The 230,686-nt window shown below is 64.5% G+C and carries 204 protein-coding genes, 3 tRNA genes and 1 pseudogene (1 of these 208 running past the window's edge); 102 read left to right on the top strand and 106 right to left on the bottom strand.

Annotation, left to right across the window (positions count from 1 at the left end; translation table 11 throughout):
• Both KZX46_RS11455 and KZX46_RS11450 read left to right on the top strand, forming a co-directional pair.
• Positions 1-503 carry the 3' portion of an alpha/beta hydrolase gene (locus tag KZX46_RS11455; RefSeq protein ID WP_219776679.1) on the top strand. It extends 478 nt beyond the left edge of the window, so 503 of the gene's 981 nt are visible here — the last part of the coding sequence; its start codon lies beyond the left edge, outside the window; the stop codon is at positions 501-503.
• A gap of 97 nt (positions 504-600) precedes the next feature.
• The gene (locus KZX46_RS11450) at positions 601-2,610 is read left to right on the top strand and encodes a protein-disulfide reductase DsbD (RefSeq protein WP_219776678.1); all 2,010 of its coding nucleotides are present in this window, start codon (positions 601-603) and stop codon (positions 2,608-2,610) included.
• A 115-nt stretch (positions 2,611-2,725) separates the two neighbouring features.
• Here the strand turns inward: KZX46_RS11450 and KZX46_RS11445 are convergent, their stop codons facing one another.
• Positions 2,726-3,805 carry a L,D-transpeptidase gene (locus KZX46_RS11445; RefSeq protein WP_226896235.1) on the bottom strand — a complete coding sequence of 360 codons (1,080 nt, stop codon included), beginning with the start codon at positions 3,803-3,805 and terminating at the stop codon, positions 2,726-2,728.
• Between the two features lie 49 nt (positions 3,806-3,854).
• Here KZX46_RS11445 and KZX46_RS11440 point away from each other — a divergent pair, with 49 nt between their 5' ends.
• On the top strand, positions 3,855-4,643 hold the full coding sequence (locus KZX46_RS11440) for a D-alanyl-D-alanine carboxypeptidase family protein (RefSeq protein WP_219776677.1): 789 nt from the start codon (positions 3,855-3,857) through the stop codon (positions 4,641-4,643).
• Positions 4,644-4,648: 5 nt separating this feature from the next.
• On the opposite strand, the gene KZX46_RS11435 is transcribed toward KZX46_RS11440, so the two are convergent.
• Positions 4,649-5,551, bottom strand: a complete 903-nt coding sequence (locus tag KZX46_RS11435) for an SDR family oxidoreductase (RefSeq protein WP_219776676.1) — start codon at positions 5,549-5,551, stop codon at positions 4,649-4,651.
• Positions 5,552-5,649: 98 nt separating this feature from the next.
• Here KZX46_RS11435 and KZX46_RS11430 point away from each other — a divergent pair, with 98 nt between their 5' ends.
• Positions 5,650-6,501, top strand: coding sequence for a helix-turn-helix transcriptional regulator (locus tag KZX46_RS11430; RefSeq protein ID WP_219776675.1), 852 nt, complete (start codon positions 5,650-5,652; stop codon positions 6,499-6,501).
• An 84-nt stretch (positions 6,502-6,585) separates the two neighbouring features.
• On the opposite strand, the gene KZX46_RS11425 is transcribed toward KZX46_RS11430, so the two are convergent.
• Together KZX46_RS11425 and KZX46_RS11420 are read right to left on the bottom strand one after the other, a co-directional pair.
• Positions 6,586-6,885, bottom strand: coding sequence for a HigA family addiction module antitoxin (locus KZX46_RS11425; RefSeq protein WP_219776674.1), 300 nt, complete (start codon positions 6,883-6,885; stop codon positions 6,586-6,588).
• A gap of 48 nt (positions 6,886-6,933) precedes the next feature.
• The gene (locus tag KZX46_RS11420; protein ID WP_219776673.1) at positions 6,934-7,236 is read right to left on the bottom strand and encodes a type II toxin-antitoxin system RelE/ParE family toxin; all 303 of its coding nucleotides are present in this window, start codon (positions 7,234-7,236) and stop codon (positions 6,934-6,936) included.
• Positions 7,237-7,534: 298 nt separating this feature from the next.
• Here KZX46_RS11420 and KZX46_RS11415 point away from each other — a divergent pair, with 298 nt between their 5' ends.
• A complete protein-coding gene (locus KZX46_RS11415) occupies positions 7,535-8,125 on the top strand; it encodes a phosphatase PAP2 family protein (protein ID WP_219776672.1) in 591 nt (196 codons plus the stop codon).
• Positions 8,126-8,516: 391 nt separating this feature from the next.
• Here KZX46_RS11415 and KZX46_RS11410 read toward each other — a convergent pair whose 3' ends face one another.
• The 3 genes from KZX46_RS11410 to KZX46_RS11400 form a co-directional block, all read right to left on the bottom strand.
• On the bottom strand, positions 8,517-10,169 hold the full coding sequence (locus KZX46_RS11410; RefSeq protein ID WP_219776671.1) for a thiamine pyrophosphate-binding protein: 1,653 nt from the start codon (positions 10,167-10,169) through the stop codon (positions 8,517-8,519).
• Positions 10,170-10,179: 10 nt separating this feature from the next.
• A complete protein-coding gene (locus tag KZX46_RS11405) occupies positions 10,180-11,097 on the bottom strand; it encodes an oxygenase MpaB family protein (protein WP_219776670.1) in 918 nt (305 codons plus the stop codon).
• 122 nt (positions 11,098-11,219) lie between these two features.
• Entirely contained in the window at positions 11,220-12,095 is an 876-nt protein-coding gene (locus KZX46_RS11400) for an N-formylglutamate amidohydrolase (RefSeq protein ID WP_219776669.1), read from the bottom strand.
• A gap of 114 nt (positions 12,096-12,209) precedes the next feature.
• On the opposite strand from KZX46_RS11400, the gene KZX46_RS11395 reads away from it, so the two are divergent.
• Positions 12,210-12,284 (top strand) — tRNA-Val (locus KZX46_RS11395).
• A gap of 193 nt (positions 12,285-12,477) precedes the next feature.
• Complete coding sequence (locus KZX46_RS11390; RefSeq protein WP_219776668.1) at positions 12,478-14,409, top strand: AI-2E family transporter; 1,932 nt, start codon at positions 12,478-12,480, stop codon at positions 14,407-14,409.
• A 514-nt stretch (positions 14,410-14,923) separates the two neighbouring features.
• Here the strand turns inward: KZX46_RS11390 and KZX46_RS11385 are convergent.
• A complete protein-coding gene (locus KZX46_RS11385) occupies positions 14,924-15,685 on the bottom strand; it encodes a SapC family protein (RefSeq protein ID WP_219776667.1) in 762 nt (253 codons plus the stop codon).
• 99 nt (positions 15,686-15,784) lie between these two features.
• The gene (locus KZX46_RS11380; protein WP_226896234.1) at positions 15,785-17,188 is read right to left on the bottom strand and encodes an FAD-binding oxidoreductase; all 1,404 of its coding nucleotides are present in this window, start codon (positions 17,186-17,188) and stop codon (positions 15,785-15,787) included.
• 142 nt (positions 17,189-17,330) lie between these two features.
• Between KZX46_RS11380 and KZX46_RS11375 the strand changes: the two genes are divergently transcribed.
• The 4 genes from KZX46_RS11375 (at position 17,331) to KZX46_RS11360 (ending at position 23,861) form a co-directional block, all read left to right on the top strand.
• Positions 17,331-17,735, top strand: a complete 405-nt coding sequence (locus tag KZX46_RS11375; RefSeq protein WP_219776665.1) for a DUF6491 family protein — start codon at positions 17,331-17,333, stop codon at positions 17,733-17,735.
• A gap of 191 nt (positions 17,736-17,926) precedes the next feature.
• The gene (locus KZX46_RS11370; RefSeq protein WP_219776664.1) at positions 17,927-21,004 is read left to right on the top strand and encodes a TonB-dependent receptor; all 3,078 of its coding nucleotides are present in this window, start codon (positions 17,927-17,929) and stop codon (positions 21,002-21,004) included.
• Positions 21,005-21,185: 181 nt separating this feature from the next.
• Complete coding sequence (locus KZX46_RS11365; protein WP_219776663.1) at positions 21,186-22,787, top strand: DEAD/DEAH box helicase; 1,602 nt, start codon at positions 21,186-21,188, stop codon at positions 22,785-22,787.
• Positions 22,788-23,060: 273 nt separating this feature from the next.
• Positions 23,061-23,861, top strand: a complete 801-nt coding sequence (locus tag KZX46_RS11360; protein ID WP_219776662.1) for an enoyl-CoA hydratase-related protein — start codon at positions 23,061-23,063, stop codon at positions 23,859-23,861.
• A 126-nt stretch (positions 23,862-23,987) separates the two neighbouring features.
• On the opposite strand, the gene tgt is transcribed toward KZX46_RS11360, so the two are convergent.
• A complete protein-coding gene (gene tgt, locus KZX46_RS11355) occupies positions 23,988-25,124 on the bottom strand; it encodes a tRNA guanosine(34) transglycosylase Tgt (protein WP_219776661.1) in 1,137 nt (378 codons plus the stop codon).
• 80 nt (positions 25,125-25,204) lie between these two features.
• On the opposite strand from tgt, the gene KZX46_RS11350 reads away from it, so the two are divergent.
• A complete protein-coding gene (locus KZX46_RS11350) occupies positions 25,205-26,536 on the top strand; it encodes an MFS transporter (RefSeq protein ID WP_219776660.1) in 1,332 nt (443 codons plus the stop codon).
• Positions 26,533-27,453 (top strand): cysteine synthase A, encoded by a 921-nt coding sequence (gene cysK, locus KZX46_RS11345; RefSeq protein WP_219776659.1) that lies wholly within the window; start codon positions 26,533-26,535, stop codon positions 27,451-27,453. The genes KZX46_RS11350 and cysK overlap by 4 nt, the downstream gene beginning before the upstream one ends.
• 4 nt (positions 27,454-27,457) lie before the next feature.
• On the opposite strand, the gene KZX46_RS11340 is transcribed toward cysK, so the two are convergent.
• From KZX46_RS11340 to KZX46_RS11320, 5 genes are all read right to left on the bottom strand, one after another.
• Positions 27,458-28,270 carry a metallophosphoesterase gene (locus tag KZX46_RS11340; RefSeq protein WP_219776658.1) on the bottom strand — a complete coding sequence of 271 codons (813 nt, stop codon included), beginning with the start codon at positions 28,268-28,270 and terminating at the stop codon, positions 27,458-27,460.
• A gap of 23 nt (positions 28,271-28,293) precedes the next feature.
• Positions 28,294-30,477, bottom strand: a complete 2,184-nt coding sequence (locus tag KZX46_RS11335; protein WP_219776657.1) for a 3-hydroxyacyl-CoA dehydrogenase NAD-binding domain-containing protein — start codon at positions 30,475-30,477, stop codon at positions 28,294-28,296.
• 106 nt (positions 30,478-30,583) lie between these two features.
• Positions 30,584-31,795 (bottom strand): acetyl-CoA C-acetyltransferase, encoded by a 1,212-nt coding sequence (locus KZX46_RS11330; protein WP_219776656.1) that lies wholly within the window; start codon positions 31,793-31,795, stop codon positions 30,584-30,586.
• A 43-nt stretch (positions 31,796-31,838) separates the two neighbouring features.
• Positions 31,839-33,665 carry an acyl-CoA dehydrogenase C-terminal domain-containing protein gene (locus KZX46_RS11325; protein ID WP_219776655.1) on the bottom strand — a complete coding sequence of 609 codons (1,827 nt, stop codon included), beginning with the start codon at positions 33,663-33,665 and terminating at the stop codon, positions 31,839-31,841.
• The gene (locus tag KZX46_RS11320) at positions 33,665-34,129 is read right to left on the bottom strand and encodes a MerR family DNA-binding transcriptional regulator (protein ID WP_219776654.1); all 465 of its coding nucleotides are present in this window, start codon (positions 34,127-34,129) and stop codon (positions 33,665-33,667) included. The genes KZX46_RS11325 and KZX46_RS11320 overlap by 1 nt, the downstream gene beginning before the upstream one ends.
• Before the next feature lie 93 nt (positions 34,130-34,222).
• Between KZX46_RS11320 and KZX46_RS11315 the strand changes: the two genes are divergently transcribed.
• Complete coding sequence (locus KZX46_RS11315; RefSeq protein ID WP_226896233.1) at positions 34,223-35,353, top strand: calcium:proton antiporter; 1,131 nt, start codon at positions 34,223-34,225, stop codon at positions 35,351-35,353.
• A 4-nt stretch (positions 35,354-35,357) separates the two neighbouring features.
• Here KZX46_RS11315 and hisI read toward each other — a convergent pair whose 3' ends face one another.
• Positions 35,358-35,723 (bottom strand): phosphoribosyl-AMP cyclohydrolase, encoded by a 366-nt coding sequence (gene hisI / locus KZX46_RS11310; RefSeq protein ID WP_226896232.1) that lies wholly within the window; start codon positions 35,721-35,723, stop codon positions 35,358-35,360.
• A 96-nt stretch (positions 35,724-35,819) separates the two neighbouring features.
• On the opposite strand from hisI, the gene purF reads away from it, so the two are divergent.
• Positions 35,820-37,283: an amidophosphoribosyltransferase gene (gene purF, locus KZX46_RS11305; RefSeq protein ID WP_219776652.1), complete on the top strand. Its 1,464-nt coding sequence runs from the start codon at positions 35,820-35,822 to the stop codon at positions 37,281-37,283.
• A 135-nt stretch (positions 37,284-37,418) separates the two neighbouring features.
• On the top strand, positions 37,419-38,120 hold the full coding sequence (locus KZX46_RS11300) for an SDR family NAD(P)-dependent oxidoreductase (RefSeq protein ID WP_219776651.1): 702 nt from the start codon (positions 37,419-37,421) through the stop codon (positions 38,118-38,120).
• 11 nt (positions 38,121-38,131) lie between these two features.
• Here KZX46_RS11300 and def read toward each other — a convergent pair whose 3' ends face one another.
• Positions 38,132-38,680: a peptide deformylase gene (gene def, locus KZX46_RS11295; protein ID WP_216709180.1), complete on the bottom strand. Its 549-nt coding sequence runs from the start codon at positions 38,678-38,680 to the stop codon at positions 38,132-38,134.
• Positions 38,681-38,723: 43 nt separating this feature from the next.
• Positions 38,724-39,320 (bottom strand): recombination mediator RecR, encoded by a 597-nt coding sequence (gene recR, locus KZX46_RS11290; protein WP_219776650.1) that lies wholly within the window; start codon positions 39,318-39,320, stop codon positions 38,724-38,726.
• 71 nt (positions 39,321-39,391) lie between these two features.
• Between recR and KZX46_RS11285 the strand changes: the two genes are divergently transcribed.
• The 3 genes from KZX46_RS11285 to truA are packed head-to-tail and all read left to right on the top strand — an operon-like array spanning position 39,392 to position 42,088.
• Complete coding sequence (locus KZX46_RS11285; protein ID WP_219776649.1) at positions 39,392-40,408, top strand: competence protein CoiA; 1,017 nt, start codon at positions 39,392-39,394, stop codon at positions 40,406-40,408.
• Between the two features lie 10 nt (positions 40,409-40,418).
• Positions 40,419-41,321: a methionyl-tRNA formyltransferase gene (gene fmt, locus KZX46_RS11280; protein WP_219776648.1), complete on the top strand. Its 903-nt coding sequence runs from the start codon at positions 40,419-40,421 to the stop codon at positions 41,319-41,321.
• The gene (gene truA / locus KZX46_RS11275) at positions 41,318-42,088 is read left to right on the top strand and encodes a tRNA pseudouridine(38-40) synthase TruA (protein ID WP_219776647.1); all 771 of its coding nucleotides are present in this window, start codon (positions 41,318-41,320) and stop codon (positions 42,086-42,088) included. The genes fmt and truA overlap by 4 nt, the downstream gene beginning before the upstream one ends.
• Positions 42,089-42,345: 257 nt before the next feature.
• Here truA and KZX46_RS11270 read toward each other — a convergent pair whose 3' ends face one another.
• Entirely contained in the window at positions 42,346-43,269 is a 924-nt protein-coding gene (locus KZX46_RS11270; protein ID WP_219776646.1) for an isopenicillin N synthase family oxygenase, read from the bottom strand.
• Positions 43,270-43,290: 21 nt separating this feature from the next.
• Positions 43,291-43,364 (bottom strand) — tRNA-Met (locus KZX46_RS11265).
• A 274-nt stretch (positions 43,365-43,638) separates the two neighbouring features.
• Between KZX46_RS11265 and KZX46_RS11260 the strand changes: the two genes are divergently transcribed.
• The 4 genes from KZX46_RS11260 to katG all read left to right on the top strand — a co-directional run bounded on the left by KZX46_RS11260 (position 43,639) and on the right by katG (position 48,657).
• Entirely contained in the window at positions 43,639-44,565 is a 927-nt protein-coding gene (locus KZX46_RS11260; protein WP_219776645.1) for an isoaspartyl peptidase/L-asparaginase family protein, read from the top strand.
• Positions 44,566-44,567: 2 nt separating this feature from the next.
• Entirely contained in the window at positions 44,568-45,788 is a 1,221-nt protein-coding gene (locus KZX46_RS11255; RefSeq protein ID WP_370647541.1) for an NAD(P)/FAD-dependent oxidoreductase, read from the top strand.
• A gap of 46 nt (positions 45,789-45,834) precedes the next feature.
• On the top strand, positions 45,835-46,245 hold the full coding sequence (locus KZX46_RS11250) for an HIRAN domain-containing protein (protein ID WP_219776643.1): 411 nt from the start codon (positions 45,835-45,837) through the stop codon (positions 46,243-46,245).
• A gap of 189 nt (positions 46,246-46,434) precedes the next feature.
• Complete coding sequence (gene katG, locus KZX46_RS11245; protein WP_219776642.1) at positions 46,435-48,657, top strand: catalase/peroxidase HPI; 2,223 nt, start codon at positions 46,435-46,437, stop codon at positions 48,655-48,657.
• Between the two features lie 62 nt (positions 48,658-48,719).
• Here the strand turns inward: katG and KZX46_RS11240 are convergent, their stop codons facing one another.
• Positions 48,720-51,371, bottom strand: a complete 2,652-nt coding sequence (locus KZX46_RS11240) for a DUF3772 domain-containing protein (RefSeq protein WP_219776641.1) — start codon at positions 51,369-51,371, stop codon at positions 48,720-48,722.
• 54 nt (positions 51,372-51,425) lie between these two features.
• On the opposite strand from KZX46_RS11240, the gene KZX46_RS11235 reads away from it, so the two are divergent.
• Positions 51,426-52,289 carry a YihY/virulence factor BrkB family protein gene (locus KZX46_RS11235; RefSeq protein ID WP_219776640.1) on the top strand — a complete coding sequence of 288 codons (864 nt, stop codon included), beginning with the start codon at positions 51,426-51,428 and terminating at the stop codon, positions 52,287-52,289.
• Positions 52,290-52,382: 93 nt separating this feature from the next.
• Here KZX46_RS11235 and KZX46_RS11230 read toward each other — a convergent pair whose 3' ends face one another.
• Positions 52,383-53,072, bottom strand: a complete 690-nt coding sequence (locus KZX46_RS11230; protein WP_219776639.1) for a PEPxxWA-CTERM sorting domain-containing protein — start codon at positions 53,070-53,072, stop codon at positions 52,383-52,385.
• A gap of 241 nt (positions 53,073-53,313) precedes the next feature.
• Between KZX46_RS11230 and KZX46_RS11225 the strand changes: the two genes are divergently transcribed.
• The 3 genes from KZX46_RS11225 (at position 53,314) to KZX46_RS11215 (ending at position 59,392) form a co-directional block, all read left to right on the top strand.
• Entirely contained in the window at positions 53,314-55,464 is a 2,151-nt protein-coding gene (locus tag KZX46_RS11225; RefSeq protein WP_226896231.1) for a TonB-dependent siderophore receptor, read from the top strand.
• Between the two features lie 60 nt (positions 55,465-55,524).
• Entirely contained in the window at positions 55,525-56,832 is a 1,308-nt protein-coding gene (locus KZX46_RS11220) for a PepSY domain-containing protein (RefSeq protein ID WP_219776638.1), read from the top strand.
• Between the two features lie 256 nt (positions 56,833-57,088).
• On the top strand, positions 57,089-59,392 hold the full coding sequence (locus tag KZX46_RS11215; protein ID WP_219776637.1) for a TonB-dependent receptor: 2,304 nt from the start codon (positions 57,089-57,091) through the stop codon (positions 59,390-59,392).
• A 302-nt stretch (positions 59,393-59,694) separates the two neighbouring features.
• Here KZX46_RS11215 and KZX46_RS11210 read toward each other — a convergent pair whose 3' ends face one another.
• Complete coding sequence (locus tag KZX46_RS11210; RefSeq protein ID WP_219776636.1) at positions 59,695-61,329, bottom strand: Na+/H+ antiporter; 1,635 nt, start codon at positions 61,327-61,329, stop codon at positions 59,695-59,697.
• A 381-nt stretch (positions 61,330-61,710) separates the two neighbouring features.
• Here KZX46_RS11210 and KZX46_RS11205 point away from each other — a divergent pair, with 381 nt between their 5' ends.
• Both KZX46_RS11205 and KZX46_RS11200 read left to right on the top strand, forming a co-directional pair.
• Entirely contained in the window at positions 61,711-62,667 is a 957-nt protein-coding gene (locus KZX46_RS11205; RefSeq protein ID WP_219776635.1) for a nitronate monooxygenase family protein, read from the top strand.
• Positions 62,668-62,740: 73 nt separating this feature from the next.
• Positions 62,741-63,142 carry a DUF3775 domain-containing protein gene (locus KZX46_RS11200; protein ID WP_216709163.1) on the top strand — a complete coding sequence of 134 codons (402 nt, stop codon included), beginning with the start codon at positions 62,741-62,743 and terminating at the stop codon, positions 63,140-63,142.
• Positions 63,143-63,206: 64 nt separating this feature from the next.
• Here the strand turns inward: KZX46_RS11200 and KZX46_RS11195 are convergent, their stop codons facing one another.
• From KZX46_RS11195 to yajC, 4 genes are all read right to left on the bottom strand, one after another.
• Positions 63,207-63,608 carry a hypothetical protein gene (locus KZX46_RS11195; protein ID WP_219776634.1) on the bottom strand — a complete coding sequence of 134 codons (402 nt, stop codon included), beginning with the start codon at positions 63,606-63,608 and terminating at the stop codon, positions 63,207-63,209.
• A gap of 66 nt (positions 63,609-63,674) precedes the next feature.
• Positions 63,675-64,631, bottom strand: coding sequence for a protein translocase subunit SecF (secF, locus tag KZX46_RS11190; RefSeq protein ID WP_219776633.1), 957 nt, complete (start codon positions 64,629-64,631; stop codon positions 63,675-63,677).
• Between the two features lie 31 nt (positions 64,632-64,662).
• Positions 64,663-66,261: a protein translocase subunit SecD gene (gene secD / locus KZX46_RS11185; protein ID WP_219776632.1), complete on the bottom strand. Its 1,599-nt coding sequence runs from the start codon at positions 66,259-66,261 to the stop codon at positions 64,663-64,665.
• Position 66,262: 1 nt separating this feature from the next.
• Positions 66,263-66,604, bottom strand: a complete 342-nt coding sequence (gene yajC / locus KZX46_RS11180; RefSeq protein ID WP_216709158.1) for a preprotein translocase subunit YajC — start codon at positions 66,602-66,604, stop codon at positions 66,263-66,265.
• A gap of 128 nt (positions 66,605-66,732) precedes the next feature.
• Between yajC and KZX46_RS11175 the strand changes: the two genes are divergently transcribed.
• The 7 genes from KZX46_RS11175 (at position 66,733) to KZX46_RS11145 (ending at position 73,162) form a co-directional block, all read left to right on the top strand.
• Complete coding sequence (locus KZX46_RS11175) at positions 66,733-67,563, top strand: ATP-binding protein (protein ID WP_219776631.1); 831 nt, start codon at positions 66,733-66,735, stop codon at positions 67,561-67,563.
• 22 nt (positions 67,564-67,585) lie between these two features.
• On the top strand, positions 67,586-69,082 hold the full coding sequence (locus KZX46_RS11170; protein WP_226896229.1) for an ATP-binding protein: 1,497 nt from the start codon (positions 67,586-67,588) through the stop codon (positions 69,080-69,082).
• A complete protein-coding gene (locus tag KZX46_RS11165) occupies positions 69,079-69,522 on the top strand; it encodes a response regulator (RefSeq protein ID WP_219776630.1) in 444 nt (147 codons plus the stop codon). Before KZX46_RS11170 ends, KZX46_RS11165 begins: the two co-directional genes overlap by 4 nt.
• Positions 69,519-70,553, top strand: a complete 1,035-nt coding sequence (locus KZX46_RS11160) for a sensor histidine kinase (protein WP_219776629.1) — start codon at positions 69,519-69,521, stop codon at positions 70,551-70,553. Before KZX46_RS11165 ends, KZX46_RS11160 begins: the two co-directional genes overlap by 4 nt.
• An 85-nt stretch (positions 70,554-70,638) precedes the next feature.
• On the top strand, positions 70,639-71,205 hold the full coding sequence (locus KZX46_RS11155; RefSeq protein ID WP_216709155.1) for a carboxymuconolactone decarboxylase family protein: 567 nt from the start codon (positions 70,639-70,641) through the stop codon (positions 71,203-71,205).
• Positions 71,198-72,361 carry a patatin-like phospholipase family protein gene (locus KZX46_RS11150; protein WP_219776628.1) on the top strand — a complete coding sequence of 388 codons (1,164 nt, stop codon included), beginning with the start codon at positions 71,198-71,200 and terminating at the stop codon, positions 72,359-72,361. The genes KZX46_RS11155 and KZX46_RS11150 overlap by 8 nt, the downstream gene beginning before the upstream one ends.
• An 18-nt stretch (positions 72,362-72,379) precedes the next feature.
• Positions 72,380-73,162 carry a 3-hydroxybutyrate dehydrogenase gene (locus KZX46_RS11145; protein WP_219776627.1) on the top strand — a complete coding sequence of 261 codons (783 nt, stop codon included), beginning with the start codon at positions 72,380-72,382 and terminating at the stop codon, positions 73,160-73,162.
• Between the two features lie 57 nt (positions 73,163-73,219).
• Here the strand turns inward: KZX46_RS11145 and KZX46_RS11140 are convergent, their stop codons facing one another.
• The 9 genes from KZX46_RS11140 to KZX46_RS11100 form a co-directional block, all read right to left on the bottom strand.
• Positions 73,220-73,612, bottom strand: a complete 393-nt coding sequence (locus KZX46_RS11140; protein WP_219776626.1) for a hypothetical protein — start codon at positions 73,610-73,612, stop codon at positions 73,220-73,222.
• Between the two features lie 123 nt (positions 73,613-73,735).
• Positions 73,736-74,818 (bottom strand): acyltransferase, encoded by a 1,083-nt coding sequence (locus KZX46_RS11135; protein ID WP_219776625.1) that lies wholly within the window; start codon positions 74,816-74,818, stop codon positions 73,736-73,738.
• 106 nt (positions 74,819-74,924) lie between these two features.
• Positions 74,925-75,001, bottom strand: a tRNA-Arg gene (locus tag KZX46_RS11130).
• A gap of 375 nt (positions 75,002-75,376) precedes the next feature.
• Positions 75,377-76,246 carry a hypothetical protein gene (locus KZX46_RS11125; protein WP_219776624.1) on the bottom strand — a complete coding sequence of 290 codons (870 nt, stop codon included), beginning with the start codon at positions 76,244-76,246 and terminating at the stop codon, positions 75,377-75,379.
• Positions 76,247-76,281: 35 nt separating this feature from the next.
• On the bottom strand, positions 76,282-76,479 hold the full coding sequence (locus KZX46_RS11120) for a hypothetical protein (RefSeq protein WP_219776623.1): 198 nt from the start codon (positions 76,477-76,479) through the stop codon (positions 76,282-76,284).
• Positions 76,476-77,996 (bottom strand): PAS domain S-box protein, encoded by a 1,521-nt coding sequence (locus tag KZX46_RS11115; RefSeq protein WP_219776622.1) that lies wholly within the window; start codon positions 77,994-77,996, stop codon positions 76,476-76,478. The genes KZX46_RS11120 and KZX46_RS11115 overlap by 4 nt, the downstream gene beginning before the upstream one ends.
• 7 nt (positions 77,997-78,003) lie before the next feature.
• Positions 78,004-78,369 carry a CsbD family protein gene (locus tag KZX46_RS11110; RefSeq protein WP_216709147.1) on the bottom strand — a complete coding sequence of 122 codons (366 nt, stop codon included), beginning with the start codon at positions 78,367-78,369 and terminating at the stop codon, positions 78,004-78,006.
• 42 nt (positions 78,370-78,411) lie between these two features.
• The gene (locus KZX46_RS11105) at positions 78,412-78,729 is read right to left on the bottom strand and encodes a hypothetical protein (protein ID WP_226896228.1); all 318 of its coding nucleotides are present in this window, start codon (positions 78,727-78,729) and stop codon (positions 78,412-78,414) included.
• Positions 78,730-78,913: 184 nt separating this feature from the next.
• Positions 78,914-79,981: a S41 family peptidase gene (locus tag KZX46_RS11100; protein WP_219776621.1), complete on the bottom strand. Its 1,068-nt coding sequence runs from the start codon at positions 79,979-79,981 to the stop codon at positions 78,914-78,916.
• Between the two features lie 102 nt (positions 79,982-80,083).
• Here KZX46_RS11100 and KZX46_RS11095 point away from each other — a divergent pair, with 102 nt between their 5' ends.
• The 4 genes from KZX46_RS11095 to KZX46_RS11080 all read left to right on the top strand — a co-directional run bounded on the left by KZX46_RS11095 (position 80,084) and on the right by KZX46_RS11080 (position 82,352).
• Positions 80,084-80,473 carry a hypothetical protein gene (locus KZX46_RS11095; protein ID WP_219776620.1) on the top strand — a complete coding sequence of 130 codons (390 nt, stop codon included), beginning with the start codon at positions 80,084-80,086 and terminating at the stop codon, positions 80,471-80,473.
• Entirely contained in the window at positions 80,470-81,045 is a 576-nt protein-coding gene (locus KZX46_RS11090; protein WP_219776619.1) for a TetR/AcrR family transcriptional regulator, read from the top strand. The genes KZX46_RS11095 and KZX46_RS11090 overlap by 4 nt, the downstream gene beginning before the upstream one ends.
• 65 nt (positions 81,046-81,110) lie before the next feature.
• Complete coding sequence (locus KZX46_RS11085) at positions 81,111-81,956, top strand: SDR family oxidoreductase (protein WP_219776618.1); 846 nt, start codon at positions 81,111-81,113, stop codon at positions 81,954-81,956.
• 117 nt (positions 81,957-82,073) lie between these two features.
• On the top strand, positions 82,074-82,352 hold the full coding sequence (locus KZX46_RS11080; protein ID WP_219776617.1) for a UrcA family protein: 279 nt from the start codon (positions 82,074-82,076) through the stop codon (positions 82,350-82,352).
• A gap of 42 nt (positions 82,353-82,394) precedes the next feature.
• On the opposite strand, the gene KZX46_RS11075 is transcribed toward KZX46_RS11080, so the two are convergent.
• Positions 82,395-83,321, bottom strand: a complete 927-nt coding sequence (locus KZX46_RS11075; RefSeq protein WP_226896226.1) for a LysR family transcriptional regulator — start codon at positions 83,319-83,321, stop codon at positions 82,395-82,397.
• Between KZX46_RS11075 and KZX46_RS23255 the strand changes: the two genes are divergently transcribed.
• From KZX46_RS23255 to KZX46_RS11055, 5 genes are all read left to right on the top strand, one after another.
• Positions 83,320-83,445, top strand: coding sequence for a hypothetical protein (locus tag KZX46_RS23255; protein WP_255615460.1), 126 nt, complete (start codon positions 83,320-83,322; stop codon positions 83,443-83,445). The genes KZX46_RS11075 and KZX46_RS23255 overlap by 2 nt on opposite strands.
• Positions 83,446-83,572: 127 nt before the next feature.
• Entirely contained in the window at positions 83,573-84,961 is a 1,389-nt protein-coding gene (locus tag KZX46_RS11070) for a glycoside hydrolase family 47 protein (RefSeq protein WP_226896225.1), read from the top strand.
• An 86-nt stretch (positions 84,962-85,047) separates the two neighbouring features.
• Positions 85,048-85,575, top strand: a complete 528-nt coding sequence (locus KZX46_RS11065) for a hypothetical protein (protein WP_219776616.1) — start codon at positions 85,048-85,050, stop codon at positions 85,573-85,575.
• Positions 85,572-86,399 (top strand): hypothetical protein, encoded by an 828-nt coding sequence (locus tag KZX46_RS11060; RefSeq protein WP_219776615.1) that lies wholly within the window; start codon positions 85,572-85,574, stop codon positions 86,397-86,399. Before KZX46_RS11065 ends, KZX46_RS11060 begins: the two co-directional genes overlap by 4 nt.
• Positions 86,396-87,421, top strand: a complete 1,026-nt coding sequence (locus KZX46_RS11055) for a hypothetical protein (protein WP_219776614.1) — start codon at positions 86,396-86,398, stop codon at positions 87,419-87,421. The genes KZX46_RS11060 and KZX46_RS11055 overlap by 4 nt, the downstream gene beginning before the upstream one ends.
• Positions 87,422-87,436: 15 nt before the next feature.
• Here the strand turns inward: KZX46_RS11055 and KZX46_RS11050 are convergent, their stop codons facing one another.
• Together KZX46_RS11050 and KZX46_RS11045 are read right to left on the bottom strand one after the other, a co-directional pair.
• A complete protein-coding gene (locus tag KZX46_RS11050; protein WP_219776613.1) occupies positions 87,437-88,339 on the bottom strand; it encodes a ThuA domain-containing protein in 903 nt (300 codons plus the stop codon).
• Positions 88,336-90,270, bottom strand: a complete 1,935-nt coding sequence (locus KZX46_RS11045) for a pyrroloquinoline quinone-dependent dehydrogenase (protein ID WP_226896224.1) — start codon at positions 90,268-90,270, stop codon at positions 88,336-88,338. Before KZX46_RS11045 ends, KZX46_RS11050 begins: the two co-directional genes overlap by 4 nt.
• A 119-nt stretch (positions 90,271-90,389) precedes the next feature.
• On the opposite strand from KZX46_RS11045, the gene KZX46_RS11040 reads away from it, so the two are divergent.
• Together KZX46_RS11040 and KZX46_RS11035 are read left to right on the top strand one after the other, a co-directional pair.
• On the top strand, positions 90,390-90,842 hold the full coding sequence (locus KZX46_RS11040; RefSeq protein WP_219776612.1) for a type II 3-dehydroquinate dehydratase: 453 nt from the start codon (positions 90,390-90,392) through the stop codon (positions 90,840-90,842).
• On the top strand, positions 90,839-92,128 hold the full coding sequence (locus KZX46_RS11035; RefSeq protein ID WP_219776611.1) for an MFS transporter: 1,290 nt from the start codon (positions 90,839-90,841) through the stop codon (positions 92,126-92,128). Before KZX46_RS11040 ends, KZX46_RS11035 begins: the two co-directional genes overlap by 4 nt.
• Positions 92,129-92,138: 10 nt before the next feature.
• On the opposite strand, the gene KZX46_RS11030 is transcribed toward KZX46_RS11035, so the two are convergent.
• Positions 92,139-92,546: a VOC family protein gene (locus KZX46_RS11030; RefSeq protein ID WP_219776610.1), complete on the bottom strand. Its 408-nt coding sequence runs from the start codon at positions 92,544-92,546 to the stop codon at positions 92,139-92,141.
• A 63-nt stretch (positions 92,547-92,609) separates the two neighbouring features.
• Between KZX46_RS11030 and KZX46_RS11025 the strand changes: the two genes are divergently transcribed.
• On the top strand, positions 92,610-94,268 hold the full coding sequence (locus tag KZX46_RS11025; protein ID WP_219776609.1) for a carboxylesterase/lipase family protein: 1,659 nt from the start codon (positions 92,610-92,612) through the stop codon (positions 94,266-94,268).
• Positions 94,269-94,291: 23 nt separating this feature from the next.
• On the opposite strand, the gene KZX46_RS11020 is transcribed toward KZX46_RS11025, so the two are convergent.
• The 4 genes from KZX46_RS11020 to KZX46_RS11005 all read right to left on the bottom strand — a co-directional run bounded on the left by KZX46_RS11020 (position 94,292) and on the right by KZX46_RS11005 (position 100,758).
• Complete coding sequence (locus tag KZX46_RS11020) at positions 94,292-96,160, bottom strand: bifunctional sugar phosphate isomerase/epimerase/4-hydroxyphenylpyruvate dioxygenase family protein (RefSeq protein WP_219776608.1); 1,869 nt, start codon at positions 96,158-96,160, stop codon at positions 94,292-94,294.
• 18 nt (positions 96,161-96,178) lie between these two features.
• Entirely contained in the window at positions 96,179-99,139 is a 2,961-nt protein-coding gene (locus KZX46_RS11015) for a TonB-dependent receptor domain-containing protein (RefSeq protein WP_219776607.1), read from the bottom strand.
• Between the two features lie 94 nt (positions 99,140-99,233).
• Positions 99,234-99,896 (bottom strand): TetR/AcrR family transcriptional regulator, encoded by a 663-nt coding sequence (locus KZX46_RS11010; protein WP_219776606.1) that lies wholly within the window; start codon positions 99,894-99,896, stop codon positions 99,234-99,236.
• 16 nt (positions 99,897-99,912) lie between these two features.
• Positions 99,913-100,758, bottom strand: coding sequence for a shikimate dehydrogenase (locus KZX46_RS11005; protein WP_255615457.1), 846 nt, complete (start codon positions 100,756-100,758; stop codon positions 99,913-99,915).
• Between the two features lie 396 nt (positions 100,759-101,154).
• Here KZX46_RS11005 and KZX46_RS11000 point away from each other — a divergent pair, with 396 nt between their 5' ends.
• Entirely contained in the window at positions 101,155-102,324 is a 1,170-nt protein-coding gene (locus tag KZX46_RS11000; protein ID WP_219776604.1) for a diguanylate cyclase, read from the top strand.
• A gap of 10 nt (positions 102,325-102,334) precedes the next feature.
• Here KZX46_RS11000 and KZX46_RS10995 read toward each other — a convergent pair whose 3' ends face one another.
• The gene (locus KZX46_RS10995; protein ID WP_370647539.1) at positions 102,335-102,616 is read right to left on the bottom strand and encodes an ETC complex I subunit; all 282 of its coding nucleotides are present in this window, start codon (positions 102,614-102,616) and stop codon (positions 102,335-102,337) included.
• Between the two features lie 52 nt (positions 102,617-102,668).
• On the bottom strand, positions 102,669-103,688 hold the full coding sequence (locus KZX46_RS10990; protein ID WP_219776603.1) for a polyprenyl synthetase family protein: 1,020 nt from the start codon (positions 103,686-103,688) through the stop codon (positions 102,669-102,671).
• 90 nt (positions 103,689-103,778) lie between these two features.
• On the opposite strand from KZX46_RS10990, the gene KZX46_RS10985 reads away from it, so the two are divergent.
• Positions 103,779-104,057 carry a chorismate mutase gene (locus KZX46_RS10985; RefSeq protein ID WP_216709125.1) on the top strand — a complete coding sequence of 93 codons (279 nt, stop codon included), beginning with the start codon at positions 103,779-103,781 and terminating at the stop codon, positions 104,055-104,057.
• A 1-nt stretch (position 104,058) separates the two neighbouring features.
• On the opposite strand, the gene KZX46_RS10980 is transcribed toward KZX46_RS10985, so the two are convergent.
• The 3 genes from KZX46_RS10980 to KZX46_RS10970 are packed head-to-tail and all read right to left on the bottom strand — an operon-like array spanning position 104,059 to position 106,401.
• A complete protein-coding gene (locus tag KZX46_RS10980; protein ID WP_226896223.1) occupies positions 104,059-105,462 on the bottom strand; it encodes a sensor histidine kinase in 1,404 nt (467 codons plus the stop codon).
• Entirely contained in the window at positions 105,452-106,117 is a 666-nt protein-coding gene (locus KZX46_RS10975) for a response regulator transcription factor (RefSeq protein ID WP_216709124.1), read from the bottom strand. The genes KZX46_RS10980 and KZX46_RS10975 overlap by 11 nt, the downstream gene beginning before the upstream one ends.
• Entirely contained in the window at positions 106,117-106,401 is a 285-nt protein-coding gene (locus tag KZX46_RS10970; protein ID WP_216709123.1) for a PepSY domain-containing protein, read from the bottom strand. Before KZX46_RS10970 ends, KZX46_RS10975 begins: the two co-directional genes overlap by 1 nt.
• Positions 106,402-106,512: 111 nt before the next feature.
• Here KZX46_RS10970 and KZX46_RS10965 point away from each other — a divergent pair, with 111 nt between their 5' ends.
• A complete protein-coding gene (locus tag KZX46_RS10965; protein ID WP_219776602.1) occupies positions 106,513-108,300 on the top strand; it encodes an ABC-F family ATP-binding cassette domain-containing protein in 1,788 nt (595 codons plus the stop codon).
• 174 nt (positions 108,301-108,474) lie between these two features.
• The gene (locus KZX46_RS10960) at positions 108,475-108,930 is read left to right on the top strand and encodes a hypothetical protein (RefSeq protein ID WP_219776601.1); all 456 of its coding nucleotides are present in this window, start codon (positions 108,475-108,477) and stop codon (positions 108,928-108,930) included.
• A gap of 49 nt (positions 108,931-108,979) precedes the next feature.
• Here KZX46_RS10960 and KZX46_RS10955 read toward each other — a convergent pair whose 3' ends face one another.
• Positions 108,980-109,840, bottom strand: a complete 861-nt coding sequence (locus tag KZX46_RS10955; protein WP_219776600.1) for a hypothetical protein — start codon at positions 109,838-109,840, stop codon at positions 108,980-108,982.
• 321 nt (positions 109,841-110,161) lie between these two features.
• Between KZX46_RS10955 and KZX46_RS10950 the strand changes: the two genes are divergently transcribed.
• The 4 genes from KZX46_RS10950 (at position 110,162) to KZX46_RS10935 (ending at position 112,806) form a co-directional block, all read left to right on the top strand.
• Positions 110,162-110,527, top strand: a complete 366-nt coding sequence (locus KZX46_RS10950; RefSeq protein ID WP_219776599.1) for a transposase — start codon at positions 110,162-110,164, stop codon at positions 110,525-110,527.
• Between the two features lie 147 nt (positions 110,528-110,674).
• Positions 110,675-110,866 (top strand): IS66 family insertion sequence element accessory protein TnpB, encoded by a 192-nt coding sequence (gene tnpB / locus KZX46_RS23250; protein ID WP_255615455.1) that lies wholly within the window; start codon positions 110,675-110,677, stop codon positions 110,864-110,866.
• A gap of 93 nt (positions 110,867-110,959) precedes the next feature.
• On the top strand, positions 110,960-112,573 hold the full coding sequence (locus KZX46_RS10940; RefSeq protein ID WP_226896275.1) for an IS66 family transposase: 1,614 nt from the start codon (positions 110,960-110,962) through the stop codon (positions 112,571-112,573).
• Positions 112,531-112,806: a hypothetical protein gene (locus KZX46_RS10935; RefSeq protein ID WP_219776598.1), complete on the top strand. Its 276-nt coding sequence runs from the start codon at positions 112,531-112,533 to the stop codon at positions 112,804-112,806. Before KZX46_RS10940 ends, KZX46_RS10935 begins: the two co-directional genes overlap by 43 nt.
• Before the next feature lie 616 nt (positions 112,807-113,422).
• Here KZX46_RS10935 and KZX46_RS10930 read toward each other — a convergent pair.
• The 3 genes from KZX46_RS10930 to KZX46_RS10920 form a co-directional block, all read right to left on the bottom strand.
• Positions 113,423-114,925 carry a GMC family oxidoreductase gene (locus tag KZX46_RS10930; protein ID WP_219776597.1) on the bottom strand — a complete coding sequence of 501 codons (1,503 nt, stop codon included), beginning with the start codon at positions 114,923-114,925 and terminating at the stop codon, positions 113,423-113,425.
• A 420-nt stretch (positions 114,926-115,345) separates the two neighbouring features.
• On the bottom strand, positions 115,346-115,948 hold the full coding sequence (gene wrbA, locus KZX46_RS10925) for an NAD(P)H:quinone oxidoreductase (RefSeq protein WP_219776596.1): 603 nt from the start codon (positions 115,946-115,948) through the stop codon (positions 115,346-115,348).
• A gap of 162 nt (positions 115,949-116,110) precedes the next feature.
• Complete coding sequence (locus KZX46_RS10920) at positions 116,111-117,589, bottom strand: aldehyde dehydrogenase family protein (protein ID WP_219776595.1); 1,479 nt, start codon at positions 117,587-117,589, stop codon at positions 116,111-116,113.
• A 305-nt stretch (positions 117,590-117,894) separates the two neighbouring features.
• On the opposite strand from KZX46_RS10920, the gene KZX46_RS10915 reads away from it, so the two are divergent.
• The 8 genes and pseudogenes from KZX46_RS10915 (at position 117,895) to KZX46_RS10880 (ending at position 125,350) form a co-directional block, all read left to right on the top strand.
• Positions 117,895-118,812, top strand: coding sequence for a LysR substrate-binding domain-containing protein (locus tag KZX46_RS10915; protein WP_219776594.1), 918 nt, complete (start codon positions 117,895-117,897; stop codon positions 118,810-118,812).
• 145 nt (positions 118,813-118,957) lie between these two features.
• Positions 118,958-119,866, top strand: coding sequence for a pirin family protein (locus tag KZX46_RS10910; protein ID WP_219776593.1), 909 nt, complete (start codon positions 118,958-118,960; stop codon positions 119,864-119,866).
• 127 nt (positions 119,867-119,993) lie between these two features.
• Positions 119,994-120,740, top strand: coding sequence for an SDR family NAD(P)-dependent oxidoreductase (locus tag KZX46_RS10905; protein ID WP_219776592.1), 747 nt, complete (start codon positions 119,994-119,996; stop codon positions 120,738-120,740).
• A gap of 369 nt (positions 120,741-121,109) precedes the next feature.
• Positions 121,110-121,760, top strand: a complete 651-nt coding sequence (locus KZX46_RS10900; RefSeq protein WP_219776591.1) for an NADPH-dependent F420 reductase — start codon at positions 121,110-121,112, stop codon at positions 121,758-121,760.
• A 168-nt stretch (positions 121,761-121,928) separates the two neighbouring features.
• Positions 121,929-122,816 carry an aldo/keto reductase family oxidoreductase gene (locus KZX46_RS10895; RefSeq protein ID WP_219776590.1) on the top strand — a complete coding sequence of 296 codons (888 nt, stop codon included), beginning with the start codon at positions 121,929-121,931 and terminating at the stop codon, positions 122,814-122,816.
• A 509-nt stretch (positions 122,817-123,325) separates the two neighbouring features.
• A pseudogene (locus KZX46_RS23500) lies at positions 123,326-123,394 on the top strand (hypothetical protein); the annotation flags it as partial.
• 158 nt (positions 123,395-123,552) lie between these two features.
• Positions 123,553-125,013 carry a hypothetical protein gene (locus tag KZX46_RS10885; protein ID WP_219776589.1) on the top strand — a complete coding sequence of 487 codons (1,461 nt, stop codon included), beginning with the start codon at positions 123,553-123,555 and terminating at the stop codon, positions 125,011-125,013.
• Positions 124,997-125,350, top strand: a complete 354-nt coding sequence (locus KZX46_RS10880; protein ID WP_219776588.1) for a hypothetical protein — start codon at positions 124,997-124,999, stop codon at positions 125,348-125,350. The genes KZX46_RS10885 and KZX46_RS10880 overlap by 17 nt, the downstream gene beginning before the upstream one ends.
• Positions 125,351-125,477: 127 nt before the next feature.
• Here KZX46_RS10880 and KZX46_RS10875 read toward each other — a convergent pair whose 3' ends face one another.
• The 6 genes from KZX46_RS10875 to KZX46_RS10850 form a co-directional block, all read right to left on the bottom strand.
• Positions 125,478-125,660 (bottom strand): hypothetical protein, encoded by a 183-nt coding sequence (locus KZX46_RS10875; RefSeq protein WP_219776587.1) that lies wholly within the window; start codon positions 125,658-125,660, stop codon positions 125,478-125,480.
• Positions 125,661-125,972: 312 nt separating this feature from the next.
• Complete coding sequence (locus KZX46_RS10870; protein ID WP_219776586.1) at positions 125,973-126,434, bottom strand: thioesterase family protein; 462 nt, start codon at positions 126,432-126,434, stop codon at positions 125,973-125,975.
• Between the two features lie 141 nt (positions 126,435-126,575).
• The gene (locus KZX46_RS10865) at positions 126,576-126,836 is read right to left on the bottom strand and encodes a hypothetical protein (RefSeq protein ID WP_219776585.1); all 261 of its coding nucleotides are present in this window, start codon (positions 126,834-126,836) and stop codon (positions 126,576-126,578) included.
• Entirely contained in the window at positions 126,836-127,462 is a 627-nt protein-coding gene (locus KZX46_RS10860) for a VOC family protein (RefSeq protein WP_219776584.1), read from the bottom strand. The genes KZX46_RS10865 and KZX46_RS10860 overlap by 1 nt, the downstream gene beginning before the upstream one ends.
• Positions 127,463-127,488: 26 nt before the next feature.
• Positions 127,489-128,733 (bottom strand): hypothetical protein, encoded by a 1,245-nt coding sequence (locus KZX46_RS10855; protein WP_219776583.1) that lies wholly within the window; start codon positions 128,731-128,733, stop codon positions 127,489-127,491.
• A gap of 2 nt (positions 128,734-128,735) precedes the next feature.
• Positions 128,736-129,539: an Asp/Glu racemase gene (locus tag KZX46_RS10850; protein ID WP_304610431.1), complete on the bottom strand. Its 804-nt coding sequence runs from the start codon at positions 129,537-129,539 to the stop codon at positions 128,736-128,738.
• Positions 129,540-129,859: 320 nt separating this feature from the next.
• On the opposite strand from KZX46_RS10850, the gene KZX46_RS10845 reads away from it, so the two are divergent.
• On the top strand, positions 129,860-131,356 hold the full coding sequence (locus tag KZX46_RS10845; RefSeq protein ID WP_219776582.1) for an aldehyde dehydrogenase family protein: 1,497 nt from the start codon (positions 129,860-129,862) through the stop codon (positions 131,354-131,356).
• Here KZX46_RS10845 and KZX46_RS10840 read toward each other — a convergent pair.
• Complete coding sequence (locus tag KZX46_RS10840) at positions 131,353-132,150, bottom strand: TetR/AcrR family transcriptional regulator (protein WP_219776581.1); 798 nt, start codon at positions 132,148-132,150, stop codon at positions 131,353-131,355. The genes KZX46_RS10845 and KZX46_RS10840 overlap by 4 nt on opposite strands.
• A 163-nt stretch (positions 132,151-132,313) precedes the next feature.
• On the opposite strand from KZX46_RS10840, the gene KZX46_RS10835 reads away from it, so the two are divergent.
• The 3 genes from KZX46_RS10835 to KZX46_RS10825 all read left to right on the top strand — a co-directional run bounded on the left by KZX46_RS10835 (position 132,314) and on the right by KZX46_RS10825 (position 138,572).
• Positions 132,314-134,014: an AMP-binding protein gene (locus KZX46_RS10835; protein WP_219776580.1), complete on the top strand. Its 1,701-nt coding sequence runs from the start codon at positions 132,314-132,316 to the stop codon at positions 134,012-134,014.
• 98 nt (positions 134,015-134,112) lie between these two features.
• A complete protein-coding gene (locus KZX46_RS10830; RefSeq protein WP_219776579.1) occupies positions 134,113-136,254 on the top strand; it encodes a hydantoinase/oxoprolinase family protein in 2,142 nt (713 codons plus the stop codon).
• Positions 136,254-138,572, top strand: a complete 2,319-nt coding sequence (locus KZX46_RS10825) for a hydantoinase B/oxoprolinase family protein (protein WP_219776578.1) — start codon at positions 136,254-136,256, stop codon at positions 138,570-138,572. Before KZX46_RS10830 ends, KZX46_RS10825 begins: the two co-directional genes overlap by 1 nt.
• 877 nt (positions 138,573-139,449) lie before the next feature.
• On the opposite strand, the gene KZX46_RS10820 is transcribed toward KZX46_RS10825, so the two are convergent.
• Complete coding sequence (locus KZX46_RS10820; protein WP_219776577.1) at positions 139,450-139,866, bottom strand: hypothetical protein; 417 nt, start codon at positions 139,864-139,866, stop codon at positions 139,450-139,452.
• Positions 139,867-139,957: 91 nt separating this feature from the next.
• Here KZX46_RS10820 and KZX46_RS10815 point away from each other — a divergent pair, with 91 nt between their 5' ends.
• The 4 genes from KZX46_RS10815 (at position 139,958) to KZX46_RS23245 (ending at position 142,574) form a co-directional block, all read left to right on the top strand.
• Complete coding sequence (locus KZX46_RS10815) at positions 139,958-140,680, top strand: Crp/Fnr family transcriptional regulator (protein ID WP_226896222.1); 723 nt, start codon at positions 139,958-139,960, stop codon at positions 140,678-140,680.
• Positions 140,681-141,170: 490 nt separating this feature from the next.
• Positions 141,171-141,626, top strand: coding sequence for a DoxX family protein (locus tag KZX46_RS10810; protein ID WP_219776576.1), 456 nt, complete (start codon positions 141,171-141,173; stop codon positions 141,624-141,626).
• Positions 141,627-141,786: 160 nt separating this feature from the next.
• Positions 141,787-142,329 (top strand): molybdopterin cofactor-binding domain-containing protein, encoded by a 543-nt coding sequence (locus KZX46_RS10805; protein WP_255615444.1) that lies wholly within the window; start codon positions 141,787-141,789, stop codon positions 142,327-142,329.
• Positions 142,299-142,574, top strand: coding sequence for a molybdopterin cofactor-binding domain-containing protein (locus KZX46_RS23245; protein ID WP_255615443.1), 276 nt, complete (start codon positions 142,299-142,301; stop codon positions 142,572-142,574). Before KZX46_RS10805 ends, KZX46_RS23245 begins: the two co-directional genes overlap by 31 nt.
• A 57-nt stretch (positions 142,575-142,631) precedes the next feature.
• Here the strand turns inward: KZX46_RS23245 and KZX46_RS10800 are convergent, their stop codons facing one another.
• A complete protein-coding gene (locus tag KZX46_RS10800; protein ID WP_226896274.1) occupies positions 142,632-143,969 on the bottom strand; it encodes an MFS transporter in 1,338 nt (445 codons plus the stop codon).
• Positions 143,970-144,299: 330 nt separating this feature from the next.
• On the opposite strand from KZX46_RS10800, the gene KZX46_RS10795 reads away from it, so the two are divergent.
• Positions 144,300-144,614: a hypothetical protein gene (locus KZX46_RS10795; RefSeq protein WP_226896221.1), complete on the top strand. Its 315-nt coding sequence runs from the start codon at positions 144,300-144,302 to the stop codon at positions 144,612-144,614.
• A gap of 151 nt (positions 144,615-144,765) precedes the next feature.
• Here the strand turns inward: KZX46_RS10795 and KZX46_RS10790 are convergent, their stop codons facing one another.
• The 11 genes from KZX46_RS10790 to KZX46_RS10740 all read right to left on the bottom strand — a co-directional run bounded on the left by KZX46_RS10790 (position 144,766) and on the right by KZX46_RS10740 (position 159,289).
• On the bottom strand, positions 144,766-145,821 hold the full coding sequence (locus KZX46_RS10790; RefSeq protein WP_219776574.1) for an amidohydrolase family protein: 1,056 nt from the start codon (positions 145,819-145,821) through the stop codon (positions 144,766-144,768).
• Between the two features lie 782 nt (positions 145,822-146,603).
• The gene (locus KZX46_RS10785; RefSeq protein WP_219776573.1) at positions 146,604-147,047 is read right to left on the bottom strand and encodes a BLUF domain-containing protein; all 444 of its coding nucleotides are present in this window, start codon (positions 147,045-147,047) and stop codon (positions 146,604-146,606) included.
• A gap of 11 nt (positions 147,048-147,058) precedes the next feature.
• Entirely contained in the window at positions 147,059-148,717 is a 1,659-nt protein-coding gene (locus KZX46_RS10780) for a bifunctional diguanylate cyclase/phosphodiesterase (RefSeq protein WP_219776572.1), read from the bottom strand.
• A 626-nt stretch (positions 148,718-149,343) separates the two neighbouring features.
• Positions 149,344-149,751 carry a c-type cytochrome gene (locus tag KZX46_RS10775; protein WP_219776571.1) on the bottom strand — a complete coding sequence of 136 codons (408 nt, stop codon included), beginning with the start codon at positions 149,749-149,751 and terminating at the stop codon, positions 149,344-149,346.
• A gap of 1 nt (position 149,752) precedes the next feature.
• Positions 149,753-151,345 (bottom strand): flavin monoamine oxidase family protein, encoded by a 1,593-nt coding sequence (locus tag KZX46_RS10770; protein ID WP_226896220.1) that lies wholly within the window; start codon positions 151,343-151,345, stop codon positions 149,753-149,755.
• Between the two features lie 75 nt (positions 151,346-151,420).
• Positions 151,421-152,044 (bottom strand): Rid family hydrolase, encoded by a 624-nt coding sequence (locus KZX46_RS10765; protein WP_226896219.1) that lies wholly within the window; start codon positions 152,042-152,044, stop codon positions 151,421-151,423.
• Positions 151,971-154,514: a TonB-dependent siderophore receptor gene (locus KZX46_RS10760; protein ID WP_226896218.1), complete on the bottom strand. Its 2,544-nt coding sequence runs from the start codon at positions 154,512-154,514 to the stop codon at positions 151,971-151,973. Before KZX46_RS10760 ends, KZX46_RS10765 begins: the two co-directional genes overlap by 74 nt.
• Positions 154,515-154,843: 329 nt before the next feature.
• A complete protein-coding gene (locus KZX46_RS10755; protein ID WP_219776569.1) occupies positions 154,844-155,308 on the bottom strand; it encodes a nuclear transport factor 2 family protein in 465 nt (154 codons plus the stop codon).
• A gap of 41 nt (positions 155,309-155,349) precedes the next feature.
• A complete protein-coding gene (locus tag KZX46_RS10750; RefSeq protein ID WP_219776568.1) occupies positions 155,350-156,084 on the bottom strand; it encodes an SDR family NAD(P)-dependent oxidoreductase in 735 nt (244 codons plus the stop codon).
• A 33-nt stretch (positions 156,085-156,117) separates the two neighbouring features.
• Positions 156,118-156,876, bottom strand: coding sequence for an SDR family NAD(P)-dependent oxidoreductase (locus tag KZX46_RS10745; protein ID WP_219776567.1), 759 nt, complete (start codon positions 156,874-156,876; stop codon positions 156,118-156,120).
• Positions 156,877-156,922: 46 nt separating this feature from the next.
• Positions 156,923-159,289 (bottom strand): TonB-dependent receptor, encoded by a 2,367-nt coding sequence (locus KZX46_RS10740; protein ID WP_219776566.1) that lies wholly within the window; start codon positions 159,287-159,289, stop codon positions 156,923-156,925.
• A 1,024-nt stretch (positions 159,290-160,313) separates the two neighbouring features.
• On the opposite strand from KZX46_RS10740, the gene KZX46_RS10735 reads away from it, so the two are divergent.
• The gene (locus KZX46_RS10735; protein ID WP_219776565.1) at positions 160,314-161,243 is read left to right on the top strand and encodes a LysR family transcriptional regulator; all 930 of its coding nucleotides are present in this window, start codon (positions 160,314-160,316) and stop codon (positions 161,241-161,243) included.
• A 44-nt stretch (positions 161,244-161,287) separates the two neighbouring features.
• Here the strand turns inward: KZX46_RS10735 and KZX46_RS10730 are convergent, their stop codons facing one another.
• Together KZX46_RS10730 and KZX46_RS10725 are read right to left on the bottom strand one after the other, a co-directional pair.
• Entirely contained in the window at positions 161,288-162,040 is a 753-nt protein-coding gene (locus tag KZX46_RS10730; protein ID WP_226896217.1) for an FMN-dependent NADH-azoreductase, read from the bottom strand.
• Positions 162,041-162,600: 560 nt separating this feature from the next.
• Positions 162,601-163,332: an SDR family NAD(P)-dependent oxidoreductase gene (locus KZX46_RS10725; RefSeq protein WP_219776564.1), complete on the bottom strand. Its 732-nt coding sequence runs from the start codon at positions 163,330-163,332 to the stop codon at positions 162,601-162,603.
• Positions 163,333-163,971: 639 nt separating this feature from the next.
• Here KZX46_RS10725 and KZX46_RS10720 point away from each other — a divergent pair.
• Positions 163,972-164,412 carry a hypothetical protein gene (locus tag KZX46_RS10720; RefSeq protein WP_219776563.1) on the top strand — a complete coding sequence of 147 codons (441 nt, stop codon included), beginning with the start codon at positions 163,972-163,974 and terminating at the stop codon, positions 164,410-164,412.
• Between the two features lie 305 nt (positions 164,413-164,717).
• Here the strand turns inward: KZX46_RS10720 and KZX46_RS10715 are convergent, their stop codons facing one another.
• The 15 genes from KZX46_RS10715 to KZX46_RS10645 form a co-directional block, all read right to left on the bottom strand.
• On the bottom strand, positions 164,718-165,512 hold the full coding sequence (locus KZX46_RS10715) for a cyclase family protein (RefSeq protein WP_219776562.1): 795 nt from the start codon (positions 165,510-165,512) through the stop codon (positions 164,718-164,720).
• A gap of 207 nt (positions 165,513-165,719) precedes the next feature.
• The gene (locus KZX46_RS23495) at positions 165,720-166,073 is read right to left on the bottom strand and encodes a nuclear transport factor 2 family protein (RefSeq protein ID WP_370647552.1); all 354 of its coding nucleotides are present in this window, start codon (positions 166,071-166,073) and stop codon (positions 165,720-165,722) included.
• Positions 166,074-166,383: 310 nt separating this feature from the next.
• Positions 166,384-167,964, bottom strand: coding sequence for an NAD(P)/FAD-dependent oxidoreductase (locus KZX46_RS10705; protein ID WP_219776561.1), 1,581 nt, complete (start codon positions 167,962-167,964; stop codon positions 166,384-166,386).
• A 405-nt stretch (positions 167,965-168,369) separates the two neighbouring features.
• The gene (locus tag KZX46_RS10700) at positions 168,370-169,104 is read right to left on the bottom strand and encodes an SDR family NAD(P)-dependent oxidoreductase (protein ID WP_219776560.1); all 735 of its coding nucleotides are present in this window, start codon (positions 169,102-169,104) and stop codon (positions 168,370-168,372) included.
• Positions 169,105-169,276: 172 nt separating this feature from the next.
• A complete protein-coding gene (locus KZX46_RS10695) occupies positions 169,277-169,549 on the bottom strand; it encodes a hypothetical protein (protein WP_219776559.1) in 273 nt (90 codons plus the stop codon).
• Between the two features lie 406 nt (positions 169,550-169,955).
• Entirely contained in the window at positions 169,956-171,275 is a 1,320-nt protein-coding gene (locus KZX46_RS10690; RefSeq protein ID WP_219776558.1) for a lactonase family protein, read from the bottom strand.
• An 865-nt stretch (positions 171,276-172,140) separates the two neighbouring features.
• Entirely contained in the window at positions 172,141-172,692 is a 552-nt protein-coding gene (locus KZX46_RS10685; RefSeq protein WP_219776557.1) for a hypothetical protein, read from the bottom strand.
• A gap of 1,166 nt (positions 172,693-173,858) precedes the next feature.
• The gene (locus KZX46_RS10680) at positions 173,859-175,832 is read right to left on the bottom strand and encodes a serine hydrolase (protein WP_219776556.1); all 1,974 of its coding nucleotides are present in this window, start codon (positions 175,830-175,832) and stop codon (positions 173,859-173,861) included.
• Positions 175,833-175,881: 49 nt separating this feature from the next.
• On the bottom strand, positions 175,882-177,444 hold the full coding sequence (locus KZX46_RS10675) for a serine hydrolase (protein ID WP_219776555.1): 1,563 nt from the start codon (positions 177,442-177,444) through the stop codon (positions 175,882-175,884).
• Positions 177,441-178,541: a hypothetical protein gene (locus tag KZX46_RS10670; RefSeq protein WP_216710013.1), complete on the bottom strand. Its 1,101-nt coding sequence runs from the start codon at positions 178,539-178,541 to the stop codon at positions 177,441-177,443. The genes KZX46_RS10675 and KZX46_RS10670 overlap by 4 nt, the downstream gene beginning before the upstream one ends.
• Entirely contained in the window at positions 178,538-179,596 is a 1,059-nt protein-coding gene (locus tag KZX46_RS10665) for a DUF1611 domain-containing protein (RefSeq protein WP_226896216.1), read from the bottom strand. The genes KZX46_RS10670 and KZX46_RS10665 overlap by 4 nt, the downstream gene beginning before the upstream one ends.
• Positions 179,596-181,854 (bottom strand): TonB-dependent receptor, encoded by a 2,259-nt coding sequence (locus KZX46_RS10660; RefSeq protein ID WP_216710014.1) that lies wholly within the window; start codon positions 181,852-181,854, stop codon positions 179,596-179,598. The genes KZX46_RS10665 and KZX46_RS10660 overlap by 1 nt, the downstream gene beginning before the upstream one ends.
• 91 nt (positions 181,855-181,945) lie before the next feature.
• Positions 181,946-183,211, bottom strand: coding sequence for a peptide MFS transporter (locus KZX46_RS10655; protein ID WP_216710015.1), 1,266 nt, complete (start codon positions 183,209-183,211; stop codon positions 181,946-181,948).
• Positions 183,208-184,209 carry a dipeptide epimerase gene (locus tag KZX46_RS10650; protein WP_219776554.1) on the bottom strand — a complete coding sequence of 334 codons (1,002 nt, stop codon included), beginning with the start codon at positions 184,207-184,209 and terminating at the stop codon, positions 183,208-183,210. Before KZX46_RS10650 ends, KZX46_RS10655 begins: the two co-directional genes overlap by 4 nt.
• Positions 184,209-186,224: a serine hydrolase gene (locus tag KZX46_RS10645; RefSeq protein WP_219776553.1), complete on the bottom strand. Its 2,016-nt coding sequence runs from the start codon at positions 186,222-186,224 to the stop codon at positions 184,209-184,211. Before KZX46_RS10645 ends, KZX46_RS10650 begins: the two co-directional genes overlap by 1 nt.
• A gap of 129 nt (positions 186,225-186,353) precedes the next feature.
• On the opposite strand from KZX46_RS10645, the gene KZX46_RS10640 reads away from it, so the two are divergent.
• The 14 genes from KZX46_RS10640 (at position 186,354) to KZX46_RS10575 (ending at position 200,839) form a co-directional block, all read left to right on the top strand.
• Positions 186,354-187,043 carry a helix-turn-helix domain-containing protein gene (locus KZX46_RS10640; RefSeq protein ID WP_219776949.1) on the top strand — a complete coding sequence of 230 codons (690 nt, stop codon included), beginning with the start codon at positions 186,354-186,356 and terminating at the stop codon, positions 187,041-187,043.
• Positions 187,040-187,315, top strand: a complete 276-nt coding sequence (locus KZX46_RS10635; protein WP_219776552.1) for a hypothetical protein — start codon at positions 187,040-187,042, stop codon at positions 187,313-187,315. Before KZX46_RS10640 ends, KZX46_RS10635 begins: the two co-directional genes overlap by 4 nt.
• Position 187,316: 1 nt before the next feature.
• Entirely contained in the window at positions 187,317-188,588 is a 1,272-nt protein-coding gene (locus KZX46_RS10630; RefSeq protein ID WP_219776551.1) for a dipeptidase, read from the top strand.
• Between the two features lie 24 nt (positions 188,589-188,612).
• Positions 188,613-190,346, top strand: a complete 1,734-nt coding sequence (locus KZX46_RS10625; protein ID WP_219776550.1) for an amidohydrolase family protein — start codon at positions 188,613-188,615, stop codon at positions 190,344-190,346.
• Between the two features lie 1,608 nt (positions 190,347-191,954).
• On the top strand, positions 191,955-193,091 hold the full coding sequence (locus KZX46_RS10620) for a zinc-binding dehydrogenase (RefSeq protein ID WP_219776549.1): 1,137 nt from the start codon (positions 191,955-191,957) through the stop codon (positions 193,089-193,091).
• Positions 193,092-193,178: 87 nt separating this feature from the next.
• Positions 193,179-193,796: a YceI family protein gene (locus KZX46_RS10615; RefSeq protein WP_219776548.1), complete on the top strand. Its 618-nt coding sequence runs from the start codon at positions 193,179-193,181 to the stop codon at positions 193,794-193,796.
• Positions 193,797-193,799: 3 nt separating this feature from the next.
• Positions 193,800-194,402 carry a cytochrome b gene (locus KZX46_RS10610; protein ID WP_219776547.1) on the top strand — a complete coding sequence of 201 codons (603 nt, stop codon included), beginning with the start codon at positions 193,800-193,802 and terminating at the stop codon, positions 194,400-194,402.
• Complete coding sequence (locus KZX46_RS10605; RefSeq protein ID WP_219776546.1) at positions 194,399-194,959, top strand: YceI family protein; 561 nt, start codon at positions 194,399-194,401, stop codon at positions 194,957-194,959. Before KZX46_RS10610 ends, KZX46_RS10605 begins: the two co-directional genes overlap by 4 nt.
• A gap of 124 nt (positions 194,960-195,083) precedes the next feature.
• Positions 195,084-196,319 carry an amidohydrolase family protein gene (locus tag KZX46_RS10600; RefSeq protein WP_219776545.1) on the top strand — a complete coding sequence of 412 codons (1,236 nt, stop codon included), beginning with the start codon at positions 195,084-195,086 and terminating at the stop codon, positions 196,317-196,319.
• Positions 196,320-196,601: 282 nt separating this feature from the next.
• On the top strand, positions 196,602-197,642 hold the full coding sequence (locus KZX46_RS10595) for a hypothetical protein (RefSeq protein WP_219776544.1): 1,041 nt from the start codon (positions 196,602-196,604) through the stop codon (positions 197,640-197,642).
• Between the two features lie 424 nt (positions 197,643-198,066).
• Positions 198,067-198,525: a transposase gene (locus tag KZX46_RS10590; RefSeq protein ID WP_216711671.1), complete on the top strand. Its 459-nt coding sequence runs from the start codon at positions 198,067-198,069 to the stop codon at positions 198,523-198,525.
• Positions 198,526-198,554: 29 nt separating this feature from the next.
• Positions 198,555-198,884 carry an IS66 family insertion sequence element accessory protein TnpB gene (tnpB, locus tag KZX46_RS10585; RefSeq protein WP_226895846.1) on the top strand — a complete coding sequence of 110 codons (330 nt, stop codon included), beginning with the start codon at positions 198,555-198,557 and terminating at the stop codon, positions 198,882-198,884.
• Positions 198,885-198,965: 81 nt separating this feature from the next.
• Positions 198,966-200,573: an IS66 family transposase gene (locus tag KZX46_RS10580; RefSeq protein WP_219773920.1), complete on the top strand. Its 1,608-nt coding sequence runs from the start codon at positions 198,966-198,968 to the stop codon at positions 200,571-200,573.
• A complete protein-coding gene (locus KZX46_RS10575) occupies positions 200,555-200,839 on the top strand; it encodes a hypothetical protein (RefSeq protein ID WP_219776543.1) in 285 nt (94 codons plus the stop codon). The genes KZX46_RS10580 and KZX46_RS10575 overlap by 19 nt, the downstream gene beginning before the upstream one ends.
• A gap of 51 nt (positions 200,840-200,890) precedes the next feature.
• Here the strand turns inward: KZX46_RS10575 and KZX46_RS10570 are convergent, their stop codons facing one another.
• Positions 200,891-201,409, bottom strand: coding sequence for a hypothetical protein (locus KZX46_RS10570; RefSeq protein ID WP_219776542.1), 519 nt, complete (start codon positions 201,407-201,409; stop codon positions 200,891-200,893).
• A gap of 229 nt (positions 201,410-201,638) precedes the next feature.
• On the opposite strand from KZX46_RS10570, the gene cas5 reads away from it, so the two are divergent.
• Positions 201,639-201,749, top strand: a complete 111-nt coding sequence (gene cas5 / locus KZX46_RS23490) for a CRISPR-associated protein Cas5 (RefSeq protein ID WP_219776541.1) — start codon at positions 201,639-201,641, stop codon at positions 201,747-201,749.
• 600 nt (positions 201,750-202,349) lie between these two features.
• Here cas5 and istB read toward each other — a convergent pair.
• From istB to KZX46_RS10550, 3 genes are all read right to left on the bottom strand, one after another.
• Positions 202,350-203,081 carry an IS21-like element helper ATPase IstB gene (gene istB / locus KZX46_RS10560; protein WP_304610430.1) on the bottom strand — a complete coding sequence of 244 codons (732 nt, stop codon included), beginning with the start codon at positions 203,079-203,081 and terminating at the stop codon, positions 202,350-202,352.
• Complete coding sequence (istA, locus tag KZX46_RS10555; RefSeq protein ID WP_219776540.1) at positions 203,081-204,595, bottom strand: IS21 family transposase; 1,515 nt, start codon at positions 204,593-204,595, stop codon at positions 203,081-203,083. Before istA ends, istB begins: the two co-directional genes overlap by 1 nt.
• Positions 204,596-206,281: 1,686 nt before the next feature.
• On the bottom strand, positions 206,282-206,632 hold the full coding sequence (locus tag KZX46_RS10550) for a hypothetical protein (RefSeq protein WP_219776539.1): 351 nt from the start codon (positions 206,630-206,632) through the stop codon (positions 206,282-206,284).
• Between the two features lie 184 nt (positions 206,633-206,816).
• Here KZX46_RS10550 and KZX46_RS10545 point away from each other — a divergent pair, with 184 nt between their 5' ends.
• A complete protein-coding gene (locus KZX46_RS10545) occupies positions 206,817-207,692 on the top strand; it encodes a LysR family transcriptional regulator (RefSeq protein WP_219776538.1) in 876 nt (291 codons plus the stop codon).
• A gap of 114 nt (positions 207,693-207,806) precedes the next feature.
• The gene (locus KZX46_RS10540; protein ID WP_219776537.1) at positions 207,807-207,947 is read left to right on the top strand and encodes a DNA sulfur modification protein DndB; all 141 of its coding nucleotides are present in this window, start codon (positions 207,807-207,809) and stop codon (positions 207,945-207,947) included.
• 502 nt (positions 207,948-208,449) lie between these two features.
• Here KZX46_RS10540 and KZX46_RS10535 read toward each other — a convergent pair.
• The 5 genes from KZX46_RS10535 to KZX46_RS10515 form a co-directional block, all read right to left on the bottom strand.
• Positions 208,450-210,417: a DUF4365 domain-containing protein gene (locus KZX46_RS10535; protein WP_219776536.1), complete on the bottom strand. Its 1,968-nt coding sequence runs from the start codon at positions 210,415-210,417 to the stop codon at positions 208,450-208,452.
• A gap of 381 nt (positions 210,418-210,798) precedes the next feature.
• On the bottom strand, positions 210,799-211,041 hold the full coding sequence (locus KZX46_RS10530; RefSeq protein ID WP_219776535.1) for a hypothetical protein: 243 nt from the start codon (positions 211,039-211,041) through the stop codon (positions 210,799-210,801).
• An 18-nt stretch (positions 211,042-211,059) separates the two neighbouring features.
• Complete coding sequence (locus KZX46_RS10525; protein WP_219776534.1) at positions 211,060-211,395, bottom strand: hypothetical protein; 336 nt, start codon at positions 211,393-211,395, stop codon at positions 211,060-211,062.
• A gap of 160 nt (positions 211,396-211,555) precedes the next feature.
• On the bottom strand, positions 211,556-212,044 hold the full coding sequence (locus KZX46_RS10520; protein ID WP_219776533.1) for a DUF6882 domain-containing protein: 489 nt from the start codon (positions 212,042-212,044) through the stop codon (positions 211,556-211,558).
• A 590-nt stretch (positions 212,045-212,634) separates the two neighbouring features.
• Positions 212,635-214,167: a protease pro-enzyme activation domain-containing protein gene (locus KZX46_RS10515; RefSeq protein WP_219776532.1), complete on the bottom strand. Its 1,533-nt coding sequence runs from the start codon at positions 214,165-214,167 to the stop codon at positions 212,635-212,637.
• 759 nt (positions 214,168-214,926) lie between these two features.
• On the opposite strand from KZX46_RS10515, the gene KZX46_RS10510 reads away from it, so the two are divergent.
• On the top strand, positions 214,927-215,268 hold the full coding sequence (locus tag KZX46_RS10510; RefSeq protein WP_219776531.1) for a hypothetical protein: 342 nt from the start codon (positions 214,927-214,929) through the stop codon (positions 215,266-215,268).
• Between the two features lie 318 nt (positions 215,269-215,586).
• On the opposite strand, the gene KZX46_RS10505 is transcribed toward KZX46_RS10510, so the two are convergent.
• Entirely contained in the window at positions 215,587-216,219 is a 633-nt protein-coding gene (locus tag KZX46_RS10505; protein WP_219776530.1) for a PEPxxWA-CTERM sorting domain-containing protein, read from the bottom strand.
• 445 nt (positions 216,220-216,664) lie between these two features.
• Between KZX46_RS10505 and KZX46_RS10500 the strand changes: the two genes are divergently transcribed.
• Positions 216,665-217,744, top strand: coding sequence for a medium chain dehydrogenase/reductase family protein (locus KZX46_RS10500; protein ID WP_219776529.1), 1,080 nt, complete (start codon positions 216,665-216,667; stop codon positions 217,742-217,744).
• Positions 217,745-218,169: 425 nt separating this feature from the next.
• On the opposite strand, the gene KZX46_RS23240 is transcribed toward KZX46_RS10500, so the two are convergent.
• Both KZX46_RS23240 and KZX46_RS10495 read right to left on the bottom strand, forming a co-directional pair.
• On the bottom strand, positions 218,170-218,301 hold the full coding sequence (locus KZX46_RS23240) for a hypothetical protein (protein ID WP_255615440.1): 132 nt from the start codon (positions 218,299-218,301) through the stop codon (positions 218,170-218,172).
• 528 nt (positions 218,302-218,829) lie between these two features.
• Positions 218,830-219,294, bottom strand: a complete 465-nt coding sequence (locus KZX46_RS10495; RefSeq protein ID WP_219776528.1) for a hypothetical protein — start codon at positions 219,292-219,294, stop codon at positions 218,830-218,832.
• 544 nt (positions 219,295-219,838) lie between these two features.
• On the opposite strand from KZX46_RS10495, the gene KZX46_RS10490 reads away from it, so the two are divergent.
• Positions 219,839-220,198, top strand: a complete 360-nt coding sequence (locus KZX46_RS10490) for a hypothetical protein (protein WP_219776527.1) — start codon at positions 219,839-219,841, stop codon at positions 220,196-220,198.
• A 2-nt stretch (positions 220,199-220,200) separates the two neighbouring features.
• Positions 220,201-220,413: a hypothetical protein gene (locus KZX46_RS10485; RefSeq protein WP_219776526.1), complete on the top strand. Its 213-nt coding sequence runs from the start codon at positions 220,201-220,203 to the stop codon at positions 220,411-220,413.
• A gap of 59 nt (positions 220,414-220,472) precedes the next feature.
• Here KZX46_RS10485 and KZX46_RS10480 read toward each other — a convergent pair whose 3' ends face one another.
• Complete coding sequence (locus tag KZX46_RS10480) at positions 220,473-221,162, bottom strand: hypothetical protein (RefSeq protein ID WP_219776525.1); 690 nt, start codon at positions 221,160-221,162, stop codon at positions 220,473-220,475.
• Between the two features lie 53 nt (positions 221,163-221,215).
• On the opposite strand from KZX46_RS10480, the gene KZX46_RS10475 reads away from it, so the two are divergent.
• From KZX46_RS10475 to KZX46_RS10455, 5 genes are all read left to right on the top strand, one after another.
• Positions 221,216-221,449: a hypothetical protein gene (locus tag KZX46_RS10475; RefSeq protein WP_219776524.1), complete on the top strand. Its 234-nt coding sequence runs from the start codon at positions 221,216-221,218 to the stop codon at positions 221,447-221,449.
• Positions 221,450-221,598: 149 nt separating this feature from the next.
• On the top strand, positions 221,599-221,958 hold the full coding sequence (locus tag KZX46_RS10470) for a hypothetical protein (RefSeq protein ID WP_219776523.1): 360 nt from the start codon (positions 221,599-221,601) through the stop codon (positions 221,956-221,958).
• Between the two features lie 176 nt (positions 221,959-222,134).
• Entirely contained in the window at positions 222,135-223,517 is a 1,383-nt protein-coding gene (locus KZX46_RS10465; RefSeq protein ID WP_219776522.1) for a hypothetical protein, read from the top strand.
• Entirely contained in the window at positions 223,514-226,225 is a 2,712-nt protein-coding gene (locus KZX46_RS10460) for a TrbG/VirB9 family P-type conjugative transfer protein (protein ID WP_219776521.1), read from the top strand. The genes KZX46_RS10465 and KZX46_RS10460 overlap by 4 nt, the downstream gene beginning before the upstream one ends.
• Positions 226,222-226,731, top strand: coding sequence for a hypothetical protein (locus KZX46_RS10455; RefSeq protein ID WP_219776520.1), 510 nt, complete (start codon positions 226,222-226,224; stop codon positions 226,729-226,731). The genes KZX46_RS10460 and KZX46_RS10455 overlap by 4 nt, the downstream gene beginning before the upstream one ends.
• Before the next feature lie 338 nt (positions 226,732-227,069).
• Here KZX46_RS10455 and KZX46_RS10450 read toward each other — a convergent pair whose 3' ends face one another.
• Complete coding sequence (locus KZX46_RS10450; protein ID WP_219776519.1) at positions 227,070-227,381, bottom strand: hypothetical protein; 312 nt, start codon at positions 227,379-227,381, stop codon at positions 227,070-227,072.
• The gene (locus KZX46_RS10445; RefSeq protein WP_219776518.1) at positions 227,378-227,743 is read right to left on the bottom strand and encodes a hypothetical protein; all 366 of its coding nucleotides are present in this window, start codon (positions 227,741-227,743) and stop codon (positions 227,378-227,380) included. The genes KZX46_RS10450 and KZX46_RS10445 overlap by 4 nt, the downstream gene beginning before the upstream one ends.
• Before the next feature lie 433 nt (positions 227,744-228,176).
• Here KZX46_RS10445 and KZX46_RS10440 point away from each other — a divergent pair, with 433 nt between their 5' ends.
• Positions 228,177-229,709, top strand: coding sequence for a TM0106 family RecB-like putative nuclease (locus KZX46_RS10440; RefSeq protein WP_219776517.1), 1,533 nt, complete (start codon positions 228,177-228,179; stop codon positions 229,707-229,709).
• 262 nt (positions 229,710-229,971) lie between these two features.
• Here KZX46_RS10440 and KZX46_RS10435 read toward each other — a convergent pair whose 3' ends face one another.
• Positions 229,972-230,556, bottom strand: a complete 585-nt coding sequence (locus tag KZX46_RS10435) for a helix-turn-helix transcriptional regulator (RefSeq protein WP_219776516.1) — start codon at positions 230,554-230,556, stop codon at positions 229,972-229,974.
• Positions 230,557-230,686: the final 130 nt, after the last annotated feature.

Below are 230,686 nucleotides of genomic sequence, written 5' to 3'. Positions count from 1 at the left end.
GCGAGATCCGGTTGCTGCTCGACTTCCTCAGCGATGGCAAAGGCGACATCGGGTTTCGCGCAAAGCCGGTCTGCCTCTGCGGACATTCTGCCGGTGGCCAACTGGCTGCGCTTCACCGCGAGCATCCAGCGGTGACACGCACGCTTTCGATCAGCGGGTTATTCGAGCTGGAGCCGATCGCTCTTTCCTGGCTGAATGAAAAGCTGCGCCTTTCCCCGGCGGAAGTTGAGTCGTTCAGTCCGATGTATCAGATTGGCGCCGGGGCTAGCGCGATCGTGGCCGTCGGCGACGCCGAGCTCCCCGAGCTCAAACGCCAGTCGCGCGACTATGCAGATGCGCTTGGACTGCACGCGCAGGAGGCCATGTTCCTGAGTCTCGCGGGCCATTCCCACTTTTCGATACTTGATGATTTGTCAGACCCACGGGGAACGATCATGTCCGCAGTCGCTGGCCAATTTGCGCCGGACCTCGGCTCATCAACCGCGGTGCCACTACATGTGTAGCATGATGTGTAGCGTGCAATCGGTGCGTAACCCGCACCCCGTCCGCGACGAACCTCCCCTTGGCGCGACCCCTCCCCCACGCGCATAGGGTGTCGCCATGATCCGTTTCCTCAGCCTCCTCCTCGCGCTCCTCGCCCCCATCGCGGCGGTGGCCGATGTGCTTCCGAGCGGCGGCAACAATGTCCGCGTCGAGCTCATCGCCGAAAGCGCCGCGCCCGCGCCGGGCAAGCCGGTGACGCTCGCGATCGTGCTGACGCCGAAGCCCGGCTGGCACACCTATTGGTCGAACCCCGGCGAGGCGGGCTTTGCGCCCAAGGCGACGTGGACCGGGGCAAGCGCAGGCCCGCTGCGCTACCCAGTGCCGGTGACGTTGCTCGTGTCGGGGCTGATGAACTACGTCTACGAGGCCCCGGCGACGCTGCTCGTCGACGTCACCGGGGCGACCGGTCCGGTGAGCGTCAAGCTCAACTACCTCGTCTGCACGACCGAGATCTGCGTACCCGAGTCCGCCGAGGCGAGCGTCGCGCTCCATCCCGGCGACGGCGCGCCCGACCCTGCCGTCGCTGCGCGCTTCGCCGCCGCGCGCGCCGCGCTGCCGGTGCCGCACGCGGGCGCACATTATGCGCTCGACAAGGGGCGGTTCGCGCTCGGGGTGCCGGTCGCCGACCCTGCCGGGGTGACCGCCGCCTATTTCTTTCCCGCCGCCGACGGTGCGGTCGACTACTCCAGCCCGCAGGTCGTCAGCGTTGCGGGCAAGCTGCTGCGGATCGAGACCAAGGCCGACCCGAAGGCGCACGGCTCGATCGACGGCGTGCTGCGCATCGAGCGCGGCGGCAAGGCTGAGGGCTTCGCGCTGTCAGCTAGCCCCGGAACAGTTCCCGCTGCAGGCGCGGCCGGCAAACGCGACGGCACCGCGACGGTGTTCGCCACCGCGCTCCTCCTCGCGATCGCCGGCGGGGTCATCCTCAACATCATGCCGTGCGTCTTTCCCATCCTCAGTTTGAAGGCGCTGAGCCTCGCCAAGGGCGGAAGTTCGCCCGCCGACGCGCGGCGCGATGCGCTCGCCTACGCCGCCGGGGTGATCGTGGTCTGCACCGGGCTCGGCGCGCTGATCCTCGGGCTTCGTGCGGCGGGGACACAGGTCGGCTGGGCGTTCCAGTTGCAGGACCCGCGCGTCATCGCCGGGCTGCTGCTGCTGACGACGGCGATCGCACTCAACCTCGCCGGACTGTTCGAGCTCGGCAATTTCGGCGGCGGGCAGAGCCTCGCGTCGAAGCCCGGCGCGGCGGGGAGCTTCTGGACCGGCGCGCTCGCCGCGTTCGTTGCGACGCCGTGCACCGGGCCGTTCATGGCGGGAGCGCTCGGCGCGGCGCTGGTGCTGCCCCCGGCGGCGGGGCTGCTGGTGTTCGCCGGCCTCGGCCTCGGCCTGGCGCTGCCGTTCATCGCGATCGGCTTCATCCCGGCGCTGCGCCGCCGTCTGCCCAAGCCGGGCGCGTGGATGGCGACCTTCCGCTCGATCCTAAGCATCCCGATGTTCCTCACCGCGCTCGCACTGGCGTGGGTCCTTGGGCGGCAGGCGGGGGTTGCGGGCATGACGCTCGGAATCGGCGGCGCCATGCTGATCGGGCTGGCTTTATGGTGGTACGGCAGCCGCCAGCGCGCGTTCGCCACCGGCTGGCCGCCGCTGCTCGCCGCCGCGATCGCCGCGGTCGCCGCCGTCGCGCTTGTAGTGCCGGAGACCTCGACCGCGACGACGGTCGACGCGCCCGCAGGGCTTGCGGCGGCAAAGTTCAGCGAGCCCGCGCTCGCCGCGCTGACGGCCGCGCATACGCCGGCTTTCGTTTATTTCACCGCCGACTGGTGCCTGACGTGTAAGGTCAACGAGCGCGGCGCAATCGCCTCGTCCGATGTCGCGGCGGCGTTCAAGCGAGGGGGCGTAAAGACGCTGGTCGGCGACTGGACGAACGGCGATCCGGTGCTCGGGCGCTTCATCGAGGCGCACAACCGCGCCGGGGTGCCGCTGTATCTGTTCTACCACCGCGACGGGCGGGTCGAGGTTTTGCCACAGGTTCTGACGGTGGCGACGCTGACGGGGTTGGCGGTCTAAACTCTTTCTTTCGTCATCCCCGCGTAGGCGGGGACCCATCACCACTAACTGTCGGGGTGATGGGTCCCCGCCTACGCGGGGATGACGGAGAAGAGTGAGTTTTGAACGTCGACGCCTACGTCTTCGCCCGCGTCTCGGTGCCCTTGAACACCACCACTGCCCCCGCCTTGACCGACTTCGCGAGCTGCTGGATGTCCCAATTGGTCAGGCGGACACAGCCGTGCGACGCGCGCTTGCCGACGAGGCGCGGGTCGGGGGTGCCGTGGATGCCGTAGGTGTCCTTGGTCAGGTCGATCCACGTCGTCCCGACCGGGTTGTTCGGCCCCGGCTTGATCGTCAGCTTGCCCTCGGCCTTCTTGCCGAAGGTCAGCCGCTTCGGGTCGAAGGTATAGGTCGCCTTCATCGCAACGGTCCGCACCTTCCACGTTCCCGACGGCGCGGGGCGTTCTGTGCTGCCGACGGTCGCCGGATAGACCGCGAGCAATTTCCCCCCGGCTCCCATCGCGCGGACCGAATTGGCGCTCTTGTCGACCTCGATCCGCGTCACCACGCCGCCAAGTTTCTCGGCGGTGACCGAGGCGACGGTGATGACGGTCCCGGCCTTGGTGAAGTCGGCCCCCGGGTTGAGCGCCTTGAGCAGCGCGTCGTCCATGTGAAAGCGTTCGGCGAGTTCCTCGACCGGGTTGGCGTAGGCGGGCGAATCGAGCTTGGCGAGCTCGGCCATGTCGGTCGGCAGGTGCTCGACGAAAGGCCCGGCGACGTCGGTTTCGGTGATCGTATAATGCTCGACGGTCGGCTCGGCATCGGCGGCGGCGAGCTTGTCGGTCAGCGCAGCGGTGTCGGTGCCGCCGGCGTCGTTCGCCTTGCGGTAAGCCTCCTCGGCGAGCTTGAGGTTGCCGCCGTCCTTGCCGTCGATCACTCCGGGCGAGAAATGCGCGCGGTCGAGCAGGACCTGGAGGCGGATCAGCGCGCGCTGCGGGGCGGCGATTGCGGCGGGAATAACGATCGGCGCGGCCTCGCTCGCGGCAGCGGGTCCAGCGGGCGCGGCAGCTTCCGGGGCGGCGGCAGGAGCGGCGGCGGGAGCGGCGGCGGGCGGCGCGGCAGCGGGAGCAGCGGGCGCTGGCTTGACCGGGACGACGGCCACCGCCGCGCTCGCGGTCGATAGCAGGACGGCGAGAACGCAGCGTTGGAACATCGGAACCGCCTGTTATGTTGTGTCGAGCGCTCAAGGTTTCGGCAGGGTAATGGTTCCGATGGTCGTCGCGGTAATGCCCGAAAACTGCACAATATCGGCTCCCGCCGGAGCGCTGGCGGCGAACGTCGCCTCGCTCGGCACGATGGCGTGGGCCCCGTTCGGGCGGCCCGAAACTGGGTGGACGGTCTATTATCCGCGCGTCGCGGTCGACATCGGCACGACCTGCCCGGTGGCGAGCGAGGGCTTCGCGGCGAAGCTCGCGGGCTGGCAGGCGAGCCATCACCTCGCGCCGACGGGGGTGTTCGACCTGCTGACCTTCGCTGCGATGAAGGCGAAGTGGCAAGCGGCGCGGCCGTTCGCGCACATCAACGGCAAGACCAACTGCCCGCCGCCGCCGCCGCCCGACGCGCTCGCGACCGCCGCACCGCGCGAAAGCTTTGTCGGCAAGACGATCCAGCTCCGCACCGCCGCGCTCGCCGCATACCGGGCGATGGTCGCCGATGCCCGCCACGATCCCGCGATCGCCGCTGAGCGGAGATCGTTGACGATCTTCTCAGCCTACCGCGACCCCGACGCCGACGCTGCGCGGTGCACCGCCGAGGGCAATTGCAACGGCATCGTCCGCGCGACGTGCTCGGCGCACCGCACCGGGCTCGCGCTCGACATGTGGGTCGGGCAGGCCCCGGGCTACGGCCCCGATTCGACCGCCGACGCCAACCGCGCGGCGATGGTCGCCTCCCCGGCCTACCGGTGGCTGCTGGTCCACGCCAAGCAATACGGCTTCGTCAATTACGTCTTCGAGCCGTGGCACTGGGAGTGGACCGGGGAGGCGATCTGAGGGAGCTACGCAGCGGCGGCGGCGAGTCCGTAATCCATCGCGTGGAGGTCGGCCATCAGGCTCGGCCCGGTCGGCTTCCAGCCGAGCCGCTCGCGGGTCAATGCGCTCGACGCCGGCAGGTCCATTGCGGCAAACGCGGCGAACCCGCCGAAGTGCGCCGCCGCCTCGTCGGGGGTCAGCGACTTGACCGGGACGCCAAGCCCCGCGCCGATCGCCTGCGCGATTTCGTGGAGCGGCACACCCTCCTCGTCGACCGCATGCCAGCGCGCACCGGCGGTGTGGTGATCGAGGGCGAGCCGGTAGAGGCGGGCGACGTCGCTGATGTGCGCTGCCGACAAGCGGTTCGATCCGTCGCCGATATACGCCGACAAGCCCTTTTCGCGCGCGATCCCGATCGACCAGGTGATCAGGCCCTGCTTTACCGGGTCGTGGACCTGCGGCAGGCGGACGACCGCGACCGAGACTCCACGCGCCGCGACCGTCTCGCCGGCAACCTCGGTCAGCCGCGGATTGTGATGGTCGCGATTATAGACATCCTCGGTCGCAATCGCGCCGGGGTGGGGGCTGCCGAAGCCGACGCCCGAGGTGATGATGAAGGGCCGGTCGGAGCCCGCAAGGACGTCGCCGAGTGCCTCGATGACGCGCCGGTCCTTCTCGCAATTCTCGACGAAGTGCGCGAAGTCGTGGTCGAACGCGGTGTGGATGACGGCGTCGGCGTTTGCAGCGCCACTGGCGAGACCGGCCGGATCTTCGAGCGTGCCGAAATACGCCTCCGCGCCTGCCGCTTCGAGGACGCGGCCGCCCGCCTCCGAGCGGGTCAGGCCGACGACGTGATGCCCAGCATCGATCAGTTCGGGAATGACGTGCGAGCCGATGAAGCCGGTCGCGCCGGTGAGGAATACGCGCATGGGTCGATCTCCGTGTTGGTGTGAAACGAGCTATCGACGGGTTGATCTTGCTGTTAAAGTAGTGACCTTATCCCGGTATAACGATCAACAGGATGGGCATGGCTACCCTCGCCACTCAAGCACTCGCCAACAGCCTCGGCAGCTATCTCCGTGACCGCCGCGCGCGGCTCGATCCGGCGACGTTCGGCTTCGCGCCGGGCCGTCGCCGGACGCCGGGCCTGCGCCGTGAGGAGGTCGCCCAACGCTCGAACATCAGCGCGACGTGGTACACATGGCTCGAGCAGGGGCGCGGCGGCGCGCCGTCGGCCGACGTCCTCAACCGCATCGCCACCGGGCTGATGCTCACCGAGACCGAGCGCCAGCATCTGTTCATGCTCGGTCTCGGCCGCCCGCCCGAGGTCCATTACAAGCCGATCGACGGCGTCACCCCCCGCCTCCAGCGCGTCCTCGATGCGTTCGATGCCAGCCCGGCAATCATCAAGACCGCGACGTGGGACATCGTCGCGTGGAACGCCGCCGCCGCGATGCTGCTGACCGATTATTCGAAGCTGCCGCCGAACGGGCGCAACATCCTGCGGCTGATGTTCGGCAACTCGCACATCCGCGCCGCGCAGGAGGATTGGCAGACCGTCGCGCGCTATGTCGTCGGTGCGTTCCGGGCCGACGCGGCGCGCGCCGGGGCCAACGCCGAGATCACCGGGCTCGTCGAGGAACTATCGCGGACCAGCCCCGAGTTTGCGGCGATGTGGCGCGACAACCAGGTCGCCGAGCATGGCGAAGGGCGCAAACGCCTCCACCATCCGATCCTCGGGCTGATCGAACTCGAATTCTCCGCCTTCGCCGTCGACGGCCGCCCCGACCTCGGCATGATCGTCTACAACCCCGCGACCGACGAGGGGGCCGACCGCATTCGCCGCCATCTTGAGGAGATGCGGCAGCAGCCGGTTTAATCGTTGGTCTGGCCGAACTCGGCAAGCCCGAGGGAGGTCATGGCAGCGGATGAGGGCTGCGGTCCGACGGCCCGTCGCCTTGCGTCAGGCCATATTCTCGGGGACGCGCTCCATGCGGTCCAGCTTGGCGATCAGCGCCTCGTCGTGCTTCGCCGACGCCAGATCGAACGCGGCCTGCATCGCCAGCAGCATCCGTGCCGGATAGCCGAACACGCGCTCGATCTTAAGCGCCAGCTCAGGCGTCACCGCCCGCTTGCTGTTCAGCACATTGTTGAAACCGGGCCGCGCCACGTTCAGCCGTGCCGCCGCCTCGGTCACATTCAGCTTGTATCGCGGCAGCACTTCCTCGGCGAGAATCTCGCCGGGGTGCACCGGATATGCCATTTCGAAAGTCATTTGCCTGCCTCAAACTCAGGGGCCTCTGCCCCAAAACTAATGCGGATTGTCGAACCTGACGTCCGACACCTCCTTGCGGTCAGCATCCCAGTTCATCAGGAGCCGTGTTGCTCCGCCAACCTTGAACGACCAGATTCGCTCGTCGCCGTGATAGCGGTGGACGTCCCAACCCGGGTGATTATCGATCAGATCGACCATCGAATCTGCCGCCAAGATAGCTTGGAGCTGCTGACGGATTTTCTTCGCTTCGCTTGGCTGGAGACCCTTGATCGCCGTGCCGGGTCGCGCTGCCCTTAGCGCCTCAATCTGCTTACTTACCTTGCCGATCGTAATCGTCATTTGATGTCCTTGTGGTGATGGTTGCGTTCGTCATGCTTCGTCTCCCAATGCCCAGCGACTTGGCTGGTGTTGCCGATATAGACTGTACCGCCTCGCGGTACAAGTACCGGAAAGCGATACGGCATAATTCGGCTAGGTAGTGTCTGCTGACGGGCTGGAAAGCGATGCAGGGCTACGCTGACCGATGCCGGATTTCGGCGCTGTGAGGCGCTTGGCCGAATGTCCTTTGCCGCATGTGTGAGAGCCCATTAACGCCCTAAACGTTCGTCGCCGGGCGCGACGCCACGCAACGACCCCGATGGACCCGCTTGCCAATCTCGGGCACGATGCGCGTATGGGATGGGCAGAGGCGATGGCGGCGGCGCGGGCGGGTCTGCTGCGGCTGTCCGACCGCGAGATCGCGCTCGTCGGGCGCACCGCCGCCGCCGCGCGCCGCGCGCATCTCGAACGGATCGCGGTCGTCGTCAGCTGGCTCGGCAACGGGACGATTTATTTAATCCTCGCGCTGGCGCTCGTCGGGTTCGCCGGCGATGCGGCGTGGCGCGAGCTCGGGGTGGCGGCGCTGTGCGGTGCGATCAGCCACATCGTCTACCCGGCGATCAAGCGCGTCGCCGGCCGCCCGCGCCCGTTCGAACACCGCCCCGGCCTCGTCCCGCCATCGGCTCCGCTCGACGTCTTCAGCTTTCCAAGCGGGCATCTGATGACGCTGAGCGCGACGATGACCCCGGTGCTGTTCGCATGGCCGTCGTTGTGGCTCGTCGCGCTGGCGTTGTGGCTCGCTCTGGCGTGGTCGCGGGTGGCGACGGCGCATCATTATCCGAGCGATCTGCTCGGCGGGACGCTGCTCGGGGTCGGGATCGCGCTGCCGGTGACGTGGGCGCTGCGGTAGGGGTGCAGTTTCGGTGGCTGGGAGCGTGATGCGCTGGCGTCGATCGGACCAGTCTTATCAAGTTTGTCATTCCCGCGAAGGCGGGGACCCATCACCCCAACCGTCCGTGGTCATGGGTCCCCGCCTTCGCGGGGATGACGGCTTTGGAAACAAGAGTCGGAGCCGTTAGGCGTGTGCAGGCGCTGCAGCAGCAGCGACCAGAAACCGCTGTCCTACACCCTCGCGACCGGCCTAGCCTTTTCGGGCAATGACGACGACGCTGCCTTGTCCGACGCCCCGGTTCGCTATCTCGAACAGTTATCACCGATCCGGGATACGCTTCATTCCAGCGTGGCGTCAGGTTCATCAACTTCGTCAAGCCAGCCTGACACTCGGCGCAGATTCGACTCGGTCAGACCTCGGTGTCGATCTCGACCTCGATCAGCAGCGGCCCCGGTCCGGCGAGGCCGCGGGCGACCGCCGCGCGGAGGTCGGGCAGCGTCGACACCCGGATCGCGGGGACGCCCTGCGCCTCACTCAGCGCGACGAAGTCGATCGCCGGGTCGGTCAGGTCCATCCCGACATACGAACCGCTCGCCGCCGACGGGCCGCCGAGCGCGCGGGTCCGCTGCTTGAGGATGCGGTACGAGCGATTGTTGACGATGATCGCGACGATGCCGAGCCGGTAGTGCGCCGCGGTCCACAGCGCCTGGATCGAGTACATCGCGCTGCCGTCGCCGCTGAGCGCGATCACCGGGCGGTCGGGGTGCGCGAGCTTGATCCCGATCGCCTGCGGCAGTGCGACGCCGATGCCGCCGCCGCGCATCCCGAACCAGCTGTCGGGGCGCGTGGCGGGCATCAACTGGCGGACAGTGTTCATGCCGGTCGACAGCGTCTCCTCGATGACGATCGCGTCGTCGGGCAACAGCTGGGCGATCGCGTGCAGCACCGCGAGCGGGCGCAGCGGGAAGGTGTCGGCCTCGGCCTCGGCGCGCGCGATCAGCGCTGCCTGGAGTCCCGCGATGCTCGCCTCGGTCGCCGCGCGCCGCGCCGACGCGACCGGCATTCGGTGCAGGACCGCGGCGATCAGGTCGGGCAGCGTCGCCTTCGGGTCGCCGAGGATGGCAGCGGTCGCGGGGAAGTTCTTGCCGATCTCCCACGCGTCATCGTCGAGCTGGACCAGCGGCTTGCCCGGGGCGAGCGCCTCGACCCCTGCAGCCTGCGACTGGGTCAGCAGGTCGGCGCCGATCGAGATGACGAGGTCGTGGCCATCGGTCAGCGCGCGCACCGCCGGGGTCATCCGCGCGACCGATCCGGCGTAGAGCGGGTGGTTCGACGGGAAGGCGGCGGTGTTCGCCATGCCTTCGAGGTAGACCGGGGCGCCAATCGCCTCGGCCAGCGCGGCGAGTTCGGCGTATGCCCCGGACCGCGGCACCGCATCACCGGCGAAGATCACTGGGCTCGCCGACGCCGCGATGAGGTCCGCCGCCGCCGCGATCGCATCGAGATCGCCGCGCAGCCGCGGCCCGATCCGGGTCGGGGCCATCGCGTCGATCGCCTCGACCGTCGCGGTCAATACGTCGCCGGGGATCGACAGGAACACCGGGCCGGTCGGGGCGGTCAGCGCGACCTTGATCGCGCGGTGGACGGTGCGCGGCAGGTCGTCGATTCGCGTCACCTCGGTCGACCATTTGACCAGCGGGCGGGCGAGCGTCGCGAGGTCGGCCCACAGCAGCGGCTCGGTCAGCGCGATCGTCGTATCCTGCTGCCCGGCGGTGACGAGGATCGGCGCCCCCGCCTTCGCCGCATTGTACAGCATCCCCATCGCGTTCCCGAGGCCCGGCGCGGCGTGAAGATTGGCGACTGCGAGCCGCCCGGTCGCCTGCGCATAGCCGTCGGCCATGCCCATCACGACGACTTCGTTGAGCCCGAGGATATAGCGGATGCCGGTTTCGGCGGCGAAGGCGTCGACCAGCGGCAGCTCGGTCGTGCCCGGATTGCCGAAGACGAAGTCGACCCCGTTGGCACGCAGCAGGTCGAGGAACAGGGGGGCACCGGCGATCATGGCTGCGCGTCTAGCCGGGGAGCGGGTGGCGCACCAGCCAGTCGTGCGGCAGGCCGACGCGGACGCACGCCTGCGCTGACGGCGACGACGGCACCGCGATCCCGTCGAGCATCCTTGCCGCCGACCGCAGCAGCGCCGCCTCGCCGAAGCGCAATCCCCCGTGCCGGCCGAGCTGCAACCGCTCGCGCTCGGCGGCGGGGAGGAGGTCGACCGCGGCGCGGATCAGGCTGTGCTGGAGCGGGCGGAGCAGCGGCGGCAGGATCGGCGCGGCGCGGAGGATCGCGATCAGCTCGTCGAGCTCGGGCGAGGGTTCGAGGCGGGGGCGCATCGCGTCGAACAGCGCCGCGGTTGCAGCCTCCGAAGCCGGGGCCTCGACGACGCCGTACAGTCGCGACCCCGCCCCGCCCTCGGCATAATATCGCTCGCGGTCGGCGGGAGCGACCGGGCGGACGTAGATGCGATACGCTTCGAGGAAGGCGAAGGCGGCGGTACCGTGGACCCAGCGGAGCAGGTCGGGATCGTCGGCGCGGTACCCTTCCCCGCCGCGAGTCGTCCCCGCGACCCGCGCGTGCATTCCCCGCACCCGAGTCGCGAGCGCTTCGAAGCGGCTGCGCGCCCCGTAAACGGTGACCATCGCCGCGAGCCCGGTCCGGCGGAGCCGACGCGCGGGATCGGCGCGGAAGCTCGAGTGCGTCCAAACGCCGCTGCGGACCCGCGGCTCGCCAAGCTCGAGAAGCACCGCAGCGATGCCGCCGATGATCATCGTCAGCGGGTTGCGGAAGACCTGCCACGACACCGACTCGGGCGCGACGACCGCCGCTTCGCCCGGCGGGGTGGCAAAATCGATCAGCGCATCGCCCGCCTCCAGCCCCCGGACGAGGCTTTCGAGGCGCTTTTCAGTGAGGCGGGAGAGAATAGACACGGTCATGGTAGCGATAACGCTTGAACCGGTGCTGCAGCGCACTATTTGTAGTTTTGCCGGCGGCGTTCCCCCCCTTACGCCGCCGCGCTCCCTGAACTCTGGCCACGCCCACGGGCGTGGCCCTTTTTTTATTCGGCGGCGATCGCGAAGGGCCCAAGGTCCATCGTGCCCACCTCCGCCTTCAGGTGCGCGACCAGCCGGGTGAGCGCGGTCTCGATCCGGTCGAACTCGGTGTGCCGGACCAGCCGCGCCGGATCCATGTACAAGGCGCGGTCGATCTCGATCTGGACGGCATGGACGCCCTCGGCAGGCCGCCCATGCCGCGCCGTCGTGTACCCGCCAGCGTAGGGAGCATTGCGGGCGACCCGAAACCCCGCGGCGCGGAAATAGCGCTCGATCGCGCCGACCAGCGGCGAGGCGGCGGCGGCGCCGAACAGGTCGCCGATGACGATCTGCGGCGCGCCGCCCTGGACCGGCGGCGGGGTCGGCATCGAGTGGCAGTCGAGCAGTACCGCAAAGCCGTTCGCCGCGAAGGCATCGTCGAGCAGCGCCGACAGCGCCGCATGATACGGGCGATGGACCGCTTCGATTCGCGCTGCAGCATCGGCGCTGCGCACCCGGGCCGGATAGATCTCGAGCCCCGCTGCGGCGATTCGGGGAACGACCCCGAGCCCGGCGATAACGCGGTCGCTCGACTGCGCGGGATGCGACTCGAGCGGATCGACGAACATCGCGGGGTCGAGCTCGGCCTCGTCGCGGTTGAGGTCGAGCCATGCCCGCCCGTAGCGCGCCGCGATCAACGGCACTCCGAGCGCGGCGGCTCCGACCAGCATCTCGGCGACGAAGGCATCCTCCGCCCGCCGCAACTGCGCCAGTGTCAGCCGGGTCTGCGCGAGGAACGCCGCGGGATAATCGCGCCCGCTATGTGGCGAAGCCAGCACGATCGGCGGCGTCGGGCCGGTCGCGGGCGTGATCGTGAATCCGGGCAGCAGCGCATCGGCCATCGTCCGGCTTTATGGTGTCGTCCGGCAACCCGCCAGAGGATTTCGAGCGTCGCCGCCGGTGCCTCGCGTTCGGGCTTGCGCCGCGCCGCGCCCTCGCCTAACACGCTCCGACGTGGGCGCGTAGCTCAGTGGTAGAGCACTGTGTTGACATCGCAGGGGTCGCTGGTTCGATACCAGCCGTGCCCACCATTTGATCCAAAGTCTTAGACCGGGCCTTCCGGGGAGCTGCACAGCGCTCCCCGGTTCACTCGACCCTTGCCCGGCAGCACGCAGAAATACCCGCGGATTGATGGTGTCGGTTTCGCGCAAGAAACGTTAGCGTACATCCGGGGGGGCATGCAGGCTGGCGCGGGGCGCGCTGGCCACGGGAGGTACGCTGGAGATGATCGAGATCGACCCGCCCGCGCGCGCCCAGGTCGTGCCCGCCGAGGTTCCCGGCCTCGCTGCGCTGCTGTCGCTCGCGGTCGGGGTGGTGTCGGTTGCCGCGCTTTATCTCGCGCGCGACGTCCTCGTGCCGATCATGCTTGCGATCCTGCTGTCGTTCATCCTGTCGCCGGTGGTCGAACTGCTCCAGCGGCTGCGGCTGCCGCGCGTTCCGTCGGTCGTCCTCGCCGTCGTCATCGCGCTGAGCGTCGCCGGGGTCCTCGCAACCGTGATGGGGACGCAGGTTGCAAGCCTTGCGACCGATGCGCCGCGCTATGCGGTGACGATCCGCCACAAGGTCCGCGAGGCGCAATCGTCGACGATCGGCCAGCTGCCGGCGATGATCGGCGCGCTCGGGCGGCAATTCGATCGCGCCAGCGGCGGGCTTGCCAACCCGGTCCGCGTCGTCACCGGCCCGCGCGCGCTGCGGACTGCACCGCCGCCGCTGCCGGTCGAGGTGCGCACCCCGCCGTTGTCGCCGATCGCGCTGATGCGTGCGGTTCTCGCCCCGGTCATCGGGCCGCTCGAGACGACCGGCATCGTCGTCATCGTCGCGATCTTCATCCTGCTCCAGCGCGAGGATCTGCGCGACCGGTTGATCCGCATCTTCGGCGCGACCGACCTCCACAGGACGACGACGGCGATGGACGATGCCGCGTCGCGACTGAGCCGCTATTTCCTGACGCAGGTCGCGATCAATGCGCTGTTCGGCACGATCATCGGCAGCGGGCTGTATTTCATCGGCGTGCCCTCTCCCGCCTTGTGGGGAGTGCTCGCCGGGCTGCTCCGCTTCCTGCCGTACATTGGCCCGGTGCTCGCCGCGATCCCGCCGCTGATCCTCGCTGCCGCAGTCGGCCCCGACTGGGCGATGTCGTTCTGGGTTATCGGCTTGTTCCTCGTCGTCGAGCCGATCATGGGCTATGTCGTCGAGCCGATGGTCTATGGCCATTCGACCGGACTTTCGCCGGTCGCGGTGATCGTCTCGGCAATCTTTTGGACATGGTTGTGGGGCCCGATCGGGCTGATCCTGTCGACCCCGCTGACCTTGTGCCTCGTCGTTCTCGGGCGCCACGTCAAACGGCTCGAATTCCTCGACGTCATGCTCGGCGACCGCCCGGCGCTGACCCCGGTCGAGAGCTTCTACCAGCGGATGCTCGCCGGCGACCCCGACGAGGCGCTCGACCAGGCCGAGGCGCTGCTCCGCGACCGGTCGCTGTCGAGCTATTACGACGAGGTCGTGGTCAAGGGGCTGCAGATGGCTGCTGCTGATTGCCTGCGCGGCGTGCTCGACGACGCACGGCTCGACCGGGTGCGCCGTGCCGCGCGCGCGTTGATCGCCGACCTCGCCGGACACGACGACAGCAATCCGCCCCCGGCGCGCGGCACCGCGCCGAACGTCCGGACGCTCGCCGAAAAGGCCTTGCCCGCGACCGCGGCACCAATCGCCGCCGTGCATCCGTTGACCGCGGCATGGCAAGCCAATGGCGCAATCCTGTGCGTCGCGGGTCGCGGGCCGCTCGACGAGGTCGGGTCATCGATCCTCGCGCAGCTGCTCGACAAGCACGACCTCGGCTCGCGGACGGCAACCTACGCCGAGGTCTCACGCGACCGCATCGCCGAGCTCGACGTGTCGGGCGTCCTCGCCGTCGCGGTGACGTACCTCGATCTCGACGGCAACCCCGCGCACCTGCGGACGCTGCTCCGGCGGCTCCACGATCAGCTCCCCGGCGTACCGGTGACGGTCGGGCTGTGGCGGCGCGGCGAGAACGAGCAGGAGTCACCCGACGCCGATCAGGTTGCAGGCAATTTGCGCGAGATGGTCATTCACTGCCGCGACATTGCCGAAGCGGGTGGTGCCGCAGACCGCGATCTGATGGCGGCGTTCGCGTAGGCGGAGCCGGACGTTACCCTCCACGGCCTAGCCGCGCGTCACGCTGTCCTACACGGCCGTGAATGGGTTACTGTCCGACTTCGAGTCGGGTCACGTTGGCCAGACGCTGCGTCCCGTGCTCTTTCTCATTGTTGGCCGGTCTTTTTCCTCAGCTCGTTAAGATGCGAGGCGAAGCGATCTTTTCTTGGATTGTGTGCGTGATAGCAGCTGTGCGCGATCGTGATCTCGTGAGTTTACGGTCGTTGCTCTAACGGAAGGTCCCACGAAATTAGGGAGCGATCAAACGTCAAAACACATGCGTTTGTGTGAACTTATTTTGAACTTAGCATCTGCTATACGCCCAAGTCACTGAATTTGCTCATCCCCTCCCGTTCAGGGCAGCGGCCGGGGATAGGCGAGCCGCCGCGACACTTTTGCCCGGGAAGGCCCCCGAGCGGGCGCGAGCGCGCCGCAATTCTCCCCCTCCCCCTTCAGGGAGAGGGATCATCAACAGACAGGCGTGACGCGTGAGACCTTATGACTGCGCGGGTGCGATCGACATCACGATCCGCTGGCGTTCGAACAAATGCGTGATCTGCGACAGCGAGAACAGGTGCGCGTAGATCAGGCCCATCATCCCGTTCTGGATCATCTTGCGCGCCTGGTCGCCGCGCAGGGTCTGCAGCTTCTCCTCGGCGACCATGCGGAAACCACGGTAGACGCTCGGCTCGGGCATGTCGGGCTGCTGGATCGTGACTTCGCCGTCGGTCAGCAGGTTGAGCTTCTCAAGCTCCTCCATGAAGCCGCGGGTCCGGGCGACCGACTGCTCGAACTGCTCGCAGAACTCGAGGATGCGCTTGGTCGTCGCCGTCGGCTGGTCGCCGTCAAACAATTTGTCCTCGGCGTCGGGGCTGACGATGCCGGTGGTGTCGTCGAAGCAGAGCGACAATTCGGTGGCGTCAGGGCCGAGCTTGGCCAGCATGAACGGATAGCGGCGGACAAACGCCGGAAGATACGCGCCGTCCTCCCACTTGCCGTCGCGGTCGACGTACAGGTTGAGGCCGTCGGTCAGGCTGAGCAGTGCGAGCGGCGCGGGGTTCTCGCCCATGCCGAAGATGATCGGGAAGCTGCGCTGGGCGACCGAGAACTCGTCGACCGTCAGCGGAATCGCGTGGGTGATCGAGGTCCAGGCCAGGCTGGTCTGCACCGCGAGGCCATAGTCCTGATGGAACTGGGTCGAGACCGGCACGAGCGAATTGTAGAACAGCGGCAATTGCGACGCGGGCATGGAAGCCATGAACAAGACTTTCGCGAGGGACGGCGGCACCCCCCACGGGTCCGCGTAAGGACGCCGCTGTACGGAGCGACGCGCGCGGGTGCAAGCGCGGGCCGCGCCCTAGCCGACGATCTTGCCCGGGTTCATGATACCGAGCGGATCGAACGCCGCCTTGATCGCGCGCATCGCAGCGAGCTTGCCGGGGTCGCCGACACGCGCCAGTTCCGCCAGCTTGACACTGCCGATGCCGTGTTCGGCGGCGATCGACCCTTGGTGCGCCATGACGAGGTCGTTGACTGCTGCCGTGATCGCCGGGCCGTGCGCATCGGCCCATGCCGAGCTGTCGCTCCCTGCGGGCGCGCGAGCATTGAAGTGGACGTTGCCGTCGCCGAGATGACCGAAGGCGAGGACGCGGCTGCCGGGCCAGCGCGCCTCGATGATCGGCGTCGCCTCGACGATGAAGCCAGGCATCCGGGCGACCGGCACCGCGATGTCATGCTTGACCGCGACCCCGTCGCGCCGCTCGGCCTCGGGCAGGGTCTCGCGGAGCCGCCACAGGGCCGCGGCCTGAGCTTCGGACTGGGCAATGACCGCGTCGGCGACGCCCGCCTCAGCAAGGACGTCGGTCAACGCCGCCGCAAGTCCAGCGTCGGCGCGGACCGAGGTCAGCTCGATCAGCACCTGCCAGTCGTGCGCCCCGGTGAGCGGCGCGCGCAGGCCGTTCGCGACGAGCAGGTCGACTCCCGCCTGCGGGATCAGCTCGAAGCTTTCGACGACGTCGCCGAGACGGTCGCGCAGCATCTCAAGCAGCGCCAGCGCCGCCGCCGGGCTCGCGACCCCGGCCCACGCGACTGCGGTATCGCGCGGGGCCGGGACCAGCCGCAGGGCGATGCGGGTGACGATGCCGAGCGTCCCCTCCGCCCCGATCAGCAGCTGCTTGATGTCGTAGCCGCTGTTGTCCTTGACCAATGGATCGAGCTGGGCGAGCACCGTCCCCGACGGCAGCACCGCTTCGATTCCCGCGACGAGCGCGCGCATCGTCCCGTGACGCAGGACCTGCACTCCGCCCGCATTCGTCGCGACGAGCCCGCCGATCGTCGCGCTGCCCTTCGCGGCGATGCTCAGCGGGAAGACCAGCCCCGCGGCGCGCGCAGCGGCATGGACGTGCTCGAGGATCGCGCCGGCGCCGGTCACCATCGTCAACCCGGCGCGGTCGGGCGGGTCGATCGTATCCATCCGGGCAAGCGAGACGATGACGCTATCGCCGGTCGCGCGGGGAATTCCCCCGCCGACAAGCCCGGTATTCCCCCCCTGCGGGACGATCGCGATGCCGCCCGCCGCCGCCGCGCGGACGATCGCCGCGGTCGCCGCGGTCGTTCGCGGCCAGACGATCAGCCCGGCGGTGCCGTGGACGCGCCCCCGCCAGTCGACCAGGTGCGGGGCGAGCACCGCCGGATCGTCGCTCCACGCGCCGTCGCCCGCAGCCTGCTTGATCGCGTCGAACGGGTGAGACTGGTTTACCACACCAGAACCATAAGCCTGACGGTGCCGACGCGAAAGCATCGCTGGACATTGACCCTCCCGGGATCGATCGTCAGGTTGACACTGAGTTTAACGGAAACAGGCAACGCGCTGATTCGTGACAAGCTATGACCGTATCAGACTGATGTTCCTGCGTGTTCTGTACGTTACGCTGGGCGTTGCCGCGCTTGGCGTGAGCGCCGAGGCGAGCCAGCCGGCGCACGCCGCCCGCGCTCGCGCGCAAGCCGATCATGACAATGCCGCCGCGAAAGCCGCCGTGCGTGCTGCGAAAACGCGGTGCATCGGGGTCGACCACGTTGCCGGCGCCGTTGTCTTCGGCGACCGAGCCGTCGAGTTATCGATGAACGGCGGTACCCGCTGGCGCATGACCTTCGCCCAGGCCTGCCCGGCGCTAAGCTTCTACCAGGGTTTTTATTATCGTCGCGCGGTCGCCGGCCAATTGTGCGCCGGGCGCGACGCCGTCATCGCCCGGTCGGGCGGGGAATGCCCGATCGATACGATCGTTAAGGTCGCCGCAGCCCGCCGATAGGGCTCGACTGTGACAAATACGCCACGCCGAAATAGACTTGTCGGCCGGGCGCAGAAATCACCATCGCGGTGTGGACAAGCCGCGCTTCGCCTGTTCAGATGATCACCAACCCGCGCAGTCTTATGCCGTGGGGACGCTGATCGGCGGGAACAACCGCCGGCGGCGAAGGACGTAACTTTGGGGAGAAAATCATGCGCTCGATCGCTGTCGCGTCGCGGACCGTTTTGGTTTCCGGCGTATCGCTGCTGGCTTTGTTCAACGCGGGCGCGGGACTAGCCCAAAGCGCCGCAAGCGCCCCCGCCAATCCCGGACAAACTGCCACCGCGCCGACCAGTTCGGGCGGATACAACGCCATCGACGAGATCGTCGTCACCGCGCAGCGCACCTCGCAAAGCCTGCAGGATGTGCCGATTGCCGTGACCGCCTTCACCGCGCAAAGTCTCGCCGCCCAGCAGATCAACAACTCGTCGGATCTCCAGCTGACGCTGCCCAACATCACCTTCACTAAGGGCAACTTCACCACCGGCGTGTTCACCATCCGCGGCGTCGGCGACCTGTGCGTCGGCGTCACCTGCGATTCAGCGACTGCGATCCACGTCAACGACCTGCCGCTGTTCAACACGCGCATCTTCGAAACCGACTACTTCGACCTCGAGCGGGTAGAGGTGCTACGCGGCCCGCAGGGCACTTTGTACGGTCGCAACGCCACCGCCGGCGTCGTGAACTTCATTACCGTCAAGCCCGACTTGAAGGCGCTCCACGCCTCGGTCGAGGGTGAGTACGGGAATTACAACGACATCCGCATCAAGGGCATGATCAACGTCCCGCTGACCGACACGCTGGGTGTCCGCTTTGCCGGTACTTATCTCAAGCGCGACGGCTATACCCAGAACCTCTACAACAACACGGGCATCGACGGCCGCGACGAATATGCGCTGCGCGGCTCGGTCCGCTGGCGCCCCGAGCCGAACACCACGATCGACCTGATGGGCTATTACTTCCACGAGAACGATAGCCGCCTGCGCAACCAGAAGCAGCAGTGCCTGCGCGACCCGACCGGCGTCCTCGGCTGCTTGCCCGGCGGACTGACGACGGCTTCCGGACAGAACGGCGTGACCAACGCCAACGCGACGATCGCAAGCCTGTTCGTGTCGCAGCAGTTCCTCGGCTCGCCGGCGGTTTTCGGCGCGCTGGCACCCGCGCTCAAGCCGCTGGCGATCGCCAACCTCTATGGCCCCGATGCCTATGGCGCCGCGATAAACCCGCAGGATCCTCGGCAGGTCTATACCGCTTACCAGCCGAGCTATTTCTCCGACGAGATCAACGCGACAATCAAGATCGAGCACGATTTCGGCAAGGTTAAGCTCGACGTCTCGGGCCTCTACCAGCGCAACTCGGTCGATTCGAGCCAAGACTATGACCTCGCACTCAACAGCGGCACGCTGGCTGCGCAGGGCCTGACCGTTGCGTCGATCTACGGTGCCGGAGGTGCCGGCGCATTGTCGCCCGCGCTGGCCCCGTTTGCCGCTGCTTTGTCGCAGATCAAGCCCGCTCTGTCGGCGTTGATCCCGAACGGCGTCGGCGGGCCATATTGTACCTCGATCCCGTTCGATACGACCGGGACCGGCGCTTTCGGCGGCCATTCGGTCTGCGGCGCCGTCCCGCTCAACGCCGACCGCTCGGTACAGCGCGACGAGGGCTATACCGGCGAAGCGATCCTGACGACGCAGTTCGACGGCAAGCTCAACTTCCTGTTCGGCGGCATCTACAACAGCTTCAAGACGAGCGAGAACAGCTATTACGTCAACGCTTTCGGGCTCGACTACGGTTCCGCTGTCCTCGGCTTGGCGAATACAATTGGCAGGCAGTTGGCGGGGCAGACGACCTTCCCCAGCAGCTACGAAGCGTCGCCATATTATCGGAACAATACCAATTATTATAAGCTGACGTCGTACGGCCTCTTCGGTGAGGCGTATTTGCAGGCGACTGATCGCCTCAAGCTGACTGTCGGTTTGCGCTACAACAACGACCAGAAGACGGTCAGCGCGCGTACGACACTGTTCTCGGATTCGGCTGGGACCGCGGTCCTCGTGCCATACGGCTCCTCGAACATCACCCAGGCCTTCAACTACGGCAACCTGGACTATGATGCGGTCAACGCCGGCAACCAGCTGTTCCAGACAGCGAAGGTCGGCTTCTCCGAAGTCACCGGGCGCGCGGTCCTCGACTATAAGATCACCGACCAGAACCTGCTGTATGCGTCGTACTCGCGCGGCTACAAGTCGGGCGGCATCAACCCGCCGCTGTCGCCGGGGGCCGGGGTGCCGGTCGCCTTCAGCCCCGAGTTCATCGACTCGTTCGAGATCGGATCGAAGAACACCTTCCTCGACGGTACAGTTCGCCTGAACCTCGCGGCGTTCTACTACAAGTACAAGAACCTGCAGATCAGCCGCATCGTTCAGCGGACCGCGGTCAACGACAACATCAACGCCGACATCTACGGCGTCGAGGCCGACGCGATCATCGAGCCGATCCGTGCCTTCGCGGTCAACCTCGGCTTCAGCTACCTGAAGACCAAGGTCGTCGGCGACTCGTTCTTCGCCAATCCGCGCGACCCGTCGGGCGGTCGTGGCGACGCGGTGATCATCAAGGACATCACCACCGCCGCCAACTGCGCCGTCGTCCCGAAGGTCGCCGGCAACGCGGCTGGCGCACAGGGATATGTCACCGCGATCAACAGCGGGATCGGCCTCAACGGTCCGACACCGTTCCCGGTGGGCAGCGGTATCCAGGGCAACACCACCGGCGCGTTCGGCATCTGCAGTGCGCTTGCTGCAAACGCGGCGACGGTGGGCACGCTGTTCGGTGGCGTCAACGTCGCCAACGACGGTGTGCAGGTCAATGTTCGTGGCAACCAGCTGCCGCAGTCGCCGAAGTTCAAGGCTTCGGCAGGCGCGCAGTACACGATCGATCTCGGCACCGGCGGCATCAACGTGGTTCCGCGGTTCGATATCGCCCTCACCGGTGAAAGCACGGGAAGCATCTTCAACGACAACGCCGACCGCATCCCGTCGTACTACATCATGAACGCGCAGGTTCAGGTGAACGGCAAGGACGACCGCTGGTTCGTTCGTGGCTTCATCCAGAACATCGCCAACAACAATGCGACGACCGGCCTGTATGTGACCGACCAGTCGTCGGGCCTGTTCACCAACATCTTCACCCTCGAGCCGCGGCGCTACGGCATCGCCGGCGGTATCAAGTTCTAGTATCCAACGCGCCGGACGATAAAGGGCGGGGAGCAATCCCCGCCCTTTATTTTGCGCGCTCATCATCGCTTCCTGCCAGATTCGCGCGTCATTCATTGACTTTCGACGCAAAAGCGCGCCAAGCGCGAGGCGAAGCGTGGGCGATCGCGGTTGGACTGCCCCCTGGATCCCAAGGACCCGCATGAGTTTCGAAGCACTGGGCTTGTCGGAGGAGTTGCTCCGCGCGGTCGGCGATAGCGGGTATACGACCCCGTCGCCGATTCAGGCGAGCGCGATTCCGAGCGTGCTGATGGGGCGCGACATCATCGGTGTCGCCCAGACCGGTACCGGCAAGACCGCCTCGTTCGTTCTGCCGATGATCGATATTCTTGCGCAGGGCCGCGGCCGCGCGCGGATGCCAAGATCGCTGATCCTCGAGCCGACCCGCGAACTGGCGCAGCAGGTCAGCGAAAATTTCGTCAAATACGGCAAGTACCATAAGCTCAACATGGCGTTGCTGATCGGCGGCGTGTCGATGGGCGACCAGCTCGCCGCGCTCGAGAAGGGCGTCGACGTCCTGATCGCGACCCCGGGCCGCCTGATGGATCTGTTCGGCCGCGGCAAGATCATGCTCAACAACTGCGGTTTGCTCGTCATCGACGAGGCCGACCGGATGCTCGACATGGGGTTCATCCCCGACATCGAGGAAATCTGCACCAAGCTTCCCGCCGTGCGCCAGACGCTGTTGTTCTCGGCAACGATGCCGGGACCGATCAAGAAGCTCGCCGACCGCTTCATGTCGGACCCGAAGACGATCGAAGTCGCTCGCCCCGCATCGACCAATGCCTCGATCGCGCAGTTCGTCGTCGAGACGAGTTCGCGCGGCAAGCGCGCGGCGCTGCGCAAGCTGCTCAGCGACCCCGAGGTCAAGAACGCCATCGTCTTCTGCAACCGCAAGAAGGACGTCCGCGAGCTCGCCGACGTGCTCAAGAAGGCCGGGCTGTCGGCCGGACAGATCCACGGCGACATGGATCAGGGCGACCGCATCCGCGAGCTCGACCGCTTCAAGTCGGGCGCGATCCTTGTCCTCGTCGCTTCCGACGTCGCCGCGCGCGGGCTCGATGTGCCCGGCGTCAGCCACGTCATCAACTACGACGTGCCGCACCATGCCGAGGATTATGTCCACCGCATCGGGCGCACCGGACGCGCCGGGCTCACCGGCATCGCCTACACGCTCGCGACACCCGAGGAGGCCGACAACCTCCACGAGGTCGAGAAACTGATCGGGCACAAGGTCCCGCGTCATGCCGCCAACGCCGCCGTCCCCGACGAGGTCGAAGATGCCGCCGAGACGATCGCGGTGCCGGTCGACGCGCTCCCGGTCGCCGAGGCCGCCCACGACGTCGATAAGGCCGACCAAGAGGCCGAGGTGCCGAGCAGCAGCGACGCCCCGCGCCCGCGCCGCCGCCGTGGGGGGCGAGGCCGCAAGCCCGAGAACCAGCGCTCCGAGACCGCGGCAAGCGAGCCGACGAGCGCCGCACCAAAGGCCGCCGAGCCGCGCGCGAGCGAAGCCCGAAGCGCCGAACCCGCGCGCGCCGCCGAACCCGCTCGCGCCGCAGAACCCGCCCGCGCGACCGCACCCCGCGAGCAGCCGCACCAGTCTCGCGAACCCCGCCGCGACGACAAACGTCGCGATGAGGGCCGCCGCGACGAAGGCCGCCGCCACTCGAACGACGACGGCCCGAGCGAGATCGGCTTCGGCAACGACGTCCCGGCGTTCATGTTGGTCAAGGCGCGCGGCTGAGCAGCTAACCAAATAGGCCGCTTCGGTCGCTAAGTTCAAATTAAGTTCACACTAAAGTCGATGTTTTGCGACGTCGGCGATCCCGTAGAAAAGCTGCAGGTCCGCGCCGCCGCCCGGCGCGGCGAATGAGAGTAATTGGGCGGCGGTAAATTCATAACTCTCCTTCGGTCGACGTTCGGGGCGGGACGCTAGTCGCGTCCGCCCCCTGTAGGACAGCGGTTTCTCACGCGATGATTCGCGGCTAGGATCGCGACAAAATCACGGGGAGCGACCATGAATTACGAGCATATCCTGTTCACCGAAGCCGACGGCGTCGCGACGCTGACGCTCAACCGCCCCGCTGCGCTCAATGCGCTGACGACCGACCTGATCGCCGAGATGATCGACGCGGTCGACCGCGTCCGCGACGAGGGGACCGCGCGGGCGTTGCTGCTGACCGGCGCGGGCCGCGCGTTCTGCAGCGGCGCCGACCTCGCCACCGGCGGCGCAACCGGATCGGCGCAGGGGCGCGGCCCGATCGACGCCGGTCACCGCCTCGAAACTCATTTCAATCCGTTGCTCGAACGGCTGTTCGCGCTGCCGGTGCCGTTCGTCACCGCGATCAACGGCCCGGCGGCGGGGGCGGGCTGCTCGTTCGCGCTCGCGGGTGACATCGTCGTTGCCGGCGAGAGCGCGTATTTTCTCCAGGCCTTCGTCAACATCGGCCTCGTTCCCGACGTCGGCTCGACGTGGCTGCTGCCGCGGCTCGCGGGCAAGGCGCGCGCGCAGGGGATGATGATGCTCGGCGAGAAAATCCCGGCAGCGACCGCGCTCGACTGGGGGATGATCTGGCAGGTTGTTCCCGACGCCGAGCTGATGGCGACCGCGAACACGCTGGCGACGCGCCTCGCGGCGGGGCCGACGAAGACGTATGCGCTGATCCGGCAGGGCATCCGCGACAGCCTCGATGCATCGCTGACGGGGGCGCTGGCGATCGAGCGGCGTAACCAGCGGAGCGCGGGGCGGTCGGCCGATTTCGGCGAGGGGGTGGCGGCGTTTTTGCAGAAGCGGAAAGCGGTCTTCGGCGGGAAGTGACCTGTTCTCCCTCTCCCCTCGAGGGAGAGGGACGGTTGCACTCTTCGCGCAACCAGGGTGAGGGCGAAGTCTCCGTATTACGAGCCACTCACCCTCACCCTGGCGCAAGCGCGCCGTCCCTCTCCCTCAAGGGGAGAGGGAAGAGTAGCGCGCGAGAAACTTAGCGGCGAACACCTTCACCCGCCCCTCCCCGATCGCCCCCCGCAAATCCGCCATCAGCGTCTCGTAAAACCAAACATTATGCTCGGTCATCAGCATCGCCCCGAGTATCTCATCCGACCGCACCAGATGACTGAGATACGCCCGGCTCGCGGTCGCACACACCGGGCACGGACACTCGCCGTCGAGCGGCGCCTGATCCTCGACAAACTTCGCGTTCCGCAGGTTGATCGGCCCATCCCGCGTGAACGCCTGCCCCGTCCGCCCCGACCGTGTCGGCAGGACGCAGTCGAACATGTCGACCCCGCGTAGCACCGCGCCGACGATATCGTCGGGCTTGCCGACGCCCATCAGATAGCGCGGGCGGTCGGCGGGAAGTTGGGCGCAGGCGAAGTCGAGCACGCCGAGCATCGCCGCCTGCCCCTCCCCGACCGCGAGCCCGCCGATCGCATAGCCATCGAAGCCGATCTCGGTCAGCGCCGCCGCCGACTCGCCGCGCAGCGCCTCGTCGAGCCCGCCTTGCTGGATGCCGAAGATCGCCGATGCCTCGGCGTGCGCGCCGCCGCTGTCGAAGCCGTCGCGCGAACGTTTCGCCCAGCGCATCGACCGCCGCATCGCGCTCGCAACGGCCTCGTGCGTTCCCGGCAGCGCGACGAGCTCGTCGAACGCCATGACGATGTCGGAGCCGAGCAGCCGCTGGATCTCGATCGAGCGCTCGGGCGTAACGGCATGCTTCGATCCGTCGCGGTGCGAGGCGAAGGTCACCCCCTCCTCGGTAATCTTGGTCAGGCTCCCAAGGCTCATCACCTGATAGCCGCCGCTGTCGGTCAGGATCGGGTGCTCCCAGCCCATGAACTTGTGCAGCCCGCCGAGGCGCGCGATCCGCTCGGCGGTCGGGCGGAGCATCAGGTGATAGGTGTTGCCGAGGATGATGTCGGCCCCCGACGCGCGCACCTCCGCCGGCCGCATTGCCTTGACGGTGGCAGCGGTCCCGACCGGCATGAACGCGGGCGTCCGGATCGTGCCGCGGCGCAACGCGATCGTGCCGCGGCGCGCCGCGCCGTCGGTCGCAGCAATGGTGAAGGCGAAGCGAGGGGGAGTCATTGCGGGGAGATAGCGAGGTTGCGCGCGTCCGTCACTTTTTCTGCCCATCCGGCTCGGACAAGAACGAGAGTGCGGAAGCAATGGTTTCTTGCCCTATCGCCCGTCGCTACCTTAACACCCTCCGCGTGAACCCCTTCGCCATCCCCAACTTCCGCGCCTTCTTCGCCGCGCGGGTCGCCGCCAACGTCGCCAGCGCGATGCTCGTCATCGTCATCGGCTGGCAGGTCTACGACATCGCGCGGCTGACGATGTCGACCAAGGACGCGGCGTTCCTGCTCGGCATGATCGGGCTCGCGCAGTTCCTGCCGCTGTTCGCCTTGACGCTCGTCGTCGGCTATGTCGCCGACCGGGTAGACCGGCGCTACATTGCGCGTGCCGCGACCGCGCTGGTGTTGTTCTGCGCGGCGCTGCTCGGCGGGCTTGCACTCGCGCACGATGTCACGTTGACGGCGTTGTTCGTCGTCGCGGTCCTGCTCGGCGTCGGGCGCGCATTTATCGGCCCGGCGCTGTCGGCGCTCGCCCCCAATTTGGTCCCGCGCGAGATGCTGCCGACCGCAATCGCGTGGAATTCGATCGGCTGGCAGGGCGGCGGGGTCGTCGGGCCGCCGCTTGGCGCGTTCCTGTATGCGGCCTCCCCCGCCGCGCCATATCTTCTCGCCACGGTCCTGTTCGCGATCGCGCTCGTGGCGCTGTTCATGATCACCCCCGTCCCGCGCCCTGCGCGGTCGCTGCTGAGCCCGTGGCGCGCGACGCTCGAGGGGCTCGGCTATGTCCGCCATAACCAGATCGTCCTCGGCGCGATCAGCCTCGACCTGTTCGCGGTGCTGCTCGGCGGAGCGACCGCGATGCTGCCGGTCTATGCCCGCGACGTCCTCCATGTCGGTGTCGCCGGGCTGGGGCCGTTGCGCGCCGCCCCGGCGGCGGGCGCGGCGATCACCGCGCTGCTGCTGACGCGACTGCCGATCACGCGCCATGTCGGGGTCAAGATGTTCGCCTGCGTCGCGCTGTTCGGCGTCTCGACGATCGTCTTCGGCCTGTCGAAAGACCTGTATCTGTCGCTCGGCGCGCTCGCGGTGCTTGGTGCCGCCGACATGATCTCGGTTTATGTCCGGTCATCGCTGATCCAGCTCCACACCCCCGACGCGATGCGCGGGCGGGTGTCGGCGGTGTCGTCGGTGTTCATCTCGGCATCGAACGAGCTCGGCGAGTTCGAGAGCGGGCTGACCGCGGCGTGGCTCGGCCCGGTCGAGGCGGTCGTCGCCGGCGGCGTCGGTGCGGTCGTGGTGACGCTGATCTGGGCGTGGCAATTCCCGGGACTGCGCCGCGCCGACCGCTTCGTCGCCCCCGAAACGTCCTCGCCCGCGGCGATCGAAATTGCTATTGAAACCGAGCAAGCGGAGACAGCGCGATGAAAGCAGATTCGATCCTCGCCACGATCGGCAACACGCCGCACATCCGCATGGCGCGGCTGTTTCCCGACCACGAAGTCTGGATCAAGTCCGAGCGGTCGAACCCCGGCGGGTCGATCAAGGACCGCATCGCGCTGGCGATGGTCGAAGCGGCCGAGGCCGACGGCTCGCTTCAGCCCGGCGGGACGATCGTCGAGCCGACCAGCGGCAACACCGGCATCGGCCTCGCGCTCGTCGGCGCGATCAAGGGCTACAAGGTCATCCTCGTCATGCCCGATTCGATGTCGATCGAGCGGCGGCGGCTGATGCTGGCGTACGGCGCGACCTTCGACCTGACGCCGCGCGCGGGCGGTGTAAAGGCCGCGATCGAACGCGCGCACGAGATCGTCGCCTCGACCCCGAACAGCTGGATGCCGGGGCAGTTCGAGAACCCGGCGAACGTCGCGGTCCACGTCCGTACCACCGCGCGCGAGATCCTCGAGGATTTCGACGAGACGCCGATCGACGCGATGATCACCGGCGTCGGCACCGGCGGCCACATCACCGGCGTTGCCGAGGCACTCAAGCCGATCTGGCCGAAGCTCAAGGTGTTCGCGGTCGAGCCGACGACGTCACCGGTGATCTCGGGCGGCCAGCCGGGGCCGCACGCGATCCAGGGCATCGGCGCGGGCTTCATCCCCGAGAACCTTCACACGCAGATCCTCGACGGCGTCATCCAGGTCGACCCCAACGATGCCAAGGCGTGGGCGGTCCGGGCGGCGAAGGAAGAGGGCATGCTCGTCGGCATCTCGTCGGGGGCGACCTTGTGCGCGATCGCGCAGAAGCTGCCCGAACTGCCAGCGGGTTCGCGCATCCTCGGCTTCAATTACGATACCGGCGAGCGTTATCTGTCGGTCCCGGACTTCCTGCCGACCGAGTAGGGCGTCACCCGTGGAGGGTGATCAGGACGATCTCGGGGGGCACACCGAGGCGGATCGGCACGGTCGTCGTGCCGACGCCCGACGAGACGATCAGCGGCCGTCCGCCCTCGACGAATAGTCCGCGGCGGTGCTCCCGGCCGAATTCGGTCCCGATCCACGGCGCGCCGATCAATGGCCAGCTCATCTGGCCGCCGTGGGTGTGCCCGGCGAGCGTTAGCGCGACCGACGCCGGGACGCTGACGAAGGTGTCGGGCTCGTGCATCAGCAGGACGACCGGCTTGCCCGGCGGGATGCCCGCGAGCGCGGCGGCGACGTTCGGGCTGCCGGTCGTCAGGTCGTCGACACCTGCGATGATGATCGGACCGGCATCCGCCCAGCGGTTCTGGAGGTATGTCATCCGATAGCGCGGCAGGACGATCGGCGACCAGAAGGCGTCGTCATGATTGCCGCGCACCGCGAATGTCCCAAGCCGCGACCGCAGCGCGCGGAACGGCTTGACGACCTTGTCGAGGTTGGTCGGTGTACTGACGAACAGCTTCTCGCCCTGATAGTCGCCGGTCAGCACGATCAGGTCGGGCTTGAGCGCGTTCGCCTGCGCGATGATCGCATACAGCCGGTCGATCGGCATGTCGGGCAGCCCGGCGTGGGTGTCGCTGAGCTGAACGATGCGGAGCGGTGCTTGCCCAACCGGCCAGTTCGGAACCGCGACGTCGTAGCGGACGACGACCGGCACGCGCGTCGCCTCGCGCCATCCGGCAATGACGAACGCGGCAAGCAGCAGGACGGCGAGAAGGAGGCAGGCGAGGAGGCGGCGCACGCCACCTCCTCGCCGATCAGGTGCTACGCCGCAAGCTTCGCCGCTGCGCGTCCGTAGAATGTCTCGCCCTTCGCCGCCATATCGCGGAGCAATTGCGGCGGGGTGAAGCGGTCGCCGTGGCGCTGCGTCAGCCCGTCGAGGATCGCGACGACGGTCTTCAGCCCGAGCGTGTCCATGTGGCTGAACGGACCGCCGGTGAACGGCGCGAAGCCCCAGCCGAAGATCGCGCCGAGGTCGCCGTCCTCGGGCGTTTCGAGCACCCCCTCGGCGAAGCAGCGCGCGCACTCGACCATCTGGCGATACAACAGCCGCTCGCGGATCGCTTCGGGCGTCGCGTCGCTATGCTCGCCCGGCGTTGCGACGGTGGCCGACAGTTCGGGCCACAGATACTTCTTCGCCGGCGCTTCGGGGTAGACGTAGAAGCCCTTGCCGTTCTTGCGCCCGAAGCGGCCAAGCTCGTTCATCGTCGCGATTACCTCCTCGCTCGGGCTCGACTTATAGGCATCGCCAAGGTCGGCGCGGGTCTGCTTGGCGACCTTCAATGACAGGTCGAGCCCGACCTCGTCGTTGACCGCGAGGGGGCCGACCGGCATCCCCATGTGCTTGCCGACATTCTCGATCAGTGCCGGGCCGACGCCCTCCGCCAGCAATGCCAGCCCTTCCTGGACGTAAGTCCCGAAGCAGCGCGAGGTGTAGAACCCGCGGCTATCGTTGACGACGATCGGCGTCTTGCGGATTGCGGCGACGAAATCGAGCGCCTTGGCGATCGCATCAGGCCCGGTTTCCTTGCCGACGATGATCTCGACCAGCGGCATCTTCTCGACCGGCGAGAAAAAATGGATGCCGATGAAGTTCGCGGGCTTCGACCATGCCTCGGCGAGCCCGGTGATCGGCAGCGTCGAGGTGTTCGAGCCGAAGATGGTGTCGGCGCCGACGACGGCTTCGACGCGCTTCGTCACTTCTGCTTTGATTCCGCGATCCTCGAACACCGCCTCGATGATCAGGTCGCAGCCCGCGAGGTCGGCGTAATCGGCGGTCGGATGGATGCGCGCGAGCAATGCCTCCGCCTTGGCCGGATCAGTGCGCTTCTTCGCCAGCCGGTCGGCGGTGTACTGCTTGCCCTTCTCGGCAGCGGCCATATCGCGGTCGAGCAGGACGACGTCGATCCCGGCCTGCGCCGCGACCATCGCCACGCCCGCGCCCATCAGCCCGGCTCCGAGCATCGCGATCTTCTTCGGCGGCATCGGCGACACGTTCTTCGGACGACGCGCGCCCTTTTCAGCCGCCTGCTTCGAGACGAACAGCGAGCGGATCATGTTGCCCGCCTGCGGGTCGGAAACGACCTTCGCCATGTACTTGGACTCGACGCGAAGCGCGGTGTCCATCGGCAGCTGCGTGCCCTCGTACACCGCCGACAGCATCGCGATCGGGGCGTTCATATTGTGATTGGTCTGCTTGGCCACCATCGCATTGCCCGCCATGAAAGTCTTGGCGAAGTTCGGGTTCATCGCGCCGACGCCGCCGGGGAACTTGAAGCTCTTCTCGTCCCACGGCTGGGTGAACTTGGTCGGGTTCGCCATGACCCACGCCTTCGCGGTGGCAACCACGTCGGCAGCGGGGGCAAGGGCGTGGACCACACCGAAGCCGAGCGCCTCTTGGGGGCTCATCGACTTGCCCTGGAGCAAATACATCAACGCCGGCTGGACGCCCATCAAGCGCGGCAGCCGCTGGGTTCCGCCCGCGCCGGGGAACAGCCCGACGAGGACTTCGGGCAGGCCGAGCTGGACCTTAGGGTTGTCGCTGCAGACGCGGTAGTGGCACGCGAGCGTCAGTTCGAGCCCGCCGCCGAGCGCGAGACCGTTGATCGCCGCTGCGACCGGCTTGCCGCATGTTTCGAGGCTGCGGAACAGCTGGTTCAAGCGGAAGACAATGTCGAACAGCTTGGCCATCCGCGATTTGCCGCCGTCGGAACCGGCACCGCCGACAAGCCCGCCCATCCCCTTGAGGTCGGCTCCGGCCATGAAGCCCGATGCCTTGCCGCTGGTGATGACGACGCCCTTGATCGCCGCATCGGACTTGATCGTCTCGATCGCGGCGGCGAGGTCGGTGGTGAAATCAGCGTTGATGACGTTCATCGACTGGCCGGGCAGGTCGATCGTCAGGGTCAGGATGCCGTCGGCGTCGAGGTCGTGGTGGAGCGTGGTCATGGCGATAGTCCCCAAATTTCTGCTGTCAGCTCCGCGAAAGCGGAGACCCAAGATCACCGTCAGTGACTTTGGGTCCCCGCCTTCGCGGGGATGACACGCACCTAAATCAAATCCGCTCGATCACCGTCGCGGTGCCCATCCCGGCCCCGACGCACAGCGTCACCAGCGCGGTCGACTTGCCTGTCCGCTCAAGCTCGTCGAGCACCGTGCCGAGGATCATCGCACCGGTCGCGCCCAACGGGTGCCCCATCGCGATCGCCCCGCCATTCACGTTGATCTTGTCATGATCGATGTTGAGCGCCTGCATGTAGCGCAGGACGACGCTCGCGAACGCCTCGTTCAGCTCGAACAGGTCGATGTCGGCGACCGTCATGCCGAGGCGCTTGAGAAGTTTCTCGGTGACCGGCGTCGGGCCGGTGAGCATGATCGCGGGTTCGGAGCCGATCGACGCCATGCCGAGAATCTTCGCACGCGGCTTGATCCCGTACTTCGCCCCCATGTCGCGGTTGCCGACGAGGACCGCCGCCGCACCGTCGACGATGCCGCTCGAATTGCCGCCGTGGTGAACGTGGAAGATCTTCTCGACCTCGGGGTACTTCTGGAGCGCGATCGCGTCGAAGCCTGGCATGCCCTCGCCGATCGCCTCGAACGCCGGGTTGAGCCCGCCGAGCGACTGCATGTCGGTGCCGGGGCGCATATGCTCGTCGTGCGCGAGGACGATCTCGCCGATCACGTCCTTGACGCCGATCACCGAGTTCTTGAAGCGGCCTTCGCTCCATGCGCGGGCAGCGCGCTTCTGGCTTTCGACCGCATAGGCGTCGACGTCGGCGCGGCTGAAGCCATACTTCGTCGCGATCAGGTCGGCACCAATGCCCTGCGGCATAAAATAGGTCTTGTAGGCGACCGCCGGATCCATCGGCCATGCGCCGCCGTCGGCCCCCATCGGCACGCGCGACATGCTCTCGACGCCGCCGCCGATCGCGAACATAGCCTCGCCTGAGATGACCTTGGCGGCGGCCATGTTGACCGCTTCGAGGCCGCTTGCGCAGAAGCGGTTGATCTGGACCCCGGCGACCGACTCGGCATAATCGGCGTTGAGGACTGCGGCGCGCGCGATGTCGCTGCCCTGCTCGCCGACCGGCGCGACGCAACCGAGAACGACGTCGTCGACGTCGGCGGTGTCGATGCCGGTGCGGTCGCGGACGCTCTGGAGCACCTGCGTCGCGAGCTGGATCGGGGTAATCTCGTGGAGCTTGCCGTCCTTGCGGCCCTTGCCGCGCGGGGTACGGACCGCGTCGTAAATCAGTGCTTCGGCCATGGCTCGTCTCCCAAGGATTTTGTCGCAGCGTCTAGTGGGTCGATCAGAATGCTTCGGCGGGCAGCGCCATCAAGCTCTCCGCCCCCGCCTCGAGCTTGCGCCGCAGCGCGCCCGCGTCGGGGAAGAAGCGCTCGGCGAAGTAGCGCGCGGTGATCAGCTTGTTCTCGAAGAATGCGGCGTCGGTCGCGCCCGCATCGAGCGCGGCGTGGCTCGCCTTCGCCATCACCAGCCACATTTGGCCGAGCGCGACGATGCCCATCAGGTGAAGATACGCCGTCGCCGCCGCCCCGGCATTGTCGGGGTTGCTCAGCCCATTCTGCATCAGCCACATCGTCGAGGCCTGGAGCTCGCCGCTGGCCTTCTCGAGCCCGCCCGCGATTTTCCCCAGCCGCTCATCGCCCTTGGCGTCGGTGATGATCTCTGCCAGCAGGCCCAGATAAGTCCGCAGCGCCCGGCCGCCATTCATGCCGAGCTTGCGCCCGACGAGGTCCATCGCCTGGATACCGTTGGTGCCTTCGTAGATCTGGGCGATGCGCGCGTCGCGGACGAACTGCTCCATTCCCCATTCGGCGATATAGCCGTGGCCGCCATAGACCTGCTGCGACGCGGTCGCGATGTCGTAGCCCTTGTCGGTGCAATAGCCCTTGATCACCGGGGTCAGCAGCCCGATCAGGTCGTCGGCGGTCTGCCGCTCGTCGGGGGTCGCCGCTTTGTGCGCGAGGTCGACCTGGAGCGCCCCCCACAGGATCAGCGCACGCGCGCCCTCGTTGAACGCACGGCCGTCCATCAGCATCCGGCGGACGTCGGCGTGAACGATGATCGGGTCGGCCTTGCTCGCGACGACGACGGGGCCGGGAGCCGGTGCGACGGTGGCAGAACCGGCAACGGTCAGCGCCTTGCCCTGCACCCGGTCGCGGGCGTAGATCGCAGCGTTCTGGTACGCGACCTCGCCCTGCGCGAGCCCCTGCACGCCGACGCCCAATCGCGCCGCATTCATCATGATGAACATCGCGCGGAGACCCTTGTTCTCCTCGCCGATCAGATAGCCGGTCGCGCCGTCGTAGTTCATCACGCACGTCGAATTGGCATGGATGCCCATCTTGTGCTCGATCGAGCCGCATTTGACGCCGTTGCGCGCGCCGAGACCGCCGTCGTCGCCGACGATGAACTTGGGCACGATGAACAGGCTGATGCCCTTGACGTTGTCGGGCGCGCCGGTCGTCTTCGCCAGCACGAGGTGAATGATATTGTCCGACAGGTCGTGCTCGCCCGCCGAGATGAAGATCTTGGTCCCGGTCACGGCATAGCTGCCGTCGGCCTGCGGCGCGGCGCGGGTGCGGATCAGGCCAAGGTCGGTGCCGCACTGCGGCTCGGTCAGGTTCATCGTGCCGGTCCAGCGGCCTTCGACCATCTTCGGCAGATATTTGCGCTTCTGCTCGTCGGACCCGACCGCGGCGATCGCCGCCTGCGCGCCGTCGTTGAGTCCGGGGTACATCGAGAACGCCATGTTCGCGCTCGACAGATATTCGGCGATCGCGGTGCCGACGACATGCGGCAGCCCCTGCCCGCCGTATTCGGGCGAGGCGACCAATGTCCCCCACCCGGCCTCGACGAACTGGTCGTATGCCGCCTTGAACCCGGCGGGCGTCGTCACCGAACCGTCGGGATGCCGCGTGCAGCCTTTCTGATCACCACTGAGATTGAGCGGCTGGAGGACGCCCTCACAGAACTTTGCCCCTTCCTCGAGGATCGCCTGGACGACATCGGGGGTCGCGTCGGCAAAGCCCGGCAGGTTCGAGTATTTCTCGAGACCGACGACCGCGCTCAGCACGAACTGCGTGTCTTTGACCGGGGCGCGATAGCTGGGCATCAGTTATGGTTCTCGTTGTTGCCGAGCTCATGCTCGCCAGTGGGGTTCGCGAGCTGCTCTTCGACCAGCGCACAGAAGGATTGCAGTTCGTCGATCGTCGCGTCGATGTCTGCCTTTTGTTCGGCGAGCAGCGCGATCCGGTTACGGCATTTCTCGAGCGTCACGCGCCGCTGCTGCACCCGCCCGTCGCCGAGGTCGTACAGGTCGATCATCTCGCGGATTTCGGCGAGGCTGAAGCCGACGTTCTTGGCGCGCAGGATCCACGCCAGCCGGTTGCGGTCGCGCCGCGAATAGACGCGGTTCTGGCCATTCCGTGTCGGCGCGATCAGCCCCTGATCCTCGTAGAAGCGGATCGCCCGGGGCGTGACATTGAACCCCGTGCTGAGGTCGGTGATGGTAAACGTCTCCGCTCCGCACGGCGGCGGCGGCACGGCGACATGGGCGAAAACCGGCGGCTCGATCATGGCCTTGATGTAGTTGACGTGCGCGTCAACCGCAAGGCGATATCGTCATCGTCGAGTTGCGCTGCCGTGTCTTACGCGGATAGGCTGGCGGGCATGCCAACCGATGCTGATCTGCCCGACCTAATCGTTCCATCCGACCTGCGGCGTGTCATCCCGATCTGGTCGTGGGCGGTCCCGGCGATGGCTTGGCTTTGCCTCTCCCTCATCACGCCGGCCGCCTTCGCGGGCTGGGGGGTCGCGGTGCTTGGCGCGGTTCTTTTCGCAACGGTGTTCGCCGCGGTCCATCACGCCGAGGTCATCGCCCACCGGATCGGCGAGCCATTCGGCACCCTTGTCCTCGCGCTCGCGGTGACGGTGATCGAGGTCGCGCTGATCGTCTCGATCATGCTGTCGGCGAAAGGCGCGGAATCGAGCCTTGCGCGTGACACGGTGTTCGCGGCGGTCATGCTGGCGTGCAACGGGGTGCTCGGCATCTGCCTGCTCGTCGCGGGCATCCGCTTCGGTGAACCGCTGTTCCGCGCCCGCGCCGCGTCGTCGTATCTTGCGGTCCTCGCCGTTCTCGCAACCGCCGCGCTGGTTCTGCCGGAGTTCACCCACACCGCGCCGGGTCCGGTCTATTCACCCGCGCAATTGGTGTTCGTCGCGATTGTCGCGGTCGTCCTCTACGGCGTCTTCCTGTTCGTCCAGACCGTCCGCCACCGCGATTATTTCCTCCCCGTCGGCGGCAACGTCACCCCCGACGCGCACGCGCCGCCGCCATCGGGTGCCGCGACCGGCGTTGCCGCACTGCTCCTGGTCGTGGCGCTCGGCGCGGTCGTCCTCCTCGCGAAGAAACTGTCGCCCGAGCTCGAGGCGGCGATGCGCGCGGCGCATGTCGCCCAGCCCGCCGCAGCGGTCGGCGTCATCGTTGCCGCGCTCGTCCTGTTGCCCGAGGCGGTGTCGGCGATCCGCGCGGCGCGGATCAACCGGCTCCAGACAAGCGTCAATCTCGCGCTCGGCTCGGCGCTGGCATCGATCGCGCTGACGATCCCGGCGGTCGCCGCGGTCGCGCTGTGGACCGGGCAGCCGCTCGAGCTTGGGCTCGGCGACACCGGGCTGGTGTTCCTCGCGCTGACCTTCGTCGTGACGACGATGACGCTGAGCAGCGGCCGGGCAACGGTCCTGCAGGGCGCGGTCCACCTGACGATCCTTGCGCTGTTCCTGTTCCTCGTGATCGTCCCCTGACGCCTCAGTCGCGCGCCAGCGATCCATCACCAGCGATGGCGCGGTAGAAGCACGACCGCTCCCCGGTGTGGCACGCCGGTCCTGCCGGGGTCACGCGCAGCCACAAGGCGTCCTGGTCGCAGTCGATCCGCAGTTCGACGACGGCCTGCGTGTTTCCCGACGTCGCGCCCTTGTGCCAGATCTCCTGCCGCGACCGGCTCCAGTAATGCGCCTCGCCCGTCGCGAGCGTCGCGGCGAGCGCGGTCGCGTTCATATGCGCGACCATGAGCACCTCGCCCGTCGCGGCATCGGTCGTCACCGTCTGGACCAGCCCGCGATCGTCCCATCGCGGATCGAGAATGGTTCCGGTTTCACGGCTCGCATCGCTCAATTCATTGCTCCTGTGGCAGTTTAATGACGGTGAAGGGGAGACAGATGCGCCACTCGGTCCTATATGCGCCGCAAGTTGCCGCCCTGGGGAGTCCCGATGGACGACTTTACGACCGACCCTTTCGACGGTGACCATCTCCACGAGGAATGCGGGGTCATCGGTGTCTACGGCGCCGAAGGCGCGGCGGCGTTGTGCGCGCTCGGCCTCCACGCGCTCCAGCATCGCGGGCAGGAAGCCGCCGGCATAACGAGCTTCGACAGCAAGGACTTCCACACCCATCGCGCGATGGGGCATGTCGCCGGGAACTTCGACTCCGACGACGTCATTGCTCGGCTCAAGGGTGAGGTCGCGATCGGCCACAACCGTTATGCGACGACCGGCGAGACCGCGTTGCGAAACGTCCAGCCGCTGTTCGCCGAACTCGCCTCGGGCGGCTTTGCGATCTGCCACAACGGCAACATCTCGAACGCGGTCAAGCTGCGCAAGGACCTCGTCCGCCGCGGGTCGATCTTCCAGTCGACGAGCGATACCGAGGTCATCATCCACCTTGTCGCCACGAGCACCTACCGCACCCTGCTCGACAAGTTCATCGACGCGCTCAAGCAGGTCGAGGGCGCGTACAGCCTGTTGTGCCTGACCGGCGAGGGCATGATCGCGTGCCGCGACCCGCTCGGCGTCCGCCCGCTTGTCCTCGGGCGGCTCAACGACGCTTACATTCTCGCCTCGGAGACCGTCGCACTCGATGTCGTCGGCGCGACCTTCCTGCGCTCGGTCGAACCCGGCGAGCTGATCGTCATCACCGCGCGCGGCCTGCGTTCGCTGCGCCCGTTCGGTGTTACCCGCCCGCGCCCGTGCATTTTCGAGCACGTCTATTTCTCGCGCCCCGATTCGGTCGTCGACGGGCGCAGCGTCTATCAGGTCCGCAAGCAAATCGGCGTCGAACTCGCCAAGGAAAGTCCATGCGTCGCCGACATGGTGGTCCCCGTCCCCGATTCAGGCACCCCTGCCGCGATCGGCTTCGCGCAGGCCGCCGGAATCCCGTTCGAGCTCGGCATCATCCGCAGCCATTATGTCGGTCGGACCTTCATCCAGCCGGGCGACCAGATCCGCAACCTCGGCGTCAAGCTCAAGCATAATGCCAACCGCGCGCTGATCGACGGCAAGAAGATCGTCCTGATCGACGACTCGATCGTCCGCGGCACGACGAGCCTCAAGATCGTCCAGATGCTCCGCGACGCCGGGGCGGAGGAGGTCCATATGCGGATCGCCTCGCCGCCAACGCGGCACAGCTGCTATTACGGCGTCGACACGCCCGAACGCTCGAAGCTGCTCGCCGCCAACATGGACGTCGAGCGGATGCGCGAATACATCAAGGTCGACAGCCTCGCCTTCCTGTCGATCGACGGGCTTTACCGCGCGCTCGGCGAAGACATGCGCGACGACTCGGCCCCGCAGCATTGCGACGCGTGCTTCACCGGCGATTACCCGACCCGCCTTACCGACCAGGAGGACATCGAGGTGCCCGACCAGCTCTCGATGCTGGCGGAGCGGATGATCTAGTCTTCTTCGGCGCTGAACGGCCGTCGTGCCTTGAATGCTTGGTCGTCATCCCCGCGCAGGCGGGGACCCATCACCCCAGCCGTTCGTGCTGATGGGTCCCCGCCTGCGCGGGGATGACGTTTTGGATTGGACCCTATGACCACCCTCACCGGCAAACTCGCGCTTGTCACCGGCGCATCGCGCGGGATCGGCGCCGCCACCGCCGAGGCACTCGCCGCCGCGGGCGCGCATGTGATCCTGACCGCGCGGACCGAAGCTGGGTTGATCGAGGTCGACGACCGGATCCACGCGGCAGGCGGCAGCGCGACAATCGCCCCGTTCGACCTCACCGATGGCGATGCGGTCGACCGGCTCGCGGCGGCGCTCCACGCGCGGTGGGGCAAGCTCGATGTGCTGGTGCTCAACGCGGCGACGCTCGGCACGTTGACCCCGGTGCCGCATATTTCCCCCAAGGATTTCGATTTCGTCGTGGCGATCAACCTCACCGCGAACTGGCGGCTGATCCGGGCGTTCGACCCGTTGCTCCGCGCGAGCGATGCCGGGAGGCTGGTGACGTTGACCTCGTCGGTGGCGACGACTCCGCGCGCCTATTGGGGCACCTATGCCGCGACCAAGGCCGCGCTCGATAGCCTCGTGCTGACGTATGGCGAGGAAGTCAGCAACGTCAGCGCGGTGCGTGTCGCGATCGTCGACCCCGGCGCGACGGCGACGACGATGCGGGCGCGCGCCTTCCCGGGCGAGGACCAGACGACGCTCAAGCCGCCCTCAGCGGTCGCGGATATGCTCGTCGGGCTGCTCGCGACCGACTTCGCCACCGGCAGCCGCCACCGGGCGTAGGCAATCGCGGCTCAAGCCGCGATCTTGCCGCGCTTCGCCTTGGTCAGCTTCTTGACGATCATGTCGCGCTTGAGCTTCGACAGATGGTCGAAGAACAGGATGCCTTCGAGGTGATCCATCTCGTGCTGGAGGCACGTCGCCATCAGCCCGTCGAGTTCCTCCTCGTGCGCGACGCCGTCGTAATCGAGCCACTTCACGCGAACCTGCAGCGGACGCGCGACATCGCCGTACAGCTCGGGCACCGACAGGCAGCCCTCGTTGTACAGGCCGATCTCGTCTGACTCCCAGACGATCTCGGGATTGACGAAATATTGCGGGCTGCGGACGTCGGCAGGCTCGACACCCTCCTCGACGACTTCGCCGGGCCGCTGGAGGTCGATCACCAGCACGCGCTTCGGTACGCCGACCTGGATCGCGGCGAGCCCGATACCCGGCGCGTCGTACATCGTCTCGAGCATGTCATCCATCAACGCACGCAAGGCATCGTCGACGACGGCGACAGGTTCGGAGATGACGCGGAGGCGCGGGTCGGGAGCTTCGATGATCGGCATGATGGTCATGGCGCTGAAATAGGATCGAGCGGCCAGCCGGTCAAGAATCGCGCTATTGCACTGGACGCCGCGCCCGCAACGCCTGCGCCAGCGTCCCCTCGTCGAGATAGTCGAGCTCGCCGCCGACCGGCATGCCGTGCGCAAGTTGGGTCACGCGCACCGGCAAGCTGCTGAGCCTGTCGGCGATGAAGTGCATCGTCGTCTGCCCCTCGAGCGTGACGTTCATCGCCAGCACGACCTCGTCGATCCCGCCGCCGGCGACCCGCCCGACGAGCGCGTCGATGCTGAGGTCCTCGGGCCGCACTCCGTCGAGCGCCGACAGCCGCCCGCCGAGGACGTGATAGCGCCCGGGAAACAGCCGCGCGCGGTCGAGCGCCCACAGGTCGGCGACCTCCTCGACGACGCACAGGCTGGTCTGGTCGCGGCGCGGATCGGTGCAGACCGCGCACGGGTCGCGGGTGTCGACGTTGCCGCAGTTCGAGCACGTCGCCAGCCGCGCCTCGACCGTCGTCAGCGCGGCGATCAGCGGGACCAGCGCGGTTTCGCGGCGCTTGAGCAGGTGGAGCACCGCGCGCCGAGCCGAACGCGGGCCGAGCCCCGGCAGGCGGGCGAGCGCCTGGGTCAACGCGTCGATTTCGGGAGCGGCCATCGCTAACCGATATGGCGGGGGACGTGCGGTACGGCAACTCTCGACGTCGCGCCGCAGGTCGTTACGGTAGCATGATGCCGCTCCGCTGCCTCGACGATGCCGATCGCAGCCTCGATGCAGTGGCGTTGTCCACCGTGGAGTGGGCGGCGCTGACCGCGACCAACCGCCATGTTCGCCACCTGCGGATGCATTGCTGCGGGTCGCCGGTGGTGCTCAAGACGTCGCGTCTCGGCACGCGCTTCTTCGCACATTTCGCACTCGGCGGCTGCGCATCGGGGGACGAGTCGCCCGAGCACCTCCACCTCAAGGCGCTGGCGATCACCGCTGCGCGCGCTGCCGGCTGGACCGCTGAAGCCGAGGTTTCGGGAACCACTTCCGGCGGTGAGCCGTGGCGCGCCGACGTGCTGGCGACGCGGGGGAAGCATCGCGTCGCAGTCGAGGTCCAATGGTCGGGGCAGGCCGACGACGAGACCGCGCGACGACAGGCGCGCTACGCCGCGAGCGGGGTCCGCGCCTTGTGGCTGTTCCGGCGACCTGGCTTCGCGATCGACCCCGACGTCCCCGCGGTTCGGCTTCGCGGCACGCTGGCGGCGGGACTGACGGTACAGGGCTTGCCAGTTGCGGACTTCCTCGCGGCGGTGTTCGACCGGCGGCTACGCTTCGGCATTCCCGCTGGGACCACTGCGACGGTCACAATCGAGGGGGCGATCGCGACCTGCTGGGGCGGCGATTGCGGCGCGCTGACCCGGGTCGTGACTGGCGTCGCGATCGTCCACGGCGGCTCGGCGTGCGCGGTCGAACTCGCGGCCGTCGGCGCGCATCCGGTCGTCGTCGCCGCGCTCGCTCGGCTGCTCCCAGCCGACCCGGTACGCGGTCGTATCCGGGTCCGCCGCACGACCGGGACGGCGGTCACCGGCTGCTTCCGCTGTGACCGCCCAGTCGACGCGGCGGCGCGAGCGAGCCGGACGATACTAGCGACGGCGGCGGTCCCGATCACCTCCGAATGGGCCGCAATGATCGCCGGGCAGCCCGGCTACGCGCCCATCTGGAGCGTCGTGCCGGTTGCGCGCGCCCCCGCCATCGCCTAGCCCCACGCCGATGCGGATCGCCTTCATGGGAACCCCGGCATTCGCCGTGCCCGCGCTCGACGCGCTCGTTACGGCGGGGCACGACGTCGTTGCGGTCTATACCCAGCCGCCGCGCCCGGCGCAGCGCGGCAAGTTGGTGACGCGCTCGCCGGTCCACCTCCGCGCCGAGGCGCTCGGGATCGCGGTCCGGACCCCGGTCAACTTCAAGGACGATGCCGACCGCGCGGCGTTCGCAGGCCTCGATCTCGACCTCGCCGTGGTCGCCGCCTACGGGCTGATCCTGCCGAAGGCGATCCTCGATGCGCCTCGCCGGGGCTGTCTCAACATCCATGCATCGCTGCTGCCGCGCTGGCGGGGTGCCGCGCCGATCCAGCGCGCGATCCTCGCCGGTGACGAGGCGACCGGCGTGACGATCATGGGCATGGAGCGCGGGCTCGACACCGGGCCGATGCTCCTCGTCGAGGCGACCCCGGTTGGCCGCAAGACTGCCGGCGAACTGACCGCCGAGCTTGCCGAAATGGGCGCGCGGCTGATCGTCGACGCGCTCGCCCGGCTCGATGCGCTGACATCGGTCGTCCAGCCCAACGGCGCGACCTATGCCGCCAAGGTCGACAAGGCCGAGGCGCGGCTCGACCTAACGCTCCCCGCCGCCGCAGTCGAGCGCGCGATCCGGGCGTTCAACCCCTTCCCCGGCGCTTATGTCGAGATCGGCTGCGAGCGGCTCAAGCTCCTCGCGGCGGACGTGGTCGACGGCGACGGCCCTCCCGGCTCGATTCTCGACGACCGGCTAACGATCGCCAGCGGCACCGGCGCGATCCGCCCGACTCTTGTCCAACGCGCGGGCAAGCCGGCGATGGCGGCGGCAGCACTTCTCAACGGCTGGCCGGTCGCCGCCGGCACCCGGCTCGAATGACCCGCTTCCGGCTGACCGTCGAATATGACGGCGCGCCGTTCATGGGCTGGCAGCGCCAGCGCCACGGCCCGAGCGTCCAGGGCGCGATCGAAGCGGCAATCCTCAAGACGACGGGCGAGACCGTCGTCGTTACTGGCTGCGGCCGGACCGACGCCGGGGTCCATGCCGAGGGGCAGGTCGCGCATGTCGATGTCGAGCGGGCGATCGACGCCTTCCGGCTGATGGAGGCGGTCAACGCCCACCTCCGCCCGCTGCCCGTCGCGATCGTCGCCTGCGATATCGCCGACCCCGAATTCCACGCGCGCTTCGACTGCATCGGGCGCAGCTACCGTTACCGCATCGTCAATCGCCGCGCGCCGCTGGTGCTCGACCGCGGGAGGGCGTGGCAGGTCGCGGTCGCGCTCGACGCGGCGGCGATGCACGACGCGGCACAACTGCTCGTCGGGCGGCATGACTTCACCACCTTCCGCTCGGTCCGCTGCCAGGCGCGGTCACCGGTCAAGACGCTCGACCTGCTGATGGTCAAATGCGACGGACCGGTCATCACGATCGCGGCGGCGGCGCGGTCGTTCCTCCACCATCAGGTCCGGTCGATGGTCGGCTGCCTGCGGCTCGTTGGCGAAGGCCGCTGGTCGGCGGGCGACCTTGCTGCGGCATTGGCGGCACGCAACCGCCTCGCACTTGGGGTTAACGCGCCCCCCGATGGGCTAACTTTCGTCGCCGCCTCCTACGCCAAAGTGTCGGCTGACTTTACACCCGAGCGGTAAAGTTCGCACGCCGTTGCACGACTCCAGTGACTTACCCACCGGTCAACAACTGGCATGACCTTTGCTTGATGGTTAACGATGGAGCCGCTCCGCCGATGGGTCCATGTCCTTGGGAGACCCGTGTTGCATAACCGACCGAGCCGCGGTTTCGCCCGAATGAACCTCGTATGGGTTCTGGGGATCGCAGCGGGTGTCGTCGCCGGTGGGGTCGTCGCGTACGGCGTGATGAGCAGTAACGCCGAGGTCGCGTCCTCGCGCTAGATCAATCCGATTTCGCGAAGCCGCTGCCGCAGGAAAGCGTCGGCAGTGATCGGCTCAACCCCCTCCCCACCCGGCGGCTCGATCAGATAGTCGGGCCGGAAGTGCAGGAAGAACGGCGTCGAATAGCGCGCGACGCGGGCCCGGTCGGGGGCCGGATTGACCACCCGGTGCGTCGTCGACGGCAGCGCCCCGCCGGTCAGCCGGTCGAGCATGTCGCCGATGTTGCACACCAACGTCCCCGCGGGAGCCTCGATGTCGCGCCACACTCCCGAGCGGTCGAGCAGTTGCAGCCCAGCCTCTTCGGCTCCGAGCAGCAGTGTGATGACGTTGATATCCTCGTGCGCCCCAGCGCGGACCGCCGCCGGGGTGCCGGTCACCGGCGGGTAATGCAGCAGCCGCAGGATCGAATTGCCATCATGGGTCGGACCTTCGAAGAAGTCCGCCGCGAGCCCGAGGTGGAGCGCGATCGCGCGGAGGACGCGGCCGCCAGCGGTGTCGAGAGCGGCGAACAGCGCAGCGACGGCGGGGTGGAAGTCGGGGACCTCGCTCGGCCAGACGTTATCGGGCATCGTCGCCCGGAGCGGGTCGCCGGGGGGCAGGTCGCGCCCCATGTGCCAGAATTCCTTGAGATCCGAGGCGCTCGCGCCCTTGGCGGTCTCGATGCCGAACGGCGTCAGGCCGCGCTGCCCGCCGCCGCCGGGGATGTGGTAGCGCCGCTTGACCGGCTCGGGCAGTGCGAAGAATGCCTTGGTCGCGGCAAGCGCGCGGTCGATCAACGCGGCATCGATGCCGTGGTCGGACACGACCGCGAACCCGGTCCGCCCGAAGGCGTCGCCGAATGCCGCTGCGGCCGCTGCCAGGTCGGCCTCGACGAGGCTGAGCGGGATCGGCGCGATGTCGGCGGTCGTTCCAGGGGTCACGGCGGCGTTCCTGTCGGGCGGTAGCGGGAGAGGGACTTGAACCCCCGACCCCAGGATTATGATTCCCGTGCTCTAACCAGCTGAGCTACCCCGCCCGGCCCGACCCGACGTGCGGGAGGCGCGATATAGTCGCGAGAGCCCCTGCGGGTCAATGCCGGGTCGCGGAGCGCTAAGTTCAAAATAAGTTCACACAAAAGCATGTGTTTTCGCGTCGCCCTTTCTGCAGGACGCGAGACGATTATGCACCGATGAGAAAGAACAGGTGCCGCCCAGTGGCGACTCGGCAAACGTATCGTAAACCGCCGCCTGTAGGACAGCGAATACGTCGCCGATTGCCGCCGCCGGATGCAGCCGCTACCACCCTTGCCGATGTCCGCTGCTCCTCACTCCGACTGGTCGCTCGCAATCCACGGCGGGGCCGGCGGCATGAGCCGCGACAACCTGACATCCGAGGCTGATGCCGCCGCCCGCGCCGCGCTATCGGCCGCCCTCGACGCCGGGGCGGCGGTCCTCGCTGCCGGTGGCACGGCGCTCGATGCGGTCGCGGCGGCGGTCCAGTCGCTTGAGGATGCGCCCGAATTCAACGCCGGGCGCGGCGCGGTGTTCACCGCCGACGGCACGGTCGAGCTCGACGCCGCGATCATGGAGGGCACCACCCGCCACGCCGGGGCGGTGGCGCGGGTCACACGCACGCGCTCGCCGGTCGCTCTCGCCCGCGCGGTGATGGAGCAGACCCCGCACGTCATGCTTGCCGGGATCGGCGCCGACGCGTTCGCGCTGACCACCGGGCTCGAGCAGGTCGACCCTACGTGGTTCCGCACCCCCGAACGCGCGCGCCAGTTCGCCGAGGCCGGCACGACGTTCGACCGCGCGATGAAATACGGCACCGTCGGCGCGGTCGCCCGCGACATTCACGGCCACGTCGCCGCCGCAACCTCGACCGGCGGCGTCACCGGCAAGCGCTGGGGCCGCATCGGCGATTCGCCGCTGATCGGCGCGGGCACCTATGCCGACGACCGCGCCGCAGCGGTGTCGGCGACCGGATCGGGCGAGGACTTCATCCGCCTCGGCGTCGCGCACGAGCTTTGCGCCCGCGTCCGGCTGCTCGGCGAGAGCGTCGCCGACGCGGCGCGGACACTGATCGCCGAGGTCGGCGCGGTCGGCGGTGCGGGCGGGGTGATCGCGATGTCGCCCGGCGGCGACGCGACATGGTCGTTCAACACCAGCGGCATGTACCGCGGATCGGTCGCGTCGGCGGCCCCGCCGCGCGTCGCGATCTATGCCAACGAGGGCTGACGTTGGTCCACGATATCCTGATCGTCGGCGGCGGCCAGGCGGGGGCGCAGGCGGCGATCTCGCTTCGGCAGGGCGGCTTCACCGGCTCGATCACGATCGTCGGCGAGGAGATTGACCCGCCGTACGAGCGCCCGCCGCTGAGCAAGGACTATCTTTCGGGCGACAAGACCGTCGACCGGCTCGCGCTCCGCCCGGAGGCATTCTGGCGCGAGCGCAACGTCACCCTCCTCCCCGGCCAGCACGTCACCGCGGTCGACCCTGTTCGACATTGCGTGGCGACGGCGTCGGGCTCGACGATGGGCTACGGCAAACTCATCTGGGCCGCCGGAGGCCATGCCCGCGCGCTGCCGGTCCCGGGCGGCACGCTCGCGGGCGTGCACTCGATCCGAAGCCGCGCCGACGTCGACGCGCTGACCGCCGATCTCGCGCGGACCGACGACGTCGTCATCGTCGGCGGCGGCTATATCGGCCTCGAAGCCGCCGCGGTGCTGTCGAAGACGCGCAAGCGCGTGACGATCCTCGAGGCGCTCGACCGCGTCCTTGCGCGCGTCGCCGGCGAACCCGTGTCGCGCTTCTACGAGGCCGAGCACCGCGCCCACGGCGTCGACGTCCGCCTCGGCGCGGGGATCGAGGCGTTTGAGGGGACCGCGCACGTCACCGGGGTCCGCACGACCGGCGGCACGATTCCGGCCGGTGTCGTCATCGTCGGCATCGGCCTCGTCCCATCGGTCGCGGCGCTCGCTGCCGCCGGGGCGGTGACGCACAACGGCGTCGAGGTCGACGACCATAACCGCACCTCGCTGCCCGACATCTTCGCGATCGGCGACTGTGCCCATCACGCCAACGCCTTCGCCAACGGCGCTGGCATTCGGCTCGAATCGGTGCAGAACGCGATCGACCAGGCGAAGGTCGTTGCCGGGGTGATCCTTGGTACACCGCGCCCATATCATGCGGTGCCGTGGTTTTGGTCGAACCAGTATGACCTCAAGCTTCAGACCGTCGGGCTGAGCGCCGGCCACGACGCCACCGTTGTTCGCGGCACCCCCGAGTCGCGGTCGTGGAGCCTGATCTATCTCCGCGGCGGGCGGGTCATCGCGCTCGACTGCATCAACAGCGCGCGCGATTTCGTCCAGGGCAAGGCGCTCGTCGAGGCGGGGCTGGCTGCCGACCCGGCACGGCTGGCCGACAATACCGTGCCGCTCAAGTCGCTGCTGGCGGCCTGACGCGGACCGCTTGGAATGATCCGGCCGTCTCGGTTAGACGGCAGGCATGGCACGCCCAGACATGAGTCTCACCGTGGTCGGCGGCCTCCATCCCAACAAGGACGGAAGCAACCGCTTGTTCGAGATGGCCCTGTGCCTCCCAGGTGAGCCGGTGCAGCTTGTCCGCGAGCCGCGCAATCCGATCGATCCGTCCGCCGTCGCCGTGTTGAGTGCGCGCGGCATTCAGCTCGGCTATTTGTCGGCGGAGCGGTGTGGCTGGATTGGCGCCCGCCTGGCCCAAGGGGACGACATCCGCGCGGTGTTTCAATTTGCGAGCAGCGGTGTTGCCGTCATCCGCGTCAGCTTCGGTGGCGACCTACCGGCGCTGCCCGCTTCGTTGCCCACCCTTGCGAAGCCGACGATCGATGACAGCGGTTTCTATCCCGACGATCTCCCCGACGACGACTATTACGCCTGATGGCAGCGCCGCTAACGACGATCGTGACGCGAATATCATTGGCTACCGTGCCCGCCGACGAACCTGCCGCGCGCGATTGATATAACCGAGCAGCCGCGCCTCCGATCACTAAAGTCGAATAAATCGATTGGACGGCAATCGGCGCGGGGACGAGTATAAGTGCGAGATCTTGGGAAAGGACTGCTGACCATGGCTGACTATGAAGAGGGCGAATCCGCGGGCAAATGCCCGATGGGTGCACCGGGTGCCGCGCGCTCATTGCTCGGACGGACCAACAAGGATTGGTGGCCCGACAGCCTGCCGGTCGAAATTCTCCATCAGGGTGGCGCATCGCCGGACCCGATGGGCCCGGATTTCAACTATGCCGAGGCATTCTCCAAAATCGACTATGCCGGGCTGAAGGCCGACTTGACCGCGCTGATGACCGACAGCAAGTCGTGGTGGCCGGCGGATTACGGGCACTATGGGCCGTTCATGATCCGCATGGCATGGCACGCGGCGGGCACCTACCGTACGGCCGACGGTCGCGGCGGCTCGTCCTCGGGGCAGCAGCGTTTTGCGCCGTTGAACTCGTGGCCGGATAACGGCAACCTCGACAAGGCGCGTCGCCTGCTGTGGCCGATAAAGCAGAAGTACGGCTCGCAGCTGAGCTGGGCTGACCTGTTCATCCTCGCCGGCAACGTCGCGATCGAGTCGATGGGCGGCCCGATCTTCGGGTTCAGCGGCGGCCGCAAGGACGTCTATGAGGCCGAGCGCGACACCTATTGGGGTGCCGAGGAATTGTGGGTCAACCAGAACGTCGAGACGCGCATCCAGCCCGACAAGGGCATGGACCTCGAGATGCCGCTGGCAGCGATCCAGATGGGCCTGATCTACGTCAATCCCGAAGGTCGCGGCGGCAACATGGACCCGCTGCAGTCGGCGCACGACATGAAGGTGACGTTCGAGCGCATGGCGATGAACCATGAAGAGACCGTCGCGCTGACCGCCGGCGGCCATGCGTTCGGCAAGGCCCATGGTGCCAAGCCTGCCGACAACTTCGGCAATGGTCCCGAGGGCGAGGCGGTGCACATGCAGGGCCTCGGCTGGCTGACCGACTCCGAGGAGATCGACAAGGGCCACATCACGACCTCGGGCATCGAGGGCGCATGGTCGCCGAACCCGACCAAGTGGACCGGCGACTATTTCCGGCTGTTGTTCAAGTACGACTTCGAGATCGTCGAGAGCCCGGCTGGCGCTCGCCAGTGGCAGCCGATCAATCCCGATCCGGAGGACATGGCTCCCGACGCGCGCGACCCGAACAAGCGCGTGCCGACGATGATGACGACGGCGGACATGGCGTTGAAGATGGACCCCGAGTTCCGGGCCATCTCAGAGCGCTTCCGCGACGACCAGGCGGCACTAGACGATGCGTTCGCCCGCGCCTGGTTCAAGCTGACCCACCGCGACCTTGGGCCGAAGACCCGCTATATGGGGCCCGAGGTTCCGGCCGAAGACCTGATCTGGCAGGATCCGATTCCCGTCGGTGCAGCGCCGTCCGAGGCCGAAGTCTCGGCGTTCAAGGACAAGGTTTGTTCGAGCGGGCTGACCGTCGGCCAGCTGGTCAAGACCGCCTGGGCGTCGGCGTCGAGCTACCGCAAGTCGGACCACCGTGGCGGTGCCAATGGCGCGCGCATTGCGCTTGCGCCGCAGAAGGACTGGAAGGTCAACGAGCCCGAGCAGCTCAAGGTCGTACTGGCCAAGCTCGGCGAACTGCGCGGCAGCCTGTCGCTTGCCGACGCGATCGTGCTGGCCGGGTCGGTCGGCATCGAGAAGGCGGCGAAGGACGCCGGCGTCGACATCACCGTGCCGTTCACCGGCGGTCGTGGTGACGCGACGCAGGACTGGACCGACGTCGACAGCTTCGCCCCGATGGAGCCCAAGGCCGATGGTTTCCGCAACTATCTGGAGACCCGGCAGGCGATCAAGACCGAGGAGCTGCTGCTTGACAAGGCGCATTTGCTCGGTCTGTCGGCACCCGAACTGACGGTTCTCGTCGGCGGCCTGCGTGTCCTCGGCGTCAACCACGGCAGCATCCCCGAGGGTGTGCTGACGACGCGGCCGGGGCAGCTGACGCCGGACTTCTTCGTCAACCTGCTCGACATGGAAACCTTCTGGGAGCTCGTCGACCCGTCGAGCGACGAGGAGTTCATCGGCTACACCCGCGGCGGACGCGTCGAAAAGTGGCGCGCCACCCGCACCGACCTGGTCTTCGGCTCGAACTCGCAGCTACGGGCGACTGCCGAGGTCTATGCCGAGAACGGCCACGAGGAGAAGTTCGTCCGCGACTTCGTCGCCGCCTGGGTAAAGGTGATGAACGCCGACCGCTTCGACGTCACCAAGAAGCCGCTGTCGTCGGATCGCGCTTCGTAAGGAAAGTTCGGGGCGGGCACGTGAAAGCGTTGCCCGCCCCAACTGACATCGCACAGCCCCGTCTAATTTACGTCAGGTGCCGCATCGTCCGGGTGGCGATCGGCCTCCTCACGCCGCGCAGGTAGCTGATCGCTTAGCGCCGCTGTGAATGCCTTGAATTCCGGTCCAGGCTCCACCACGACCTTCTGACCACTCGAGCCATCGAAGCCGATCTTCGCCTCTCCGAGCGCGGCTATCACCGCAACATAGAGATCGCTGCGGACCCGCGGAATGACGCGCGGCGACGCGACGATGGCGAAGGCGACCAGATTTACCGAGCCGCTTGGCGTCAACGAGTCGACGAGCACGGTCGGACCCGGCTTCTTGATCACATCGACATTGGCATCCAGCGCCTCGCGCAGGATCGTGATTGCCCGTGTCGTGTCTGCCGCGCTGCCAATGGTAAGCTGGAGTTGGACGCGACCCCGCGGGTCACCGAGCGTCTTGTTCTGGACCGGCTTGGTGATGAGATCCGAATTGGGCACGATCAACGTCGTCCGGTCGGCCTGCATGATCTCTGTCGCACGGACGCGGATGTTGCGGATATCGCCCTCGACCCCGCCGACAGTGACGAGGTCGCCGACCTTGATCGGCCGCTCGATCAACAGGATGATGCCCGAGACGAAGTTCTGGACGATCTGCTGCAGACCGAAGCCGATCCCGACCGACAGAGCGCTGGCGATCAGGGCGATCTGGCCGAACCCAAGACCAGCCGCGGTCAGCGCCCAGAGCAAGACGAGCCCGACACCGAGATACCGGACGCCAGTGCTGACCGAATTCCGGACACCGACATCCCATTCGGTGACGGGAAGGAAACGCTGGTCGAGCCAGCGCTGGGTAAGGTGCACGATGCCGAGCCCGAGCAGCAGACACCCCACGCCGACAGCAAGCGAGCGCGGCGAAACCGCGAGCGAGCCGAGATGAATCGCGTGGCTGGTGCCGGCGAGGCTCGACGCCACGACATCGCCGTTCCGGCCGAATGGCGTCAGTGCAAGGCTGAGCGCACCGAGGACGATCAGCACCTGTACGACTGCTGACGTGATCACACCGAGCTGCTCGACGGTCGATGTCCTCAAATTGATGACATTGACCAGCAGCCGGGTAACCCACCCGCCGGGTTTGTAGAGTTCGGTGAGAGCGTCGTCGGTGAAGCGCAGGAGTAGGTAAGTCGTTGCAACCAGGACGCTTATCCAGAACGTCTGGCTCGCGACGAGTATCGCCAGCGTCGTATAGCCGGTCAGGACTGCACCAAGCGTGACGATGATCGCCAGTGTGAGCGTCAGGGCGACGAGTGTTATCGTGGCTCCCCGCGCCGGTGGCAGGTCACTTTCGGTGTCGTCGACCGCGGGCCGATCCTCGCTCAACGCGAGCAGGATCAGGCCGAACACCGCGGCGTAGGCGACCGCGCTGACGCAGTTCGCCGCAACCGTCGCGGCAAGACTGGCACCGACCACGCTATTGACCCGGGTGACGATAAAGCCCGCTCCGGTGATCAATGCGACCAGCCACGACAGCGGTTGGATGCGGCTGGCGAGCGCTGCCGAGGCTGTCAGCAGCCGATCATCTGCGCCCTTGCCCCCGGCTAGCTGGCGGCCGAGGTTGACGACGAGCGCCCCCCAGACCACCGCGACGACGACCGCCTGAGCGAGTGCTGTGGCCTTGCTGGACAGCACGCCACCCCATTGCAGGCCGAGGTTGAGAGCGACCGCTCCGACCCCGGGCAGCACGGTGCCGACCACGACTGCCACCAGCGCACGGGCTGAATGATGGAACCGCGCCGATTGGCCTGGCCTAACGGTCCAGCGGTAGATGAAGCGCATGGCGATGCGCCGCAGCGGCCACGCGAGGACGACCGCGATGACCAGCGACAGGATGATCGTGAGCCCCGCCGCCGGCTCGGCTGCTGCCAGCGCCGTCGCAACGGCTTCGTCGCCAAGCTCGCCGAGCCGCTGCGTGTCACCCGGTTGGGCTTTCGTCAGCGAACTCCAGAAGTCGGCTTCGAGCGGCGACGCGGTGCGGTCGAGGGTTCGCGCATCGAACGCGGTCCGTCGCCGCTGCGATACTTCGGTAAAGAGGCGGTTGGCGGCGACTGCGGCAGCGCGCGCCTGCGCCAGCTCGGCGACCAGAAGCGCACGGCGTTCCATCAGGAGATGCCGTTCGCGTTGATCGGCGGCGTCCAGTCGTCGTCGCGCCTTGCCGTTCGGCGTACCAAGCGCGCGGAGTTTGACGTCGATCTGCACGATCTCGCCTTGGCGAGCATGGGCAAAGCTGTCGGCGGCCGACTGGGCCGACGTCGTCTGCTCGCGAAGCCTCGCCATGCTCGCGTCGGTGCTCGCGCCGACGGCCTGGTTTTGCAGTAGTGCGACATTGCGGATCACCGTCGCAAGGTTCGCGCGATCGACATCAACCGTCGACGCCGGCACCGGCGCGACAAAGCCGGCCGGGACCACCGCCGGCAATCCGTTGCCCGCCGCGGTCGGCATTGGCGCCACGCCCACCGCTGCAACCGCAATGGTGTTGGGAGAAGTCGTGGCTATCGCCTCGCGCGGTGCGAGCGATCCCAACGCCACGAGCATTGCGACGACGATCGCCGTTAGTCGCGGACGCCAGCCATCGAACCGCGGATGTGCTCCGTCGTTACTCGCCACGCGCGTTGCCATAAAAATGAGGCTCACCGTACAATCGCCGACCTTTGTGCGTTGGGATAGCATTGACAACAGGATGGCCCAATGTCGACGAGCGCACCCCCGACCACCACTAAATTGCGCCTGACTGGCTGGGGCCGGACGCTGCTCCGCGTTTACAAGGAGTCGGACAAGGACAATCTTGGGCTGATCTCCGCTGGCGTCGCTTATTATGGTTTCCTGACGCTGATCCCGGCACTTGGCGCACTGGTCCTGACCTATGGCCTCGTTACCGATCCCGGCGAGGTCGCGACCCAGATGCGCGCGATCGTCCAGCATGTCCCGGCCGACGCCGCCAAATTGATCGACGAGCAGCTGACCGGAGTGGTCGCGAGTGCGACCGGCAAGAAGGGCCTCGGCCTCGCGCTGGCGCTCGTGCTGGCGCTGTACGGCGCGATGAAGGGGGCGGGAGCGGTCGTCATCGCGCTCAACGTCGCCTATGAAGCTCCCGAAAATCGCAGCTTTGTCCGCACGACGCTGGTCAACGCTGCGGTGACTATTGGCGCTGTGTTGGTCGCAGTCGTCGCGCTGGCGTCGGGATCGGTCTTTGCTGCGCTCGGCGCGTCGGCCGCGGGGCTGACCCCGCTCGCAACCGCCGTGATCAAAGGTGCGTCATGGCTGGCTACGGCGGCAATCGCCTTGACGGCGGTCGCGCTCCTATACCGCTACGCCCCCGCCCGACAACAGCCGCGCTGGCAATGGATTACGCCGGGATCGCTGTTGACGATGATCGGCTTCCTTGCGGTGACGTTCGGATTCGGCCTCTATGCCAAGAGCTTCGGTCATTACGGCGCGACCTACGGCTCGCTTGGCGCGGTCGTCGTGCTGCTGCTGTGGCTGTACCTGTCAGCCTACGTCTTGCTTCTCGGGGCCGAACTCAACGCCGCACTCGAGAAGGAAGCCAACTAAGCCCGTCATGGCCAGTTGCTTCGTGAACGGCTGACAGGGCGACACTCGACATGCCCGCCGTTCGCGAAATCGGACGCTGTAACTTGGTAGGGGCTAGCCGTTTGCCGGTTGGCGTCGGAGCGTCTCAAGCCTCTGGCGGCGACGCAACGCGTAGCCGACCACGCCCATCCCAACGATCATCAATACCCAAGTCGCGGGCTCCGGAACGGCTGCAGCGGTGATGGTCGCCGAGAAAGTCGCGTCCAGATAGCTGAGCGAGTTGAACACGGGGCCGTCGCCGAGAACGTTACCGATGACCAGCGTGCCGAGATTGGGGATCGAGTTCGAAGCGCACCCGACGAATGGAAGGCACGATCCGACCGTGGCCAGACCGGAGTTGCCGGTCAGCCCAAATGTGCTGAGGAAAGCGACATAGGTCTTCCCCTGAGTCAGCAACACACCCGTCGGGGCGAAGTCGAAAAGGCCCGCTGCGCCCGAGCGGACCGCGCTGCGATAAAGTTCTGTCGTGGGGCCGGTCCCGTCCCAGGCGAATACGATGCCGTAGACCGATTGCAGCGTAGACGTGTTCAGCGTGAACTGAAAATCGGTGAGGTTGCCGCTGATCGAGGCGGTGAAGGTTTCGCCGAAATATTGGGTCTGATTTCCTCCCGTGAGGCTGCCGGAAAGATAGGGCGAGCCGTAGCTGTTCGCTGGGTTGGCGATCGTGTCCGCAGACGCTGGCGCAGCGACGACCGCTCCGAAACAGGTGAGCGCGGCGAACGTCGCTTTGACGATGCGATTCATGATCTATCCTCTGCAGATGCAAGGAGGGCAGCGATAAGTGCGACCCCCGTCGAGGTTAACGATTGCAGATGAAGGTTACGGCTTGGTGACGATGTTCGCGTCGGCCACTGACGCGCGCTTGCTGCCTGGCCAGGGCCATCAAGGCTCGGTGCCGACCTTCGGCATCGTGCAGCGCCGCGCTAATAGCTATTGCGAGACATTATCACCATTGCTAAGCGCTCGCTTGAAAGCGGGAATCGATATGATGTTCAGGTTGAAGGCGGTGGGAACCGCGATGATTTTGGGACAAGTCGCGTTGGCTTATCCGGCGTGGGCCAGCGAGGTGGCGAGCGACGTGGCAACCGACATGTCCGACATCATCGTTACCGGGCGTCTGCCGCCAAACGATGCCTTCGCCGCAACCAAGACGCTGACGCCGCTCGCCGAAACACCGCAGTCGATCAGCGTCATTTCGAGCGAGCAGATCAACACGCTCGGTTTGCAGAATCTCGATCAGGCGCTCCGCTTCGTCGCCGGGGTCACGCCCGAACAGCGCGGCGCCTCTGCCGACGTCTACGACCTCTTCACTTTGCGCGGGTTCGCTGCGCCGGTGTTCCTTGATGGGCTATATTATGTCTATCAGACCGATGGTACCGGCTATGCTGCCGCGCAGGCCGACATCTCGCGGATCGACCGTGTCGAGGTGATCAAGGGACCGTCGTCGGCGCTGTACGGCCGATCGGGTCCGGGCGGCCTCGTCGTCCAGAACAGCAAGCTGCCGCTCGACTGTGATCTCTACGGAGCGATTTCCGGCACTTATGGCAGCTATGATCTTTACCGGGCCGACGCCGATCTCGGCGGGCGGTTTTCCGACACCGCGCTGTGGCGCGTCTATGGCAGCGTCAACGGCGGGCACGACCAGCAGCAATATGGCACGCGTGCGCGCCAGACGATCTCCGCCGCGACGACGCTCGGCGCAGGCACGGCGACCACCCTCACCCTGCTCGCCAATTATTCGCACGATCCGCGCAACGGCAATTACGGCGTCTTTCCGGCGGTCGGCACGCTGTTCTCCAACCCCGCGGCCGGCGGCAAGGGCATTTCGACGAATTTCTACAACGGCGAACCGAACGATTTCTTCAAACGTGACCAGCTCAGCGCCACGGCCCTGTTCAAGCACGACTTCGGCGCGAACTGGTCGTTCAAGGCGTCCGGCCGCTATCAGTATGTCAAAAGCCGCCTCGGCATCGTCTACATCTCGGGTGCCGCAATCGACCCGACCGTCGCGCCGTCGACGGTCTATTCACGCGGCTCGTATTCGACCGACGAGAGTAACAACGACTGGGTTTACGATACCCAGCTGGCAGGCAAGTTCACGACCGGTCCGTTTGAGCATGATGTTCTGATCGGCGCGGACCGGCAGGTTCTCCATTTCGACGAAAATGCCGCGTTCGGCACGGCGACGTCGATCGACGCCTACAACCCGGTCTACGGCACGATGCCGACGCCGCAGACACCCGACGAAGTGCCCGGCGGTTTTCCCTCCAGGACGGTAACTCACCAGCGCCAGCAGGGGGTTTACGTTCAGGACCAGATCTCGTGGCAGGGACTGCGGCTGACGCTGAGCGGACGGCAGGACTGGGCGCGTCAGGACGTCAACGGCACAGGTGCGCAGAATGACCAGAAGTTCACCTACCGCGTCGGCGCATTGTACAAGACCACGCTCGGCATCGCGCCGTACGTCACCTATTCGACGTCGTTCCAGCCGCAGGCGGCGACGCTGACCGACGGATCGCTCGCGAAGCCATCGCTCGGCCGGCAGATCGAAGGCGGCGTGAAATATCATGTGCCCGGCACCGACATCCTGCTCACCGGCGCGTATTTCGACATCGAACAGACCAATGTTCTGACCTACGATCCGGTGTCGTTCCTCGCCTACCAGTCGGGCAAGGTGCGGTCGCGCGGCGTCGAGATCGAAGCCAAGGCGCCGCTGCCACATGGTTTCTCCCTCGATGTCGCCTTCAGCCGGCAGGGCGTTCGGATCCTCGAGGATCAGGATCCCCAGAACGTCGGTCACGGCCCGCCGACCGTCGGCCGCGGCGGCACGTCGGCGGTCCTGAATTGGGCACCGGTGGCGGGACCGTTGAAGGGCTTGACGCTCGGCGGCGCAGTCCGTCACGTCGATCAAGTCTACGCCTATGGCGACAATAATTCGCCGTCTTACACACTGGTCGATGCATTGATGCGGTTCGACCTTGGCAGCTTCAAGGACCGCTTCAAGGGGATGACGGTCGCCGTCAACGCGACCAACCTGTTCGACAAACGCTATCTCACCGGTTGCTACGTCAATTATAATTGGTGCTGGTACGGCAATCGCCGCACGGTCCAGGGAACAGTCAGCTACAAGTTCTGACCGCGAAGCGGCGAGACCATGTCGGCTAACCGAACCACGACATCCGGTCGAACGTCCGTCGTGACAGCGCCGGTCGTCGCCGGGGGGTGGCTGCGCCAGGATGCACAGCGCTATGTGCCGACCGGCCGCCAGTTCTGGGTTGTCGCGCATCGCTGGGCTGGCTTGACGATCGCCCTATTCCTGATCGTCGCCGGAACGACGGGATCACTGCTGACGTTCCGTGAGGAGCTGACCCGCGCCACGAGCCGGGCGAGCGCCCGGGTTGCCCTGCATCGCCCCGGCGCGCCGATGCTCGATGGGACGATCATCGCCGAGCGGGTGGAGGCGGCGACCGGTGCCAAGGTGACGTTCGTGCCGCTCGACCGCGAGGCCGATCGGCCGCTCCAGCTTTTTGTCGGCGCACGTCCCGGCGCCCCCGCGCTCGACTACGACACGGTCTGGGCCAATCCTTATGACGGCAGCATCCAGTTCCGCGCGCGTGATGGCGTCCTCGCCGACGGGCCGGAGAACATCATGCCGTTCCTCTATAAGGTCCACCACAGCCTCGCGCTCGGCGAATGGGGCACGTTTGCGCTGGGGTGCGCTGCGTTGATCTGGACGCTCGATTGTTTCGTCGGCTTCTACCTGACGCTGCCCGCCCGGCGCCCTCGCTCCCCCACTCTCGGTCTGGGCAAGGGCTGGGGGAAGAAATGGAGCGCGGCATGGCGGATCAAGGGAGCATCGCGCGGCTACCGGTTCCATTTCGACCTGCACCGGGCCGGAGGATTGTGGCTTTGGCCGCTGCTCCTCGTGTTCGCGTGGTCGAGCGTCGGGTTCAACCTGCCGGCGGTCCATCGACCGGTCATGGCGGCACTCGGCGCGTCGCCCGACGTGGATCCCGCGCCGCTGGCGGCTCCGATTGCCGACCCGCCGATCGATCTCCGCGCCGCAGCGGCGCGCGGGCGCGCGCTGATCGCCGTCGAGTCTGCCGGCCACGGCTTCACCGTGCGCCGCGACGGGTTCCTTTATTATATCCCGGAATCAGCCACCTACCTCTATTCGGCATGGACCAGCCTCGACGTGTCGACGAAGGACGCATCGACCCAAGTCTGGTTCAGCGGCATCGACGGGCGGCTCATCCGCTTCGTGCCGCCGCTCGGCGCGACGACGGCGGACGCCGCGACGATCTGGTTCGGCATGATCCACCGCGCCGCGATCATCGGGCTGCCGTATCGCATCTTCGAGGCCGTGCTCGGCCTCGCCCTGGTCGCGCTCAGTGTCACCGGCATCCTGATCTGGATGAAGAAGCGGTCTGCGCGCGTGCTTCACTTCGGATGGCAGACGCGCCAGAGGCGACCGATCAACGCTGCTCGATCGACAGTTGAGTAACCTTGAGCCGCGTAGCATCAGGCGTCGGCTTGGCGCTCAAGGCCAACGCTAACCCGGGCATCGCAGGACGGAGTGCCGTGCCGCCCGAACAGACCCGAGGCGACTGCAGGTCTTGCTGGTCAACCGAGTTTGCGAAGACTGGCCACAGTGTTAACGCCTCACTTCATGACATCGCTTCAGCCAGCGCTTTGATGAAACTGCTGGCGCGAAGCCCCGCCAGACAGCGACCGCAGGACATCGCCATGGTCGTGTCGCGATGAGGCTCTCCGTGACGTGCCTCAAATTTTTCGCATCCGGCAGCCTGATCGCCGCCTCGGCACCGCTGCTGGCGCAGTCATCGCAGCCTGTGGCTGGTTTTGTCGCCGACATCATCGTCACCGCCCCCGGCGGCCGCGACTATAACGATGACGCATTGATGGTGACGTCGACCGACCTGGCGCGCGCCGGGCATGCCGACTTGCTCGGCGGATTGGCGCGATCGCTGCCGGGCTTGTCGCTGTCGGAGGCGCAGAGCAACCCGTACCAACCGAACCTCGTCTATCGCGGCTTCGTCGCCTCGCCGCTGCAGGGCAATGCGCAGGGCCTCGCGGTCTACCTCGACGGCGGGCGCTTCAACCAGCCGTTCGGCGATACCGTCAACTTTGACCTCCTCCCCGAAGTCGCGATCGACAGCGTGTCGATCCGCGATGCCAGCCCGGTCTATGGCCTGAACGCGCTCGGCGGCGCGATCGTCGTCGCCACGAAGACCGGGCGGACGGCACCCGGGTTCGCAATTTCAGCGGCGGGCGGGCTTTACGACCGTGCCACCGGCTCGGTCGAGGCCGGCTGGAGTGACGGACCGTACAGCGCCTATGTCGCGCTCGAAGGAAATCACGACGGCGGGTGGCGGCGGCACTCGCCCTCGACGCTATACAATGGCTACGCCGACCTCGGCTCCGACGGCGAGCACGCCGGCATCCACCTGAAGCTCGTCGGCGCCGACAGCGACCTGACCGGCAACGGGTCGGCCCCGGTCGAACTGCTCGCCGCCGACCGCCGTGCGGTGTTCACCTATCCCGATAACACCCGCAACCAATATGGCCGGGTGAGCCTGCATCCATGGGTAAAGCTGTCGTCGACGACCCGGATCGAGGCGAGCCTGTACCTCCAGCAACTGCGCCAGCGCACCGTCAACGGTGACGCCGCCGATGTCGAAGGCTGTGACGATGCGGCCGGGCAGCTGTGCCTCGAGGATGCCGCGGGCAACCAGAACCCGTTGATCGGCGCGAACGGTGCCGCGGTGGCCAACACCCTCGATGGTGCCTATGGCGTCCTCAATCGCAGCACGACCCGGACGACGTCTGCGGGTGCGCTGGTCCAGCTCGTCGACACGCGCGCTTTGCTCGGCGGCAACAACGAACTGACGATCGGCTTCAGCCACGACCGCAGCCGGACCAGCTTCGAGTCGGCGACCGAGCTCGGCGCGCTGACCCAGGACCGCAGCGTCGAGGGGCTCGGCACGATCATCGACCAGCCCGACGGCTCGATCGCTCCGGTCTCGTTACTGGCGCGAACGCGCTACACCGGGGTGTTCCTGTCCGACCGGCTGCCGCTGTTGCCGGGCCTTACTGCCGAGATCGGCGTGCGCTGGAACGTTGCCGAGGTCGCACTCGACGACCAGCTCGGCACGGCGCTGAACGGCCGGCACAGCTTCCACCGCGTCAATCCCGGCGTCGAGCTCGCGTACCAGATCGTGCCGGCGATCGCCGTGCGCGCCGGCTATGCCGAGACCAACCGCGCACCGACGCCGGCCGAGCTGTCATGCGCCGATCCCGCCTCGCCGTGCAGCCTGACCAACTTCTTCGTCGGCGACCCGCCGCTGAAGCAGGTCGTCGCCAAGACCTGGGAAGCCGGCGCGTCGGGCAAGTTCGATGCCGGCCCCTGGCAGCTGAGCTGGCTGGTGTCGACGTACCGCGGCGTCAATCATGACGACATCCAATTCATCGCAGCCGACACGCGCGGCCGGGCCTATTTCCAAAACATCGGGCAGACCCGGCGGCAGGGCGTCGACGCCAGCCTGACCGCGAAACAAGGTCCCTGGACCGTTCACGCCGGCTATGCCCTGACCGACGCGACCTTCCGCACCGCGCTGCTGCTCAACAGTCCCGACAACCCGTCGGCCGACGATGACGGACAGATTCAAGTTCGCCGCGGCGACCGCTTGCCCGGCATCCCGCGGCATCGCGGGCTCGTGTCGGTCGACTTTACCGGGCGCAAATTCACGCTTGGTGGCGATGTGCAGGCGCAAAGCGGTCAGTATCTGAGCGGCGATGATGCAAATCTCCAACCCACCACCGGAGCATTTGCGTTGCTCAACCTGCGCGGCAGCGTTGCCGTACTCGGACCCGTCTCGGTGTTCGGCGAGCTGAGCAACGTCTTCGACAAGCGCTACGCGAGCTTCGGGACCTTCTCCGAGACCAGCCAGGTCGCGCTCGCCGAGGCGCCCGGGGCGACCAACCCCCGCAGTCTCGGACCAGGCGCACCGCGCCGCTGGCTCGCCGGGATACGGACGCGCTTCTAGGGGCGCTACGGCCTGATCACGCGCCGCGCCGGCCCGGACACCCGGATGACTGGAGGGCAGCCGGTTCGACGACCTGATGGGCAAGACACCCCAGGCCGACGGCGTGACCTTACGAAGCGGCAACGGTCGGCAACATTCCTGGCTGGTGATGCCGGCCGGTTGACGCGGTGGGAGGCACCGCGATCCTCTATGGCGCGACGGCGGCTGGTTCTCACTCGATCTGATCGGTGACCTCCTGAGACATAGCCTCGACCGCTGACGGACGCTTCGACGACCGCCTGCCGGTCGAGATGACGGGTTTGCTAGCCCTCGACCTCGGACTCGGGGTCGGCGAGACGATCGCCGGTCGCGCTCTCGAGCGCGTGCAGGTTGCGCGCATCCTCGAGGTCGAGCTCGCGCTCGATGCGGCGGCGGGCGTCGTCGGTAATCGCATCGTCGCGGTAGGCGATGGCGATCGCGTCACGCTCGGCCTCGATCAGTCTGGCCTGAAGTCGTGCATCGACCGCGACCGGGCTGCCCTCGACCGCGTCGTCGGCGGTGCCGGCATATTCCTTGCGCCGGTCGCCGTGGCGGCGGCGTAGCGCCTCGATCGCGGCCGGGTCTTCGCCCATGGCATCGAGGTAATCGATCTCGGCGAGGACCGCATCGATCGCCGCCAGTCGCGCCGCGACCTCGGCCTTCTTGGCGTCGGCGGCCTCGCGCCTGCCCTCATCGGCCAGCCCTAAGGCTTTGATCACCGGCGGCAGCAGCGCACCCTGCCCGATCAGCGTCACCATGATCACGACAAAGGTCACGAACAGGATGAGGTCACGCTCGGGAAACGGCACGTCGCCGATCTGCCGAGGGATGGCGAGCGCGGCGGCGAGCGAGACGACGCCGCGGATGCCGGTGAAGCCGATCAGGAACGGCATTTGCCAGCGCGGTTGTGGATCGCGACGGCCGATGGCCGGGATCAACCGTGGCAGGTACGTCGCCGGGAAAACCCAGATGAAGCGGACGACCACCACCACCACCGTGACGACCACCGCCGCCTCGGCCAGCCGTTGCCATCCTCCGCCCGATAGCCCGCTCGCGAGCGCCTTGGCCTGCAGACCGATGAGCATGAAGAGCAGACCCTCGATCGCGTGGGTGACCAGTCCCCAGACGAAATAGCCCTGAAGTCGCGTTGCCGAGGCGATCAGCCGCGGGCCGTTCCAGCTGACGAACAGCCCGGCGGCGACCGCAGCGAGGACGCCCGATCCGCCGAGCGCGTGCGGCGGCCAAAAGGCGAGGAACGGCGTGAGCAGGGCGAGGATGATCTCCGACTGCGGGCTCTTCGCCCAGCGGCGGATGCGCAGCGTGGTCCAGGCGACGGCGAGCCCCCATGCGAGTTCGCCGACGACGATCGCGGCGAAGGAGGCCAAGGCCGTCGACACCGAAACGCCGCCGCTCGTCACCGCGCCGACCGCGAAGGCGAACAGGATCAGCGCGGTGGCGTCGTTGACCAGCCCTTCGCCCTCGAGAATCGTCAGCAGCCGCTGCGGCATGTGCAGCCGCCGCGCGATTGCCATCGGTGCGACCGCGTCGGGCGGGGCAACGACGGCACCGAGGACAAATCCGACCGCCCAGTTCATGCCGAGCAGGAAGTGACACGCCGCGGCGACGGCGGACGCGGTGAACAGGACGCAGCCAATGGCGAGAAGCAGGATCGGCCGGAGGTTATCGCGGAACCCGCGCCAGCTCATGCCGACCCCGGCGCTGTAGAGCAGCGGCGGCAGGAGCACGAGCATGACGAAGTCGGGCTTGATCGTGACCGGCTTCAGCCCCGGAATTATACTGATCGCCGCGCCGGTCAGCACGAGCACGATCGACTGCGGAACGCCAAGCCGCCCCGACCCGGCGTCGGCGAGCGCCGTCACCGCGAGCAGCACCGCTCCAAAGGCAAGGATGGACAGCATGGGTCGAGCGTGTGGGCGACCGTCGCGCGGGTCAAGGCAATGTACGCGTCGGTCGCTTTCTTGTGCGCCGATTCCGACAACGACGCACGATGAAGCTGTAACAATGAGAAAGAACGCGCGCCGCCCGGTGGCGACGAGGGAGCTTACCGCGATCCGGGGGGTGTAGGACAGCGACTTGAACGGCTGCTTCCGCCGTGGTGTTGCCGTTCCCGCAACCGCCTCGCGGGGCTTGCCCGCTACCCGGCATTACTGGCAGACAATACAGTAGCGCTCAAATCACCGCTGGCCGGGTAAGATAGAGTGGCTACAATCAACGCCGTCCCCGCGAAGGCGGGGATGACGGAACGTCAGACTGATTTCGCGCACCAGGAGCCCTCGCCGATGTCGATCCCCGCCGCCCTCAGCCGCCGCCTGTCGATCCCGGTGATCGCGTCGCCGCTATTCATCATCTCGAACCCCGACCTTGTCATCGCGCAGTGCAAGGCGGGCGTCATCGGCAGCTTCCCGAGCCTCAACGCGCGCCCGCTCGCGCAGTTCGAGGAATGGCTCGTCCGACTGAACGCCGAGCTCGGCCCCGACGACGCGCCGTATGCGGTCAACCTGATCGTCCACAAGTCGAACGACCGGCTGATGGACGACCTCGCTTTGTGCGTGAAGTACAAGGTCCCGGTGATCATCACCTCGCTCGGCGCGCGGGTCGACGTCAACGAGGCGATCCATTCGTACGGCGGCATCGTCATGCACGACGTCATCAACGACCGCTTCGCCCACAAGGCGATCGAGAAGGGCGCCGACGGCCTGATCGCGGTCGCCGCAGGGGCGGGCGGCCATGCCGGCACGACCTCGCCGTTCGCGCTCATCCAGGAAATCCGCAAGTGGTTCGACGGCCCGCTCGCGCTGTCGGGGTCGATCGCCAGCGGCGCGTCGGTCCTTGCGGCAACCGCGATGGGAGCCGACTTCGCCTATATCGGCTCGGCGTTCATCGCCACGACCGAGGCGCGCGCCGACGAGCGCTACAAGCAAATGATCGTCGACAGTTCGGCATCCGACATCGTCTATTCGAGCCTGTTCACCGGGGTCAGCGGCAACTACCTCAAGCCGTCGATCACGCTTGCCGGAATGGACCCCGACCACCTTCCCGAGGGCGACGTCTCGACGATGGACTTCGGCAGCGGCGCCGCGCCCAAGGCGTGGAAGGAAATCTGGGGCTGCGGCCAAGGGATCGGCGCGATCGATGCCGTTATGCCAGCGGCGGCGTTCATCGCGAAGCTGCGCCGCGAGTATGATAGCGCCCGCGGCCGGATCGGGATCGCGCCGTTGCGAGCGGTGGCGGCGTAGTTCAGACCGTCACGGCGGAGCGCGGAACCCCGATGCACCGGCGTCGTTGCGGTTCGACACAGGAGAGACGCCCATGGAACTGACTATCCCGCTCGAGACCGTCTGCCGCGTCATCCTGCGCGCCCGCGAGTTCGAAGCGCTGGTACCCGACACCGATCCCGACGACGGCTCGAACCCGACCGACGACGGCGCCGCCGACGAGATCGAGGACGACGGAGACAACCCGACCGAAGAGGAGCTGCGCGCGATCATCGACGACCTCGCCGACGACGAGAAGGCCGAGCTCGTTGCCCTCGCGCTGGTCGGGCGCGGGACGTACGACGCGAGCGAATGGTCCGACGCGATGGACGACGCCAGCGAGGAGGTCGACGACGCTGCGGACTTCCTGCTCGATCTGCCGATGCTGGCGGCGTATCTCGAAGGCGGTCTCGCCGCGTTCGACCTGTCGTGCGACGGGCTTGGTCAGGTCGTCTGACGCTCGGCTTAAGTTGACAGAGTTGGCAATTGCGACGCCGTGATCGCGTCCTGCGGTCACGGCATTAAGTTGACAGTGTTGACGTTTTCGGCGGCTTTGCGGGGCTTGTTCGCGGACTCGAATGGTAAAGTAGAAGCGCGGTTAGCAGGCGATTGATGATGAAGACCCGCTCGCCGACGATCGCCCCCTTGTACTTCACCGGCCGCGTCTCGCCCTCGGACACGCGTGCGGCTGCCTCGTCCGCGATATCGGCCATGTAGCGATCGAGCGCCGCATCCCACGCGCGGGCGAAGGCGGCATTGTGCGGTTGATCGCGAAACTTGTACGCGCTCGTCCGCGACAGGCCGATCCGCGCACAGACATCGCGGACGTTACCCGAGGTCGCGAGGTCGGTGACGAACCGACGCTGGCGCGCCGGGGTCCACCCGGTGCGACGACGACGGCGACGAGGCGGGGAAGTGACCATCCCCGCCCATAGCCTAATTGGTTCGCAATGTCAAGATTGCACCGCCAAATCCTACAAAAGGTAAGATCAGCGGCGTGCCCGCTCGACGTTGACCGACGGGCCGGTCTTCTTCGCCAGCGGCTCGATCTTCGGCTTGACGCCGAGCGCGATCAGCAGCGACGACGAAACGAAGATCGACGAATACGTGCCGACGACGATCCCGAGCAGCATCGCTGCGGTGAACCCGAAGATCACGTCGGGGCCGAGCAGCAGCATCGCGGTCAAGGCGGTGATCATCGCCAGCGACGTCATCACGGTGCGCGGCAGCGTCTCGTTGACGCTGAGGTCGATGATCGGGCCGATGTCCATCTGGCGGTACTTGCGCAGGTTTTCGCGAATCCGGTCGTCGATCACGACCTTGTCGTTGAGGCTGTAGCCGATGATTGTCAGGATCGCGGCGACGACGTTCAAGTCGAACTCGAGGTGTGTCAGCGCGAAGAAACCGAGCGTCACCGTGACGTCGTGGACGAGCGCGACGACGGTCGAGACGCCGAAATGCCATTCGAAGCGGAACCAGGTGAACAGCGCTACCGCCGCCATCGACAGCAGCACCGCGAGCGCACCCTTGTGGATCAGCTCCTGGCTGACCTTGCCGCTCACCGACTCGGTGCGGCGGAAGCTGACATTGCCGTATTTGCCCTTGAGGTCGCTCTGGACCTTGGCGACGACCTTCTGCACCGCGGTCTGGTCGCCCGGCGGCAGCGGCAGGCGGATCAGGATGTTCTTCGGCGAGCCGAATTCCTGCAGCGAGACATCGCCGACGCCGAGGCCGCGAACCTCGCCGCGCAGCCGGTCGAGCGGCGGTGCCACCGGGAAGGCGACCTCCATCGTCAACCCGCCGACGAAATCGACGCCGAGGTTGAGCCCGCGCGTCGCGAGCAGCCCGATCGAGCCGAGCGTCAGCAGCAGCGTCAGCGCGAACGCGAAGTAGCGCAGCTTGACGAAGCCGATGTTGGTGTTGTCGGGAACGATCTTCAACGGCATGTCGATGCCCTACCCTTATTGAGATCGCACATCATATCGTCAGCGCCTTCGGGCGGGCGCTCGTCAGCCAGCGCGAGACCATCAGGCGAACGACGGTGACGGCGGTAAAGACGCTTGTGGCGATGCCGATCGACAGCACCACCGCAAAGCCCTTGATCGGCCCCGAGCCGAACATGAACATGATGATCGCGACGATGATGTTGAGGCTGTTGGCATCCCAGATCGTCCGCGTCGCGTCGCGAAAGCCGACCTCGACCGAGGCGACGACGCCCCGGCCCTTGCGCTGCTCCTCGCGGATGCGCTCGTTGATCAGGACGTTCGCGTCGACCGCCGCGCCGATCGTCAGAACGAGCCCCGCGATCCCCGGTAGCGTCAGCGTCGCGCCGACGACCGACATCACGCCGATGATCAGGATCATGTTGAGGATCAGCGCGATCACCGAATAGACGCCGAAGCGACCGTAGGTGACGATCATCAGCAGCGCGACCGCGATCACCGCGGTACCCGCAGCGAGGCTGCCCGCGCGGATCGAGTCGGCACCGAGGTCGGGCCCGACGGTGCGTTCCTCGACGACCTTCAACTCGACCGGCAGCTTGCCCGACCGCAGCAGGATGGCGAACTGGTTCGCGCTCGCGGTGGTGTAGTTGCCGGTAATGATGCCCGACCCGCCGAGGATCGCGCCATTGATCCGTGGGGCGGAGATGACCTTGTTGTCGAGAATGATCGCGAATGGCTTGCCGACATTCTCCTGAGTCGCCTTGGCAAAGCGGCGGCCGCCGGTCGAATCGAAGCGGAAGGTGACCGCGGGCGAGCCATTGTCGTCCTGTCCGACCTGGCTGTCGACGAGCTGGTCGCCGGTGATCATCGCGCGGCGCTTTACCGCGACGGTGCCCGGCTGGTCGGCGTACGGCAAGATCTGGCTGCCGGCGGGGGCGTGACCCGCGGCGACTTCGGCAGGGTCGGCGTCGGTGTCGACAAGCTTGAATTCGAGCTTGGCGGTCTTGCCGAGCAATGCCTTCAATGCGCTCGGGTCCTGCAGCCCGGGAACCTGCACGACGATGCGGTTGTCGCCCTGGCGGACTATCGTCGGCTCGCGCGTGCCGAGCTCGTCGATCCGGCGGCGGATGACTTCGACCGCCTGCTCCATCGCGCTGTTGGTGGCCGACGTGATGCCGGCGTCGGTCGGGGTCATCGTCACGCGGTTGCCGTCGACGACGGCGACTTCGACATCGCGCTGCCCGGTGAGGTTGCCGACGGGGCGCGTTACCTTGCGCAGCGTTTCGACCGCACGGTCAAGCTGGGTCGGGTCGGTCACCGTCAGTGCGACGGCGCTGCCGGTGATGCCGAGGTCGCGATACTTGACCGCGCCGCCGTCGGCTCCAGCAAGTTCGCTACGGGCAGTTTCCTCGAGGCCGTCGAGCTTCTGCTTGCGGACGTCGTCGGTCGCGGCTTCGAGCATCATGTAGCTGCCGCCGCGCAGGTCGAGGCCGAGGTTGAGTGTACCGGTGGGCACGAACGACGGCAGCGACCTGAGCGTCGCCGCGGGGATGAAATTGGGGATCGCGAAGATCACGCCGAGGACCAGCGTGGCCAGAATCGTCCACACTTTCCAGTTTGGAAAGCCGAGCATGCTAGTTCTTCGTGTCGTTGGCGGCGGCGGGCAGCGGCTTGGTCCGGACTTCGGACAGCGTGCCCTTGACGACGCGCAGCTTGACGCCGGTCGCGACCTCGACCTCGAGCTCGGTGTCGGCGACCTTGGTCACCCGCCCGATGAGCCCGCCGCCGGTGACGACCTCGTCACCGCGCTTGACCGCGTCGATCGCGGCGCGATGCGCCTTGGCGCGCTGCTGCTGCGGGCGGATCATCAGGAAGTAGAAGATCGCGAAAATCGCCACATACGGCAGGAACAGGAGCAGGTTGCCCTGAAGGCCGGAGGCCGCTGCCGTCTGGGCATAGGCCGGGGATGAGAACATGAAAGTTTCTTCCGTGGGGTAGGTTTGCGCGGCTCTATAGCCGATGCGGGGTAGCGCGCAAATGGTCGCGGAGCTGCCGGCGATCCTGCCCCCTCCCCGTTGCGGGGTGGATCGGGTACATCGCGCCGATGACCGACCCCCTCATCCGCATCGCCGACGCGCTCGATCGCCTTGCGCCGCCGCTCCCCGTGCCCGCCGATCCCGCGGTTGGCGATGCCTTCGTCTTCGACGGCGGCATTCTGCGCGCGGTCGCCCCGCCGCCGGCCCAGCCGCTCGCTCGCTTCGCCGGCGTCGATGCCCAGCGCGATGCCCTGCTTGCCAACACCCGGCGCCACGCCGCCGGAGCCGCCGCGCACGACGTCCTGCTGTGGGGCGCGCGCGGGATGGGCAAAAGCTCGCTCGTTCGCGCGGTCCATGCGGCGGTAATTGCCGAGGCGACCGGGCCGGCGCTCGCGCTGATCCAGGTCGCGCGCGAGGACCTGACCGGCCTGCCCGGCCTGTTCCGCGTGCTCGGGCAAACCGCCCGCCGCTTCATCGTCTATGCCGACGACGTCTCGTTCGAGGCCGACGAGCGCCAGTACAAGGCGCTGCGATCGATCCTCGACGGCGGGATCGAGGCACGACCCGATAATGTCCGGCTTGCCGTCACGTCGAACCGGCGGCATCTCGTGGCGCGCGAGCACGCCGATACCGAGGCGGCGAGCGCGATCAACGCGCGCGACGTCCTCGACGACAGGCTCGCGCTCGCCGATCGCTTCGGGCTGAGCCTCGGCTTTCACAACTGCGACCAGATTACATATCTGGCGATCGTCGCGGGCTATGCAGCCGCGCACGATCTCGCCTTCACCGACGCCGAGGCGCTCGAATGGGCGGTCGGGCGCGGCCACCGTTCGGGCCGGGTCGCGTGGCAGTTCGTCATCGAACTGGCGGGGCGCGCCAATCGCGCTATCGCGATGTGATTTGGTCCGCTATCGCTCGGACGTGACGATTTCAGACCGAAATTTTCAGCGGCTGGTCCTCGCGGCGATGGCGAGCGGTCTCGTGCTGTTGCTGATCGCTGCGGGCGTAGTCGTCCTTGCGGCCGGCGAACGGCAGCGTAGCACCGCGCTCGTCGTCCATACCTATGAGGTCGAGCGCGCGCTCGACAAGTTCAGCATCCTGACCGAGCAGCTCGAAACAGCCCGGCGCGGATATCTGCTCCACCATCGCCAAGCGTCGCTCGACACGTATCGGCGGACGACCGCCGCGATCCCGCATCAACTCGATCGCCTGGAGTCTCTGACCCGCGACAACGCCTCGCAGCAGACGCGGATCGTCGGCCTGCGCGCCGAGGCGAAGCTTCATCTCGATTCGGCGCAGCAGACCTTCGCACGGCTGGCCGACCCAAACCCGGCGATGCAGGCGATGGCCGATTTCGCCGTCGACAGCAGCTTCGTCTCGATGGTCGCGCTGCGCAACATGACGTCGGTGATGGAGACCGAGGAGAAGCGGCTGCTGGCCATCCGCCGGGCGGCGCAGGACAAGGCGTCGTCCGACCTTAATATCATCCTCGGCGTGGTCGGCTTTCTGATCCTCGGGATCATGGGCGGCGCGTCGTGGATCGTGCTGCGCTATACCGCCGACCTAAATGTCGCGCAGGAGGCGTTGCGCAGCGTCAATTCGGGGCTCGAAGACGCGGTGACCGCGCGCACGGTCGAACTTAGCCGCGCCAACGACGAGATTCAGCGCTTCGCCTATATCGTCAGCCACGACCTGCGGTCGCCGCTGGTCAACATCATGGGTTTCACCGCCGAGCTCGAGGCGGCGATCGGTCCGTTGACCGGGCTCGCCGACCGGGTCGACCACAGCGCTCCCGACCTGATGCAGAGCGATGCCCGCGAAGCGCTCGCCGATCTGCCCGAAGCGATCGGCTTCATCCGCACCTCGACCAACAAGATGGACCGGCTGATCAACGCGATCCTGCGGCTGTCGCGCGAGGGACGGCGGACGCTGGCCCCGGCACGGGTCGATATCGCCGGGCTTGCCGAGTCGATCCGCGACAGCCTCCAGTTCCGGCTCAACGAACTAAAGGCCGAGATCGCGATCGCCCCCGCAATGCCGACGATCGTTACCGACCGGCTCGCGCTCGAGCAAATCCTGTCGAACCTCATTGAAAACGCGACGAAATATCTTCAGCCGGGACGTCCCGGGCGGATCGTCGTCAGCGCGCGGCGCGAAGGACAGCGTGTCATCATCGACGTCACCGACAACGGCCGCGGGGTCGCGATTGCCGACCATGAGCGGATTTTCGAGCTGTTCCGCCGCTCGGGGGTTCAGGACCAGCCCGGCGAAGGGCTGGGCCTCGCGCACGTTCGCGCCTTGTCGTATCGCCTGGGTGGCGTCATCACCTGTATCTCCGACCTTGGCGCTGGGGCGACCTTTCGGCTATCGCTGCCGCACGCGCTGAAGGCCGAACTGCGCGAGGAAAGTCCCGCATGAGCGAACATAGCGTCAACATCATCATGATCGAGGATGATGAGGGTCATGCCCGGCTGATCGAAAAGAATATCCGCCGCGCCGGCATCGCCAACGCGATCCGTCATTTCGTCGACGGCACGACCGCGCTCGACTATCTGTTCCACGCCCCCGACGGCCCGGCGAACAACGGCCCGGCGCTGATCCTGCTCGATCTCAACCTGCCCGACATGAGCGGCATCGACATCCTCGGCAAGATCAAGGCCGACTCGCGGCTCAAGCGGACGCCGGTCGTCGTGCTGACCACGACCGACGACAAGCAGGAAATCCAGCGCTGCTACGATCTCGGTGCGAACGTCTACATCACCAAGCCGGTCAACTACGAGAATTTCGCCCGAGCGATCCAGCAGCTCGGCTTGTTCCTGTCGGTCATCCAAGTGCCCGAGGTCGGCGACGACGCGTGACCGAGCGTCCGCGCATCCTGTATATCGACGACGACGAGGGACTTTGCCGGCTGGTATCGCGCGCGCTCGGCAAGCGCGGCTATGATGTCAGCGTCGCGACCAACGGCCTCGACGGGGTCGCGGAAGTCAAGAAGACCGTGTTCGACCTGATCGCGGTCGATCATTACATGCCCGGCTACGACGGTTTGAGCACGCTCGAAGCCCTTCGCGCCCTGCCCGACGTCCCGCCGATCATCTACGTCACCGGCTCCGAAGAGAGCCGGATTGCGGTCGCCGCGCTCAAGGCGGGCGCGATCGACTATGTCGTCAAGACGATCGGCGACGATTTCTTCGACCTGCTGACGAACGCTTTCGACACCGCGATGACCGCCGTCGCCCTGAAGGCGCAAAAGGTCGAGGCCGAGGTCGCGCTGCGCGCGTCGAATGCGCGGCTCGAGGCGCTGCTCCACGAGGTCAATCACCGCGTCGCGAACTCGCTCCAGCTCGTCTCGGCGTTCATTCACCTCCAGGCGAAGGCGCTGACCGATCCCGCCGCGAAGAGCGCGCTCGCCGATACGCAGGCGCGGATCACCGCGATCGCGCAGGTCCACAAGCGGCTGTACACGTCGGACGACGTCGAGGGCGTGGCGATGGACGACTATCTCGCCGCGCTGGTCCGCGAGCTCGAAAAAACGTGGTCGACCCCGGCCTCGCCGCGCGCGCTTCGCCTGATCGCCGCGCCGATCCGGCTGGCGACCGACCGTGCGGTGTCGCTCGGGGTGATCGTCAACGAACTCGTCAGCAACGCGTGCAAATACGCCTATCCGCAGGGCCAGCCCGGCGAGATCCGCATCGAACTGGCGCTCGACGGCGCGCGCGACTTCGTCCTCCGTGTCGAGGACGACGGCGCCGGGCTGCCCGCGTCGAAGTTGCCGACCGGCACCGGGATCGGCACGAAGCTGATCGGCGCGATGGCGGCGAGCTTGGGCTCGAACCTCGTCTACGACCCGGCCTATGTCGGCGTGCGCGCGACGCTTCGCGCGTCGGTCTAACTGCGGTTCGATCGCGCGTTAACTGTAGCATACTTGTCGCAGCGATCGGTTATGGTGCACCGCGTCATAATCCTAGGAGTCGCCGATGCGCTTGCCCTTGATCGCCCCCGCCGACCTGTCGCCCGAGCAGAAGCCGCTCTACGACGACATGCGCAAAGGTATCGCCAGCAACTTCAATGCGTTCAAGGTCGAACGCGAAGACGGCGCGCTGATGGGTCCATGGAACCCGTGGCTCCACGAACCCGTGATCGGCAAGGCGATCTGGGACCTGACGCTGGCGATGACCGCGCAGGCCGTGCTCCCCGACAACGTCCGCCAGATCGTCATCCTCGTCGTCGGCGCGCGATTCGACGCGGCGTACGAGCTTTACGCGCACATCGCGGTCGCCGAACGTGACGGCATGGCTGCCGAACGCCTTGCGACGATCACCGCCGACCTCAAGCCGACCGACCTGTCGCCCGAGGAGAGCATCGCTTTCGACCTCGCCTTCACGCTCGTTCGCGGCGGCACCCTGCCCGAGCCGATCTATGCGCTCGCGCTCAAGACCTTCGGCCAGCACGCGTTGAACGAGATGATCTATCTCGTCGGCCTCTACAGCCTCGTCTCGACGACGCTCAACGGCTTCAACGTCCCCGTCCCCGAGCGTGAATAGCCCCGTCGCGTCGCGCGACACAGCGCGTCCCAACGGCACGCCATTCGAGAGCGTCGCACTTCTCCTCCAGGGCGGCGGCGCGCTCGGTGCATATCAGGCCGGGGTGTATGAGGCGCTCGTCGGCCACGGTATACGCCCGACGTGGATCGCAGGCATCTCGATCGGCGCGATCAACTCGGCGATCATCGCCGGGAACGACGCCGCCGAGGGCATCGCCAAATTGCGTGGCTTTTGGGAATTCGTCAGCGATGCCGGGGACGGCGGCATAAGCCACTTCTGGTCGGGCCTGATGTCGGGCGATGTCGCGCGCGGGTTGGTCAACCAGATTGCGGCTGGCCAGATCATGACCAATGGCGTGCCGGGGTTCTTCAAGCCGCGCTTCCCGCCGCCGTACCTCTCCCCGAACGGATCGCTCGCCGCGACGAGCTGGTACGACACCGCCGCTCTACGATCGACGCTCGAGCGCTTCGTCGATTTCGACCGGATCAATGCGAAGGAAACGCGCTTCTCGGTCGGCGCGGTCAACGTCCGCACCGGCAACTTCGCCTATTTCGACAACGCGACCGATACGATTCGTCCCGAACACATCATGGCGTCGGGAGCGCTGCCGCCCGCCTTTCCGGCGATCGAGATCGACGGCGAGTTCTACTGGGACGGCGGCATGGTCTCGAACACCCCGCTCGACTGGGTGCTGTCATCGCGCTCCGACCTCGACACGCTCGTCCTCCAGGTCGACCTGTGGAGCGCGCGCGGCGACCTGCCGCGCGATCTCAGTGAAGTCGCGGTGCGTATGAAGGAAGTCCAGTTCTCGAGCCGCACCCGGGCCGCCACCGACTCGTTTCGCGCGGCGCAGAAACTCCGTGCAGTGTTCAACGAGCTACTCGCCAAGCTGCCGCCCGAACTGGCCGAAAGTGCCGAGGCGAAGATCCTGACCGGGGCGTCGGACCCCGCGGTGTTCAACATCGTGCAGCTGATCTACCGCTCGCCAACCTACGAGGGCCAGTCGAAGGACTATGAGTTCTCGCGGCGAACGATGGAGGAGCATTGGGCGGCGGGGCTGCGCGACGCCACGCACACCCTCGCCCACCCCGAGGTTCTGACCCCGCCGACCGACGCGCACGGCGTCGACGTCTATGATTTCACGAGCCACGATTGAAGAACAGGGAGTAAGCCCATGATGCTCACCGACAAGGTCGCCGTCATCACCGGAGCCGCCAGCGGCATCGGCAAGGACATCGCCAAGGTCTATCTCGCCGCCGGAGCCAAGGTCGCCATCGCCGACCTCAACATCGATGCCGCCAACGCCACCGCGCTCGAATTCGACCCGAGCGGCGAACGCGCGATGGGAGTGGCGATGGACGTGACGCAGGAGGATCAGGTCAACGCCGGGATCGAAGCGGTCGTCGCGAAGTTTGGCGGGATCGACATCCTCGTCTCGAACGCCGGTATCCAGATCGTCGCGCCCGTGGTCGACTACAGCTTCGCCAACTGGAAGAAGATGCTCGCGATCCACCTCGACGGCGCGTTCCTGACGACCAAGGCGTGCCTCAAGCACATGTATGCGCAGGGCCGCGGTGGCAGCGTCATCTACATGGGCTCGGTCCACAGCAAGGAAGCGTCGAAGCTCAAGTCGGCTTACGTCACCGCGAAGCACGGGCTGGTCGGCCTCGCCAAGGTCGTCGCCAAGGAGGGTGCCGAGCACGACGTCCGCGCAAACGTTATTTGCCCCGGCTTCGTCCGCACCCCGCTCGTCGAGAAGCAGATTCCCGAGCAGGCGAAGGAACTCGGCATCTCCGAGGATGACGTCGTGAAAAAGGTCATGCTCGCCGAAACGGTCGACGGCGAGTTCACCACCGTCGACGACGTCGCCCAGGTCGCGCTGTTCCTCGCCGGCTTCCCGTCGAACGCGCTGACCGGGCAGAGCATCGTCGTCAGCCACGGCTGGTTCATGCAATAGGCCGATGCGCGGCACCGGCCGATCCGGTGCCGCGCATGTCGTCAGGCTCGAACGCGATCAGGCGGGGTGATGCTTCTTCGCCTCGCCGCGTGCTTTGTCCGCCGCAAGACGTTGCGACCGCTCCGCCGGGGTCTCGGTTGCAGACCGCTTTGCGAGCGCGCGCGTCTCATCGGCCGCAAGACGCTGTCTGTCCCCGGCCGCATCGGCCGCCGTCGGCTTTTCGGCACGCTCGGCGGCCAGCCTTCGCGCCCTGTCGGCGGCGAGGCGGCTCGACCGCTGTGCGGGGGTTTCGTTGGCGTGTGCGGTCGAGTGGGCGCGATCGTTCGCGAGCCGCTGGCCGCGTTCAGTCGGCGTCTCGCCCGAATGCGGCAACGGTGCCACCGGCGGCGCCGTCTGCGCGGTCGCCGCCACGGCGATGAAAGCGGTCATCAGGATAATTGGAAGTTTCATCGACTAAGGCTCCAGGCTGATTGCGACATCCGCGATGCCGACCCGCTTGTACCCGTTCTCGAATTAACCACGAAGAACGAGTTGTTAAGCGCGGGTTTCGCGAAGATTATTTGGTCTTTGCCGCTACGGGCGACCGAGCGGCGTAGCTCCCGATCCGCTGCGTGCACCGCCGCGCGGCCACCATCTTCCGGTGGCCCGCGTAAGCGGCTTTTCGACAAGGAAGTGGAACGCTACACCGGCCAGCACCGTCAGGGCGACGACCAGCACAAACGCCAGTGCGACGGGCAGCGCGCGCACCGCGGCGATTGCGTGTGCCTTCGCGACAAATCCCAGAACCGGAAAATGAGTGAGATAGATCGAGTAGGACGCGGCCCCGAGGGTCAGCAGCACCGGCGACACTTTGATCGGCCGCCTGCCCTCCTGGGCCACGAGTGCGCCGATAATGAGGGCGCTCGCCGCGCCGAACAGCAGGTGCCGGGCGGCGTATGAAAAGACGGGCGCGAAGACGTTTTCCATTCCCAGCGCCAAAAATCCGGCTGTGCCGACCCACGCGAGCACGATCGGCAACGTCTGCGGATGGTGCTTGGACAACCACCATATGCCGACACCGAACAGGAAGAGCAGGTTGATCGAGTCCCCGAGATACGGCGGCAGGAACGGATAGCCGAGCGCCGACGCGAGGATACCGGCAACCCACGCACCGGCGACCACGATGCCGGCGCGCGGTGAGGCGATCGCGATCCCGAACGCGATATAGAAGGCGATTTCGTGGAACAGCGTCCATGCCACGGCAAGGACCGTCGGGGAATCGACCGGGCCGACGAGCACAAAGGCGCTGATGACCATCTGCGGTGTCAGATGGACACTCGAGTTCAGTCCGAACGGTAACAGGCTGAGCGCAATGACCCCGATCAGGATGAACCAATAGACCGGGTAGATCCGGAGCAGGCGACTGCGCACGAAGTTCGCCAGGCGGGCTGGCGCACCGATGTCCGCGGCATGGACGTGCGCAATGATGAAGCCGCTGAGAACAAAAAAGAAGTCGACCCCCGCATGGCCAAAGTTGAAAAATCCGCCAAGGATAGTGGTGTCCCAATAATCACTTTTGGCGAAGACCTTGGCACTAGCGTGGAACAGGACGACCAACAAAGCAGCGACGCCCCGGCCGGCCTGGATCGATCCGAAGGACTGTCGCTCGATCGCCACGATATCTTACCCCGCTGTTGCCATGCCCTGCCCTCGACGGACCATTTCAAATAATTTCGTAGTCCGGATCTATTACACGTGAACAGCTCGTTTCGACTGACACCACTGGTGCGCCCGGCTGGGTTCGAACCAGCGACCTCAGGATTAGAAGTCCCGTGCTCTATCCAGCTGAGCTACGGGCGCATGACGGTGAAAAGCGTTTTTAAAGCGTCGAAATCCGATCCAACTCGATACAATATTCTGCGACGGAGAGCATTGCTCCCCCGACGCTTGGCTTCGCACTAACGCTCGCCGCCAATGCTACGACGTCCTTACGATGTCCGCTGTGCAATCACAAAATCTGACCGTCCGCTCGACCAGTCCGGCTGAGGCGGCCCTTGAGGCGACGCCATCGTTGCCGCCTATCCGGCGGTCGACTGCGCCTTGTGCATAAACCGAAGACGGCGTCCGCGGGCATGCCCGCGGACGCCGCCTGCCCGCGATCCGCGGACTGCTGCCGTTATATTCCCCGGCATGAGCCGGTGCGGCGGGTCAGATACGCCGACCCGCCGCAACCATTCAGCGCAATGCGCGACGCGTCGCCGCGACTGCCCCGAAACCAGACGCCGCGGCACCTATCAGGAGCGCGAGCACGAGGACGAACGAGGTTCCCGCTGCAGCACCGGCGGCCGTGTCGGTCGCCGACTTCACCGTCGAAATCGTCTCGTTCTTCGTCTGCACGAACTGCTGCTTGGCGCGCGTCACCTGCGCCTGAGCCTCGGCGTGGCTGATCTTGCGCTGTGCAGCGACGATATCGACGATCCGGCTTTCGGCCTGCGCACCGGTGCTGCCGCCACGGGCGAGATCGGGGAGCTGTCGCGTGATTTCCTTCTGTGCCTGCTCGGACGTCATCTGGGCAGGGTCGCTCGGCGCGGGGGAGAGATATGCCGCAGCCTCGTTGCGGACATCGCCTTCATCAATGCCGGCGAGCGAAGCGGCCTTGGGCGCTGCCGCGCTGACCGTCGTCCCGGCTGCGCTGGCCAATGCACTCACCGTGCGGAATCCGCCGCCGATGATCCCGCCGACGGCCGAGGTCAGCAGGTATAGCGTCATGATGAGCGTGACGCCCCAGACGACAAGGCCGTGGACGAGCGCATCGAACCGCTCGTGGACGCCGGCGACCCGCGCGGCAGCATAGCCGCCAGCGCCGAGCGCCACGATCGTCGTGACGAGCCAGTAGATGCCCGCGCCGATGCCGAACCCGGCTGCGCCCGGCGTCGTGCCGTTGACCGGATCAACCATGGTCAGGCCGATGCCCGCACCAAGGATGCCAAGGACGAGCTGAACCGCGACGGCAATGACAACGCCGGCGAAGATCGCCCCCCATGACAGCCGGGTCGGGGTCTTGCCGTAAGCCTCGTCGAGGCCGGTATGTGCGTGGGTCGTCATGGGTGCTCCTGTTGAAATCGAATGTGTCGCCGCAGTCAGGACCGCGGGGATGTCTTGCGACCGGACGCATCAGCGGCACCGGCTTTCTTCTCTGCCGTGCCGCGCTCACGCACCGCGTCGTCGCCGATCAGTTTGCCGATCGCTTCGGTCACCGAGCCCGCGGCTGCACGTTTTACGGCGGCCTTCGCCTTGGCATCGGTTGGCGCGACGGGGTCCTTTGCTCGAGCGGTCATGCTGCCGTCTCCTGCTGGCTATTCTCGTGCCGGACGCCCTCACCGTCGAAACCGCGCGCACGTGCCCAGGCAACCGCGGCGATGCGCCGGTTGACGCCGATCTTGGCGTAGATCCGCGCGACGTGGTTGCGGACCGTGTTGCTGGCGACATCGAGCGTCCGCGCGATCGTCTTGTCGTCACAGCCCTGGCAAATCAGCGCCAGCACGTCGCGTTCGCGCCCGCTCAGATCATCGAGACCAGGACCGGCGACATCCGGCTGAGGCGCACGAAGCCGCGCGAGCTTGTCCATGATCGAGCGGCTGAACCAGCTTGTGTCCTTCATCACCGCTTCGATCGCCTCGACCAATTCGAGTTCGGTCGCCTTGCGCCGGGTGATGTCCTGGAATGCCCATAAGACGCACGCGTCGTCGCCAAGCCGGATCGCCTCGGTCGACACGATGCAGTCGATCGTCGCGCCATCACGCGCATGGATGCGGGCCTCGTGGCCGCGCAGATCGTGACCGGCCTCGATCGCCTCCTCGATCTCGTGCTGACTCTCTCTGCTGTCCCACAGCTCGACCTGTCCCAACGGACGGCCGATAATCTCGGTCGGACTGTAGCCGGTCATCTGGGTGAAACTGGCGTTGACCTCGCACAGCAGGTGCCCGTCGCGTGCCCCGATCGCCATGGGAATCGGCGCCATCTGAAACGTGCGGGTGAAACGCTGCTCGCTGTGACGCAACGCGTCTTCCGCCTTCCGGCGCGGTTCGAGATCGGCGAAGGTGAACAGCATGCACGGCTGATCGCCCATGTCGATCGGCTGCCCGGCAACAAGGACAAGCTTGACGCCGCCGCCGGGCAGTTCGAGCTCGGCTTCCATCTGCGGGATTGTCCGGCCTTCGGACAGACGCTCCTTGGCCAGGTCCCGCCGGTCCGCCTCGCGCAGCACGTCGATGTCGTACACGGTCTTGCACAGCACCTGATCGCGCTGGTGCCCGGTCATCTCGAGAAAGCCGACATTGACCTTCACGAAGCGCAAGTCGTTGAGGCGGCAGATCACCGCCGGCGCCGGGTTGGCATTGAAAGACTGCTCGAAACGATCCTCGGCCGCGTAGCGTGCGGATACGTCTTGGATGATCAGAACGAGGCACGCCGGCTCGGCCTCGTCGGCATCGTTGAGCACGAGACTGCGGACCTGATGGACCCAGCGCGGGCTGTCGTCGCCGGCAACGGTGACCTCGACGACGACCTCGGAGAAGGAATCACCGGCAACGACACGCTCGATCGGATAGTCGTCGGCTTCGACCCGGTGGTTGTTGCGGTAACGCAGCTGAAAGCGGCTGCGATACTCATCGACGGTCGCGCCGAGATCGGCGATATCTTCGACGCCGTGCATGGCCAAGGCGGCGTCGTTCGCCCAGAGCAGGCTCTGGTCGGGATCGATTAGGACCACGCCCTCGTCGAGACCGACGATGATCTGCCGCAAATGACGCAGACCCGCCGTCTCGCGCAGGGATTTGAACGACGCCTCGGCCATGACGCGCTTAGTCGCGACGTCCGTGGATCATCCGGGCCAGACCGTAGCCGACGGCTGCCGAGACGAGCGCGAGCAACACCGGCTGCTCCTGCACGGTCTGCGCGGCGACCCTCGCGCCGTTCTGTGCGGATTCGGCGAGACGTTCGCCAGCCGCCTTCAGGCGGTCGCGCGCCTCTGCCGCGAGTTCCGGGGCGTTATCGATCACGTTTTCGACGATCGACTTGGCGCGACCATAGCTGTGCTGGACGCCGCCCGCGACCTGATCGACAACGCCGTCGACCTTCCAGTCACGACTATCGACAACATCGCCGATGGCCTTTTCGACCTTGCCGCCGACATAACGCGCGCCGCCGTGGAATTCATCGTCGTTCATAATCGTTTCCTAAGAGAAATGAGCGGAAGCTACGGTTGTTAATCATGGAAGGATGCCGCAGACGGCCGCGGCTTTGCCGACGGCGACTGCGATAGCGGGATCCTTGAGCTCACTGGCGACGCGCAGGAGATCGCCAACGGTGAGCACACCGGGGGTGTCATCCTTGCGGTAGGCGGCTGCAGCACGTCCGAGCTGCTGGAGCTGGCCGAGCGACAGATCATGCTGCAGTCGCGTTCCGACACAATCTGCGCGCGGCGTGTCCAGCCCATAGCGCTGAAGACCAGTCGAAATCCGTGTGGCGGGCGTTGCACACGCGGCCAGCGCAAGCGCGCCCAGTAAAGATAAAGCCATAACTTTCATGTGCATCGCTCCCAGCCGGACACGCTGAGGCGCGGCCGATCGAGCGCATCAACCAATTGGAGGGAGGCGCGTTGCTGGTATTTTTGCGAGATTGGCTAGTCTGGAACTACCATTTTGCTCGTTCGTGCGCCTGCCTAGGGGCCTACGCGAGCATTGTCCCAAGGCTGGGCACTGGCGACTTTCATCAGCGCGCGCGTTCGGGCAATGCCGCCGATACCCGCTGCAAGGCCTCCGGCAGGCGGCCGGCCACGTCGGCGGAACGACGCCGTGCACTGTCGGACGGCCTCAGTCCGATCAGGAGATCCGGCACGATCCCGCGAACTTCGTTGGTGCCGTCTGCCCGCAGATAAACGCAGTCGGGGATCGCCAGCGTCGCGCCGGAATGGCGAAGCTTGATCGGTTCGCCGCCGTCGGTGTGCCCGCATCCCGCGCCGGCCGATACGGTTCCGATGATCAAAGCGGCGTGGTTGTCCTGAAGCACGGCGGCGAATTCTTCGGCAGACGATACGGTATCACCGTCGATGAGGACGATCAGGGGACCGCGCCATACACCTTCCTCGTACGGGTATTTCATGGGGATAAAGACATCTTCCGCCCACGGCTTGTCCTTCAGCGCTTTCGGATCCGCCGCGGCAAGCGGACCTGAGACGAAGAAGCCCGCTCCGAGCCACGTGCAGTTTGGCTTGTTGCCGAGTAACAGCGGCTCCGATCCGCACGGCGTCGCCGCGACCATCGCCTTGGCATGCGCCTGGTCCGCGAAACTCCTCAGCATCGTCCGGTCCGAACCGGTAGCGCCCTCCGCGTCGCGCCGGAGCGTCGCTTCGAGAGCGAGAAGATTCTTCGTCCACTGTGCGCCGCGAACGAACGCCATCCGTTCCGACACCAACCGCTTCGATGTCAGCATCCGCGCCGCGGCATCCGCCCACTCGTTGCCGCCGCCATTTCCTGCAATATCGACAAGCAGGGCGGTGGCACCCGCAGCCTTGACCGCCATGATCTGCGCGGCAAACGCCTCGGTGTAGCGCGCATTGGCCAGTCGATCGATGCGGTCCTGGCAACCATCGTCGCACGGACTGCCGGCAGCCAGATGGAGCGCGGCAACTGCCTGCCGGCACAATTCCGGCCGCGCACCGGCACCGATCAGCCCGATCGAAATCACGCCGACCGTGCGCCCGTCGATGGTCAACGTCCCCGCAGGAAAAATAGCCGACTGCGGTGTCTCCAGCGGTTTGTACCCGGGGGCGTTGACCATCAGCGGCGATGCCGCCTGCGAGGCGTTGAAATTCCGGCAGGGATCTGCGGCACCCGATCGCTCGGCAGCCGATGTTGCCGCCACGGGCCAGTCGAAGTGAACATGGCCGTCACCAAGCCGCTGCGTCAAACGATCGAAGGCCGCCCGGGCGTCGGCATCGCTTCCCGCGCGATCGATCCGAGCGCGGGTCTTGTCGAGGAGATCGGAAAGATGATTGGCGTTGTCGAACTGCGCCCATTCGAGGTTGGCGTATCGGGTCGCAAACGCCTGCCGGACCTGCGCAAGATCCTCGAGCCACGCGCTTTTGTCGAATGCCTCGGCGGCGGCCGGCGCGGCTGTACTTATGACGATGACGATGCCGCAGATGAACATCATGCAGAAACGGAACATGGCCTTGGTCACTCACAGTTCGCCACAATGGGTCGGCAGGCAAAGGCCAAAGTCCCGTCGACGTCGCGCCTTGCAGCGTTTCGGTCTATAACGACCGTATGAGCAAGATTGCACGCAACGACAACGAGGATGCCGTCGATCGCCGCAGCCGTATCCTCGACGGCGCGCGCGCAGCCTTCATGCGCTACGGCTTCGAGCGGTCGAGCATGGCCGATATCGCTGCCGGAGCTGGCGTCTCGCGGACGGCGCTCTATCACTATTTCCCGGGCAAGGAGGACGTCCTCCAGGCGGTCGTCGACGAGCTCCACGCGCGGCACCTGAATGCCGCGACCGAAGCGCTCGAACGCAGCGAGACGCTCGCTTCGGCGCTCGCCGCGCTTATCGACGCGAAGTTCGGACGTACGCTCGATCTGGTGACCGCAAGTCCCCATGGCGTCGAGCTGGTCGACGCCGGCCATCGCCTCACCGGGCCAACGATCCGCGACGCCGACGGGTCGTTTCACGCGCTCATGGTCAAGGCGCTCGAACATCATGGCCGGACGGAAGACGCGAACGCGGTGGCAGATACGCTGATCGCCGCAGCCAGGGGCCTGATGCGATCGGGCGATAGCTATGTCTCGAAGGAGAAGTTCGACGACCGCGTTCACCGCATAATCGCATGGACGTGCAAATGACGGATTGACACTTAGAGTTCATAACGTCAAAACGTCTCTCGTCAGTTGGACGAGGGTCAAGCAATATGTCGAACGTTCTCATCACCGGCGCGAACAGCGGCTTCGGCTTGTTGACAGCGCGCAAATTCGCCGAGGCCGGTCACACAGTTCACGCTGGCTATCGCGCGGAAAGCCGTGCCGGCGATCTCCGGGCATTGGCGCGTGAATTGCCCCTGGTCCGCCCCGTCCAACTCGACGTGACCGACCAGAGCCTGGTCGACTCTGCCGTCGCCGAAGCTTGCGCAGCCGGCCCGATCGACGTTCTCGTCAACAACGCGGGCTTCGAAGTCTCCTGCCCGGTCGACGCGCTCTCCGACGAGGTGTTGCAGCGGCAGTTCGATACCAATGTCTTCGGCGTCGTCCGCATGATCCGTGCCGTCGCGCCCGGAATGCGCGAACGCAAACAGGGTGCGATCATTAATCTCTCGTCGATCGTCGGCTGGCTCACCGTGCCTTACGGCGCCGCGTACGCCGCAACCAAGCACGCCGTAGAATCGCTGTCCGAAGGACTGTGGTACGAACTGGCCCCGTTCGGCATCCGCATCGCGGTGGTGGAGCCCGGCGTCTTCCCGACACCCTTCCACAGCAATGTCGTGACGGCTACCGAGTTTGACGAGAACTCGCCGCACTGGGCCAATGCCGAGCGGTATCGCGGCGCCATGCGGCCAACGATGGACGGGGTAAAATCTGATCCGCAGGAGGTCGCCGACCTCGTGTTCGAGGCGGCAACGACCGCCACGCCCAAGTTCCGCTACGCCGCCGGAGCCGACGCCCGCGCCTTCATCCCCGCCTATAAGAGCATGGAGTTCGAGGCCTTCAGCCAGGCGTTGCTGACCCGCGGGGGTCTAGCGGACTGGGCCGCCCCGGCCTGAAGCCAACGAATCGAATAGCTTCAGAAAAACAGCGCCTGCACTCGCGGAAGCAACGACAGCCCGCGCCACAAAGGGAACACCGCCATGTTTCGGAACCTGATAATCGCGGCACTCGCCGTGAACTGCCTCGTCATGCCCGCAGCCGCGCAGGCACCGCCGGCCCGCGTCGCCCTCAAGTTCGCGGACCTCGACCTGAGCCGCGCCCGCGACGTCCGGCGGCTCGATCTCAGAATCGCGCGAGCCGCCGCCGACGTCTGCCGTCCAGAATCGACGCTCGATCTGACCGGCACGATTGCCGGCGCCCGGTGTCGGCGGGACACAGTGTCGGCAACCAAAGTCCAGCGCGATCGCGCCGTTGCCAAGTTCGCAAAACAACCGGAAATCAGTTCGCGCTGATCGCGAGCGGTAAGAGCCGCATGCACGTCTTCATGCTCCCGATCAGCCCTCCGCCACGACCTGGTGACAGACGACGATCACGGTTCCGCGCAACCATCGATGGACCGGATCGGCGTCCATGCGCGGGTGCCACATCGCCAGCACGGCGATTTCCGGAGTTTGGACGGGAAGTTGAAACTGGCTGATGCCGTCGAGGCCCGGATCATTGCATTTGAAGCACGAGCCCGGCACCAGCGCGATCAGGTCTGACTGGCGGGCAATCCGCAGGGCGTCCGAAAAGCCCGGCACCACCACCGCCGTCTCCCGGTGGAGACCAAGCTCTGCAAGGGCGTCGTCGACCGGTCCGGTGAATACGCCGCGGCGCGACGCCGCGACATGCCGGCACGCCGCATAACTTTCCGGCGTGACGGTGTTCGCCAGCACTGGATGCCCATCCCGAGCCGCGCCGACAAACCGATCGCGGAAAATGAGCCGCGTGCGCATTTCGGGGGCGAATCCGCCGAGCACCCCGATCTCGAGATCGATCTGGCCCTCGCGCAGCGGCTCAGCATTCTTGTCGGGCTTCGGTGCAAAGCGCAGGCGCGCCCGCGGGGCGGACGCGAGGATCGCCGTCACCAGCGGGGCTGAGAACATCTCGACAAAGCCCTCACCTGCTCGGATCGTGAAGATTCGGTCGATCTGCGCAATATCGATCTCGCCGGCCTGAGGCGCCAGGGTGGCGCGGACATCACGCGCGAGACGATGCACGACGTCGCGCATCTCGATCGCTCTGGGTGTCGGAACAAGTCCGCGCCCCGCCCGGACGAGGAGCGGATCGCCCGTCGCAGTGCGGAGCCGCGTCAACGTTCGACTCATCGCGGAGGAGCTTAGACCGAGCTTTCGTGCCGCGCCGGTAACACTGCCGGCCGACAGCAATGCGTCGAGGGCACCGAGGAGGTTGAGGTCGAGATTGTCCATGGCCTCGATCATGGCCCGCATCGACGGCGGAATACAGGCGTTCGATGCAACGATGGTCTACATTTGCTGCGTCTGGCGCTTCGATCGCGGGCGAGACATGTCCGGCGGCGATGCCCGAACGGAGCTGTTGATGTGACTCAGTGTGTTTGCCCAACAGGCAGAGTACTCCGGCCCGCACTCCCAGCCGCAGGAGCGACCTCCATCAATGGTATGCCGACGCTCGCCGCGATAGGCTGTGCGCCTAGTGGGAGGGCAACGCGGCCATGCTGATCGATCGGCGGATGATACTGGCAAGCGCCGGCGCGCTCGTCGGCACGACAGCAGTAATTGCCGGCGTAACCGGCACCGACCCAAACTGGCGTGCGCTCGCGGAGGACGTGAAGGCGCAAATGGCGTGGTCGTGGGATCTTTACCGGCAGCATGCCTGGGGCAAGGACGAGATCAAGCCGATCACCGGCACCTTCTCCAGCTTTCCGCTCAAGACGCATCATCTCGGCCTCAGCCTGATCGAAGCGCTCGACACGCTGTGGGTGATGGGTCTCGACAGCCGCTTCGAGGATGGCGTCAACTGGGTGAAGACCCACTTCGACCCCAACGTCGACGGCGAGGTTTCGGTCTTCGAAACGTCGATACGTCTCGTTGGCGGACTGCTGTCGGCTCACCACGCGTGCGGCGATCCGGTGCTCCTCGCCAAGGCGCGGGATCTGGCGGACCGGCTGCTCCCTGCCTTCGCGACGCCGACCGGGATGCCGTATCGGTTCATCAACCTCAAGACCGGGGTGCCACGCGAAGCCATCTCCAGTCCCGCCGATATCGCCACGTATCTGCCCGAATGGGGGATGCTCAGCCGGCTGACCGGCGATCCGCGCTACGCTGCGGTCACGCGGAAGGCGATGGTCGCGGTGTTCGAACGCCGCTCGAAGCTCGACCTCGTGGCGACGAAGATCGACGTGCTGACCGGCGAATGGCGATCACGCCAGGCAACCGTCGGCTCATACTGCGACAGCTTCTTCGAGTATCTGTGGGACAGCTGGCAGCTGTTCGGCGATGCCGAGTGCAAGCGGATGTACGACGTCTGCACCACAGCGATCCTGAAGCACCAGCAGGTCTGGAAGAATGGCGACCTGTGGTTTGCCGACGTCGACTTCGAAACCGGCGCGATCGTCAGCACCGAGCAGGATGAACTCGCCTCTTTCTATGGCGGCCTGCTCGGGCAGGGCGGCGCGCTCAAGCAGGGCGCGGCCTACACCGAAAGCTGGGCCAAGGTGCAGGCACGCTACGGCGTCCTGCCCGAAGGCTATGACTATGCAACAGCCGCGCCGACCCAGCGCGGCAACGCGCTGCGCCCGGAACTGGCCGACTCGGCGTTCACATTATGGCTGCTCGATCGCGATCCGCGCTGGCGCGACATCGGCCGGGCACACTTCGAGGCGATGAAGCGCTGGAACAAGGCTCGATACGGCTATACCGACCTTGCCGACGTAACCACCGAGCCGAAGCGCCAAGCCGATCACTGCCCCGGTTACTGGTGGTCCGAGCAGATGAAATACTATTACCTGCTGTTTTCGGACACACCGCGTTTTGATTACACGAGCAATTACCTGTCGACCGAAGGCAACGTGCTGGTGGGGCTGCGGCGTCAAACTCCATGACACGAACTCGGCCGATCATGACTTGCCTGCGCGCACTCGGCGCCGCTGGTGGGATCCTGACCCTGCGACCATGCCGCGGTTCGATCGTGCTCGTCCTCGCCGTGCTGACGACGATCCCGCGCCCGTTACCGGCAGCGCCGGTTGCCACCTCCCGTGCCGCTCCGCCGATCCTGCGCCTGACGCAGCGGCGCGACCGGACGGTGGTATCGCTCATCCAGCCGACCGCGAGGCCGGTGGTCCTGCCGCCGGACGACGGCATCTACCCGAACAGTCTCGGACAGACCCGGATCGTCGCCGCTCGTCGAGGCGGGTTTGTCATCTTCACCACCGATTATGCGTCGCGGCCAAACGGCGGACGTCACCAGTGCGGCGCGGGCACGGAAACAATGCTGCGGGTCGTGGCCCTGCGGCCGGCCTTGCATCAGACGTTCGCGCTCCGGACCGCGAGTTGCTGGCGCACGATCGACGAGGGCGAGATCGGCTGGGACGACAAGGCAGGTCAGCTCGCGGTCGAGCGCACCACCTACGATCCTGAAACGCAGCATCAGCGGGTGCGATACCGGGTGTCGAACGATGGGAACGTAACGATCCTCGATTCGACCCCGCTGCAATGACGTGGCGCAGCTGGCGATCTTGGGCGAAGCGGCTGGCTCCGCTCGGGCAAAACGCGTCGCAAAGTGCGTCAACCGAAGCCACACCTGAGCAGCTCGCTGACGCGAGCCGGCATGCCGATGCCGAGGCATTGCTGGCCGCCTTGTCGTCCGTCGCCCAAGACGAGTTCCGCCGCCGCACCGGAAACAACGCCCCGCCCGCATCCGTCCCCGAACTGTTCGAAGCCGTGAGTTCCTGGTTGATCAGTGCCGGCATCGCCGAGGGGCGTGGCGGCTATCCCGGCGGCCGCGGCAAGCCCGATTGGACCGCTTATGTTGCCGATCAGCAGCGCAACATCGCGATATTCCTCGCATTGGTCGAGGCGTTCGGCGAACCGCCGGGCGACCGCATGGCAATGCTGCGAAGCTACCAACACGCGTTTCCGCCGGCCAAACGACTGATGGGCGACGGCTATGAGGCGCATGTCGATGACGAGGCCGGGCGCTTGATTTATTCCCTGCCGGTCGACTCGGGCTTTGTCAGTCTTTCCTTCGCCTACCCGATCCAACAGACCGATCTCGACGTTTTGCTCACTGACCCGTACCGCCGGGCCGTGCTCGAAGTGGTGGCACACACGGTGCTCCAGCGCTCAATGATCCGTGGCAATCCGGAGGTGAGCCAGCTCGACTTCGGCCGCTTGGTCGATCGCACGCTGCACGCATGTGCGGAAGCGGTGGCGGGGCTGGTCGCGGAGATCGACCGCGACCATCATATGAGCGTCGACCATTTCGTACGCGAGGCGATGCAGCGCCGCTCGACCGGCGCGGTCGATGGAAAACCGGCTTGAGCCTCAAACGGTGGTTGCAGTCGTTCGCCGCCGCGCGGCCGGCGATACACAACCGGCCAGGCCCCGTCCCAACGATGCTGCCGCCGATCGACGGCACGAATCCGATTCATCGCCTGCTGGACGAGAGCGGACTGCCGTGGCGCGAGCCGCGCCGCCTCGTCGAGGCCCGCGGCATCTCGAAAGACCCGGCCTACCAACGCGACGCCATGCTCTTCGCCGATGCCGCCCGGCCCGAGGGGTTCATGCAGCCTTGGTGGGCCAGGGTGTTCGAGCGCTACGCGCCCGACATGCCGATGGTCTGCTTCAACGGACTGGTCTGGTTCGCCGACGACGCCGCGATCAACATTCACCGGGCGGCCGACTTCTTCGCCGCCCGGCTCGGGCCAGCCGTCGTCGGACAGCAGTATAACACGCTCGTATGCCGCTGGCAGGCGGGAACGGCTTCGCTGCAACTCCAGTCGTGGCCGCCGGCATGGCAGTCCCCCGCGCTGACGAACGCAGCGTATGTGCGTGATCCGCGACTGGCGACCGCCTGCAGCGTGACACTTCTCACCGGTTTCAGATTGCCCCTGAGCCCCACGGAGGAGCGTTGGGTCGCCGACTTCCGGCCGATCGCCGAGATCCGACGGTTCGAGACAGCGATGTCTGGGGAGCTGCGGGAAACTGCTCCACGCGAGACCGAGGTCGAGTACGCCCGGGAGCCCGGTGACTATCTGGCAACGGTGCAAAACCAGGTCGGAGTTCCGCCGGATCGCGCGGCGCTGATCCTTTGTACGCACCAGCTGTTCGTGGTGCCCGTGGGCGACGTCGTGGGGTTCGAGGTCCTGCGCTCGCTCCCGGCCAAGGGCGGCGGCGGATCGACGCTGTGGGTGCATTGTCGGACGACTTGTCCCGGCGTCGCCTACAAAAGGCTCCACGTCGCGGAACACGACAAACCCGACGGGATCGGGCCGCTGGGGCAGAAACTCGCCGCAATATTCGGCAAGCCCTGCGAAATCAGCCCCTACTTCGACGACGTGTGACCGCGCGCAGGCACGTCAGGCGAGCGGGTGCGGCTTCGGCGTATAAGACGTGAAGCCGACCGCCCATTTGATCGCCTCCACGAACATCGTCTGCGCACGCACATCGTCCCAGATCGCGTCGGGATGGCCGAGGCACGAATAAAATACGCGGCCTGCGCCGTAGGGTTTGGTCCACGCGATCGGAAAGTCGCCATCGGTGCGGTGGACCATCGGCGCCTTGGGGTCGACCGAAGTCAGGTCGATGCGCGCGAGCACGTCGACGTCGTTGCGCGAGTACGGCACCGGCAGCATCTGGTAGAACTCGTCGCGAACGACATCGCCGGTCTTGAAGTCGCGCATGAACGGGCTCGCCGGCTCCTCGACGATGATCCTCGCGTCGGTGATCATCCACGGGTGATTGTCGAACACCCCGCCGACCATCTCGCCATATTCGGGCCAGTCGGTCGCTGTGACCGTCGCGGTGTGGACGCCGACGAAGCCCTTGCCGTCCTTGGCAACGAAATCGAGCAGGTCCTGCTTCTGGTCGGGTGTCATGTCGGTCGCGCCGTTGGTGTAGAACAGGACGGCATCGAAATAGTCGAGGTTGAGCCCGCGCGCGGCTCCCGGGCCGCCCTTGGCATAGCGGCCCTTGCCCCAGACTTCGCGCTTGGTGATCGCGTCGATGTCGGTCCGCAGGATCGCCTGGAATGCCCCGCTTTCACGCCCCAGCCGCTCGATCGTCGCCATCGCGTGGCTGAGCCCGAGGTGCGCGGTCATGTTGCCGGTGCGCGTATCGCCGACGACAAGCAGCTTCTTCTTGCCCGCGTACGGATCGCCGTAGCCGGGAGGCGGCTTGCGCGGCCCGCTCTGGGCGAGGACTCCGCCGGGCAGGAGCGCGGTCGCGGCCGCCGCGGCGAGCAGTTTGCGGCGGTCGATCATTGCGCGGCCTTCGGCAGGGCGAAGGCGACGATGCTGTCGCCGGTGACAGGGCTGTCGAGGTAGCTTCCCCCGGTTGCCGTGATCGCGACGAACTGTCGTCCGTCGCTGCCGCTGTAGGTGATCGGGGTCGCGTGCGCCGAAGCCTCGAGCTTGACCTCCAGCAGCTGCTTGCCGGACTTCGCATCGAAGGCGCGGAAGCGGCTGTCGTCGGTCGCCCCGATGAACACCACACCGCCGGCAGTAACGATCGACCCTCCGATGTTGGGTCGCCCGGTTCGCGCCACGGCGGGCGGAAGATTGTCGCTGATCCCAAGAACGCTCTGCCACGCGATCGTCCCACGATCGACGTCGTATGCGGTCAGCCGCCCCCACGGCGGGGCGTGGCACATCAGCTTGGTGTCGGGCTGCTGGAAGCGTGCGCTGAGGGTGCCGCGCTCATACGGCAACGGTGCGCCGTCGGCGGCCTTTACCAGCGACGTCACCTGACCGAGGTCGCTCGAGTTGACGAACAACAGCCGGTTGACCGGGTCGAACGAACTGCCGCTCCAGTTGCCGCCGCCCTGCAGGCCGGGGAAACTGATCGTCGTCCGATTGAACCTGACCGGCTGGTAGATCGACCCGGCGACCATCTTGTTGTCGGCGATCCACTTGCCGCACCATGCCGTCAGCTCGGGAGTTAGCTGGGCAGTGTCGGTCGCCGGGTCGAAGGCCTGCCGCGCAAAAGCTGGGAGCGACGAGAACGGCTGGGTCGGCGACGCGGCTTCGTCCGGAACGTCGCTCGGCGGGACCTTGCGCTCGGTGACCGGGTAGACCGGTTTGCCGGTGACGCGGTCGAAGATGAACAGCATCCCGCTTTTCGAGGTGATCGCGACCGCGGCGATGGTCTTGCCGCCGCGGTGGACGTCGAACAGGATGGGCGGCGCCTCGAGGTCGGCGTCCCAGATGTCGTGATGGACGATCTGCTTGTACCACAGCAGCTTGCCCGTCGCGGCGTCGAGCGCGACGAGGCTAGTGCCGTACAGATTGTCACCGTGGCGGTCGCCGCCGTAGCGGTCGAACGTCGGCGCGCCAAGCGGGATGTAAACGATCCCACGCGCGACGTCGGCGGTCATGAAGCCCCAGTTGTTGTTGCCCGACCGCTGCTCGGCGCTCCCCGGGGCCCACGTCGCATAGCCCGGCTCACCGCGACGCGGGACGGTGTGGAAGGTCCACGCTAGCGCGCCGGTGCGGACATTCCACGCGCGGATGTCGCCCGCCGCGCCGAGCGCAGGAAACTCCTGCGTCGCGGAGCCGGTGACGACGAGGTCGCGCCAGACGAGCGGCGGCGACGTCATCCCGTAATAGCTCGGCGGCAGGCCATTGAGGATTTCCGGCGTCTTCAAGTCGACGATGCCGTCGTTGCCGAAATCCTTGGCAAATGCTCCCGTTGCGGCGTCGAGCGCGATCAGCCGCCCGTCGCGCGTGCCGAAGACCAGCCGCGCCGGTGTCGACGCATCACCCGGCCAATACTCGACCCCGCGCAACGATGGCTGGCCGGGCCCCGGGATCTCACGAACCCAACGCTCGGCTCCCGTTGTCGCATCCAGCGCCACGACGCGCCCATATGGGGTCGATGCGTACATCGTTCCCGCAATCACCAGCGGCGTCGTCTGCGACCCGGTGAAGCGCGTCCGGGGACGCGGCCGCCCGACACCCTCGGCGGCCCGTTGCGCCGTATCGACCGGCGGTGCGGCGGATGCGGTCACGGCAGGTCGCATGTGATACGTCCATGCGGGAGTCAACTGGTTGACATTGGCGGGTGTGACGGCGTCGAGCGTCGAGTAGCGCATCCCGCCTTTGTCATGGCCATAGGTCGGCCACTCGCCATCGGACGGCGCAGCAGTGAGGGGCGTTGCGGCCATCAGCACCGCTGCGGCACAGATAATGCGCACGACGACTCCCCGGAAACTTTATGGTTTAACAAGTTCGTACAAAATAATTTGCATGGCAAGCGGGATCGGTTACGTGAGTGGAAGAGCCGCGCGTAAGACCGGCGAAGCGGGAGGCGCTGATGACCGGCTCGACTGTGTTCGTGCTCAACGGACCAAATCTCGACCACCTCGGGGTCCGCGAACCTGCGATTTATGGGCATGCCACCCTCGCCGACGTCGAGGCGTCGTGCCGGAGCGAAACCGACGCCGCCGGGCTGACGCTTCGTTTCCATCAGACCAACGCCGAGCACGAGATGATCGCGTGGGTCCACGAAGCGCGCATCGGTGCGGCGGGCATCGTGATCAACCCCGCTGCTTTCAGCTATGCCGGATATCCGCTGCTCGACGCGCTCAAGATGTGCGACTGCCCGATCGTCGAGGTCCACATCAGTAATATCCACCGCCGCGAAGCCGAATGGCGGTCGAAGTCGATCATGACGCAGGCGGTTACCGGAATCATCAGCGGCCTCGGCATCGACGGGTATCCGCTCGCGGTCCGCCACATCGTCAATCTCCGCGCCGCCGGGAAATGACCGCGGCGAGCATCGCCGCTGCCGCCCGCCCGAGCCGGGCGCGGCTGTTCATCCTTGCGCTGATGACGCTCGCGACGATGCTCAACTATCTCGACCGCGCGGTCATCGGGGTCGCAGCGCCGTCGATGAGCAAGGAGCTTGGATTGTCGGCGGTCGTCCTAGGCCTCGTCTTCTCGTCGTTCTCATGGACTTACGCTGCGGCGCAGATCCCCGGCGGGCTGGTTCTCGATCGGCTTGGAACGCGCCTCACATATGCGCTCTCGCTCGGCGTCTGGTCGCTCGTCACCCTGCTCCATGCCTTCGCCGCCAATCTCGGCATGTTGCTCGCGTTTCGCTTCGGCCTCGGAGTCGCCGAGGCACCGTGCTACCCGTGCAACAGCCGCATCCTCGCGACGTGGTTCCCGCAATCCGAGCGCGCCCGCGCGACCTCGGTCTATTCGGTCGGCCAGTATTTCGGCCTCGCCTTCATGACGCCGCTGCTGTTCTGGATCGTGGCGCACTGGGGCTGGCGGGCGCTTTTCCTCGTCGTCGGCGGGGTCGGCATCGCGTTCGGTTGGGGCTGGTATCTGCTCTACCGCGACCCGGCGCAAAGCCGGGCGATCAACGACGGTGAGCGTGCGCTGATCGCGGCGGGCGGCGGGGTCGATGCTCGTCCCGCGGCAACCGCTTTTTCATGGGCAAACGTCGGCCGGCTGTTGTCGAAGCGCCAGATTCTCGGAGCCTCGATCGGCCAGTTTGCGAGCAACTCGACCCTCGTGTTCTTTATCACGTGGTTCCCGACCTACCTCGCCACCGAGCGCCACATGGACTGGATCAAGTCGGGCGTGTTCGCGGTGCTGCCATATATCGCCGCCTCGGTCGGAGTGCTGATTGGCGGCGCGGTGTCGGACTGGCTGATCCGCCGCACCGGCTCGGCGAACATCGGGCGCAAGCTGCCGGTCGTCGCCGGGCTGTTGCTGACCTCGACGATCCTGCTGGCGAACTACGTCGACGACAACCGGCTGGTCATCCTCGTCATGTCGATCGCATTCTTCGGACAGGGCATCTGCAACCTCGGCTGGACGCTGATCTCCGACGTCGCACCGAAAGAGATGATCGGGCTGACCGGCGGGGTGTTCAACCTGTGCGCCAACCTCGCCGGGATCGTCACGCCGATCGTCATCGGCTTCGTCGTCGCCGCGACCGGATCGTTCTACGGCGCGCTCGCCTACATCGGGGCGGTCGCACTGCTCGGGGCGGGGTCGTACATCTTCATCGTCGGGGACGTGCACCGTGTCGAGCTTTGACGCCCCGCGGTTAGTCCGGCCGTCGCGCGTTTTCGTGCCCGAAGGTCAGTTCGATGCGGATGCCGTTGGGGTCGCGCAGGTTGAACTGGACGAGCCCCGGCACGCGCGTCTGGCGAACGTCATAGGTGACCCCTGCCCGGTCGAGCCGCTCGGCCATGCCGGCTTGATCCGAACAGTCGAAGGCGATGTGGTCGAGGCGTCCGGCCGCTCCGGCCGGGCGGTCGACCTCGCCGGGCAGCATCGCGTTGACGTGGATGATCGGGTGGCCGTCGGCGCTGTGCAGCCACGCGTTGCCCGTCTGGTCGCCCATCGTCGCCGCCGGGCCGCGGACCAGATCGAAGACCGTTTCGAAGAACGCCATCGTCGCCGCGAACTCCGGGGTCCGGATGTTGATGTGGCCGATGCGCTCGATCGCCATGCAGGTCGCTCCGGTTACCAATACCGGCGCGAGAATGCGGGATGACCAAGGGGAGAACAAGCGATGAAAGCTCGACGTAATCGGCTGGCGGGCGCGGTAGCGCTGCTTCTCGGCGCGACCACGCTCGGCGCGGCGATGCTGCCGATCGCGTCCGACCCGGTGATGACCGCGAGCGGCAAGGTTTCGGGAACGCGCCTTGCGGGCGTCCGCGCTTACCTCGGAATTCCCTACGCAGCGCCGCCGGTCGGCCAACTGCGCTGGGCCGCACCGCAGCCGATGCATTGGGACGGCATCTTCAACGCCGATCGCACGGGTGCCGAGTGCATCCAGGTGCTCCGCCCGCACGACATCAACCATTATTTCGGCGAGGAGCCGACCTCGGAAAACTGCCTTACCCTCAACCTGTGGACCCCGACGCGTGCGACCCCGGCATCGAAGCTGCCGGTCGTGGTGTTTATCTACGGCGGCGGCTTCACTGTCGGATCATCGGGAATGCCGAACTATGGCGGCGAGCCGATTGCGCGCGCCGGGGCGGTGTTCGTCAACTTCAACTATCGCGTCGGGGCGTTCGGCTTTCTCGCCCATCCGGCACTGACCGCAGAACAGGGCGGCCATTCGGGCAATTACGGCCTGATGGACCAGATCGCCGCATTGAAGTGGGTTCAGGCCAACATCGCGAAGTTCGGCGGTGACCCGTCGAAGGTCTTGATCGTCGGGCAGTCGGCAGGTGCTTCGTCGGTCGCCTCGCATCTCTTCAGCCCGTTGTCGAAAGGCCTGTTCCGCGCCGCGGCTATGTCGAGCGGGTGCAATTTCGCCAGCACCGGTCCGGTCGGTGCCGGCGAACTCAGGCTCGCCGATGCCGAAAAGACCGGGGTCCAGCTCCAAGAACGCCTCGGCGCTGCGGACCTCGCGGCGATGCGGCAGGTCCCTGCCGACCGGATCCTCGGGTTGCAGTCGGAATCGCAGCTGGGGGTCCACGTCGATGCGGTCCGCATCGGCGGCCCGATCATCGACGGCTATGTCCTGACCGCTCCGCGCGCCGAACTTCTCACCGCAGGCAGCATCGCGCGCGTGCCGATCATCGCCAGCTATAACGGCGACGACATCGACGTCGGGATGAGCCCGCTCGGCCGGGTCAAGACGCTCGCCGATTATCAGAAGACCGTGCGCGAGATGTGGGGTGCCGACGCCGATGCCGTCCTCGAGCGCTGGCCAGCAACCGACAGCAACGTCGTCGCGGTCGCCAAGCGTGCGGCAACGATGAACGGGCTCGAAAGCTCGTCGCGACGATGCGCGCGCGGCGTCGCTCCGCTCGGCGTCTCGGCGTCCATCGACGAGTTCACTCGCAAGCATCCGTACGTCCCGGGGGTCAGGATTGCCGACCAGGACATCGCGACGATCGGCGCGTACCACACCGCCGACATCCCCTACTGGTTCGGGACGCTCGACGCGTACAACAGTTTGCGCGCGACGCGCGACTGGACCGCATGGGACCGCTCGCTGTCGACACGGATGATGGGGGCGATGATCGCCTTCGCCGCGACCGGCTCGCCGTCGACCCCCGCAATGCAATGGCCGGCGTGGAAGGCTGGGGCCGAGACGAAGCTCGTTCTCGGCGACACTGTCACGGTCGAGCCACTCGATACGACGCGTCTCGACTGGCTGGCAGCGCATCCGGCGAAAGCAATCGCGAATCCTGCCGCGCAACGCGTGCGCGACTGAAGCTCAGCGAACCCTGTCGCAGTTCAAAACTGGGGCGGGGTGCGCAACCGGGCCTGCGCGGCGAGCCGAACCGGCGCGTTCGCCGCGCCGTAGCCGGAATAGTCGCGTCGCTCGACGACCTCGAAGAACAGCCGCTGCTTGAACGCGCGCGTGTACGCTTGGAGGTATAGCCCGTCGCCGACACGGTCGAACATCACCCCATGCGCCGCCAGCTGTTCGAGCAGTGCGTCGTCGAGCCCGAAGCGCGCACGAAGGTCGTCGTAATAATTCGGCGGGATCGTGAGCATCTCGACCCCGCCCGCGCGCATCGCGACGACGGTGGAGAAGATGTCGTCGGTGGTGAAGGCGATGTGCTGGACCCCAGCGCCGAAATAGCGGTCGACGAAGCGCGAGGCGAGCGTCTGCCCCGCCGCGCCGTTGAGCGTGATCCTCAGCGAGCCATCGGCGGACTCGATCGGCTGGCTCTGGACGATGCCGCGCGGATCGGCGACGTCGGCCGCAGCCGTCCGTTCAACTGCGAGCAGGCTCGTATAATACAGCTGCCACGAAAGGAATTCTTCGGGCGGCATCGACTGCGCGAGGTGATCGACATGGCGCAGGCCATGGCCCGCCCGCTCGCGGACGCCCGTCGCGACGAAATCGGTCGCCCAGAACGCCTCGTCGGGCTGGTCCGGGGTGAAATAGAGCAGGCTGCCGCCGACTGCGCGGAGCGACGGCACCGCAAGTTCGCCGGGTCCGCTGTTCTGGGCGAACGCCTCCATGCCGAGCCGCTTGGCGCGCGCCATTGTCCCCGCCGGGTCACCGACGCCGATGCCAAAGGCGCAGACCGACGCGCCGTGAAGCAAGTGGTGCGAATGGGCGAAGCCAGCCGGCTCCTCGTTGATCACGAAGTTGACCTCGCCCTGCCGCCAACGCGTGACGGCTTTTGTCCGATGGCGGCCGGCAGAGGCAAAGCCGAGTTGACCGAACCATGTCTCGAGATCGCGCGCCTCGTCACCTGCTGCCGCGAACTCGACGAAGGTAATGCCGCTCGGTTCGCCGCGATACGGGAGCGGCGGATCGAGCGCAGCTTCGGCCGTCAGTGCGCGAACATCGTCCTCGAGAACGACGAGCGAGCGGTAGCCGTCATCGGCGATCTGATCCGCCGCCCAGCCGCGGAACCGGTCGTTGAAGATCTCGAGCGACAGCGGCCCTTGATAGCCTTGGGCGACGACCGCCGCGACATAGTCGGTAACCGCGAAGTCGCCCTGCCCGGGAAAGCAGCGGAAATGTCGGCTCAAGTAGAGCGGGTCCATCGGCACGCCCGGCGCATCGGCGATCTGGAGGAGGAAGATGCGGTCGCCGGGAATGTCGACGATGCTTGCGATCGGAACGCTGCGGGCGAGCGAGTGGAAGCTGTCGAGGATCAGGCCGATCGACGGGTGATTGGCGCGGCGGACAATGTCCCACGCCTGGCGGTGATCGAAGACGTGCCGCCCCCACGCCAAGGCTTCATAGCCGACGCGGACCCCGCTGATCGCCGCGCGCTCGCCGAGTTCGGCAAAGTCCGCAGCGAGGCGTTCGGGGTCGCCGTCGGTGTCGGGGGCGACGCTGCTGCACACCAGCATCAATTCGGCACCGAGCTCGTGCATCAGTTCGAACTTGCGCTCGGCCCGGTCGAAAGCGCGCGCGCGGGCGGGGCCGCGCAGCCCCTCGAAATCACGGAACGGTTGGAAGCAGGTGCACACCAGCCCGGCGTCGGCGATCCGGGCGGCGATCTCGCGCGGACCGATGTCGGCGACGGTCAGATCGTTCTCAAAGATCTCGACCCCAGCGTAACCGGCCCGCGCGGTCGCCGCGATCTTGTCGACGAGAGCGCCGCTCAGGGCGACCGTGGCAATCGATTTGAGCAACGGTCTCTCCCGGCCCGATCAGAACGCGGTTCGTACGCCGATGGTCACGACGCGCCCGATCGGGTTGGCCTCGAACACATCATAGCCTGCCGCGATGTTGTAGAATGGCGGGTTGCGGTCGAACAGGTTGGTCGCGTCGACGAAGACCTGTGCCTTGTGCAGATATTTCTGCGGCAGGGTGTAGGCGACGTGGAGATCGACCGTGGTGTACGCCGCGACATGGTCGCCGCCGCCGGTCGGCACCCCGTTGGTCCGAATGATCGGGTTGAGCGTCGTGCCGCTATAGTTGCGATAGCCGCCGGTCTGATTGACGAAGACGTCGGCCGAGATGCCCGAGTATTCCCAGCCGAGATTGGCGCGGCCCTGGAAGATCACCGATGGGAAGGTCGTGTTGAACCCGGTGGTGTTGAGCACGCTGAAGGTCGGGCCATTGCCGATCTGCTGGTCGAACTGGAGTTCGTCGGTGAAGGCCACCCCGGCGGTGAAGCGTCCAATTCCGGTCTGCCGCGAGTAATTCACGTCGACATCGATGCCCGAGACCGTGAGGTTGAGGACGTTACGCTGCTGATAATTGTAGATGAAATACGCGGTCTGCGGCAGCGCGCTGACCTGTGGCTGTCCGGCGGTCGCAGCCGCGATTTGCGCCGGGGTTGCGCCGCCCGGATAGAGCGTGAGCAACGACGACAGGTCACTCGCACCGATCGCCAGCGCCGGCAGCGGTGCGGTGATGCCACCGCGAATCTCGTTGTGCCAATAGGTCACGCCGATCTTGAGGCCATCGACGAAATGCGGCGTGAAGTCGGCGCCGATCGAATAGGTCTTGCCCTTCTGCGGCTTGAGCGAGGCGTTGCCGCCCTGGAGGATGATCCCCGGCACAGTGCTTGTCCCGATCGCGCATGTGGTCGACGCAGCGGTGCATCCGGGCAGCGCCGCCGCTCCGGCGAAACTCGCGACCGGAACGTTGACCTGGCCGAGCGCGAACACGCCGTAGCCCGATTCCCCGGTAATCCCGGCGGCATTGCTGCCGCGGCTGGTCAGCGCCGGGGCGACGAACGAACGGGCGTAGTTCGCGCGCACCTTGAAGCCGTCGAAGACACCCCAGTTCGCCGCGATCTTCGGGTTCGTCGTCGACCCGAAGTCGCTGTAGTGGTCGTACCTGCCCGACAGGTTGACGTCGAACGACTGGATGCCGGGGATGCCCATCTCGGGGCCGATGACCGGGATCAGCGCTTCGATATAACCCGACTGCACCGATCGGGCGTAGGTCAGGTTAGCGGTTGCCGACCCGCTCGACGAGGGACCGATGTTGAGCGGGCGGGTGATGTCCTGTCGCAGCGTATAGTGGATCAGCTCGCCGCCGACGGCGACCTTCACGTCACCGGCGGGGAGGTGGAACAGGCTGCCGTCGATCTTGAGCGTGCCATCCTCGATCGTCTGGCGCGCGAGATAGGTCTGCGTCGAATCGACGAGGCTCGCGCGGACCGCCCCCGATGTCCGGTTGGTCGCCAGCGGGTTGAACACGTCGAGCGCGTTCGCTGCGGTCAGGGGAAGCTCGGTGACGATAAGCCCGGTCGCAGGGACCGACACCGCAGTCAGGCTGCCCGCGCCGTTGGTCGTTCCGTTCAGCGCGAGATAGGCGCAGCTCGTGCACAGCTGGCCGAGGTTCTGCGTCGCCGAGTTGTCGACGCCGAATACCCCGCCGAGGGTGATGCGGAAGTTGCCGTCGAGCTTGTACTCGGCGGTCCCGTGGACATAGAAATCTTCCGCCGAGCTATCGATGTGCGCGCCGGGCCCGAGCAGGTCGTCGGCATTGAAGCGGACGGTTTCCGACGTCGCGGCGCTTCCCGGAACGCCAACGTAGAATGGGTTGACCTGTCCCGCGTTCGTGGCGGTCCTGAAGATCGTCGCGGTAACTGCACCGCGGGTCACGTTCTGGCGGTCGCGGCGGTTCGAGTAGACGACGTCGCCAGTGACGGTCAGCTTGTCGGTGATATCCTGCGTGACTTTCACCATTCCGTTATGGCGAATTTCCTGAGGCAGAAGGTCGGTCAGTCCGGTGAAGTCGCAGAACGCGTTCGCCTGCGCATTCGATACGCCTGCACCGCTGTAGGGGTAGCCGTAGATAGTCGAGCTTCCGGTCGGCTGGATGCTCGCGGGCTGGCAAGCGAACGACGCGCTGTTGGTGCCGCCCTGCGCGATATGGTTGGCTGCGGTGAAGCTGCGGTTGGCGGCGCTGAGCGCGTCGCGTTTCGAATAGCTGTAGGCGAACAGGACCGACCCGCCCGCCCATGTCTTTCCCGCGAGAAGGCTGTCGTTGTACGTCTTGTACTGGTCGGCGAACCCGACCTGACCCGACGCCTCGATCCCGTCGAAATTGCGCCGGGTGATGAAGTTGATGACCCCGGCGACTGCGTCGGACCCATAGACCGCCGACGCGCCGTCGGGGAGGACTTCGACCCGTTCGAGTGCGACAGTCGGGACAATGTTCGGGTCGCCGAGCGCGTGGTTGATGCCGCTGAGCGCGAAACGGTGGCCGTCGATCAGGATTAACGTCGAATTCGATGCGCTTCCGCCGAGGCCGTGGATAGTCGGCGCGTTGGTCCCGGAGCCATCCGCCGAACCGAAAGCGCCCTGCCCCGCCGAACCCGAGCCGACGATCGCCGGCACCGATTTAAGGATTTGCTGGACCGACTGCGCCGGAGTTGCCTGAATCTGCGCCTGGCCGATGCTGATCAGATTCGACCCGACCGGCGGCGCGCCGCGGATACTGGTGCCAGTGACGACAATTTCTTCGGCCGGGGCCTGGCTGGTGTTCCCGGCACCGATCGCAGGTGTCGCAACCGGGGTTTCAGGGGTGCTCGCGGTCGCCTGAGCCGGAGTATGCGCAGTGCTGGATGAGATTTGCGCGACTGCCGAGCCGCTCCACCCGACAAGTGCAGCGACCGCCGTGCTCGATACGAGCAGACCTTTTAACCCCATGACGAATTCCCCAGGCAGACTTTTATATTTGTCCCCGAGGTAATGTACTAAACTGTTAGTGTCAACTTGCGGCGGGCGTAATGTGACGATCGTGCTACGGCCAGACGAGCACCCATTTCAGGATAATTTCGACGACGGTGGCGCGGCGCGCGTGCTGCACTTCGGGCAGCGTGAAGTCGCGGCTGAAAATCCTCGAGACAGTGTAGCTGTTGGAAATGTTGTAGAATGATAGCGCGCTGATGGTCAGGTGCAGGTCGATCGGGTCGATCCCAGCCCGGAATGCGCCGCGCTCGACCCCGCGCTCGAGCAAACGGCCAAGCACGCGGATGACGCTTTCCGCGCGGGTCGTGATCCCTGGAACGTCGCCGATATGGGCGCCGCGAAGCGTGTTCTCGACCATGACGATCCGGACGAAATCGGGGTTAAGGCGGTGCCAGTCGAAGGTCATCGCGACGAGCTGGGCGAGCGCTGCTTCGGGGTCGAGGGAATCGAGGTCGACCTCGGTCTCGAGCCGCCGGATTTCGTTGTACGACCGCGAGAGGACGGCCCGGTAAAGCCCTTCCTTGCTGCCGAAATAATAATACAGCATTCGCTTGCTGGTGTTGGTCTGCTCGGCGATTTCGTCGACCCGGCTCCCGCTCAACCCGTGGCTGGCGAAGTGTGCGGTGGCGACGTCCAGGATGTCGGTCTTGGTGCGTTCGGCGTCATTGGCGCGGATCGGGCCGCGGCCTGCGCGCTTGACTTCGGATGCGGGCACAAAGTCGTCCTTCAAATCAGATCGGTGACACCTGACGTATCGGCAACCCCGGCGCTTGCCCAGTCGGCGTCGTTCTGTCGCCGACCAACGACTGAAAACTGCGCATCATTCGCTCGATGTCCGGCTCGGCACCGGTGAAGATCCGGAACGCCTCGGCCGCCTGGAGCACGACCATTCCGACCCCGGTGACAGTGCTGCAGCCGAGCGCGCGCGCCCGGCGCACCAATACCGTATCGACGGGCACATAGATGATTTCGGCAACCCATAATCCGGCATGGAGATAGGCTGGATCGAATGGCATGCCAGGATATTTGAGCATGCCGATTGGCGTCGCCTGAACGAGCCCGTCGGCGACCGCCAACGTCTCAGCCAGCGAAGCCAGCGGCAAGGTTTCGACACGGACGCCCGAAGGCGCCAGCAAAACAACCAGAGCATTGGCCTTCTGGGCATCGTTATCGAAGATTGTCAGTCGGCTCGCGCCGAGCTTGGTGAGTGCGTAAGCCGCGGCGGCTCCCGCGCCTCCTGCACCGATCAGCACGACATGGCCGAGCGGGTTATTGCCCAATGTCCGGCGCAGATTTTCGGCAAAGCCCCACCAGTCGGTATTATGGCCTTCACGCGCGCCATCGGACGCGAACTTGACGGTGTTGACCGCGCCGATCGCCTCAGCTTCGGGACTGAGCCGGTCGAGTAACGGGATAACCGCCTGCTTGACCGGATATGTGATATTAGAGCCCGAGTACCCGTCGCGCTGCAGCCGATCCAACCACATCGGCAGCGCCCCGGTGCCACCATTATCGTCGAGGTCGATCAGGCGATAGCGATAATCCAGCCCAAGCGCTGCCCCTTCGGTTTCGTGCAACGCTGGCGAACTTGATTCATGGATGCCTCGCCCAATTAATGCGGTGCGGATTGCAGCGGGCATTGCTAATCTCTTATAGCCAGACGGCAGTATGTACCATCTAGTTAGACAACTCAATCTGCAGTGCAAGTAAGTGATGTTTGGATAGTAGCGGCGCTATCTCTGAAGACAAGCTGAGAGACGTCAGCGGCTAATGAACGCGCTCGAAGAAAGCCACCGAGATTATTCTGCAATTATAACATTTCACACGCGGGAGCAGCGATAAACAAGCGAGATAATCGGCAAGCCTCGGTATCGTTTTGCTAACCCCGTTTTTGCTCGCCCGCGCAAACGCTAGTGGTTAGGCCTGCTGAAGTGAGACAAAAATAGTACGCGGCGCTTTGCAGAGAGGGTGGCATGCGAGGCCTTTCCAACCGGCAATTGACGATTTCCTACGTCACGGCCCTTTCGATCATTGCGCTCCTGTCGATTGCCTCGCATTTGCTCCTCGAACGAATGCTCGCCGCGCATGCGGGCTCTGCAGCCGTCGTCAACATGAGCGGCCGGCAACGCATGCTGTCGCAACGGATTGCCGGACTCGCCGCGCAATATCGGTTGGGAGTACCCGACGCAAAGACCGACCTCGTCGCAGCGGTCGACGAGTTCGAGGTCAATCACCACGCGCTGATAGTCGGTGACGCAGCCCGCCACGTTCCGGCGGCGGACACGCCTGCCCTACAGAAGATTTATTTTGGCGGGCAGTATCCGCTCGATCCGATGGTCAAAGCCTATCTTGCTCACGCGCGGCGAGTTTTGACGATGACACAGGAGGATCCGGCTCTCCCGGCAGAAATTTCTGCGTTGGCGGCAGCGGCTCGCATCCGGTTGATCGACGGACTGAATGCGGTGGTGACGGAGCACGTCCATGAGAGCGAACGGCAATTAGCGAACCTCGAATTGTTGCAAAACTTGTTGCTGATCGTCGTTCTCTTGACGCTATTTTTTGAGGCGCTTGGCATTTTCAGACCGATGGTCACACGGATGACCCGCTATTCGAACGAGCTCTTTCAGCTGGCGAGTACCGACCCGCTGACCGGAGCACTGAATCGGCGCAGCTTCGACGAGCGTGCGGGCGCCGAACTGGCGCGGGCTTATCGGTACAAGGAGCCCGTTTCCATGCTCATGATCGACGCCGACAACTTTAAACGGGTCAACGACACGTACGGGCACAGTGGCGGCGATCAAGTTCTCGTTGCGCTGGCTGCCTACCTGAAAAATGCGGCTCGCCGAAACGATCTCGTGAGCCGGTTCGGCGGCGAGGAGTTCGGAATTTTGCTTCCCGTAACCGACATCTCAGCGGCTCTCATCTTAGCCGAACGCATCAGAAGCGGTGTCGAAGACCTGCGCGTACCGTTCAACGGCAGCGAAATCGCGTTTACGATAAGTGTCGGAGCAGCCGAAGTCGACGCCGCCGCGACATGTCTGCAGTTGACCCGTGATCGCGCCGACCAAGCCCTCTACGCGGCCAAAATGAGCGGCCGGAACCGCGTCAGCGCCGCGGCGCAGCCCGAGTTCGAGCTCCAGTGAGGCGGCGCGTCTACTTGAAGTTGTCGGCGTAAGCCTGCAGCTTGAGCGGGTTCGCGCCAAGGCGGACGACATCATAGTCGATCCCCTTCGCAGTCGCATACGCCACCGCGCTGTCGAGGTCGTCGAACGCCAGCCGGACCTGCGCCGAGGTGTCGCCAGAGCCCGCCCACCCAGTCAGCGGGTCGAGACGCTTTGCCTCGGCGGGCTCATAGTCGAGCAGCCACTGGCCGACCTTCGCCTTGCCTGACTGCATCGAGCTTTTTGGCCGCTGGTGGATGCGAGCTTTCATCATGCGGCGATGCGGTATCGCGCTCGCCGCGTCAATACACGCGCGAAGTCGCGGATTAATACGCGCGCGAGATTGCGAACTCGACCGCCTCGAGCAGCGCCGCCTTTGCCGGATTCGCCGGGAAGCCGGCGAGCGCATCGGCCGCCCGCGTGCCATAGTGACGTGCGCGCGCCAGCGTATCAGCAATCGCCCCGCTTGACGCGAGCAGCTGCCGCGCGTGGACAAGTTCCTCATCCCCCGCGGCACGGCCAAGCATCGCGTCACGCCAGAACCTACGCTCAGCGTCGTTCCCGCGCGCGAACGCGAGGATGACCGGCAGCGTTACCTTGCCGTCGCGGAAGTCGTCGCCGGCGTCCTTGCCCATCGTTGCCGCGTCGGAAACATAATCGATCGCGTCGTCGACCAGCTGGAAAGCGATGCCGAGGTTGCGCCCGTATGCCTCAAGCGCAGCTTCGACTGCAGGCGGGCGCTCGGCGACGACGGCGGCGATCTGACACGCGGCGGCGAACAGCACTGCGGTTTTGGCGGTGATGATCTCGAGGTAGCGATCCTCGCTCGTGTCGACGTTGCGCTGCGCGGTGAGCTGCGCGACCTCGCCCTCGGCGATCACCGCTGACGCACCGCTGAGGATCCGCAGCACACGGAGCGAGCCGTCCTCGACCATGAGTTCGAACGAGCGGCTGAACAGGAAGTCGCCGACGAGAACGCTCGCCGGGTTGCCCCAGATCGTATTTGCGGTCGACTTGCCGCGCCGTAAATCCGATCCGTCGACGACGTCATCGTGGAGCAGGGTCGCGGTGTGAATGAATTCGACCGACGCCGCGAGTCGGTGGTGGCGCTGTCCACCGTAGTCGAGCAAGCGCGCGCAGGCGAGCGTCAGCATCGGCCGCAGCCGCTTGCCGCCGCCTGCAATGAGATGTCCGGCCAGTTCGGGGATCAGCGCGACCGGCGACTGCATCCGGTCGAGAATCACGCGGTTGACCTCACCGAGATCGCCGCCACAAAGTTCGAGCATCGGCGTCAACGACGGACCAGCGTCATGACGCGGGCGTAAGGGCAGGATAGTCGCCGACATTCAGGCAGCTATACGGCGCTGCAGCATCGTGACAAGCCCGCCCTTGCCCGGGCGGCGATCCGCCGCGATGGTGGGAACCGGGAGAAACCAATGACCGACGACACGCTGCAGGGCTACCGCGAGAGCATCGACAACATCGATGCGGCGCTGGTGTTCATGCTCGCCGAACGCTTCAAGGTTACGCAGAAGGTGGGGGCGTACAAGGCGACGGCGGGGCTCGCCGCCGCCGACCCGGCACGCGAGGCGGCACAGATCGCACGCCTCCGCTCGCTTGCCGCGGACGCGCGGCTCGATCCCGAGTTCAGCGAGAAATTCCTCCGCTTCATCATCGATGAGGTCATCCGCCACCACGTCGCGGCGACGCGCTAGGTCAGCCCGCCGCTGGCAAAGTTAGTGTCACCGCCACGCCGCCGAGATCTTCGCTCGCGCCCAGCACCACCGTCCCGCCATAAATCTCGGCGACATCGCGGACGATGGCGAGACCAAGGCCGGTCCCGGGCTTGCCGGTGTCGAGTCGCGCGCCGCGCTCGAATAGCGCCTCGCGGTCGGCCTCAGCGATGCCGGGACCATCGTCCTCGATCGTCACGACGATCTTGCCCGGCTCGGCCGATGCGGTCACGAAAACCCGGCCGCCGCCATAGATCGCTGCATTGTCGAGCAGGTTGCCGAGCATTTCTTCCAAATCCTGACGCTCGCCGCAGAAAACGAGATCGCGGCGCCCGGCGAGGTCGATCACAACGCCCCGCGCGGCGTGGATCCGCGTCAGCGTCCGGACAAGCGCCTCGAGCGAGGGCCATAATTCAGCGCGCGACGCGCTCGCGGTCCGGCGGCCAGCCGCGCGCGCACGGGCGAGCTGATGATCGACATGCCGCTGCATGATCGCGGTCTGGCTCGCGACAAGCTGAGCCAGGTCGGGCGCGTTCTCGCGCGCTGCGCCAAGGAGGACGCTCATCGGCGTCTTGAGCGCATGCGCGAGATTGCCGGCGTGAAGCTTGGCCGCGTCGGCTTGCTTGGCATTGTCGTCGAGCAGGTCGTTGATCTCGGTGACCAGTGGCCGGATCTCAGGCGGGAAGGCATCGGGAACCCGCGTCGCGCTTCCCGACCTGATCGCCGCGATCGCCCGGCTGACCTTCCGCAACGGCCACAGACCATAGGTCGACTGAAGCGCGGCGAGGATCAGCAGCCCGAGCCCGAGAAGCGAAAGCGACCACCATAAGGTATCGCGCAACGCCGCAACCTGAAGATCGAGATCACGGCTGACCTGCGCGACCTGGAAGTGGAAGACCGTCTTTGCGCCCGGCAGCAGCGCATCGCGCTCGACCACACGGAGCGGCTCGTCCTTGAAACCTTCGCTGTTGTAGAAGCATCCGGCGCTGCAATCGTCGTGCGCCTTCCACGGCAGTGCCCGGTCCCACAGCGACCGCGAGCGAAACGGCTCCTCGCCCGCAACCGAAACCTGCCAGTACAAGCCCGAATAAGGTTCGAGAAAACGCTGGTCGGACAGAGCGCGGCTCGACCGCGCCTCACCGCCCGGGCCGATCTCGGCGGTCGCGATCAACGCCGTCGCGGCGTAGTTTAGCTGCTCGTCGAAGTTGCGCCGGATCGCCCCCGACAGGACCTCGTCGAGCGCAAACCCGCCGATCACCAGCAGCGGAATGATCCACGCCGCCGCGAGCCCGATCATCCGATAGGTCAGCGAACCGCGGGCGAAGACCCCGCTACGCGGGCGCTGCTCGCGCGATCTTTCGTGGCGGCTCGGCCGATCAGCCGGCACTATCTTCGAGACTGTATCCGAGGCCACGCGTCGTCGAGATCAGGTCGGCACCGAGCTTTTTGCGGATGCGGGTGATGAACACCTCGATCGTGTTCGAATCGCGGTCGAAATCCTGATCGTAGATGTGTTCGATCAACTCGGTGCGGCTGACCATCTTGCCCTTGTTGTGCATCAGATAGCTGAGCAGCTTGAATTCCTGCGCGGTCAGCTTGACCGGCTCGCCGTCGAGCGTGACGCGGCCCGATCGGGTGTCGAGGCGGACACCACCGGCGGTCAGTTCGGACGAGGCGTTGCCGCTGGCGCGCCGGATTAGCGCGCGCAGCCGGGCAATCAGTTCCTCGGTCTGGAATGGCTTCGCGAGATAGTCGTCGGCGCCGGCGTCGAGTCCGGCGACCTTGTCCGACCAGCTGTCGCGCGCGGTCAGGACGAGCACCGGCGTGACCTTCCCCTCCTTGCGCCAGCGGTCGAGGACGGTCAGGCCGTCGACCTCGGGCAGGCCGAGATCGAGGATCACCGCGTCGTAATTCTCGGTCGCGCCGAGATAATGCCCGTCCTCGCCATCGGACGCGCTATCGACCGCGTATCCGGCACCTTCGAGTGCGTTGCGCAACTGCTTCGCCAGCGTCGGCTCGTCCTCGACGATCAGAACCCGCATCAGAACGTCCTTCCCAGAATTCGCCCGGTCCGCGCATCGACATCGACGTTCTTGACCACCCCGCCGGTCATGTAGCGCAAGCGATACATGACATGTTCCGCGTCGAACTCGCTGCCGATGAACTTACCGCCGACGCGCGGGCTGACCTGCGCGAGAATCGTGCCGAGCTCGAGGATCTGTCCCTCCTTCGCCATCTTATAGGCGCTGTCCTGCTCGCGCTGCGCCACCGCTGGTCCGGCGGCGGCAAAGCTCAACGCGAGCGCGAGAAAGAGCGGTCGGAACATGATACGCCTCGTTACTATTACGATGCGGCGTAGGGCGAAAGCACTGAATAGAGAGTGAATGTTACGTCTCCGGGGATGACGCACCGCAACATCCGGGCTACATGCGCGGACATGGCAGCTCCAGTCGTCGCGCTCGAAAACATCGGTCTCGTCCAGGGGCCCGGCTGGCTGCTGCGTGGTCTAGACCTTGCGGTGGGAGAGCGCGACCGGCTCGCCCTCGTCGGACGTAACGGCGCGGGCAAGACGACCCTGCTCAAGATTCTCGCCGGGCGGACCGAGCTCGACGAGGGCCGCCGGACGATCCGCCCCGGCGCGCGCGTCATCCTGCTCGAACAGGACCCGCCGGTTGCCGCCCATGCGACGCTGCGCGACTTCGTCTTCCACGGCAACGACGCCCCCGAAACTTATGTCGCCGAGGGGATCGCCGACCAGCTCGGGATCGACCTCGACCGTCCCGGCGCGACCGCGAGCGGCGGTGAGAAGCGCCGCGCCGCGATCGCCCGCGCGCTGGCGCAGGACCCCGAGGTGCTGCTGCTCGACGAGCCGACCAACCACCTCGATATCGCCGCGATCGAATGGCTCGAGACCTACCTCCAGCGCTTCCGCGGCGCCTTCGTCGCGATCAGCCATGACCGTATGTTCCTATCGCGGCTGACGAAATCGTCGCTGTGGCTCGACCGCGGAACGATCCGCCGGGCGGAGATCGGCTTCGGCGGCTTCGAAGCGTGGACCGAGACCGTCGCCGCCGAGGAAGCCAAGACCGCCGACAAGCTCGACAACCAGCTCCGCGCCGAACTCCACTGGCTCCAGCGCGGCGTCACCGCACGCCGCAAGCGCAACCAGGGGCGTCTGTCGAAGCTCGGCGAGATGCGTGAATTGCGCAAGTCGATGACCGGCCCGGTCGGCGTCGCCAAGCTGGCGATGGTCACCGACGACGCTAAGACCAAGGTTGTGATCGATGCCGAGCACGTCACCAAGACTTTCGGCGAGCGGACGATCATCAACGACCTGTCGCTTCGGGTCCAACGCGGCGACCGGATCGGCGTGATCGGACCGAACGGTACCGGCAAGACCACCCTCCTCCGCCTGCTAACCGGCGAGATCACCCCCGACAGCGGGCGCATCCGACGCGCCAAATCGATTGAGGCGATCCTGATCGACCAGAAGCGCGCACGGCTGGTGCCCGGCCAGACCGTCCGCCAGATTATCGCCGACGGCGGCGATTGGGTCGACGTCGGCGGCGTTCGCAAGCATGTCGCGGGCTATCTCAAGGACTTCCTATTCGACCCCGGCGTTCTCGACGCGAAGATCGAGACGTTTTCCGGCGGCGAGCAATCGCGCTTGCTCTTGGCGCGCGAGTTCGCCCGCGTGTCGAACCTGCTCATCCTCGACGAGCCGACGAACGACCTCGACCTCGAAACGCTCGACCTGCTGCAGGAAGTCATCGCCGACTATGCCGGGACCGTCCTGATCGTCAGCCACGATCGTGACTTCCTCGACCGGACTGTGACCGCGGTCGTCGTGCTCGACGGGTCGGGCAAGGCCGATGTCGTCGCCGGCGGCTATTCCGACTGGGAGGCGAAGCGCGACGGCGTCGCCCTCCTTGCGCGATCACCCGCCGCGCAGGCGAAGGCCGCGGCGGCGAGCGGCCCGCGCAAATCGGTCAAATTGACGTACATCGAACAGCGCGAACTCGACGGGCTCCCGGCTGAGATCGAGACGATGACCAAGGCGATCGTTGCGGCCGAAGTCGCGCTCGCCGACCCGGCGCTTTATGCTCGCGATCCGAAGAAGTTCGACCGCATTAATACCGAGGCCGATGCCACGCGTAAGAAACAGGCGGCGGCCGAAGAGCGCTGGCTCGAACTCAGCGCCAAGGTTGAGGCGCTCGCCGGTTAGCCGCCGACTGGCTCTCGACCGTCCGGATAACGCCCTTCTGACGTTCGATCGTCGCCAAGCAGTAGGCGGTCCTCCCGTCGCAGTGGGCTTTTTCTTCACCGGCTCGCGCGATAATATGCGTATGACCCGGGCTGTGTCGGGAAATCGCCGCCACCAGCGTCGGAGGGAATGTCTATGAGCGAAGCTGTCGAGGCCTTGCGTGCGCTCTCCGTGGCGCAGGGGAACAGGGTCGATAACACCGCCCATGAGGCCGAGCCGAGAACGTATGCGATGCTGCAGCCGATGCCCGACGATGTGCGGACTGCCGGCGGGCACGCCACGTCGTTGTCCTATGCGCAGACAATGGGCGAGGAGCATCCCCGGGAGGGTTTCATCGACGAAGCCGACGAGACGCTGATCATGTTTCCGTTTCCACCCGGCGTGGTCGAGGCCGCGCGGCGGGAAGCGCGGCGCGGGACATCATGGCAGCGCGGGCTCGCGATAATCTGCGTTGCGGTGGGAGTGGGCGAGCTGCTTCGCGCCCTGACCCATCCTCCGATTAGCGTAACTCACTGTTCCGTCGCGTTGCTCTTTCTTATTGCGGCACCGCTGTTGTTTCGTCGCGGCAGAATGCGTGACGAGCGGGCGTAATCCAGGATGATGTGGTTTGCGACGCCAGAGTGGGGTCGCTTCATCGCGGCTACTTGAGAGAGCGTAAACTGGTGCCGTCGCGAAGCCGTCGCAATCGCGTAAATCTCAAACCAAATAGGCCGCCGAGAACTAGCGCGACGATGCCCACCAAGACGAACGGAAAATTGTCGAATGGGTCGGGGTCGGGACTTCGACCGTGTAGTTGCTGACGCGTCAGGACGATCACCCGCGGCGCCAGCACAAACCCGGCGCGGCGCAGTTGATCGGCTTTCCACGTGCCGAGGACGGCAGGCACACCCTCTCGCGCGCCGGGCGCATTGACCATGTTCCACACGGCCATGGCATCGTACTGCGGGCTTGTCTGGTCGCGTTCAACCAGCGCGACTGGCGCAGTCGCCGGCTGTCCGAGCGGCCGCAGCGGGTAATAGACATCGTGATGCGCGTCTTGGCGCACGGTAAAATCATACGCCCACTGTATAGAGCGATCGGCGACGACATCCTTGACTGTCGCCGCCTCGGGGAGCGACGTCGCTGGGTCGATCAGTGTGGCATAGCCGACGCTGGGCAACCGTGCATGTGGCGACCGGGCGTCGTGCACCCATTTGACCGTCGCGGCAGCGACGACGACGACACCAATCGCCATTACTCCAAAGGCAATTCGCTGCGCCGTCCGAAGCGTCGCCAAGCCCTTCTTCGGATCGCTCACGATCCGCGGGCCAAAGTCATTATCGAACGCCTGGCGCATCCCGAGCAGCATTGGGGTCGACCCGTTGATCCGTCCCGGCCGGGCGATGACAAGCGGTACGTAGATCAGTGGCGTCGACAGCATCGCGAGCAGGATGACGTTGTTCGAGCCGAAGACCTCGAGTTGCCACGTATCGATCGCGCCGAAGACACCCCACCGCGACATCAAGCCGATCCCGACCCAGACTGGCGTAAAGGCGAATAAAAGCGAGACGGTGATGTGCCCCACGCCCGCCGATTCAGCCAACGCCGGTCGATGCCATTGTCACCGAGCTGAAGCGTCGGACGCGTGCCCGAGAAGGCCGCTCCGAACCGGCGGTAGATCTTCGCGTCGGTCACCATAATTTGCTTGTCTCACCACCCGGCTCGCACGTCCGCGACGGCTTCAAGTACGCAGCAGTCGTATCCATCCGGCGAGGGCCGCCTTGTCGGATGGGCGAACGACCGGTCTTAAGAGCACTCGTATGAGCGCGCTTAGGAGTGGTCGATGGGCCAGATCACGGTGTTTTCGGGGCCGGAGCGACGGCGACGCTGGAGTGACGAGCAGCGGCTGCAGATCTTGACGGAGGCGTTCGCGCCAGGGGCTTGCGCCTCCGACGTAGCGCGGCGGCACGAGATTTCGACGGGTTTGCTCTACACCTGGCGCAAGAAGCTGGCAGCGCAGACGGCACCGTCTGCCGACGACCTGTCGGTTACCGGCTTTGCCGAAGCGATCGTGGTGGCGGACCCGGACGCGCCGCGATCGGGATCTGGTCCCGCGCTCGTTGTCGATCTCGGGCGCGGCCGGCGGATGACCATCTTTCCAGGCGCGTCGGCGGTCCTCGTGGCAGCAGCCCTGAGGGTGCTGCGGTGATCCCACCGGGCGCGCGGGTATGGATTGCGATGGGGCACACCGATATGCGCAAGGGCATGCAGGGTCTGGCGCTGATCGTGCAGCAGGCGTTGCGCCGCGATCCTTTCGCCGGCGACCCTGTACGTCTTTCGCGGACGCGCCGGATCATTGGTAAAGATTGTCTGGCACGACGGGATCGGGATGTCGCTCTATGCCAAGCGGCTCGAGAAGGGCCGCTTCATCTGGCCATCGGCAACCGACGGGATCGTGGCCCTGACCGCCTCGCAGCTGGCGTGCCTGCTCGACGGGATCGACTGGCGTAACCCGCAGTATAGTTGGCGGCCGCAGAGCGCTGGATAAGCCGTTCGCCCCTGCATTTTGCCCTTGCAGGAAGGCGTGCCGGGTGATTCACTCGGCCTCGTGGTCACCGCCATTTCTGCTTTGCCCAACGATATGGAAGCGCTGCTGGCGTTCGCTACGGCAGCCGTTTTGCGGGCCGACGAGGCCGAAGCGAAGCTCGCCAACGCCAACGCACGGGAGAGCGCCACTGCGGCGCTGATCGCGCATCTCAAGCTGCAGATCGCCAAGCTGAAGCGCGAGCAGTACGGCGCCAGCGCCGAACGGACGCGCCGGCTGCTCGACCAGATGGAGCTGCAACTCGAGGAGCTCGAAGCCGACGCCAGCGAGGATGCCCTCGTCGCTGTAGCCGCGGCCGAGAAGACCGCCAGCGTCCGCAGCTTCGAGCGCAAGCCGCTCGTCCGCAAGCCGTTTCCCGAGCACCTGCCGCGCGACCGTGTCGTCCTCGTCGCGCCCTGTTCGTGCCCGACCTGCGGCGGCAACCGGCTGTCGAAGCTCGGCGAGGATATCACCGAGACGCTCGAGGTGATTCCGCGCACGTGGAAGGTGATCCAGACCGTGCGCGAGAAGTTCGCCTGCCGGGACTGCGAGACGATCACGCAGCCGCCGGCGCCGTTCCACGTCGTGCCGCGTGGCTGGGCCGGACCCAGCTTCCTCGCCATGCTGCTGTTCGAGAAGTACGGCCAGCACCAGCCGCTCAACCGGCAGGCCGACCGGTTCGCCCGGGAAGGCGTACCTTTGAGTATATCGACCCTAGCGGACCAGGTCGGTGCCGCCACCTTCGCCCTGATGCCGGTCTACCGGCTGATCGAGGCCCATATCCTCGCCGCCGAGCGCCTGCACGGCGACGATACCACGGTGCCGGTGATGGCCAGAGGCAAGACCGACACCGCCCGATTATGGATTTACGTCCGCGACGACCGGCCGTTCGCCGGTCCGGCACCGCCGGCGGCGCTGTTCCACTACGCCCGCGACCGGCGCGCCGAACATCCGCGTGCCCATCTCGCCACCTGGTCGGGGCTCCTGCAGGCCGACGCCTATGCCGGCTACAATGAGCTTTACCGGCCGGGCCGGCTGCCCGGCCCCGTGGTTGAAGCGGGCTGTTTCGCCCACGCCCGGCGCAAGTTCTTCGAGCTTGCCGACGTCGAGGGCGCGGCGCGGAAGAAGAGCCGCGGCGAGCACGCCGGCTTGGTCTACCCGATCGCGCTGGAGGCCGTGCAGAAGCTCGACGCGCTGTTCGAGATCGAGCGCACTATCAACGGGCGTCCTCCGGTCGAGCGCCTCGCTGTCCGCATCGAACATAGCGCGCCGCTGATGGACGACCTCCACAGCTGGCTGACCACTCAACTGGCGAAGCTGTCGCGTAACCATGACCTCGCCAAAGCGATCAACTACATGCTGCGCCGGTGGCCGTCGTTCACCCGGTTCCTCGTCGACGGCCGGGTCTGCCTCAGCAACAACGCTGCCGAACGCGCGCTGCGCTGCGTGCCGCTCGGTCGCAAGGCCTGGTTGTTTTGCGGCTCCGATCGCGGCGGCGAGCGTACCGCCGTCCTCTACACGCTGATCCAGACCGCCCGGCTCAACAACGTCGACCCCCAAGCCTGGCTCGCCGACGTCCTCGCCCGCATCGCCGGCCACCCCGCGCAGCACCTCGACCAGCTGCTGCCGTGGCACTGGACGCCACCGATCGCGCTCGCAAAGGCCGCCTGATGGCCGCCCCATCAATGGTGTTCACCGCAAAGTTCGCGGCAAGCAGCTTTGGCGTCGATATCGAGGTCATCGAGGAGCTTGCCGAGCAGATGGAACCCGAAGATGGCCGCCTCAGCGTCATCGATAGCCTCGACGAAGCAGCCGAGTCCGTCACCGCGTTCACGCCCCGAGGCCTCGACTACCTCGGCGATCTCCTTGACGACCGCCGCATCGAGTTCATGAAAGACAGCTGACCCCGCCGCGGCCTTCGCCGGATGAATACCAGCAGTCGAACCGGTCAGATAATAGAAAAGCGGCGGCACTGGCCCGGACGCCCGCTCGCGTCGCTGGTTTCACGGCGGAATAGTGAACAGTCGTGTCTTGCCCTTTGCTGACGCCCGGCGACAGCGACCATCGGCGCAGACATACCGGGGTTTAGCGTGGCTCGCAGCGTGCACGGGAAGCGCAGCGTCCACAAGCTACGACGGGCGCGAGCCCCTTCGCTGCTCCCGCGAGTGAACGAGTATTTCGATACCCGCTATGTGACGCTGCGAGCTTTAGCGCCATCGCCAAAAAACAAATCCCCCGCCACGTAGTGGCAGGGGATTTGTGATGTAGTTGGTTGCGGGGACCCGCACCGAACGCAATCACAACTCCGCGGTCGTCATCGAAATATGATCGGTTGCGCGTTTGGCAGCGACCAGTAGCAAAGGCGAATTGCATTTCGTCGGCTACGGCTGCCCGACTGAATTTGAGCGGCCCTGCCCTCCAATGTCCGCTGGCGATACCCAAGCACACGGACGCCGTCACGCGCTTCTCTGAGAGAACCTGCAGTATAACCCGCCCTCTTCGCTGCCCCAGTTTTGCGTGTCATGTCCCTATGCGTCTGGAGATCCTTTCAGCCACCATGATCGTGGTCACGTTGGTCGGGACCGAAGGGATATCGGGCAGTATGGAGGCATCGACCACGCGAAGCCCGCTGAAACCCCGGACCCGCCCCCAAGGATCGACGACCGAATCGGGGTCCGTATCAGTCCCCATCGGAACGGTCGATGTCGGGTGCTGATAGGCCGCGACGCTCGCGACAATGTTGGCCCGCAGAGCGGCATCACTTGCGACCTTCGGTCCAGGAATCATCTCGTGATCGATCGTCGCCGCGAATGGTTCCGTCATGCCGATTTCACGAGAAAGTTTGACCGCCTCCACCATACGGTCGAGGTCGCCGGGATCTTCAAAGAAATTATAGTGGATCCGCGGCGCGATGCGGGGGTCGCGCGACACAAGCCTAAATGAGCCGACTGACTTCGGCAATGTGACTGCCGCTGCCAAGACAATCGCTCCACCCGTGGGACTAGCGTGCGGATCGAAGAAGTGCGTGGCCGAAAGCTGGAGGTCCAAGTCGCCAGAGGCGGCGCCTGCAGAACCCTTCCAGACCAGCGCTCCGGCGGCGGGCTGCATAGCCTTGTGCGACGCGTTCAGCGCATAGACGTTGTAGTAGAACGGATGGTCCTGCAGACGCGTACCGACAGCGAGATCGGCTAGCACGGGAATGCCAAGAGCGCGCAGGTGCGCGGCCGGGCCGATGCCTGATCGCATCAAGATCGCCGGACTGCCGAACGTGCCACCCGACAGGATCACCTCGCCGCCGGGCACGACCTCCCCCGTCACCAAGCGAACTCCAGACACTCGCTTGCCGTCGAACTCTAAGCAATCGACTTCGGCGCCGCCGCGGATTGTAAGGTTCTGTCGGGCGCGAACAGCCGCTGTCAGATATACCATGCCGGTGTTCATCCGCACCCCGTCGACGACATTCAGGGAATAGGTGCCGATCCCGTCCACAACGTCGCTATTGAAGTCGCGCACGTCCGCGAGACCGGTCGCCCGTCCCGCCAGAACGAAGGAAAGCAACGACGTTGTCAGCTCGTCAGTCGCACGCTGGCGGATCGGAAAAGGTCCGGTTCGGCCGTGCCAAGTAGTTTCGCCGGTCGGCGTGTTCTCCAGCGCCTTGTACACTGGAAGTACGTCTTCCCATGACCAGCCTTCGATCCCGCGAGCACTCCAGCGCGCGAAGTCGGCCGGACGGGCGCGCATTGCCACCGTACCGTTGACCGCAGAGCTGCCACCGACGACCCGGCCGCGCGGCGCCGGAATGTCGTGGCCGAGCTTTGCCTTGTCGTCGCTGTGGTAGTGCCAGTCGAAATCCGGCGTTGCGACAACCGCAGCATCGGTCAAGCTCGACGGATAGCGGTCGGGGGTGAAGTTCGGACCTGCTTCGAGAAGAAGAACTTGGCGGTGGGGGTTTTCGCTAAGTCGGGCGGCAAGCACAGCCCCGGCCGACCCCCCGCCGACGATGATGACATCTGTTTTGCGCACCACCGCATCGGCACGGGTGTTCGTCAGCGCTGCAGCAGTTGTGGTAGCACCAGCCGAAAGCAGGCCTCTTCTCGTTATCATCGTGTTTGAGTCCCGAGCTGAAGATTCCGCAGCCTCATGGTTGCGGAACGGAATGCCTCAGCACTCCTGTTGCAATCGAGATGAGGTGTCGCCGATCATCCGAACAGGCGTTCATGCCGGTTAGGTAAGTCCAACCGGTGGGACGAACACCAGTCGCTAGGATTGAACACGAAACACTGGTCAGTCGCGATCGAAAACGGATTTGATCTCGCCGACCACTGTCGTTCGGGCATTTGTCGTGACCGTCGTGAGCCACGTTGCTGCTGTCTGCATCAACGAGTCCAGATCATGCTCGACAACTTCCTCATGACGATCATGCTACAACCGTCGGAGAGGCTGTCAGCCTTTCAATCTTGCAGCCGTCTCGGCAGTGCGCTTGCCCTGATAGCGAGCCGCATCCAGTTCCTCAGCACCAGGCTGCCGACTACCATCGCCGTCCGCGATCGTCGTCGCCCCGTAAGGCGAGCCACCCCGGACCTTGTCCACGCCCATCTGCCCTTGGAAGCCATAATCGAGGCCCACAATTGTCATGCCGTGGTGCATCAGATTCGTGATGATCGAGAACAACGTCGTCTCTTGGCCACCATGCTGGCTGGCGGTCGAGGTGAAGGCTCCGCCAACTTTGCCAATCAACCCGCCAGTAAACCATAACCCACCGGTGGTATCCCAGAATGCCGCCATCTGGCTCGGCATCCGGCCGTAACGGGTCGGCGCACCGACGATGATCGCGTCGTACTGCTTCAACGCATCCGGTCCTTCGATGACGGGGTGAGCGGTGTCGGTTTTGAAGTGGGCCGCCTCGACGACCTGCTGCGGCGCCGTCTCAGCGACACGGCGAATATCCACGTCGGCGCCGCCGCTGCGCGCGCCTTCGGCCATCGCGTTGGCCATCTGCTCGATATGACCATAAGACGAATAATAGAGCACCAATATCTTCGTCAACTGTCGTCTCCTTTAGATAGTGGTAAGACTGTAGGGGATTGGCCAAGGCCATCTCAACGCCCCCGCGAACCGCCGAGCGGAATTCGAGAGATCGAGCGGAAAGAAAACCGCGTCGCTGCGACGATCGATCGGACACGATTTGTCCAAGAACGGTCCGATTGGCTAGGCGGTTATCACGCCAGGGCTGATCGTGATCGTTTTCAGCTCGCAGAAATCCTCGATAGCGCTCGCACCGTTAAGCCGCCCCAGCCCCGAATGCTTGAAACCGCCTTCCTCCGATTCGTCAGAAAGAGCAGCCCATTCGTTAATCCACACAACCCCGGCGTCGATCTCCCGAGCGACGCGCAGACCTCTAGTGACGTCGAGCGTCCAGACGCTTGCGCCCAGACCGTAGGCGCTGTCATTTGCGAGTTTGACAGCCTCGGCTTCCGTTTCGAAAACTTGCATCGTCATAACTGGACCAAAGGTTTCTTTTTGCACGATGTCCATCGACGGATCAGTTACCGTCAGCAGCGTCGGCCGAAAAAACGCACCTCTCGATAGGGGGCCCTCCGTGATGGGTCCACCTCGTACGACAACCTTGGCACCCTCCGCGATTGCCTTCTCGACAACCTTGTCGACCCGCTCGACATTGGGCTTGTCGATCATCGGTCCCATGTCGCTGCTCAAGTCGGCTGCGGGACCGACCTTGAGTACGCGGAACCGTTCTGCCAGCCGCTCGCGAAGCGCTTCAGCAATCCCGCTCTGAACCAGCACGCGCGAGCCGGTGACGCAAAATTGACCGGCAAAGACCGTCAGAGCCTTCTCCAGACCCGGCACCGTAATCTCCAAATCGGCATCGTCGAAGACAACCATGGGTGTCTTCCCGCCAAGCTCAAGGCCTAGTCGCTTGAGGTTCGGCGCGGCCGCCGCCGAGATCGCCTGACCGGTAGCGGTGCTCCCAGTGAAGCTGATGACCGGAACGTCGGCAGAGTCGACCAGGTGCCTTGAACCCTCCCCGGTGTCTGTGAACATGTTGATAACGCCCTTAGGCAAGTCGGCTGCTTCCGACATGATCCTGGCGGTCAACGCGTTCGTCTGGGCCGTCTGACCCGGCATCTTGATAACCACCGTGGCGCCTGCAGCAAGTGCGGGCGCGAGTGAGCGCACCATCAAGATGATCGGTGAGTTCCAAGGCACAATAATCCCTACCACGCCTTTGGGCTGACGGATGACCATCGCGAGTTTACCTGGCTGCGGCTCCACGACGCGCCCTGCCTCGGTGCGCGTAACTCCCGCGAAATAGCGGAACTTCGACGCGCACATGTCGACTTCGAACGTGGCTTCGGCTTTGACCTTCCCGTTTTCTGTGGAAAGGAGTTCGATAAGCTCGTCGCGATTTCGTTCGAAAGCGTCCGCCAGCTGGCCGAGAACGCGCGCTCGTAGAACGCGGTCGCGAGACCAACCAGGCCTTTGAAATGCGCGCTTAGCAGCAACGATTCCGGCAACCGCGGCGTCCACTCCTCCATCGACGTACGAGCCGATGACTTCCGAGGTAGCGGGATTGATCGACTCACGTATCGTCGCGCCGCCGGTCCAGTCGCCGTCGATCCAGCTGAGTGCCAGGGTAGTCGCCTCCTGGGGCCTGACATCGGTTTTCATTATCCGCTCCTCTGATCCGCATGGCATTTAATCGAGCAGCCGGGCAGATTCAGGCGTGGCCAACTGGTCACAGAAGATCGGGGCGGCGCTTCCTTCAGGTATACGTAAGCCGCGTGCGTCGTTCGAGTAGAGCGTCGATGCAGGAAGGTAAGTCCAACAGGATGGACGGCAGCGCCGGAGTGTTTTAGCTGGATGGACTGCGAAAAGTAGATGTGCCCGCTGCCTCTCTGCCGCCTATCGGTGTCCATCACAGGTTGGGGTCGATGGTGCTCAGCGGCCGGCATGAAGCCCGCAGGGAGGATGTCATGCTTGACCTGAACGACTTTCGGTATTTCGTGCGGGTGGTCGATGGCGGCGGGTTGACGGCCGCCAGCCGAGCCATGAACGTACCGAAATCCACGCTCGGGCATCGCCTACAGCAACTCGAAACGTCGTTAGGTGTCCGTCTGATCAATCGGACGTCGCGCAGCCAGAGTGTGACCGACGCCGGAGCGCTGTTCTACCGGCACGCCATCGATATGCTGCACCACGCGGACTTGGCGGAAAACCTCGTGCGCCAACGGCTGACTGAACCGAGTGGTCTCATCAAATACACAACGGCGGTCGCTACGTCGCTATTTGCGCTCCGCCTGATCGTGCCGGCCTTTGTGCGTGATCACCCCAAGATCAAGATGGTCCAGCACATCAGTGACGAACAGATCGATATCGTCGGCGGCAGCTATGACTTGGCCATCCGTGCTCATGGAGGGCCGCTCTCGGACTCCGGACTTGTCCAGCGCGTGCTTGCACGAGGACCCTGGTTGCTCTTTGCCTCCCCGGCCTATCTCCAACTGCGCGGGCAGCCGCACACGCCAGAAGACTTGAGCGACCACGACCTGATCATGATGCTCAGTCCAGGTCATTCTCCGACATGGCGGCTGCTTCATGCGGAAATGGGAGAGCGGGCATTCCCCGTAGATCCGCGGATCGCCGGAAACGACTTGGTCATGTTGAAGCAGGTCGCTCTGGACGGGATCGGCATTGCCGCGCTCCCGGCCTTCATCTGCCACATCGATGAAAGAGACGGCACCCTCGTGCAGGTGCTGCCCGGTTGGCGGGCCGGCGAGGCCTCGATCACCGCGGTCCTTCCGTTTCGCGATGGAGTGCTACCGTCGGTCCGAGTTTTTTTGGATCATCTTGCCAGGGAGTTGCCGAAGGTTCTCGGTCCTGTCGATCGCAGATAAGGCGACCTCGACGATTGCGATACGAGTCGATCAGTCGCTGCGGCTGGACGCTGAGTCCTAAAAAGCTCCGCTACTGCAAAGAGGATCGCCTGCCCAACTAAGTCCTTCACGAAGCGGGCATGGCTGCCTGCCGATCAATAGGACGATGATGGTGGTGATCGCATTAGAAGAGCACACGGCGAGCGCAGCGGCTACACCAGAGCGCCGGGTCTTGCACACAACGCGCGGAAATGGCCATGGCGGTATCGTACGGCTCATGAGCCCATCTGATCTCGGCGAGCGACTGAAGCCGTTCGTCTTTCTCGACCTTTTCGAGGCCGCCGGTGACGCGATTGGCGCCATGCCGGTCCATCCGCACTCCGGGATCGCCACCATCACAGTTCTGACGGAAGGCGACGTGCGTTTCGATGATCCCGACGCCGGGAGGGGAACCATTGCTTATGGTGGGTTTGAATGGATGCGCGCCGGCGGCGGCGTCTGGCATGGCCAGGAGATGTCACGCGGCACCACGAGCCGAATTCGCGGATTCCAGTTGTGGATCGCACTCCCGCCCGAGCTCGAGAACGGTTCAGTCGAAAGTTTTTTTGTGGAGGCGCAACGCGTCCCGCAGATTGGGCCAGCGCGGGTTATCCTAGGCGAATATGAGCACGTCAGAAGCCCCGTCGCTGCACCAGACGGCATCAACTACCTGCTCGTCACGCTCAAGGCAGGTGAACGTTGGACCTATAGCCCGCCGAGAGGACATAGCGTTGCGTTCGTCGCCGTTGCCGCTGGCACGATCGATGTCGGCTCACCGTTGCGCGCAGGTGATATGGCCGTCTTTGATAAAGAAGGTGTGATGACATTTCGCGCCAGCACTTCTGAAGCCGCAACCTTTGTCGTCGGCTCCGCCATCGCACATCCACATGATCTGGTGCTTGGCCGCTATTCAGTACATTCCAGCGCAGAGGCGCTCATTTTAGGTGAGCAAAAGATCGAGGCGCTGCGCGCGATGCGACCGCAAATCGTGGCCGCCCAGCGCGAGCAATTCGTTCCAATCTTCAAGGGTCGGTAGATCGTGTGCGCCCTCGGCCATTAAGGCGGCCAAATCGGGCGCTCACATTTCAGCGTTGTCCCAGTATGAGGTACGACGCCCTAGGGGCGGCCCACAGCAGCTAGCCAATAATAATGAAGGAACTAGGATGATGGGTTCGCAATTAACGCACGAGGGTCGAGTTGCCATCATTACCGGCGCTGCGCGCGGTATTGGTCAAGCTATCGCCATAAAACTGGCGGCCCATGGTGCTAAGATCGTATTAGTCGATATGGATAAAGCGGATGACACCGCTCGCATGCTGCCTGCAGAGAGCCTGATTATCACCGCCGACGTTTCAAGTGCGGACGACTGGAAGCGCATCGACCAGATGACTATGCAGCGGTTCGGTAATACCGACATCGTAGTGAATAATGCAGGTATTGGCAACCAGATGCCCATCGACGAACTTGACTTCGCGAACTGGAAGAAGACCTTCTCCGTCAATTTAGATGCCCATTTTCTAAGTGCCAAGCAATTCGTCCCTCAAATGCGGGAGCATAAGTGGGGACGATTTGTAAATATATCTTCAAATTCAATTGGAATCGTTGTGCCAGGCATGAGTCATTACATGGCATCGAAGATGGGAGTCATCGGCTTTGTCCGCGGATTGGCTAACGATGTTGCGGACTCAGGTATCACTGTAAACGCTGTGCTTCCTTCTCTTACTAACACTCGCCTTGTTCAGGACATGCCCGAGGACGTCAAACGTGCGACCTGGCAAGGGCAGGCGATCAAACGATTTGCGGAACCGACGGATATCGCTGGTGCGGTAGGCTTTCTGACCAGCGACGACGCGTCTTTCATAACCGGCCAAGCTCTTCCCGTTGATGGCGGACAATACAAAGTCTCCTGAGAAGATCTTAGGTTTCAACTCCGATCCGATGTTGCTGCTTTTCAGACTAGCCTGTACCGCCATGGCGCGACGAAGAAATGCTCTAGTCCAGAGACCCATGTCTTGAGGATGAGCAGGTTCGAAGATGGTCCTGCGCGACAATGGTTGGGGTTATTATGCCATTGTCCGAAGCGTTGCCGTAACCTCGGACGGCGTCATCCACTTGCTTGTGAAACCCTAGCCAAGTGAGCATGCGACTATCACTCAACAGCAAGCCAAGCCGGCAATCCTCATTGTTGATGTTCGCGTCGTAGCCGTCGGGAGGACATATCGATACCGCGACGTCGCAACGTTGAAACCTGGACTTAATCAATTGAAGGAGTCTAAAACATGTCGATTGGTATCATCGGTTCCGGCACTCTCGGCTCGAACTTCGCACGCGCTCTCGCGAAGAAGGGGATATCGGCTACTATATCGAACAGTCGCGGTCCAGAATCGCTCTCGACATTTGTAGAGGAGATTGGCGCTTCCATTAAGGCCGGCACCGTTGAAGAAGCCGCGAGCGCGGATATTGTTTTGGTGGCTTTGCGTTGGGTCGATTTGAAAGGCGCATTGAGTGCTCTGCCGGCTTGGAACGGGCGCGTTGTCATTGATGGCACTAACGCGGTGGAATTCCTCGCTCCAGATTCGCCGGACGCGACGGACGCGCGCAATCCTCTTGCAGTGTACGGCATCAAGTCGGTCGATCTTGGGGAAAAGTATTCGAGCGAAGTATTCAGCCAATTCGTTCCCGGCGCACGAGTTGTAAAGGCGTTTAACCACAACCCGGGCGAGGCCCTGCTTGAACCAAAAGTGTCCGGCGGACAGAGAGTGTTGTTTTACTCCGGCGACGATGTCGCCGCAAAGGCGGAGGTGGGTGGGATCATCGAAGCTGCGGGGTTCTTCCCGGTTGATCTAGGATCGCTCGACGTGGGCGGGCCCCTGGCGTCACTACCCTTTGGGGCGCTGTCGACTCATAGCTTCGTCAAGATTAACGAGTGAAGGCGAGGCCGTCGGCAAACGAACTTCGCAGGTAGGGCATTTATATGCAATATTATCATAAGATAGCTCGAGTCTGGGCGAGTCTTGACGACTAACTGCCCGCAGCTTCAATTGGTCGATAACGGAAATCTCTAAAAAACATTTGTACTCGAATTAGGAACACGTGATATGCAAAGTATAGATAAAGTGGGCACCTTCCAGCTTGGCGACCGCAGCGTGAAGCGGATTGGCTTTGGCGCGATGCAGCTCGCCGGCCCTGGCGCGTTTGGGCCACCGCGGGACCGCGACGCGGCATTGGCTGTACTGCGCGAGGCGGTTGCGAATGGGGTGGATCACATCGACACAAGCGACTTCTACGGCCCGCACGTAACCAACCAGATTATCCGCGAGGCGCTTCACCCCTACCGCGACGGTCTGACGATCGTGACTAAGGTCGGTGTATTGCGTGGCAACGATGGATCTTGGAACCCGGCGCAGGATGCGGCGGCGCTCACAGTCGCGGTGCACGAAAACCTCCGAAACCTCGGTCTCGATGTGCTCGACGTCGTCAACATGCGTCTGTTGGGAGGCGGTGCCGATCATGGACCTGCGGAGGGTCCAGTCGAGCCGCAGCTCGCTGCGCTCGCCAGGCTTAGAGAGCAAGGGTTGATCCGACATATCGGGCTGAGCAACGCGACGCTCGGGCAGTTGAAGCAGGCGCGTGCCGTCGTCGACCTCGTTTGCGTGCAGAATCACTACAATCTCGCGCACCGCGACGACGACGTGATGATTGATGCGCTCGCAGCGGACGGGATCGCCTACGTCCCGTTCTTTCCGCTCGGCGGCTTCAACCCGATCCAATCGAAGGCGCTGACTGACACGTCCGCACGTCTGGGAGCCACGCCCATGCAGGTAGCACTCGCATGGCTGCTACGACGCTCGCCCAACATTCTGCTGATCCCTGGCACGTCCTCAATCGCCCATCTGCGCGAAAACCTCGCTGCTGCGTCGCTGAATCTCCCCGACGAGGCTATGGCGGCGCTCGATGGCACCGGGCCAACTCAGGCGGAAGGTTGAGGACGGCGCTGCACTCGTGGCAGGTAAGCTCGTCTGCCCCGCACCGTCCCCGCGTGCCCAGCGACAACAAAGATGAGCGCTTCAGCGACAACTAGGATGAGCGGTTGGTGGGGTCTCGGGAGGGCGTAGCCCGAGCGCGACCCCACCAACCGCTTCGGCTTCACCTGCGGGCTCTGCGCGGCATGTTCGGCTCTTCGATGTGGAGAGGCGGGCGATGCCGGGCAGACATGTCAATGACCAGCAAGTGAGGCTTGGAAATCGGCCTCGAAGCGTGACCCCGGTTATGAAGCGTAAGTATCTGTAATTGAAACACAGCGTGCAATTTGGGTGGGTTCACGATCGGCGCCGATTGTGACCCAACCCTTCTCGCGGTTTCGCCATGAATGTGAGAGGCTTGCACCCTCAACGACCCGGGGGTACGCTTCGACGCCGATCCACAACCGTAATGACGCCCGCTAGCGAAGCACCTCGGCTTCGCCTGGCGCAACAGCGACCCGTCAGGGGCTGCATCCATCGAGTGGTACCACCGATGGGTCAACAGGCGCGACCCCGCGACGCGGCAGCGCATTCTAGACTAGAACGAGGATGACTGTCGGGCGACGGCCGTCGTCCTGGATGGGATACGGGCTCTGCCACTGCGTGCCTTGCCGCAAGTCTGAGGCGCCCGAAGCGGAAATGCATACCGAGATCGTCGGCACGATCCTATGACCCATTCTCCAGTTCGGAGCGCGGCGACATGAGCGACCATATCGGCATCAGCGGTCCGGCAAGATCGCAGGTCGAACGGCGCGTGCGCGCGGCGTTACGCGGCGGTGTGCCGACGTTCGACGATTGCATGGTCGAACGCACGACGGACATTCTTATGATCGACCTCCGGTGCGCTGGCGGAGGTGACGCCTTGCTTCAGACGGCGCTCGACGCCGAAGACCGGACGATCGCGGCGCTGGCATACGTCGCGACTGCCGAACAGGCAGAGCGCGGCGGCGAGTCTAGACTGCCCAACGGCACGAAGTTCCAACTCGCCCTGGGGGGTATGTTCTTCATCGGCGGCGAAAGATGGGTTCCGGACGAAATCCGTGGCGGCCTGCAGCCGTGGGAGACGGCTTCCCGCGCCGTCGGGGGTGCCAACTTCTTTCGACTGCTCGAACTGATCGACGAGCGGGTAAGAGGAGAGCCGTGGAGCGTACTTGGCCGCCCCAAGCCGACTACGTTCGAGCGGTATGGCATCAACCACGGGCTCAGGTTCGCCCCCTTCGCCTTGGCTGGCGGCATGTGGCTTCAACTGGCCCTCGACCATGAGCGTTTCGCGATCTTCTCGGCAGCGACCGAGGCAGATCTCCATCGCGTCGCCGAAACGACCGCCGAGGCCATGCGGGGAATGTGGAACGATCGCGGGCACATGGCTCATTGGGCGAAGGGCCTTCGACGACACGCAGCAGCCGTCAGTGCACGTTGCGGGATGGAATTCGTCGGCATCGGGATCGACAGGGCGCGTTTTCCCGATGCAGACGGAGACTACGATTTCGTCCTCGAGTTCATCGGAATGGGAGACGACCTGCGGTGGGGTCGCGTCTTCCAGACGATGTGGAACACTGAGCTATCCGAGGACGACGATCCGAGCTTCCCTGCCACGCAGGACACCCGGCTAAGCGCATTGCGCGGCACGCTCGAGGCGCTCGGAGCGCACGGACGCATCGATGACGTCGCCGCTTCGCTCATCAAAGCCGCCAGCGAAGGCGAAGCCGAGCTGCTGCGGAGACTGTCGGTCGATCGCGAGGTCTGCTTCGCGCTTCCAGGAGAACGCTCGCCCGTCTGGGGAAAGCTCATTTGGCGCAACGGGACGATCTGCGGCGAATTTCATCAGGCTGATCGGATCGTCTACAGCTCGCTGTGCTTCCGGCCTGGCACGATCGACCCCAACTGCGGCAGCCTCAGCATGCCGATCCTCGATTATCCGGAGACCGTCGCAGCCGGATTTCTGGAGAAACCCGTTCAGGGCATTTTGCGAACTTCTTTCCCGTTCCCAGGTACGGTTAGAAGGGTCGAACGGAGGATCGACCGCCTCGAACTCGCCATCACGGTTGGGTCGCGCCTCATCAACCTCGAGACGGGCGCGATCTGGCACGATGACGTCCGCTGCTCCGCTGATCCGGCCGCGACCCCGCCCACCTCTCCCGTGCATGGCGAAGGTCGGTGAAGCAGAGCGCGTACTGGACGCCACCGATCGCGCTCGCAAAGGCCGCCTGATGGCCGCCCGATCGATAGTGTTCACAGCAAAGTTCGCAGCAAGCAGCTATGGCGTCGATATCGAGATTATCGAGGAGCTTGCCGAGCAGATGGAACCCGAAGATGGCCGCCTCAGCGTCATCGACAGCTTCGACGAACCGCCGAGTCCGTCACCGCGTTCACGTCTCGAGGCCTCGACTCCCTCGGCGATCTCCTCAACGACCCCGCATCGAGTTCATGAAAGGCACCTGACGCCGTCGCGGCCCTCAGCAGATGGATACCCCAATGAAGGTCGACGCACTAAATGAACCTTCCGATGCTGCGCAATCAGTCGGGCAGCGCAGCGCGAACCCGTCAACTTCTGGAGTGAGTTTCGATCCGGCTGAAAGCGCTCGTTCATCCAGCGCCAGTGCCGTGCCGGCCCGACGCGTAATCCTAATTGGATCGGCCTGCCGTTCCGGGAATAAGGATCTTTCGGACTTCGCCATGGCCCACGGTCTTCGCAAAGCGGCGATAGTCCTGGAACTCGCGCTGCCAGCGTCCGGCCTCGATCGCCGGAGCGACTCCCGCCTGAGCGGCGAGTGCAGCGACCTCTGCCGTGCCAAAGTCGGCGTGCACGGATTTCCAAACGGCGTCGGGTATGAGCGCTTCCTGTGCAAAGCTATCGGCCTCAGCTTCGACCGCGTCCGCGGGCGGGGACAAGGGTGCTCAAAAAGGCGAGCAGCGACCTTAAATCGTTGTCCGAAACTGAGTACGCTGTCGGCAAGCTATGGCAAGCCCAGCTTCGGAGAATTCAAAGGGAGGCTTTCATGCAAGAGCCGGTGCCAACAATTACGGTTCGTACCAAAAACATCGGCGATGAGGCCGGTCCTGAAGATGCCTAAATGTACGTCGATCCGTTCCGATATCCTCACCGATTCACATCGAAAGTCATCCTGACGAGGCCGACGTTTGATATGACTCCAGCTTTTCGCGAAAGGCAGCAGGCATAGGCTGGCTCGTCTTGGTCAAGTCGTTTACGAAAATCGGAGAAATGCGGCCGGTGAACGCCAACTCGCCGCCATCCAGTCGCGCCAAAGCTCTAAGGTCGAAACTTCGGGTCCGGATGCCCTCAACTTCAAGAGTGATCTCGAACCAATCATCGGGACGGAGCATTTTGTGGAATTCAAGCGAGACCGCCTTCATCGGCGTGCCCAGCCCATGAGAGTCTAGCGTCTCGCCGTCGTTCATCACCCGTCGCAGGAACCAGCTGTAGGCTGAAAACATGTAGTCGAAGAATCGTCCGCTGTAGACGACCCGCGCCGGGTCGCACTCGCTCCAAAGCACCCGACGGCGCATGATGATCGGTCGTACCGACAGCAGCGCCTCGACATATTCCGGTGGTTCGCTCATCGGTCACTCCAAGTGCGGGCAGCCCGGCCCTCAATACCCAGGTCGCTCCCGCCTTCCCTACCAGAATACGGCGACCACGAGCTCGCCAGATATTGTGGGCACCGTGCAGCCCCTTGGGACTCGCCGCAACGATCGCGATCCTCACCCCCCGGCACTGCCCTCGACGATCCGCAGGATATCGCGGCCGTATTCGGCGATGGTGCCCTGGACGCCACCGCTGCAGCAGCTGTACCAGACTGCGGGCTTGAAACCGACGCGGCGCCGGTCGAAGACGAGTTCGCGATTGCTGCTGATCGTCACGTAGCCGCGTCGGACTGCGCTCACCTCGACATCGGGATCAGACCGCGCGGCGTTAACGAGACCTGCGAATTCGGGCACGTCTAGGACGTGGATGCTTGGCATTACGCGGCGACTGCCAAGAAGTTGTCAACGAGCCGCGACTTGCGCTGCCAGACCTCGTCCATGACCTCGAGGCGGCGACCCTGCTCCGCCTCGAGTTGCAGCGCAGCCTCCAGGGTCAGGCTGGCGTCCTGCGCGTCCCAGGCGCTGATGTCACGGCGCTGCCACGCGATCTCGACGACGTAGCCATTTGGATCGGTTACGTAGATCGACTCGATGATCTCGTGCGCCGCCTGCATGACCTTGAAGCCCAGAGTTTCCAGGCGCTCCCGCCACGCCATAAGCTGCGCCTCAGTCTCCACGCGCCACGCCGTATGTACCGAATTATAGAGCCAGCTACCCGACTCGACTGAGTCGGTCGGCTTGTCCTCATTCAAATAGTAAAAGAACGCGATCGTGCTGCCCTCCCCCGCATCGAAGAAAAAATGCAGGAAGTCCGGGTGGGTTTCCGGACCCCAGCCACGGGCGGAGATGGCATGAACCAGTTTCAGCCCCATCACCTCGCGGTAGAAGGCGACAGTCTCCGCCAGTTTCCAGGTGGGACGCGCGGTGTGATGCACGCCATGGAGCCGGGGAGAGGGGCCCGGCGACGCGGTCCCAACGTCTGCGTATGTCATCTCGGTCAACATGTGCACCAACCTTCTGTGCTGAGGAGCTAAGCGGGGAATTTCTCGGCAAGCCACTCACCGATGGCGGCACCGGCTAGCGGCCTGGCACTCGGCTCGCCCGGCCTGATAGGACGGCCGTGATGATCCCCGGGGAAGCTGTGCCGCCGCTTGTCGGCGGTGCCGATCCAACCGAACAGCGCGTCGTTGTCCGCCGGAAAGGTCGATGCGTCGCCGCTATATTCGATCATCAGCGTGGGCTGCTCGATCAAGGGAGCGCAAGCCTCCATCGATGCATTCGAGGATAGGCCCGACCAGGTCGAAAGCCAACTGTCCGCGGTGCAGATCCGCGCGAAGCCGACGCTCCCTAAATTCGATGCAGCGGGGTTCGCGCCCCACAGCGAGCCGAGCACCCGATCCGACGGGTCGATCGATAGATCCCAGCAGCGCAAGTCCGCATCCGTGCGCCAGATCTCAAAGATGGGGGTGTGGGCGGCAATCCTGCGATCGGCGGTCGAGGGCTGCCCGGTCGCCCGCTTGCGCGCGGCTGCCCGCTCGGCAACAAGCTCGCGCGCCATCGCGTCAAGGCGTCGCACCCGTGCAACCTGCGCTTGGTGGTAGCGCGAGATGAACTCGGGTGGGTAAGCGGCACCTTTGCCGGAGAAGCCGTTGGCGGGACTAAAAGGGTCGAGCAACGGGTCGGTCGAGAGCGCCTTAGCCTCGTCGGCCACCGACGGGTCGATGCAGTTCATCAGCAAACGGCCCTGGCCCAGGTGCGCTGAAACGAAGACCATCCCATCGGCTGGGATCAAGTCGACCTCAGCCAGCCTGATGGGCTTTCCAGCAGGCGTGTGAGAAATCCGTTTATCAGGCGCCAGGAGAGCCTGCTGGTTGTAGAAGGCGAACAGCGGACCGCCGCCAGAATTGCCCACCTGCACTATGTGGCGATAGCCGGCCTGGCGCAGGAAGTTCATGGAGGCCGCCAGGTCTGCGATCGCCGTCTCGTGTTCGAGCCGAATATCGTTACCGACCGTTCGCGGCGCTGGCATTAGCACCGCCACTCCCAGACGCGCCAACTCGGCGGCGAGATAGTAAGCGACCAGATGCTCACGAGGATGAGCGATGACGGCCGCAATGCTCTCGCCCCCGCGCGCGTACAGATAGGCCGAAACGACCTGCCCGTCATGGAGGATAAGAGGGTGTACCGACAGTCTCACGCCCTCGGGCACTCGTTCGGGATCCCAATAGGCGCCGCGCAGGCCAGCCGTCTGCGTCTCGGGTGCCGCCGTTACCATCGTCAGGCGGCCGCATCTGCTGCGCGAGCGGGGCGGGAGGAATAGGCGCCACTGAGCAGCGCCCCGGCAGCGGGAACGGCAGTTGGCAGATCCAGTTCCTCCAGCATCCGGAACGTCGTCGCCACGGCCGAAGAAAGGACGGGAATGCCGACGCTTTTCTCGACGATGGCGATCGCCTCCAGCGACGGCATTTGCACACACGCCGACAGGACGAGCGCGTCGCAGTTCGCTAGATTGAGTCGCCGGTAAATGTCGATCAGCGCCAGCGGGTCCCGGGCGCCGACCGCGAGATTATCTTCTATCTCCAACGCCACGCGGTCTAGCACTTCCACGCCCTCGGCCTCGATATAGTCGACAACAACCTGCGTCAGCGGCTTCATATATGGAGCAATCAAAGCGATCTTCTTGGCGCCCAAGGCACGCAGCCCGTCCACCAGCGCTCCGGCGCTGGTCACCACAGGCGTAGGCGCGCCGTTCTCGACCGTTCGCCGATGAAGGCGCTGCTGGGACTCGCGATGGTAGCCGTGGCCCATGCTCATGATTGCGACGAGACAAGCATAGCCCACCACGTCGACCCGCGCATCGGACAGTTCGAGCGCACACCGGTCGGAGTCGCGGTCCATCGCGACCAGTTCGTCCTTCGTGACGCGCTTCATACGCATGCGGCTCGAATGGAAGGTGAATCGGGTTCCACCGCCGGCCTCCATGCGACGGAGCATCGCCGGAATCTCGGTCTCCATGGTCGTGTTGGAACTGGGCACGATCTGCCCAATGCGGAAGGTCCGTGCAGGCTGATCAATGCTCATCCGGAATTCCCATATTCGACTCAAGTGTCCGCTATCCGGCTTTTGGGTTTACAAGTCAACGTTGACGCTGATAATGCCTCTTCATTGCGGGTGCGTATCCGAGGGTGCACAATTGGACGTCGAGAGCGGCGAAGCGGCGGTTGAGCGAGACCTGGAACGCAAAGAGGCTCGCGGGATCAGCAAGCGTCGTCCGCACCGATCGATCACAAGGCTGATGAGCCACGCGACCACGGCGCGTATCTCAAGCCATCCATCTTTCTCGACATCTTCGCCGGCGACACCTGAGCCCTACCTGCCGCACGCTACGCAAAGGAACATCCATGAATTCGACGAACGCAAACAAGGTCAGCCGCCACTGGATCGACGGCGCGTGGCACGGAGGGGGCACGGTCAGGTCTTCTACTAGTCCATCGACCGGGCGCGCACTTGGTGACTTCTTCGACGGGGGCGGCGATGAAGCGCGCCAAGCGATACGTGCGGCGAGGGCTGCATTCGATCAGTCCGGCTGGTCGACGGACCGTTCGGTCAGATCGCGCGCCCTGTTTCTGCTAGCCGACCGCCTGGAGGAGGGAGCCGACGCGATAGCGCTCATGCTCTGCCGGGAAGGCGGCAAGCTCCATCAGCAGACGCAGTGGGAGGTGCGCGGGTCCGTCGAATGGCTGCGCTATGCCGGTGCCAGCGCGCTCCTGCAATCCGGAGGGCGGGCCTTGGAGACGGCGCCTGGCACCTTTTTCCGTTCAGTCCCCGAGCCGATAGGCGTGGTTGGGGTCATCTCTCCTTGGAACTCGCCGGTGATCCTGTCGATCCGCGCAATCGGCCCGGCGCTCGCGTCGGGCTGCACCGTCGTCCTCAAGCTGCCGCACCAGACCGGGCTGACCAACGGCCTTTTCGCCGAGGCGGTCGCCGCGGTCGACCTGCTGCCGCCGGGCGTCCTGAACATCTTTACCGAGAGCGGCAGCGCCGGCGCGTCCGAACTGGTGGACTCACTGAACGTCGATGGGATCAGCTTTACCGGCAGCACTCAAACCGGACGCCTGATCGCGTCAAAGGGCGCCCAGACGCTCAAGCGCATGAATCTCGAGTTGGGCGGCAAGACACCGTTGATCGTGTTCGACGATGCGGATTTGAGCGTCGCGGTGCAGCAGATCGTGATTGCGCTCGTCGCTATGAACGGCCAGTTCTGCTGCACGGGTTCGCGTGTACTTGTGCAACGCGGCATCGCCGACGCTCTCCGGACGGCGCTGGTCGAAGCCTACGCGCACGTCCGGCTGGGCGACAGCGAAGATCCCGAGGCGCAACTCGGTCCGCTGATCGACGCCGACAGCGTTCGCCGTGTCGACCAGAAGGTGTCGCAGGCAGGCACCGCCGCCCGCTTCCTTGTCCGCGGCGGGCCAGTCTTGGAGGGACCGCTGATGTCGGGGGCGTTCTATCGGCCGACCCTGGTCGAGGTGGACTCGATCGACTCGATCCTCGTCCGCGAAGAGCTGTTCGGGCCAGTACAGACCTTCGAGCTATTCGACGACGAGGCCGACGCGGTCGCTCGAGCCAACGCGACCGACTACGGGCTGGCCGCTTCCGTGTTCACCCGCGATGCGTCGCGCAGCCGCCGTGTCGGCAAGGCGATCAGGGCGGGTCACATCTGGACGAACTGCTGGGGCGTGCTGTCGGAGCATTTCGAACAGAGCGGGTTCAAGCAAAGCGGCGTCGGCCTGCTCTGCGGGCCGCGAGCCATTGAGGAGTTCCAAGAGATCAAGGTCTATGCTACCGTCGATCCGCCCCTGCTGCAGCCACGTGACGGCACATCGCCTGAGGACTAATCGGCGATCAGTTGAGAGAGATGGGCGACGTCCTCCTTCAGGATAGTGAGGACGTCGCTGATCCGATCGCTCCTCGAACGATGGGCGTCCGGGCGCAGGAGCGAGCGGACGCCCATCTCGGCTACCATGTCAGCAATGTCCGTCTGCGAGATCCGGCCGTCTGGCTTGAACCACCATGCGACCCAGTTGCGCATGCCGACCAGTGTCAGCGCGGCGACATGAGGATCGACCGGGCGGAACTTCCCGATCCCGATACCCTTGACGATAATACGGGTGAAATGTTCGAGGATAGCCTTCTTAGAAACGTTGTGGCTGGCACGGATGTCGTCCGGCATGTCCTCTTCCGAACGATCCAGCATCCGGAACAGTACGTGATTGTCTAGCACCCACTGGGTCGTCACCCTCATGACGTGGCGCAACGCGTCCTCGGGATCGCGGTCGACCTTGGTCGCCATCTCGTTCAATTGCCGCTCGGCGGAGACAGTGACCTCATCGATAAGGGCCTCGAGCAACTTCTCCTTGCTCGGAAAGTGATAGTACAGTCCCGGCCGGCTCATCCCCAACGCGTCAGCCAAGTCACGCAGGTTGGTCCCGGCGAACCCTCGCGCCGCGAAAAGTTCGGCCGCGGCGTCCAGCATGGCGCGGCGTACACGGGCGGTGTGCGGTCGCACAGAGCGCCCTTCCGACTCGGCAATTACCGTCACTGACGTCTCCGGCTTGACGGCTGGTACGGGCCTTGCGCTGGCCTTGCCCGCTCTCATCGCCCGCTTTTCCTCCGACGCCTTCGCCGCCACGCTGCCCACCTACCTTTGATAATCCAACCGTCTGCAGACCTTTACACCAACAAGCGGCCACGAACAGCCTGCACAGCTTGACCCGACACAAACGTCCGTTTATCGTCTCTGGCGTCAGGAGGCAGAATAAGCCTCGGATAGTTAAAATGGGAAGGACGAGGTCTTGGCAGGCGTTAAGTACCCGATGGCGGGGGTTAGCTACCTGCCGCAGTCTGCGATTGATCACTACGCCGCGGAGGGCGTACTGACCGATGAGACGCTGACGGACGTGTTCGAGGCCGCATGCCGGCGCTGGCCGACCCGTGTCGCCTTTTCTGAGCCCGGTGTCACGATGACGTACGCCAAGGCATCCGTCATGACTGACCGGATAGCTGCAGCGCTGCATCGACTTGGGTACAAGCCGCTCGATCGCGTGCTGTTCCAGGCGGCGAATTCCAAGGAACTCCTGCTTACCTTCATCGGCTGCCTCAAAGCTGGCGTGATCCCGATTTGCACGCTCGCCGCCCATCGTGGAAACGAGATTGGGCAGATCGGACGGCAGGCGGACGCCAAGGGCTACATCGTAGCGCCTTCGACGGGGGGCTTCGACCTGATCGAATTCGCGCGCAACATGCGGTCGGAGCTGCCTACACTGCAGCACATCCTGACAATCCGCGACGACGGCGTCGAGCACGAGGGCACGCACTCGTTGGACAAACTAGCGCTGGCAGAGGACCCCGACGAGGCGCGCGCAACCGTGGCCGAGATCCGCACCACCCTGGATCCGTATCAGGTTGCGATCTTCCAGCTTTCGGGTGGAACCAGCGGCACGCCCAAGATCATTCCGCGCTTTCACAACGAGTACGTCAACTCGGCACGCTGCATTGTCGAGTACTTCGGGTTCGACGAGACCCTAGTCAGCTTCACCCCAAACCCCATGCTACACAACATGCCAATGGCCTGCTTTTCCCTGCCGGCCCTGATCATCGGCGGCGAGGTCGCGATCGCGCCGCGTGGCGATCTTGAATCGATGCAGCACATCATCCAGGAACGTCGCCCCAACTGGTGTGCGATCGTACTTGTCCATATCATGCGCCTGATCGAGAACGGGGCGATCGACGAGCACACTTTCAAGGATGCCTACGGGCTGATCTGCATCGACAAGTCAGCCGAGCTCAGCCGGATGGTTAACGCGCCAGCCTACACGCTCTACGGTATGACCGAGGGACTGCTGTGCCACACGCGCCGGGAGGATCCGCCCGAGGCCATCACACGAACTGTCGGCCGGTCCGTGTCCCCCCAGGACGAGATCCGGCTTGTGGAGCCGGGCACGCAGAATGACGTCGGTCCGGGAGAAGTGGGAGAGCTGATCATCCGTGGCCCCAGCACAATCAGGGGCTACTACAACGCGCCGGAGCACAACGCCGGCGCGTTCACGGTCGACGGATACTATCGCAGCGGCGACCTAATGCGTTGGCACGTGATCGACGGGCAGCGCTACGTCTCGTTCGAGGGCAGGGTCAAGGATGTCGTCAGTCGCGGCGGTGAGAAGATCAATTGTTCAGAGGTCGAGCTGGCTATGTGCGAGCACCCAAAGGTAACTTCTGTGATGTGCGTCGGCATGCCGGACGTTGCCTACGGCGAGCGGATGTGCGCGTTCGTCATGCTTACGCGCGGAGCCGATACGTTGAGCGTCGGCGAAATTGCCAAGCATCTGGACGGGATGGGTTTCGCGAAGTTCAAGTTTCCTGAGCGGATCGAAATCGTCGAGGGCTTCCCGATCGCGTCGTCGGGCAAGCCTTCCAAGCCGATGCTCCGCGCGATCATCGCCGAGAAGCTGCAGCAGGAGGCAGCGTTGCGCGAGCCTGTGTCGAACGCGGCCTGACATCTTGGCGGGGCGGCCTGCCCCGGGCGTTGGGATTCAAATGTGGTGACCACGGAGCCGAAACGTCGGCCCGACCGCAGAATGGGTGAGGATCAGACATGGGACACGTCATCGGCATCGACGTCGGCGGGACATTCACCGATGCGGTGCTCATCCATTCCGACGGAAGCATGGCGTCGTCGAAAACACCTTCCACGCCGCCGGATTACGGCGAAGGTGCGAAAATCGCGATCGATTTGCTGGCGAAGCAGCTCGGCACTTCGACGCGGGACTTGCTGACTGAGACGAACTACGTCGCCCATGGCACAACCTCTTCGCTGAATGCGCTCGTGATGGGCAACGTGCCGGACGTCGGCTTCATTACGACTAAGGGCCATCGCGACTCGATCTACATCATGAACGTCGAGGGACGGTATCTCGGCCGCCCCCAGCACGAGCTGCAGGAGATCGTGCTGCAGGATAAGCCGCGTGCAATTGTGCCCCATCGGCTTGCGCGCGAGGTTACCGAACGCATCGACCGCACCGGCACTGTCATCGCGCCGCTCGACGAGGACGAGGCACGCACCGTTATCCGCGAGATCCTGACCCACGGCGTACGCGCTATCGCGATCTCGCTGCTATGGTCGTTCCGAAATCCTACGCACGAGCAGCGATTGCGCGAGCTGGTGGCCGAGCAGGACGCCGACGTCTTCGTGGCAATTTCGTCGGAGGTCAGCCCCCGTATCCGGGAGTTCGCACGCAACGCGACCACGATCATGAGTACGCAGATCGGGCCGGGCCTGGATCTATATCTGACTGAGTTGGAGGCGAGGCTCCGGCGGGAGGGGCTGCGCGGTTCCCTCCTCGTGATGCAGAGTTCCGGCGGTTCGGTGGCGGCGGGTGAGGCCGCGGCGACCGCCATCACCACCATCGGCGGCGTGCTGACCGGTGGCGTGGTCGGCTGCGTTCGCCTCGCCGAGCGTCTCGGGCACCGCAATATCATCGCAACCGACGTTGGGGGAACGACCTTCCTCGCCGGGATCATCGTCGACGGGGAGCCGGTGCGCGCCTCGCAGACGATAGTGAACCAATTCCCCGTCAACGTGCCGACGCTAAAGGTCGAAGCGATCGGCTCGGGCGGCGGCGCGATCGCGTGGATCGACAGCGGCCACAACCTGCGCGTCGGTCCCAAGTCCGCGCAGGCCGTGCCTGGACCCGCCTGTTACGGCGCTGGCGGAACGGAGCCGACCAACACAGACGCGAACCTCGTGCTGGGAATCCTGCCGGAGACCGGATTGCTCGGGGGTGAGCGACCGATCCGCATCGATCTTGCCCGCGAGGCGATCCGGATCCGCATCGCCGAACCGCTGGGCCTGACCATCGATCAGGCCGCGGCGGCGATTCACGCGGTTCAGAACGCGCAGACCGCCGACCTCCTGCGCAAGATCGTGGTGGAGAGCGGCCACGACCCGCGTGACTTCACCGTCTATGCATTCGGCGGCGCCGGTCCAGCGCATTGCGCCGCGTTCGCCAAGGAGGTGGGTGTCAGCGAGGTGGTGGTGCCCCTCGGTGCTGTCGCCTCCGCCTTTTCGGCGTTCGGGCTCGCGGTTTCTGACGTCGTACTGGTCCGCGAGCAATCGGATCCCATGGCCGTGCCGTTCGACCCAGCGCGCGTGCAGGCTGGCTTCGAAGCGCTCGAGGCGGCCGTGCGCGAAGCGATCGACCGTCAGGGGCTCTCGCTCGATCGGGTCGAATTGCACCGCGAGATCGACATGCGCTACGGCGTGCAGCTAAGCGAAGTCACGACGCCGGTTTCCGCTGGCCCGATCGACCAAGCCGCTGTCGAGCGCTGCGCCGCCGAGTTTGAACGCCGCTACGCCCAGCTTTATGGCCAGGGGTCGGGCTTCCGTGAGGCTGGCATCTTCGGCATCACGCTACGCGTGCGCGGCGTCGGCTTGCTCGACGTGACACCCACCTTCGTCGGGGTCGGCGTGGCGGCAAGCGAGGACGCGACCGAGGCGATCATCTCTAGGCGGCAGGTCTGTCTCGATTGGACTAAGGGCTTTCAAGACACCCCGATCTACAACTACCGACTTCTAAAGAGCGGGCATGTGCTCAAGGGTCCGGCGGTGATCGACGTCCCCACGACCTCGGTGGTTATTCGACAGGGCATGATCGGCCGGATCGACGAGCTCGGCAATCTACGTATCGAGACGAATGCCGCCGTCGTCGCGCTCCCCATCGCACGAAAGGCTGCTTGATGTTTCCCGGATCCGAGAAGTTCGTCAGCCGCCCTATTGATCCCGCCGTCCTGCGCGCAACGATCCCGAGCAAGCTCAAGCTGCACGAAGTAGACCAGCAGGCGATCGACGACCTTGACCCCCTCACGTATGAGGTCGTGCGCCACCGTCTCTGGTCGGTGACGGACGAGATGGGCGAGACGCTGAAACGCATGTCTGGATCGCCGATCGTCACGGACGCGAACGACTTCGACTTCACCCTCAACGACGAGATCGGCCAGGCGGTTCAGGTTGGCTTGTACAACACCATGCTGGTGGGCGCGATTGACTTGGCGCTGTCGTGGACGCTACTGCACCGCGCTGAGAATCCCGGGATCGAGGAAGGGGACATGTTCCTCTGCAACGATCCTTGGATCGGCGGCGGGCTGCATCAAAACGACGTTCTGATCTTCCAGCCTGTTTTTCACGAGGGACGCCTGTTCGGCTGGACCAACGCGATATGCCATCAACCCGATCTTGGCGGTTCTGCCATAGGCTCAGCCCCGATCGGCAACGTCGATGTCTTCGCCGAGGCGTTGCCGACGCCGCCGATCAAGATCGTCCGTAACGGCGAGATCCAGCAAGACGTCCTCGACGCCTGGGTGCGGCGGTCGCGCGTCCCGCTGATCGTCGGCCTCGATCTACGCGCCAAGGTCGGTGCGAACAACATCGGCCGCACCCGTCTGCTCGAGGTTGTCGAACAATACGGTGCGGACGTTGTGAAGGCGGTGATGAAGCGCATGCTCGGAGACGCGGAGAGCCGTCTGCGGCAGAAGCTGCGTGAGCTGCCGGAGGGGACCTGGTCGGCTACAGGCTATCAGGATCAGGCGTTTCTCGGTGACCGAGGCACTCATAAGACGGTCGTCACAATGACCAACCGCGACGGGCATCTGGTGTTCGACTTCACCGGCACCGATCCTCAGGTCGGCATCATCAACTGCACCTACGGCGGATGCCGCGGTGGGATCATGTTGGCGCTGCTGCCCATGCTAGCGGGCGACATACCCTGGTCCGCGGGCGGTTTGATGCGTTGCTTCGACATTGTCACACCGGAGGGGACGCTGAACAACGCTCGGTTCCCGGCGGCGGTGAACCGGGCTCCTTTGGGCAGCGCGTGGATGATCGGCAACCTCGTCGCCCAGTGCCTGTCGTTGATGCTCGACCGTAATTTCGAGATGCGCAAAAACTTGCAGGCGAGTTGCTGCGGCACGTTCAACGTCGCGCTCATCGCCGGAGTCGACGAACGCAACGATACGGCCGTCCCGTTTCTCAACGCTGTCATGGATTCGGTGGCGGGCGGTTATGGGGCGCGGGCGGATCGCGACGGGATCAGCACCGGCGGCAACTTCTGCATTCCGATGGGCCGCGTGCCCGACGTGGAGATTACCGAACTGCTCTACCCGCTGCTCGTGCTCTGGCGTCGTGAAGAAATCGATTCCGGAGGCCCCGGTCGACAGCGCGGCGGGGCCAGCAGCGGGGTTGCGATGACGCCCTATGGCACGTCGCTGCCAGCCAACATTCTCCTTTCGAGCTCCGGAAAGGCGACGGCCCAAAGCCCTGGCCTCGCCGGCGGCTATCCCGGCAACCTCGGCTACGATGTCGTCGTGCAGGGTGCCGACGTGCTGACCAGAATGGCCAACGGTCAAGTCCCGGGCACGTTGGCCGACCTGCAGGGAACGCAGCACGTGACGCAGTGCCACGAAGAGGGCACGCTGGCTCCAGGTGACGTTCTGTATCTGAACTGTCAGGGCGGCGGCGGCTACGGCGACCCCCTGCACCGCGATCCGGCGGCGGTGCTGCGCGACGTCGAGGCTGGAATCGTAAGCCTACGAGCGGCAGACGAGATCTACGGGGTTGTTCTTGCACACGGATCTGGAGTCGACAGGGAGGCAACCGATCTGCGGCGCGTGGCTCTTAGGGTTGAGCGACGGCGCGGCTCCTCCGCCAACGGATTGACCAACCATAAGGCGGACGTTGTGGGCGGCGTCCCGATCGACGACAACCTCACCGCTGTTACAGTCTTCGAGGAACATCGGATAGCCTGCCGTCATTGCGGTGAAATCATCTCCGACGGCGCGGGACGGCTCCACGTCTCGGAGCTCAGCGCGCAATCGACAGCCGCCGGTCCAAGCGTCAGGGTCGATCCCAACGTGTTCATCGACGCCCCCGTGCACTTCCTCCAATTCACGTGCCCCGACTGCTCGACGGCTTTGTACACCACGATTTGCCCAAAAGACGCGCGGCCGACCGTCAGCGGGTTTCAGGTCGCTCCCAGGCACGCCACAGCGCTTTGGGAGTGATGCAACCAGTCTGATCCCGCGTCGCCCCAAATTTGAAGAGGGCGAGGTCGTAAACAGGGTTTCGGGAAGTTGGCACGGGTCATTGGCGGTGCGGGCGGGATTGGAAGTCCGACGGGGGGACCACTCGCGCGTGAGGCGGCGGTAATTGCCGCCGACCTCGCCGCCGGGGGCAAGTTTGGCGAGGGCATCGGTTACGCTCGGCTCGAAGTGTCGAACGAACGCGCCTCATCTATCGCCGCCAACTGGCGGCGAGAGGGGGAAGGCAAGAAGCAAATCGCAAGACAAAGTTGGCGACGAACGCGTCATCGCACAGCAAGTTAGCCCGAGAATGGGCGCATTATGCGACAAACCGACAAACCGGGCCATATCGCCGGACAATCGATATGGTCGTGTCCCGAGTGGTGGTGTAGCTGGCTGGTAGCGTAGCCGACCAGGCGCGCGCTCATCACAAGCGCTGTAGCGGCCGGTCAACTAGGGGTGATCATCGAATATCTTCGGATAAGGTTGGGTTGCGACACGCCGCCCGATCGCCTTCGACAATTTTGCCCATCAATGCTTCGAGGTCCTTCATCAAACGCGGGCCTCCTCTGGTTCAGGCCTGAGTCGAAAAGCAGTTGGCGCTGGTGATAGGGCGGCGGCTTTTGTGCGAGCAGTCTGCCACTGCTCTCGATATAGGCCAGCCAAGGTGCGATGAGCTTGGCGAGCAGCAGGGTGCTGCGCCACTTTGGCCGCATCGTACGACGCGATCATTCGCCGAAGCAGATATGTTGGATCGTTAATTGCCATCGACTCGCTCCCGCCCGGCATGAAACGTGATGTTGCCAGCGAAACGGCTTCGCAAAATTGATTGTGATTAATTTCGCCAATGCGTCGAAAATTAAACCAGTCGCGGAAAATGCGGATCGGTCGCTGGACGCTTAACTGCGCCATCGGTCTCGAAACTTGCGGTCATCCGCATGAGCAAGTCGAGCGACTGCTGCATGCGGCCGGTCGACTCCCCCGCCGCGGTCGCAACCTCGCGCTTTACCTCGGTCGCATTGGTCACGACGTTGACCGCCTCCGCAGTGGTCAGCACGGCCGTGTCTACCAGGGCGTGTAGAATGCTTTCCGCGAGCAACAGTGCTGCCTGACCGTGCGCGTCGGGCTCAACACCTCGCGCGACAGGACGCAAAAGTTCGTCGGTTTGACCGTCTGACATTCGAGTTACCTGAGCTTTCAGGCGGGAGCGCTCAGCCCTCTCCCTGCCGCCGGCGCCTGGGGCTGCGTGCCGACGATATTGCAGGGTGTAGAGCATAATCGTTCAGCGTCGCTGATTTGGATCAACCGATAGCGTACAAAAGAGCGTATGTGAGGCGGGACAGGGCCGGCACGCCCGGGGAAACGGCATGTCCAACGCCTTCATCGACAAGCTCAATGCACACGTTGCCTTGTCGCGCGATGACGTTGCTTTGCTCGAGGCCGAGTGCGCTAACGCCCGCGACGTTCCGGCCCGGCATGACCTGATCCGCGAAGGTGACCCCTCCGGGCCGCTTTTCGTGATCCTTGAGGGGTGGGCATGTCGCTATCAGATCCTTTCCGAGGGTGCGCGCCAGATCACGGCGTTCCTGATGCCTGGCGACTGCTGCGATATGCATCTCGGGGCAAGCCACATCATGGATCACAATATCGCCACACTGACCGATGCCCGGGTGGCGAGTATACCGCGCGAACGCTTCGGACATCTGATCGCCACCCGCCCGATCCTCACCCAAGCGCTGTGGTGGGCGCAGCTCGTCGACGAAGGCGTGCTGCGGGCGTGGATCGTCAGTATGGGTAGACGGAGCAGCGTCGAACGCGTCGCTCACCTGATGTGCGAACTCTACATCCGTGCCCGCAATATCGGCTTGAACACGGGCGACGAACTCGAACTGCCCCTGACCCAGATCGTTCTCAGCGACGCGCTTGGCCTGACCTATGTCCACGTAAACCGCGTCCTGCGGCGGCTTCGGCTGGAAGGAGCCATGCGGCTCCGCGGCGGGGTACTCGTCATCAATGATATCGTTAAGCTCGCCGAGCTTGCAGGGTTCGATGAACAGTATCTGCAGCGTAAATTGAAACGGGCTGCGTAGTCTTACGCGCTCGCCGCGCCTGCTGCACCTCCACAAGTATGACGATCTCGATGCGCCATCGGCCGCTCAGCTGATCGAGGTGCTTGCGCCAAACAGCGCGGACGTCAGCGGCCTTGCCGAAGTCGTCCTCGGCAACGATCTGGAGGCCGCGGTCGCCTACATCACCGTGCTACGCGACCGGGGCTTGGCCTTGCGAACCGGCACGCCGCCCCGGAATTAAGTTGTTGAATGGGTTTGGACCCTATCAGCTAGTGCTTTACGTCCATAACTCTCAAAAAAGTTAGCCGATGTTGATCAAGATCAGTGTTCGAAAAAAAATGGCTTGCTAGATATCAGATGTAGCCCGCTCACCACCATCTGCAGTATTCCCCTTTTAGGCCGAGCCAGACGCGAGTGACATGAACAAACCTGCTAAAGTTTCGGACGCGCACATCGTTGAAACTGTTATTGCAAATTCGGACCGTTCAGAACTATTAGGTGGAGACTTCACATGGACACGATCATTGATGACGATCGCGCGGCGAGAGCACCAACGTCTTTCGTTAGGGCAGATGATATAGCCTGGGCTTGGCCGACCGGTCGCATCTTGATGGCGTTGTTATTCGGCATCAGCGGTCTGCTCAAATTTGCTTTTCACGCCCCGATCGCGGGTGCGATCGCATCGAAGGGGCTGCCCGTCCCGGATCTCCTCGCTTGGGGTGCAGCGCTACTCGAGTGCGCGGGAGCGGCGGCTCTGGTCTTGGGCTTTCGGCTGCGCGCTACCGCCGCCGTGCTTGCGATTTGGTCGCTGTTGACCGCAATCTTGTTCCACGCTTTCTGGGCAGCGCAGGGGATGGAACAGCAGACGCAACTGGCCAGCTTTCTGAAGAACATTGCAATAATTGGTGGACTTATGGTCGTCGCCTACGCTGCGCCGCGCCACCGTTCTGCTATAACCAACGCCTAGATTATTAACACTGGCGATACTCGCGGCGAAGGCGAGTGGCTGATCGGCATGGGCTCCGCCCCCGGCACCTATCCCTACTACCGAATGCCGGGAGCGGCTGCGCTGATAACGCTGCGGCGCGCGGGCATGCGACCGTCGACGTCGCCCGTATGAGATGGGGATGGGCACGGCGACGACGACCGCGAAGGTCGCCGCCGACCAGCTGGGACTGCCGCTCGACAACGTCTCGGTCGGCTACGGAGACACTATCATCCCCGGCGCGATCATGGCCGGCAGGTCGCAACTGATTGCGGCGATCGGCGCCGCGGTGATCGCCGCTCACCATGCGCTGGTGGCCGAGCTTCTGAAGCTGGCGGGCAACGGCTCGCCGCTTGCCGGGCTGTCGCCCGACAAGGTCGGCAGCATCGACAGCGGCCTCGCCCAGCTCGCCGATCCCGCCCGGCGTGCTGACGACGACGCTGTCCTGCTGCGCCCGGCCGAGGATCGAGGCGTAGCTTTCAAGGAGGCATCGCTGCCGCTCGAATTGACGCACTGGTCGATGCATTCGCACAGCGCGCTCTTCTGCGAAGTGCGCGTTAACACGGTGACCGGAGAGACCTTGTTCGCCGCTTCCCCGGGTAGTTCGAGTGCGGACGCATCCTCAATTCCAAGACCGCCGCAGCCAGTTCCTCGGTGGTATCATCGGGGCTCGCGATGGCCCTGATGGAGGAGACGCAGTTCGACGAGCGCAACGGGCGGATCATGAATCCGAGCTTCGCCGAATATCACGTCCCCGTGCACATGGATGTGCCCGACATCGACGTCATCTGGACCGACATCGCCGATCCGCACACACCGATGGGCGCGCATGGGGTGGGCGAAATCGACATCACCGGGGTCGCCGCGGCGGTGGCCAACGCCATTTATAACGCCACGCGCAAGCGGGTCCGCGACCTACCGACCACGTAAACAAGCTGATCAAGTAGTCGAGGTGACAGGATCGAAGCCGCAAGCAAAACCATGCTCTCAATCGTCAGCCATTCCCGTCCCAGCCGACACGAGCAGAAATGCCGCTGCAGACGCAGCTGCGGCCATCCCCGCCGCGGCCCACGCGGTCGTTCGAAATGCATCGACGAGCGCTGCGCCTCGGGCGGCAAGCACGGCTCCGAGCAGCGCGGTCGCGATCATCCCCCCGGTTCGGGCGATGGCGCTGTTGAACCCCGATGCGGTTCCGGTGTGTCGTGCGTCAACCGAACTCAGGACGGCTGTGGTCAGCGGCGCGACGGCCCCAGCCATTCCAAGCGATATCACCAACAGGGCGGGAAACACCTGTGTCCAGTACGATCCCGCATCGCCGATCCGAGTGGCAAGGATGAAACCGCCGGCGACGATCATCGGCCCTATGGTTAACGGCAGACGCGGGCCAATCGTCGCCGCAAGCCGGCCCATGGCCCGCGACGCGATGCCGAGGACGAAGGGCAGCGGCAGCAGCGCCGCTCCCGCGGCGAATGCCGAATAGCCGTCGGCGCGGATGAGGACGTACGGCAGCAGCAGCAGCAGCCCGCCGAGGGCCCCGTATAGAAGCAATGTCAGCAGCGTCAGGCCCACGAAGCTCTTCGACGAGAACAGCGTCACCGGCATCATCGCCCTGTCGCCACGTGACCTCTCGAGAGCGACGAAGGTGATCAGAAGCGCCACTCCGGCAACGAGCGGGACCGTGCCGCCGCCGCCCGACGAGAACTGCGTCAGACCCCAGGTCAGGGCGCCGAGCCCTGCCGTCGCCAGGCACCCGCCGGCCCAGTCGAGCGGCGTACCGGCGTCGTCGGTCGTCTCGACGATGTAGCGCCACGCGAGGATGATTGCACCGGCGGCGATCGGGAGGTTGATCAGGAAGATCGCCCGCCATCCGATGACGTCGACGAGCCAGCCACCTAACAAAGGCCCGATCGCACCCGCTGCCGCACCCACCGACGCCCAGGTGCCGATCGCGCGACCCTTGGACGGCCCGGCGAACGAACCGCCGAGGATAGCGAGGCTGTTCGGCATCAGGATCGCTGCACCGACGCCCTGTACCGCACGGCCGACGAGAAGCCACGATAATGTCGGCGCAAATGCGCACAGGCTTGATGCGACGGCGAAGAGCACCGTGCCGCCAATCAGCAGCCTCCGCCGTCCGAAGCGGTCGCCGGCACCGCCGCCAATCAACAGCAACGCCGACAATGGCAGCAGGTAGGCATTGACGACCCATTGCAGGTCGGCTGGCGAATTCCCGAGGTTTGCACCGATCGCCGGCAGCGCGACATTGACTACCGACCCGTCGATGAACGCCAGGCTCGATGCGAGGATGGTCGCCGCCAAGACCATCCCGGCATGTGGAGTTGCCCCATCAGTTTGGGCGACGGCGCGGCTCTTGTCGCGGGCGGATGGGATTGACGAGGCCATCAAAGGGCTATGAGCGTTGCGACCATCGTTGAAAAGCGCGTCATCCGAATCACTCAACAGAATGGGGCCGAGATCGACATCGCGTCGGTTGCAGAATCCCCCGCTGTGTTGCGATACTACCCAGCGACGTTCGTTGCCGCGTCCACAAAAGCCGGCAGCACGCCTTGAAGTGTTGGCACAAGCCGCTCATGAAGGACGCTGCATGGCAATGACGGCGGACGACCGTAGAGTTCCGGACGGCTTTTTAGCGAGATGAACATCATGACCGAAGCGAAATGGGGAAGCGGCGCGATGACGCCGCGGATCGACTGGCGCATGAGCGCTTCGCTCGAGAACGTCCCCCGCGGCGACACCGATCTCGCTGAAGTGACGAGCCTCCGCGGCGCCGTCCGCGCTTGGCAACGTCTCGATCCCGAACACCAGGCGGCGGCCACGCTGACGCCTGAGCACGCAATCCAGATCGCGGGCGCTTCCACTGAATCGTTTAGGGGGGCGTCGATCGTCGTGCTCGCCGAGCTTCTCGTGTCTGATGAACCCGGCGAAAGGGATATCTCCACCCCCGCCTGAGAGGCTCGAGCGCTAGAATACGGGATCCAGCGGATCAGCGTTCAAAGCGTGCCGATTGCCGCGGCAAGGCATCTCCTCAAAAGACTTAGATTACCCGTATGCGACGAGGCCAATCATTGCGTCCTCGGCATACTTTTTCTCGAAAAGGGCGTTACATGGCGTCTCGCTTCGCCACTGCTGGGGGAGCGAGGCGAGGAAAGAGAGCCTCGGCATTCCCGCGGGCGATTTTGCGACGAACGTCGTCGGGCATGCTGAAGGCGTCGGTCAATTTGGTGAAGTGGAGCGCCTGCTCCTCACTCGCAAATGGCCAGTCGGTGCCGAACACAATCTTCGCTGGATCCGCGAATGCCAACAGGCTCGGGAGGGCCCATGGGGTTCCCGACAGGGCAGTATCAAAGTGGAAGCGCTGCAAGCGCGCGACGCCGCTTTCGATCGTCTGGTCTGGCGAGATTGCCACCGCGATGCGCTCGGCAGCGAACGGAATAAATCCGCCAGCATGAGACAAGATTATCTTAAGATCAGGATAGCGTTCAAGACATCCGTTCAGCGCGAGGCTGATAGCGGCGCGCGCCGTGTCGAGCAGGAAGTCGACCGCGAAACTCGGAATGCCCTGGACCGGCGGTCCTGGAAGATCCGCGGGGTGCTCGAAAATAACCGCCTTGCGGCGATTGAGCTCGTCCATCAGCGTATCCCACGCTGGGTCGCCCAAGTATGTCCCGCGAGCATTGGCTAATAATACAACACCGTCCGCATGAAGGTCATCAAAAGCATGCGCTACTTCGGCCATCGCTCCGTCCAAATCTGGGAGAGGTAAGACCGCAAAGAAGCCAAAGCGGCCGGCATGGCGGCTCACCACATCGGCCGTGAAGTCGTTGCAGATGCGAGCCATGCGTCGAGCGTCGTGATCATCGCCGAGATGAACTCCTGGCATCGACACCGAGAGGATCCCCGTGGCTATCTGGGATTTCGCCATGAACTCAAGGGTGGCCGAGACAGACCACTCCGGTAGAGGCGGACCACCTGCGGTGGTTATACCGTGATCCATCAGCCATTTACGGTATGGTGGAGGAAGGATGTGATGGTGGACGTCGATGCGAGCTTGATCCGGCATTGGTTTCACCCAGTTGTTTGAAAACGTCAGATCGAAGGTGGCATAATCGGCAGAGATCCCGGATTGCGAGCGCTGCTTCCGATCCAAATCGACCAAGGGTCGTCAGGCGGTATTGTCGATCTAGTTAAGTGCGAGACTTTCCGCTTTTTGGGATTGCACATCGGCCTTTATAAAGCGCTCCTTCGATCCACTTTGGATCTAATTGTGCATCGGCACGGATCTGCGTGGCAATGATTTGTCGGTACGGATCGAGGCAATGCGTGGCCGAGACTAAAATAGGACGTGCGGATCGTCCGAGTAAGCGGTAAGCACCGGAAGCTAAGTCCAACATGATAGACGGAGGCCTGGAATGCGCGAACTTCGGCGGCAGTCCAGCCGGATTCGCGTAGTGCTATGTACGCTGCCCAGCTATGCCCAAGAGGTGCTCGGCCGCTTCTCGCCAGCGGCGTTCCTCAAGGAACTGGTCATGCTTGTTCTAAACGACTTCCGATATTCGTCCGGGTTGTCGACAGCGGCGCACTAAACGCCGCCAGTCGCACGATGAACGTACGAAATCCACGCCGGGCCCTGCAGCAACTCGAATCGACACTTAGTGTTCACGACGATCGCTACGTCGTTTTTACTTTCCGTTTCAACGTGCCGGCTTTTTTAGTGTTATTTCTGCGAGAGAGGTGACGATATGCGCCGATCGAGCCCCCCGTTGATCGCGGTTCTGACCGAACGTCAAAGGTCGGGCTATGAACAGCGGGGCTACGCTTCGTCGCCTATCTACACTGCAGACTTGTCAAGCCCAAGTTTTACTGCCGTCTGCAAGCAGCGCAGCCAATGCGCTAAACTGCGGCTGATAATCTGTCCCAACGAACGCCTATCAAGATCGCTCAATCAGCGGCATGCTCTTCCTCCATTGCAAGTCCCCGCAGGGTCTCGAATAGAGCATCACCGTCCATCTTTGCGGGATCAAAACCGCTGCCGTTTACGAGAACTCCGTAGCGAGCGGCGTCGCCGATAGAAGCCCCAACGAAGCCCATCGACCAGTTCTCGAATGCTCGAGCAGGTACGGGATCGAATGAGAGTAGCGACACATCGCCGTGACGATCATCCTGCTGGATACGCTCGAACACCTCCTCAACGGCAGAACGCGGACCTTCAAGGACCTGAGCGAAGCAGCCTGAGTTGAACATTAGCGCGCCAGTAACACCGACACGCTGATTGTTTACCTGACTTTTTGCCAAGATTGAGATTATCGCCGCCTCCACCGCGTCTGCATCGCCGGTCACGGTATTGTGGCTATAATAGACTAGGCGATAAAGCTCGTCGGACATGACATATCTCCCTAGGCAGCTTCTGCTGAGCATGTGGATGCGAGAAGCGCCATTGTGGCTTCGGCCGAAATCGGCCGACCGGTTAGGTAACCCTGCACTTCATCACAACCGGCAGCGCGGACGCAGGCAAGCTCGCCTTCAGTCTCGACGCCTTCCGCAATTGTCTTCATGCGCAGCGCAGCGGCAAGGCCAGTCACGGCACGAAAGATCGCCTGCCGTTCGACGTGAGAATCGATATCGCGAACGAAGCACTGGTCGATTTTGATTTTATCGAACGGAAACTTCTGAAGGTAACCTAGCGACGAATATCCGGTCCCGAAATCGTCCATCGTCACGGCGACACCGACTTCCCGTAGCCGATTGAGCGTTTTGAGGACATCACTGGTATCGTTGAGCAGGGCCCCTTCCGTGATCTCAAGCTCCAACCGGTGTGCGTCAAGCTGCGATTGAGCGAGAGCCGACGTCACCGTTTCGGCAAGTCTTCCACCACGAAATTGAACCGGCGAAAGGTTGACGGCAATGGTGACAGGGACCGGCCACGCGGCGGCTTGCTTGCACGCCGTACGAAGCACCCATTCTCCGATTGCTCCAATGATACCAATCTCTTCGGCGAGCGGAATAACCTCCTCGGGCGGCACGACGCCACGTGTCGGATGGTGCCACCTTATGAGCGCTTCGAAACCGATGATCACATTCGAGGCAAGATCATACTGTGGCTGATACAAAAGCTGCATCTGTTTGAGAGCCAAGGCGCGTCGTAGATCGGTTTCCAGCAATCGCCGCGCCGGCAGATGTTCGGCCATCTCTGGCGCGAACATACGGTAGCAGCCGCGGCCCTCTGCCTTCGCTCGGTAGAGCGCAAGATCTGCGTTCTTGAGCAAAACATCGGGCTCGCGACCATCGATCGGCGCGATCGCGACCCCAACACTTGCTCCGATGTGCAGGAGATGACCGTCGATCGCATAGGCCCGGCCAATTAGGTCAACCAAGCGTGTCGCAAGCGCTTGCGCACCAGCTGGCTGCGGCGTGTCTGATTGAATGACTGCAAATTCATCACCGCCGAGGCGCGCCACGATATCGCCGTCGCGCGTCGCGCTCTTGAAACGCTCGGCTACCTTCCGGAGCAGTGTGTCGCCGATCGGATGTCCAAGCGTATCATTGACCGCCTTGAAGCGATCGAGGTCGATATACAGCAACGCCGTTGCCTGACCCGTCCGAGCTACGTTGGTAAGCCGCTCCACCAAGCGATCCCGTAACGCCTTACGGTTGGCTAGCCCGGTCAATGCGTCACGTTCCGCCATCTCGGCATTGCGCACATAGGTCGTGACATCATCCATGCTGAGGACGAAACCACCGCTCGATAACGGGCGCAGCGTGCAGTCGAGCAGGCGGTCGTCGGTGAGCCGAAGCCTCACCGGTGTCGATGCGACACCGCTATCGACTCCTGCGAATACCTCGTCTCCACCCGTAGCACCGCAACTGGTAAACAGAGCCGTTAACGTGCAGCCGATCGGCTCGACCGGCAGGAATAGCTCCCTCGCGCTGGCGTTAACATATTCAACCTGACGGCCTTCATCGACAATGAGCACCGCCGTCGCCATCTCCGGCAGCGCGGCGCTTCGTGGTTGTGGCCCTATGAATGTCTGTTTGTCTTCTGCAATATTCTGCATCAAGCACGTCTCTCATGGAAAACGACGGGAGCAAGTCATTGGCAGACCCACTAATAAATATATCATGTCTGCGATAGTGAGACCAGATCTCGTATTACGATTAACTATTATTTTACTGTAACCGCCCTTGAGCCTGCTGTGTGGACGCAATCAGTAAAGATCAATAATGTTTGGGATTGGGCGATCATGCTAGCGCGGACAGTGCGTGGCGCCTCGCGGCTCAGGTCGGACGGACGCTCGACGAGCTGATCGACGCGGTCGATGACAGCGGCGGCGCAGTGGACGATCAAGTATGAGCCCGCGAGATCGACAGCGACGTCCACCTGCACAACGCCGCGAACTCGCTGTCTGCTGCATCCTGCCGATCGTGGTTAAGGACGTGGACGAGTGCGGCGTGTCGGCCTAGCCTGACGTCGGCATGCCACCGGCTCGGCGCGACGCCGCGGCGGTGTTGTCGGCGTTTCTTGTTCACGGCGTTGTGGGTGCTCATGCGATCCGCATCGACGACAGCGCACGTACGCAGCTCGAGCATACCAGTGGCACTTGGAGTTGCGCGCTCGCCCGCAGCTTTGCGGCGGGCGCGACCGTTTTGGATAACAAATCCTTAAACTTGCATTTTTGAAACACTATCGCTCGTACTCGTGTGGGGCGGGCACACCGCCGTCGGCAACCTGCGCGACGGTGACCTTCGCCTTGTAGTTGTTGCCGAAGTGCGTGCGGACGTAGGTGATGACGTCGGCGATCTGCTGATCGGTCAGCTGTCCGCGGAACCACGGCATCGCTCCCTTGCCGCCGGTGACGACCCCGATCGGATATTCGGGATATTTGAGGTTCGCGTTGCCGGCGAGCGAGGCTATCCGGCCCGCGCCGACCGCACCCTTGGCGTTCGGCATGTGGCAGGCCTGGCAGACGTTTTCGTAGACCTGGGCCCCAGTCAGCGCGACCGCCGGGGCAGCATCACCGGGGCGCGGCTGCGCGACGGCGCTCGTCGCAACCGCGAAACCAGCCAGCGACAAAGTAGCTATCAGCTTCATCTCAAGCCTCCAATGCGCGCTTGTGGAGGCGCGTGATCGCGTCGAGCGACGACAGCAGCGCGCCTTCCATCCAGCAGCCGATGTACGACGCGTGCTCGCCCGCGAGGACGATGCGGTCGTCGACCTTGACGAGCGTCTGATAGTGTTCCTTGCGGGTGTCCTCGTTCCACTGTGCGCAGCAGCCGAGCGTGAACGGCGACCGGCTCCAGGCCCAGCTCGCGCCGGCGGTGAAGTTCTCCTTGTACTTGCCCGGATGGAACACCGACCCCTGTTCGAGCGCCTCGGCGACGCGCGCGTCGGGGGTCATGCCGGCGAACTTGTACGATGCCGGACCGAAGGTGTACGCGCCCAGGATGACCGCCGGGCCGGCCGAGTGCAGCCCCGTGCTGGGGTAGGAGATCATGCTGATCGGGCGGTCGGTGAAGCTGATGCCGCCGTAGATTTCCTCGTCGTCCTCCTCCCAGTACCGGCTCTTCATCTCGAGCCCGATCTTGACCGAGTTCGAATATGGGACCGCCGCGATCGCGGCCTTGAGGCCGGTCGACGCGTCGAGCTCGATCTGGCTGAGGATGCCGAGCGGGATCGTGCAGACGCAGTAATCGGCCTTCGCCGTCTGGACCGCACCGCTGGCGACGTCGGTATAGGTCACCGTCACCGCGCCACCCGACTGGTCGATCTTGGTCACCTTCGCGCCGTAGCGGACTTTGCCCTCGACCTGGCGTCCGAACGCCTTGCCGATCATGCCCATGCCGCCGACCGGCTGGAACATCGTCATCTGTCGGTCTTCGTCCATGTGCTGGGCGATGACGGCCCAGATCTTCGAGTCGACCACGTCCTTGAACGCGAACGGAGTCGACGGGATCGGCGCGCCGTCGACGCCGCCGCCCGCCGCGCGGTCGTAGCCGCGCCGCTTCGACGCCTTGTCGCCGCGGGTGTACTTCATGTTCTTGTCGAGAAAGCCCCATTCGCGCAGCGCGACCTTGAGCTTGTCGCCGTCCTCGGGCGTCATCGCCGAATCGAGGCCCTTGTTGTCGATCGCCTTGCCGAGCAGCTCGGCGACGTTGCCGTCCCAGTCGGCGGCAAGTTCGCGATAGCGCTGCGGCTTGCCGCCGAACGCCTTGCTGCTGTGGACCAGCGCCTGCTGGTTGAGCTGGATGAACGGTTCGAGCGCGACGCCGAACGCCTTGCAATAGTGCAGGATCGTCCGGTGGTGGTATGGGATGCGCCACGGCCCGGGGTTGAGGTAGTTGCCCTTGGCGAAGCCGATCTGCTGCGTCGCCCCACCGAGCTCGGTGACGGTATCGCCGCCATAGATCGACCAGTTCCGACCGCCCGGCCGCATGTTGTACTCGAGGATCTGAACCTTGTACCCGGCCTTGCCCAGTTCGTACGCCGCGAGCATCCCCGCGAGCCCCGCCCCGAGTACCAGCACCGAAGCTCCCGGTCGCGCGCCCGACAGGTTCGGCGGCCCCTTGAACTGCGTCTCGGCGGCGTGCCCCATCGTCGTCATCGACTGATACAGGACCGATGCCCCGCCCATCACGCCGATCGCGTGCAGCACGTCGCGCCGAGTCGTTGGTCCGTTGGCGTTCAAATTCCACTCTCCTGATGGTGCGACATGAGCAAACTTGGTCGCGAACCTGGTTTGTGTTTGTTTGGTTCTTGCTTGCTACTTTGCGGCGATAACCTCAATTTCGACGAGAAAAGCTGGGCCAGCGAGTGCGGCAACCTGGAAAGCCGACCGCGCGACGGTCGTCGGGTTGTCGGCGGTGCTGAAGAATTGCGCGAAACCCTCGTTCATTCCTGCAAAGTCCATCTTTCCGCCGTGCGCAGGATCGCCAGCGACGAAAACCGTCATCTTCACGATGTCAGCCATCGTGAAGCCATGCATCATGAGAGCGGCCTTGATCTTGTTAAGCGTACTGATCGTCTGGGTCTTAGTGTCGCCAAAATCGGATACCGTCATAGAAGCCGGATTCATCGACTTCGACGCGTCGATGGGTGATGCGAGCTGCCCCGACAGGAATAACATGTTCGACTTCGATCCGACCGAAGCACCTTGAAGGATACGTCCCGGCGGGGTGGTCGAATATTTGACGACCTGCGCCGACGTGGCGGTGGCAAGGCCGGCAAGAATGGTGGCAGTTAGCAAATGGCGCATCATCTTCTCCTTGAGAGGTCGAGTGCGACACCGGCCGACGCCGATGCCGCCCATCGATTTAGAATGCGAAATTGAGCCGCGCGTAATAATATCCGCCATTGGTCCCGTACGGGGTGATGCCGAGCGGCGCATCGAAAACGTTGCCCCCATTCGAGATAGCCGGCCGACCCGTGCCGTTTGGGAGCAATGTAACCGTCGGAGCCTTCCTGTTGAACAGGTTGTTCGCGCCGACGCTGAGCTGGATCGACCGCGTCAACCTCGCATTGAGTTCGACGTCGGAAATGAACGCAGGCCCGACGCGGTTGAGGAAATAGGTGCCACCGTCCGGGCTGTAGAGCGCCGAAGTCGTCCCGAAGAACGTCTCGCGTACCGTCGCCGAAAAGCGATCGAGCGACCAAAACGCCGACCCGACGATCTTGACCTTCGGCGACCCGTCTTCGAGCAGGCTCTGCGACGTCTTATCGAATAGCGCGATCGGACCACCCGCTACCGGCGCGCCCGCGGCGTTGACCGGGGTCAACTGGACGGGAGCAACGCCGACCCGCGTCAGCTTGGTTTCGTTGTAATTCCCCGACACGGTCCAATTGACAGTACCGTAGCTCTCGAAATCGCTGGCGTAGCTGGCAACGACGTCGATGCCTCGGGTGCGGGTCGTCGCGCCGTTGGTGAAGATGTTGACGCCGGTCTGGGTGACCGTCGGATCGAGGATATTGCCGTTGGCGACAATCGCGGTCTGGACAACCGGGAAGTTGAGCGAACGACCGAGCGCATCGGTGCCGCCACCCGACGAATAGACCGTGCCGGTGCCGAGAATGCGGTCGCGGATGCGGATCTGGTAGGCGTCGATCGTAAAGGTCAGCTTCGGTGCCGGACGAATGACAGTACCGAAGCTGAAGTTGGTCGACTTCTCGGGCTTGAGGTTGCCGAAGCCGAGCAGCTTCGCCGCCGCCGAGTTCGCCGGCAACTGGACGAACGCCGAGGTCGGCGAGACGTTGGTCGCCGAGTAATATTCCTCTGCCAAGGTCGGCGCGCGGAAGCCGTTCGACACCGTGCCGCGCAGCGCGAAGCCGTCGGAGAAGTCGTAGCGCGCGGTGCCCTTGCCCGTCACGGTGCTGCCGAAGTCGGTGTAATGTTCGTACCGGACCGCACCGTCGAGCTTGAGCTTCTCGACCGGCGAGACCGACAGGTCGCCGTAGATCGCGTAGTTCTTGCGGTCGTGGATGCCGGCGTCGGACGGACGGAAGCCCGGGTAGGATTGGCCGCCTTCCTTGTAGATCGACCCCGGGTCGCCCGAGCCGATCTGGTACGAGTTGCGCCGGTATTCGGCACCGCCGGCGATCGTCAGCGGTGTCGCCATGCCGACGTCGAATTCCTTCGTCAGGTCGAGGTTGGTCGTCCACTCGGTCGCGCGGAAGAAGCCGTCGTAGAAGTTGGTCGGCGTGAAGTGCGTGTCGACGAACAGCGAGCGGTTCGCCGAATCGATCGTCGAAATGCTGTTCTTGTCATCGCCGTAGGTCGTGCTCAGGTCGAAGTGGAAGCCGCCGCCGAGCTCGCCCTTGACGCCGCCGGTGATGCCGAAGTCGTCCTCGCGCGTGCCTTCGCGCGGGTTGAAGCCGAGCGGGTTGAAGATCAGTTCACCGGGCGTCGTCAGCGTGCCGCCGACGCCGAGAACCGGCGAGGCGATGACGCGATCGGGAACGCGGAGGTTCTCGTAGGCGCTGGCGACGCGGCGGCTGTAACTGCCGAAGCTGTAGGCTTCGATATTGCCGAACTTGTAGCCGCTGTTGAACTGGGCGTTGGTCAGATACTGCTTGGCGTCGCCGTTGATCTTGTTGACGTACGGGAAGCCGGGTATGTTCTTGTACAGCGCCTGCTGCGCCGCCGACAGGTCGGTCCGCAACACGCCGTTGACGTCGGTCACCCTTGTGTCGAGCCCGCCGCCCTGGCTGAAGTCGTGGAAGCGGTGGAACAGCGTCACGTTGAAGAAGCCGTCCTCGCCGAGCTTGGTCGCGAAGTGGAGCGACCCGGCATAGGTCGCGCCGCCAGTCTTGTAATACTGGCCGCCGGTGGCGTTGCCGGAAATCCCCTCGTCATCGTCCTTGAGAATGATGTTGATGACGCCCGCGATCGCGTCGGAGCCGTATTGCGCGGCGGCGCCGTCCTCGAGGACTTCGATCCGCTTGATCGATTCGGGCGAGATGAAGTCCAGGTCGGGGGCGGCACCGCCCTGGAACGGGCCGCTGAGGACGTGGAGGTTCGACGTGCCGTGGCGGCGCTTGCCGTTGACGAGGACGAGGGCGTGGTTCGGGCTGAGGCCGCGCAGCCGCGCCGACAGCGTCAGGTTCGCCGTGTCGCCACCGAACGATTCGGCGGTGAACGACGGAATGAGCTGCTGCAGGACAGAATTGAGGTTGGGCTGGCCGACGTGCTGGAGCGTCTCGGCGTCGAGCACCTTGATCGGCGCGGCACTCTCAGCGGCGGTGATGCCGCTCGCGCGAGTCCCAGTAACGATGATATCGGACTCATCCGGGCCAGCTGCATTACTGTCGACGGCGGGCGTTCCTGCGGGCTCGACGACGGCGGCAGGAGCTAATGATGGCATGACAAAAGCCATTGCCAATACAGTGTAAGATGTCTTATTGAAATTCATCCTGGAGCCCCTCGTTGTGAGTGAACTCCTCCCCGAAACCTAATACGATCGTTAGCTATCCCCAGTTTCAGACGCAATAAAACTGCGCGATATTGGGTTTGCTAACGAGTTTATCGTTACTGTCTGTTGTGCGACTCCGAAAATACCGGACACTCACGATAATTACACTTTGTTTGCTGCAGCGCAACAGAGAAATTAAATATTTTATTCGGTTAGCAATTATAGGGCATCAGGCTTGGTTTCCGCGGCCTCGAAGTCAGCAGGCGGTCAGGCCGCTGTCGTCACCATTCGCGTCCTTCCGTCCCCCAAGCGAACCGGGCGCGGTCGTCGCTCCCGTAGTCGGGATCGAGATAGATATGGACCCGGCTGATGAGGTCCCCCTGAAACTCGAATATATTGCAAAATCGTCCGCCGGGCGTCCGTCCGCCGAACCACGTCTTTCCGCTCGGCGTGCGCCCCTCGGTCGTTCCCTCTACGGCGAGGAAGTGGCCATACGGCAGGAACAGGTAGTTGGAGAAGTCGTGATGCGCTTCGCTCAGCAGCTTCTGCAAGCCCTCAGCGAACTCGACGAAGGCCATCTTTCCGCGTCCGATCCCGAATTTCGGAAAGTAAAACTGGACACCGTCGGTGAAGAGATCGAGCAGGTCTTCCGCCCCCGCGTCCACCCGCCGGAAATATTCCTTTGCGAGCTCGACGATTCTCCTGTCGTCGCTCGATGCGTGCTCAATCGGAGTGCTGTCTGACATGTGGATGATCCTCGATCCGGATGATTGTTAGGGCTACAGGGTCAAGCGGCGGCACCGCCGCACACCGAGATCTCCGCGCCGTAGAGGTACGATGCCGCATCCGATGCCAGGAACAAGGCCACCTCCGCTACGTCCTCCGCCGTTCCGAGCCTTCCGGCCGGAATCATCGACCTGAGCGTTTCCAGATACTCGGGAGGATTGACCGCTAGCATCGGCGTGTCGATCGCGCCGGGAAAGATAGTGTTGACCCGGATGCCGTCGCCCGCGAGATCGACCGCGGCTAACTTGCCCATGCCTCGCACCATCCACTTGGAAGCGGAGTAGGCGAAGGTGTTCTTGAACGTGATGAGCGCCGCGCCCGAAGACACGTTGACGATCGCGCCGCCGCCCTGCCGGATCATCGCATCGCCCACCGACCGCATGCCCAAGAACGTGCCAAGCACGTTGATGCGGTAGAAGCGGTCCAGCATCGCGGCGTCGGTATCCTGGAATCGGCCCTGAGCGTAGATGCCGGCGCTATTGACCAGAATGTCGATGCGGCCGAACCGCCGCAACGTTTCGGCGACGACCGCAGCCCAGGACGCTTCGTCGGAGACGTCATGGTGGAGCGCGAGCGCACTGTCCCCGATCTCGCCCGCGACCTTTCCGGCGGCGGTCTCGTCGAGATCGGTGACGACGACGCGGGCTCCCTCGCGCGCGAACAGGCGTGCCTCCGCCGCGCCTTGGCCGCTGCCCGCACCGGTGATGATCGCGATCCTGCCGTCGAGTCTGCCCATGTTCTCACTCCTCTCGTCTTTTCAGCTGCGCCGTCAGGCGAGCGATCCACCGTCGGCGTGTATGTCCGTGCCGTTCACGTACGAGCTTTCGTCCGAGGCTAGGAACAGCGCCACGTTCGCGATCTCGCCAGGTTGGCCGACGCGCTTGAGCAGACAGCGTTCGAGCATCCTGCCCGTCCAGTCCTGGTCAGCAAGTTGCGCCTTCGTCTGGCTGGTCTCGATTATGCCGGGCGACACGGAGTTGGCGCGGATCCCGTCCGCAGCCCCTTCCATCGCCAGATGTCTTGTCATGGCAACGACGCCCGCCTTGGCGGTGCTGTGCGCCAGTGCGGCCATCGCCGGGAAGGTCGCCCACGCCGTGACCGAGGCGAGGTTCACGACGACCCCTTTCGACTGCCTAAGCGAAGGCCATGCCGCCTGCGTCAGCAGAAATACGAGCGTCAGCTCCTCATCCAGGTTGCGCGTCCATTCGGCGTGCGAGATATCTTCGATCCAATTGAAGTACGCTTTGGCCGCGCTATTGCAGAGGACGTCTATGCGGCCGAACCGGTCCAGTGCGATCTTCACTAGATCGGCGCATCGGTCGGCTTGCGTGAGGTCGCAGGGTTGAAGCGACACCATCACCCCTCCCTGCTCCTCCACCATCCGGACAGTCTCCGCTCCAGCCAGCTCGTCGATGTCGCAACCCACCACCTCGGCACCCTCGCGGGCGAACAGCTGCGCGATCGCCCTGCCGATGCCGCCACCCGTGCCGGTAACGACGCAAACCTTGCCGTCGAGTCTTCCGCTCATCTCATCATCCCTTCCGACGTGGCTTGTTCCCACGGCCTGTTGCGATTCATAACCGCGCCGAGAGCGATACCCCGTAGGTCGCCGGAAATCCGGTGATGCGCGAGTAGGTGTCGTAGATGTGGGTGACGTTGTTCCAGTAGGCCTTCCCCGTCACATTCTTGCCGAAGACCTGAACCCGGTAGCGTTCGCCGAACTCCAGACCGGCACGAAGGTCGAGCAGCGTGTATCCGTCGACTTTGAATTCGTCGCCCGTCCCGGCCGGTCCCTTCCGAGAGCCGATCGTCGAGTAGGCGGCGCTGCGCGAAGTGGTGCTACCGCCGAGATAGGCATTCACGGCCGCGCTGACCGGGAAATCGTACTCGGCATCCACCACGCCCTGGAACTTGGGCGATAGGGGCAAAGTCTCGCCGCCGGCGTTCACCGTATCGGTGTTGAACGGGTTCGCCACCTGCACGGAACCGAGGATCTTGGAGTTTACGTACGTGACGCCGCCGGAGATCCTGAGACCCCGGATCGGCTTAAGCGTCAGATTGAGCTCGGCCCCGTATACGCGCGACTTGGGGACGTTGATGAGATACGGCAGATTTCCGAACGGCGGGACGAGGATCTGACCCTGTGTCTGCTTATCGCGGTAATCGTTGTAGAAGACGGCGGCTTGGACATCGACCGCCCGATCAAGCAACTGCGTCTTCACGCCGCCTTCGTACTGAAGGACAGATTCCTGACTGACCGGCTTGAACTGCAGGTAGCTGAGAGCCGGGATCGTGCCGTAGGAGCCAGCCTTGTATCCTTTGGTCGCGCCGACGTAGAGGAGGGTGTTCGCGTCGGCCTTAAAGTTTAGGCTGCCGCGCCAGGACACGTTGTTCTCTTTCAACGTGTCGCGGAACAATCCGAGCGTACCATCGGGCAGGGTGGTGATGCACTGACCCGGTGTGATGCCGGGGAAGATCGGCCGAAGGCCTAGGGGAAGATCGGCGCGATCGGAAAGGCAGCCCTCGAAATTCCTGCGCTCGTCGTTGTAGCGAACGCCGCCCTGCACCGTAAGCTGGTCGGTGACCCGGAAATCCAGGTTGCCGAAGACCGCCAGCGTTCGCACGACCTGCTTGTTCAGCTCGTTGTCGCCATCGAACGGAAGCACGAGCGTCGCCGACACTGGGATCTGCGCGTTGGACCCATGGATCTCCGTGTACTGAACCTCGTTGGAGTAATCGTGACCGTAGTTGCCGCCGACGACGTATCGAAGACGCCCGGTGTCACCCTCGATCCTGATTTCCTGGCTGAAGGAGTGCAGCTGGGCGGTCTGGAGCACGAACAGAGCCCGAACGTTGGTACCGTCCGCGTCGATCGGCAGCCGAAGTTTGGACTGAAGATACGATGACAGCGCGACCAGGTGGAGGTGGTCCGCAAGCTCGTAATCGAGTCGTCCGGCGACTTGATAGAACCAATCGTCGCGACGATAGCTGACACCGGGATCCCAGTCCGCCAGCCTGTTGCTGTTCACGGTTAGATAAGGGTAGGCCAACAAAGCGGTGGCGGTGGCGATGGTCGCCGGTGTGAGCGGCGGCGCGCTGTTCACGGGTAGATACCCTCGCGCTTGGCTCTGCTGCGTGTCGGACCGGTCGCGCCACCCGTTCACGTTGAGCTCAAGCTGCAGCCTACTGGTAGGACTCCAGTCCAAGAGCAGCCGGCCGGTGGTGAAGTCGCGACGACCCGAGGTGTCCGAACGGGTGCTGCTCTCCTGATAGTCGTCACGATACTCGTGGCGGAACGACAGACGAGCCCGGAGGCTATTGGTGAGCGGACCGGAGATAAAGCCGCCGAAGTCCGCTTGGTTGAAACGACCGTAGGTGGCGTCCACGCCGGCTTTGAGCTCGCTCGTCGGCTTCGCCAAGACGTAGTTGATCGCACCGGCAGTGGCATTTTGGCCGAAGAGCGTCCCCTGGGGTCCCTTCAAAACCTCTACCCGCTCCACGTCGAGCGACGCCCCCTCGGTCAATCGGGCGAAGACAATCGGGATCTGGTCCGTATATACCGTCACGGTCGACTGAGCCGACGCCGCCTCGTCGTAGGTACCGATTCCGCGGATCGCGAAGACCGGCGTACCGTATTGGCTGGCGCTGTAAGTGAAGCCGGGAGCGATCTTCTCGAGATCGGCCGGACCTCGGATGTCCTGCTTCGCCAGCTGCGCGGAAGTGACGGCGGTGATCGAGACGGGAACGTCGTTGAGGCGCTCGCTACGCTTCTGCGCGGTGACCACGATATCCCCCGTCTCGGTCTGCGCCTGCGTTTGGGCCGAGTTAACCGACGGTGCAGTGTCGCCCGATGCGGAACCGGATACCGCTTGGGCGTGGGACGAACTCGCATAGCCCATAAGGCAAATCGCGACCGTCAAAAGGCAGTTCGTATCTTTCACAGGCGTTCCCCCTTTTCTTTGTTTGACTGCGGGCCTTTTGCGCATTTCGGCGTCGTCGCGGCAGCCCTGCACTCCTCGACTTGATCTCACCGTCAAGTCTGTTGCCGACCATGTCTCAATGCGGCTGTGGTCGCGCGACCGCGATCCCGTATCCGCAGGATGCATTTGCCGAGAACCTGTCCAGAGGAGGCGAGGTCCGACTTCATGATAATTGGCAAGGAAGCCCATCAAGATCCATCTCCCATGACGCGGGCGCCTTCTGCGGGCTTCACGCGGTTATCCGGATACGGCTAAATTAAACCGTCGTTCGTGTCAAACAACAAACTTGTGTGACCGACCCTTAGGAAATCCACTTTCTTGGGGTGCAGCTGCCACGTCCTTCCTGCCGACCGTATTGCCCCCTCGAATACCAATTTCGCACACTTTACGCAGGGGCAGTTGACCTTGGCTCGATAGATCGCACGGCGGTGCTTTGCCGACTCGCATGTCGGAAGGTGATGCGCTACGTCGGATCGGGTAGACGATGTTTTATATTCAAGCGACTGTCGTGACGGGTTTTATTGAGCGCTGAAAAGCAGGATGACTTCTGGTGGCGCAGGGTAAGGCTCTAAAGTCCATCCGCGCCACCCAGCGGATTGCCCTGCGGATATCGAACGAGGCGCGCGCGGAATTTTCAAGCTAAACGCATCGTGAAGCTCTAAAACGGCGTGAATCCGTGTTAATGGCGGCCACCGATATCGAGCGTTAGATTGGCCGGCTCCCCACTCACGATGACATCGTCAGCAGCATGACGATCATTGCGCAGATGCAACCAGCTGAAGCTACCCTTCCTGAAGATGCTCAGCTCTGGCATGCTCATCCTTCGGCTTCGTTCGATCGTCAAAGACGACGGGTCTTCGGTACTCGAAACCACGGGCGAGCAGTTGCGGTGTCGACCAAGAGAACTTCTACCTAGCGGTGCGGCCGGCCCATCTGCATGGCGGACACGTTGACAAGGCCATTTGGTCGAGGATCTGGAACGAGCATGGCGACTGATTATGACGACGTGAAATTCTTCCTCGCTGTCGCGGAAGCAGGGAGCCTTAGCCAGGCGGCCCACCGTCTCTCGACATCCAAGTCGGTGGTCAGTCGGCGGATTGCCCGACTTGAGGAGGAGGTCGGCAGCCGCCTTCTCACCCGAAGCGCCCGAGGTGTCATCCTGACGGAGGCGGGCCACGCCTTGCGCCAGCGGGCGGGTCCGGCGTTCGAAGAGCTCGACGGAGCGCTGCTCGACGCTGCGCGGTCCCGGCAGGAGCTTACCGGACTGCTTCGCATAACCGCTCCGATCGCGTTCGGCACCAACCACCTGGCACCGCTGCTCACCGAGTTCATGCGTGCGAATCCCAAACTGAGGCTTGACCTTTCGCTCGGGGACCGACGGGTCGACATTCTCGCCGAGGGGTTCGACGTAGCGGTTCGGATGGGCGCACTGCCGGACTCCACGTTGGTCGCGCGGCGGATCGCGCCGCTTAGGCTCGCGGTGCTCGCCAGTCCAGAATACCTTGCCCGCCGTGGCGTTCCCGCGCGTCCGCGGGACCTCGTCGACCACGACTGCATCGTCTATACCGTGCCGAACGGCGACATCTGGCGGTTCCGCGATGGGGCGCGCTTCACGTCCGTCCGAATCACCGGGCGCTTTCGCTCCGACAGCCCAGAAGCGATGCGGGTGGCTGCGCTCGCAGGGCACGGCATCGCCGGGCTGCCGACCTACATGCTGGGAAGCGCCATTGAAGACGGTGCGCTCATACCGCTTCTAACCGCGTATCCCGTTGCGGAGGCGGGGCTATATGCCGTCCGACCGCCAGGACCTCCCGTCGCCAAGACACGCGCGTTTATCGACGCGCTGGTGGCGCGGTTTGGACCAGAGCCATCTTGGAATCCCGACCACGCGCTCAAAAGTGGTGATGGCGTCTGACGCGCGTGGCCGACGATGTCGCGACCGCTCCATGCGTGGATAGTTCAGGCGGCCTCGGCTTGCTCTACAGCGATCTGCTGATTGACGAAGTCGTCGAGCGAAGTCTGGCCTTGGTCGATCGCCAGCGTCCCGCCCGCCAATATGACGGTCACGTCGGTGATGCCGATAAACCCAAGGATCTGCTTGAGGTAGTCGCTGGCGACGTTCAGGCTCGCATACGGAGTGCCAGGCGCAAAGTTGCCGCCGGATGCGATGATTACAGTCGCCTTCTTGTTCTTGACGAGCCCCTCGTAGCTCATCGAGAACGTCACGCCTGCGCGGACGACATGATCAATCCACGCCTTTAGTAGGGCGGGTATGGAGAAGTTGTACATCGGCGTGCCGATGACGATCTCGTCGGCGGCGAGCAGCTCCGCGATATAATAGTCGGAGATCTTGATCGCCTGCTCCATCTCGGGCGACTGCTGTTCCGCCGGCGTAAATGCGCCACCGATCCAAGGGAGACTGATGTAGGGCACGTCGGAAGTGGCCAGGTCTCGGATCTTCACGTCACCGCTGTGCTTGCCGCGCCAGTCGTCGGCGAAACGCTCGGCGAGTTGGCGTGAAACGGAGTACGAGCCGCGAGGGCTGGCTTCGACGACAAGCAACGTGGACATGAGACTAATCCCTGGTTTGGCCATGCGCGAAACGCTGGTCAGGTGGTCCGACATAGATCGCAGTTTCGCCAATGCGCGAAAAGCCACGCGATCCGAAACCCCTGGTTGCTCAGACGCGAACGTCTTGAACCGCGCCGCCATAATGCGCTGCTGCGACCTCACCGGCCGATCGTTGCGCCGGATCAATCGCCTACGATCCGCTCCGCATCCGCAGCGACGGGGGCGAGAAGATCCGTGCGGGAAGACACCTATTCCATCGGGCATGCCGCCACGTTGCAGGACCACTCAGCCCGGATTAGGCTTTCCTATTACACGATCTCGGTGGACGCTGGCTCCTTAGGTTGCCACGGCGTCGAACACGTTCGACGCTCCCAATGCCCCCTTCATCAGAAGCAAACCGTCTAGCCGCCGCAGTCCGGTGCGATAAAGTTTGGGAGGAATGTAAGGCTCACGCGGACCTGTCTGTTGGTCATCGACAGGTAGTTTGGAACTCCTCTTAGAGATCTTGGGGCGTGCGTTGCAGCAGGGAGCTGATAATTCCCAGCCCGTCGGCATTGCAGATAGTTGCGGCGGGCTCCGCCCTGTCGACCATATGCATGCCACCGCCCTGTATGACCGGACGCTCTTTCTTCAGAAGCTGGGTGATCGGCGTCTTCGTTGCGTAACCTGTTCATCGTCAGCCGCTGGAAGACGGGACGTTGTCAGGAACTCCTGTAGAGTCCTCCATCTACCACGACCGACTGGCCGGTCATGAACGCTGCATCGTCGCTTGTGAGAAAAGCGACGGCGCCGACGATGTCCTGCGGCTCGGCAATTCGCTTGATCGCCTGAGCGGCGACGACCGGCGGTGCCGCCATGTCGATGGCATGTGCCGTGCCGGGCGTCCTAGTCAATGAGGGGAGAAGCGCGTTCACCGTGATGCCATCGCCGCCGACGTCGTTAGCCAGACCGCGCACGAAGCCCAGCACGCCCATTTTGCTGGCCATATACGCGCTCATGCCCTGCTGCGCCAAGCCGATCGAATTGGACGAGATGCTGACGAAGCGTCCCCACTGCCGCTTGCGCATGAGGGGAACGAAGTGCTTAGCGCTGAAAAAGTGCGCGTCCAGGTTCACGGACATCACCTTTCGCCACACCAGAAGGTCGAGCTCTTCGATGGGGTTCAACTCAAAGATTCCGGCGTTGTTGATCACGATGTCGGCTTGCCCGAATCTTTCCACGGTTTCGGCCGCAATTCGCGCCCACTCGTCCTCGTGCGAGACGTCGGCGGTGATGGACAGCGTCTCCCCAGAGATCTTCGAGGCCGTCTCAGATGGGTCCGCCATGTCGACGAGGACAACCGACGCGCCTCGCTCAGCCAGCGTCGTAGAGATCGCCTGCCCGATCCCTCGTCCCGCCCCGGTCACGACTGCGACGCGATTATGATGGCTCATACCCGTTCTCCTCTTTTTTTGACTTTAGCGACGAATAAGCGTCACTCTCGCTTAGTCAAGTTTGCGGGCGTGACATGCCGAAAGTCCGCCAAAAGGGGGAATTTACGTGGCCGCGATCGGGGTCGAGCCGCCGCACCGATGATAGAACTGGAGCAAGCGCCGCTCGGTCACAAGGCATGACGGGATTCTGCTGCTTTGAACGGCTAATTTATCGAATGACGTTGAGGCTGCTTTTTTAAGGAGAAGTGGGCCGTCGGCGTTCGCTTCGCTCGGCACGGTCATTCGATTAGAACCGTGTCCGCCGATCTGATATCGCTGGTCACTCAAATGCAAAACGGCTTTGGGCGCTCCTGGTTTTCGCAGAAAGGCCGCCATGATCCTTATCGACCGGCATGCCGTCCTCAGCACGAGCGTCCACATCCGGGTTTGGCGCTAATACACGAGCAACCATCAGCAGTCTCGTGGAGTCGAGATAGAGTTCGGACCTTCTTCGAAAGCATGACTTTACAACGGAGTAAATAGGACTACTTCCGAGACGGACTAGCCAGCGTGATCTGCCTTGTCGAAGGAACGGTTTAGAGAGCAGGTCGTCACGGCCAGATCCATTTTCCAGCCGTGATCGGAACGGAGGAACCCGAAGTGAAAAAGTTTAGTCTCATGCTTCTGACTACGGTTGCGTTCCTTGCAGCACCAGGTTCGGCGCAATCTCTTTCGCCGACAAAGACCTACACCGAGGAATGGGTGTACCGGGTCAAACTCGGACATCAAGACGAATGGTGGCAGATCTTCCAGCGGTATCAGGTTCCCGAGTTGGACGCTCTAAAGAAAACCGGCGATGTCGTAAGCTACTCGATCTACAGGGCCAACCTTCATACGGATGAAGCTGCCCGTTGGGATTACCGCATCATCGTGATCTTCAAGGATTTCGCCACTGTGGGCGCGTTGATCCCGCGAGAGGAACAGCTTCTGAAGACGCTATTTCCCGATGTTGCGGCGCGCAAAGCTGGCGAGATGCGTCGTTGGGATCTCACGCTGAACCACTGGGACCTGCCTATCGTGGAAGTGGAACCCCATGGATAAGCCCTAGCCCAACCTACGAATGCGCTCGACCGCCGCCTCTTGCTTGCGCAAGCGATAAACCTACAGCTTAAGTTGTTCGAGCATGCCTTGAAACTGGCGAAAGCCTGCGCCTCTCGCGATTGCCGCGCAGATCAGCTGACGCTGACCTGCAGACCGGATGAACCAGGCGCGAAGCCGTTCCCGCATGTTGTTCTCTTGCCGGCCGAAAGTGCTGACGAGGATGACGACGTGAAGGGACGACATCGTGTTGTCATCCGACCTCATCGGGCCTGATGATAGACCGATGCGATCGGAAACGCGGTGAACTATCCATCGTCGCTGCCCGTGTTGTCAAAGATCGCTACGGCTCTCGTCCACCCCGCCGAGGCCGCGCGGATCTTCACCGGGAAACAAGCGATAGTGAATCCGGTTGGCGGCAGAACCTCGAGATTGTGGAGCTTTTCCAAGTGGCAGTAGCCTATGGCGCGCCCAGCCTTGTGGCCTTCCCAAATCAGCCCGGCATTTCCGGTCGCATCGAATTGTGCCTTGGTATGAACGAATGGAGCGTCCCAACTCCAGCCGTCGGTGCCAGTCAACCGCACGCCGCGTTCCAGCAGGTACATCGTCGCATCGTAGCCCATGCCACAGCCTGCGTTGAGATAGTCCTCCCGGCCGAAGCGCTTGCCGGCGGCGGTGTTCACGACGACGATCTCGAGAGCCGATAGCTCGTGTCCGATGCGTTCGAGTTCGCTCGCGACATCGGCAGCCGTGACGACATACCCATCGGGGAATTGGGTAAAGTCGAGTTTCACGCCGGGTTGATAGCACCAGTCGAGTGGCACTTCGTCGATCGTTATTGCGCGTTCGCCCTTATTCATCGTCGAGGCGAAATGATACGGTGCATCTAGGTGGGTACCGTTGTGAGTAATCAACTCTATGCGCTCGATCGCCCATGCCTCTTCATCGGGTATGTCCGTGCTCTGTAGTCCTGGAAAGAAGCCCAACAATTCAGGCATGGAGGTCTTATGATCAATATAGCTGATCTTGGGTCGATATGCGGGCGGATCGGATATGACGTCATTCTCCAGATAGACCGATAAGTCCACAATACGGCGCGACATGAGTAGATCTCCTTTAAGTCGCAGCCCTTGCGCCAAGTTTTCTATCGATCTTGCTCCGGGCATTGATATCAGCAGCTGCATAGGCCGAAAAGGGGCTGGTTGTCGGCAGGTATCGTCATTCCACATCGATTCAGCGCAGATCTATCTCGGCAATCTACGGTAATTCTGCCACTCATAGAGGAACATCCGGCTGCCGATGAGCAAGCTCTACGTTCCGGCGAAGGCGGAAACTGGCCCTTCCCAACGCATGTCGACTGTGCGCTGCGCGAGCTTCCATGTGCCGCCTCGTTGAACAAACAGATCTCGATAAGTTCCGGCCATGATTTGCCCGCGGCCGTGGGAGTCATGACCTATGCAGCAAACGTTACTGAGCACCGACGCATGATCGGGTGTTGTCTCCTCGAGTCGGGTCACGCTGTTGCTCATGACGTGCATCGACCAACGCCACGTCGGCCACAGCTCGTTCACGACCAGCGCTCGGATGGCCGCATGTCCCCGCACCGTTCCCACCGGCTGCGGGAGCACGATCTCTCCGTCTTCCCACCAGATGCTGAGAAACAGGGCGAGGTCGCGACCGTCAAAACCATGCGCGTAGGTCGCGATCAGTTTTTTGTATGGCCTGAAAGCTGATTTGGCTTTTGTCTTTCCGGCTCACGTGGCGTTCGCTCCCATTACTTGCGGAACAACAGACTTATAAGGAAGAGCACCTTCGGAACGCTCAACAGCCTCAATCCCGCTTTGGCCTCCTTTGGCCTTAATTGCGCGGAAATCGGCATCGTCCCGAATATGTTGCCGCGGATGACGAGCTTGTTACCCTGCCGCTCAAGCGATGTGACCGTCATCAATTCCGTTCCATCGGGATTGTAAAGTTTCACTTCGCCACGACCTTTCCGAAGTCCATCCGCATGTCGTCCATCATGATCATAGCCGTGGCCCGGCTGGCGCCGGTCAAGCCCGCACCGGGATGCATGAAAGGACCTACAAGATAGAAACCTTCCACCCCAGGTATCCTATAGTGAGCAAGATCCGGCGTAGGCCGGTTGCCGTTCATCTGGTGGAAGAACGGTGCCGCGCCGTGAATGTCTCCGCGTACGAAGCTGGAGGAGGACCGTTCCAGATCGCGAGGCGAGTAATGATTGCTGGCGATGATGTTTTGAGCGTCGAGATTGGTTACCCACGGTTTGATGTCGCGCAGCACCCGGTTCGTCCACATCTCCCGCAAATCATCCCAGTGGTCACCGCCGTGCCCTTCGATGTCGTAAGGAGCGAAAGTCAGCACGCTGAAGATAGACTTGTCGGCCGGCGCCCGGCTCGAGTCGTGCCTGGCATGCTGCGTAACGCCGAAGTGCGGTATGGGGTCTGGAAGTCGGCTGTACCGGTACTCGTCGAACGCACGACGTAACGTCTCCAGATTTGAGGGTAGCAGTTCGGTAAGAAGCGCCTTGGACGCGAGCCCGCTCTCGTCGCGGAACCGAATGGGCTCGTGAAGAGCAAAGTGCATCGCCAGCGACGAATACGTCGCCATCTCAACGCGTTCCGCCCGATCAAGAACCCCCGGATCAACGTCGGGGAAGTAGCGGCGGAGATGGTGCGGATGGATGGCGCCGACCACGCCGCCTCGCGCGTTGAACCGGCGCCCGTCAACCGTACCGACGCCCGTAACCCGCCCACTAGTATCGCGGACAAAAGCGTCGACGTCGGCACTGGTCAGGATGGTCCCGCCGTAGTGAATGATGCATCGGGCGAGCGCGTCGACCAGTTTCGCCGATCCCCCTCGCGGCAGCGCCAACCCCGTTACGTGCGCCGCGCCTACCATCGCCAGCGCCCCCAGACCTGTTCCCTTCTCATCCGGCGTCTGCAGGTTTTCCGTCATCAACTTCACGAAGTGCATCCGCACCTTTTCGTGCTGAAACCATTCGCTGACGATATCGAGCCCGCTTTTAAAGGACATGAGAAGGAGTTCGCCGCCTTCCGCGCTCTGGCCCATCATCGAGATCATCGCGCCCAGTGGCACAGCGGGTGCAAACAGTCCCCCTTCCATCATCGGGAAGATGCGTACCGCCATCTCGGAAAAGCGGCGGTAGGCGTCGGCATCGGTTGGAGAGAACTCTCCAATGGCGCGGGCAGTCTCTTCGACGTCGAAGTACGACGGCAAGATAGAGCCGTCGTCGAACAATGACGCGAACGGTATCGCAGGGTAGATGTAGTCCAGCCCGAATTTCGCCTTCAGGCCGAGTTCGTCGTTCTTGATGAGCGGGTTGGAAAGTATGACCTGATGCGCGGTCGAGTGTTCGTCGAACAAGAAGCCGGGAGCCACTTCCTTGGTGACGCACCCGCCACCAATATGTGCGTTCCGTTCAAGAACGAGAACCTTCTTGCCAGCTTTTGCCATGTACGCGGCGACAACAAGCCCGTGGTGGCCGGCCCCGACTGAAATGACGTCGTAGTCCATAATCGTGTCTCCGGTAGGCTCGGGATCAAGATAATACTCGCCTACCTTCAAATCTGAACACTATTGTGACGCCATAGGCTACGGGCAGAACCGCTTACCGGATGACGGTATCGTACGATTGATAGACATTTGTCCAATAGTTCATAATTGTGACGCTCTACCACAAAAGAACGGACCTTTATTGGCCGGCTATAGTCGTCGTTGAAGCGCAAAGATCTAGCAGGGTATATGAATCGATCACGTCGACCTTTGGCGATGCATGCTGCGCCAGAACTTGCCCGTGGGAAGGGCCGGACATTGCGAACGCAAGGCTCGAAAGTCCGAAAGCTCTTAGGTATATCTTCATACTACTCTCCCATAAGGAAACGCGTCATTGGCTCAGAGCCAGGATGATCTCTCTAAACGCTACGATCCCTTGGCGAGATAACCGCCGTCCACCACCAGTTCCGACCCGGTCACGAAGCTGGATTCGTCGCCTGCGAGAAAGAGAACCGCCTGCGCCAGTTCAACTGGTTGTGCCATTCGTCCGAGCGCACTCCCAGCGAGTATGACGTCGGTGGCGGCGCCGGTCTGGACCTCAAGCACTGGGGGCGTCGCTACAACTCCCGGATGAACGGAATTGATGCGAACGTTGTCCGCACCGTAGGCAACGGCCGCGTGCTTAGTCAGTTGTCGAATCCCGCCCTTGGTGGCGTGATAGGCCGCCCCGAACGCGACAGCGGCGTTGCCCCAGATCGAGGAAATGTTGATAATTGAACCGGCCTTCCGGGACCTCATGTGTGGAAGCACCGCGCGCATTCCGAGGAAGGTGCCGGTCAGATTGACGGCGATGACCTGGTTCCAAGTAGCCAGATCTTCGTCCACGACATCGGCCATGATACCGCCGACACCAGCGTTGTTAACCAAAACGTCGATGCGACCAGCGTCGCGGATAACGTGAGACGTCACCTCAGCCCACGCGTTTTCACTAGCTACATCATGTCGGATGAAGTGGATGTCGCTACCAGAAAATGGCGAACGGGGGTCGGCGACGTCCGAGGCATAGACCTTCGCACCCTCTGCACCGCAGAGCTGAGCGGTAGCCCAGCCAATTCCGCTGGACGCACCGGTTACGATCACGATCTTACCGTCGAGCCTCACGCGTCATCTCCCATCCACCACCTTATGAGCCGTCCAACGAAACCGTTTGCAGCACGGTGTTGCGCTCATGGATGTCTCTTATTGCCGACCTAGACAACGGATAACCGTCACATGTGTAGAATTTGCGCTTTTTGGTGTCAAGATGGTTTGCCTTGATCGAGCAGCAAACACATCATCGGTTCCATCTCGCAGCCACATCGGGGCGCCTGCCACGCACGCTGTCGGTTTGATGAGGTCGGCCGTTGTGGGGCCGCGCGAAGCGAGAATCGTCTTGAACTTTGCCGGTGCCGATCGTCTGCGTCTTCTTATCAACGATTTCGGCCATAGTCAGCGTGGCCATCGACGCCGGGGCCGTTGGCTTGGCCGGATCGTGCAGCGACGCCAGCTGGCCGCTGAGGATTAACAGCTCAGTTCCCGGCGTGACGGTGACGCCTTGAAGAATCATTAAGGAGGCGTGTTCGCGTGTTCGCGTGCTTTACGACGGCAGCTTTGGCGTTTGCCGAAAGACCGAGTGCGGCGGCCGCCATGATGGTGGCGATCGAGCGTTTCCTGCTTTATGCATAGCCACCAGCGAGAAAGACGCCAGCCATCCGCCGTCGGTAGCCGCGCGGGTCGCGCACGTTCTGGACATGGCGCACGGCCCTTTCTCGCCGAAGCCTATCAAGCCGCCCACGGCCGGTTGATGCCGGACTTCCCCGTCCACAACCAGGCTGCCGTCGAACGTGGGCGGCGCGAGATGCTCGCTGCCAAAGCGAACCATCCATCATAAGCCTCCTGACTGGACGGGCCTCGAGGGCGATCCGCATCTAGGATCATTAAAGCATATCGGCGGTGACGGGCGCCGCTATTGGTCATTCCGTGCAGCAAGCTCGGACGATCGACATGCTTTGTGCACCGCGGGCGAGCGGGACGGAGATGCCGGTTGGCACTAGTTCCGTCCGGGTCGGATCCTGAAAGTCGCCCGCAATCCGCCAGATGTCGAGCGATCCGCTTGAAATCTGCGGTGACAGGTGGTCGAAGACCGCGACCGCGAGAAACCGACTGGTGTCGTCGAACGCTGCGGCCTCCGGAATGATGCCGGCGAACGGGTAATCGCCGACCCGTACCAGTCGGCCTCGCGCATCGATCCGCAGCAGCGTCACCGACGCGAAGAAACCCTGGCGAGCATCTCCGGCCTTGTAGGCAGTGCGTTCGAGATTGGTGGTGGCGATCCAGCGTCCGTCTGGGCTCACGGCGAGCCCTTCCGGCTGCACGCCCGTCCGCGCCGTGGACACGATCCGGTGCACGGGCGATCCCTCAGGCGTACGCGCAGCGTCCAGTTCAATGCTGGTCACGGTTCCGCGCACGTCGTCGCCCGTCGGCGGAACGGTCATGTCGTTCACCAAGGCAAACCGGCCATCGGGCGTGAAGCGGACCTCGAAGGGCGTCCGCCCGAGCGGAACGTCGTCGCCCCAGCGTGTCAGCGCCGTCGCGGCGCCCGCGCCGACTATATTAACCAGAGACAATCGAGGCTTGGTCGCATACACCAGCGCCAGCGTACCGTTCGGCGCGAACGCCGCATTCTTGAGCGATTCACCCCGCTCGAAACCGGGTAACGGGGGAGACCGGCCTGCGCTCAACTGTCCACGGTCGAAGTCACGGACGTCCAGTGGTGCCTCCCCCGACTTCGTTGTGTCGTAGGCGATCGCGACCAGCTTGCCGTCAGGGCTGACGGAGACCGAGATCGGCCCGGGGCGCCCGGCGATACGCTGAACGACGACCGGCCGTACGGGGTCGCCGAGGTCGACGACGGTGATAGCCCGACCGGGCGGCAGATCGATGAGGCGAGCGTCCGCACGTTTCGGGCGGTTTCCACGAGACTCGACGATAATCGCATAGCGCCCGTCTGGTGTGGTCGTCAGCGACGCCGGCGGCCCGACGACCGAGTTCGGCACCGGCACGGTGGCAGCCAGCGCGGGCATGCCGTTCGCGTTAATGGTGAAGATCGAGAGCAGGTCGCGTTCGGGACGACCTAAGACATCACCGGCATAGGCTTGCGCCTCCATGTCGCCGTCCGACGCAACCAAAAGAAGCCGTCCTGAAAAGGCAGGGTCCACCGGATCGGAGCGACCAGCAGCCGTGACCGCGACGACTGCAAGAACCGCGCAGACGCGACCTGCATAGGTGATCATGCATCGACGGCGCGCTGCGACGCTCCGCGCGTCTAAAACTCCGTTGCCGAAGAACTCAGCTACATTCGCACAGACTCCGATCCGCCGTTTCAAGGTGGCCGCCGTCGCCCGCGTCTCCGCCATTTCACATCCTTTAACGGCAAAAGCCTTAGGCCATATCTGCGGGTGAAGTGCCTCGACGCAAATACGTAATACCATCGCCCTGTCCCCACGCATAAAAAAATTCGGAGGACTCAGGACTTCTTGATCACGTGCCTGATGAAGGCCTGAACCTCTGCGCTCCCCGGCATTGCGGGTCTGCCAAACACTCATCTCTCGTAACTTCACGAGATAGGTAGTGGTCGGCCACATCGGTGACTACCTTGCTCAACTGTTTGCCCGACGCAGCGGACTGGTAGCCTTGCCGGCGTCCTCGGCGACGAATCGTGCGCCAATATGCGGCTTTATGCCATGCGCGTCGATAACGCGACCATACGGCGATAGGCGACTTTGCCCTACTGTCCTGCCGCGAAGGCTCCCGCCCCTCATCGTCAACGCGACAAAGTCGGGTGCCGCTTGGCCTGATCAAACAATCCCACGAACCCGATCTCGGGCCTCGTGCGGAACATCGGAAGCCTGAAGGCACTAGTAGCGCCGAAGCGGCGGCTGGCTATCGGCGGTGATGACCGTGGGATGCTATTTCGGGTTCTGCTGGGCCTCTGATCGCCCGCAGCGATGCTGCAGCGGAGGCGACCTCGGAGGGAATGCGCTGACGTCGCCTTCTCCCCTGCCCCGTCTTGCATTCCGAGGCGCGGATGGCTCTGTCCCGCGGACACGAATACTTCCCTCGGGGTCAGCAATACGGTTCCTGAGACAGTTCACCGCCTTATTTATGCACCGCGCCGTCCACCTTCCTGACTTCGATACGTGCCGAACACCGTCTCATGAAACGCTCGACCACGTGCTCGGAGCGCCGCATGTGCACGACGTCCCCGCGCTTCAGGATCACAGCTTTTTGGACGACTCGTCCTTCGATCAACGCACGCGCGATGCGGTGGGAGCCGTCGATCAGCTGGTATCCTTCGGGACCGTGATCGATCACGATCACGGGCTCGCAAGCGCGGGCGGGCAGCATGCTCGCCGCATACATCAGATCCGTGTTGCCACCGGGGTCCTGACCGACCGTGCCGTTCACCACCCTCACCCCGTATGGATTCCATTCCTCGACGCGGAGGTCGAATAGCTTGATCGGCACGGTTCCGTCGCGCACGTGCGCCTCGATGGCGGCGATGTCGAAGCTGAAATCGGGCTCCATTGCATCGACAATCAGATCCTTCATCGGGCTGCGGGGCGTCAGGCCGAGAGATTTGAGGTAGGTGGCTGCTTCCGCGGCGGCGACGGGGAGCCGCAGCGGGCCGTATCGCTGGTCGGGAGTCATGGGACAGGCGGGTTCCATTAGAAAGGCTTGAGTAGAACGGTCATCCGGGTAGGCCAGACAGCGCGCCGCAACGTCTGACCGTTTACTTCACTACGCTGCATCCGTCGCGTCTATAGCCGAGTGACGTGCTAGTTGCTTAGCCCTGTCCAATCGAAGAACAGGCTAAGCAATGAAGGCCTTATGGTCACTCGTGACGATGCTCGCCCTCGCCTCGTGAGGATAGCCGACGACGGTGCAGCGTATCGCCGTCGAGTACAACGGCGCAGTGGCCGGAATGACGAACAAAATCGTCCCGTTGAACATCCTCAGGCGAAGGAATCGCTTCGGCTCCACCGTGCGGGTCATTCGGTCGTCGGCGACTAACTGCGTGCAGCGGAGGGCAATCCCGGCGGGACATTCATGATCGGAGAGCGGCCGCTCTTCACGCTGACGCACGGCGTCGCCGGCGTCGCGCTGGCGTCGACAACCGTCCACGGTCAGCGGTGGTCAGTGCCCAACGACTATGCCGGCGGGACGTGCATATCATCGCCATCATCGAGCAGCTCATCAATCTGAAGACGTCCGCTGACGCCGCGCCGCAGACCGTACCCGTGCGGGTAGTGCCCGGCGGATGAGGCGACGCGGAATAATGTGCGGAGGAAGTCGCGATGACGAACAGGAGTCAAGGCGATCGCCCATTGCCGATCCCGAGTATTCAACTACACGCGGCTCTTGGAGGCGAGACGGCGCTTGAGCCAGCCACGACCATATAACCGCTTCATCCCGCAGCGTTGCTCAACGCTCTCACACATCCGATGGTCCGAGGCCGGTTCGGCTATTCGAACGGCCCAAATTTCTTTTTTTAGGCTCCGCCGGGCCGCGAAACACGGTGAGCATTTGCCGCTGGCTGCGAGGGCGATCCAAATCGACCAAGCCGGTCTGACGTCCATCGATTCCGGCCGCCTACAATACATCTCGGCACTCTGATACAACCCTTGGCGGGTCGATCGGGTCGCGGTGGAAGGGCCGCTCAGCGCCCCTTCCACCGCGCGATCACGTCGTCGACGGCGCTGCAGTCGGTGAGCGTCGACGTGTCTACCTGCATTCGGATGACGCCATGCGCGATTATCGTGCTACCGGCGTTGCGCCAGGACCGCTCGACGATGTCGTATCGGCGAATGGCAGCGTCAGCGGACTTCGGTGTAGACGTATTGGTGCTGGCTGTCGCGGATGGTGAGCGTCCGGCTTCCGTTGGTTTGGCCGATCACGGCGTCGACCCCGATCCCACCCGGTCCGATGGAGACCAGCGACAGGGTGCCGTCGATGTTCTTCCGGGTCGCCAACGGACCCTCGATCGCCCCTGCTTCGATCCACCTTACGCCGTTCCTGTCGTCGATCGTGATCACGTTGCCGAGCTGCGCGTCGCGATACTTCGGCGCGAGGTTCGCGAGCGCGGTGGCGTCGCCGGGGACGGTGAGCCGGGCTCGCCGCGCCTTCGCCTCCGCCTTGAGCTTCCCCGCGGCGGCGGTGACCTCCGCCGCGGCTTCGGGTTTGCCGTCGTAGGCCACTTCGAGCAGGCGACGGAGGAATGGCGCGAACATCGCAGGTCCGGAATCGGCGTTGGTCAGCAGGACTGCGCCGATGCCAGCATCCGGCAGGACCCAAAAATCGCTGTGGAAGCCCTGCAGGGTGCCGCCGTGCGTTACGACATGCACCCCGTCGACCATCTCGTCGAATAGCCCCATGCCATACCAGGCGTCCTCCCCGGTCGATACCCCGCGACGTCGGCGTTCGAGCAGGTTAGCCGCGCTGACGACGCGTCGACCGTTGGGTGCGACGCCTTGCGATAGCTCGAGCTCGACGTAGCGGGCCATGTCGGAGGCGCTCGACCATGCGCCTCCGGCAGGCCGATAGGGGGCAATCAGGTGATTGAAGTGGTTCGACATGAGCGTCATGCGGCCATCGATATCATAGCCATGCGGCTGCGCCGCGTCACCGCTCTCGCCGACCTCGCGATCGAACGTCGTGTCGTTCATCCCGAGCGGATCGAAGATGCGGGTCTGCATCGCCTTGTCGTATGCAGCGCCGATCTCCATCCCGGGGTAGGCAAGCGCACCGCCGACGTAGCCCGCCGCCGACGCCATGAGATTGTTGTATTGGAACAGTTCGCCGAATGCGCTGGTCGGCTGGGTCTCGCCGAGCTGCCGGAACGTGTCGGCCGCCGGGGCACGGCCATCGGCGAGGATGAACGCGAAGTCCTTCCGCGGAAGTCCGGTGCAGGCACAGACGAGGTGGCGCACCTCGGTCGCGCGGGTCGTCGCGTCGCTGCCCAAACGAAACGCTGGATAAAGCTCGGTGACCTTCTGATCCCAACGCAATCTGCCCTCGTCAGCCAGCACCGCGAGCAGCAGGGTCGTCATTCCCTTGGTGTTGGATGCAATCATGAACTTGCTGTGCGCCGTCACCAGCTTCGGCGACCCGAGCGCGAGGACGCCGTAGCCGCCCTCGTAGACGACGTGGCCCTTATCGATCAGCGCGATGCCGACGCCGGGGACTTCCAGCGTCCGCGCCGAGGTTGCGATGAAGTCGCGCAGTGCGGCGATGCGTTCCGGGGTCAGCCGGTGCGCTGTCCGGCCGGCGAAGGTCTCGCGCACATAGCCGGCGGGACGCAGGCTTCGCTCAATGAGGTCCGCCGCCGCCGCGCGCTTGTTCATCGTCGCGTCGGATCCGTTGATGAACGCGACCGTCCAGCTTGCGCCGTGGCGCAATGCTACTGCCGTCGCGACGGCGCGTTCTCCGGGCGACGTCTCATAGAGGATCGAAACCCGCTCGTCCCAACCGTCGCGCGCTGCCTCCGGCGCGAGCAGGCGGACGGCGCGCGGCGCGATGGACGTGTAGGAAGGCCATGCCTTCGCGGCGGCTGCGGAAGCCGTCGGCGCCGAGATGCCATCGACGACCGCGATGTCGAGATCCTTCTCGGGCGCCGACAGCACAATCGTCGCGCCATGGGTGGCGACGGTCCAGTCCTTGGGCTGCACGTAGGTTACGCCGGCCGCCGTCCGGGCTCCGACGCGATCCTGAGCGGACGCCGCCGGCGCCATGGTGACCGCCACCAGCGACGTCAGGCCGAGAAGTATCTTTTCGACGACCATGTTGCCCATTGTATTTTTTCCCACTTTTCGGGTTGCGGCGCTTCGAGCGACAGAAGTCCTACTTGCGCGCCGGCGTAAGCAGCAGGTCCCGATAGTCGAAGCTGAAGTCGGCCAGCGGGGATACGGGCTTCAGCGTCACCCGGTCGACCGCGCCTGAGGCGTCGAGGGCGAAGCTGACGTAAGCGGGCTCGATTCCCTTGTCGGCGAAGCGGGCGATGAAGGTGTCGTACTGGTAGTGCTCGAGCGGCCCGGTCATTCGCGGCGTTGTCTTGAAGTCGATTGCGAGCCCAGTCGCGGTCGTCGACACGGCGATGTGCCCATACCACGAATCGACGTAGTCCCCGGCGTAGCGCGGCAGCGGCAGCGAGGGCCCGGCGGCGGCCGGATGCGCCGCCGCTGCAGCCTGCGTCGCCAGCGCCGCATCGGTCCGCGTCTTGACGAAGGCCGCATACTTCTCGGGCCAGTGGCCGTCCGGAGCACCCAGGTAGTGATCGAGCAGCTCGTACATGATGCCGCGGACGGGAGCGCCGTCCTCGGCGTTGATCAGGACGGAGAAGCCGATGTTCTTCTCGGGCACCATGACGACCAGCGCACGGAACCCGAACACCGCTCCCGAATGCGAGACGACGCGGACTCCGCGGTAGTCGCGGACGTCCCAGCCGAGCGCATATCCGGAGAAGTTTGGCTTCGTCGCGGCGAGGTCGTCGGGGACATCGGCGATCGGCTGGAACACGAGTGGAGTCCACATCGTCGCCGCCGACGCGGCGCTAAACACACGTTTGCCGTCGGGTCGGGCGCCGTGGCCGAGCTGCACTTCGATCCAACGCGCCATGTCGGCGGCGCTCACCGCCATGCCGCCCGCCGGTGCGGCGTTGCGGCCGAGTTCGTCGCGTTCGTCGAGGCGCTCCTGATCGCCGGCACCGCGCAGGCCCCCGCTGAAGCGGGCGTGGGGAAACGCCCGATTTTTGGTGGCGAAGTGTTCGGGTGATCCGGTCGTCGACACGGTCATCCCCGCCGGACGAAGGACATGGGCGGTGACGTAGTCTTCCCATGTCTGTCCGCTGACCTCCTCGATCAGCTGCCCGGCCACCATGTAGAGGATATTGTCGTAGGCATAGGCGCTGCGGAAGCTCGTCGCCGGCTTGAGGAAGGCGACGCGACGGACAGTCTCACGGCGGCTCAGCGTCGTCCTCGGGACGAACAGCAGATCGCCCTCGCCGAGGCCAAGGCCGCTGCGGTGGACCAGGAGGTCGCGGATCGTCATCTCGCGCGTAACCCATGGGTCGTACATGCGGAACCACGGCAGGTGGTCGATGACGCGATCGTCCCACCCGATTTTGCCCGCATCGACCAGCGTCGCCAGCGCGGCGGTGGTGAAGGCCTTGCCTGTTGAACCATTGGGGAAGATCGTGTCGGCATCGACCCTGGCGGGGCTGCCGAGTGCGCGGACGCCGAAGCCCTGAACGAACGTCGGGGCCCCGTTCTCGACGATGGCGACGCTCATGCCGGGGATGCCGGCGGCGACGCGCAGGCTCTCGACCCGGGCGGCGAAGCCTGGCGGCGGAGCTGCGGCGGCAGGAGCGGCGATCGCAAGCGACGCGAACAGGCGGAGAAGTTTCATAGCGCCTCCGGGTGAGGTGCCCGCTGGAGCCGGATCAGTCCGACGGTCAGCAATGGCACGATATAGACGACGAGGATGACGACGGCGAGGAGCCGGTAGCCTCCGGCGATCAGCGCGACGAGACCGAAGCGGTCGGCGACGAAGACGCAGGCGACGACGACTGCCGCGGCGAGCGTGGCGCGACCGCCGCGACCGAGGTCACGGCCCCTGGCCGTGTTCACGCGCTCGGCGATGGCATGGACCGCACCGGTTCCGCTCTCGAGCAACGCCGCGAAGATCATCGCCTGGAACAGCAGGCGGAAGGCCGGGACGTCGAGCGCGGTGAGCATTACGTCTGACGGCAGCGCGGCGGTTGCGATCGCCGGCAGGAAGGCGGTCATCGCGGTGAAGAAGACAATCGCCGGAGCCATCGCCAGCGGCCCCGCGATGAGGCCGGCGACAATGGCATCGCGGCGACCGGTGAGGTGGCGGAGGACCGGCAAGATGACGACGGCGCCGACAATGTTATAGCTCGCGTAGGTTATACCGCCGACCGCCCAGTCGTGCGGCGCCGGACTTATGGCGAACGCATGGCCAATCCCGCCCCCGAAGCTGAAGACCGCGAGGACCAGGAACATCGCGTAAACGCCGTAGAGCATGAACGAGACGTATTTGAAGAGCCCTTCGACCGCCGGGGTTCCGAATGTGGCGACGGCGACGATCGCCGCGGCGAGCGCCAGGGTTCCGGCGATCTGCGGCACACCCAACGTCGCCGCGGCGATCGTGCCGGCGGCGGCGCCGAAGACCGACAGGATGACGACGACGAAGAGGAGGTAGGCGATCTCGAACGCAATCCAGCCGGGACCGAGCAGCGCTCGGAAGAGGGTGCGGTAGTCGTAGGCCCCGATCGCGTGCGCCAGCGCGAACGTGAGCGCCGCGACGATGCTCCAGATCGCGGTCGCGAGCACCATACCGGCGACGCCGCCCCACGGGCCGGCGGGGATAAAGAATTCGGCGAGCTCGCGACCGGTGGCGTAGCCGCCACCAATGACGACCGCTTTGAAGGCGAGGCCCGGCAGCACGAAGCGCGCGAAGCGCGTCGGGCCGCCTGCAATCATCCGAGGCAGGCGGCGACGAGGACGTCGAACGCGGAACCGCCGCGAATTGGGTCGGCGACCGGAAGACCCAGCAAGGCACCTTCGCGGGCCATCAGCGCCGAGGCCGCATCAACGCCCAGAGCCGAGGTGTTGAAGGCGATACCGCCGCAGCGGATGTCCGCGTTGGTCAGGCGCCCGAGGGCAATGGTCTGCTCGATCACGGCGGAGATCGTCGGCAGCGGCATGCCCGGAAGACCGAGGACATGCGTGCGCGTTGGGTCGTGGCAGACGATGAACACATCGGGCTGGCTGCCATGCAGCAGCGCGAGCGACACCGCGGCGTAGGCGGGATGGAACAGCGACCCCTGCCCCTCGATTACGTCCCAATGGCTGACTGACGAGGCCGGACTAAGCGCTTCCGCGGCACCGGCGGCGAAGTCGCTGACGACGGCGTCCAGCGGTATGCCGTTGCCCGCAATCATAATCCCGGTCTGACCGCTCGCGCGGAAGTCGCAGTCGACGCCACGCTCAGCGAACGCCCTCGCGAGCGCCAGTGCAGTATACTTCTTGCCGAGCGCACAGTCGGTGCCGACCGTCAACAGCCGTCTGCCCGACCGCTTGGCCCCGGTCGCGACGGTGAGACCCGGCGGCGGAACGCGCACGTCGATCAGCCGCCGACCGTTGCGCGCCGCCACCGCGGCGAGCGCGGCGACGTCGCCGAGCCGCTGATGCATTCCGCTGATGATGTCGAGCCCCGCCTCCAGCGCTTCGATCAGCGGCGCGATCCAGCTGTCGGCCACCTGGCCGCCTTGGACTGCGGCACCGATGATCGCCGCACGTGCGCCGAGGGCGGCCGCGGCGGCGGGGGTCAACCGCGGCAGCCCGGCGCTAACCGTGGCACCGGGCGCGGAGAATTCACCGACGCAGCGGTCACCCGCCCAGTCACGCAGGCCGAAGGCGGTCTTGGCGAAGCCGGGGTCGGTGACATCGCCGAGGAACACCAGATAGGGTCCGGGCAGGTGCTCGGGCTCGGGAACGATCCGTGCCGCGAGTCCCGATGAGCTGGCCGTCGCCACTACAGTGCGGCGGTGATGGACAAACCGATCGTCCGCGGCCGGATGACGCCGGTCGCGATCGCCCCGTTCGGGTTGACGTTCGCGCCGTTCGCCGTGACCGCGCCCGTCGACGTCTTGCCTTCGGCGTTGCCGACATTCCTGGCGTAGACTTCGAGCGAGTATTTGCCCAGATCGACCCCGGCGTGGAGATCGACCGCGACATATGACGGTAGATAGCGCTGATGGCCGTTCGCGGTGCGGTAGGTGTTGTCGAACGCGCCTGGGATCTTCGACAGGAAGCGCGCCGAAGCGCCGACGAACGGCTTCGCCGTGCGGCCGATATCCCAGCCATAATCGCCGTTCAGGTTGATCGTGTAGGTCGGCGTGAACGGCAGGGCGTCGCCGACCTTGCCGCCGACAAGGGCGCTCGTGTCGGTGGACAGGCGGGCGTGGGTGTAGGCTCCGTTGACTGACAGATCGAGGCCGGGAGTCGGTCGCACGGTCGCGGTCACTTCGAAGCCGTCGCTCTTGGCCAGTCCGGCGTTGGCGTTGATGCCGAAGCCGTTGACGACCGCGAGCAGCTGGATGTTGTTCCAGTCGAGCGTGAAGACGTCTGCGTCGATGCTGAAGGTCCGATCAGGGGTCTGAGCCTTGATCCCCACCTCGTAGCTCGTAAGTGTGTCGGACGAGAAGCTCGCGGGCGTTCCCGCTGGCGCCGCGGGCGGCAGCACGTTCGGGCCGCCCGGCCGGAAGCCCTTGGCGACGCGTCCATAGACCGTGAAGTCGGGATCGATCTTGATCTTCGGCGCGACGGAGTAGGTCCAGACGCCTTCCGACGAACGCGCGGTCGGGAAGGTGGACGTGCCGCCGACCAGCGCTCCGGCGTTCGATTGCGTCGCGTCCTGGGAGTTGTGGCTGTAGCGCCCACCAAGGTCGACGTCGAAGTGGCTGCCGAGATGGACGGTCGCGTTGCCGAATCCCGCGATCTCCTCGTAGCGCGAGCGCAGGTTGACCAGCGCCAATTGGGGGAGACCGGTCGCCAGCGTCGTCGTGCCCGGCACGAGCGCGACATATTCCTGGCGGATCAAGCCCTTCTCGTGGGTGTAGAAGGCGCCACCGAGGAGATCGACGAAGCCGAGCGACTTGGTGAGCCTCACTTCTTGGGTGAATTTGTCGCTGTCGGTGTTCTGGGCGAGATAGAGCTCGTTCGGTACCTTGAAGACGGCGTTGATCAGGCCGCTGAGGTTGTTGGTGACGTCGGTCTGGATAATCTGGTGTTCGGTCGCGTAACTGGTCACCGAGGTGACGTCGAAGATGCCGAGATCGGCGTGGACCGTGCCGTTGTAGACCCGATACTGGAAGCGGTTGAACGACGGAACGAACTGCGACAGCACCGGGCGGCCGTAGAGCGTCGCGAGCGTGTTCGGATCGCTTTCGACCGTCGAGGGCGCGTTGACGTCGATGTTCTGCAGGATGGCGCTCAACCGCACTGAGAACTGGTCGGATGGCGTGAAAAGAAGCGAGGCGCGGCCGCCATAGATACGGTCGCTGTTGATGTTGTTCTGCTTGTCCGAGCCGGCGATGCCGATCGAGTCGATGAAGCCGCCGTCGCGGCGGTAGAAGCCCGAGGCGCGAACCGCCAGCGTCGGCGATAGCGGGACGTTGACGACCGCGTCGCCGTAGTAGGAGACGTCGCCGCCCTTGACCGACTCCACGCCACCGCGGCCCCGAACGATCAGCTCCTTGGTGTCGGGCGTGTTCGTGACGAACTTGAGGACTCCTCCGAGCGAGTTCGCACCGTAGAAGGTTCCCTGCGGTCCGCGCAGGACCTCGATCCGCGCGACGTCGAAAGTGTCGAAGTCGCCGGCGAGGATCGCACCGTTGACGAGGCCGCTCGACGATCCGAACGGCGTCTCGTCGGCGTAGACCGCCACCGTCGAGACGACACCGCCGGTGTTCACGCCGCGGATGATGAGCCGCTCGACCCCGGGCGTGCTGCTTTCAAGCTGGAGTCCGGGAACGAGCTTGAGATAGTCCTGGAAGCTGACCGCCTGATTTCGCTCGAGTGCATCCTGTCCGACGACCGAGATTGATTGCGGCACGTCGATCAGCGTCTGCAAGCGCTTCTGCGCGGTTACGATGATGTCTTCACCACTCGGCGCATCCACCGCCGCGCCGGCTGCAGGGGCCTCGGCGGCGGTGGACGCGGCCGCCGGATGAAGCGCGCCGACGCTGATGGTTGCGAACGCGGAGGCGAGCAATGCGGCGCGGATGGTCATTTTCAGGTCCCCTCGAGTGCGCAAGCGCGATCCAACAAACCTACTGCCGCAAATATGTCCCGCACAAGACAGTCTAATCCCAATCGGAGAATCAATCTTCTTCGTCTCTTTTATGCAACATTCGCGTCCGTTCGAGAGGGCCAACGCCCGCCAGGAGAAGCGCCGCGATCCCGGCGATCCCGGCGAGCATCAGGAAGAAGGCGGCGTGGCTCATGCGGGTCCAGACCGTGCCGACCAATCCCGCCGACAGGCTTCCGCTGAAGATCGTCAGATACCACGCCGCGACGGTCGTCGCGCCGAGGCCCCGCGGAGCGAGACGCGCGAAGAGGCCGAGCCCGGTCGGAAGGACGAACAGCTCGCCGAGTGTGAACACGGCGAAGAAAACGACAAGCCAGCGCCAGTCGGCGCGGCCATCGCCAACGGCGACCGCAGCGAGGATGATATAGGCACCCGCGACTACGATCGCGCCAATGGCCATGCGCCGGGTCGCCCTCTCCTGATGACCCGCCGCCGCCTGCCGTCGCCAAAGCGTCAAAAGCGGCGGCGTCATGATCATGACAAGTAGAGGGTTCAGCGACTGGAACCACGTCATAGGAATCGTCATGCTTCCAGCCCGCCGATCGACGGCGGCGTCCGCCCAGAGCGCGACGGTGTTGCCGACCTGCTCGTAGGCGCCGCGGAACACCGTTACCGACAGCGCCACGGCGACGAGGACGCCAATCGTCGATCGGTCGAAACGGCCCCGGTCCTGCAAGGCGACTGCACGCATCGGCTCAGGCGGAAGGTATTGTCCGCCCCAGAGATAGATTGCCAGCCCGGCGACCATGCCGACGCCGGCGGCGGCAAAACCGTAGTGCCAGCCGTAGACCTCGCCAAGCGTTCCGCAGATGAGCGGAGCGAGGAACCCGCCGATGTTGATGCCGACGTAATAGACGTTGTAGGCCCACGCTCGCCGTGGATCGTCCGCCGCGTAGAGGTCGTTGATCTGGCTGGGCAGCGTCGGCAGGAACAGCCCGTTGCCGATCGCGATCGTCGCCAGCGCCGGGTAAAACAGTCCGTCGAAGGCCATCATGAAGTGTCCGACCGCCATGATGGATGCGCCGACGATGACCGCACGGCGTTTGCCGAGGAAGCGGTCGGCGACGACGCCGCCGACGATCGGAGTGAAGTAGGCGCACGCGGTATAGGTGCCGTAGACGAGCGATGCAGTCCCCTGCCCGAGCAGCAGTGACTTGGTCATGTAGTAGACCAGCAACGCACGCATGCCGTAGTAGGAGAACTGCTCCCACATGTTGGTCAGGAAGAGCACGGTTAGACCGCGCGGCTGACCGAACCATCCCCGCGGCTCGGTGGTCATTCTGCGCCCGATCCCCATACCTCCGGACCCGACCAGACCGTGCCGTCGGCGTAGACGACGCATGGTGCCGGGTCGGCCGCCAGGAACGTCGGGCCGTCGAGATCGACGAGATCGCAGACCTGGCCGAGCACGAAGCCCGGGGCGGTCGCGAGGCTGGTCCCCACCATTGTCCCGACCATGACCCCGAGACCGAGACGTCGCGCCTCAGCCGCCATGAGCAGGCCCTCGGTCAGGCCGCCGCACTTGTCGAGCTTGATGTTGATGACGTCGAACCGGCCGACCGCGCTGGCGACGTCATCCAAGCCGAGTATGCTTTCGTCGCCCGCGATCCTGATCGGAGAATCCAACCCCTCCAGATCGGCGTCCCGGCCCCGCGCGAGCGGCTGCTCGACCAGGTCGACGCCGAGCGCGGCCAGCTGCGGCAGCAGATCGACGAGCTGGTGGCGGAGGAACCCCTGGTTGCCGTCGACACCGAGCCAGACGTCGGGCCGCGCTGCCCGAATCGCCGCGACGCGGGCGACATCGAGGCCGACGTCGCCGGTGAGCTTGATCTTGATCGACCGCGCCTGCGCATAACCCGTCGCCGTCGCCGCCATAGCCGTCGGCGCGTCGGCGCCGATGGTGAACGTGGTGCGCAGCGGCCGCGGCTCGCCGACTCCCGCGAGGTCCCAGACTGGCCGACCGGCACGCGCCGCCTCCAGCTCCCACAGTGCGCAGTCGACTGCGTTACGGGCGCCGCCCGGCGGAAGAATACCGCGCAATTCTTCGCGGCTCGGGCCGGCCTCGATAGCGGTTTGACGAGCAGTCAGCGCTGCGATCATGTTATCGAGGTCGTCGTGCAGATAGAACACGCCCGACGCTTCGCCCCGGCCGCGATGCACGCCGTCGCTCAACGTGACTACGACGACGTCCGACGTCTCGAAGACATGTCCCGCGATGCGGAACGGCGAGGCGAGGCGGAGCGTCTCGGTGACGACTTCCATGGAAAGCTGTGCCATCAGAAATACGTCGTCAAGGTAGTGAGATGGAAGACGACGCCGACGTAAAGCAGGATCGCCGCCGCAGCGACGATCAGGACGCTCCACAACTTCGCGGCGATCCGTCTCTCTCCTGACCAGGTTGCGACAAGATTCCAGCCGGCGATCAGCACGGTGCCGAACAGGATGACGATGCTGCCGAACTCCAGGCCGGTGAGCACCGCGTTCATGGTCGGCGACGGGGTCCCGCCGTCGAAGATGGCCGCGACCAATGCGGCCCACCCCACGAGCAATGCGATCTCGAGCGCCGCCATGACCCGAGTGGCGCGATAGGCCCGCAGCTCCACGCCCGTCAGGGGATGGGATGCGCGATAGACCCGCCGCGCATACCAGGTCACCGGCCAGTAGAGCGCGGTCAGCAGAAGAACGGCAATGCTGGTGTATGCGACTGGTAGAAGCCACGAAGCGGATACTGCAGCGGCGACCGGCAGGAACACCTCGAAGGGCGCTGCGAGGTCGAAGGTCCAGCGGGCAACCTTGCCGTCGATGACCTTCGCCGCCAGCCGCTCGTGTCCATAGACGTCGCGCCATACGAACGGGGCGATCTCGACCCACTGCCGGGGACGGCCGCCGGGGGCCATCAGGCTTGGCACCACCAATTCGCCCTTCGACCCGACCGATACCGTCGTCTGTCCGATCAGGCCGTAGACGACCGAAAGGAACGACGAATCGGCCCTCCGGCTGGCCGTCCAGTTACCGACCATCATCTCGGCGTGACGCTTGGCCGTGGTCGCATCGACCCGGCCGTCGGCTGCGGCGATCGTCGGGAAATAGCGGTCGGCGAAATCCTCGAACACCGCGGTCCGGAGCGCACCGACCGCACCCGCCTTTCCAGGGCTGTTGAAGGACACGTAGAGACCGACGCCGTCCTTCATGAACAGGTGGAGCGAGGTGTGGAACGCGCTGGTGTCGCCGAGATGGCCGATGACCTCGCGACCGTTGATGTTGGTCTCGAAGAAGCCGAGTTCCATGCGGTTGAGCGGAGGCATCAACGACAGCGGATCGACCTTTCCGAGCGGGCTGTCGTGCATCATGTCGGCGACGGCCGCCGGCAGGATCCGCTGTCCGTCGAGTTCGCCGTGTTGGAGATGGGCGATCATGAACCGACCCATGTCGGTGCCCGACGCCGAAAGCGCTCCCGCCGGAGCGGGGACGACGAATTCGAAGCCCTTGGCCTCACCCGGCTTGGGATAGCCGGTCGCCATCTGAGAGGCGAGGTTGGCCGGTAGCGGCTGACGAAAGGTCGAGTCGTGCATCCCGAGCGGGTCGAAGATATGACGCTCGACGTAGGTGTCAAAGTCCTCGCCCGAAGCGCGCGCGACGATGTAGCCGGCCAGCGTGGTCGCCCAGTTCGAATAGGCGGGCGTGGTTCCGGGCGCGAAGATGCGCCGCGGCGTCCAGCGCTTGAGATAGGCAGCGATGCCGACGTCATCCTTGGCGTCATAGGAGATGATGCCCTTCCCAGCCTCCTCGAACCCGGCGGTATGGGTCATGATCTGGCGCAGCGTCACCGGTTTCCCCGCGTAGGGCGGGATCGTGAAATCGAGGTATGTATTGACGTCACGGTCGAGGTCGAGCCTGCCCTCGCCGACGAGTTGCATGACCGCCGTCCACGTCACCAGCTTCGACACCGAACCAGGCCGGAACAGCGTCTTCTCCGGATCGACCGGTGTGCGTGTGGCGAGATCGGCGAAGCCGAAGCCGCGGGCGGTCAGGATCTTCCCGTCTTTGACCACAACCGCGACAGCGCCGGGAATGTCGCCTGCGCGCAGTGCATAGGGCAGATAACCGTCGAGCCACGCGTCGACGTCGGCCTTGGACAACGGGTGGGCCGCGCTGCCCACCGCGATGGTCGCTGATGGCATGACCGTCGCGCTCGACGCCGTGGGGGCGAGACTCGAAGCCGAGGTGACCTGGGCCTGCGCGCCGCCGGCCAGCAGCCCGATCAGTCCGATGAATGTCGCCAGCCGCCGCATGCCCTACTCCCTCAAGTGACCGACTTGCCCGCCCCGACCTCACCCGATAGGATCGTGCGTAACAAGTCCGATTGGGATGGTTTGATCCCGAATGGAGAATTCGTCAATCATCCTCTGGGAGCTCGCTTCGTGTCATCGTCGGCCCCAACACTCGGCGCCCTCCTGCGCAACCTTCGCAGCCGCAACGGATGGACGCTGAAGGAGATGGGAGCCAAAAGCGGCATTCCGGTATCGACTTTGTCGAAGGTCGAGCACGACCGTCTGACCCTATCGTACGACAAGCTGCTGCAGCTCAGCCAGCGCCTCGGCATGCGCATGTCCGAATTGTTCGCCGAAGACGACGACGCGCTCGTCCAGCCGGTGACGGCGCGTCGCAGCGTCGGCAGCATCGCGCATTCGGTGCGCGTGGAGACCGCCAACTACGACTACCACTACCTCTGCACCGAGCTGCGGAAAAAGCGGATGATCCCGGTCATCGTGAAGATCCGCGCGAAGACCGCCAAAGAGTTCGGGGCGTTGGTCCGGCACGCGGGCGAGGAATACATCTTCGTGCTGAAGGGGCGGGTCGTCGTCACGAGCGAATTTTACGACCCCGTAATCCTCGAAGAGGGTGGATCGATCTATCTCGACTCGAGCATGGGTCATGCGTATCTCGCCGCCGAAGGATGTGAAGAGGCTGAGGTGCTCGGCGTGATGTCGAGTGCCGACGATGAGCACATGCAGACGCTCCTCACGATGCACGAGGACCGGGCGACGGTGGGCGCCGGAAGTGGTGGGGAGCGCGCCGATGCCGGCGGACTTCGCGGCAAGCGCCGATGACCGCCCCGGGCCACGTGTTCGTCGTCGAAGGCGCGGCATCGTCGCAACTGCCGCTCCGTCTGCTCGGCTTCTTCGCGCAGCAGGATCTGCTGCCGGCGACCATCTGCATGACGCGCTCGACCTCGGGCCTCGCCATGCGCATCGTCGAGGCGACGCTCGACGAGCACCGCGCCGGTGTGATCCTCGCCAAGATGCAGGCGCTGCCCGACGTCGCCTCGGCGCTGCTGACGGAAAGCCAAGGCGCTTCGTGTCTTATCGGGGAGGACGGCTGAGATGAACGGTTCCACTTGGCGTGCAGCTGCGGCGCTGCTCCTCCTGGCAACATCGCCCTTGTGCGCGGCTCCGACAGAGGACGCGCGTATCGCGAAGATCCTCGCCGCGACGCCACTGATCGACGGGCACAACGATTGGGCCGAGGTGCTGCGCGAACGCGAGGGCGACGGTCGCTGGACGATCGACCTGACGCATGGGCTGGAGATGAGGTCCCCCCCATACAACACCGACATCGCCCGGCTGCGTCGCGGCCACGTCGGCGGGCAGTTTTGGTCTGTCTTCGTGTCGGCAGACCTGCAGCCGCTGCAGCAGGTCGAGGAGACGCTCGACCAGATCGACCTCGTCAAGAACTTCGTCGCGCGCTACCCGCGCGACTTCGCGCTGGCACGCACGGCCGCCGACGTCCGCCGCATCCACGCGAGCGGACGCATCGCCTCGATGATCGGCGTCGAAGGCGGCGGCCAGATCGACGCCGACCTGTCGGTCCTGCGCGCCTATCATGACCTCGGCGCAGGTTATCTAACGCTGACGCACGTCAAGACGCTCGCCTGGGCCGATTCGGCTACCGACGATCCGGTTCATGGCGGACTGACGCCATTCGGCGTGGCGGTCGTCGGCGAACTCAACCGCCTCGGCATGCTGGTCGATCTCAGCCACGTCAGCGAGGCGACGATGCGCGCGGCGCTGGCCGCAACCAAGGCCCCCGTCATCTTCTCGCATTCGAGCGCACGCGCGCTCGACGATCATCCGCGCAATGTATCCGACGACGTCCTCCGGCTCGTCGCGGCCAATGGCGGCGTGGTCATGGTCAACTTCGCTCCCGCCTACGTCTCCGACGCCTACCGGCTCTGGTCGGCGGAAGAGGCCGCCGAGAAGACGCGGTTGAACGCGCCACCGTACGGCGGCCTCTACATCGGCCAGCCCGACAAGGCGCAGGCGGCGATGGCAGAGTGGCAAAAGGCGCATCCCGCGCCGCCGGTCACCTTGGCGATGGTCGCCGACCACATCGATCACATCGCCAAGGTCGCGGGAGTGGATCACGTCGGCCTGGGCAGCGACTTCGACGGCGTCGGCTTGGCGCTCCCTGAGGGCCTTGGCGGGGTCGATACCTACCCGGCCCTCCTTACCGAGATGGCCCGCCGCGGTTGGCGCGATGCCGATCTCGCCAAGCTCGCCGGCGGCAACATCCTCCGTGTCATGGCGGCCTCCGAGGCGGTCGCCGCGTCGCTTGCCGGCAAGCCGCCGTCGACGGCGCACTTGCCCGATCACTGACCTCTCACAATCAAGGAGATCGAGATGCGCCCGGCATTGCTTTCCGTCCTGTTGCTCGCCACCGTTTCGGCGACGACCGTGGCCGCGCCGCAGCCGACCTACGACGTCGTCATTCGTGGCGGTCAGATCTTCGATGGTTCGGGAGGTGCGCCATTCGTCGGCGACGTGGCGGTCACCGGTGATCGCATCGCCGAAATCGCGCCGCACGTCGCCGGTCGCGGCAAGGCCGAGATCGATGCGCGGGGGAAGGCCGTGGCGCCGGGATTCATCAACATGCTGGCGCATCCCGAAGAGAGCCTGATGGCGGACGGCCGCGCCCTATCCGACCTTGTCCAGGGCGTGACGCTCGAAGTCATGGGCGAGATCTCGATGGGGCCGATCAATGAGACGATGCGCAAGGCCGCGGTCGAGGAACAGGGCGACATCCGATATCCTGTCGATTGGACGACGCTCGACCAGTATCTGACGATGTTGCAGAAGAAGGGCATCTCCCCGAACATTGCGTCATTCGTTGGCGCGGGCACGGTCCGGACCTACGTCCTGGGTGAAGGGGATGTCCGGCCGACGCCCGGCCAGCTGACGACTATGCAGGGCCTGGTTCGGAGCGCGATGGAAGACGGCGCGCTCGGGGTGACCGACGCCCTCATCTACAACCCCGCGGTCTATGCGAAGACGCCGGAGCTGATCGCCCTCGCGAAGGTCTCGGCGACCTGCGGCGGCATGTATATCGCCCACATCCGCAACGAAGGCGACCGGCTCGGGGCGGCGGTCCAGGAGACGTTCGACATCGCCGAGGCCTCGGGCGCCCCGGCCGAGATCTACCACTTCAAGCAGGCAGGCCGCGACAACTGGGGGAAGCTCGACAAGGTCGTCGCCATGATCGAGGCCGAGCGGGCCAAGGGCGTGCGCATCACCGCCGACATGTACAACTATACCGCGGGCGCGACGGGGCTCGACGCCGCCATGCCGAACTGGGTTCAGGAAGGCGGCTATGCGAAGTGGGCCGAACGGCTCAAGGACCCTCAGATCCGCGCACGTGTTGTCGCCGAGATGCGGACGTCGCACCCGACGACGTGGGAGAACATGTATGCCGGGGCTGGGCCGAAGGGCATGGTGCTGCTTGCGTTCAAGAGTCCGGCGCTGAAGCCGCTGACGGGCAAGACGCTCGCCGAGGTTGCGGCGATGCGCGGCAAGTCGCCTGAGGAGACGGCAATGGATCTCGTCGTCGAGGACGGCAGCCGCGTCGGCGTCGCGTATTTTCTGATGACCGAGGACAACGTCCGCCGCGAGGTCGCGCTGCCGTGGATGAGCTTCGGGTCCGACGCGGGAGCACCGTCGCCCGGTGGCGCTTTCAAGCTGTCGAAGGAGCATCCACGCGCCTACGGCAACTTCGCCCGAGTTCTCGGACATTACGTTCGGGAGACGCATGACGCGACCCTGCCCGACGCCATCCGGCGGCTGACGAGCCTGCCGGCCGACAACTTGTCGCTGCCCGACCGCGGTCGCCTCCAGGTCGCCAAATATGCCGATGTCGTTGTTTTCGATCCAGTGACGATCTCGGATCATTCGACCTACGAGAGGCCCGACCAACTGGCGACCGGCGTGTCCGACGTGCTCGTCAACGGGATGTTTGCCTTGCGGGACGGCAAGCCGACCGGTGCTGCATCGGGTCGAGTCGTCCGCGGGCGGGCATGGACAGGCGCACCGAACGGCGGTTGTCGTGAGGCAGCGTCCGAGTGGACGTGGATCGGCGACTGACGGCAAGAGCGACGGCGCGTGCGTGGCGGATGTTAGAAAACGTCGATGATACGACCAAGCCGGTCTGCGGATACGGCGCCGGCGACGGCGGCGGTCACAGTCGCGATCCGACCGGACTACGCCGCCTTGATTGCCTTAGACCCGGAGGATTGCCTTCGACACCTCGCGGCTAATGAAGGATGATGCGTCTCCGGTTGCAATCCCGGGGTCCTTTGGATCTGACCCGGATCAATCGCCTCGCTGGCCAATCCCCGCCAACACTGCACGCTCAGGACGATCTGCTCGGCGCTCGGGGTCAGGGGCATTCCCGCAGGCAGCCCCCGCTCGCTGCCGGGTATGGATCGAAATTACGTAGCCACCGGCTTTCTTTTGGTCGGCTCGCGGATCAGCTCATCGGCCGCGAGCGATGGCGCGATCGCCCGCGCCAGGTTGTGAATAGAGAACCAGAGACGATGGCACCGACGGCGGCAGTGCCCACCAGCATAATTCCCATTTCGAAGATCACCAGCGACCCCACCGTTCGAACACAATGTTTTGACTGCGTTCTCCTGTGGTAAAATCCTCTTTTGCACGGCACGAACGTCGAGCTGTTTGAGTTCAAACAGGGTCCGGTCGTCCGGCAGCAAACCGATCGTCGGAGACAGCGGCTCGATAATCGGAGCCGAGGATGTCAGTCGAAGCAGGCACAATGAGCTGCGGTTTGAAGTGTTCGGTCTCGATCCGTAACGCACGGCAGCGCGAGACGCTGCGCAAGCGCATCAGCACAGGTCAAGTGTGAGCTTGCGTCAACAAAAGACCCGCACTTTGCAATCTGAGTTGATCGGTGGATTGATGACCTGTCATCAAGCCGCGACCCTCGATGCCTGACCCGACAATGTTTCTTTCCGGACAGTTCCGCCCCAATATTGAAGGGAAAAGCCGGCGACGCGCCTGAGTGGAGCGACGGTCTTCACGAGGCTAACGAACACCAACTCACTGGTGCCGAACACCGCGTTTCTATGATGCTTATGAAAACGAGGCGCAATTTAGTGGTGAAGGATACCATGTCATTGGCAGCGACACGCCCCAGTCCTGCTCCGTCCGGTCGCTCGCCACGTCCGCTGACCCGGCCGCGCTTAGGCGATCTGCCCAGTCGTTGTTGTTGGTAGTCGCGTTTCACGCGGTCAACGTGGCGCAGGGAATGCACGCGGCTTCCGCAAAGAAGTTCTCGCTTCGAATTGATTCGTTCCGCCTTGAGCAGCGCGAAGTCTGCAAGCATGCCGTTCTCGCCGTCGGAGCCTAAGCCTCAGCCCTGACACGGATGACGAACGACTTCCCGAAAAAGTTGGATAACAAGTTGACGCGCTGGCGCTCTATTTAGTCCGCTACCACTTTTGTGCCAGCATTTCCTCCGGTTGCGCTGCGTTCGCTCCAACGCAACGGCAAGTTGCGAAAATCAGGACTTTTCACATCTTCATGCAGTGGCGATCTTAGGGGTTAGCAACCGCCTCGCCGTCCTCCTACGGCGCGCTTGTCGCACCATGAAAGTGTAGCCATGTGTCAACCTTCGACGGCCGAGCGCAGTCTGTCCGCCGAGTTCTCGGCTGAACCCCGGCTCGCCGGTCAGTGATGGACTATCGGCAAAGCCCGAACCTTTCGCTTCGCACCAAGGTGTCCTCGGATCGGCTTGAGGTATCGCTCGAAGAGGATGACCTCGGAGAACCGCAGAACGACGAAATCGTTGTCCGGGTAGAGGCTAGCCCTGTGAATCCGTCCGACCTCGGGCTGATCTTCGGCGCCGCGGACCCCAGGCGGGCGATTGTCAAAGAGGCGGGTGGCCGGCGCCGTCTCGTAATTCCACTCGACGAACGCCAAGCCGGTGCGATGGCCGCGCGCCGTGACCTGTCGCTGTGTCCCGGTCTGGAAGGCGCGGGGACGGTCGTGGACGCGAGTAAAAGGCACGAAGCGCTTATTGGGCGTACAGTCGCGATATTCGGCGGCGGCATGTACTCTCGCTTCCGCCGTATCTCGGTTGACGATTGCCTTTTGTATCCTGAGGGGACGGCTCCGGCGTCGTGCGCCTCGAGTTTCGTAAATCCGCTCACCGTACTGGGCTTTCTGGAGACCATGCGCGACGAGGGGCACAAGGCGCTGGTCCATACCGCCGCCGCATCTAACCTCGGTCAGATGCTGGTGAAGGTCTGCCTTGCCGACGGGATCGACCTAATCAGTATCGTGCGCAGTCCAGAACAGGCTCGGCTGTTGGAAGCCATCGGCGCGAAGCACGTGCTGAATTCCAAGGACGAAGGTTTCAGGGGACGGTTGAAGGATCTCGTCAGGGAAACAGGAGCCACGCTGGGCTTCGACGCGATCGGCGGGGGGCCGCTCGCCTGTGACATCCTCACTGCCATGGAACGCGCGTTCACCCCGAAGACGTTCTCGATGTACGGCTCTGTCGTCAACAAGCAGGTCTACGTCTATGGAATGCTTGACTCGAAAACCATCGAGATCCGTCGCACCGTAGGTGCCGCTTGGGGAGTCGGTGGTTGGCTGATGATGAACCGAATGGCGGCTTTGGGATCGGCGCGCGTCGACAAGCTCAAGCAGCGCGTCGTCCGCGAGATTGACACATCGTTCCGGTCGAACTTCAATGCCACGATCGGCCTCGAGGACATGGTCGACCCAGAACTGGTGATCAAAATGATCGGGCTCGAGACGGGTGCCAAGTACCTTCTCGATCCGTCCTTAAATGGACCCCGACCCTGAGGGTCCCATTTCCCGTCGATCTTTGGTTTCAGCTATCTCCCAATTGGCAAAATTCCGCCTGCTCAATCATATAATCAGGACAGCAACATGAATATTCGCGTTATCGTCGGTAGCCTGACGGCCTTTGCGGCAGCCCTCGCTACGCAGGGTCTTGCTCAGCAGGTCGCTTCGACCAGCCCCGCCTCCGTGAAGGCCGGGACATACAGCGTCGAGCCTGGCCACACGCAGGTCACCTTCTCCGTCTCCCATTTCGGGTTCACTGAATACAGCGGCGTATTCTCTGGAGCGTCCGGCTCCCTTCGAATCGACCCCGCGAGTCCCGCTGCAGCAAAGCTCGACGTGAGCATGCCGGTGGGAACCGTGCAAACCACGTCCGCGAAGCTCGATGGCGAGCTAAAGGGGGACCAGTGGTTCGACGCCGCGAAGTTCCCGACGGCGACTTTCGATTCTACGAAGGTCACTTCGGAGGGCCCCGGTCGCGCGACAATTGCAGGTAATTTGACACTACACGGCGTCACACGCCCTGTGATCCTGCAGGCCCAGTTCGTGGGTGCCGGCGTTAACCCGCTCGACAAGTCCGAGACGATCGGCTTCTCGGCCACGGGAACGATCAGGCGCTCGGAGTTCGGCGTGACGAAATATGTCCCGCTGGTCGGCGATGAGGTCAAATTATCGATCGCAGGCGCCTTTACGCGCGCAAACTGATCGATGAGGCCGAACCGTCCCCGCGAGCGCTACGACGCCGTCGCCATATTCCTGCACTGGACGATGGCGGCGGGGATCCTCGTTCTGATCGCGATCGGGCTGGTGATGACCCACGCGTCACTGTCGCCTGCCCGAACATTCGGACTTTACCAACTGCATAAATCAATCGGAATAACTATTCTGCTGGCCGCAGGGCTTCGGCTGGCATGGAGGCTTTCGCACGGGCAGCCAAAGCTAGCCGACAGCCTTCCCTGGGAAAAAATTGTGGCAAGCGGGGTTCACCGGCTGATCTACGCTCTCCTCTTTGCCCTGCCGCTGTCCGGTTGGGCGGTGGTCTCTGCGTCGCCACTCGGGCTACCGACGTTTCTGTTCCGCGTCGTGCCGTGGCCGCATCTGCCTTTCCTCAGTGATTTGACCGACAAGTCCGCCGTCGAGACGATGTTAGCGTTGGTCCATGCATGGGGTGCTTATGCCTTTGCGGCGATCGTTGTGCTCCACGCGGGTGCGGCACTCCGCCACCGCTACGTGCTCCACGACGACGTGCTTGGCCGGATGCTGCCTTGGCGTCCTGCACGATCTGCCCCCGGCGACGAGGCATTGTCATGAACCGCTACGCTCTTGTATGTTTCGCCGGCGCAGCACTTGTCGCGGCCACGCCGGCGTTAGCTTCCGACTGGACGGTCGATCCGGTCAAGAGCCGCATCGCATTTTCAAGCACGCAGACGGGGACGCGCTTCCAGGGTCGATTCGAACGATTCAACGCCGCCATCCGGTTCGACCCTGCTCATCCCGAGATGGCCCGGATCGTCGTACTGGTCGATCTCGCAAGCGGCAAGACCGGAGACCAGCAGCGGGACTCCGCCATGCCGACGGCGGATTGGTTCGATGTCGAACATTCCCGAGTCGCGCGGTTCGAGGCCACCGGGGTCAGGCGAGCGGGTCTGGACGGCTATCTCGCGCAGGGCACTCTAACCTTGCGGGGTCAGACGAGAAGTGTCGCTCTACCGTTCAAGCTGCAGATTGTCGGAAGGGTCGCGCACGCCACCGGTCATGCCCAATTGACTCGGACCGCGTTCGGCGTCGGCCAAGGTGCGTGGGCAAGTGGTCAATGGGTCGCTCTGGAGGTCGACGTCGATATCGATATGGTTGCGTCGAGGAAGTGATGTCAAGGCAGGGTAGGCTCGTCCTTGGCGCTCCATAAACCTCTCTCAGTCCTAGCGATCAACACAGGTATGCCAGATAAATTGTCGTGATGGGTTTTCTAGATTCTTTTTCTGTGAGGTTAGCATGACTGATACAACAGACCGCTGCTTCGATCTGGTCTTTAACAATGCTGTAGTCTTCGACGGCGTTGACGTGTGCAACGGAACAATGAGCGTCGGTATCAGCGATGGTGTCATTGCCAGGATTTCGAGCGGGCAACTTACCGGCGTCAGGACCGTCGATGCCAGCGGACACTGGCTTAGTCCCGGTCTGATTGACTCACACGTCCACATGTTCGATCCGATCAACTGCGTCGACGAGCCTTCGATGGCTCGGTATCTTGACGAGACGCTGCCAAAATACCTGCGGGCACTTCTCGAAAGCGGCGTGACCACGATAAAGTCGGTCGGCGACCCCGTGCCTGAGCTGATCGAAGCCCGGCGAAGGCTCGCGGGGGGCATCTATACGGGACCCAACTTGCTCATGACCGGAACGGGGATCAGCGCCGCGGGCGGTCATCCCGGTCTCACGATCTACGGGTCTAACGAATGGTATAGACGGCGGGCAGTCGGCGAAGTCGAGACCCCGCAGGACGCGCGCGCGCGCGTCGGAGAGATGGCGGACCTTGGCGCGGACGCGATTAAGGTGCTGTACCAAGGAGGATGTCCTTGCCATGGCGGTACGGATTATTTGTGGCACGGGGTGGTGCCGATCGTGCGTCTCAAACGAACGGCACTCGAAGCGGCAATCGACGAGTCGCACCGTCGGGGCCTGAAGGTGACCGTTCACACCTTCGAGGAGGACCGCGCGATCGAGGTGCTGGAGGCAGGAGCAGACGGCCTCGAGCACGGCGTCGTCGGGCAGGACTTCGCTGACGATCGCCTCTTGGAGCTTCTGCTCCGCAACGACGCTTCTTACATTCCTACGTTATGGATCTACTCGACGCCTGCGTCGTATCGGAACCTCGCCCGCGTGCGTGATGCCGGCGCACGGATCGTGCTTGGCACGGATAGCTTTTCACCAGAGATAAGGATCGAGGGAATCGATGCCGGATACTACGGTTCCAATTCCATCGTCGAAGCCGAACGGATGGCCGAGGCCGGGCTCGCCCCGATCGAAGTCATGCGCGCGGCGACGAGCGCCGCGGCTATCCACCTCGGCAGAACGGACCTCGGCATCGTGGCCGACGGAAAGCGCGCCGACCTGATATTACTCGCCGGCGATCCCACTGCAAATCTGGGTGCGCTGAAAAATCCAATCATGGTGATTTCCAACGGCCGGGTCGTTCACGAGCGCGGATCGGCCAAGAGCAGTTCTTAATTTGCGGGGCCATAACGACGATTGGACGGCTGTATCCGGCGGTCCGAGAGGAGCCATCTTCCTTGGCGTTCTGAAGCGTAACCGCGTAAAAAGTGAAGAAATCGTCGCTTCGCATGAGGTCCCACGCTCTCATGTCATCGCTCCATCTCTGCCCTAATCGCTCGTTTTCGGAGCGGCGGAAAACGGTCACCGGTTGCTACAGCGCAATTGGAGCTCTCGATGGCAAGCTGTGCGTTTGAGGCCCGCCGGCTAATGGTCGCTGGCGTAAGCGAGGTCAGGTCCGTGCAACACGTCGCTGGCAGGGACTCTGCAGCAGTCGCAATCACCTCGCTGCGGCCAGCCTTGCGTTCAACTGCCAATCTTTTGCCGATTACATTCGTTATCGCCTATCCTTGGCTCCTTCGAGCGTTCCACGCCGCGATCAGTGACGATCGGCGTTTGCTTTCCGTCCTGTTTCTAGCGCTGGTCTTTGCCGTTCCAGCTGTATGCGGCCTGTTCGCGTGGCGACTCGCGCAACTACGCGACCCGACGGTCCGCGACATCCAGTTCCGCCGCTTGAACTATCTCGGCGTAACGGCGCCCACCATGTTCGTGTTTCTCGGAGTTCTACAGTCGCTAGTCGGAAGTCCGCTGCCCGATGTGCTGACGTGGACGGTCGGCTGGACGATCCTGAGCCTTTGGGCAGCGAAAAGCTCGTCCCTACGGCTGCACGACCGGGCGACACCTGCGGTGGGGAGTTGGCGCGTCGCGCACGGCATCATCGCCGCCGTCGTTCTCGCCTACGTCCTTTTCCACATCGGCAACCATCTCTTCGGGTTGGTCGGTCCGAATGCCCATCATGATATCATGGAGGCGGGACGATATGTCTACCGTGCCCGTTTGATCGAGCCGGTGCTGGTTGGCTTGTTCGTTGCGCAGGTCGTCATCGGCCTCCGCCTGGCATGGCGTTGGACCGCAGTCAAAGGCGACTTCCACCGCGTCTTCCAAGTCGCCTCGGGCCTGTATCTGTCCGTCTTCATTCTGGGGCACATGAACTCGGTCTTCATCTATGCGCGGACCGTTAAGAGGATTCCAACGGGCTGGGACTTTGCTACCGGGGCGCCGGGCGGCCTGCTGCACGATGCATGGAACATCCGTTTGCTCCCGCATTATGCTCTGGGAGTGTTCTTCGTATTGGCACATCTCGCTTCCGGGCTAAGGATAGTGTTGCTTGCCCACGGCGTCCATCGCTCCGCCGTCGATGCCCTCTGGTCTGTTGGCGTCATCGCCAGTGTCGTTGTCTCTGCTGCGATCATCGCTGGAATGTGCGGCGTGCGAATTTGAAGTGGGGCGGGTGTAACCGGAAGGATGGCGAAGCTGACCAATCAATAGCACACCGCTGCGATGATAGATCTACTGGGGTAGATCAGAGATCGTTTCAGTGTAACATTCTGCGGCCGGATCGTAGGTCGTGCGCCATGCATCAAAGCTCCTCTGTCCCGGCCGTCCCCGACGTTTTCAATCGTTACCAAGGAGTCGCAGCCTTGCACTGTAAATAAACGTGGAATTGGGACCCGCGATCGGCGTGCAACAGGGGCTCCGACGCACTTTTCAAGAAAGAGACGGTCATTTTGCGCCGATCAGCCTGGCTTGCAGCAGATCGAGCGCCCCACGACGATACATCGTAAGCGCTGTGCTGACCCCGCCTTGCTCATGACGGCGTAACCCGCGAGTCCTGCTTGTCCCAGGGGCTGGCGGTGCTGATGCTATGATGATGTCATGTGACGATGCTGGCTCGATGGGCGGTCGTGCGGCGCGGATCGAGGTTTTCACCGGCACGAGGCGGCGTCGGCCATGGTCCGATGATGAGAAGGCGCAGATCGTTGCCGAGAGCTATGCCGGCAACGGCATCACCGTCTGTGACGTGGCGCGTCGGAACGACATCTGCCCCAGCCAGCTGTTCACGTGGCGGCGGCAGCTGCGCCGCCCGGTGGAGCCCGCCGAAGCGCCATTGTTCGTGCCGGCGATCGTCGAGCCTGAAGAGGTTCCATCGCCGCTACCCGCAACATCGGCGGCCAGATCTCCGCGACGACGTCGGTCTGCCCGTCGCGGCAGTATCCCAGCCCCGATCGAGGTGAGCATGGACGGCATTTCGGTGCGGATCGGCCGCGGTGCCGATGCGACCCTGATCGCGGCGGTACTGGATGCGCTGAAGGGCAGCCGTTGACGGCGCCGGGGCCAAGCGGTGCCACCCGCGTGCTGGTCGCCACGCGGCCGGTAGATTTCCGCAAGGGGATGGACGGCCTGGCGGCGCTGGTGACGGCCCAGCTCGGCGGCGATCCCTTCTCCGGCGTCGTCTATGTGTTTCGGGCCAAGAAGGCCGACCGGGTCAAGCTGGTTTGGTGGGACGGCACCGGCCTGTGCCTGATGGCCAAGAAGCTGGAAGCCGGCGCCTTTAGCTGGCCGTCTGTTCATGACGGCGTGATGCGGTTGTCCGCCGCCCAGCTCGCCGCACTCGTGGAAGGTCTGGACTGGCGCCGGGTGCATCAGGCCAGACGCACGAGAGTGCCGCAGATCGCCGGCTAAGCCACTGTGCCTGCGGTAGATTGACTCATATCGGCGGTAGCCCTCGACGCGCGTGCGCGCGCGTGATTCACTACCGCTATCATGCTCGCCGTAGCTGATCTTCCCGACGATCCCAAGGTGCTCCGCGCCATGATCGTCGCCGCCCACGCCGAGACGGCGCGGCTCATGGCGAAGGTGGAGCACGCGACGGCGGAGGTCGCGCGCATTAGCGCCGAAGCTGAGCAGAACGCCGTCGTCCAGGCTGAAGCCGATGCCGAGATCGCTCGGCTGAACAGCATCATTGCCGCCTTCATGCGTCACCGGTTCGGTCCCCGCTCGGAGAAGCTTGACGACGACCAGCTCGAGCTGGTGCTCGAGGATCTCGGCATCGCCCTCGCCAAGGTGGAAGCGAAGCTGGATACGATCAGTTCACCCAACGCGCGCGCCGAGAAGCAGCGCTGTACCAACCGCGGCCAGCTGCCGGCGCATCTTGAACGCGTCGAGCAACTGATCGACGTCGACAGCAAGCAGTGTGCCTGCTGCGGCGGTGATCTCCATGCCATCGGCGAGGATGTGGCCGAACGCCTCGACGTGGTGCCGGCAGCTTTCCGGGTGCTGGTGACCCGCCGTCCGCGTTATGCGTGCCGTGCCTGCGACGGCCAGGTCGTGCAGGCGCCGGCACCGCCGCGGATCGTCGAAGGCGGGCTGCCGACCGACGCGCTGGTCGCGCAGGTGCTGGTCTCCAAGTACGCCGATCATCTGCCGCTCTACCGCCAGGCCCAGATCTACGCCCGTCAGGGCGTCAACCTTGACCGTTCGACATTGGCAGACTGGACCGGCCGCGCCGCCTGGTGGCTGACGCCGCTGCGGGATCACCTGCTTGCTGTCCTGAAGCGGGGACCAAGGCTGTTCGCCGACGAGACGACGGCACCGGTGCTCGATCCAGGACGACGACGCACCAAGACCGGGCAGATCTGGGCCTATGCCCGCGATGATCGACCATGGGGCGGCACCGATCCGCCGGCGGTGGCCTTCATCTACGCGCCCGACCGCAAGTCCGAGCGGCCACTGGCACATCTCGCCGGGTTCAGCGGCATCCTGCAGGTCGATGGCTATGCCGGTTACAACAAGCTCGGCCGCCGCAATGACGTGGCGCTCGCGTTCTGCTGGGCCCATGCGCGCCGCAAGTTCTTCGAGCTCGCCAGGGCCGACGCCTCACCAACGGCCACCGAGGCACTACAGCTGATCAAGGCGCTCTACGCCATCGAGGACGAGATCCGCGGGAAGGACGCCGAAGCCCGTCGCGCTTTGCGGCAAGAGAAGAGCGAGCCGATCGTCGACGCGCTGTTCCGACTGCTCACCGCCCGGCTCCCCCTGGTCAGCGCCAAGAGCAAGCTGGCCGAAGCGATCCGCTACGCTACCTCGCGACGGACCGGCCTGACGCTGTTCGTCGAAGACGGCCGCGTTGAGATGGACAGCAACACCGTCGAGCGGACCATCAGGCCCATTGCCCTTAACCGCAAGAACGCCCTGTTCGCCGGCTCCGACGACGGCGGCGACAACTGGGCCGTCATCGCCAGCCTCATCGAGACCGCCAAGCTCAACGCCGTCGATCCACTCGCCTGGCTCACCGACACCCTCGAGCGCCTTGCCCGCGGACACTCCAGCCAGAACCTCAATCAGCTCATGCCGTGGAACTTCCAAGCCTGAAGGGCCTCGGCACATCGCTTACGATACATCTGCTGTTTGATCAGATGAGTTTGGTGAATTGCCCATCGCTTTGGCAACTCGACGACCGGGAGACGATGGCCGCAGACAGCCGCAATCTCACGCGCGACGCCGTTGGCATAGGAGGCAACAAGACTGGCCCGTCCGTCGCCGATCCACGGGTCGAGTTTAGCTCCCGCTTTCCATCGGGTAATGACGTGACAGCGATCGATGATGATTTCGCGCGCATCGACCAGCGATGGGAGTAAGCGTCCGCCGAGATACGTAGCTCGGAGCACCGCGTCGAAAACCGGGAACGATTATTTTGCGGAGAGTATTCCATGAATGCCCTGCGCGATTGCCGCAGCCATATCGACACAAAGGTAGCCCACGACAGTGAAGGCGAAGGCGCTGAGGGTCGGCTTCGCAAACGTTGAATCCGCGAGGCATTCAAACCCCCAAATTAACATGAGCATAACTGAAGAAATAAGCAGGGCAATTTTGACAGTGTACCAAGCAAAAGCGCGACGCTTCAGTCGATCAGTCGTTAGTCGAAGCATTGCAGGTGACCAGACAGCCACCCGGCCTCCGAAAAGACAGCTGGAGGCTGCTCTAATTTTTTGAAGCCAGCGAGGCAATGAAATGCCTACAGTGGCAAAGACAAGGGCAAGGAAGAAGGCGATCATGGGTGTGTGATCGAGTGTATACTGAAAAAGATCACCTGTTCGCAGCGAGAGACTAAGCACCACACCCGTCCATACCAACGCGATGAGCGAGATGATCCACAGAGGTCCTCGCAAGGCACTTCGGCTCAAACGGGTCAGAAAAGAGGAATCCATATCTCAGATTCTGGCACGACAGACCACGACATGCAATTTATTGTGAGTGCTGGCTCTTTTGACAATCTCGGCGCAATCGGCTGATCTTCATCTCGAGTGACAGGCCAACACGGCATCCCGTCGGAAGCGTCTGAGCTGCGATTGCGCCAGCGACGACCAATAGGCCGCCGATCTCACGAAGGCGCTGACGCGCGACTGCTCAAGGCGGCGTCGACTTAGATCTCTAAAAATGTCACTCGCCGCCGCGAGTTGGCGTCGGCCATCAACCACCGGTTACGCGGCCACCTTCGGCCTCCCGCGCGGCGCGAACTGCTTCAGACGACCGTCGCGGAATGAGTGAAAGAGAAACATTGTCCGGGTTTGCAGTCATGCGGGTGGCGTTGAGCCTATACCTGCGGAGAAATCGTGGCGGGTAGAGGCCGAGCCGCCGAACCTTTGGAGGAACCCGCCGACTCAGCCGAACCCGCATGTGCGGCGACATACCCCGTCAGTCATCCCGGCGATGCGCGGCGACCTGACCGACCAGGAGCCATCGACCACTCGCAGGGGATGACGCCATCCGATGGATAGACAAGGAGATTTGAAGATGGAAAATTCGGAAGATGATTTCTGTGCGCGTGCGAAGCTGGAATTCCTGACGGCGTCCGATCCTGCCGTTCGGAGGAACATGATGCGGCACACGGCAGCATTCAGGATCTTGCTGACTGGTCGTAAGGAGGACTCAGAGGATCTGAAGATCGTGATCGGAGCCGGCTTCGGCATGTCCGATGCGTCTGAACTGAAGTATCAGAGTGTCAATCGGCGTGGGAACGGGGACCGGGATCGGCACGTAAAAGGGGACCACCCTCGCGCTGTCGTTCTGGGGGATATTGGTGGAGGGCGTAGCCCGGAGCCGATATCCCCAGAACGACAGCCTCGTTGGCACCGGCAGCGACAGCGCTCAGCTTCGGTTCTTGAACCGCCAGCTCTCGTTGCCTGTCTCGACGATGTCGCAGTGATGGGTCAGCCGATCGAGCAGCGCGGTGGTCATTTTGGCATCGCCGAACACGGTGGGCCATTCTCCGAACGCCAGGTTGGTGGTGACGATGACCGAGGTGTGCTCGTAAAGTCGGCTGATGAGATGGAACAGCAGCTGCCCGCCAGCGCGTGCGAACGGCAGATAGCCAAGCTCGTCGAGGATCAGGAGGTCGAGCCGCGACAGATGCTCGGCTAGCTTGCCGGTGCGGCCCTGAAGGACCTCCATCTCGAGCCGGTTCACCAGATCGGTGGTGTTGTGGAAGCGGACGCGGGCACCAGTGCGGATGCAGCTGCGCGCGATGGCGATACTCAGATGCGTCTTGCCCGAGCCCGTCCCGCCGACCAGCACGACATTGCGCTGGTTGGCGAGGAACGCGCCGGTGGCGAGATCGCGCACCAGCGCTTCGTTGATCGGGGTGCCGACGAACTCAAAGTCGGCGACCTCCTTGGCGAGTGGCAGCTTGGCGATCGTCATCTGGTACTTGATCGAGCGGGCATGCTTGTCGGCGATCTCCGCCTGCAGCAGATCGCCGACGACGCGCTGAACGGGATACTGACGCTTGATCGCATCGGCGATCACCTCGTCATAGGCCTGGCGCATACCGGCGAGCTTGAGGTCGTCCATCAGCTCCAGGATCTGGTGGCGCTCCATCATCACGCCGCTTCACGAAGCGGGGTCAGCAGGCGATCGTAGCGGCCTGCATCGGCGATCGGCTCGATCTCAAGCCGCAGGTGGTCGGGTGTTGCGATGGTGGGCTCCACCGGCGCTGATCGGGACCGGGCCAGGATGTTCAGCACCACATCGGCGCTGGCGACCCCATCCGCGAGCGCTTCGGCAGCGGCGTTCTCGACGGCGTCGAGACCATCGACGGTAATGGCGGTGAGGATCTTGACCATCTGGCGGTCGCCATCGCCGATCTCCTTCAGGCGGCTGCGCAGACGCTCCAGCCCTGGCGGCAGCGCAAGCTGCTTGAACGGTGCGCCGTTCCTCAGCGCGCCCGGCTTCTTCGCCAGCACCGGCACGTAATGCCACGGATCGTAGATCGTCTGATCGCGACCGTAACGCCGGGCATGCTCGGCAACGATGTCATCACCCTGACGGATGACGATCCGGTCGGCGTAGGCGTGAACCTCCGCCGGGCGGCCCAGCGCGCGGGCCGCGACCGAGTACTTGTTGTAATCGAACCGCACGAGCAGCGTCTTGGAGACGGTCGCGGTCAGCGCATGGAAGCCATTGAACTCCGTCGTCGGCAGCCGCATCAGCGACGCCTTCTCGTCTTCGAACACATCGGCGACGGTCTGCTCGCGCAGCTCGGGATGACGATGGGCCTTGGCGTGTTCGATGCAGCGATCGAGCAGCCAGGCGTTCAACTCCTCGTAGCTCGCAAAACGCAGCCGCGGGGTGAAGAAGCGCTCGCGCACTAGGCCGACCTGGTTCTCGACCTGTCCCTTCTCCCAGCCAGCTGCCGGCGTGCAGGCGGTCGGCTCGACCAGATAATGGCTGCACATCTGCAGGAACCGCCGGTTGAACCGGCGCTCCTTGCCGAGGAACACCGCGTCCACCGCCGTCGACATATTATCGTAAATGCCGCGCGTGCAGACACCGCCGAAGAAGGCGAACGCTCGTGCATGCGCGTCGAACACCATCTCCTGCGTCTCGCGCGGATAGGCCGCCACGAAGAACATCCGGCTGTGGGAAAGCCTGACGTGCGCGACCTTCACTGTCGTCGTCACGCCCGCCATCACGATCACTTCGTGGCTCCAGTCGAACTGGTACGCCTCGCCAGGATCAAAGCTCAGTGGCACGAACGCGGTCGCCGTCCGCCCAGCTTCCTCGCGTTGCCAGCGACGGGCATGGCGGCGAACAGAATCGTAGCCGCCCTCAAATCCGAGCCCGCGCAGCACCTCGTATAACCTGATCAGCGTCAGACGTTCGCGGCGCGGCTTGCGCTCGTTCTCCGCCAACATCTGCTCCAGCGCGGCCGCGTGGCCGCCCAGCTTCGGCTTAGGCTCCGCAACCCGCGTATAGGCGAACACGGGCTCCTCGGCCTCGATCGCCTTGCGCACCGTCTTGCGCGACACGTGCAGTCGACGCGCAATCTCCCGCACCGAAAGCTTCTGCACGAAATGCGCGCGCCTGATCCGTCCTATCGTCTCCACCGTCGTCATCCTCCACCTCGTCGCCAGCCAACACAGCAGGCGAACATAGATGACCCGATGGGTGGTCCCCGTTTAGGTGCCGATTACCGGGTCAGGTGGTCCCCAATCTCACGCCGAAACACACCATACCGCCAAAAAGCGACGCCTGCAGCATGCGCGACTTGTCCCGATCGGAGGCACCCCAGATTGCATCTTCAGTCGGACGCCGCTTGCGACGTCCATGCCGAGGCGGTTGCTCTTCCTGCGATTTCCGCACCGCCGATCGAAGACTTCGTCAGGCGGCGATCGGCTTATCCTTCGATCCGCCGACCGTGACGGGAAACGCGGGTTCGCACCTGGCTCGGATTCGGCCCAATCGGAACAGGCGTTCTCCGGCAACTATGGCACGACGTGGGAGACGAACTTCATCAACTGCTACACCCGGGTCAGCGGCTGAGCCCGAACCATGCGTTTCTCCGCACTTGTGCTTCTCAGCATAAAAGCGGTCCCCCCCCCCCGGCCGAACCGCTGACTGCGGCCCGGACGTATGCGACATGAACGACTAGCCCGGAGGCCGTCGGTGCTCGCGAGGGTCGCCCCGGACGGCTCGTGAATGCGACACGCAGGCCCTCGTCACAACGGCGGGGAATCTGGACCGGACCGAGCGTGATCCAGCGGTTCTTGAGACCACGGGCGGCTCTTCGATAGTGGCCGAAGTCTCTCATGACTCCGCATTCACCATCGGGCAGTCCCAAAACCCCACACCTAAGGATTTGCAATGACTCCTTTCCGTCTCGCGTAGGTCTGTCTCTTCCTTGGCGCCGCCGGCTCACTGCCGCGACCGTCGCTGGCGGCCGCGCAGACCCCTGAGGTAGCCGCCGCGCGTGACGGGCAAGCCGACTTCGACTTCGATCTCGGGGTCTGGACGACGCACATCACACGCCGCCTGCACCCGCTGTCCGAATCAGACGAATCCTTGTAGCTGACGGGGACTGTCACCGTCCGCAAGATCTGGGACGGACGCGTCCAGCTTGAGGAGATCGAGGCGGTCGGTCCGAAGGGGCATTGGGAAGGGATGACGCTATTCCTCTATAATCCCGACGCGCGGCAGTGGAGTATGAACTTCGCCAACAGTTCCAGCGGCATGCTCGCTACGCCCGTGATCGGAAGCTGGTCGAGGGGCCGTGCTGAGCTGTTCGCCTCAGACACGCTCGACGGGCGTTCCGTTCTGGTTCGCGCGGTATGGTCGGACATCAAGCCCACGTCGCACACCTATCAGGAGTTCTTCTCAGCAGACGGTGGAAAGACATGGGCGCTATCCTCACCTCGAAGAAGACGAAGCAGAAACTGTGAAAGGCGGTCGCGATCCCGCGACATGGCCGACGATGCGCTAGTCTAGCGCACCGAGCGGCGGCGCCTGGAAGAAGCCAAGGGTGAGCGAGAACGTTCCGCACAGCGCGCGAGACTACGCGCATGACGTCGCGGAGGTGATTCTGCGTGTTCCTTGACGCCCAAGCCGCACCACCAACCCGTCGAGCGTCAGTCTCAAGGACAGCGGTGATCCTCACCGTCAACTTGATGATCAACAACGTCACGCAGTCGCGCGTGCTTTAGAGAAGACCGAGCGGATTTCTTTTGAACAGGAACGCGGTCTATCCTTGGACTGCCTTGTAGGACACCGGGCAGATGGCTGCCGCCCCGCGTCGCATCGGCGGTCTACTGACTGACATCCAGCAGCAGCAGGTCCCGCATGCCGCGCAGCTGCGCGGTCGAACCGAGCACTATTTCGATCGGCGGTTTCCACCACAGACCAGGATTGTTCGAGCGCACCCAGTCCGCCAGATCCGCTGTGTTGATCGAGGCGCTGACAATCGAGTCGATATGCACGATCAGCGCCATTCGCGTCGCGATCTCCCGCGCTGTCGCACTGATGCCGTGCGCCGGCGGCCAGGGTATGCTGCCCACGAGAAGGCCGTCGGCCTCGTTCCCCGTGAGCCGCCAACGGTCGACCACGTCGACGTATCTCTCGACCAACGGACGTTCGGAAGCGCACAACATCATCATCATCGTTCTCCTTAGGGGAACAATGAACTGCCAAACTTGCCATGTCAAGAACGATAATTATATTTGTTCTCCCTCTGTGAACGCAAACCGCGAGCGGACGCGTCCTTTATGCGTAGCGGTTGGGAACATGGAGCCGAAATGCTAGGATGCGGTGTGCCGATCCCGGCGCAGCGTCGGCGGATCAATTTTGGGCGACAGATTCGAGGATCTCAGGACGTTCGTCGCTGTGGCCGACGCCGGCGGGATCACGTCCGCCGCCAAGGCCCTCGACGTCGCCAAGTCCGCCGTAAGTCGGCGCGTATCGGAACTCGAGCAGCGACTCGGGGTCAAGCTGGTCGAACGGACGACACGCTCCTTTGCCTTGACCGCAGCCGGCCGTCGATACCACGTCGAGGCGCACGATCTGCTCGAATCGCTGGCTCGGCTCGATGCAACCGCCGGGGACGTTGCGCCCAACGAGCGGGTGCGCAGATTGTCGCTCGTTGCGGTGCAAGAGGCGGGCCCGGCGCGCGTGGGTGCGGCCGTCGCCCGTTTCCTCGACAAGCACCCGGGCTCACCCGTCGATCTTACGCTCCTTCCTCAGGGCGCTTCAAATCCGGCGGCAGGCGACGCGGACGTGGTCATCGGAGGTCCCGGCGGCAAGGCGCCGCGTTCGGCCCGCCGGATCGCTGGGACCGCTATGACGGTCACCGCGAGCCGCGGTTACCTCGCCCGGTCCGGCAGGCCGAAAGTCCCGGGCGACGTCGCCGCGCACCTTGGAATCATCTCGACGATGCGATCGGGCGTTCCAGCATGGATGTTCCGCGATGGCGTCACCGTCGTGCCGCAGGCGGCGCTGACGACCAGCGACGACGCGGCAGCGCTTGCTGCCGCACTCGCTGGGGCCGGTCTGGTCTGCCTTCCGACCGATGCCGTCGCCGGCGAGATCGCGGCCGGTAGGCTGGAAGCGCTATTCGAAGACGGCATGGGTGAACCGCCTAGGCTTTGGCTAAGCAACGAGGGCGGCACGGCATCGGCAACGCTGGCGGACAGCTTGGCCGCAAGCCTTACCGGGACTTCCTGAAAAAGACACCGGGTGAGCGGCTCAGGTCGCGCAGACACAAGGTCCGCCGGTGCCAACCCTGCATCAATGATGTGATAACTCGACGGTTCCGCGGGACCGTCGATGGAGTGGAAAATGGACAACAGCCACAGATTCGCCGCGATTCGCGGCGTGCAAGCCGCGCGTGCCGATTATGTCATAATGGTGCCGCTGCGCACCGTGGAGAGACTCTTTCGTTTCGACGAAGCCGATCTGCCGCCGGAACTCCGGGCGTAGCTAGGCACCCAAAGTCTCCCGCGTAGGAGCGACTAGCGGGTAGCGGGCCTATAGCCTCCCGCCTTCTGCATCCGTAGTTACAAGGAAACGTCCGGATTGGCGTGCGTGTTCGCCCCGGATGATTGTCGACAACGATCATCCCGAGGCCGCTCCGACGCGGAACTCGATCGCCAGACAGCGGATCTCGAGCTCGCTGGAAGACGCAGTTCATGGCGACGTGCCACCGCGATTGGACAACGCGTCTTCCACAATGACGAATGTGTCGAGTGGCGGGTTGCGACGTTTCATTTCGGCAGCGCCCGGTTGCGTAAGACAGCCGTCCATTCCACTCGCCTTCCGAGCGACGCCACGTGCTAGCGGGCGCAAGTCGTCAGTTTGATCTCCGGCCGTCTGATCCGGCTTAGGGTTGATGGCGGACTTTTGCTCAGGTGGGCGATAAGATGGTAAGATCTCCGTTCAAACCTGCTGTCATCGCTCGGCCGGGTCCGACCAATGCGCATGTTCAAATCAAATCGATCGACCGATCCAGATCCAGAAACGGGATCTCGCGCCGGAGTTTGTCGGCGAGTTGATGATCCGGAAACCGCGCGACCGCTGCGCGCCATACGACTGCAGCTTCAGTTATGTCGCCATTGTTCCAGTGTAGGCCGCCTAGATTGAACATCGCCAGGTCGTATTCCGGATCGAGCGCCAAGGCGCGTCCGTAGGCATCGATCGCGGCCGGGATACTCCCGAGTTTTTCGTGCGCGATAGCCACTTGGAACCAGCTCATCGCATCGGCCTTGACCGTCGTCGCCTGCTCCAGAAGTATCGGCAGGCTCTCCTCGGCACGGCCTTGAAAGTTCAAGGCGGTGCCGAGGCAATAGCCATAGTGCCCGCCACCCATATCGAACGCCCGCCGAAAGCACGACGCCGCCTCGATCCAGTCACCGTCTCGCTGAGCCCAATGGCCCAGGCGATCCCATAGGAATGCGGCATTCTTGGCGCCGAAGCGGTCGATGTTCAGTTCGAGAAATGCACGCATCCCAGCGTAGGTCCGACCGATATCCACCCCGTGTTCGCGGGCGTGGAACGCCACCCGGAACAGCTCCCACATCGCCTGGACGTCATGGGGATGCGAGGCGGTGAAACGGACCCAGAACGAAAGGGCGCGCCGTGCGTTCTCCGGCGTCGTCCGACCGAAAGTCCGGACCTGCCGGGCGCACCATGGCCATATCCACGCCTCAGCTTCGGCGCGGGCCAGCAGGTTGTTGATCTCCCTGAACGCCGCCCGCCCGTCGTCCAGATTGAACAGGACGTTGACTTTCCATCCGTGAGCCGAAGCGCCGCGTTCGGAGCATCCATCGGCGAAGTCCGCTCGGTCGAAATGCTCCAGAGCCTCTTCGTAGCGTCCGATGCGCACGAGGTGGCAGCCTAAGGCATTGTTGGCCTCCGGTAGATCGGGATCGAGGCGGAGCGCCTCGCGGTAATGGACGACGGCCTCGTCCTCGGCACCGAGTCTCTCGATGCTGGTTCCGAGATTCTTGTGGAGCTGAGCCGCCATCCTCGGATCGGCCATGAACGTCGGGTCTTCCAGCGCCATGCCGTAGACCCGCCTTGCCTCCGTCTCGTCGCCGAGCGCGGAGTGAGCGTTCCCGATCGTGTAGTGCAGGCTGCCACGCTGATGCATGCCGCGTCGCAATTTGCCTTCGAAATGTCCGACGGCGGCTTCGACCCGCACCGACGACCGGCGACCATCCGCCATGCCGAGGTTGATCTCAGCCATATAGCAGGCGTCCATCACGTCGTCGGCTATGCCAATGACGGCGGCAAACCTGTCGAAGGCGACGCTGATGACGTCGTCCGCCCGCGCTTCGTAAAGTTCACGCAGCAGATCAGCGGCGGCCTTTCGGTTCGAGGGAACGTGGATCTCCGGAACCGCGCGCTTGAGCAATGTCGGCAAATCCGCCGCAGGCGACAGGATGTGCTCGACCCGCCCGTCGCGTGATGAAACCGCCCCGGCTTTGACCAGTGCCGCGAGTGATCGGAGCGTGTCGACGGTCAACTCGTCGCGGAAGGTGACCGTGAGCGTCTTCTGCGCCGTCCAGTCGGTGTCGGAATGGTCATACTGGCGGAGGACGTCTTCGACGGTGCAGAAGCGGAGGGAACATGTGGGCACGTGGTAGCAGACGTAGAAGCTGTGGGGTTGCATCATCAAGTAGTTGAGATTGGTCCGGCCGATCCCGATGCTTACCGATCCGTCGGCGTTCAGCGTGCGCTCCGTGCCTTTGACCTGCACGTGGACCCGGACGTTGGTCGCACGCTCCTCATCGACGACTTCCAGCTGGCAATCCGTGCCATAGTCCTTGCGATCGCCATTTTGGAGGAGGAACACGCCGCTTTCCACAAGACGCTGCTGGAATGCCGCGACGGCCTGCTGCTCGACAACGTGGTTTCTGTCCCGTTTCGGTAGATCGTCGAAGTTGCTCATCCCGTCGGACGTTCTACGGTATCATCGACGACTGCGCTTGCGCTTTCGCGCGGACACATCTCAAGCCGCCGTCAATCCCAAGACCCGTCTGGAGACCCCGCGACCGATCGGCGCCAGAAGCGTCGACGGCGGGCCGAGTGGCGGACACCGGACGACCGGCATATGGCGAGTCGATTCGATCGCGTGTTCTACGCGTGCCGTCACGATCGTCGGCCCGCTTCGTGACGTCGAACGAATGCGATCGTCGTCACAGCGTCGGACGAAGCATCGAAGTTGCAGCGAGCATCCCGTCAGTCGATTGTCGTCCTCGAGATCGCGCCGTCACCAATGCCTGACCGCCTCATCAGTATGACGAGCATCTCAGGAGGTGACCTTGCCAAGTCACAAACCGTCCATGCTCCTACCATCAAGTCCCATGAACCGGCTATACCAGGAAGGTGGTTTCCTGCCCATGAGCGCGCAATGCCTAAGGAAGACGAGCCAGTCGGCTGTGGCCCACGTAGCCCCCGTGGTCATGAGCATCAGGACGCCCACGACGCCCAAGACGCATAGGAGCGCCAAGCCGAATAAGAAATACACGACATACTCGATGAGTGTCACCATGAAGTCCATCAGGAAGCTCATGAACCCGGCCTCATCCGCTCATCGCCAGCAATACTCGCCCTCGCGGCCTTCGTCGATCGGCTTGAACGTCCCCGTCAGCTTGGCGAACACCGTCAATGCGACGAACGAACCCAATCCGCAGCTCAGCGCCGGATTGATGGAGACCGGTCTCAACAAGTGGCCCGCGCGGCACTTCAGCATGCGGAGTTGCCGAAAACCAAAGGTGCCGATCCACGCCAGGATCCGCTTGCGCGGCTCCGGGTGCGCCCGTGTCGCCAATGCCGCGTTCCCGACGACATACATGATCAGGGCCGAAAACGGCAGAATACCCCAGATCAGCCAGCTCGGCATGGTAACGGCGATCAACAGGGTCACGACCCACCCGAGGAGTGTGAACGAGTTCCGCGTCATCCAACCTGCGAAACGGCTTCTCATCCGTCCGTCCTCCGATGAATTCGCATGATCACCGAGGGTCATTGTTCAATCTGACTGATACGCTCTCCTCCATTGCGACGCCAGCGAGGCGAGGTTGGGCTTATCCCGGTCCGGCGACGGCGGTGTAGGCGATGTGCGCGTCAAGAGACTGTCCGTCCATGTTGACGATCTTCGCGGCATAGCCACCCTGCGCATCGAGGTGCTGCACCGCCATGGCAAGGAGACCGGACGCGTCTTCGCGGCTGATGACGAAGGGCTGATCGAGACGGAAGAGTTCCTGTCCGGTGATCTCGGCCAACTCGCGCAGCACGGCGAGCTTCTCCTGTTGCTCTGAAGGTATCGAAGGGTTGCACCAGCCCCACTTCCATGTCGAATGTGCGGGAAGGAAGGTCCCGACTTCAAGCGTTTCGGCGTAGAGCAGCGGTTGCTCCTCATCACCCCAGATCACGAAATTCGGCTGCGCATGCTTCACGTCGTAGTCCCACCCCTTTGCCCGATCCAGGCCGTAGGTGTCGTGCATGATGCCGCGCTTCTGCTTCAACCCGGCCGTGGCGCTGTCGACCAGCTCTTGGTAGGATCGGACGGTCATGGTCGGCCTCCGTCATCTTCTCGGACTCGTCCGTCCGTGTAACACGCGCAAGACGGAATCCGCCATCGGCAGCGCGAGCTGCGGTGCAACGGGGAGGATCGGGCGGGCGCCGCCTCTCCTCATCGCCACAGCGGGATGGGGGAGCATCATTTGCCGCATCGGCGAGCGGTAATCGCCGTGGCGGATCGTCAGCCGCAGCGCAAGATGACGCTTGGACCAATCCGAGCGGTGGTCGGTGCGGGCGTCCGAGGTTGAAACGCCCCTTGCGCCGGTCGGATCCGATTTTCGCAAGCCTCCCTGTGGCACTTGCCCGTCGCGTGAGCGGAGACCATGGTTTCCCTCAAGCGCCTGTCGCAAACTGCGGTTCGCGCCTGGTTCTCACGGGGTCCAGATCTTATCCGTCCCCAGCCCGCCCGGCCACCGTCGACGATGGTGCGCATTCTCCGACGCGCGATCGGACACCTCTCTTGATCCGTCGCCGCGTAATCGCCTGCGTCGGCGACGACCGCTCGGTTGGGGACGATCGCCGCGGACCATGTGTAATCGACAGTCTTCGGGTTGAGGTCGACTCCATCCGGGAGTCGTGTGTCCTACTTTGTCGCGTCGACGCTCAGCAGGGACTGCAACATGGTTCCGGTAGGCGTTCCGAGGCCGGTGCAGGGGTCCCATCCCGCCGCGGCCGAGTACCCGATGCCTCCCGATTTGTTATCGCCTTTGGTGACGTCGTGTAACGCGTGCGGGGCGGCGTAGAGCGCGGCATGGGGTTGACCGAGCGGTGCCGAGCGACTGGCGTTGATCACGGCGGCGATTGCGGCCCAGAATGGGGCGACGGCACTGGTTCCACCGATTATCCCGACCTGACCACCGGTCACGATGCGATAGCCGCTGTCCGGGTCGGCATTGCCTGCAACATCGGGAACGCCTCGACCACCTTTACGTGTCGCATGCTTCGGGATCGCGATGCCGTGCTGGTAGGATGGCGTGGTGAAGAGCGCGCTGACGCCGCCTCCGGTGCCACCGCCGTTGCTCTTCCACACCGTTTCTCCCGTCCGCTTGCCGCCCGACGCCTTGATCCTGGTCCCGCCGCAGCCGAGCACCTTCGGGTCCGAAGCAGGATAGTCGACGTGCGCCTTGCCGTCGGCGACACCGTCGGTCGCCAGCGCGTCGCCGCTCGCGGCGGTCACGGTCACGCCGAGCGTCGCGGCGTCGGCGATCGCAGCGGACATCGCGGCGATCGCCTGGCCCGTCCATCTACTTTCCGGCGAGCCCCAGCTGATCGAGATCGCCGACGGTTTGTTCACGGCATCGTGCACCGCCTGGCTGATGGCGTCGGCGAAGCCCTGATCCGTGTTCGCCGCGAAATACACCGCCAACTTCGCACCGACTGCAACACCCCCCGCAACCTGGATGTCGAGCGCGACTTCGCCGTTCGCGCCGCTGGCGTCGGTGGGGTCGTTCCTCCCGCCGTCGACCGGCACGGCGACGATCGACGGCACTGGAAGACCCATCGCCGCGAACGCCGCATTGTTGTCGGCATCGGTATAGCCGCCGCCAAGCTCGATGATGCCGATGCAGGTCTCATCCGCCTTGGCGCCGGCAAGACCGTACAGCGCAGCCACCTCGGTCGGTAGGAAGCCCTTGGGCACCGGCCCGACGCGGTGTGGCACGATCTTCGGCGTCGCCGCCGGTCGCGTGTCGAACCCGAGAACCGCGAGCACACGGTCGACCAGTGGTGCAGGAAGATGCAGCGAACCGGTGCGGACGCGATAGCTGCAGCCGCCTTCATCGCACCGATGCAGGCTTGCCCCGAAAGCCTGAGCAAGTGCGGCGGATGATCCGCCCAGCCTGATCAGCCGGCGCGCCGCGTCCACCTGCACCAGCGTCAAACCGTTCGAGGTGGCGAATTCCGACACCTGACGGATATCGTCCGCATGGTCTACCTCGCGCTCCTGACGAAGTGCCTCGCGGGGCTTGGCGGCATGCCCGACGATGTCGGTTCCAACGGCGATGGGCCTGAGATGCACGCTCAAGATGATCTGCTCGTCGCCGGGCGCCGGCGTCAGGGGCATTCCCGTAGGCATCACGCGCTCACTGCCCGGTATGGATCGAAGCTGCGTAGTCATCGGCTTCCTTTCAGTGGTTCAGCGGACGAATGCATCGGCCGCGAGCGGTGGCGCGATCGCCTGCGCCGGGTTGCGGATGGAGATTCAGCGACACTAACGCCGACGGCGACGATGCCGATAAGCATATATCCCATATTGAGAATCTTGAGCGACTCCACCGTTCGGACACGATGTTCTCACTTCGTTCCTTTGTAGGAAATCCCTTTTCGCACCGCACGACCGTCGAGCCGTTTTAAGTCGCGGTCTGGCCGATCGGCAGCGAGCCGTGACGGAAGCTCCACTGTGCACACGCTCATGAGACCGACACTTCGCGATCTGAATTATCGGCAGACGACCTACCCTCGAGCTGCAACCCTCGACGCTCGACCCGCCGATGTTTTTGCGACTAATGCCGCCCAAATGGCGGAGTGGGAAGGACGCGGCGCGGCTTCAGCGGGCCTACGGTCTTCACCAGGCTCACGGACACCAACTCGTCGGTGAGGAACCGCGTCTCCACGATGCTTGTGAAGACGCGGCGCAAATCTTACTGGTGGAGGATACTCGAGGCGCATCCAGCAGCCGCCTGTGGCTTGATCGCAGGTTGGTCGAGCACGCGGTAGGCAAGCCGGACGCGTCGTCCGCTTTTCAGGCGGTCGAGCTTCATGCAACACTGGCGGACGTGCGCAACGAGCAGACGATAATGACCTAAAAGTGCCATCAGAGGTCAGACCGGCGACGCACCGTCGACTTCGGGATCTGGAATGTGAACGGCCTAGTGTCGTGGATCAGCTCCCGCCGATGACGCTCCGAACCGTCGTCCTTTTCGCAGGCGGTTGCCTGATCCTCGTTGGCGGTCTGTTCGTGCAATTCCACGATGTAGAACGGATCTGGGTGCGAGGTTACGCACCTGGTATCGATTCACCTGCTCCGGCCAAACCGTTCCGCGCGGCTTTGACCGTGTGCGTCGCCAGAGGCGACAAGGCACGCGTAGATCTGGTGCGCGCGGGCGGCGCATATCCACTGTCAGGCTGGTTTCTCCCGCAGAACGAGTTGCGGGCCGTCAAGCAGTGCATGAGGGGCAACGGCTGGCTTGCAATGCCCAAGAAGCTCTATCTCCCGTAGCTCCTTGAGACGGACAGCGTGAGGACCAAGTGCACAGTGTGGATCATAGCTGCGCCCGGTCCCGGGGTGGCGCCGGGCGGCTTGCCCGGGACCGTCAGGCCGTGCTGCCTTCGACCCCCGTTATCACTCTATGGCGTGCTCAGGATGTCGCCGACCGCGCGAACGACAACGCTCCGGCGGGTCGGCTAATCCAACCGGATTACTGCGCGTCAGCTTACGAACGCCGTCCGGCACAGGCCAAGCTCGATAGTGGTGGACGATGCCTGGAGCAGAGCACGACGGTGATGCCCCACGCACTTTAGGCACACCTGCCCGAGATCAGGCGACGGCACTCCGGCGCATCCGGCTCGCCGCTCCAACCAGCCCGAACCCAGCGATCATCATCGTCCAGGTCGCAGCCTCCGGCACGCCGCCGACGACGGACACGCCATCGATGAACGCGGTCTGATCCGAGGAGGACAGGCCACGGAACTCCAGGGAGTAGATCTGGCCGGCGGTGACGAAGCCGGTGCCGCTCAGGCGCTCGAAAGCCTGGCCATCGTGCGTCGTGAACGTCCCAAGCGAACCAAGCTCGATGCCAGATCCGGTCAGGGAGACATCATAGGACTGATTGCCACCATAGGATCCGGCGTTAGGGCGACCGGCGGAAAGCCACGACACCGTCAGCTTGCCCGACTTCGTGGCCGTGAAGTTCTGGTAGACCGAGGTTTTCTCCTGAAGCGCATAGAACTGCGCACCGTCCTGACCGGACGGGGGCGCGGAACCATACCAGGCGCTGGCGCCCTGGGCATTCACGAGCGCGCCCGTGCCGGTCCAGCCGAGCGGCTGCGTCGAATAGCTGTAGTTGCCAACGCCCAGGTTCGGCGTCTCGAAGCTGCCGTCGATCAACGTGGTAGCCGACGCTGAGGTCGAGGCGATCAACAGGATAGAAAACAACAGGGAACGGCTCATGCGCTAATCCTTACGCTACTAATATGAGATTAACGATGCACGAATCATACCAGTTGGCATTCTCCTACGTATCCCGCTGCGTTCATGCATCGAATTGTAAGCTCTACCTTACACTTTTGAGTTCGGGATGTGTGCTGGTGCACAGCTATCGCGGAATCCCGCTGCCGCGTCCGCGATCAGTCGCCGCGCGGTGGCTGCGAGGCCGTACAAGCTCCAAAACTGAACCTAATCCCAGTTCGCGGACCGGCGCTTTGAGCCGGAACACGGTGTCGCCCGAATGGAGCGGGGCGGACGCCCGCGCGGGCGGCCCCCCCCCCGCGCGGGCGGCGCAGATCGACGCGAAGGTCGCCGCGCCGTCCAGCTCACCAGCGAACGGAGTACGCAGCTGCCGCTTGCCCAACCGATCCGCCGCGCCGATGGTCCTGGCTTGCGGAGATAAATCGAGATGAAGGCGGCCTTGTTTGAACGGATCGGCAAAAGTCCGGCGGTCGTCGTCGTCCCCGATCCCGTCGCCGGCGATGGCGACGTTGTCGTCGACGTCGTCGCGGCCCCGGTGCTGGCCTACGCTCACGAAGTCCTCTCGGGCGAGCGGCCGATGCTGTTCGAGCTCCCATTCGTGCCCGGCACAGGCGCGATAGGCCGGGTCAGCGTCGTCGGGCCCGACGCTACAGAGCTGAAGGTCGGCGACTGGGTCTACTGCGATCCGACAATCAGGGCCCGCGACTCCCAGGGACTTCCGGCGATAGCGCTGCAGGGGCTGACGGCGAACGGCCCGACGGCGTTGCCGCTCCAGAGGCAATATCGCAACGGAAGCTGGGCCGAGAGACTGCGTCTGCCGCTGGAGAACGTGGTGCCGATCGGCGATATCGATGCCGATGACGCCGGTCGTTGGCTGACGCTCGGAACCATGCTCGTCCCCTACGGAGGTCTGTCGAGCGTCGGCCTGACCGCAGGCGAGACCGTCGTCGTGAACGGCTCCACGGGCGCCTTCGGCAGCGCCGCCGTGGCCGTCGCGCTGGCGATGGGCGCGGCCGGCGTCGTCGCGACGGGCCGCAACGAAGCCGTCCTGGATGCGCTCGTGGCCAAGGGGAGCGGCAGGGTCCGGCCGGCACGCATGACCGGCGACCAGGATGCCGACACCGCCGCCATCCGGACGGCCGCGAGGGGTCCTATCGACGTCGTCTTCGACATTCTGCCGCCGCAGGCTTCAGAGGCGCAGGTCCTCGCCGCGATCCGTTCGGTCCGTCCGGGCGGAAGGATTTCGCTGATGGGCGGGGTCGGCATGGGCGGCGGCGGCGAGCTCGTGTTCCCCTACCCCTGGCTGATGCGAAACAACATCACGATCAAGGGCCAATGGATGTATCCCCGCGACGCCGTCGGACGGCTCGTCGCGCTGGCGCGGAGTGGTGTGCTCGATCTCCATCGATACGAGGTGTCCGAGTTCCCGCTCGACGCGCTCGCCGAAGCGATCGACAACGCCGCCGCTACCGCCGGTCCCTTCGCAAGGACCGTGCTGCGGATCTGAGACCGCCGGGTCGATCGTCACCTCGATCGATCTCGAAGGGAACTAAGGATGCTTCCGGTCTCGACTGCCCGCGTGGTCGAGGTGAAGCGAAAAGGGTTGGGATACTTCCTCAGCGCCCGGGTCTGTGATCACGTGAGCCTGAACCGAGGTGCATCGCGAGAGCGGAAGCAGCGTCAGGTCGATCACGACCGGTAGCGCAACATAACCCTCATCCATTCATTCTCGCTCGGATACGGGGGCTGCTAGCCCTCCGGCTGCTCGGGGTGACGACGAAGCGAGGGCGGACGACACGACCTGCGGAATAGCAGGCCTCGCACCGCAGCCGGCCGATCGCGCGCGGCAGGTCGTCGTCCCAACCGCGCCGGACGAACAGCCACCACAGCGGTATCGCATCAAGTCGACGGACGCGCCGCAGTTCGGACATGTCAGGCAGAACGTCCGGCGATGTAGCGCACACTGTCGAGCGTCTTCAGTCGACGGCCGACATAATCGACGGCATCGTCGGTCGACGACGTCATGATGCCCGCGTCATTGCCGCCATTGGGATCAGTCCCCATGACGACCGGCGATCCTCAGCGAAAGCGAAAGAGAATACGGCGCGAGCCGAGGCGCGTCGGCTCTCGCCGAACTATTTCAACAGATGCAGATCGACCTCTTCGATCTCGAACGCGCCGCGGCAGTGTGAGCTGCAGGTCAGCTGACCCTTATATTCGTCTGCATTCGACATCGTTCTGAATACGAGCACGAAGCAGCGGGCAATCCGACCGCTGCGAGTTCGCCGCGTCGCGAACAGATCGTCGAATATAGGGGGACCCGCTGCACGCTGAAGACGACCGAGCTTCGCCAGCCGCAGGATGCGGAGGACCCGCCTGATCCGCTTCTACGATCCGACACCGTGCGGCCGTGACGAGGACCCTGTCGACGGACGAAGGCGACAGCGCTCAGGTCGGTGCCTTGCATAACCAGGCTGAACGCTAGCAGTCGAGCGCCAAGAGCGAGATCGTGACCGATGCACCATACGACATGCCTGGTCCGCCCTCGAGCGCCGAAGTCGGTAGCCATCGAGTGCTTCGTTCACATCGTCTCTAATGGAGCAGGTTGCCCAATGCGTTCTGGTATGGCGCCTGGTCGCCGTCCGCGTAGGGCAATGGCACGGGTGGACCTTCATCCCGTGAAAGAAGGAACAGCTGAGCGCCCAATTGCGCTCCCGCGAGCGTGCTGGCGAACCCGAGGCCTTGGATGAATCCGACCGCCTTCGGCAAGCCCGGCACCGCATAGGGTCGTTGGAGAACGTAGCTGTCGAAGATAATCACGACGGCGGTGTTCTTATCCATATGACCGAAAAGAAGATCAGCAGTTCCGATCACGCATGGACCATCAAAATAGGACGCGGGGACCGGGTCAGGCACGTCGGCATTGACCAATACCCGTGTTCCACCTCCGGGTGTTCCGCTCGTGCTTCCCGCGAGGCTCGGCGGGCTCTTGCGGTTGGGGAGCTGAACCGCCTCCAGCGTCTTTCCGACGCTGACCCCGACACCCAGGCCGGTCAACGAGATCCTCTCGTCCGGGTATCCATCCGGGTCCAGCCGATCGCTCCTCGTCATCGGTAGAACGAGGCGCCCAGCCGATGCCGACGCCATCTTCCTCACAGGGATGCTGAGACTTCCGCCCGAGGTCGAACCGAAGAACCACGTTGAAAGTCGAGTTGGCCACAACGCCATGATGCCGTTCCTTGCTACCGATCAATCAGTTCAACTACCGGACAGAAGAAACCGGTCCGATTGAACTGTTAGATTGAAATGCGCTCCCGCGGTCCATGGACAGAGTTACGGATCCGACCGGGTCGTTTTTAATCGCCGCTGCTATCCCTTCAGCCGCGATCATGACGCGGAGCACGTTGTCTCCGGCGAGCTTGCCGACGTCGGGGTCGGACCAGCCCGGGCGGAGCACGTCCGCGAGCATACCGGGATAGGCGTCGACTGCGCTGAGACGCTACGGTAGCGCGTTCCCACGCCGTCGAAGTCGCTGCCGGTCCCGACATGATTAGGCGGCACGACGGACCGCCTCGCATCAGATAACGTCGACGGATACCGCTTGTTCGCTCAACTGTTCTCCACCGTCGAGCCGCAACGCGACGCAGCCCGGCCTCTCCTCGCCGCGCCGTTTGCGGCGCTGCAGCAGCAGCAGCTGTTCGATCTCATCCTCGGTCCGGGCATGGCGCTCGCCGTCGTGCCCGCCACGAGCGTACCCTCCCGTATGCACCGCCAGTGGGATGCGCACGACATCGCGGCGCTCGTCGCCGCACGCCGCGGTTCGACCACCGCCACCAGCCTCGCGTTTCTCTGGGGCCTGCCGGTATACGCGGTCGAACAACTCGTGCTCGCCCGCAGTCCACCGGACCGGCCCGCTGGCGGTTGTCCGGAACCGCGGAGGTCCCGGCGAAGACGGTTCTGATCGTGGACGACGACGCGGCTGCGATGGCCGCGGCCGTGGCCGGTGCGGGTCTCGTCCAGCCTCCCTCCGAGATGCTGGCCGCCGCGATCTCTTCGAAGGAGCTCGAGGCCGTGCTCGCCGGCTTCGCGCCCGAGCCGCCGCGTCTGTGGCTTTTGAAGCGTCGTTTTGCGGCGAGCGACATGGACCCCGATACGGGAGCTTCACACCACCGCTAGGCGCCCCTCGCCTGGTCACGCGCCTCCCTGCGGCTGGAAGCGCGACCGACCGCAGACCCTCAAGCCTTCGGGTCGGCGGTCCGGAGGACGACCTCCTCGACGGCGCGCTCGAGTTCGCCGAGCCGGTCGCGGCTGATCGCGTCCGCGATCCAGTCGTCGGGCGCAACCTCCCGGCAGGACGCCCAGAGATCGGCGAAGGCCTCGTCGAGGTCGTCCGCCGAATAGCCGGCGTCGCTTCTACCGGAATGGAGGATGAGATGGACAGCCAACTCGGCGGGATCGAGGATCACCCGCGTCGTCGTCGCACCTCCCGTCAATCCGACGAGGACGTCGATCGCGGGCACGGGCCTAAAGGGCTGCAGCACCGGTTCGTAAGGATCCTCGGCCCTACCGACATCCTCGAACGAACCCGCGTTCATCATCAGCAGATCGCGGAGCGCCGCCAGCGTAGGGGTCCGGGCCACCAGCCATCCAAGCGCCAGGGCCGGACGCAGTTCGTCCCAATTCGTGCGCAGGACCCGGATCGCCCGGGTCGGGCCGGCACCGACCTGCATGAGCTCGATCGCCATCACCACTTGCAGAACTTGCTCGAGATTAAAGATCGCCCGTCGCCCTCGTCCGGTGTTCGACCTCGGCGGGAAGCCCATCCTCTGCAGATATTTGAAACGGCGGCGGATAGTGCCGCCCTCTGTGACCCCGCACATCCCCGCGACGATCGCCTCGATCTCCAGGTATCCGATCTTAAACATCTCGCCTCCCGTCCAAAGCCAACGACCATCGCCCACCGAAAGGATCTCGAATAGTGACTTCGCACCATCTATTAGTCCAGCCTCGCACTTGGGTGACCTTCGACGTCGAGACCATGCTCGACGAGGCGGCCGCGGCCGCGGCGGGTTACAAGGGGAACGGCATGCCGTCGGCTCTCCAGCGGATCGAGACGGCCTGCATCCTTGTCGCGACCGAGGAGCCCGACGGCACTTGGCGGTCGTTCTCGCTCCGGACGTTCGGACCCCTGACTCCGAGTTCGACCTGCTGATGCGGCTCGACCACGAATTTTCCAGCCTAGCTGACCGGAAGGCGGTCGTGGCGACCTATAACGGCCGGGCACATGACCTTGCAGTCCTACGGCGTAGATGCGCCCGGCACTGGATGTTCGGGCTCCCTGGCATCGCGGCGGCGTCGGCCATGGACCACTTCGACGTAATGCTGCGGCAACGCGCGGACCGCCGCGACGGCGCCCCGTCGCTGAGGGACGCCTGCGCCGGGTTCGGCATCAGCGCTTTCGACGCGCGCGGGATCGCCGCATCGTCGCTGCCGCGGAAGTCCACCAAATGCCAGACCGACGTGGTCGCGACGTTCCTGCTGGTTCTCTACGAAATCGCCATTGAGCGGGGATCCCCCGACCCGCTGCTTGCCGGGTGGGAGGGGTTGTCTGGCTTCCTGGGAGCCATGCGGCCGCGGCTGATCCACCTCGAACACATCCGTGTCCATCCTCTGCTCCGCGATGCTCAACGGGATCGTAACGTTGCCGCATCGACCGTGTAACACACGAAGCGACCCCCTCACAATTTTAGAAGCACTGAAATTATCGCGGGGATGGTGTTTCACAAATTGCGACCCCCTCTGATTTCAACACCTCCGCAGGAGCGATCCGGACAATCGAACGACCGCAAAAGTCGACCACTGGTGCGGAGTGCGATTTAGCACTATACCCTAGCAATATGAGCGTTCATTTCATAATTTCGAACGTCGGCGACGTTATCGAACCTGACGGCTACTCGCTGGCGCTCTCGTCGGTGCTGGTGGCAATGACGGCCGACGTCTCGATCGAATACCGGTCGCGCATCCTCGGTTTCCTGCGACGTTACCTCAACTTCGAGCACCTCCCGGGAGAGCATCCGCGAATGGTCCTCGAGGAGTCGGCAGACGACGCGGTCGAGCGCGTCAAGGCCTACTTCCTCTCAACTGGCGTCCCCGTCGTGCCTTCGAGGAAGCCGAACTGCGAGCACGAGCTAGATCTCCGGGTGCCCGACGGGCAGTCCACAGTCCATGCGCAGCAAAAGGTCACGATCCTGCGCCAATTCCATCAGCTGTGCGGCAGCCTAAAGGTCGGCGGCCGCACCGCCGAGAACCCGATCGAGCTGCCGGGATGGCATCAAAAGAGCGAAGAGGACCGGCGCGAGAGCTGGAGGACCCGCCACGGCGACACGAGCTACGGCTGGCTGAACGCCGGCCTCCGGTTCAAGACCTCGACGCGCACGGCCTATCTGCCGCTCATCGAGAATCCCTCGGGCTGTGCCGAGAAGATGACGCTTGCTATGGTAAAGCATGGTTGTCCCGCGACCATCGTCGCGATCTGCCATGTGCTCGAGGAGAACGGCTGCCGCTGGCGCGAGGCGGCATGGGCCAATGCGCTCGGCTGGTCTCTGAGGGGGTTCGGCGAGATCGTCCACACGACGAACAAGTTCGAGGCGGACGAGCACGCCAAGAAGATAATGCTAGCGCCCGACGTGCTTTCGGACATCATCAGGCGCTTCGAAGCCCAGCCGCATCCCAAGGACGGCGGCAGGTCTATGATCGACCACCTCCGTGAACTGGCCACGGCGGGCGACAAGGCTGCGCTGCGGGCGATACCACTCTTCCCCAACAGCCGGGGCGGGTTCCACCAGCATCGCACCTTCAACGGGCACTGGTTCCGGCCGGCCATGGAGGCCTGGGAGAACGAGGACGGGTCGCGCGGGCTTTTGATTCACTCCGATGTCTCGGCGCGGCGGCCAACGCCCCACTGGTACCGGCACGCCGAAATCACCCGCGAACTCGAGCAGGCCGTCGCGGAATGCCGGACGGACGCCGAGATCTTGGAAGCCTGCCGTTCGGTATGCCGGAGCTTCAGCCTCAAGACGGACCAGGCGAGTAGGTACGCCGCGGCGCTGATGAGGCGCCTGGCTAACGAGACCCAGATGCGACGCATCCGCGAACGCCGAGCCGGAAACGAGGCGCGGCGCCGAGCCGTCGACCTCCCGATCGCCGTCGGTCGGCTCGAGCTGTCCGAAGCTGAACGGCTTCTGATGCTGCTGCCGGTCCGGCGCATGGAGGCTGCATGACTATTCAACGTCAAATCGCACCGCGGACGCCGATCACGGTTGGCGCGAGATCGCTGCCGCCGTGGGACCGCAGCGGCGAAACGAACCTCGTCATCGAGCCGACCGTGGGGGAGTGGATCGTGGTCGGGGTATCGCTGGCGAACAAGCTCCTCGGCATCGAGGAGAGGATATTACCGGCGTTGCTGACGGACGGCATCCTTCGCGATGCCCGGATCGTCGAACGACTGTTCGAGCAAGGACAAACCACGTTCGTCTGCGTCGCGACCGGCATCTGGAGCCGGCTCTATCTCGAGCCCGGCGAAACGCTAATCATGGTGCAGTTCGGCGGACCCGGGTCCTGGTTGCAGGACACCCACGGACACGATTCGGAGGGACGGGTTTGCGTGCGCGTGCGCCCGATGCACGACAGGATAAGTGACGACGCGGCTATCGTCACCGACCGCCGGACATATCGCCTGCGGCTGGTGGGTCACCCGACCAAGGTGACGATCGCATGCAGCTGGACCCATCCCCGACGCGACCCCCGCATACTCACGCCGGCGGGCGAACAGAGACGCTGGAAGCCCAGTCGCCACACCACCGGCTTCAGCCGCCGCGATCGGTACATCGCTCTGGTGTTCGGGACGAGTATCCAGGACAGAGTCCTATCGTGGGCGGACGCGCTTGTGCCCCGAAGGACGTGGCAGCTGCGGAAGTACAACAGGTTGCGGGCCACCGCCCGTGTGGCGTCGGACCATCCGCACCCGCCCGCGATCCTCGACGCGGTGCTTGCGCGCCTCCTTGCGGTCGGAACGATCAGCCGCTCCGAGGTCAACGGCTGGTTGCCGCTACCTGACCGCGGCGGTGACGAGCTGGTCGAATACTTCCACGCGCGGGCGAAATCATCGCGGCGCGCCCGGATGCGGCTTCAGGGCGGCACGTCGATGACGCCGGACGACCTCCTAGAGGCTTTCCCGTTTGTCTCCAACCTCCCTCAGACCTGCTATGCGGATGCAGAGATCTATGTCGCCGCGTCGGCTAAGGCTCGGACGACGGTCTCGATGATGGGTGGAATGGCCCCAGCTGCCGCGTTGTTCTGCGCCGTGGCTCCCCGCTACATGCTTCGCGGCATCGAAATCGATCGCACTCTGAAGCAGGTCGCTTTTCTCGAACGCATGGCCATTGAAGCCGGTCTGCCGATCGATCTTCAGGATTCCCGCAACGTGGAGAAAATGGCCGAACACCTGCTCGCTCTCCCCGCAAGCGGCCATCTTAGTGAATACACGCGCTTCGAGATCCTCCGCGCGCTTCGTCTCCTGATTAACATCCTGCGCCGCTACATTCGGTATAACGATCCCGACGACGCATTGGGGCTCCGGAGATTTTGCCCGGCGGAGCCGTCGGCTGTATTCACGGCCCGGATGAACCGTCTCGGCGGCGAGCTAGCGGTGCGATCACGTGAGAACAGGAAATCGCGCGTGTTGCGACATGCCGGCAGGCTTTCCCAGATCGAGTTCGCCGCCGATCTCAATCTCGAGCAAGTCGTCATGACGACCAGGGCGCTGGCGTCGGCCGAGAAGGCGATTGACGCAGCCGACTGGATCGACGTTCCGGTCCCACTCACGATCGTCGGACGGCGCGGCCTTCTGCTACCCGGAAAGCAGGTTTGCGTCTGGCGCGTATGGGACCCGCTCGCCTATCACCGGCTCTTGAGAAGCAGGACGTCGGCGCGCAAGGAGCGGGAGGGCCTCGATGACGCCATCGCGGAATTAGAGAAGGCCAGGATCAACGGCGAACCACTCGCCTTCATCCACGAGTACCGCAGCACGTACAGCCTCTCCGGGAGCACGCCGGTTGCGCCGTTTTTCGTCGAATGCTGGCGCCTCGGTCTGATGGCGCGCCCCGCATCGCTTCCGGACCGCGTGATCCAAAAACGCTTCACGGTGCTGCAGGAGCTAAGACTTCCCGGCATCATGGCGCAAAAATACGGGCTTCTCACCGGAACGCGGAAGCAAATGCAGATATGGCGCCTATCGATGCGTCAACACCGCACCGTGGCCTACCTTGACGCGTTCGAACATGCGCTGCGGTTCGCGCATCTCGGTTTCTCCTCGGTCATCGAGAACCTTTCAAGGGCGACCGCCTGGATCCAGCAGACCCAGGATCGTGGGGGCTGGGAGGTGCGCACACTCAGCGGTGTGAAGACGGCCGGGTTCCTCGCCCACGACAAGCAACGTGGCGCGGTCGTCGACGACGTCATGTCGTGGTTTCCCGTTGGGACGGGGCACCAGGCTGAAGTCATCGAGCTCGTCGCGATGACCTGCAGACGATGCGGCTTTCCCGATGGCCTGCTGCCGGAGATCCCCATGAAGGAGGCGCAGGCGTGGAAGCGCCCGGACAAGCGTGGGTGGGTGTTCACCTATGGCGATAGCGTGTTGTCGCCGTTCTTCCTCTCCCATTTCCTGCAGTTCCTCCTTCCGGGGTGGGGCAAGATCACGTTCCACGACCTTCGGCACCTCGGGGCAAACGCCGCTTTGCAGGACGGTGTCCCCGGCTGGATGATCCGTCTCACGCTCAACCACGGCTGGACCGACATGTGGATCTACTACGCGCAGCAGTCGGCGGAGCAGAACCGGCAATTCGAGGCCGGCTTCCTGCGCGCGAGATTCGAGCGGTCGGCGACCGCGCGGTCGAACATGGCGCGGGGCCGCCGCGAGGAGCGGGCATGACGGGCGGCCGCGAACCGAAAGGCGTCCGCGCCCGGAAGACGGGCGAACGCGACGACGCGATCAGGAAGGCGGCAATGGGGATGGCGCGGCGGGGCAAATGGCCGTCGCCGTCATCAGTCGCGAAACGGACCGGCATCAGCGAATCCGTCGTCGAACGCCGGACCGGCATTCTGCTGGGGGCCCGGCGGGAGTGGGTGCGCGTCACCGGCAGGAGCCATCCCCAGTGGCGCGATCCGGCGGCTGTCGAAGCCATGCCCGCCGAGGCAGAGGTCGGCCCGTCCGAGCCGTCGGTGCCCGCGGTTCGGGACGAGCGCGAAAAGGCGACCTTGAAGAAGCAGAGGCGCACCATCGCCGACCTGAGGAGACGCATCGCGGAGCTGGAGGAGCTGGTCCGGCGTCTGCAGCTCGGCGTCCGGCCCCCGGAGATCGGCCTGATCCTAGAGGTCGGGACGCCGCAGCGAGCAACGGGCAAAACGAAAAAGGGCGTCGGCGTCCGCCCTCGGTAGAACCCCCGCGGCGACCGCTGGCGCGGCGCCAGCCCGCAAAGCCTCGAGCAGCCGGTCGGCTGCGAGGTCTCGCTCCAAATCCCTACGCCACATGTGGTGAGGCGCCGCTCCCGGCAGTTCCGCCTTCGATCGCGTCCAGTCCTGAATTCTGTGGAGATCGGTAAAGACCTCCGACGCGCCGCGCAGCAGCCGGAATTCGTGCCGCCAGGCGCGGGCGCCCAACATCACCGCGATGTCGAGGACTGCGGCAGCTCCGTGGGCGTAGGCCATGCGGTGCGCAAAGCCCGTTTCGGTCGGCCCATGCTGCACCTGCCGCCACGAAAGAGTGAAGCGCGCCATCAGCGACGGCCGACGGCGTCGCCCGCCCCGCCCGTCGCAAGACAAAGACCATGCGCCGACGGACCGGATCGGTGGGCGTCAGGGACTTCGCAGTCGCGGCGCCGACGGCCACCAGAGCGATGTCCGGATCCGCGGTTCCAGCGGGCGTAACGGACCAGGGCGTAGACGCTCGCGATGGGGATGCAGCCATGACCGCGTTCGCGGCGCAGACGGTCGTGGGCCGAGACGGCCCCGTCGGAGAGCGCGAATTCTTCGTCGTCGGCGGCGGCCGACGTGCTCAAATACATCGCGGCGGCTCCGGCGACGGTCACCGCCGGAACTCCGCGAAGGTGTCGATGAACCAGCGCACCGCCTCGGGCTTGCCCGACATCGCGTCGAGCGGCGACCAGTAGGCGAGAAAGTGCGACGGCGTCCGCAGCCACCTCGCCTGCCCTGCGGGTCCGAGCGGCCCGTTCGCAAGCAGATCCCCAAGGTCGAGGAAGAGCCGCATCAGCCTTTCCGAGACGTGGACCCCGTCCAAGTCCTCCTCTCGGCGGAACGGAGTCTCGTCGGGACCTGCCATGCCGAGCATCGCGACGGCTTCCGCCGGTGTGATCATCCACGTTCCGCAGAGGGTCCGCCAGCGTGCGGTTACCGCCCGCATCTCATCGATCGCGGGGTCGCCGTCGTCCATGAACAATTCCACTGTGGTCACTCCGATCTGGTGGCCCCCGCGCGGTCGGCGTCGGTGGCGGACGGTCGCATCCGGGCAGGGGCGGACTGGGGCGCGCGTGCCGAGGAGCGGGCGCGCTGCGTCGGCATGGCGCCGATGGCGACAGATCCGCCGTCCGCGCGACAAATTCGGAGACGCAGTGCCGGTCTCCATGCGTCGCATTGGACAGACGATGACCGCGCGGCATCAAGCTCAGGTGACGGGACAGCCCGATCAATGCAGGACCGGCGACGACGAGCCAGACGCCGACATTCCCGGCGATCCGGCGAGGATGCCGGACCTGGTGTTGCATCGGGAAGGTCGATTGGGTCATCATGGAAGTGGAGCGAACGACTGACTTGTTTGTTCCGATGATAAGAACAATCTATCAGCCATGTTCTTCTCAGGAGTTCGAATGATCACCGCATCGCATCTCTACGATCATGTCGCATGCCCCCGCCGCGTCGAACTGGATCTGCGCGGCGATCCCGCTGCGCGGGATCCCGTCAGCGCCTTCGTGCGGCTGCTCTGGGAGCAGGGGGCTGCCTTCGAGGCCAGGATACTCGCCGAAGTCGGGCACGACGCGGTCCGGCTCGGCGGGCTTGAACCCGCCGAGCGCGAGGCTCTGACGCTCGAGGCGATGGCCGGAGGGGCGGAGATTGTGCTCGGCGGCCGGCTCCGCATCGGCGATCTTCTAGGGGAACCCGATCTCCTGCTGCGCGAGGACGGGGGATACGTCGCCGCCGACGTCAAGTCGGGCCGGGCGGACGACGGCGTAGGGGAGGTCGAGGGGAGACCCAAAGCGTCATATGCCGTCCAGGTCGCGCACTACTGCCATGCACTCGAGGAACTCGGGGTCTCGGCGGGCCGCCACGCCTACATCCTCGATCCCGGTGGCCGCCGCGTCCGATACGAGCTGTCGGCGATGCGCAGCTCGCGGACGACGGAGTCCTGGTGGCGCTTCTACGGAACGGTCCGCGACGAGGTGCGGGCAACCGCAGCCGGCGCAGCCCGCCGGGGTGCGATGTCGGCGGACTGCGGCCTGTGCCACTGGCGTACCCTATGCAAGTCCGAGCTGACGGCGGTCGGAGACCTCAGCCTGATCCCGTCGCTTGGACGGAAGCTGCGCGACGCGATGGGCGACGTCGCCGGCGACCTCGCGGCTTTCGCGGCCTGCGATGCGGAGACCTTCGTCCGTGGCAGGAAAACCGTCGTGCCTGGGCTCGGGTCCGACCGGCTGCGCCTGTTCCATCGGCGTGCGGTTTTGCTGACCACACCCGGCGCGGTCGCCCACCTCCGCGGGCCGATCGACATCCCGAAGACCGACGTCGAGATCATGTTCGACATCGAGGCCGACCCGATGCGCGACGTGGTCTACATGCACGGCTTCGTCGAGCGGAGAGCGTCCGCCCCCGGCGTGACGAACTTCACGCCCTGCATAGCGGCGACGCCCGACGCCGCAGGTGAACGCGCCGCCTTCGCTGAGGCGATGGCCTATCTCGCCGCCCGACCCGAGGCGACCGTGTTTTACTATTCGCCCTACGAACGCACCGCCTACCGCAAACTCCAGCGCAGATATCCCGAAGTATGCTCTGCCGACGCGATAGAAGCCCTGTTCTCTTTTCCCCGTTCAGTCGACCTTTACTTGGATGTAGTCACCAAGGCGACCGAGTGGCCCACGCACAACCATTCGATTAAGACGCTCGCCAAGTTTCTCGGCTTCGCCTGGCGGGACACCGATCCCAGTGGGGCGGCGTCGATCGAATGGTATCACCGATGGATCGAGACGGGGGACGACGCGATCAGACAGCGTATCGCGGACTACAATGAGGACGACTGCCTCGCCACGGCAGTCCTGCTGGATGGAATCCGCGCTCTCCCCCTCGCCCCCGGAGCCGCGCTGGCAGAGGGCGGCACTGCCTCATCGCCGGATCATCGGGATGCCTGACGCCGTAGAAAGCCGGTCGTCGTATTGGCAAATCGCCAGGGCGGTGAGCATCCGTCCAGGCCGCCGGACGAAGACGCGGCGCGACACTCCGTTGGTCGACCACGCCTGTCGACAGGTCGTCGCCGAGGTTAAGACCAGGCCCGCGCATGGCGGCCACGTCGACTCCGGTTCGGATGGTGCGACGCGTGTCGGGGCGACCCGAAGGAGGGAACGGAAGGCAACAGGGGTCGCCTCCCCAAGCTGTATGACGGCCGTGAAAGGCTCACGAGTCCGTCACCTGCTCTTCGAGCAGCTTACGGCAAGCGACCATGAGTGCCGCGGCGGACTGATAGCCGAGCGCCTTCGCTAGAGCAGCGCTTGTCACAACGAGATCATGTTTGTCGTCCGCCCCGTGGTCGGGATCTCCGACGACGGCGATTCCTCTGGGAACGTGCATCCCCCGCTCGAACCTCGACAACGTGCTTGGCACCATGCCCGCGGCCTCGGCGAGCGCCTCCAGCGTGAGGCCACGTTGAATCCGGATGGTGCGGATCGAGGGACCCGCACTCCACAGCCCGGAGTTCTCGATCTCCACCTGCACCTCGTCCCACACGGGTGCGAGGTCCTCGAGGTCCCCACCCCACGTTCCGGCGATCGCCAGGAGCGTCGCCGGCGACGGTCGCTGAGCTCCGACCTCGATCCGCGAAAGGGTGCCGTAGGAAATGTCGGCGCGTGCGGCGGCTATCCGGCGCGTCAGTCCCGATGCCATGCGCGCCTTCAAGACTCTCGCGCCGATGTCCATCGGAAGATCGCGCAGGAAGAAGAACGGGAGGCGAGAGGGAATCATTGGTCGGGTTTGCAGTCGCATTTCCGCTCCCATTTTACAACGGTCGGATGCACGCAAGATCACCGACACCACCGGCGAGACGACGGGATCCTGGACGGATCCGAAAGTCGGAGCGGACATCACAGACGATCGCGGTCGATGACGCCGTCGA

Source organism: Polymorphobacter sp. PAMC 29334 (assembly GCF_019431245.1).
In the GTDB taxonomy this organism is placed as follows: domain Bacteria; phylum Pseudomonadota; class Alphaproteobacteria; order Sphingomonadales; family Sphingomonadaceae; genus Polymorphobacter_B; species Polymorphobacter_B megasporae.
Note: the sequence above shows the minus strand (reverse complement) of the source record. Positions and strands in the feature narration are given on the sequence as shown.

Coding starts and splice junctions, on each gene's coding strand:
- KZX46_RS11450 (WP_219776678.1), top strand. CDS start 601: ATGATCCGTTTCCTCAGCCTCCTCCTCGCGCTCCTCGCCCCCATCGCG.
- KZX46_RS11445 (WP_226896235.1), bottom strand. CDS start 3,805: ATGTTCCAACGCTGCGTTCTCGCCGTCCTGCTATCGACCGCGAGCGCG.
- KZX46_RS11440 (WP_219776677.1), top strand. CDS start 3,855: ATGGTTCCGATGGTCGTCGCGGTAATGCCCGAAAACTGCACAATATCG.
- KZX46_RS11435 (WP_219776676.1), bottom strand. CDS start 5,551: ATGCGCGTATTCCTCACCGGCGCGACCGGCTTCATCGGCTCGCACGTC.
- KZX46_RS11430 (WP_219776675.1), top strand. CDS start 5,650: ATGGCTACCCTCGCCACTCAAGCACTCGCCAACAGCCTCGGCAGCTAT.
- KZX46_RS11425 (WP_219776674.1), bottom strand. CDS start 6,885: ATGGCATATCCGGTGCACCCCGGCGAGATTCTCGCCGAGGAAGTGCTG.
- KZX46_RS11420 (WP_219776673.1), bottom strand. CDS start 7,236: ATGACGATTACGATCGGCAAGGTAAGTAAGCAGATTGAGGCGCTAAGG.
- KZX46_RS11415 (WP_219776672.1), top strand. CDS start 7,535: ATGGACCCGCTTGCCAATCTCGGGCACGATGCGCGTATGGGATGGGCA.
- KZX46_RS11410 (WP_219776671.1), bottom strand. CDS start 10,169: ATGATCGCCGGTGCCCCCCTGTTCCTCGACCTGCTGCGTGCCAACGGG.
- KZX46_RS11405 (WP_219776670.1), bottom strand. CDS start 11,097: ATGACCGTGTCTATTCTCTCCCGCCTCACTGAAAAGCGCCTCGAAAGC.
- KZX46_RS11400 (WP_219776669.1), bottom strand. CDS start 12,095: ATGGCCGATGCGCTGCTGCCCGGATTCACGATCACGCCCGCGACCGGC.
- KZX46_RS11390 (WP_219776668.1), top strand. CDS start 12,478: ATGATCGAGATCGACCCGCCCGCGCGCGCCCAGGTCGTGCCCGCCGAG.
- KZX46_RS11385 (WP_219776667.1), bottom strand. CDS start 15,685: ATGGCTTCCATGCCCGCGTCGCAATTGCCGCTGTTCTACAATTCGCTC.
- KZX46_RS11375 (WP_219776665.1), top strand. CDS start 17,331: ATGTTCCTGCGTGTTCTGTACGTTACGCTGGGCGTTGCCGCGCTTGGC.
- KZX46_RS11370 (WP_219776664.1), top strand. CDS start 17,927: ATGCGCTCGATCGCTGTCGCGTCGCGGACCGTTTTGGTTTCCGGCGTA.
- KZX46_RS11365 (WP_219776663.1), top strand. CDS start 21,186: ATGAGTTTCGAAGCACTGGGCTTGTCGGAGGAGTTGCTCCGCGCGGTC.
- KZX46_RS11360 (WP_219776662.1), top strand. CDS start 23,061: ATGAATTACGAGCATATCCTGTTCACCGAAGCCGACGGCGTCGCGACG.
- tgt (WP_219776661.1), bottom strand. CDS start 25,124: ATGACTCCCCCTCGCTTCGCCTTCACCATTGCTGCGACCGACGGCGCG.
- KZX46_RS11350 (WP_219776660.1), top strand. CDS start 25,205: ATGGTTTCTTGCCCTATCGCCCGTCGCTACCTTAACACCCTCCGCGTG.
- cysK (WP_219776659.1), top strand. CDS start 26,533: ATGAAAGCAGATTCGATCCTCGCCACGATCGGCAACACGCCGCACATC.
- KZX46_RS11335 (WP_219776657.1), bottom strand. CDS start 30,477: ATGACCACGCTCCACCACGACCTCGACGCCGACGGCATCCTGACCCTG.
- KZX46_RS11330 (WP_219776656.1), bottom strand. CDS start 31,795: ATGGCCGAAGCACTGATTTACGACGCGGTCCGTACCCCGCGCGGCAAG.
- KZX46_RS11325 (WP_219776655.1), bottom strand. CDS start 33,665: ATGCCCAGCTATCGCGCCCCGGTCAAAGACACGCAGTTCGTGCTGAGC.
- KZX46_RS11320 (WP_219776654.1), bottom strand. CDS start 34,129: ATGATCGAGCCGCCGGTTTTCGCCCATGTCGCCGTGCCGCCGCCGCCG.
- KZX46_RS11315 (WP_226896233.1), top strand. CDS start 34,223: ATGCCAACCGATGCTGATCTGCCCGACCTAATCGTTCCATCCGACCTG.
- purF (WP_219776652.1), top strand. CDS start 35,820: ATGGACGACTTTACGACCGACCCTTTCGACGGTGACCATCTCCACGAG.
- KZX46_RS11300 (WP_219776651.1), top strand. CDS start 37,419: ATGACCACCCTCACCGGCAAACTCGCGCTTGTCACCGGCGCATCGCGC.
- def (WP_216709180.1), bottom strand. CDS start 38,680: ATGACCATCATGCCGATCATCGAAGCTCCCGACCCGCGCCTCCGCGTC.
- recR (WP_219776650.1), bottom strand. CDS start 39,320: ATGGCCGCTCCCGAAATCGACGCGTTGACCCAGGCGCTCGCCCGCCTG.
- KZX46_RS11285 (WP_219776649.1), top strand. CDS start 39,392: ATGATGCCGCTCCGCTGCCTCGACGATGCCGATCGCAGCCTCGATGCA.
- fmt (WP_219776648.1), top strand. CDS start 40,419: ATGCGGATCGCCTTCATGGGAACCCCGGCATTCGCCGTGCCCGCGCTC.
- truA (WP_219776647.1), top strand. CDS start 41,318: ATGACCCGCTTCCGGCTGACCGTCGAATATGACGGCGCGCCGTTCATG.
- KZX46_RS11260 (WP_219776645.1), top strand. CDS start 43,639: ATGTCCGCTGCTCCTCACTCCGACTGGTCGCTCGCAATCCACGGCGGG.
- KZX46_RS11250 (WP_219776643.1), top strand. CDS start 45,835: ATGGCACGCCCAGACATGAGTCTCACCGTGGTCGGCGGCCTCCATCCC.
- katG (WP_219776642.1), top strand. CDS start 46,435: ATGGCTGACTATGAAGAGGGCGAATCCGCGGGCAAATGCCCGATGGGT.
- KZX46_RS11235 (WP_219776640.1), top strand. CDS start 51,426: ATGTCGACGAGCGCACCCCCGACCACCACTAAATTGCGCCTGACTGGC.
- KZX46_RS11230 (WP_219776639.1), bottom strand. CDS start 53,072: ATGAATCGCATCGTCAAAGCGACGTTCGCCGCGCTCACCTGTTTCGGA.
- KZX46_RS11225 (WP_226896231.1), top strand. CDS start 53,314: ATGATGTTCAGGTTGAAGGCGGTGGGAACCGCGATGATTTTGGGACAA.
- KZX46_RS11215 (WP_219776637.1), top strand. CDS start 57,089: ATGAGGCTCTCCGTGACGTGCCTCAAATTTTTCGCATCCGGCAGCCTG.
- KZX46_RS11210 (WP_219776636.1), bottom strand. CDS start 61,329: ATGCTGTCCATCCTTGCCTTTGGAGCGGTGCTGCTCGCGGTGACGGCG.
- KZX46_RS11205 (WP_219776635.1), top strand. CDS start 61,711: ATGTCGATCCCCGCCGCCCTCAGCCGCCGCCTGTCGATCCCGGTGATC.
- KZX46_RS11200 (WP_216709163.1), top strand. CDS start 62,741: ATGGAACTGACTATCCCGCTCGAGACCGTCTGCCGCGTCATCCTGCGC.
- KZX46_RS11195 (WP_219776634.1), bottom strand. CDS start 63,608: ATGGTCACTTCCCCGCCTCGTCGCCGTCGTCGTCGCACCGGGTGGACC.
- secF (WP_219776633.1), bottom strand. CDS start 64,631: ATGCCGTTGAAGATCGTTCCCGACAACACCAACATCGGCTTCGTCAAG.
- secD (WP_219776632.1), bottom strand. CDS start 66,261: ATGCTCGGCTTTCCAAACTGGAAAGTGTGGACGATTCTGGCCACGCTG.
- yajC (WP_216709158.1), bottom strand. CDS start 66,604: ATGTTCTCATCCCCGGCCTATGCCCAGACGGCAGCGGCCTCCGGCCTT.
- KZX46_RS11175 (WP_219776631.1), top strand. CDS start 66,733: ATGACCGACCCCCTCATCCGCATCGCCGACGCGCTCGATCGCCTTGCG.
- KZX46_RS11165 (WP_219776630.1), top strand. CDS start 69,079: ATGAGCGAACATAGCGTCAACATCATCATGATCGAGGATGATGAGGGT.
- KZX46_RS11155 (WP_216709155.1), top strand. CDS start 70,639: ATGCGCTTGCCCTTGATCGCCCCCGCCGACCTGTCGCCCGAGCAGAAG.
- KZX46_RS11145 (WP_219776627.1), top strand. CDS start 72,380: ATGATGCTCACCGACAAGGTCGCCGTCATCACCGGAGCCGCCAGCGGC.
- KZX46_RS11140 (WP_219776626.1), bottom strand. CDS start 73,612: ATGAAACTTCCAATTATCCTGATGACCGCTTTCATCGCCGTGGCGGCG.
- KZX46_RS11125 (WP_219776624.1), bottom strand. CDS start 76,246: ATGACGACCCACGCACATACCGGCCTCGACGAGGCTTACGGCAAGACC.
- KZX46_RS11120 (WP_219776623.1), bottom strand. CDS start 76,479: ATGACCGCTCGAGCAAAGGACCCCGTCGCGCCAACCGATGCCAAGGCG.
- KZX46_RS11115 (WP_219776622.1), bottom strand. CDS start 77,996: ATGGCCGAGGCGTCGTTCAAATCCCTGCGCGAGACGGCGGGTCTGCGT.
- KZX46_RS11110 (WP_216709147.1), bottom strand. CDS start 78,369: ATGAACGACGATGAATTCCACGGCGGCGCGCGTTATGTCGGCGGCAAG.
- KZX46_RS11105 (WP_226896228.1), bottom strand. CDS start 78,729: ATGAAAGTTATGGCTTTATCTTTACTGGGCGCGCTTGCGCTGGCCGCG.
- KZX46_RS11100 (WP_219776621.1), bottom strand. CDS start 79,981: ATGGTCAACGCCCCCGGGTACAAACCGCTGGAGACACCGCAGTCGGCT.
- KZX46_RS11095 (WP_219776620.1), top strand. CDS start 80,084: ATGGCCGTCACCAAGCCGCTGCGTCAAACGATCGAAGGCCGCCCGGGC.
- KZX46_RS11090 (WP_219776619.1), top strand. CDS start 80,470: ATGAGCAAGATTGCACGCAACGACAACGAGGATGCCGTCGATCGCCGC.
- KZX46_RS11085 (WP_219776618.1), top strand. CDS start 81,111: ATGTCGAACGTTCTCATCACCGGCGCGAACAGCGGCTTCGGCTTGTTG.
- KZX46_RS23255 (WP_255615460.1), top strand. CDS start 83,320: ATGGCCCGCATCGACGGCGGAATACAGGCGTTCGATGCAACGATGGTC.
- KZX46_RS11075 (WP_226896226.1), bottom strand. CDS start 83,321: ATGATCGAGGCCATGGACAATCTCGACCTCAACCTCCTCGGTGCCCTC.
- KZX46_RS11070 (WP_226896225.1), top strand. CDS start 83,573: ATGCTGATCGATCGGCGGATGATACTGGCAAGCGCCGGCGCGCTCGTC.
- KZX46_RS11060 (WP_219776615.1), top strand. CDS start 85,572: ATGACGTGGCGCAGCTGGCGATCTTGGGCGAAGCGGCTGGCTCCGCTC.
- KZX46_RS11050 (WP_219776613.1), bottom strand. CDS start 88,339: ATGATCGACCGCCGCAAACTGCTCGCCGCGGCGGCCGCGACCGCGCTC.
- KZX46_RS11040 (WP_219776612.1), top strand. CDS start 90,390: ATGACCGGCTCGACTGTGTTCGTGCTCAACGGACCAAATCTCGACCAC.
- KZX46_RS11035 (WP_219776611.1), top strand. CDS start 90,839: ATGACCGCGGCGAGCATCGCCGCTGCCGCCCGCCCGAGCCGGGCGCGG.
- KZX46_RS11030 (WP_219776610.1), bottom strand. CDS start 92,546: ATGGCGATCGAGCGCATCGGCCACATCAACATCCGGACCCCGGAGTTC.
- KZX46_RS11025 (WP_219776609.1), top strand. CDS start 92,610: ATGAAAGCTCGACGTAATCGGCTGGCGGGCGCGGTAGCGCTGCTTCTC.
- KZX46_RS11015 (WP_219776607.1), bottom strand. CDS start 99,139: ATGGGGTTAAAAGGTCTGCTCGTATCGAGCACGGCGGTCGCTGCACTT.
- KZX46_RS11000 (WP_219776604.1), top strand. CDS start 101,155: ATGCGAGGCCTTTCCAACCGGCAATTGACGATTTCCTACGTCACGGCC.
- KZX46_RS10995 (WP_370647539.1), bottom strand. CDS start 102,616: ATGATGAAAGCTCGCATCCACCAGCGGCCAAAAAGCTCGATGCAGTCA.
- KZX46_RS10990 (WP_219776603.1), bottom strand. CDS start 103,688: ATGTCGGCGACTATCCTGCCCTTACGCCCGCGTCATGACGCTGGTCCG.
- KZX46_RS10985 (WP_216709125.1), top strand. CDS start 103,779: ATGACCGACGACACGCTGCAGGGCTACCGCGAGAGCATCGACAACATC.
- KZX46_RS10975 (WP_216709124.1), bottom strand. CDS start 106,117: ATGCGGGTTCTGATCGTCGAGGACGAGCCGACGCTGGCGAAGCAGTTG.
- KZX46_RS10970 (WP_216709123.1), bottom strand. CDS start 106,401: ATGTTCCGACCGCTCTTTCTCGCGCTCGCGTTGAGCTTTGCCGCCGCC.
- KZX46_RS10965 (WP_219776602.1), top strand. CDS start 106,513: ATGGCAGCTCCAGTCGTCGCGCTCGAAAACATCGGTCTCGTCCAGGGG.
- KZX46_RS10960 (WP_219776601.1), top strand. CDS start 108,475: ATGAGCGAAGCTGTCGAGGCCTTGCGTGCGCTCTCCGTGGCGCAGGGG.
- KZX46_RS10955 (WP_219776600.1), bottom strand. CDS start 109,840: ATGTCGCGGTGGGGTGTCTTCGGCGCGATCGATACGTGGCAACTCGAG.
- KZX46_RS10950 (WP_219776599.1), top strand. CDS start 110,162: ATGGGCCAGATCACGGTGTTTTCGGGGCCGGAGCGACGGCGACGCTGG.
- KZX46_RS10940 (WP_226896275.1), top strand. CDS start 110,960: ATGGAAGCGCTGCTGGCGTTCGCTACGGCAGCCGTTTTGCGGGCCGAC.
- KZX46_RS10920 (WP_219776595.1), bottom strand. CDS start 117,589: ATGAAAACCGATGTCAGGCCCCAGGAGGCGACTACCCTGGCACTCAGC.
- KZX46_RS10915 (WP_219776594.1), top strand. CDS start 117,895: ATGCTTGACCTGAACGACTTTCGGTATTTCGTGCGGGTGGTCGATGGC.
- KZX46_RS10910 (WP_219776593.1), top strand. CDS start 118,958: ATGATGGTGGTGATCGCATTAGAAGAGCACACGGCGAGCGCAGCGGCT.
- KZX46_RS10905 (WP_219776592.1), top strand. CDS start 119,994: ATGATGGGTTCGCAATTAACGCACGAGGGTCGAGTTGCCATCATTACC.
- KZX46_RS10900 (WP_219776591.1), top strand. CDS start 121,110: ATGTCGATTGGTATCATCGGTTCCGGCACTCTCGGCTCGAACTTCGCA.
- KZX46_RS10895 (WP_219776590.1), top strand. CDS start 121,929: ATGCAAAGTATAGATAAAGTGGGCACCTTCCAGCTTGGCGACCGCAGC.
- KZX46_RS10885 (WP_219776589.1), top strand. CDS start 123,553: ATGAGCGACCATATCGGCATCAGCGGTCCGGCAAGATCGCAGGTCGAA.
- KZX46_RS10880 (WP_219776588.1), top strand. CDS start 124,997: ATGGCGAAGGTCGGTGAAGCAGAGCGCGTACTGGACGCCACCGATCGC.
- KZX46_RS10870 (WP_219776586.1), bottom strand. CDS start 126,434: ATGAGCGAACCACCGGAATATGTCGAGGCGCTGCTGTCGGTACGACCG.
- KZX46_RS10865 (WP_219776585.1), bottom strand. CDS start 126,836: ATGCCAAGCATCCACGTCCTAGACGTGCCCGAATTCGCAGGTCTCGTT.
- KZX46_RS10860 (WP_219776584.1), bottom strand. CDS start 127,462: ATGTTGACCGAGATGACATACGCAGACGTTGGGACCGCGTCGCCGGGC.
- KZX46_RS10855 (WP_219776583.1), bottom strand. CDS start 128,733: ATGGTAACGGCGGCACCCGAGACGCAGACGGCTGGCCTGCGCGGCGCC.
- KZX46_RS10850 (WP_304610431.1), bottom strand. CDS start 129,539: ATGAGCATTGATCAGCCTGCACGGACCTTCCGCATTGGGCAGATCGTG.
- KZX46_RS10845 (WP_219776582.1), top strand. CDS start 129,860: ATGAATTCGACGAACGCAAACAAGGTCAGCCGCCACTGGATCGACGGC.
- KZX46_RS10830 (WP_219776579.1), top strand. CDS start 134,113: ATGGGACACGTCATCGGCATCGACGTCGGCGGGACATTCACCGATGCG.
- KZX46_RS10825 (WP_219776578.1), top strand. CDS start 136,254: ATGTTTCCCGGATCCGAGAAGTTCGTCAGCCGCCCTATTGATCCCGCC.
- KZX46_RS10820 (WP_219776577.1), bottom strand. CDS start 139,866: ATGCTCTACACCCTGCAATATCGTCGGCACGCAGCCCCAGGCGCCGGC.
- KZX46_RS10815 (WP_226896222.1), top strand. CDS start 139,958: ATGTCCAACGCCTTCATCGACAAGCTCAATGCACACGTTGCCTTGTCG.
- KZX46_RS10810 (WP_219776576.1), top strand. CDS start 141,171: ATGGACACGATCATTGATGACGATCGCGCGGCGAGAGCACCAACGTCT.
- KZX46_RS10805 (WP_255615444.1), top strand. CDS start 141,787: ATGGGCACGGCGACGACGACCGCGAAGGTCGCCGCCGACCAGCTGGGA.
- KZX46_RS10800 (WP_226896274.1), bottom strand. CDS start 143,969: ATGGTCTTGGCGGCGACCATCCTCGCATCGAGCCTGGCGTTCATCGAC.
- KZX46_RS10795 (WP_226896221.1), top strand. CDS start 144,300: ATGAACATCATGACCGAAGCGAAATGGGGAAGCGGCGCGATGACGCCG.
- KZX46_RS10785 (WP_219776573.1), bottom strand. CDS start 147,047: ATGTCCGACGAGCTTTATCGCCTAGTCTATTATAGCCACAATACCGTG.
- KZX46_RS10780 (WP_219776572.1), bottom strand. CDS start 148,717: ATGCAGAATATTGCAGAAGACAAACAGACATTCATAGGGCCACAACCA.
- KZX46_RS10775 (WP_219776571.1), bottom strand. CDS start 149,751: ATGAAGCTGATAGCTACTTTGTCGCTGGCTGGTTTCGCGGTTGCGACG.
- KZX46_RS10765 (WP_226896219.1), bottom strand. CDS start 152,044: ATGCGCCGCTCGGCATCACCCCGTACGGGACCAATGGCGGATATTATT.
- KZX46_RS10760 (WP_226896218.1), bottom strand. CDS start 154,514: ATGCCATCATTAGCTCCTGCCGCCGTCGTCGAGCCCGCAGGAACGCCC.
- KZX46_RS10755 (WP_219776569.1), bottom strand. CDS start 155,308: ATGTCAGACAGCACTCCGATTGAGCACGCATCGAGCGACGACAGGAGA.
- KZX46_RS10750 (WP_219776568.1), bottom strand. CDS start 156,084: ATGGGCAGACTCGACGGCAGGATCGCGATCATCACCGGTGCGGGCAGC.
- KZX46_RS10745 (WP_219776567.1), bottom strand. CDS start 156,876: ATGAGCGGAAGACTCGACGGCAAGGTTTGCGTCGTTACCGGCACGGGT.
- KZX46_RS10735 (WP_219776565.1), top strand. CDS start 160,314: ATGGCGACTGATTATGACGACGTGAAATTCTTCCTCGCTGTCGCGGAA.
- KZX46_RS10730 (WP_226896217.1), bottom strand. CDS start 162,040: ATGGCGGCGCGGTTCAAGACGTTCGCGTCTGAGCAACCAGGGGTTTCG.
- KZX46_RS10725 (WP_219776564.1), bottom strand. CDS start 163,332: ATGAGCCATCATAATCGCGTCGCAGTCGTGACCGGGGCGGGACGAGGG.
- KZX46_RS10715 (WP_219776562.1), bottom strand. CDS start 165,512: ATGTCGCGCCGTATTGTGGACTTATCGGTCTATCTGGAGAATGACGTC.
- KZX46_RS10705 (WP_219776561.1), bottom strand. CDS start 167,964: ATGGACTACGACGTCATTTCAGTCGGGGCCGGCCACCACGGGCTTGTT.
- KZX46_RS10695 (WP_219776559.1), bottom strand. CDS start 169,549: ATGATTCTTCAAGGCGTCACCGTCACGCCGGGAACTGAGCTGTTAATC.
- KZX46_RS10690 (WP_219776558.1), bottom strand. CDS start 171,275: ATGATCACCTATGCAGGTCGCGTCTGCGCGGTTCTTGCAGTCGTCGCG.
- KZX46_RS10685 (WP_219776557.1), bottom strand. CDS start 172,692: ATGACTCCCGACCAGCGATACGGCCCGCTGCGGCTCCCCGTCGCCGCC.
- KZX46_RS10680 (WP_219776556.1), bottom strand. CDS start 175,832: ATGGGCAACATGGTCGTCGAAAAGATACTTCTCGGCCTGACGTCGCTG.
- KZX46_RS10675 (WP_219776555.1), bottom strand. CDS start 177,444: ATGAAACTTCTCCGCCTGTTCGCGTCGCTTGCGATCGCCGCTCCTGCC.
- KZX46_RS10670 (WP_216710013.1), bottom strand. CDS start 178,541: ATGATTGCAGGCGGCCCGACGCGCTTCGCGCGCTTCGTGCTGCCGGGC.
- KZX46_RS10660 (WP_216710014.1), bottom strand. CDS start 181,854: ATGACCATCCGCGCCGCATTGCTCGCCTCCGCGTTCGCAACCATCAGC.
- KZX46_RS10655 (WP_216710015.1), bottom strand. CDS start 183,211: ATGACCACCGAGCCGCGGGGATGGTTCGGTCAGCCGCGCGGTCTAACC.
- KZX46_RS10650 (WP_219776554.1), bottom strand. CDS start 184,209: ATGGCACAGCTTTCCATGGAAGTCGTCACCGAGACGCTCCGCCTCGCC.
- KZX46_RS10645 (WP_219776553.1), bottom strand. CDS start 186,224: ATGCGGCGGCTGGCGACATTCATCGGACTGATCGGGCTGCTGGCCGGC.
- KZX46_RS10635 (WP_219776552.1), top strand. CDS start 187,040: ATGACCGCCCCGGGCCACGTGTTCGTCGTCGAAGGCGCGGCATCGTCG.
- KZX46_RS10630 (WP_219776551.1), top strand. CDS start 187,317: ATGAACGGTTCCACTTGGCGTGCAGCTGCGGCGCTGCTCCTCCTGGCA.
- KZX46_RS10625 (WP_219776550.1), top strand. CDS start 188,613: ATGCGCCCGGCATTGCTTTCCGTCCTGTTGCTCGCCACCGTTTCGGCG.
- KZX46_RS10620 (WP_219776549.1), top strand. CDS start 191,955: ATGGACTATCGGCAAAGCCCGAACCTTTCGCTTCGCACCAAGGTGTCC.
- KZX46_RS10615 (WP_219776548.1), top strand. CDS start 193,179: ATGAATATTCGCGTTATCGTCGGTAGCCTGACGGCCTTTGCGGCAGCC.
- KZX46_RS10610 (WP_219776547.1), top strand. CDS start 193,800: ATGAGGCCGAACCGTCCCCGCGAGCGCTACGACGCCGTCGCCATATTC.
- KZX46_RS10605 (WP_219776546.1), top strand. CDS start 194,399: ATGAACCGCTACGCTCTTGTATGTTTCGCCGGCGCAGCACTTGTCGCG.
- KZX46_RS10600 (WP_219776545.1), top strand. CDS start 195,084: ATGACTGATACAACAGACCGCTGCTTCGATCTGGTCTTTAACAATGCT.
- KZX46_RS10590 (WP_216711671.1), top strand. CDS start 198,067: ATGATGATGTCATGTGACGATGCTGGCTCGATGGGCGGTCGTGCGGCG.
- KZX46_RS10580 (WP_219773920.1), top strand. CDS start 198,966: ATGCTCGCCGTAGCTGATCTTCCCGACGATCCCAAGGTGCTCCGCGCC.
- KZX46_RS10570 (WP_219776542.1), bottom strand. CDS start 201,409: ATGGATTCCTCTTTTCTGACCCGTTTGAGCCGAAGTGCCTTGCGAGGA.
- cas5 (WP_219776541.1), top strand. CDS start 201,639: ATGTCACTCGCCGCCGCGAGTTGGCGTCGGCCATCAACCACCGGTTAC.
- istB (WP_304610430.1), bottom strand. CDS start 203,081: ATGATGGAGCGCCACCAGATCCTGGAGCTGATGGACGACCTCAAGCTC.
- istA (WP_219776540.1), bottom strand. CDS start 204,595: ATGACGACGGTGGAGACGATAGGACGGATCAGGCGCGCGCATTTCGTG.
- KZX46_RS10550 (WP_219776539.1), bottom strand. CDS start 206,632: ATGATGATGATGTTGTGCGCTTCCGAACGTCCGTTGGTCGAGAGATAC.
- KZX46_RS10540 (WP_219776537.1), top strand. CDS start 207,807: ATGGACAACAGCCACAGATTCGCCGCGATTCGCGGCGTGCAAGCCGCG.
- KZX46_RS10535 (WP_219776536.1), bottom strand. CDS start 210,417: ATGAGCAACTTCGACGATCTACCGAAACGGGACAGAAACCACGTTGTC.
- KZX46_RS10530 (WP_219776535.1), bottom strand. CDS start 211,041: ATGAGCTTCCTGATGGACTTCATGGTGACACTCATCGAGTATGTCGTG.
- KZX46_RS10520 (WP_219776533.1), bottom strand. CDS start 212,044: ATGACCGTCCGATCCTACCAAGAGCTGGTCGACAGCGCCACGGCCGGG.
- KZX46_RS10515 (WP_219776532.1), bottom strand. CDS start 214,167: ATGACTACGCAGCTTCGATCCATACCGGGCAGTGAGCGCGTGATGCCT.
- KZX46_RS10505 (WP_219776530.1), bottom strand. CDS start 216,219: ATGAGCCGTTCCCTGTTGTTTTCTATCCTGTTGATCGCCTCGACCTCA.
- KZX46_RS10500 (WP_219776529.1), top strand. CDS start 216,665: ATGAAGGCGGCCTTGTTTGAACGGATCGGCAAAAGTCCGGCGGTCGTC.
- KZX46_RS23240 (WP_255615440.1), bottom strand. CDS start 218,301: ATGGGGACTGATCCCAATGGCGGCAATGACGCGGGCATCATGACGTCG.
- KZX46_RS10480 (WP_219776525.1), bottom strand. CDS start 221,162: ATGTTTAAGATCGGATACCTGGAGATCGAGGCGATCGTCGCGGGGATG.
- KZX46_RS10470 (WP_219776523.1), top strand. CDS start 221,599: ATGGACCACTTCGACGTAATGCTGCGGCAACGCGCGGACCGCCGCGAC.
- KZX46_RS10465 (WP_219776522.1), top strand. CDS start 222,135: ATGAGCGTTCATTTCATAATTTCGAACGTCGGCGACGTTATCGAACCT.
- KZX46_RS10460 (WP_219776521.1), top strand. CDS start 223,514: ATGACTATTCAACGTCAAATCGCACCGCGGACGCCGATCACGGTTGGC.
- KZX46_RS10455 (WP_219776520.1), top strand. CDS start 226,222: ATGACGGGCGGCCGCGAACCGAAAGGCGTCCGCGCCCGGAAGACGGGC.
- KZX46_RS10445 (WP_219776518.1), bottom strand. CDS start 227,743: ATGGACGACGGCGACCCCGCGATCGATGAGATGCGGGCGGTAACCGCA.
- KZX46_RS10440 (WP_219776517.1), top strand. CDS start 228,177: ATGATCACCGCATCGCATCTCTACGATCATGTCGCATGCCCCCGCCGC.
- KZX46_RS10435 (WP_219776516.1), bottom strand. CDS start 230,556: ATGCGACTGCAAACCCGACCAATGATTCCCTCTCGCCTCCCGTTCTTC.